The 222,769-nt window shown below is 67.8% G+C and carries 205 protein-coding genes, 2 tRNA genes and 7 pseudogenes (1 of these 214 running past the window's edge); 100 read left to right on the top strand and 114 right to left on the bottom strand.

Going from position 1 to position 222,769, the window contains the following annotated elements; genetic code table 11:
- The first annotated feature begins 443 nt into the window (after positions 1 to 443).
- The 3 genes from M8859_RS15700 to M8859_RS15690 all read left to right on the top strand — a co-directional run bounded on the left by M8859_RS15700 (position 444) and on the right by M8859_RS15690 (position 3,499).
- A complete protein-coding gene (locus M8859_RS15700; RefSeq protein ID WP_159930773.1) occupies positions 444 to 908 on the top strand; it encodes a DUF5994 family protein in 465 nt (154 codons plus the stop codon).
- A 60-nt stretch (positions 909 to 968) separates the two neighbouring features.
- Entirely contained in the window at positions 969 to 1,388 is a 420-nt protein-coding gene (locus M8859_RS15695) for a DUF5994 family protein (RefSeq protein WP_159930778.1), read from the top strand.
- Positions 1,389 to 1,642: 254 nt separating this feature from the next.
- Entirely contained in the window at positions 1,643 to 3,499 is a 1,857-nt protein-coding gene (locus M8859_RS15690; protein WP_159930772.1) for a DNA/RNA non-specific endonuclease, read from the top strand.
- 26 nt (positions 3,500 to 3,525) lie between these two features.
- Here the strand turns inward: M8859_RS15690 and M8859_RS15685 are convergent, their stop codons facing one another.
- From M8859_RS15685 to M8859_RS15670, 4 genes are all read right to left on the bottom strand, one after another.
- Positions 3,526 to 3,984 (bottom strand): SRPBCC family protein, encoded by a 459-nt coding sequence (locus tag M8859_RS15685; RefSeq protein WP_159930771.1) that lies wholly within the window; start codon positions 3,982 to 3,984, stop codon positions 3,526 to 3,528.
- Between the two features lie 308 nt (positions 3,985 to 4,292).
- Positions 4,293 to 5,519, bottom strand: a complete 1,227-nt coding sequence (locus M8859_RS15680; protein WP_249644449.1) for a cytochrome P450 — start codon at positions 5,517 to 5,519, stop codon at positions 4,293 to 4,295.
- Entirely contained in the window at positions 5,516 to 5,761 is a 246-nt protein-coding gene (locus M8859_RS15675; protein WP_195070128.1) for a ferredoxin, read from the bottom strand. Before M8859_RS15675 ends, M8859_RS15680 begins: the two co-directional genes overlap by 4 nt.
- Before the next feature lie 3 nt (positions 5,762 to 5,764).
- Positions 5,765 to 5,902, bottom strand: coding sequence for a hypothetical protein (locus tag M8859_RS15670; protein ID WP_159930768.1), 138 nt, complete (start codon positions 5,900 to 5,902; stop codon positions 5,765 to 5,767).
- 194 nt (positions 5,903 to 6,096) lie between these two features.
- Between M8859_RS15670 and M8859_RS15665 the strand changes: the two genes are divergently transcribed.
- Entirely contained in the window at positions 6,097 to 9,255 is a 3,159-nt protein-coding gene (locus tag M8859_RS15665; protein WP_249644448.1) for an ATP-binding protein, read from the top strand.
- 78 nt (positions 9,256 to 9,333) lie between these two features.
- Here M8859_RS15665 and M8859_RS15660 read toward each other — a convergent pair whose 3' ends face one another.
- Positions 9,334 to 9,813 (bottom strand): winged helix-turn-helix transcriptional regulator, encoded by a 480-nt coding sequence (locus M8859_RS15660; RefSeq protein WP_249644447.1) that lies wholly within the window; start codon positions 9,811 to 9,813, stop codon positions 9,334 to 9,336.
- 85 nt (positions 9,814 to 9,898) lie between these two features.
- Here M8859_RS15660 and M8859_RS15655 point away from each other — a divergent pair, with 85 nt between their 5' ends.
- Both M8859_RS15655 and M8859_RS15650 read left to right on the top strand, forming a co-directional pair.
- Positions 9,899 to 11,116: an MFS transporter gene (locus M8859_RS15655; RefSeq protein ID WP_249644446.1), complete on the top strand. Its 1,218-nt coding sequence runs from the start codon at positions 9,899 to 9,901 to the stop codon at positions 11,114 to 11,116.
- Between the two features lie 62 nt (positions 11,117 to 11,178).
- Positions 11,179 to 11,403 carry a DUF6374 family protein gene (locus M8859_RS15650; protein ID WP_159930764.1) on the top strand — a complete coding sequence of 75 codons (225 nt, stop codon included), beginning with the start codon at positions 11,179 to 11,181 and terminating at the stop codon, positions 11,401 to 11,403.
- 11 nt (positions 11,404 to 11,414) lie between these two features.
- Here M8859_RS15650 and M8859_RS15645 read toward each other — a convergent pair whose 3' ends face one another.
- The gene (locus tag M8859_RS15645; RefSeq protein ID WP_249644445.1) at positions 11,415 to 13,430 is read right to left on the bottom strand and encodes a multicopper oxidase family protein; all 2,016 of its coding nucleotides are present in this window, start codon (positions 13,428 to 13,430) and stop codon (positions 11,415 to 11,417) included.
- A complete protein-coding gene (locus M8859_RS15640; protein ID WP_159930763.1) occupies positions 13,382 to 13,789 on the bottom strand; it encodes a DUF6220 domain-containing protein in 408 nt (135 codons plus the stop codon). Before M8859_RS15640 ends, M8859_RS15645 begins: the two co-directional genes overlap by 49 nt.
- Before the next feature lie 164 nt (positions 13,790 to 13,953).
- On the opposite strand from M8859_RS15640, the gene M8859_RS15635 reads away from it, so the two are divergent.
- The 6 genes from M8859_RS15635 to M8859_RS37645 all read left to right on the top strand — a co-directional run bounded on the left by M8859_RS15635 (position 13,954) and on the right by M8859_RS37645 (position 21,262).
- Positions 13,954 to 15,174, top strand: a complete 1,221-nt coding sequence (locus tag M8859_RS15635; RefSeq protein WP_195070125.1) for a sensor histidine kinase — start codon at positions 13,954 to 13,956, stop codon at positions 15,172 to 15,174.
- Positions 15,171 to 15,848 carry a response regulator transcription factor gene (locus M8859_RS15630; protein WP_159930762.1) on the top strand — a complete coding sequence of 226 codons (678 nt, stop codon included), beginning with the start codon at positions 15,171 to 15,173 and terminating at the stop codon, positions 15,846 to 15,848. The genes M8859_RS15635 and M8859_RS15630 overlap by 4 nt, the downstream gene beginning before the upstream one ends.
- A 187-nt stretch (positions 15,849 to 16,035) precedes the next feature.
- Positions 16,036 to 16,947: an alpha/beta hydrolase gene (locus tag M8859_RS15625; protein ID WP_159930761.1), complete on the top strand. Its 912-nt coding sequence runs from the start codon at positions 16,036 to 16,038 to the stop codon at positions 16,945 to 16,947.
- Between the two features lie 230 nt (positions 16,948 to 17,177).
- A complete protein-coding gene (locus M8859_RS15620; RefSeq protein WP_195140834.1) occupies positions 17,178 to 19,094 on the top strand; it encodes an ABC transporter ATP-binding protein in 1,917 nt (638 codons plus the stop codon).
- On the top strand, positions 19,091 to 20,818 hold the full coding sequence (locus tag M8859_RS15615) for an ABC transporter ATP-binding protein (protein WP_249644444.1): 1,728 nt from the start codon (positions 19,091 to 19,093) through the stop codon (positions 20,816 to 20,818). The genes M8859_RS15620 and M8859_RS15615 overlap by 4 nt, the downstream gene beginning before the upstream one ends.
- Before the next feature lie 297 nt (positions 20,819 to 21,115).
- Positions 21,116 to 21,262 (top strand): hypothetical protein, encoded by a 147-nt coding sequence (locus M8859_RS37645; RefSeq protein ID WP_372492911.1) that lies wholly within the window; start codon positions 21,116 to 21,118, stop codon positions 21,260 to 21,262.
- 447 nt (positions 21,263 to 21,709) lie between these two features.
- Here the strand turns inward: M8859_RS37645 and M8859_RS15605 are convergent, their stop codons facing one another.
- The 3 genes from M8859_RS15605 to M8859_RS15600 form a co-directional block, all read right to left on the bottom strand.
- On the bottom strand, positions 21,710 to 22,018 hold the full coding sequence (locus M8859_RS15605; protein ID WP_201295427.1) for a transposase: 309 nt from the start codon (positions 22,016 to 22,018) through the stop codon (positions 21,710 to 21,712).
- 48 nt (positions 22,019 to 22,066) lie between these two features.
- Positions 22,067 to 22,414, bottom strand: a complete 348-nt coding sequence (locus M8859_RS37640) for an Imm21 family immunity protein (protein WP_195070121.1) — start codon at positions 22,412 to 22,414, stop codon at positions 22,067 to 22,069.
- A 174-nt stretch (positions 22,415 to 22,588) separates the two neighbouring features.
- The gene (locus tag M8859_RS15600; RefSeq protein WP_249644443.1) at positions 22,589 to 22,963 is read right to left on the bottom strand and encodes a hypothetical protein; all 375 of its coding nucleotides are present in this window, start codon (positions 22,961 to 22,963) and stop codon (positions 22,589 to 22,591) included.
- A 441-nt stretch (positions 22,964 to 23,404) separates the two neighbouring features.
- On the opposite strand from M8859_RS15600, the gene M8859_RS15595 reads away from it, so the two are divergent.
- Complete coding sequence (locus M8859_RS15595) at positions 23,405 to 23,968, top strand: hypothetical protein (protein ID WP_249644442.1); 564 nt, start codon at positions 23,405 to 23,407, stop codon at positions 23,966 to 23,968.
- A 120-nt stretch (positions 23,969 to 24,088) separates the two neighbouring features.
- On the opposite strand, the pseudogene M8859_RS37635 reads toward M8859_RS15595, so the two are convergent.
- A pseudogene (locus tag M8859_RS37635) lies at positions 24,089 to 24,469 on the bottom strand (type VII secretion system-associated protein); the annotation flags it as partial.
- A 525-nt stretch (positions 24,470 to 24,994) separates the two neighbouring features.
- Positions 24,995 to 25,068: transfer RNA gene (locus M8859_RS15590), tRNA-Ile, on the bottom strand.
- 106 nt (positions 25,069 to 25,174) lie between these two features.
- Between M8859_RS15590 and M8859_RS15585 the strand changes: the two genes are divergently transcribed.
- Positions 25,175 to 25,618, top strand: coding sequence for a nitroreductase/quinone reductase family protein (locus M8859_RS15585; protein ID WP_159930758.1), 444 nt, complete (start codon positions 25,175 to 25,177; stop codon positions 25,616 to 25,618).
- Here the strand turns inward: M8859_RS15585 and M8859_RS15580 are convergent.
- Positions 25,603 to 25,767 (bottom strand): hypothetical protein, encoded by a 165-nt coding sequence (locus tag M8859_RS15580; RefSeq protein WP_159930757.1) that lies wholly within the window; start codon positions 25,765 to 25,767, stop codon positions 25,603 to 25,605. The two genes, M8859_RS15585 and M8859_RS15580, sit on opposite strands and share 16 nt — an antisense overlap.
- Positions 25,768 to 25,831: 64 nt before the next feature.
- Positions 25,832 to 26,827 (bottom strand): zinc-binding dehydrogenase, encoded by a 996-nt coding sequence (locus tag M8859_RS15575; RefSeq protein WP_159930756.1) that lies wholly within the window; start codon positions 26,825 to 26,827, stop codon positions 25,832 to 25,834.
- Between the two features lie 75 nt (positions 26,828 to 26,902).
- On the opposite strand from M8859_RS15575, the gene M8859_RS15570 reads away from it, so the two are divergent.
- Both M8859_RS15570 and M8859_RS15565 read left to right on the top strand, forming a co-directional pair.
- Positions 26,903 to 27,061: a hypothetical protein gene (locus M8859_RS15570; RefSeq protein ID WP_195070093.1), complete on the top strand. Its 159-nt coding sequence runs from the start codon at positions 26,903 to 26,905 to the stop codon at positions 27,059 to 27,061.
- Positions 27,062 to 27,363: 302 nt separating this feature from the next.
- Complete coding sequence (locus M8859_RS15565) at positions 27,364 to 27,876, top strand: UCP032817 domain-containing protein (RefSeq protein ID WP_321212432.1); 513 nt, start codon at positions 27,364 to 27,366, stop codon at positions 27,874 to 27,876.
- 239 nt (positions 27,877 to 28,115) lie between these two features.
- On the opposite strand, the gene M8859_RS15560 is transcribed toward M8859_RS15565, so the two are convergent.
- The 7 genes from M8859_RS15560 to M8859_RS15530 form a co-directional block, all read right to left on the bottom strand.
- Complete coding sequence (locus M8859_RS15560; protein ID WP_249644441.1) at positions 28,116 to 28,352, bottom strand: anti-sigma factor family protein; 237 nt, start codon at positions 28,350 to 28,352, stop codon at positions 28,116 to 28,118.
- The gene (locus tag M8859_RS15555) at positions 28,352 to 29,017 is read right to left on the bottom strand and encodes an RNA polymerase sigma factor (protein WP_195070091.1); all 666 of its coding nucleotides are present in this window, start codon (positions 29,015 to 29,017) and stop codon (positions 28,352 to 28,354) included. Before M8859_RS15555 ends, M8859_RS15560 begins: the two co-directional genes overlap by 1 nt.
- 103 nt (positions 29,018 to 29,120) lie before the next feature.
- Positions 29,121 to 29,621 carry a GNAT family N-acetyltransferase gene (locus tag M8859_RS15550; protein WP_195070090.1) on the bottom strand — a complete coding sequence of 167 codons (501 nt, stop codon included), beginning with the start codon at positions 29,619 to 29,621 and terminating at the stop codon, positions 29,121 to 29,123.
- Entirely contained in the window at positions 29,618 to 30,145 is a 528-nt protein-coding gene (locus tag M8859_RS15545; RefSeq protein WP_249644440.1) for a DoxX family protein, read from the bottom strand. Before M8859_RS15545 ends, M8859_RS15550 begins: the two co-directional genes overlap by 4 nt.
- Before the next feature lie 188 nt (positions 30,146 to 30,333).
- Positions 30,334 to 32,112: an SDR family oxidoreductase gene (locus M8859_RS15540; RefSeq protein WP_249644439.1), complete on the bottom strand. Its 1,779-nt coding sequence runs from the start codon at positions 32,110 to 32,112 to the stop codon at positions 30,334 to 30,336.
- Between the two features lie 30 nt (positions 32,113 to 32,142).
- Complete coding sequence (locus M8859_RS15535; protein WP_372492912.1) at positions 32,143 to 33,222, bottom strand: PDR/VanB family oxidoreductase; 1,080 nt, start codon at positions 33,220 to 33,222, stop codon at positions 32,143 to 32,145.
- A 20-nt stretch (positions 33,223 to 33,242) separates the two neighbouring features.
- Positions 33,243 to 34,145: a metal-dependent hydrolase gene (locus M8859_RS15530; RefSeq protein WP_159928945.1), complete on the bottom strand. Its 903-nt coding sequence runs from the start codon at positions 34,143 to 34,145 to the stop codon at positions 33,243 to 33,245.
- A 195-nt stretch (positions 34,146 to 34,340) separates the two neighbouring features.
- On the opposite strand from M8859_RS15530, the gene M8859_RS15525 reads away from it, so the two are divergent.
- The gene (locus tag M8859_RS15525; RefSeq protein WP_249644438.1) at positions 34,341 to 35,732 is read left to right on the top strand and encodes a WS/DGAT/MGAT family O-acyltransferase; all 1,392 of its coding nucleotides are present in this window, start codon (positions 34,341 to 34,343) and stop codon (positions 35,730 to 35,732) included.
- A 55-nt stretch (positions 35,733 to 35,787) separates the two neighbouring features.
- Here M8859_RS15525 and M8859_RS15520 read toward each other — a convergent pair whose 3' ends face one another.
- Positions 35,788 to 36,684: an alpha/beta fold hydrolase gene (locus M8859_RS15520; RefSeq protein WP_195070087.1), complete on the bottom strand. Its 897-nt coding sequence runs from the start codon at positions 36,682 to 36,684 to the stop codon at positions 35,788 to 35,790.
- Between the two features lie 254 nt (positions 36,685 to 36,938).
- Here M8859_RS15520 and M8859_RS15515 point away from each other — a divergent pair, with 254 nt between their 5' ends.
- Positions 36,939 to 37,685: a glucose 1-dehydrogenase gene (locus M8859_RS15515; RefSeq protein WP_159928952.1), complete on the top strand. Its 747-nt coding sequence runs from the start codon at positions 36,939 to 36,941 to the stop codon at positions 37,683 to 37,685.
- Positions 37,686 to 37,687: 2 nt separating this feature from the next.
- On the opposite strand, the gene M8859_RS15510 is transcribed toward M8859_RS15515, so the two are convergent.
- A complete protein-coding gene (locus tag M8859_RS15510) occupies positions 37,688 to 38,689 on the bottom strand; it encodes a YdcF family protein (protein ID WP_159928954.1) in 1,002 nt (333 codons plus the stop codon).
- Positions 38,690 to 38,885: 196 nt separating this feature from the next.
- On the opposite strand from M8859_RS15510, the gene M8859_RS15505 reads away from it, so the two are divergent.
- Positions 38,886 to 40,076 carry a lipase family protein gene (locus M8859_RS15505; protein ID WP_159928956.1) on the top strand — a complete coding sequence of 397 codons (1,191 nt, stop codon included), beginning with the start codon at positions 38,886 to 38,888 and terminating at the stop codon, positions 40,074 to 40,076.
- A 178-nt stretch (positions 40,077 to 40,254) separates the two neighbouring features.
- Here the strand turns inward: M8859_RS15505 and mbp1 are convergent, their stop codons facing one another.
- The gene (mbp1, locus tag M8859_RS15500; protein ID WP_195070086.1) at positions 40,255 to 40,506 is read right to left on the bottom strand and encodes a microaggregate-binding protein 1; all 252 of its coding nucleotides are present in this window, start codon (positions 40,504 to 40,506) and stop codon (positions 40,255 to 40,257) included.
- 246 nt (positions 40,507 to 40,752) lie between these two features.
- On the opposite strand from mbp1, the gene M8859_RS15495 reads away from it, so the two are divergent.
- Positions 40,753 to 41,148 (top strand): DUF6010 family protein, encoded by a 396-nt coding sequence (locus M8859_RS15495; protein ID WP_195070085.1) that lies wholly within the window; start codon positions 40,753 to 40,755, stop codon positions 41,146 to 41,148.
- A gap of 240 nt (positions 41,149 to 41,388) precedes the next feature.
- Here M8859_RS15495 and M8859_RS15490 read toward each other — a convergent pair whose 3' ends face one another.
- The 5 genes from M8859_RS15490 to M8859_RS15470 all read right to left on the bottom strand — a co-directional run bounded on the left by M8859_RS15490 (position 41,389) and on the right by M8859_RS15470 (position 47,397).
- A complete protein-coding gene (locus M8859_RS15490; protein ID WP_195070084.1) occupies positions 41,389 to 42,852 on the bottom strand; it encodes an MDR family MFS transporter in 1,464 nt (487 codons plus the stop codon).
- A gap of 284 nt (positions 42,853 to 43,136) precedes the next feature.
- Positions 43,137 to 44,033, bottom strand: a complete 897-nt coding sequence (locus M8859_RS15485; RefSeq protein WP_249644437.1) for a glycosyltransferase family 2 protein — start codon at positions 44,031 to 44,033, stop codon at positions 43,137 to 43,139.
- A 4-nt stretch (positions 44,034 to 44,037) separates the two neighbouring features.
- Positions 44,038 to 44,907, bottom strand: a complete 870-nt coding sequence (locus M8859_RS15480) for a glycosyltransferase family 2 protein (protein ID WP_249644436.1) — start codon at positions 44,905 to 44,907, stop codon at positions 44,038 to 44,040.
- An 11-nt stretch (positions 44,908 to 44,918) separates the two neighbouring features.
- Complete coding sequence (locus tag M8859_RS15475) at positions 44,919 to 45,839, bottom strand: polysaccharide pyruvyl transferase family protein (protein WP_249644435.1); 921 nt, start codon at positions 45,837 to 45,839, stop codon at positions 44,919 to 44,921.
- A 166-nt stretch (positions 45,840 to 46,005) separates the two neighbouring features.
- Positions 46,006 to 47,397: an aldehyde dehydrogenase family protein gene (locus M8859_RS15470; RefSeq protein WP_249644434.1), complete on the bottom strand. Its 1,392-nt coding sequence runs from the start codon at positions 47,395 to 47,397 to the stop codon at positions 46,006 to 46,008.
- Positions 47,398 to 47,557: 160 nt separating this feature from the next.
- Here M8859_RS15470 and M8859_RS15465 point away from each other — a divergent pair, with 160 nt between their 5' ends.
- The 13 genes from M8859_RS15465 (at position 47,558) to M8859_RS15405 (ending at position 61,431) form a co-directional block, all read left to right on the top strand.
- A complete protein-coding gene (locus M8859_RS15465; protein WP_195070080.1) occupies positions 47,558 to 48,535 on the top strand; it encodes a glycosyltransferase in 978 nt (325 codons plus the stop codon).
- Positions 48,536 to 48,566: 31 nt separating this feature from the next.
- Complete coding sequence (locus M8859_RS15460) at positions 48,567 to 49,832, top strand: glycosyltransferase (RefSeq protein ID WP_249644452.1); 1,266 nt, start codon at positions 48,567 to 48,569, stop codon at positions 49,830 to 49,832.
- A 2-nt stretch (positions 49,833 to 49,834) separates the two neighbouring features.
- On the top strand, positions 49,835 to 50,851 hold the full coding sequence (locus M8859_RS15455) for a UDP-glucuronic acid decarboxylase family protein (protein ID WP_195070079.1): 1,017 nt from the start codon (positions 49,835 to 49,837) through the stop codon (positions 50,849 to 50,851).
- A 54-nt stretch (positions 50,852 to 50,905) separates the two neighbouring features.
- Positions 50,906 to 52,528 (top strand): carbamoyltransferase family protein, encoded by a 1,623-nt coding sequence (locus M8859_RS15450; RefSeq protein ID WP_195070078.1) that lies wholly within the window; start codon positions 50,906 to 50,908, stop codon positions 52,526 to 52,528.
- Positions 52,525 to 54,027: an HAD-IIIA family hydrolase gene (locus tag M8859_RS15445; protein WP_195070077.1), complete on the top strand. Its 1,503-nt coding sequence runs from the start codon at positions 52,525 to 52,527 to the stop codon at positions 54,025 to 54,027. The genes M8859_RS15450 and M8859_RS15445 overlap by 4 nt, the downstream gene beginning before the upstream one ends.
- On the top strand, positions 54,024 to 55,067 hold the full coding sequence (locus tag M8859_RS15440) for a glycosyltransferase family 9 protein (RefSeq protein WP_159928978.1): 1,044 nt from the start codon (positions 54,024 to 54,026) through the stop codon (positions 55,065 to 55,067). Before M8859_RS15445 ends, M8859_RS15440 begins: the two co-directional genes overlap by 4 nt.
- A complete protein-coding gene (locus M8859_RS15435; RefSeq protein ID WP_195070076.1) occupies positions 55,064 to 55,627 on the top strand; it encodes a D-sedoheptulose-7-phosphate isomerase in 564 nt (187 codons plus the stop codon). Before M8859_RS15440 ends, M8859_RS15435 begins: the two co-directional genes overlap by 4 nt.
- Positions 55,624 to 57,006: a D-glycero-beta-D-manno-heptose 1-phosphate adenylyltransferase gene (gene rfaE2 / locus M8859_RS15430; RefSeq protein WP_195070075.1), complete on the top strand. Its 1,383-nt coding sequence runs from the start codon at positions 55,624 to 55,626 to the stop codon at positions 57,004 to 57,006. The genes M8859_RS15435 and rfaE2 overlap by 4 nt, the downstream gene beginning before the upstream one ends.
- A gap of 20 nt (positions 57,007 to 57,026) precedes the next feature.
- Positions 57,027 to 57,716: an SDR family oxidoreductase gene (locus tag M8859_RS15425; protein ID WP_159928982.1), complete on the top strand. Its 690-nt coding sequence runs from the start codon at positions 57,027 to 57,029 to the stop codon at positions 57,714 to 57,716.
- A complete protein-coding gene (locus tag M8859_RS15420) occupies positions 57,713 to 58,654 on the top strand; it encodes a glycosyltransferase family 9 protein (protein WP_249644433.1) in 942 nt (313 codons plus the stop codon). Before M8859_RS15425 ends, M8859_RS15420 begins: the two co-directional genes overlap by 4 nt.
- On the top strand, positions 58,647 to 59,963 hold the full coding sequence (locus M8859_RS15415; protein ID WP_159928994.1) for a UDP-glucose dehydrogenase family protein: 1,317 nt from the start codon (positions 58,647 to 58,649) through the stop codon (positions 59,961 to 59,963). Before M8859_RS15420 ends, M8859_RS15415 begins: the two co-directional genes overlap by 8 nt.
- 389 nt (positions 59,964 to 60,352) lie before the next feature.
- Positions 60,353 to 60,886, top strand: coding sequence for an RNA polymerase sigma factor (locus M8859_RS15410; protein ID WP_249644432.1), 534 nt, complete (start codon positions 60,353 to 60,355; stop codon positions 60,884 to 60,886).
- A gap of 71 nt (positions 60,887 to 60,957) precedes the next feature.
- On the top strand, positions 60,958 to 61,431 hold the full coding sequence (locus tag M8859_RS15405; protein WP_195070072.1) for a redoxin domain-containing protein: 474 nt from the start codon (positions 60,958 to 60,960) through the stop codon (positions 61,429 to 61,431).
- Between the two features lie 808 nt (positions 61,432 to 62,239).
- Here the strand turns inward: M8859_RS15405 and M8859_RS15400 are convergent.
- The 6 genes and pseudogenes from M8859_RS15400 to M8859_RS15375 form a co-directional block, all read right to left on the bottom strand.
- Positions 62,240 to 62,572 (bottom strand): tyrosine-type recombinase/integrase, encoded by a 333-nt coding sequence (locus M8859_RS15400; RefSeq protein ID WP_159929000.1) that lies wholly within the window; start codon positions 62,570 to 62,572, stop codon positions 62,240 to 62,242.
- Between the two features lie 173 nt (positions 62,573 to 62,745).
- Positions 62,746 to 63,902, bottom strand: a protein-coding gene (locus M8859_RS15395) for an IS3 family transposase (RefSeq protein ID WP_370523826.1) whose coding sequence is annotated in 2 segments (ribosomal slippage) — positions 62,746 to 63,632 and positions 63,632 to 63,902 — 1,158 coding nt in all. Because the reading frame shifts where the segments join, the coding sequence is not laid out codon by codon here.
- Positions 63,903 to 64,261: 359 nt separating this feature from the next.
- Positions 64,262 to 64,396, bottom strand: a pseudogene (locus M8859_RS37885) (ATP-binding protein); the annotation flags it as partial.
- A gap of 283 nt (positions 64,397 to 64,679) precedes the next feature.
- Positions 64,680 to 65,120 (bottom strand): NUDIX hydrolase, encoded by a 441-nt coding sequence (locus M8859_RS15385; protein WP_159929002.1) that lies wholly within the window; start codon positions 65,118 to 65,120, stop codon positions 64,680 to 64,682.
- Between the two features lie 6 nt (positions 65,121 to 65,126).
- Positions 65,127 to 66,380, bottom strand: a complete 1,254-nt coding sequence (locus M8859_RS15380) for a DegT/DnrJ/EryC1/StrS family aminotransferase (protein ID WP_159929004.1) — start codon at positions 66,378 to 66,380, stop codon at positions 65,127 to 65,129.
- On the bottom strand, positions 66,377 to 67,483 hold the full coding sequence (locus M8859_RS15375) for a Gfo/Idh/MocA family protein (RefSeq protein WP_159929135.1): 1,107 nt from the start codon (positions 67,481 to 67,483) through the stop codon (positions 66,377 to 66,379). Before M8859_RS15375 ends, M8859_RS15380 begins: the two co-directional genes overlap by 4 nt.
- 173 nt (positions 67,484 to 67,656) lie before the next feature.
- Here M8859_RS15375 and M8859_RS15370 point away from each other — a divergent pair, with 173 nt between their 5' ends.
- From M8859_RS15370 to M8859_RS15340, 7 genes are all read left to right on the top strand, one after another.
- Positions 67,657 to 68,964, top strand: a complete 1,308-nt coding sequence (locus tag M8859_RS15370) for an NsdA family TPR-like regulatory protein (protein WP_236565677.1) — start codon at positions 67,657 to 67,659, stop codon at positions 68,962 to 68,964.
- Positions 68,961 to 69,842, top strand: a complete 882-nt coding sequence (locus M8859_RS15365) for a phosphotransferase enzyme family protein (RefSeq protein WP_249644430.1) — start codon at positions 68,961 to 68,963, stop codon at positions 69,840 to 69,842. Before M8859_RS15370 ends, M8859_RS15365 begins: the two co-directional genes overlap by 4 nt.
- Positions 69,843 to 70,037: 195 nt before the next feature.
- The gene (locus M8859_RS15360) at positions 70,038 to 70,142 is read left to right on the top strand and encodes a YegP family protein (RefSeq protein WP_223517562.1); all 105 of its coding nucleotides are present in this window, start codon (positions 70,038 to 70,040) and stop codon (positions 70,140 to 70,142) included.
- Positions 70,143 to 70,552: 410 nt separating this feature from the next.
- Entirely contained in the window at positions 70,553 to 71,107 is a 555-nt protein-coding gene (locus M8859_RS15355; RefSeq protein ID WP_249644429.1) for a hypothetical protein, read from the top strand.
- 325 nt (positions 71,108 to 71,432) lie between these two features.
- Entirely contained in the window at positions 71,433 to 71,750 is a 318-nt protein-coding gene (locus M8859_RS15350) for a hypothetical protein (protein ID WP_249644428.1), read from the top strand.
- Positions 71,751 to 72,025: 275 nt separating this feature from the next.
- Positions 72,026 to 72,661 carry a P-loop NTPase family protein gene (locus tag M8859_RS15345; RefSeq protein WP_159929012.1) on the top strand — a complete coding sequence of 212 codons (636 nt, stop codon included), beginning with the start codon at positions 72,026 to 72,028 and terminating at the stop codon, positions 72,659 to 72,661.
- A 176-nt stretch (positions 72,662 to 72,837) separates the two neighbouring features.
- Complete coding sequence (locus M8859_RS15340) at positions 72,838 to 73,521, top strand: hypothetical protein (protein ID WP_159929014.1); 684 nt, start codon at positions 72,838 to 72,840, stop codon at positions 73,519 to 73,521.
- 179 nt (positions 73,522 to 73,700) lie between these two features.
- On the opposite strand, the pseudogene M8859_RS15335 reads toward M8859_RS15340, so the two are convergent.
- Positions 73,701 to 73,920 (bottom strand): annotated as a pseudogene (locus M8859_RS15335) (IS1380 family transposase); the annotation flags it as partial.
- Positions 73,921 to 74,216: 296 nt separating this feature from the next.
- Positions 74,217 to 74,289, bottom strand: a tRNA-Asn gene (locus tag M8859_RS15330).
- 203 nt (positions 74,290 to 74,492) lie between these two features.
- On the opposite strand from M8859_RS15330, the gene M8859_RS15325 reads away from it, so the two are divergent.
- Positions 74,493 to 74,738 carry a hypothetical protein gene (locus M8859_RS15325; protein ID WP_043688781.1) on the top strand — a complete coding sequence of 82 codons (246 nt, stop codon included), beginning with the start codon at positions 74,493 to 74,495 and terminating at the stop codon, positions 74,736 to 74,738.
- Positions 74,739 to 74,822: 84 nt separating this feature from the next.
- Here M8859_RS15325 and dnaG read toward each other — a convergent pair whose 3' ends face one another.
- The 3 genes from dnaG to M8859_RS15310 form a co-directional block, all read right to left on the bottom strand.
- On the bottom strand, positions 74,823 to 76,742 hold the full coding sequence (gene dnaG, locus M8859_RS15320) for a DNA primase (RefSeq protein ID WP_159929016.1): 1,920 nt from the start codon (positions 76,740 to 76,742) through the stop codon (positions 74,823 to 74,825).
- A gap of 66 nt (positions 76,743 to 76,808) precedes the next feature.
- Positions 76,809 to 77,558: a Mut7-C RNAse domain-containing protein gene (locus M8859_RS15315; RefSeq protein ID WP_249644427.1), complete on the bottom strand. Its 750-nt coding sequence runs from the start codon at positions 77,556 to 77,558 to the stop codon at positions 76,809 to 76,811.
- On the bottom strand, positions 77,555 to 78,709 hold the full coding sequence (locus tag M8859_RS15310) for an FIST signal transduction protein (RefSeq protein WP_249644426.1): 1,155 nt from the start codon (positions 78,707 to 78,709) through the stop codon (positions 77,555 to 77,557). The genes M8859_RS15315 and M8859_RS15310 overlap by 4 nt, the downstream gene beginning before the upstream one ends.
- Positions 78,710 to 79,083: 374 nt before the next feature.
- Between M8859_RS15310 and M8859_RS15305 the strand changes: the two genes are divergently transcribed.
- Positions 79,084 to 81,930, top strand: coding sequence for a hypothetical protein (locus tag M8859_RS15305; RefSeq protein ID WP_249644425.1), 2,847 nt, complete (start codon positions 79,084 to 79,086; stop codon positions 81,928 to 81,930).
- 27 nt (positions 81,931 to 81,957) lie between these two features.
- Here M8859_RS15305 and M8859_RS15300 read toward each other — a convergent pair whose 3' ends face one another.
- From M8859_RS15300 to M8859_RS15290, 3 genes are all read right to left on the bottom strand, one after another.
- Entirely contained in the window at positions 81,958 to 83,217 is a 1,260-nt protein-coding gene (locus M8859_RS15300) for a deoxyguanosinetriphosphate triphosphohydrolase (protein ID WP_195070060.1), read from the bottom strand.
- Positions 83,218 to 83,224: 7 nt separating this feature from the next.
- Positions 83,225 to 83,905, bottom strand: coding sequence for a YdcF family protein (locus M8859_RS15295; RefSeq protein WP_159929141.1), 681 nt, complete (start codon positions 83,903 to 83,905; stop codon positions 83,225 to 83,227).
- 105 nt (positions 83,906 to 84,010) lie between these two features.
- Positions 84,011 to 84,688: an MBL fold metallo-hydrolase gene (locus tag M8859_RS15290; protein ID WP_249644424.1), complete on the bottom strand. Its 678-nt coding sequence runs from the start codon at positions 84,686 to 84,688 to the stop codon at positions 84,011 to 84,013.
- Between the two features lie 30 nt (positions 84,689 to 84,718).
- Between M8859_RS15290 and M8859_RS15285 the strand changes: the two genes are divergently transcribed.
- Positions 84,719 to 86,692 (top strand): TPM domain-containing protein, encoded by a 1,974-nt coding sequence (locus M8859_RS15285; RefSeq protein WP_249644423.1) that lies wholly within the window; start codon positions 84,719 to 84,721, stop codon positions 86,690 to 86,692.
- A 47-nt stretch (positions 86,693 to 86,739) separates the two neighbouring features.
- The gene (locus M8859_RS15280; RefSeq protein WP_249644422.1) at positions 86,740 to 87,558 is read left to right on the top strand and encodes a MerR family transcriptional regulator; all 819 of its coding nucleotides are present in this window, start codon (positions 86,740 to 86,742) and stop codon (positions 87,556 to 87,558) included.
- A gap of 60 nt (positions 87,559 to 87,618) precedes the next feature.
- Here the strand turns inward: M8859_RS15280 and M8859_RS15275 are convergent, their stop codons facing one another.
- The gene (locus M8859_RS15275; protein ID WP_249644421.1) at positions 87,619 to 88,881 is read right to left on the bottom strand and encodes a phthiocerol/phthiodiolone dimycocerosyl transferase family protein; all 1,263 of its coding nucleotides are present in this window, start codon (positions 88,879 to 88,881) and stop codon (positions 87,619 to 87,621) included.
- Positions 88,882 to 88,951: 70 nt separating this feature from the next.
- On the opposite strand from M8859_RS15275, the gene M8859_RS15270 reads away from it, so the two are divergent.
- Together M8859_RS15270 and M8859_RS15265 are read left to right on the top strand one after the other, a co-directional pair.
- On the top strand, positions 88,952 to 89,560 hold the full coding sequence (locus tag M8859_RS15270) for a TenA family protein (protein ID WP_159929032.1): 609 nt from the start codon (positions 88,952 to 88,954) through the stop codon (positions 89,558 to 89,560).
- 78 nt (positions 89,561 to 89,638) lie between these two features.
- A complete protein-coding gene (locus M8859_RS15265) occupies positions 89,639 to 90,028 on the top strand; it encodes a DUF1707 domain-containing protein (protein ID WP_223517581.1) in 390 nt (129 codons plus the stop codon).
- A 48-nt stretch (positions 90,029 to 90,076) separates the two neighbouring features.
- Here the strand turns inward: M8859_RS15265 and M8859_RS15260 are convergent, their stop codons facing one another.
- Complete coding sequence (locus tag M8859_RS15260) at positions 90,077 to 91,468, bottom strand: glycine--tRNA ligase (RefSeq protein ID WP_159929036.1); 1,392 nt, start codon at positions 91,466 to 91,468, stop codon at positions 90,077 to 90,079.
- A 219-nt stretch (positions 91,469 to 91,687) separates the two neighbouring features.
- On the opposite strand from M8859_RS15260, the gene M8859_RS15255 reads away from it, so the two are divergent.
- Entirely contained in the window at positions 91,688 to 92,038 is a 351-nt protein-coding gene (locus tag M8859_RS15255; protein ID WP_159929038.1) for an ArsR/SmtB family transcription factor, read from the top strand.
- A gap of 3 nt (positions 92,039 to 92,041) precedes the next feature.
- Positions 92,042 to 92,476 (top strand): Fur family transcriptional regulator, encoded by a 435-nt coding sequence (locus M8859_RS15250; protein WP_159929040.1) that lies wholly within the window; start codon positions 92,042 to 92,044, stop codon positions 92,474 to 92,476.
- 281 nt (positions 92,477 to 92,757) lie between these two features.
- Here the strand turns inward: M8859_RS15250 and M8859_RS15245 are convergent, their stop codons facing one another.
- Entirely contained in the window at positions 92,758 to 93,729 is a 972-nt protein-coding gene (locus tag M8859_RS15245) for a hypothetical protein (RefSeq protein WP_249644420.1), read from the bottom strand.
- Positions 93,730 to 93,834: 105 nt separating this feature from the next.
- Here M8859_RS15245 and M8859_RS15240 point away from each other — a divergent pair, with 105 nt between their 5' ends.
- Positions 93,835 to 94,461, top strand: a complete 627-nt coding sequence (locus M8859_RS15240) for a TetR/AcrR family transcriptional regulator (protein WP_159929044.1) — start codon at positions 93,835 to 93,837, stop codon at positions 94,459 to 94,461.
- 7 nt (positions 94,462 to 94,468) lie between these two features.
- On the opposite strand, the gene M8859_RS15235 is transcribed toward M8859_RS15240, so the two are convergent.
- Both M8859_RS15235 and M8859_RS15230 read right to left on the bottom strand, forming a co-directional pair.
- On the bottom strand, positions 94,469 to 94,879 hold the full coding sequence (locus tag M8859_RS15235) for a hypothetical protein (RefSeq protein WP_249644419.1): 411 nt from the start codon (positions 94,877 to 94,879) through the stop codon (positions 94,469 to 94,471).
- A 14-nt stretch (positions 94,880 to 94,893) separates the two neighbouring features.
- On the bottom strand, positions 94,894 to 95,709 hold the full coding sequence (locus tag M8859_RS15230) for an isoprenyl transferase (protein ID WP_159929048.1): 816 nt from the start codon (positions 95,707 to 95,709) through the stop codon (positions 94,894 to 94,896).
- 122 nt (positions 95,710 to 95,831) lie between these two features.
- Here M8859_RS15230 and M8859_RS15225 point away from each other — a divergent pair, with 122 nt between their 5' ends.
- Positions 95,832 to 96,212, top strand: a complete 381-nt coding sequence (locus M8859_RS15225; protein ID WP_159929050.1) for an Aca2/YdiL-like domain-containing protein — start codon at positions 95,832 to 95,834, stop codon at positions 96,210 to 96,212.
- A gap of 63 nt (positions 96,213 to 96,275) precedes the next feature.
- Here the strand turns inward: M8859_RS15225 and recO are convergent.
- The 3 genes and pseudogenes from recO to M8859_RS15210 all read right to left on the bottom strand — a co-directional run.
- A pseudogene (gene recO, locus M8859_RS15220) lies at positions 96,276 to 97,005 on the bottom strand (DNA repair protein RecO); the annotation flags it as partial.
- A gap of 90 nt (positions 97,006 to 97,095) precedes the next feature.
- Entirely contained in the window at positions 97,096 to 97,701 is a 606-nt protein-coding gene (locus tag M8859_RS15215) for a TetR/AcrR family transcriptional regulator (protein ID WP_195070053.1), read from the bottom strand.
- Positions 97,688 to 98,554 (bottom strand): alpha/beta fold hydrolase, encoded by an 867-nt coding sequence (locus M8859_RS15210; RefSeq protein WP_249644418.1) that lies wholly within the window; start codon positions 98,552 to 98,554, stop codon positions 97,688 to 97,690. The genes M8859_RS15215 and M8859_RS15210 overlap by 14 nt, the downstream gene beginning before the upstream one ends.
- Positions 98,555 to 98,702: 148 nt before the next feature.
- Here M8859_RS15210 and M8859_RS15205 point away from each other — a divergent pair, with 148 nt between their 5' ends.
- Both M8859_RS15205 and M8859_RS15200 read left to right on the top strand, forming a co-directional pair.
- Positions 98,703 to 100,130 (top strand): amidase, encoded by a 1,428-nt coding sequence (locus M8859_RS15205; protein WP_159929058.1) that lies wholly within the window; start codon positions 98,703 to 98,705, stop codon positions 100,128 to 100,130.
- Between the two features lie 524 nt (positions 100,131 to 100,654).
- Positions 100,655 to 101,332, top strand: a complete 678-nt coding sequence (locus M8859_RS15200; protein ID WP_195070050.1) for a hypothetical protein — start codon at positions 100,655 to 100,657, stop codon at positions 101,330 to 101,332.
- A 120-nt stretch (positions 101,333 to 101,452) separates the two neighbouring features.
- Here the strand turns inward: M8859_RS15200 and M8859_RS15195 are convergent, their stop codons facing one another.
- The gene (locus M8859_RS15195) at positions 101,453 to 101,671 is read right to left on the bottom strand and encodes a hypothetical protein (protein ID WP_249644417.1); all 219 of its coding nucleotides are present in this window, start codon (positions 101,669 to 101,671) and stop codon (positions 101,453 to 101,455) included.
- A 4-nt stretch (positions 101,672 to 101,675) separates the two neighbouring features.
- A complete protein-coding gene (locus M8859_RS15190; protein WP_159929064.1) occupies positions 101,676 to 102,155 on the bottom strand; it encodes a DNA-directed RNA polymerase subunit beta in 480 nt (159 codons plus the stop codon).
- Positions 102,156 to 102,383: 228 nt separating this feature from the next.
- Between M8859_RS15190 and M8859_RS15185 the strand changes: the two genes are divergently transcribed.
- On the top strand, positions 102,384 to 103,727 hold the full coding sequence (locus M8859_RS15185) for a helix-turn-helix domain-containing protein (RefSeq protein WP_249644416.1): 1,344 nt from the start codon (positions 102,384 to 102,386) through the stop codon (positions 103,725 to 103,727).
- On the opposite strand, the gene M8859_RS15180 is transcribed toward M8859_RS15185, so the two are convergent.
- The 8 genes from M8859_RS15180 to M8859_RS15145 all read right to left on the bottom strand — a co-directional run bounded on the left by M8859_RS15180 (position 103,700) and on the right by M8859_RS15145 (position 110,362).
- Positions 103,700 to 104,260, bottom strand: a complete 561-nt coding sequence (locus M8859_RS15180; protein ID WP_249644415.1) for a GNAT family N-acetyltransferase — start codon at positions 104,258 to 104,260, stop codon at positions 103,700 to 103,702. The two genes, M8859_RS15185 and M8859_RS15180, sit on opposite strands and share 28 nt — an antisense overlap.
- Before the next feature lie 90 nt (positions 104,261 to 104,350).
- A complete protein-coding gene (locus M8859_RS15175; RefSeq protein WP_159929070.1) occupies positions 104,351 to 104,752 on the bottom strand; it encodes a PPOX class F420-dependent oxidoreductase in 402 nt (133 codons plus the stop codon).
- A gap of 218 nt (positions 104,753 to 104,970) precedes the next feature.
- Complete coding sequence (era, locus tag M8859_RS15170) at positions 104,971 to 105,888, bottom strand: GTPase Era (RefSeq protein WP_159929072.1); 918 nt, start codon at positions 105,886 to 105,888, stop codon at positions 104,971 to 104,973.
- Positions 105,881 to 106,267, bottom strand: coding sequence for a cytidine deaminase-like protein (locus M8859_RS15165; RefSeq protein WP_249644414.1), 387 nt, complete (start codon positions 106,265 to 106,267; stop codon positions 105,881 to 105,883). The genes era and M8859_RS15165 overlap by 8 nt, the downstream gene beginning before the upstream one ends.
- Complete coding sequence (locus tag M8859_RS15160) at positions 106,264 to 107,628, bottom strand: hemolysin family protein (protein WP_249644413.1); 1,365 nt, start codon at positions 107,626 to 107,628, stop codon at positions 106,264 to 106,266. Before M8859_RS15160 ends, M8859_RS15165 begins: the two co-directional genes overlap by 4 nt.
- The gene (gene ybeY, locus M8859_RS15155; protein WP_159929086.1) at positions 107,625 to 108,179 is read right to left on the bottom strand and encodes an rRNA maturation RNase YbeY; all 555 of its coding nucleotides are present in this window, start codon (positions 108,177 to 108,179) and stop codon (positions 107,625 to 107,627) included. The genes M8859_RS15160 and ybeY overlap by 4 nt, the downstream gene beginning before the upstream one ends.
- Before the next feature lie 62 nt (positions 108,180 to 108,241).
- Positions 108,242 to 109,303, bottom strand: a complete 1,062-nt coding sequence (locus M8859_RS15150) for a PhoH family protein (RefSeq protein ID WP_159929145.1) — start codon at positions 109,301 to 109,303, stop codon at positions 108,242 to 108,244.
- Positions 109,304 to 109,459: 156 nt separating this feature from the next.
- Positions 109,460 to 110,362, bottom strand: coding sequence for a LysR family transcriptional regulator (locus M8859_RS15145; protein WP_249644412.1), 903 nt, complete (start codon positions 110,360 to 110,362; stop codon positions 109,460 to 109,462).
- Positions 110,363 to 110,461: 99 nt separating this feature from the next.
- Here M8859_RS15145 and M8859_RS15140 point away from each other — a divergent pair, with 99 nt between their 5' ends.
- The gene (locus M8859_RS15140; RefSeq protein WP_249644411.1) at positions 110,462 to 111,718 is read left to right on the top strand and encodes an MFS transporter; all 1,257 of its coding nucleotides are present in this window, start codon (positions 110,462 to 110,464) and stop codon (positions 111,716 to 111,718) included.
- A gap of 120 nt (positions 111,719 to 111,838) precedes the next feature.
- On the opposite strand, the gene M8859_RS15135 is transcribed toward M8859_RS15140, so the two are convergent.
- The 3 genes from M8859_RS15135 to hrcA all read right to left on the bottom strand — a co-directional run bounded on the left by M8859_RS15135 (position 111,839) and on the right by hrcA (position 114,914).
- Positions 111,839 to 112,579 carry a 16S rRNA (uracil(1498)-N(3))-methyltransferase gene (locus tag M8859_RS15135; RefSeq protein WP_159929092.1) on the bottom strand — a complete coding sequence of 247 codons (741 nt, stop codon included), beginning with the start codon at positions 112,577 to 112,579 and terminating at the stop codon, positions 111,839 to 111,841.
- Positions 112,580 to 113,731, bottom strand: coding sequence for a molecular chaperone DnaJ (gene dnaJ, locus M8859_RS15130; RefSeq protein ID WP_159929094.1), 1,152 nt, complete (start codon positions 113,729 to 113,731; stop codon positions 112,580 to 112,582).
- Between the two features lie 151 nt (positions 113,732 to 113,882).
- On the bottom strand, positions 113,883 to 114,914 hold the full coding sequence (gene hrcA, locus M8859_RS15125) for a heat-inducible transcriptional repressor HrcA (protein ID WP_159929096.1): 1,032 nt from the start codon (positions 114,912 to 114,914) through the stop codon (positions 113,883 to 113,885).
- A gap of 215 nt (positions 114,915 to 115,129) precedes the next feature.
- Between hrcA and M8859_RS15120 the strand changes: the two genes are divergently transcribed.
- The gene (locus tag M8859_RS15120; protein WP_249644410.1) at positions 115,130 to 115,300 is read left to right on the top strand and encodes a hypothetical protein; all 171 of its coding nucleotides are present in this window, start codon (positions 115,130 to 115,132) and stop codon (positions 115,298 to 115,300) included.
- 192 nt (positions 115,301 to 115,492) lie between these two features.
- Here the strand turns inward: M8859_RS15120 and M8859_RS15115 are convergent, their stop codons facing one another.
- The 3 genes from M8859_RS15115 to M8859_RS15105 form a co-directional block, all read right to left on the bottom strand.
- The gene (locus M8859_RS15115) at positions 115,493 to 115,708 is read right to left on the bottom strand and encodes a hypothetical protein (RefSeq protein ID WP_159929100.1); all 216 of its coding nucleotides are present in this window, start codon (positions 115,706 to 115,708) and stop codon (positions 115,493 to 115,495) included.
- Between the two features lie 194 nt (positions 115,709 to 115,902).
- Positions 115,903 to 117,111 (bottom strand): radical SAM family heme chaperone HemW, encoded by a 1,209-nt coding sequence (gene hemW, locus M8859_RS15110; RefSeq protein ID WP_159929102.1) that lies wholly within the window; start codon positions 117,109 to 117,111, stop codon positions 115,903 to 115,905.
- Between the two features lie 274 nt (positions 117,112 to 117,385).
- Entirely contained in the window at positions 117,386 to 117,793 is a 408-nt protein-coding gene (locus M8859_RS15105; protein WP_159929113.1) for an SgcJ/EcaC family oxidoreductase, read from the bottom strand.
- A 429-nt stretch (positions 117,794 to 118,222) separates the two neighbouring features.
- Here M8859_RS15105 and M8859_RS15100 point away from each other — a divergent pair, with 429 nt between their 5' ends.
- The 6 genes from M8859_RS15100 (at position 118,223) to M8859_RS15075 (ending at position 124,855) form a co-directional block, all read left to right on the top strand.
- A complete protein-coding gene (locus tag M8859_RS15100; protein ID WP_249644409.1) occupies positions 118,223 to 120,037 on the top strand; it encodes a nitrite/sulfite reductase in 1,815 nt (604 codons plus the stop codon).
- Positions 120,038 to 120,057: 20 nt separating this feature from the next.
- Complete coding sequence (locus tag M8859_RS15095) at positions 120,058 to 120,774, top strand: phosphoadenylyl-sulfate reductase (protein ID WP_159929117.1); 717 nt, start codon at positions 120,058 to 120,060, stop codon at positions 120,772 to 120,774.
- 181 nt (positions 120,775 to 120,955) lie between these two features.
- On the top strand, positions 120,956 to 121,888 hold the full coding sequence (gene cysD, locus M8859_RS15090) for a sulfate adenylyltransferase subunit CysD (protein ID WP_159929119.1): 933 nt from the start codon (positions 120,956 to 120,958) through the stop codon (positions 121,886 to 121,888).
- 1 nt (position 121,889) lies between these two features.
- Positions 121,890 to 123,185 (top strand): sulfate adenylyltransferase subunit 1, encoded by a 1,296-nt coding sequence (locus M8859_RS15085; RefSeq protein WP_159929121.1) that lies wholly within the window; start codon positions 121,890 to 121,892, stop codon positions 123,183 to 123,185.
- A gap of 1 nt (position 123,186) precedes the next feature.
- Positions 123,187 to 124,050: a sirohydrochlorin chelatase gene (locus tag M8859_RS15080; protein ID WP_159929123.1), complete on the top strand. Its 864-nt coding sequence runs from the start codon at positions 123,187 to 123,189 to the stop codon at positions 124,048 to 124,050.
- 115 nt (positions 124,051 to 124,165) lie between these two features.
- Complete coding sequence (locus tag M8859_RS15075; protein ID WP_195070042.1) at positions 124,166 to 124,855, top strand: hypothetical protein; 690 nt, start codon at positions 124,166 to 124,168, stop codon at positions 124,853 to 124,855.
- 224 nt (positions 124,856 to 125,079) lie between these two features.
- On the opposite strand, the gene M8859_RS15070 is transcribed toward M8859_RS15075, so the two are convergent.
- Positions 125,080 to 125,703, bottom strand: a complete 624-nt coding sequence (locus tag M8859_RS15070; protein WP_249644408.1) for a TetR/AcrR family transcriptional regulator — start codon at positions 125,701 to 125,703, stop codon at positions 125,080 to 125,082.
- 103 nt (positions 125,704 to 125,806) lie between these two features.
- Between M8859_RS15070 and M8859_RS15065 the strand changes: the two genes are divergently transcribed.
- The gene (locus M8859_RS15065) at positions 125,807 to 127,219 is read left to right on the top strand and encodes an MFS transporter (RefSeq protein WP_195070041.1); all 1,413 of its coding nucleotides are present in this window, start codon (positions 125,807 to 125,809) and stop codon (positions 127,217 to 127,219) included.
- Between the two features lie 8 nt (positions 127,220 to 127,227).
- On the top strand, positions 127,228 to 127,911 hold the full coding sequence (locus M8859_RS15060; protein ID WP_159928181.1) for an SGNH/GDSL hydrolase family protein: 684 nt from the start codon (positions 127,228 to 127,230) through the stop codon (positions 127,909 to 127,911).
- 73 nt (positions 127,912 to 127,984) lie between these two features.
- On the opposite strand, the gene M8859_RS15055 is transcribed toward M8859_RS15060, so the two are convergent.
- Positions 127,985 to 128,947, bottom strand: a complete 963-nt coding sequence (locus tag M8859_RS15055) for a helix-turn-helix transcriptional regulator (RefSeq protein ID WP_249644407.1) — start codon at positions 128,945 to 128,947, stop codon at positions 127,985 to 127,987.
- 94 nt (positions 128,948 to 129,041) lie between these two features.
- Here M8859_RS15055 and M8859_RS15050 point away from each other — a divergent pair, with 94 nt between their 5' ends.
- Positions 129,042 to 129,452 (top strand): VOC family protein, encoded by a 411-nt coding sequence (locus M8859_RS15050; protein WP_159928177.1) that lies wholly within the window; start codon positions 129,042 to 129,044, stop codon positions 129,450 to 129,452.
- A gap of 207 nt (positions 129,453 to 129,659) precedes the next feature.
- Here M8859_RS15050 and M8859_RS15045 read toward each other — a convergent pair whose 3' ends face one another.
- Both M8859_RS15045 and M8859_RS15040 read right to left on the bottom strand, forming a co-directional pair.
- Positions 129,660 to 130,454: an HAD family hydrolase gene (locus M8859_RS15045; protein WP_159928175.1), complete on the bottom strand. Its 795-nt coding sequence runs from the start codon at positions 130,452 to 130,454 to the stop codon at positions 129,660 to 129,662.
- 91 nt (positions 130,455 to 130,545) lie between these two features.
- Positions 130,546 to 132,702, bottom strand: a complete 2,157-nt coding sequence (locus M8859_RS15040) for an Hsp70 family protein (protein ID WP_249644406.1) — start codon at positions 132,700 to 132,702, stop codon at positions 130,546 to 130,548.
- A 511-nt stretch (positions 132,703 to 133,213) separates the two neighbouring features.
- Between M8859_RS15040 and M8859_RS15035 the strand changes: the two genes are divergently transcribed.
- Entirely contained in the window at positions 133,214 to 133,975 is a 762-nt protein-coding gene (locus M8859_RS15035; protein ID WP_159928171.1) for an SDR family NAD(P)-dependent oxidoreductase, read from the top strand.
- Positions 133,976 to 133,997: 22 nt separating this feature from the next.
- On the opposite strand, the gene M8859_RS15030 is transcribed toward M8859_RS15035, so the two are convergent.
- The 9 genes from M8859_RS15030 to M8859_RS14995 form a co-directional block, all read right to left on the bottom strand.
- Complete coding sequence (locus M8859_RS15030; RefSeq protein ID WP_159928169.1) at positions 133,998 to 135,584, bottom strand: FAD-dependent oxidoreductase; 1,587 nt, start codon at positions 135,582 to 135,584, stop codon at positions 133,998 to 134,000.
- A gap of 6 nt (positions 135,585 to 135,590) precedes the next feature.
- Positions 135,591 to 136,607, bottom strand: coding sequence for an AurF N-oxygenase family protein (locus M8859_RS15025; RefSeq protein ID WP_370523817.1), 1,017 nt, complete (start codon positions 136,605 to 136,607; stop codon positions 135,591 to 135,593).
- Between the two features lie 152 nt (positions 136,608 to 136,759).
- Positions 136,760 to 137,860: an Hsp70 family protein gene (locus tag M8859_RS15020; protein ID WP_223517658.1), complete on the bottom strand. Its 1,101-nt coding sequence runs from the start codon at positions 137,858 to 137,860 to the stop codon at positions 136,760 to 136,762.
- 587 nt (positions 137,861 to 138,447) lie between these two features.
- The gene (locus tag M8859_RS15015; protein WP_159928165.1) at positions 138,448 to 139,443 is read right to left on the bottom strand and encodes a sulfate/molybdate ABC transporter ATP-binding protein; all 996 of its coding nucleotides are present in this window, start codon (positions 139,441 to 139,443) and stop codon (positions 138,448 to 138,450) included.
- A complete protein-coding gene (cysW, locus tag M8859_RS15010; RefSeq protein WP_159928163.1) occupies positions 139,440 to 140,246 on the bottom strand; it encodes a sulfate ABC transporter permease subunit CysW in 807 nt (268 codons plus the stop codon). Before cysW ends, M8859_RS15015 begins: the two co-directional genes overlap by 4 nt.
- Complete coding sequence (gene cysT, locus M8859_RS15005; protein ID WP_249644405.1) at positions 140,243 to 141,133, bottom strand: sulfate ABC transporter permease subunit CysT; 891 nt, start codon at positions 141,131 to 141,133, stop codon at positions 140,243 to 140,245. Before cysT ends, cysW begins: the two co-directional genes overlap by 4 nt.
- A 39-nt stretch (positions 141,134 to 141,172) precedes the next feature.
- Entirely contained in the window at positions 141,173 to 142,219 is a 1,047-nt protein-coding gene (locus M8859_RS15000) for a sulfate ABC transporter substrate-binding protein (RefSeq protein WP_159928161.1), read from the bottom strand.
- A gap of 200 nt (positions 142,220 to 142,419) precedes the next feature.
- A complete protein-coding gene (locus tag M8859_RS37630; protein WP_321210233.1) occupies positions 142,420 to 142,509 on the bottom strand; it encodes an Ms4533A family Cys-rich leader peptide in 90 nt (29 codons plus the stop codon).
- Between the two features lie 306 nt (positions 142,510 to 142,815).
- Positions 142,816 to 143,094: a hypothetical protein gene (locus M8859_RS14995; RefSeq protein WP_159928159.1), complete on the bottom strand. Its 279-nt coding sequence runs from the start codon at positions 143,092 to 143,094 to the stop codon at positions 142,816 to 142,818.
- A 111-nt stretch (positions 143,095 to 143,205) separates the two neighbouring features.
- Between M8859_RS14995 and M8859_RS14990 the strand changes: the two genes are divergently transcribed.
- Positions 143,206 to 145,188, top strand: coding sequence for a glycoside hydrolase family 15 protein (locus M8859_RS14990; RefSeq protein ID WP_159928157.1), 1,983 nt, complete (start codon positions 143,206 to 143,208; stop codon positions 145,186 to 145,188).
- Positions 145,189 to 145,206: 18 nt separating this feature from the next.
- Here M8859_RS14990 and M8859_RS14985 read toward each other — a convergent pair whose 3' ends face one another.
- Positions 145,207 to 147,012 carry a dynamin family protein gene (locus M8859_RS14985; protein WP_249644404.1) on the bottom strand — a complete coding sequence of 602 codons (1,806 nt, stop codon included), beginning with the start codon at positions 147,010 to 147,012 and terminating at the stop codon, positions 145,207 to 145,209.
- Positions 147,013 to 147,093: 81 nt separating this feature from the next.
- Positions 147,094 to 149,265, bottom strand: coding sequence for a hypothetical protein (locus M8859_RS14980; protein WP_195070038.1), 2,172 nt, complete (start codon positions 149,263 to 149,265; stop codon positions 147,094 to 147,096).
- A 434-nt stretch (positions 149,266 to 149,699) separates the two neighbouring features.
- Here M8859_RS14980 and M8859_RS14975 point away from each other — a divergent pair, with 434 nt between their 5' ends.
- Together M8859_RS14975 and M8859_RS14970 are read left to right on the top strand one after the other, a co-directional pair.
- Positions 149,700 to 150,389, top strand: coding sequence for a response regulator transcription factor (locus M8859_RS14975; RefSeq protein WP_249644403.1), 690 nt, complete (start codon positions 149,700 to 149,702; stop codon positions 150,387 to 150,389).
- The gene (locus M8859_RS14970; RefSeq protein ID WP_195070037.1) at positions 150,386 to 151,642 is read left to right on the top strand and encodes a sensor histidine kinase; all 1,257 of its coding nucleotides are present in this window, start codon (positions 150,386 to 150,388) and stop codon (positions 151,640 to 151,642) included. Before M8859_RS14975 ends, M8859_RS14970 begins: the two co-directional genes overlap by 4 nt.
- 4 nt (positions 151,643 to 151,646) lie before the next feature.
- On the opposite strand, the gene lepA is transcribed toward M8859_RS14970, so the two are convergent.
- Positions 151,647 to 153,548, bottom strand: a complete 1,902-nt coding sequence (gene lepA, locus M8859_RS14965) for a translation elongation factor 4 (RefSeq protein ID WP_370523818.1) — start codon at positions 153,546 to 153,548, stop codon at positions 151,647 to 151,649.
- 259 nt (positions 153,549 to 153,807) lie between these two features.
- On the opposite strand from lepA, the gene M8859_RS14960 reads away from it, so the two are divergent.
- A complete protein-coding gene (locus tag M8859_RS14960) occupies positions 153,808 to 154,362 on the top strand; it encodes a type II toxin-antitoxin system PemK/MazF family toxin (protein WP_159928147.1) in 555 nt (184 codons plus the stop codon).
- 49 nt (positions 154,363 to 154,411) lie between these two features.
- Here the strand turns inward: M8859_RS14960 and M8859_RS14955 are convergent, their stop codons facing one another.
- Positions 154,412 to 155,200, bottom strand: a complete 789-nt coding sequence (locus M8859_RS14955; RefSeq protein WP_159928145.1) for an aquaporin — start codon at positions 155,198 to 155,200, stop codon at positions 154,412 to 154,414.
- A gap of 292 nt (positions 155,201 to 155,492) precedes the next feature.
- Between M8859_RS14955 and rpsT the strand changes: the two genes are divergently transcribed.
- Both rpsT and M8859_RS14945 read left to right on the top strand, forming a co-directional pair.
- Positions 155,493 to 155,753, top strand: a complete 261-nt coding sequence (gene rpsT / locus M8859_RS14950) for a 30S ribosomal protein S20 (RefSeq protein ID WP_159928143.1) — start codon at positions 155,493 to 155,495, stop codon at positions 155,751 to 155,753.
- 183 nt (positions 155,754 to 155,936) lie between these two features.
- Complete coding sequence (locus tag M8859_RS14945; RefSeq protein WP_159928141.1) at positions 155,937 to 156,185, top strand: hypothetical protein; 249 nt, start codon at positions 155,937 to 155,939, stop codon at positions 156,183 to 156,185.
- A gap of 7 nt (positions 156,186 to 156,192) precedes the next feature.
- Here M8859_RS14945 and M8859_RS14940 read toward each other — a convergent pair whose 3' ends face one another.
- Positions 156,193 to 156,882 carry a helix-turn-helix transcriptional regulator gene (locus M8859_RS14940; RefSeq protein ID WP_249644402.1) on the bottom strand — a complete coding sequence of 230 codons (690 nt, stop codon included), beginning with the start codon at positions 156,880 to 156,882 and terminating at the stop codon, positions 156,193 to 156,195.
- A 44-nt stretch (positions 156,883 to 156,926) separates the two neighbouring features.
- Between M8859_RS14940 and M8859_RS14935 the strand changes: the two genes are divergently transcribed.
- Complete coding sequence (locus M8859_RS14935) at positions 156,927 to 158,654, top strand: recombinase family protein (protein ID WP_249644401.1); 1,728 nt, start codon at positions 156,927 to 156,929, stop codon at positions 158,652 to 158,654.
- A gap of 256 nt (positions 158,655 to 158,910) precedes the next feature.
- Here the strand turns inward: M8859_RS14935 and M8859_RS14930 are convergent, their stop codons facing one another.
- From M8859_RS14930 to M8859_RS14900, 7 genes are all read right to left on the bottom strand, one after another.
- Complete coding sequence (locus tag M8859_RS14930) at positions 158,911 to 159,375, bottom strand: hypothetical protein (protein WP_249644400.1); 465 nt, start codon at positions 159,373 to 159,375, stop codon at positions 158,911 to 158,913.
- Positions 159,368 to 160,174, bottom strand: coding sequence for a hypothetical protein (locus M8859_RS14925; protein ID WP_249644399.1), 807 nt, complete (start codon positions 160,172 to 160,174; stop codon positions 159,368 to 159,370). The genes M8859_RS14930 and M8859_RS14925 overlap by 8 nt, the downstream gene beginning before the upstream one ends.
- 230 nt (positions 160,175 to 160,404) lie before the next feature.
- A complete protein-coding gene (locus M8859_RS14920; protein ID WP_249644398.1) occupies positions 160,405 to 160,701 on the bottom strand; it encodes a hypothetical protein in 297 nt (98 codons plus the stop codon).
- 287 nt (positions 160,702 to 160,988) lie between these two features.
- Complete coding sequence (locus M8859_RS14915) at positions 160,989 to 163,922, bottom strand: PrgI family protein (protein WP_249644397.1); 2,934 nt, start codon at positions 163,920 to 163,922, stop codon at positions 160,989 to 160,991.
- Positions 163,919 to 165,811 carry a TrbL/VirB6 family protein gene (locus M8859_RS14910; RefSeq protein ID WP_249644396.1) on the bottom strand — a complete coding sequence of 631 codons (1,893 nt, stop codon included), beginning with the start codon at positions 165,809 to 165,811 and terminating at the stop codon, positions 163,919 to 163,921. Before M8859_RS14910 ends, M8859_RS14915 begins: the two co-directional genes overlap by 4 nt.
- A gap of 2 nt (positions 165,812 to 165,813) precedes the next feature.
- Positions 165,814 to 166,212, bottom strand: coding sequence for a pilin (locus tag M8859_RS14905; protein WP_249644395.1), 399 nt, complete (start codon positions 166,210 to 166,212; stop codon positions 165,814 to 165,816).
- Complete coding sequence (locus tag M8859_RS14900) at positions 166,209 to 167,135, bottom strand: hypothetical protein (protein WP_249644394.1); 927 nt, start codon at positions 167,133 to 167,135, stop codon at positions 166,209 to 166,211. Before M8859_RS14900 ends, M8859_RS14905 begins: the two co-directional genes overlap by 4 nt.
- A 471-nt stretch (positions 167,136 to 167,606) precedes the next feature.
- Here M8859_RS14900 and M8859_RS14895 point away from each other — a divergent pair, with 471 nt between their 5' ends.
- Genes M8859_RS14895 through M8859_RS14870 form a run of 6 tightly spaced genes read left to right on the top strand, consistent with a single transcriptional unit; the run spans position 167,607 to position 175,288 of the window.
- Entirely contained in the window at positions 167,607 to 168,254 is a 648-nt protein-coding gene (locus tag M8859_RS14895; protein ID WP_249644393.1) for a hypothetical protein, read from the top strand.
- A 49-nt stretch (positions 168,255 to 168,303) separates the two neighbouring features.
- Positions 168,304 to 169,320 (top strand): TRM11 family SAM-dependent methyltransferase, encoded by a 1,017-nt coding sequence (locus tag M8859_RS14890; RefSeq protein ID WP_249644392.1) that lies wholly within the window; start codon positions 168,304 to 168,306, stop codon positions 169,318 to 169,320.
- The gene (locus tag M8859_RS14885) at positions 169,317 to 171,794 is read left to right on the top strand and encodes a type IV secretory system conjugative DNA transfer family protein (RefSeq protein WP_249644391.1); all 2,478 of its coding nucleotides are present in this window, start codon (positions 169,317 to 169,319) and stop codon (positions 171,792 to 171,794) included. The genes M8859_RS14890 and M8859_RS14885 overlap by 4 nt, the downstream gene beginning before the upstream one ends.
- Before the next feature lie 33 nt (positions 171,795 to 171,827).
- Entirely contained in the window at positions 171,828 to 172,826 is a 999-nt protein-coding gene (locus M8859_RS14880; protein ID WP_249644390.1) for a replication-relaxation family protein, read from the top strand.
- A gap of 7 nt (positions 172,827 to 172,833) precedes the next feature.
- Positions 172,834 to 173,835 carry a C40 family peptidase gene (locus M8859_RS14875; RefSeq protein ID WP_249644389.1) on the top strand — a complete coding sequence of 334 codons (1,002 nt, stop codon included), beginning with the start codon at positions 172,834 to 172,836 and terminating at the stop codon, positions 173,833 to 173,835.
- 25 nt (positions 173,836 to 173,860) lie between these two features.
- Positions 173,861 to 175,288 carry a cutinase family protein gene (locus M8859_RS14870; RefSeq protein WP_249644388.1) on the top strand — a complete coding sequence of 476 codons (1,428 nt, stop codon included), beginning with the start codon at positions 173,861 to 173,863 and terminating at the stop codon, positions 175,286 to 175,288.
- 90 nt (positions 175,289 to 175,378) lie between these two features.
- On the opposite strand, the gene M8859_RS14865 is transcribed toward M8859_RS14870, so the two are convergent.
- From M8859_RS14865 to M8859_RS37265, 4 genes are all read right to left on the bottom strand, one after another.
- The gene (locus tag M8859_RS14865; RefSeq protein ID WP_249644387.1) at positions 175,379 to 175,837 is read right to left on the bottom strand and encodes a hypothetical protein; all 459 of its coding nucleotides are present in this window, start codon (positions 175,835 to 175,837) and stop codon (positions 175,379 to 175,381) included.
- Between the two features lie 92 nt (positions 175,838 to 175,929).
- Positions 175,930 to 176,727 (bottom strand): hypothetical protein, encoded by a 798-nt coding sequence (locus M8859_RS14860; RefSeq protein WP_249644454.1) that lies wholly within the window; start codon positions 176,725 to 176,727, stop codon positions 175,930 to 175,932.
- 297 nt (positions 176,728 to 177,024) lie between these two features.
- Complete coding sequence (locus tag M8859_RS14855) at positions 177,025 to 177,348, bottom strand: hypothetical protein (protein ID WP_249644386.1); 324 nt, start codon at positions 177,346 to 177,348, stop codon at positions 177,025 to 177,027.
- A gap of 136 nt (positions 177,349 to 177,484) precedes the next feature.
- The gene (locus M8859_RS37265) at positions 177,485 to 178,858 is read right to left on the bottom strand and encodes a VWA domain-containing protein (protein ID WP_249644385.1); all 1,374 of its coding nucleotides are present in this window, start codon (positions 178,856 to 178,858) and stop codon (positions 177,485 to 177,487) included.
- A gap of 131 nt (positions 178,859 to 178,989) precedes the next feature.
- Here M8859_RS37265 and M8859_RS14845 point away from each other — a divergent pair, with 131 nt between their 5' ends.
- Positions 178,990 to 179,268, top strand: coding sequence for a hypothetical protein (locus tag M8859_RS14845; RefSeq protein ID WP_249644384.1), 279 nt, complete (start codon positions 178,990 to 178,992; stop codon positions 179,266 to 179,268).
- Between the two features lie 9 nt (positions 179,269 to 179,277).
- Here the strand turns inward: M8859_RS14845 and M8859_RS14840 are convergent, their stop codons facing one another.
- The 6 genes from M8859_RS14840 to M8859_RS14815 form a co-directional block, all read right to left on the bottom strand.
- Positions 179,278 to 180,483: an AAA family ATPase gene (locus M8859_RS14840; protein WP_249644383.1), complete on the bottom strand. Its 1,206-nt coding sequence runs from the start codon at positions 180,481 to 180,483 to the stop codon at positions 179,278 to 179,280.
- Between the two features lie 745 nt (positions 180,484 to 181,228).
- Entirely contained in the window at positions 181,229 to 183,007 is a 1,779-nt protein-coding gene (locus M8859_RS14835) for an AfsR/SARP family transcriptional regulator (protein WP_249644382.1), read from the bottom strand.
- 8 nt (positions 183,008 to 183,015) lie between these two features.
- A complete protein-coding gene (locus M8859_RS14830) occupies positions 183,016 to 183,759 on the bottom strand; it encodes a DUF8176 domain-containing protein (protein WP_249644381.1) in 744 nt (247 codons plus the stop codon).
- Positions 183,760 to 183,847: 88 nt separating this feature from the next.
- Entirely contained in the window at positions 183,848 to 184,996 is a 1,149-nt protein-coding gene (locus M8859_RS14825; RefSeq protein ID WP_249644380.1) for a lipase family protein, read from the bottom strand.
- Positions 184,993 to 186,231: a cutinase family protein gene (locus M8859_RS14820; RefSeq protein ID WP_249644379.1), complete on the bottom strand. Its 1,239-nt coding sequence runs from the start codon at positions 186,229 to 186,231 to the stop codon at positions 184,993 to 184,995. Before M8859_RS14820 ends, M8859_RS14825 begins: the two co-directional genes overlap by 4 nt.
- The gene (locus M8859_RS14815) at positions 186,228 to 187,004 is read right to left on the bottom strand and encodes a hypothetical protein (protein WP_249644378.1); all 777 of its coding nucleotides are present in this window, start codon (positions 187,002 to 187,004) and stop codon (positions 186,228 to 186,230) included. The genes M8859_RS14820 and M8859_RS14815 overlap by 4 nt, the downstream gene beginning before the upstream one ends.
- A gap of 742 nt (positions 187,005 to 187,746) precedes the next feature.
- On the opposite strand from M8859_RS14815, the gene M8859_RS14810 reads away from it, so the two are divergent.
- Positions 187,747 to 188,562 carry an MmyB family transcriptional regulator gene (locus M8859_RS14810; protein ID WP_249644377.1) on the top strand — a complete coding sequence of 272 codons (816 nt, stop codon included), beginning with the start codon at positions 187,747 to 187,749 and terminating at the stop codon, positions 188,560 to 188,562.
- A gap of 929 nt (positions 188,563 to 189,491) precedes the next feature.
- On the opposite strand, the gene M8859_RS14805 is transcribed toward M8859_RS14810, so the two are convergent.
- Positions 189,492 to 190,598 carry an NsdA family TPR-like regulatory protein gene (locus tag M8859_RS14805; RefSeq protein ID WP_249644376.1) on the bottom strand — a complete coding sequence of 369 codons (1,107 nt, stop codon included), beginning with the start codon at positions 190,596 to 190,598 and terminating at the stop codon, positions 189,492 to 189,494.
- 150 nt (positions 190,599 to 190,748) lie between these two features.
- Here M8859_RS14805 and M8859_RS14800 point away from each other — a divergent pair, with 150 nt between their 5' ends.
- The 5 genes from M8859_RS14800 to M8859_RS14780 are packed head-to-tail and all read left to right on the top strand — an operon-like array spanning position 190,749 to position 194,250.
- A complete protein-coding gene (locus M8859_RS14800; RefSeq protein WP_249644375.1) occupies positions 190,749 to 191,615 on the top strand; it encodes an aspartyl/asparaginyl beta-hydroxylase domain-containing protein in 867 nt (288 codons plus the stop codon).
- Positions 191,612 to 192,478, top strand: a complete 867-nt coding sequence (locus M8859_RS14795) for a nucleotidyltransferase domain-containing protein (protein ID WP_249644374.1) — start codon at positions 191,612 to 191,614, stop codon at positions 192,476 to 192,478. Before M8859_RS14800 ends, M8859_RS14795 begins: the two co-directional genes overlap by 4 nt.
- A complete protein-coding gene (locus M8859_RS14790; protein WP_249644373.1) occupies positions 192,478 to 193,047 on the top strand; it encodes an LOG family protein in 570 nt (189 codons plus the stop codon). Before M8859_RS14795 ends, M8859_RS14790 begins: the two co-directional genes overlap by 1 nt.
- Positions 193,044 to 193,601, top strand: a complete 558-nt coding sequence (pyrE, locus tag M8859_RS14785; protein ID WP_249644372.1) for an orotate phosphoribosyltransferase — start codon at positions 193,044 to 193,046, stop codon at positions 193,599 to 193,601. Before M8859_RS14790 ends, pyrE begins: the two co-directional genes overlap by 4 nt.
- Positions 193,588 to 194,250: an HAD family hydrolase gene (locus tag M8859_RS14780; RefSeq protein WP_249644371.1), complete on the top strand. Its 663-nt coding sequence runs from the start codon at positions 193,588 to 193,590 to the stop codon at positions 194,248 to 194,250. The genes pyrE and M8859_RS14780 overlap by 14 nt, the downstream gene beginning before the upstream one ends.
- A gap of 15 nt (positions 194,251 to 194,265) precedes the next feature.
- On the opposite strand, the gene alaS is transcribed toward M8859_RS14780, so the two are convergent.
- The 3 genes from alaS to M8859_RS14765 all read right to left on the bottom strand — a co-directional run bounded on the left by alaS (position 194,266) and on the right by M8859_RS14765 (position 198,334).
- Complete coding sequence (gene alaS, locus M8859_RS14775) at positions 194,266 to 196,938, bottom strand: alanine--tRNA ligase (RefSeq protein ID WP_249644370.1); 2,673 nt, start codon at positions 196,936 to 196,938, stop codon at positions 194,266 to 194,268.
- A gap of 164 nt (positions 196,939 to 197,102) precedes the next feature.
- Entirely contained in the window at positions 197,103 to 197,468 is a 366-nt protein-coding gene (locus M8859_RS14770) for a DUF397 domain-containing protein (protein WP_249644369.1), read from the bottom strand.
- Between the two features lie 2 nt (positions 197,469 to 197,470).
- Entirely contained in the window at positions 197,471 to 198,334 is an 864-nt protein-coding gene (locus M8859_RS14765) for a helix-turn-helix domain-containing protein (protein ID WP_249644368.1), read from the bottom strand.
- A 149-nt stretch (positions 198,335 to 198,483) separates the two neighbouring features.
- On the opposite strand from M8859_RS14765, the gene M8859_RS14760 reads away from it, so the two are divergent.
- The 11 genes from M8859_RS14760 to M8859_RS14710 all read left to right on the top strand — a co-directional run bounded on the left by M8859_RS14760 (position 198,484) and on the right by M8859_RS14710 (position 209,606).
- On the top strand, positions 198,484 to 198,786 hold the full coding sequence (locus M8859_RS14760) for a hypothetical protein (RefSeq protein ID WP_249644367.1): 303 nt from the start codon (positions 198,484 to 198,486) through the stop codon (positions 198,784 to 198,786).
- A 154-nt stretch (positions 198,787 to 198,940) separates the two neighbouring features.
- The gene (locus M8859_RS14755; protein ID WP_249644366.1) at positions 198,941 to 199,414 is read left to right on the top strand and encodes a hypothetical protein; all 474 of its coding nucleotides are present in this window, start codon (positions 198,941 to 198,943) and stop codon (positions 199,412 to 199,414) included.
- Positions 199,415 to 199,417: 3 nt separating this feature from the next.
- On the top strand, positions 199,418 to 199,873 hold the full coding sequence (locus tag M8859_RS14750; protein WP_249644365.1) for a DUF4254 domain-containing protein: 456 nt from the start codon (positions 199,418 to 199,420) through the stop codon (positions 199,871 to 199,873).
- Entirely contained in the window at positions 199,873 to 200,310 is a 438-nt protein-coding gene (locus M8859_RS14745) for a DUF4254 domain-containing protein (protein ID WP_249644364.1), read from the top strand. Before M8859_RS14750 ends, M8859_RS14745 begins: the two co-directional genes overlap by 1 nt.
- Before the next feature lie 205 nt (positions 200,311 to 200,515).
- Positions 200,516 to 201,568, top strand: coding sequence for a nucleoside hydrolase (locus tag M8859_RS14740; RefSeq protein WP_249644363.1), 1,053 nt, complete (start codon positions 200,516 to 200,518; stop codon positions 201,566 to 201,568).
- Positions 201,568 to 202,476 (top strand): SAM-dependent methyltransferase, encoded by a 909-nt coding sequence (locus M8859_RS14735; RefSeq protein WP_249644451.1) that lies wholly within the window; start codon positions 201,568 to 201,570, stop codon positions 202,474 to 202,476. The genes M8859_RS14740 and M8859_RS14735 overlap by 1 nt, the downstream gene beginning before the upstream one ends.
- Positions 202,473 to 202,820: a hypothetical protein gene (locus M8859_RS14730; protein WP_249644362.1), complete on the top strand. Its 348-nt coding sequence runs from the start codon at positions 202,473 to 202,475 to the stop codon at positions 202,818 to 202,820. Before M8859_RS14735 ends, M8859_RS14730 begins: the two co-directional genes overlap by 4 nt.
- 405 nt (positions 202,821 to 203,225) lie before the next feature.
- Positions 203,226 to 205,043: an N-6 DNA methylase gene (locus M8859_RS14725; RefSeq protein ID WP_249644361.1), complete on the top strand. Its 1,818-nt coding sequence runs from the start codon at positions 203,226 to 203,228 to the stop codon at positions 205,041 to 205,043.
- Entirely contained in the window at positions 205,040 to 206,323 is a 1,284-nt protein-coding gene (locus tag M8859_RS37260; protein WP_249644360.1) for a restriction endonuclease subunit S, read from the top strand. Before M8859_RS14725 ends, M8859_RS37260 begins: the two co-directional genes overlap by 4 nt.
- A complete protein-coding gene (locus tag M8859_RS14715; protein WP_249644359.1) occupies positions 206,320 to 209,262 on the top strand; it encodes a type I restriction endonuclease subunit R in 2,943 nt (980 codons plus the stop codon). Before M8859_RS37260 ends, M8859_RS14715 begins: the two co-directional genes overlap by 4 nt.
- On the top strand, positions 209,262 to 209,606 hold the full coding sequence (locus M8859_RS14710; protein ID WP_249644358.1) for a M48 metallopeptidase family protein: 345 nt from the start codon (positions 209,262 to 209,264) through the stop codon (positions 209,604 to 209,606). The genes M8859_RS14715 and M8859_RS14710 overlap by 1 nt, the downstream gene beginning before the upstream one ends.
- Positions 209,607 to 210,104: 498 nt before the next feature.
- Here M8859_RS14710 and M8859_RS14705 read toward each other — a convergent pair.
- Together M8859_RS14705 and M8859_RS14700 are read right to left on the bottom strand one after the other, a co-directional pair.
- Positions 210,105 to 210,590, bottom strand: a pseudogene (locus tag M8859_RS14705) (ATP-binding protein); the annotation flags it as partial.
- Complete coding sequence (locus tag M8859_RS14700) at positions 210,587 to 211,942, bottom strand: Mu transposase domain-containing protein (RefSeq protein WP_249644357.1); 1,356 nt, start codon at positions 211,940 to 211,942, stop codon at positions 210,587 to 210,589. The gene M8859_RS14700 and the pseudogene M8859_RS14705, both read right to left, overlap by 4 nt.
- Positions 211,943 to 212,807: 865 nt before the next feature.
- Here M8859_RS14700 and M8859_RS14695 point away from each other — a divergent pair.
- Positions 212,808 to 213,464 (top strand): hypothetical protein, encoded by a 657-nt coding sequence (locus tag M8859_RS14695; RefSeq protein ID WP_249644356.1) that lies wholly within the window; start codon positions 212,808 to 212,810, stop codon positions 213,462 to 213,464.
- A gap of 73 nt (positions 213,465 to 213,537) precedes the next feature.
- Here M8859_RS14695 and M8859_RS14690 read toward each other — a convergent pair.
- A pseudogene (locus M8859_RS14690) lies at positions 213,538 to 213,666 on the bottom strand (transcriptional regulator); the annotation flags it as partial.
- Between the two features lie 301 nt (positions 213,667 to 213,967).
- Between M8859_RS14690 and M8859_RS14685 the strand changes: the two are divergent.
- The 3 genes and pseudogenes from M8859_RS14685 (at position 213,968) to M8859_RS14675 (ending at position 215,724) form a co-directional block, all read left to right on the top strand.
- Positions 213,968 to 215,041 carry an aldo/keto reductase gene (locus M8859_RS14685; protein WP_249644355.1) on the top strand — a complete coding sequence of 358 codons (1,074 nt, stop codon included), beginning with the start codon at positions 213,968 to 213,970 and terminating at the stop codon, positions 215,039 to 215,041.
- A 28-nt stretch (positions 215,042 to 215,069) separates the two neighbouring features.
- Positions 215,070 to 215,363: pseudogene (locus M8859_RS37255) on the top strand (maleylpyruvate isomerase N-terminal domain-containing protein); the annotation flags it as partial.
- A gap of 64 nt (positions 215,364 to 215,427) precedes the next feature.
- Positions 215,428 to 215,724 carry a maleylpyruvate isomerase mycothiol-dependent enzyme family protein gene (locus M8859_RS14675; protein WP_308221201.1) on the top strand — a complete coding sequence of 99 codons (297 nt, stop codon included), beginning with the start codon at positions 215,428 to 215,430 and terminating at the stop codon, positions 215,722 to 215,724.
- A gap of 243 nt (positions 215,725 to 215,967) precedes the next feature.
- Here the strand turns inward: M8859_RS14675 and holA are convergent, their stop codons facing one another.
- From holA to M8859_RS14650, 5 genes are all read right to left on the bottom strand, one after another.
- Complete coding sequence (gene holA, locus M8859_RS14670) at positions 215,968 to 216,939, bottom strand: DNA polymerase III subunit delta (protein WP_159928137.1); 972 nt, start codon at positions 216,937 to 216,939, stop codon at positions 215,968 to 215,970.
- A 272-nt stretch (positions 216,940 to 217,211) separates the two neighbouring features.
- Complete coding sequence (locus M8859_RS14665; RefSeq protein ID WP_249644353.1) at positions 217,212 to 219,875, bottom strand: ComEC/Rec2 family competence protein; 2,664 nt, start codon at positions 219,873 to 219,875, stop codon at positions 217,212 to 217,214.
- Positions 219,872 to 220,765 carry a helix-hairpin-helix domain-containing protein gene (locus tag M8859_RS14660; RefSeq protein ID WP_159928135.1) on the bottom strand — a complete coding sequence of 298 codons (894 nt, stop codon included), beginning with the start codon at positions 220,763 to 220,765 and terminating at the stop codon, positions 219,872 to 219,874. Before M8859_RS14660 ends, M8859_RS14665 begins: the two co-directional genes overlap by 4 nt.
- Positions 220,766 to 221,432: 667 nt before the next feature.
- Entirely contained in the window at positions 221,433 to 221,915 is a 483-nt protein-coding gene (locus M8859_RS14655; protein ID WP_159928133.1) for a GNAT family N-acetyltransferase, read from the bottom strand.
- A gap of 83 nt (positions 221,916 to 221,998) precedes the next feature.
- On the bottom strand, positions 221,999 to 222,769 hold the 3' portion of the coding sequence (locus tag M8859_RS14650; protein ID WP_159928131.1) for a DegV family protein. It continues 72 nt past the right edge of the window; 771 of the gene's 843 nt are visible here — the last part of the coding sequence; its start codon lies beyond the right edge, outside the window — the gene reads right to left on this strand; it ends in the stop codon at positions 221,999 to 222,001.

The raw sequence follows: 222,769 nt of genomic DNA, 5'->3' as shown, positions 1-222,769 counted from the left end.
GCTGTCAGCACGGTCGTCCTGGTGATCGGACCGTTGCCCCGACCGGTGGCGGCGCGGTCGGGCCGCCGGTCTCCCGCGGGAGAGTTCGGGCGGCGGATCGGAACGTCGGCCATCTTCGGATGCCTCCAATACCATCCACACACTCAGAACACATGATGTCATGAGTGTAGACCTACAACGTTGACAATGCGTCGCGATCGGCGTCTAATGGAGATACACGGCAACTACGCGGCCACTTCGCCGATCCACGCCGACTCAGCGGTCCGCAGCAGATGACCTCCGCAGACACGGCAGCCATCGGTTCGCTACCCGAACACTGGACACGAGGTCGGCCACCCGGTCCGCCGACGAGGCCGCCCAGTTGTCGTCCGCGCCGCGCGGCCGCCATCCGTGTCTACCGCCACCATCGGCCACGACGCGGCGCTCCCGCGAGAGGACTTGACATGCGATTCCACAGAAACAGCGACACGAGCACGACATCCGACCCCCTGCATTCGCCCTACGCCCGGCACAGCGTTCCGCCCGACTACACACCCCGGCTGAGGTTGAAGCCGAAAGCGGAACGCGGCGACTACATCGACGGCGCATGGTGGCCCCGCTCCGATGAACTCACCGCCGAACTGCCCGATCTCCTCGCCGTCCTTACGGTGCGCCTCGGCCCCGTCTGGCGAGTCGTCTACGACCCCACCGGCTGGTCGGACGCACCCCGGCAGACCACCGTCCACGGTGGGCACACCGTCCGGCTCGATTCCTATCCCTTCGAAATGTGGAACACGATGTACGTCTTCGGTCGCGACAACGATCTGATCGTGCTCCGCGTGATCCCCTCGGCCACCGACGACGACATCGCCCACACGGCCCTGATGGCCGCCGTCACGCCCGAATCCGCAACCCCCGCCCCCGGGTGAACAGAGGAACACACCATGCCCCGAATCAGAATCCGGCGCCCGATCACCAACCACTTCGACATGGCCGCCGCGACCGGCCCGCCGCCGACCGGCGGTCAACCCTTCCGAACCCCAACCCGCACACCCCGCCTGCTGCTGCGCGAATCCGAGACCGGGACCGGTCCCGAACAGGTCGACGGCGCCTGGTGGCCATGGACGAACAACCTCACCGCCGAACTCCACGACCTGATCAGCGTCCTCACTCCACGCCTGGGCCCCACCGCACGCGTCAGCTTCGACTGGAATGCCATCAGTCTCACCCAACGCAGCATCGACCGCCACGACGGCGTCGAAGTACATGGACCCGAGGCCGGTCAACCGCACGGCGTCATGCGTTTGATCGGCACCAACGGTGCTCAGGTGACACTGCACGTCATCCCCGCCGACACACCACCCGCGCGAGCGGAGCGCGAACTACGGCAGGCCGCAGGGAAATCCTGAGCGACTGCGCGTGACGGCGACCATCCGGTGAGCGCTGACACCGTGCCCCACGTCGGTAATGCCGACAGGACAAGTTTCGCGCACCGTAAAACGGTACTGCGTTGATCACCCGAACGAACTTCACACAGCATTTCGGCGCTCCCTTGGTTCGAGTAGTTCTCTACTCGTGTGCGGGCTCCGTGGTGATCCGACGATGGTGACACCGGTGACACGACGTTGTCGTCACCACGCTCACCCTCGAACCGGAGTCACCCATGCCTGCGAAAAAGAATTCACTATCCGGCCGGTCCCACGCCGAGAACGACGATCTTCTCACCGCACTGCGTAAATTCATCCGCACCAAGGCGGAGGACTACCTCGAAGACCCGAATATCTCCTCGATCGGCGTCGGTTACAAGCAGGTCGACGGGAAATCGACCGGCGAAATCGCGGTGCAGTTCACGGTGAACGAGAAGGTGTCCGGACCGGAGGCACTCGACGCATTGGGCACGTCAACGCTTCCGGAAACCATCATCGTCGACGGCATCGTCGTGCCGACCGACGTACTGCAGCGCAGATACGAGCCTGCGTTCCGGCTGGTCGCCGAAGCCGCTGCACCCGAACGAAAGTCGCGCCTGGATCCGGTCGTTCCCGGCATCAGCGTCGCCCATCCCGCCGGCACGGCGGGAACGATCGGGTGCGTCGTCTACGACCGGGACGACGGGACGCCGTATGTGCTGAGCAATTGGCACGTCCTGCACACCGCGGCGGGCGTGCTCGGCGACGACGCCGTGCAGCCCGGCCCGCGCGACGACAATCGCATCGACCGCAACCGGCTCGGCAAGCTCGTCAGGTCTCATCTCGGTACGGCAGGCGACTGCGCCGTCGCCACGATCGAGAACCGGCAATTCAGCGCCCGGATCGCCGGACTCGACGTCGTCCCGGACAGCCTCGGGGAACCCGAGCTGGGCGACAAGGTCATCAAGAGCGGCCGGACCACCCGGGTCACCCACGGCATCGTGCGGCGCGTCGACGTGGTGGCCGAGATCAGCTACGGCGGCGTCGGCTCCAAGCGCATCGGCGGCTTCGAGATAGGACCTGATCCGGACAATCCGCCGTTCGACGGCGAGATCAGCAGCTCGGGCGACTCGGGATCGGCGTGGATGTTCACATTGCCCGGCGGCGAGACCAGCACGGTTTTGGCCGGATTGCATTTCGCGGGCGAGATGGCGCCCAGCACCGATGAGCACGCACTGGCCTGCCTGCCGCAATCGGTGTTCGAGAAGCTCGGCATCACGCTGACCCCGCCCGTCGCCGACGAAGTCGCGGTCCTCGCCGGATACGACCCGCATTTCCTCGCGTCGGCGGTGCCGCTGCCGGAGGTGGACACCGAACTGCGCCCCGACGTCGCGACAGCACTCGACGGCGCGGACGTCCTGCACTACACGCATTTCTCCCTCGCGATGCGCCGCTCGCGCCGATTCGCCATCTGGGTGGCCTGGAACATCGACGGCGCTTCGATGAAGAAACTCTCGCGAAAGAAGATCGACTTCGTCAAGGATCCGCGGCTGGACGCGCAAGCCCAGGTCGGCAACGAGTTGTACCGCGACAACCGGCTCGATCGCGGCCATCTGGCGCGACGCGCCGATCTACTCTGGGGCAGCCTGCCCGAAGCGGCGAAAGCCAACAAGGACTCGTTCTTCTACACCAACATCACCCCGCAGATGGACGACTTCAACCAGAGCACCCGCGACGGGATCTGGGGCCGGCTCGAGGACGCCGTCTTCGCCGACGTCGACGTCGACGACCTCAAGGTCAGCGCGTTCGGCGGCCCGGTCTGCACCGACGACGACCGGGAATTCCGGCAGGTCAAGATCCCGCGCGAGTTCTGGAAGGTCATCGCGTTCGAAGAAAACGGTGTCCTCAAGGCCCGCGGCTTCCTGTTGAGCCAGAACCTGCAACAGCTCGAAGCGCTCGAACTCGATGAGTTCCGCGTCTTCCAGGTCCCGCTGACCGAGATCGAACAGCGCGCCCGCTTCCGGTTCCCGCAAGCTCTGCACGACGCGGATTTACAGGTCGCGCCGGAGGAGGTGGCCGCCCCATTGATCTCCACCACGGACATCCGGTGGTGAGGTCGGCCGAGTTCGATACGTGATCGCTATATCGCGCGGGACTGCGGAGGTGCGGTGAAGCCCTCGGCGAATTCGACGAAGTTCTGTACGACGGTTTCGCACTCTCGTCGGACGGTGCGTTTGAGCAGGATGCCGGGCACCAACAGCGACGAGTGCACCTCCGTGTGATACCAAACCTGCGTTCGGTCTCCGTCCTCGGACACTTCGAACCAACCACCGCCGCCGAGCCCGACACAGCTGTCCACGACCTGCCACGACACTCGGTCATCGGTCCAATCGTATTCCAGCACTTGCAGATCCGACCTTCCGAGGAAAGTATCCGCGGTCACGTAAACCCGCTGCGGCCTGCCGGATTCGCCGCGAGTGGCCACGCGCGCATCCGAATACACCGCCCATTCGGGAAGCATTTCGATGGCCGCCACCGCGTCGAAGACCTGATCGGGACCGATGTCGACGGCGAAACGAATATCGGTTTTAACGCGCATAACTCCTCCACCCCCCGGACCAACGCGGCCGATTCTGCCCGCAACTCTTCGCATCCGTCAACATGCGTCAACCGCCCGCCCGGATCGCCGCCACGGGAATCCAGCTGCCAAATGCCGAATACAGGTAGCTGGCTACTCGTAAGCTATTTTGTGGGCGGTAGCAGTGTTCGCGTGGATTCCCAGAATGCGGAGATCTGTCGGATCCCCGCCTCTGCGAATTCGCGGTATCACCAGGGCATGTCACGTGGATCTGCTTCACCGCTTACCGGAGCGACAAAACAGGCCCTGAAGGCGTGCTCGGCCGACGGTTACCCCGCCGTTTCCGTCCAGGTGACCGGCAGTTCGTGGACGCCGTAGATGTTCATGTCGGTCCTGAGTCTCACCTCACCGGCGGGGATGGCGAGCCGCAGGCTCGGGAAGCGACGCAGCAATCCGGCGAAACCCGCGCGCATCTCGATGCGGCCCAGTTGCTGGCCCAGGCATTGGTGGACGCCGTGACCGAAGGACAGGTGACCGCGAGCCTTGCGGTGGATGTCCAGCGTGTCGGGGTTGTCGAAGCGCTGGGGGTCGTGGTTGGCGGCCAGCAACGAGACGACGACGGTCGAGCCCTTGCCGATGGTTTCACCGTCGAGTTCGATGTCCTCCGTGGCGTAGCGATAGAAGATGTCGGCAACGGACAGGTAGCGCATGAGCTCCTCGACGGCATCGGGGACGAGGTCGGGGTCGGCGCGCAGTTCCGCGAGCTGCTCGGGGTGCTCCAGGAGTGCGAAGGTGCCGAGCGCCAACATGTTGGCGGTGGTCTCGTGGCCCGCGAGCAGAAGCAGGAAGGCGATGCCGGTCAGCTCCTCGATGCCGAGGTCGTCGTCGCGGGCAAGGTCGGAGAGTATGTCTTCGCCTGGTTCGGCGCGCTTGCGCGTGACAAGTTCGGCCAGGTACGAGGTCATCGCGCCGTACGCGGCCATCTTCTCCTCGAGCGGCTGGTCCTTGACCAAGAACTTGGCCGAGTTGACCTGGAAGGTCGCCCGGTCCGCGTAGGGAACACCGAGCAGTTCGCAGATCACCAGCGAGGGCACCGGCAGCGCGAACTCCTTGACCAGGTCGACCGGCGGGGTCAGGCGCGCCAGCTCGTCCAGTTGCCGCTCGGTGATGTCGATGATCTGCTCCTCGAGCATCTTCATGCGTCTGACGGTGAAGGCGCCGGTGAGCTTGCGCCGCAAGCGGGTGTGGTCCGGCGGATCCATGGCGATGAAAAGGCCCGGGATCTGCGGGGACGGCTCGGTGGCGACGGGCATGCCGGGGATCTCGTACGGCACATGCATGATGCCGATGTCCTGACGGGAGCTGAACCGGGTGTCGGCCATGAGCCGGCGGACCGCGTGGTAGCCGGTGACCAGCCAGCCCTCGTGACCGTCGGGGAAGATCAGGGGGCTGACCGGGCGAGCCTCGCGCAGCCGGGTGATCCGGCTGGGCGGGTCGAAGGGGCCGGCATCGCGTTCCATCGGGAGGCCGTGCGGGACGGGAACCGTGCTGGTCATCGGGTTTCCTTTCGTGGCGGTTGTTGCGCCGCGGATATGGTCTGGTCGCCGGAGACGATCGTGATCGCGCCGGATGGGCACACCTGGACGGCTTCGCGGACGGCCGGCTGCCCCTCGGGCGCGGGTGTGCGGTCCAGGGGCACCACCCGTCCGTCCTCGGTGTCCTGGTCGAACACTTCGGGGGCGGTCAGCACGCACATGCCCGCGCCGATACAGCGCTCTCGGTCCACCCTGAGCTCCATCGGTCACCCCTCCGCGCAGGTGAGCGGGAGGGATGGCACGCGGTAGCCGAGCGCGTCGGTGCCCAACCGGGTCTCCTCGGCCGGGCACAGCGTCGGGAGCGGGATGGCCGACGGGGAAGCCGCAATCGCTGAACTATTCACAGGAAGACTGTCGCCGGAGCGGCTGACACCGGCCTGATACCGACCTGACACGTCCACTGACACGGTGTTCTCGCTGGTCGTATCGGACCGGAGGGACGGACGAACCGCCGTCGTCGGAGCTGTTGTCATCCAGGGGACGGGCGGCACCGGGCCTGCCGGTCGTCCACGGCAGAATGGTCCGGGTGCAGATCGGGATGCTTGGACCGCTCGAGATCCGGATAGATGACGGCGGATTGATCGACGTACCGGGTGCTCGATTGCGGGCGCTGTTGATCGCCCTCGCGCTCGAAGCCGGTCGCGTAGTCCCGAAAGCGACGCTGGTCGACTGGATCTGGGGTGAGCAGCCGCCCTCCGACGCGGCCAACGCCTTGCAGGCACTGGCCTCTCGGCTGCGCAGGGTGCTGCCGGACGGGTCGCTCGACGGGCAGGCGGGCGGATACCGGCTGGCGGTGCAACCCCGCGCTGTCGACGCCCTGCTGTTCGAGCAGCTGCTCGAACAGGCCCGCGGCCGTGACGACGCCCAACAGGCCCAATTACTGCGCGAAGCCCTCGATTTGTGGCGCGGTGCGCCGATGCAGGACGTCGGTACGCAGGACAGCGCGGCTTTCGACGCGGCGGTCACCCGGCTCGAGGGACTGCGCCTGGCCGCCATGGAGGATCGATACGAATCGGAGATCCGCCTCGGCCGGGGTGCGGGGCTGGTCCCCGAGCTGACCGAACTGGTGGCCCGGCATCCGGTGCGGGAACGGCTCGTCGCCGCGCTGATGCGTGCGCTCGGCGCCGCGGGTCGTAGCGCCGAGGCACTGATCGCATACCAGCACGCTCGGGAGGCACTCGCCGACACGCTGGGCGTGGATCCCTCACCGGAGCTCTCCGCACTGCACGTCGCGCTGCTGCGCGGCGAAGTGGAAGCGGAGGGAAACGACCGCAAGACGAACCTGCGGGCCGAGTTGACCAGATTCGTCGGCAAACACGGCGACATCGCCGCCGTACGCGAACTCATCTCCGATCACCGGCTCACCACGTTGACCGGACCCGGTGGCTCAGGGAAGACCAGGCTGGCTCTGGAAACCGCGCGGACCCTGCTCGACGACCTACCGGACGGGCCATGGCTGGTGGAGCTGGCGTCGGTCGGCGCGAGCGGTGACGTGTCTCAATCGGTGCTCGCCGCGCTGGGGCTCCGGGACGCGCTGCTCGGCGGCGCACCGAACGCGGAACCGATGGACCGGCTCGTCGCGGCGATCCGCGACCGCGAAACGCTGCTGGTCCTGGACAACTGCGAGCACGTGATCGAGTCCGCGGCGGCGTTCGCCCACCGGCTGCTCGGGGAATGTCAGCGGCTGCGGATCCTCGCGACGAGCAGGGAGCCGCTCGGCATCACGGGTGAGGCGCTGTGGCAGGTCGAGCCGCTGGCTTTGCCCACAGAGAACGCGGACGCCGAGGCGATCGAGTCATCCCCGGCCGTGCAGCTGCTGCTGGACCGGGCCGGCGCGGTGCGCAAGGATCTCGCCGCCGATGCCCGCACACTGCCGACCATGGCGCGCGTCTGCCGAGCGCTCGACGGTATACCGCTGGCGATCGAACTGGCCGCGGCCAGGCTGCGCACCATGTCCCTCGATCAGCTCGCCAACCGCCTCGATGATCGGTTCCGCCTGCTGACCGGCGGCAGCCGTACCGCGCTGCCGCAGCACAGGACGTTGCGAGCGGTGGTCGACTGGAGCTGGGAGCTGCTCACCGACGCCGAACGGATGGTCCTGCGCAGGCTCGCGGTGTTCTCCGGGGGCGCGAGCCTGGAGGCGGCCGAGCAGGTTTGCGCAGGGGGCGGGACCGAAGGGCAGGGGGAAGAGAAGGACGTGGCGGTCGAGCGGTGGGAGGTACTCGAGCTGCTGACCGCGCTGACCGAGAAATCGCTGCTGCTCACCGTGGAGGACAGCGGACCGCGCTATCGGATGCTCGACACGATCAAGCAGTACGCCCTGGACCGGCTCGTGGAGGCGGGAGAATCGGATCCGGCGCGCCGGGCGCATCTGGCGTACTTCACCGGGCTCGCCGACACCGCCGAGCCGCATCTGCGCCGCGCCGAGCAATTGGAATGGCTGGCCATGCTCGAACTCGAGCACGACAACATCGCTGTCGCGATGCGTGGCGCGCTCGCGGCCGGTGACGCGGCCGGGGCGATGCGTCTGGCGGCCGCGGCGGGCTGGTACTGGTGGCTCAGCGGGCACAAGGCCGAGGGCATGGAGTTGATCACCGCGGCCGCCGACCTGCCCGGGGAGGTGGACGACGAGACCCGGGCCAGGGTGTACGGGCTGGTCGTGCATTTCATGAACTCCGGGCCGAGTGACGAGGCCCAGGTGGCGGAATGGATCCACAAGGCATACCGGTTCAGCAGGCGCAGTCAGGCCCGCTACCCGCTGCTGGGGTTCGTCGGCGCACTGGAACGCATGATGGAGGGGCCGGACGCGAAACTTTCCGCGTTCGAACCGCTGCTCACCGATGACGATCCCTGGGTGCGTGCGCTGGCGCGGCTCCAGGTGGGCAAGATGCGGATCGTGCTCGGCCTCGAAGGGCGGGACGCGGACGAGTATCTCGAGACGGCGCTCGCCGAGTTCCGAGCCGTCGGCGAGCGTTGGGGAATCTCGTTCGCGCTGACCGAGCTGGCGATCCGGATCGCCACGCGCGGCGACTTCGCCGGTGCGTGCGAACACCTCGACCAGGCGATCGCGGTGGTCACCGAGGTCGGCGCGATCGAGGACGTCTTCCTGATGCGAGCGCGGCAGGCTCGGCTGTACTGGCTGCTCGGTGACGCGGAGGCGAGCACGGCCGCCATGGCCGAGGCGCAGCGGTACGCTGATCGGTCCGCTTGGCCGAACGCACTGGCCGAGCTCGCCCTCGCGAAGGCGGAGCTGGCCCGCTGGAGCGGCGACACCGAGCAGGCGCACCGGCAGATAGACGTGGCGACAACAATGCTGAGCAGCGATGCGGAGTCGGTGTACATCAGCGCGGTGACACACGACCTGCTCGGCTACCTCGCGGACGGTCTGGATGAAGCCCGAGAACAACACGCCGCGGCCTTCCAGGCGGCATGCGCCGCGGGATACGCGCCCCTCATCGCCCAAATTCTCGTAGGTATCGCGGACTTGGCGCTACGTGAAGACCAAGACGAGCAGGCCGTGCGGCTGCTCGCGGCTAGTGCCGGAGTACGCGGGCTGCCCGATCGTTCCCACCCGGATGCGGCCCGGATCGAGCAGGCAGCGCGACGCCGCCTCGGCGCGGAGCGCTTCACCGAGGCGACGAAGGAAGGCGCGCAAGCGAGCTGGCGTGAATTGGCCGCGACTACGCTCGCTTGCTGAACGTGGCACGCGACCACAGGTGTTCGCTGCCATTCCGACCCAACCGTCAGCCAGGAGGCCGCGAAGGACGACGCCGGATCACGCATCTGCCACCGAGGCGTCGTGTTCACCTACCTTACGAACCCGGGTGGTCGCCGCGGTGACGAGTTCGCCCTCGCGGTTTTCGGTACGCAGTTGGGCCACGGGCATCCCGTCGCGGTCGACTAGTGCCGAGTGGGGTTCGTCGCCGGTGAAGGCGTGGCGTTCTCCCCATTGGCGCAGCGCGACGACGATGGTGAACAGGTCCTGCCCGGCTTCGGTGAGTTCGTAGACGTGCCGCTTGCCGCCGGGGGTGGCGCTCGTGGTCAGGATGCCGTGGTCGGCCAGCCTGCGCAGGCGGTCGGTGAGGATGTTGCGGGCGATCCCGAGCCGCCGTTGGAAGTCGGTGAAGGTCGCCGCGCCGTCCATGGCGTCGCGCACGATCAGCAGGCTCCACCGGTCGCCCACCAGGTCGACAGTTCGCGCGACAGGGCAGCTGGGATCGGTCCACTCGCGGCCGGCACCGAGCGTCGTGGTCATGAGCTCCTCCCAATCGGTTGCAATTCGAAACTATTATTGCCTATCCTCCAAATGGTTGCATTTTGCTACTGAATTGGAGAGTGTGGTGGCGACAGGAATCTCGGGGGCGCAGCGATTCGTCCTGGCGTTGGTGTGCGCCGTGGCCGTGTCGACGATCTATGCGATCCAGCCGGTAGTGGAGACAGCCGGCACCGACCTGGGATTGGCGCGCGAGTCGCTGGGCGGGCTGGCCGCCGCCGGGCAGATCGGCTACTTCGCCGGTCTGATCCTGCTGGTCCCGCTCGGGGACGTGCTGGATCGCCGTCGGCTCATCACGGTATATCCGATGCTCACCGCCGCGGGGGCCGCGATCGCGGTTGCCGCCCCGAACGGCGCCGTCGCGGTGACGGGACTGGCGATCGCGGGGTTGTTCGCGGTCGTGGTCCAGGTGACCGTCGCCCATGTCGCCGTCGTCTCCGCGCCGAGCGAGCGAGGCCGCAATATCGGCGCGGTCACCTCCGGCGTGGTGATCGGCATCCTCGGCGTGCGCATCCTCGCGGGCGCCCTGGGCGATACGGTCGGCTGGCGTGCGGTGTACGCGCTACTGGCCGCGCTCTGCGTGACCGTGGCCCTCACCGTCCGCGCGACACTCGACTCGGACCGCAGAACTCCCGGCGCACGGTACGCGCGGGTGCTGGCGTCAATGGGCCGGCTCGCGCGCACGGATCGCCTGTTCCTGAGCCGAGGCCTGATCACCTTCTTCCTTTTCGCGTCCTTCGGAACCCTCTGGAGTGGACTCGCCCTCCCCCTCGGCGCCGAGCCCTGGAACTTCGGCACCACACAGATCGGCCTGCTCGGATTGGCGGGCCTGGCCGGAGCACTCGGCGCCGCCCGCGCGGGCCGATGGGCCGACTCCGGTCACGCACAGGCCATCACCGGTTCCGCACTGGCGTTGCTCACCGCCTCCTGGCTGTTCGTCGCCCGGACCGAAGCGACCCTGTGGCTGCTGGTCATCGGCATCCTTCTGCTCGACTTCGCCGTCCAGGCAGTACATGTCAGCAGCCAACACCTGCTGACCACGGCGCACCCGCACCGCGCAGGCAGCGTCATAGGCGCCTACATGGCCTTCTACTCCCTCGGATCCGCCCTCGGCGCGATCACGACCACCTGGGCATACGCCGCCTGGGGATGGTCGGCTTCGTGCTGGGTGGGCGCGGCCTACTCCCTCTCCGCACTGGTTGTATGGGGGCTCGCGCAGGCCACCGGCAGCACCCGACACAGTGCTGCGAGTTCGCCCCGCCCTCGATCGCAGGTCGAGACATGAAACCCTCCCCACACCCTCCCCCGTATCGAAAATATGTTCGACTCCAGGTAGCGTGCCGGAGTATGCCGGATCTCGAACCCATCCCCTTCGCTCAGATGCAGATCAACGCCGTGCGCAGGCAACTGCTCGACGCCGCCGCGTTCGGAAAGCATTTGCGCCCCGAACAACTGGAGAGCATGGCAGGAAAGTTGGCCGAAGGGTTGCGCGCCTACACGGAAGCCATACCACCCGCCGCCCCGCCCACCAACGGCCGCGCGTGCCTCGACTACCGTGGCCGCCTCCGCTGAGGTGCGCGTCATCAGTGGTGGTGACTCGAGTCGGCCGTGTGCGCACCGCTGAACGGGGTGGTGAAACCGTCGTAGCGTAGACGCAGCATCATCCCTTGGTGCGCGTGCGGGAGGTTGTGGCAGTGGTTCATCCAGATGCCCGGATTCGAGGCGCGGAACGCCACCTCCCAGACCTCGCCGGGACGAACGTCGAAGGTGTCGACCCACAGTGGGCTGCCCGACGACGGCGTCCCGTCCCTGGAAATGACGAGCACCGGATGGCCGTGCAGATGCCAGGGGTGGGTCTCGCGGCTCCGGTTGACCACGGTGAACCGGACGATGTCGCCTTCGGCCACGAGCTGATCGGGGATCGAGGGATGCCCACGGCCGTTGACGGTGTGCGCGTACGCCGGTGATCCGTCGACCATCGCCAGCCCACGGTCGAGAACCAGGGTGAAGTGCCGGTCGGGAGCGGCGGTGCGCAACGCGACGGGAACCGGAGTTCCGTACCTCAGCAGGTCGAGTTCGGGCCATCCAGCGATGTCCCCCGCAGACGGCTCGCCGTCGGGTGCTCCGTCGCGGGGTCGCAACCACATTGTGGCGGCCCGGTCGTCGACGGTCAGTGCGACGGAGGTGCTCGGCATGACGAATACGAGGTCGTAGCGCCCGCCTGCGGGCAGCCGCAACACGGTCCGAACGATATCGCCAGGCTGCACCAGGTCGCGGCCGTCGACAGCCACCACCCGGAACGAGGTGCCCGCCAACGTGAACGTGTGCGGATCGGAGTCGGTGTTGATCAGCCGTAGCCGTACCGTGGTGCCCGGCGGTGCTATGCGTTCGCCGCCGCCGGTGATGGTGGCGGTGCCGTCGAAGGTGTGCACGAGCAGAGTCAGATCCAGTTGTCCGGCGTCGACTTCCACGCGAGGTCGAACGACGAAGGCGCCGTAGAGCCCCCGGCGCACGCCGATGTGGGAGGCGTGATGGGTGTGATACCAGTAAGTTCCCACTTGGTCGGCGCGGAACCGGTAGACGAATTCGCCGCCGGGCGCCACGGCCTCCTGGGTGAGGCCCGCGGCACCGTCCTCCCCGCACGGCACGTCGTAGCCGTGCCAGTGCAGGGTCACTCCGTCGGCGATATCGCGATTGATCAGTCGGACCTCGATGAGATCGCCTCGAGTAGCCGTGATCTGCGGCCCGGGCACTGTGCCGTCGAAGGTCCATGCGTCGATATCGCGTCCGGATTCCGAGCGCACGGTGGCTTCCCGGGCGACCAACACGTGTTCGCGCCGGATACCGCCGGGCGCCGGTGTTCCGGCGCCCCGCAGGTCGGTCACCGGGACGGCCGCGTGCGAGGCCGGACCGGGGCCGCCTCCGTCGGTCACCGACGCGGCGGACCGCACCGACAGGCCCGCACCGGTACCGGCCGCGCCTACCACGACCACACCACCGGCGGCACCGAGTAAGCGGCGGCGCGAAACCCCGGGCCGGTTCGTCTCGGTGTGCGGTTCCTCGATCGTGCCCATGTCCGGTGTCTCGAGCACTCGGATGGTCAGCAGTACGCTCGCCGCCACCAGCGCGATCGTGATCAGCACGATGCCGAAGCTCAGGGGATATCCGACGAGGAAGCTCACCATGAAGCCCGCCGACGCGGCGTAGGCGGCGGTGAGCAACGCGACCACGCCTCCCACGTCGAAGGTTCGCGGCCGCCCGGGAACCCTGGCCTGGGCCAGCAGCCGAGGTCCCGCGATCACCGTGGCGATCAGCGCGGTCACCGTGAGCATCGGCAGCCCGAGCAGCACCTTCTCTTGCACGAACCACCAGCCCCGGCCTGCCAGCACCGTGACCGACACCGCCCTGCTCGACGTCACCACCAGCGCTACGCCCAGGAAAGCCAGGGCGAGCCAGGCGCGCCGCAGCGACATGGTGACGCCTGCCGCGAACCACGCGACGACGCTCAGCAACGCGAGGGCATGGTCCACGGTGATCCAGGTGGCTGTCGTCATGACGCCGGTGCGGAAGGTTCCCACGCCGCCCTGCGCGACTGCCACACGATCATTCCGATCACGCCGACGATCACCAGCCCGTTGACCGCGTGCAGGCCGAAAACGAGATGACCGGCGCTCGAGCCCTCACCGAACGCTCTGGCGACTTCCCGGATCACCGATTGACCGATCACCAACCCGGTGACCAGACCGGCCAGCCCGACGAGTCGTCGCGACATCCGGGCGACGGCGGCGGCGATCGTGATCACGAACGCGAAGACGAGTATCACGTACCCGAGCGTGCGATGCGGCTGGAAGGACTCGTCGATGGGCGCGGTGTCGAACGCACCGCTCGCGGCCAGATAGAACTGCGCGACGACGGCGAGCAGTAACAGCGCCGCCAGGCCGGTGAAAGCTTTTCTCATGCGGTCGATCGTCGTGGCGGCCAGGCATACTCGGCTTCCGGCGACGGGAGTCGCCGTCTACGAGAATTCGCGTAGGAACAGCGCGATCGGCTGCGCCGGTCGTCGTAGCCGATCGCGCACCCAGGGCGGAGCGCGGGCACTCGCGGATGACGTACTCTCACGGCATGGTTCTGCCGGTGTTGTCGCGACGGCTGTCTGCCTGGTTCTCGCGCCGGCCCGCCTGGTTCCCGGATGTCGCGCTGGCGCTGTTCGTTACGGTGATCCAGGTTCTGAGCGCCGCGATCCCGGTGCCGCTCGAGCCGGTCTCGACGCCGGTCTCGGGCGTCGGATACGCCCTGCTGATCGTGAGTGGCGTGGCCGTCGCCGCGCGCCGCCTCCGTCCAGTGGCGGTGTTCGTGGTCACGGCGGTGGCCAGCCTGATCTATTTCGGTTTCGACTTCCCCGACCGGCTTTCCTATCTCGCGCTTTTCGTCGCCCTCTACACCCTCGCCGCCTACGGCGAGGGCCGGCGATCGCTGATGATCGCCGGTGGGGGCATCACGGTGCTTGCCGCAGGCTGGCTGATCGCCGCGGCGGATATCCAGCCGCTCGTGGCCATCGGCTGGGTGTTCTTCCGGATCGGCGCGTCGGTGATCAGCACGATCCTCGGCGAGTCCGTCCGATCCCGCCGGGTCATCGCCGCCGATGCGCAAGAACGGGCAGAGCTGGCCGAACGCTCGCGCGACGAGGAAGCCAGAGCACGGGTCGACGCCGAACGGCTACGGATCGCCCGCGAAGTCCACGACACCGTCGCCCACGCGATCGCCATCATCAACGTGCAGGCCGGTGTCACCGCACACGTACTCGACAAGCGGCCCGAACAGGCCCGCGAGGCGTTGCGCACCATCGAACAGACCAGTTCGCGGGCCCTGCGCGAGATGCGCGCAATTCTGGGCGTCCTGCGCGACGGCGACGAGCGCGAACCCTACCCCGGGCTCGGCCAGATCGATGAACTCGTCGGCAAGGCCCGCGATGCCGGGCTCGACATCGTTTTCGAGCAGACCGCCCCGGTGACACCGCTACCGAGCGCCGTGGGCAGCGCCGCGTATCGCATCGTGCAGGAGTCGATCACCAACGTGATCCGCCACGTCGGCCCGACGCAAGTGACGGTGGCGCTCGAACCCGGCATCGACGCCTTGCGGATACGAGTGAGCGATGCGGGACGCCGCGACACCGCGCACGCCCCGGACCACGCCGGCGGCTCGCCCACGACCGGACGCGGCATCGTCGGAATGCGGGAGCGCTGCCAATTGCTCGGCGGTGAACTCGACGCGACGTCGCGTCCCGATGGCGGGTTCGAGGTCAGCGCCCGCCTCCCCCTCACCCCGGTCGGATCGCGCCTGTGAACTCGACGCCGCCGATCAAGGTACTGCTGGCCGACGACGAACGTCTGGTCCGTTCCGGCTTCAAAGTGCTGCTCGATCTGGAAGACGACATCACGGTGGTCGGTGAAGCCACCAACGGCGCGGAAGCGGTCGAACTCGCTCGCGCCGGCCGTCCCGACGTCGTCCTCATGGACATCCGCATGCCACGGCTGGATGGTATCCGGGCCACCGCCGAGATCGTCGCGGCCCCCGGCATGGAGCGGGTCAGGGTGCTGATCCTCACGACCTACGATACCGACGAGAACGTCTTCGATGCGCTGCAGGCGGGTGCGAGCGGGTTCTTGCTCAAGGACGCGGGCCCCGCCGAACTCCTGCACGCCATCCGGGTGATCGCCGCCGGTGACGCGCTGCTCGCCCCTCGGGTCACCCGCCGCCTCATCAGCCAGTTCACCGCCCAGCGCAGGGCCGCCAAGTCCGCCGAAGACCGCCTCGCGGTGCTGACCGACCGTGAGCGCGAAGTGCTGGCACTGGTGGGTCAGGGCATGAGCAACGACGAGATCGGCGCCGCGTTGTTTCTCAGTCCCGCCACCGCGCGCACCCATGTCAGCCGTGCGATGGTGAAGCTGGGTGCGCGCGACCGCGCGCAGCTGGTCGTGATCGCCTACCAGACCGGGCTGAGTGATTTCACCCCGTAGCTGTCGCCGATTCATGGGTCACTGACAGACCCCCGGCAGCGTCATCTGTATGCCCCGGTGCTCGTTCCAGCTTCCACCGATACGACGACCGACGCAGCCGACCGCGATCCTCGTACGCGTATTCGCGTAGACGGCGACTCCCGTCGCCGGAAGCGGAGTATGCCTGGCGGACGCGACCATCGTCGGCATGATCATCGATCCCGAACTCGAAGCATTCGTCTCGCTCTTCCCCCCTGCCGACCTGGCCGACCCGGTCACCGCCCGGGAGAACCTCGCCGAACTGGCCGCCGCGATACCCGCGCCCGACACGGCGGACCTGGAGGTCGAAAACCGCACGGTGCCTGGGGACCCGGATGTGCCGATACGGATCTATCGGCCGCACGCGGCGCAGGGAGCCATCCTGTGGCTGCACGGTGGTGGGTTCGTCATGGGTGATCTGGACACCGAGCATCCGTGGGGCGCGCTGCTCGCCAACGGCTCCGGCGCAACGGTGATCTCGGTGGGCTACCGCTTGGCCCCCGAGCACCCGTACCCCGCGGCACATGAGGACATCTACACGGTACTGACTTGGACGGCCGAGCACGCGGCCGAACTGGGCATCGACCCGGCACGGATCGCGATCGGCGGCCACAGCGCCGGTGCCGGACTCGCGGCCGCGGTGGCATTGCGGGCGCGCGATCAGCAGGGGCCGCCGATCCGTTTCCAACTGCTCAACCAACCCGTTCTCGACGACCGGCAGCAGACGTGGTCGGCTCGGCGTTTCACCGATACCCCCTTCGTGACGCGCGACAAAGTCGCCCAGATGTGGGATCACTACCTGGGATCCGCGTCCGCCACGCCGTATGCCGCCCCGGCGCGGGCCACCGATCTGTCCGGGCTGCCGCCCGCCTACATCGCCACCGCGGAGTTCTGCCCGAACCGCGACGAAGACATCGACTACGCGCTGCGCCTGTTGCGCGCGGGTGTGCCGGTCGAGCTGCACCAGTGGCCCGGCACGTTCCACGGATCGCAGGCGATCCTGTCCGCCCAGATGTCCCAGCGCCAGAACGCGGAACTCGCCGCGGCCCTGCGCCGAGCCTTGGCCGGGAATACCGGCTGACCGAAATCTAGACATTGACAAGTTAGCGCGCACCAGCTTATCTTTCCGCTGTCAAGATCTGCTCTGGATCCCCGGGGACTCGATGGCACCGACGGTTGCTCTCAGTCGTCACCGCAACCACCAGCTCACGACTGACCGACCGACCCGAGCCGGCTCGATCTATGGGCGCGCGCGACGCACGCGAACCCGCAGCTATCCAGCGCGAAGAGATTGACGAAGACAGGAGAACGATGACCACCATCGACCTCGCGGAGGCGAGGGAGCAGTCCACCCCACCCCCAGCAGATATCGACTCCTCGACGCAAAGCAGCGTGGCGGCATTTCTGCGCCCCTACCTGGGCGGGTTCGCCGCCGTTGTCATCCTGCAAATCATCGGCGCAGTTGCCGGACTGGCACCGTTGCTCGCAGTGGTCGAACTGGGCCGAACACTCTTGGCACACGGGCCGATCGATCACGGTCATGTCTGGATGATCGTGCTCGCGGGCGCGGTCGGCTTGTTCGCCCGGCTGCTGTTCACGGCCGCATCGTCCGGCATCGGACACCTGCTCGACAGCCGGGTGCAACTGGCATTCCGCAGGCGACTGGCCGCCCAGCTGGGCCGGGTACCGATCGGCTGGTTCGCCCGGCGCAGCTCCGGCGAACTGGCGAAGATCGTCGGCAAGGACGTGAGTGCCGTGCACCCGCTCATCGCCCACACCCCCGGCGATCTCGTCGCCGCGTTCGTGGTGCCGCTGGTGTCGCTGATCTACCTGTTCACCGTCGACTGGCGGCTCACCCTGATCACATTGATACCGGTGGTGCTGGCAGTGGCGCTGGTCCCGCTGATGATGACCCCGACCCGGTTGCGCGAACAGAAGGAGTTCGACGCGGGAATGAGCCGGATCGCGACTGCGGCCGTCGAGTTCGTACAGGGCATCGCGGTCATCAAGGCGTTCGGCTCCGGCGAGCGGGCCCACCGGAAATTCCGCACGGCAGCAGACGATTTCGCTGACTCGTTCCTCCGCATGGTGCACGGTCTCGCCGGGATCGCCGCGGGGATGCAGGTGGTGTTGTCGCCGCCGTTCGTGCTGCTGGTCGTGCTGGCCGGTGGCGCGGTGTTGATCACGAACGGTTCGCTGGCCCCGGCGGATCTACTGCCGTTCCTGCTGCTGGGGCTCGGGCTGACCGCTCCGGTCGCGGCGCTGGGCCACGGCTTCGATGATCTGCAAACCGCCCGCCGCGCAGTCGAACGGATTCAGGACGTGCTGGCCGTGCCGGCGCTGCCGCAACCCGCACACCCGCGCACCCCACAGGGCCACCGAGTGGAACTGCGGGAAGTCCGATTCGGCTACGACACCGACCGCGAAGTGCTGCGCGGGATCGACCTGGTGCTCGAACCAGGCACGGTCACCGCGCTCGTCGGGCCGTCGGGAAGCGGCAAATCCACCCTGGTGCAACTGCTACCGCGATTCTTCGACCCCACCCACGGCTCGGTGACCTTGGGCGGTGTCGATCTACGCCACATCAGCAGCCGGCAGCTGTATCGGATGGTCTCGTTCGTCTTCCAAGACGTACGCCTGCTCCGCGCCACGGTCGCCGACAACATCGCACTCGCGGTACCCCACGCCGACCGCGACGAGGTGATACGCGCCGCCCGACTGGCCAACATCCACGACCGCATCCTCGCACTACCCCACGGCTACGACACGATGCTCGGCGCGGACATCGAACTATCCGGCGGTGAATCACAACGCATCGCACTCGCACGCGCCCTACTGGCCGACACCCCCGTACTCGTACTCGACGAGGCCACCGCCTTCGCCGACCCCCACACCGAACAAGCCGTACGCCAAGCCCTGGCGGCGCTGACAGGCGACCGCACCATCCTCGTCATCGCCCACCGCCTGGAAACCATCACCGACGCCGACACCGTCGTGATGCTGGAGAACGGAACGATCATCGAACGCGGTACACCCACCGAACTCCTGACACGAGGCGGAAGATTCGCCGAATTCTGGCAATCCCACCGAACCGCGTCCACCGGTGCGGCCGAAACCCTCGGTGGCGTGCTGAAGCGTGAATTCGGGCCGCGGAGAAGGCCGCGAAACGTGAGCACGCACGGTCTCACGAACGCCGCCGATCGAACCCGAGGAGACGAGCCCAAATGATTCGAATGCTACTGCGCGTGCTCGGCGACCAGTACGCCCAGCCCGTGCGCCGCACCGTGGCCCTGATGACGGCAACCGCGATAGCCGAAGGTCTGTCCTACGCACTGCTGATTCCGGTGTTGCGGGCACTGTTCGGAAGCACACCTTCGGACGCTCAGCCCTGGCTGATCGCCTTCGGGGCGGCGGTCGCGGGCTACGGGGCGCTGCGCTATCGCAGCGATCTGTCCGGTTTCCGCGTCGGCACCACGCTGTTGCGCGGTGTCTATCATCGTTTCGGCGATCGCCTGGCTCGATTGCCCCTCGGCTGGTTCACCGCCGGTCGCGTCGGGGAGGTGTCGGTCCTCGCCAGCGAGGGTGTGCTGCAAGCGATGAGCGTGATCGCGCATCTGCTGGCGCCTCTCATCTCCGCCGCGGCGACTCCGCTGACGATCGTCGTCGTGATGCTCGCCTTCGACTGGAAGATGGGGTTGGCCGCGCTGGCCGCCGTCCCGATCGTGGCGGCGATCCAGACCTGGACGGGACGTGCGATGGCCGCCGCCGACGCGGAACGAACCGAACGCACCAAGGAGGCCACGGGAAGAGTCATCGAGTATCTCCAAGCCCAGCCGGTGCTGCGCGCCGGCGGCCGGACCGCCGAACGCTTCCAGTTGCTCGACGACTCGCTGTCAGGACTCGAGCGCGCTGCTCGCCGTTCCATGCTCTCGGCCCTGCCCGGCATAGTGGGCCTGACGCTCACCGTGCAGGCGATATTCACCGCGCTGCTCGCCCTGGGCGCCTACCTCGCCCTCGGCGGAAACATCGGGACAGCCGAGGTTTTGGCGATCCTGGTGCTGGCAGCCCGCTGTGCGGTCCCGCTGCTTTCCCTGTCGGAAATCGGTGGTCAACTGCGCAGCGCACGCGTCGGTCTGGCCGGCCTCGACATGGTGTTGCGCACCGATCCCCTGCCGGAACCTCCCGAACCGATCCAGCCGGTAGGCCATGCTCTGGAGTTCGACTCGGTCACTTTCCGGCCGGGCGGCCGCACCGTGATCGACAACGTCTCGCTCTCCGTGCCGCAGGGCCAACGACTCGCCATCGTCGGACCATCAGGAGCCGGTAAAAGCACCTTGCTGCAACTACTCGCCCGCTTCTACGACGTCGACACAGGCGCGGTACGCGTCGGCGGTGTAGACGTCCGCGCGATCAGCACCCAGGATTTGATGGCGCAATACGCCATCGTCTTCCAAGACGTCTACCTCTTCGACGGCACCATCGAAGACAACATACGCCTCGGCCGCCCCGACGCCACCGACACCGAAATACGCGCCGCAGCAACCGCAGCACGACTCGACGACGTGATCCAACGCCTACCCGACGGCTGGACCACCAACGTCGGAGAAGGCGGCGCACTACTATCCGGCGGCGAACGCCAACGCGTCTCCATCGCCCGCGCACTACTGAAGAACGCACCCATCGTCCTACTCGACGAAGTCACCTCCGCCCTGGACCCCGTCAACGAAGCAGCCGTCCACGAAGGCATCCAACGCCTCATGACAGGCCGCACCGTCGTGATGGTCGCCCACCGACTACGCACCGTCCAACACGCCGACCACATCGTCTTCCTCGACAACGGACAGATCGTGGAGCAGGGCAGCCACGACGAACTACTGCGCCACGGCGGCCGCTACGCCGACTTCTGGGAGATATCCGGAGCACCGGTATCGAGTGCGGCTTCGAACTCATGACGATTCAATTACCTGCGGAATGGACTAAGACCCTGTCGGTGCTGCTCACCACGGTCAAGCAGGTGACAGCCCGCAGATGCCTGCTGTGTTCGAGGAGATCGCGGTGCCACGGCTCGGGAACGGGCGGCCGCGTAGCCGCCCGACCGACTCCTGGCCGACAAGGCCTATTCCTGCCGCGCGAATTCTGGAAACCTTCGACGGCATCGCGGCCGGGCGACCATTGCGATCCCGGGCGATCAGGCCTGCCACCGCCGCCGCCGTGGCTCCGACGGTGGCAGGCCGCCTGCGTTCGACGAGGTGACCTACCGCGATCGCAACACCGTCGAACGTGACATCAACAAACTCGAACAGCATCGGGCAGTGGCGACCAGGTTCGATGAACTCACCGTCCGCTACCTGGCCCCGCTCCACATCGCCGCTATCAATCGATGGCTCGGTGAGTAGTTGAGGGTGGACTCACACCCGCCCTCAACCAAGATGTAGAGCTTGCCCTCACTCGTGCGATGCTCGGAAATATCGCTGAGCCACAACACGTTCGGACGATCCGCAGCGAATTCCCGGCGGAGGAGATCGTCGTGGACAGCCGGACCCGGACGCCGGGACCTGCCGCGGCGGGGTTTACCGAACACGCTCCACCACCTGTTCGCCGAGCAGATCCGCCACGCGGTCCGCCCGGCCATCGGCTCACCGGCCGCGGCGGCCTCATCGGCCAGGAACCGGTACCCGAACTCCGGATCATACGGTGGGCGTCGAACAGGGCATTCGCCCGGTACGCCTCGGTCAGTTCCGCGGCGGTGACCGGCCGGGCCAGCCACCGATAGTAGGGCTGTCGAGCGATCTTCAATACCCGGCACGTCACCACCACGGGTATCCCGTCGGCGGCGAGCTCGCTCACGAGCGGGTAGTACGTTTTCCCGGTAACTGCGCCTGTGACAGATACGCCGCCGCCCGGCGCAGGACCTCGTTCTCCTGCTCCAGCAACCGGTTACGGCGCCGCAACTCCCGCAACTCCGCGGACTCGCTGGTGCTGGTCCCCGGCTTCACGCCCTCGTCGACGTCGGCCTGGCGCATCCATTTCGTCAGCGTCACTGGATGGATCCCGAAATCCGCGGCGATCTGATCGAGTGTCACGCCTTCGTCGCGGTTGCGAGCGACGCGGACAACGTCATCACGGAACTCGCGGGGATAGGGCTTGGGCACGATGACATCCTTCCAGGCCCGCCTCACGGCAAGCCAGATCGATGTGACCTATCCGTGCAGCAGCCCCTCTTCGTCTGGATCCCATGCGATGTGGTCTTGTAATGCTTGCCGCGCTGCGGCGACGAGTTCTTCTTCGGAGTCTGCCCCTGCCCATCGCAGGAACATCCGCTCGGCTGGGAGATATGTCGTGCGATCCGGTTCGTCTGCAAGAACCAATGCCTGCTGAGAGCCGATCCTGACCAGGCCGATGTATCCCTCGACCGAGCAGGCTCGGCCGTAGTCGCCGCATGTTTCTACGGGTCCGTCCCTGCCGGATGCGCCGCCCCAGTGACCAAATTCTGATTCGGGTGCGATCAGCAGGGGGCCTCCGGCGGACTCGACCCATTCGAATAGCATGACGGCTCACCCTTTGTTCGATTGCCTGTCGGTTTCTTGTACCCGTGATTGTCAGCTACTTGGATCGGTGAGTTTCAGGCGACCTCCGTTATGACAGTTAAACCTTCTCGGCCAACATCATCCCCAGGAACTCACGCACCTCCGGGACTCGGGCGTGCGGTCGCACGATAATGGTCACTCCTTCCAGTTTCTGGTGGACTCGCGTCGACCCGATCTGTTGGATGCCGTCGAAGTTCGTAGTGAGGACGTGGCACCCTTCAGCGATGTTCCCGGCCTGGACCAGGTTACGTCCCACTGCGCCTGCCATTCGGCCTGTTCACCAGGCCACACGGCAGATCCGTCAATCGCGGCGGCGTCGTGCTCACCGAGGTACATCTGCATGATGCCCGTCATACCGCTCAGCAGGGCCTCTGGCAGATACACCCAGTCCGGATCGAACCCTCGGGTAAATTCGTATGCCCGGTAGGCCCGACTCAGGGCATCGGTGACCGCCGACTTGTTGCCAGTCGGATCTTGCATCCCGAGGGCATCGGCCTCACGAATCGCCATGAGTGCCCGCAGCCTCGGTCCTCCCTGACTCATGGCGGCACGGGATGCGGTTTGGGCATACTGCGCTGCCCGCCGCGTACCCCTGCAACCAGCGCGTCGTGAACGCTCCTCACTCTCGAGAACCCGGGCACGTATGACAGCGTTACGATAAGCAGCCGCATAGTTAAGGATCCACAACCGATGCCGAGGGGAATCTTCACCACAGGCGTGTCCGATTTGTGGGCCGCAGTCAGGGGACGAGTCGGTACGGCCGTCGATTCTGGTGCCGGCGCTTCATCCCAAGGGATCCAGAGATTCGCGGAGATGGCGAGTTCGGCCAGTCGCACCTTGGACACGACCGATCAGTTGTCGCCGATAGGATTGGGCTGGAGTGGTGGACAGCTGGTTTCTTTCGAATTCAAAGACGTACTCAGCGCTCCAATCCGTGATCATCGTGGGCGTATGATCGGTGTTGCACTACCCAGGGACGTCGAACATCTCGCACGCATTCGAAGATGGGCCCGCGAGCCGGACCGCCGGAGTGACAAACAGTACATCGATGGGCGGAGCGCTCAAGACTCCGGTATTTCCGCCGGACTTCCTCTTTCCGCTCGTTGGGCCGGCATTGTCCGGGCCACCAGAATTCCGCCGAAGTACGTCAATTTTCATGCCTCTGCCGAGTTAGCCGAGATACAGGTGGCGGTGGGAGGAACTGTGCACCAAGTGGCAACGCCAGGCAAAGTACTGGGGCATTATCTCGCCTATAACCCGTTTTATCGAGTAATTTCCGAAGCGAATCCGAAGGGTCCGACAATCTTGACAGGGTGTGATGTTGCGAGCCCAGCAGCATCGACGGGGCGGGACGCGGTCGCAGAGCTTGAAGCCCACAACGCCGTGTCCGGCCCTGTGTACGGCGCCAAGGGCGATGTGGTACTCGGCACCAAGGAAGGCTCCCACTCCTTTATCGAAGTCCGAGGGCTGCCGGGAGACGACATCTACGACGAGCCGTTCGAGCGACTCAGGTAGACCGCTCGCCGGCGCCGACCGGTCACGTTTCGGCGTCGGCACACAGAATTTCGGTACACAGCCGAAACGGGGCGGCGCCCTCAGGATTGAGCAGGACGTCGGTATCGGTGGGATGATCTCGGGAAGAATGTGCCCGCGGACTGGAATCCACCGATCGACGTCGATGAGCGCTTTCTGCACCTCTGCCGTGACGACAACTACGCAGGATATGCCGTCGACTGCGGCACCGAGGATCGGCCGGTTTTCCTCATCGCAGCCGATTTCCACTATGGAGTTACGAATAGCCGCGACCAGCTCGGTACCCAGCTGCCCTCGGGTCACAATTGTGCGGAGAATAGCATCGATCGGATCTGTCGGCACGTTCGACGCACTGGGGCGATAACCCGGATTCGGTCGAAAGGGGCCAGCAACGCCATCGACTATATCCCAGCCACCAACGACGAGATGTTCCGGCGGAGACCTATCCAGATCACATTGGTCCCACCCCGGATCGATTAACACCAACCGTTGTTTCTGCTCAACCACATCCGCTGACGATTCACCCGGCACATCCGCACCTCGCTCACGCTCTCCGCGCACATGATCCCACGAAGCCTGAGCACCTCTCAGCCCCGAGAACACTGGTCGGCCGATCAGCGATGGCGGCGAGCCACCTCCAGCACTTACGCTCGCTGAGACGTGCCGTCGGTCCGGCGTCTCTGTTTACAGAAGTCGGCTCAGTCCGTCACCGACCGCCGCGCACCCAGTTCAGGGTCGACCACCAATTGCGTGAGCCTCGGGCGTTCGACGAGCCGACGATGGTGTGAACTCTGCGAAGAGTGTTTCCGACCGAACTCCGCGCCTGGGGGCGCTGCTGAGTTGTTGCGTGTTGAGCAGTATGTGGCGGGACTGACGCATCGACAATGCCGGGTCTGCACGCATTCGCACGACGCACCGGTGTATCCGCACGCGAGCAACGGAACAGTCAGACGGCGACGCAGACTGCCATTGGTGGACTGGGCTGTCGGCAGGTTGCACAGGGGTTTGTGGGGCGGGCGGGGCTCGAACCCGCGACCAATGGATTATGAGTCCACGGCTCTAACCGACTGAGCTACCGCCCCGTGCCGCGGGAAACCGCGAGCGTTGGGGATGCTACCGGGTCCGGTGGGGTCCAGACCAGTCGGCTGGCTTAGGGTGAGGGGTCGGAAACTTACTGGAGGGTCAGGTATGGCCGGTCTGTTCACGAAGGTGCTGAAGGCGCATCAGTGGGTGTACGAGAACAGTGGTGGGCTGGTGGGTCATCGGCTGCTGCTGGGGAATCCGACGTTGTTGCTGCGGACGGTAGGGCGCAAGTCCGGCAAGGAGCGGACTTCGGCGCTGACGTACGCGCGGGACGGCGCGGACTATCTGGTGACGGCGTCCAATGGCGGATCGCCGCGGCCGCCGGGGTGGCTGGCGAATCTGAAGGCGCGGCCGGAGTGTGAGATCCAGGTCGGGCGGCGGAAACTGACGGTGCGGGCACGGGCGACGCTGCCGGATGATCCCGATTACGCCCGGCGGTGGGTGATCGTCGACAAGGTGAATCAGGGTCGCTACAGCGCCTATCAGAAGCTGACCAAGCGGCCCATCGCGGTCGTGGTGCTGACCCCGGCGGGTCAGTCGTCGCGGTAATCCTCGTCCCAGTCGTCTTCGTAGTCCTCGGCGTCGTCACGGTCGTGCCATGGCTCGGCATCCTTGGGTGGCCGGCTGGCAAATTGCACGACAGCGACGACGAAGCCGAGGACCACGATCACGATGCCGACGACGAGCAGAGTTTCCACCCCGGCACCCTAGCGCCGTCGCCCAGGCAGCGCACTACGTCGATTGTCCAGTTCGCCGCTTTGTTCACACTGTTAACAAAGTGCGCCCCACCGCCGTCCTGGACTCGATGGCGGCATGCGCCTGATCGGCTCGGTCGAGCGGGAAGGTCTGGCCGATGACGACCTCCAAGCGGCCCGCGGCGACCTCTTCCTGGGCTCGCCGGGCGAGCGCCTGCCAATCGGTCTCGGCGCCGGTGATGTCGAACAGCCCGTAGACGTTGATACCGCGCGCCTGCGCGGCCTCCTGGTCCAGCGTCGCGAATTCGCCTGCGGCAGCGCCATATCCGAGGAAGCGACCGCCGTCCGCGACCGCCGTGAGCGCGGCCTCGCCGAGCGCGCCGCCCGCGCCGTCGAGCACCACGTGCGCGCCGTCGCCCCCGGTGGCGGCGCGCGCCTTCGCCGCCCAATCGGGCGCGGAGTAGTCGACCACCGCGGTGGCGCCGAGCCGCTGGGCGAGTTCCAGCTTCGTGGCGCCACGCGCCGCGGCGACGACGTTCGCGCCCGCCGCACGGGCGAGCTGGATCAGCAGGATGCCCAGCCCGCCGCCCGCGGCGGTGATGAGGACCCATTCCCCCGGCCGGACGGTGGCGCGGTCGAACACCGCGAGCGCGGTCCTGCCGTCGTGTGCGAGCGCGACGGCCTGGGCCGCGGTCAGTTCCTCGGGCACCGTGACCAGCGTGTCCACCTTGGCCAGCGCCTTCTCGGCGTATCCGCCGATCGGCAAGCCGCCGCCGATGCCGCTGGCCGCGGTCGGCGTAGACACCCGCTTGCCCACCCACGCCGGATCGACGTCGGGACCGACCGAGGACACCACGCCGGCGATCGCCCCGCCGGGCACGTAGGGCGGCTCGATGGCGAAGAAGTCGGTTCCCCAGCCGCTCCGCAGTCGGGTGTCCAGGAACATCACATCCGCGGCGGCCACATCGACGACCACCTCTCCCGGCCCGGCCACCGGATCCGGCAGCTCGCGCACCACGAGCACTTCCGGTCCACCGAACTCAACGGCCTGCACAACCCGCATGACTCATCCTCCGTCGTTTCTTGCTGTCTCGAACGAAGATCAGCATGAAACCTGAAGATGAGTTGAGGTCAAATCGTGCGTCAGGATCCGCCGCCACCGCAGCTGGAACTACTGCCGCCGCCACAACTCGAGCTGCTGCCGCCGCCACAGCTGGAACTGCTGCCGCCACTACAGCTGGAACTACTCCCCCCGCCGCAACTGCTGCCGCTTCCACCGCCGCAACTGCCGCCGTGATGATGAGGGTGATGCCCACCCCCGTGCGGCTGGTCGAATCCGCCGATCAATCCGGCTCCACCGGCGGCCCAGAACGGGTCATTGGATCCCCCCTCGTTATATCCTCCGCTCCGGTACCCGCCGCGCCACGGACCGTAGGGTGGCGGCGGCGGAAACTGATTGCGCTGCGAGCGGATGATGACGACTACGACGATGATCGGAACCGCCACGAGGAGCAGCACCATCAACAGGATGAACAACAGGATGAGTGCGCTCATGTCAAAACGGTAGCGGCCGATCGGCCGCACGTACAGTGAACTGTGGTGAACTTCAGGTTCCGCAGGCCCACCGCGCACGATATCGACTTGGCGACCGTGCGCGCCGCCGTCGACGCGCTGGAACTGCCCGAGGCCGTGTACAAGACCTGCCCTTGGCAGTCAAGGGAACTGGTGGCCACGGGCCTGCGGCAATGGCTGCTCTGCTGCGGCGCTGCCATGCGCGACGACCAGGTGATCGGTATGCCGTCGCACGCGGTGGACGAGGCATGGCACGGGTTGATCCTGTGCACCAAGCGCTACGCCGATTTCTGCGCGAGAGCCTATGGTCGTTTCCTGCACCACTTCCCGGAAGGCGACGGGCCTGCCGACGAGTCGCACGGAACCATGGCGGAGCAACTCGGCCGTACGGTGGTGGCGTGGTCGTTCGTGGCCGCTCCGGATGAGGAATGCGTGCTGTGGGATCTGGACCGGCGGGTCGGTGTCGAGCACCCGTGGGGTATCGAGGCCGAGCGAGTCGTCACCATCGAGGCCGAACTCGCTCGGACCGCCGCTTCCTAGTGCCGCGTCCAGGAAGGTTGATGCTGTCACTGTCACCGGGTGGCCGGTTGCTCTCGGGCGCGTGAGCGGTGGTGGCGATGGTCTCTGCGCAGCATCAGCCGGTCGGGTTGATCGTGAAGCTGATGCAGGTGTCGGAATCGTACGTGCGACAGATGATCACGACTTCAACCCCGGTCCCACGACATCGTCGAACAGTCACGGCCTGAGTTTGCGTGCTGCGGGCGAGTTCTATGAAGCGCTCAGTAGGATTGGGAACGGAACTCTGCCAGCAGCGCTTTTTTCATTTCATTGGACAGGCCGGGCGAGGGTTGGTGGTTCAGCGCGTTGATGGTGTGGCGCAGTTGGTCGAGATAGCGGTCGCACCCGTCGCAGTACTGCAGATGGGCGAGGAACCGTCGCTCTTCGTCCTCGCTCAGGGCGCCTTCGAGAAAGTCGGTGACCCGTTCGACAAGGTCGATGCAGTGAATTGCCTCCATCAGGGCACCTTCCTGTTCATTCGCCGGTGGGTGTTCTCGGCCGAGGCGAAGTACTCCTCCAGTCGTCCTCGGACGAAAGCACGCGCACGATGCAGTAATACTCGCTCGTTGGCCGCGGAGATCTCGAGTATCTCGCGGACCTCGTGCGACCCGTAGCCGAGCACATCGCGCAGGTTGATCACCATGCGTTGTCGAGCAGGCAGTTGTTCGAGCGCCGCGGCTATCACCGCGCGCACCTCGTCGTCGAGCAAGGCCTGCTCCGGTGAGGGCCACGGCGTCGGCGGCGACCACCAGTGACCCGCGTACGGCTCTCCCTCGGGTCGAAACAACGCGGAGTCAACCGTGGGTCCGGTGTCTTTTTCCAAAGAGCTCATCGGAACACTACGAGCTTCCTGGAGACCACGGCGTTTGGCCGTGTTGACCAAGACGCGGTACACCCAAGTCTGCAACGAGGAGCGACCTTCGAATTTGTCGATGCCGCGGATGACGGCGATCCAGGTTTCCTGCACCACCTCGCAGGCCGACTCGTGGGTCGAGACGTAACTTCTCGCTACCTGGATCATCCCACCTGACCAGTTGTCCAAGACGAGCTCGAACGTGGCCGCATCACCGTTCCGCAAGCCAGCGAGCAGGACGGTTTCCTCTGTGTCGTTCCATTTCGACATCCGTGTCTCCAGGCGTGCGAGGCGAGAGGGCCGCCGGGCTTCGCTGAGTGCGGCCCGAAGTCGAAGCCGGCAATCCGGTCGTGAGAACGGATGCCCGTTCATTTCAGTCCAGGTCGAGTTCGTAGTACAGCGAAACAGGCCCTCGGCCTTTGCCTTCGTGGCAATCGAAACCGTGTTTCTCATAGACGCGGCGTGCGGCGCGGTCTTCCTCGGTGGTGGTCAGATCCATGTATGTCGCCCCGCGTTCGCGGGCGTGATCGAGAATCGCCATCAGGAACTCTGAGCCTATGCCGCGTCCACGCAGCGGCGGAATCACGTAGAACTCGGCGAGATAGGCTTCGGAATTCGCCGACCACGTACTGGTCCGGAACCGAAGTACAGCCACTGCGACCGCCGGATCACCGACGAGTAGAACACTGGTGTCTCCGCCCGCGATCAACGTCGACAGATGATCAGCCAGCCACGCCGGATCAGGGGCGGGATCGTTGTATTCCCGGTTGAAATCCACCAGCAGTTGGGCAGCGGCAGCAGCCAGGTCCTTCGCCTCGGCAGGTACCACGCGCACCAACGTGTTGCTCGGGTCGGCTACACCGGAATAGTTCATCGCTTGCCCCCCACTTTCACGGCCACACGGGAGTCCAATGACGCCGGGCCTGCTCCGGTCCAGGTCAGAGCGAGCGCGACGAGCAGCATTGCCGGCGCGAGGCCGAGGTGAAAGTAGCCGCCCTCTTGTATCCCGGCGGTGCAGATCGCGCCCACCATGGTGGCCGCGAGCCCGGCAGCGGCCAGGCGGGCACCGAGGCCGAGGACGAGCAGCGCCCCGCAGCCCAACTCGAGCAGGCCGACCAGAATGACGATCAGGGCCGAATCCGGAAAGCCCCACTCCACGAACGCGGCCGCTTCTTCCTCGTAGTAACTCGAGAACGGAAACTTCGAGGTGGAGGCGAGGACGAAGAATGCGCCGACCACGATTCGCACGATCGCGACTGTGACCGCCCAGCGTCCGGACACCCGGCTTTCCAGCATGCGAAGCGCCCAGGGCTGCTCGGCATCGCCGCCGCCGCGTGGGCCGGAGCCCGCCGCCGCGGTGGCTGCTTCTGCGGACGTGGGCAACGGGGGGTCGTACATGGAGTCTCCTTCCAAGCGGATAGCTTCAGAAGGCTCAGTGTCAGCACAGCCGGCAACCGTTACATCGACCTCCGACGAACACATCCGGCCTCCGAGCCACCGGCACCACCTTCAGCAGCAGGATCCCCGATCAACACGCCAGGCCGACACGACACACGGTTACCGCAGCGACCTATCCGGACGCGGCACTAGGTCAGCTTCACCCGCGCCGCCAGGAACCGGACGACGGCGGGCGCGAGCCGACCGAAGTGGTACTGCAGGTGTGCCTCCGGCGTCACCGGCACGATGCTGCGATTCCGCTGTAGGGCGCGCACGATCTGCTCGGCCACCTTCTCCGGGCCGTAACGCCGCATCCGATAGAGGTTGTCGTAGCGCTCCTGTTTGCGCTTCTCCTCCTCCGCGCTGACGCCCGAGAACCGGGTGCGCGCCACGATATCGGTGTGCACGATGCCCGGGCAGATGGTGTGCACCGAGATCCCGCGAGCCGCCAATTCGGCGCGTACGCAGTCGGAGAACATGAACACCGCCGACTTGCTGGTGGAATACGCGCTGAATCCCTGCTGCGGACTGTAGGCCGCCATGCTGGAGAGGTTCACGATGTGCCCGCCTAGGCCCCGCTCGGCCATGGCGGGCCCGAAGGCACGGCAGCCGTTCACCACACCGCCGAGGTTGATCCGCAGCACCCGGTCGAAGTCGGCCGCCGAGGTCTCGAAGAATGCACCGGCTTGTCCGATCCCGGCGTTGTTGATCAGGATGTCGGGGACGCCGTGGTTCTCCAGCACCGTCGCGGCGTGCGCCCGCATCTCGTCTTCGTCGGCGACGTCGAGTGGGTAGGCATGCACCACACCGTGTTCGGCGGCGATCAGCTCGGCGGTCTCCTTCGCCGCCGCCGGATCGATGTCGGAGACCACGATCTCCGCGCCGCGACGGGCCAAGGCAAGCGCGGTCGCACGGCCGATGCCGCTGCCGCCACCGGTGATGACCACCAGCTGATCTTCGAACGACCGTGCGGTGCGGCCCGCTTCGGCGCGGCGCAAGGTCCGGGGCGCTGCCGCGCCGCCCAGCGTGTCGATCAGCTCCGTGGTCGCGGTGGCCAGCAGCTCCGGATGCGAGAACGGCATCCAGTGCCCGGCGGGTACGTCTCGCCGCCAGAGCCGCTCGGTCCACTTGTGTTCGTCGTCGAATCCCGCGGGACGTACGGCGATGTCGCGCCCGGCGACGATCAGCTGCACCGGCACCTCGGTGTGCCGTTCGCGTGGGGCGAGCACGCGCCGCACGATGTTCGCGCGGTAGATCAGCAGGCCGTCGACGAGGTCGGCGCGGAAGGTGGGACCGAGACGCACGTTCGACGGCGCGGTCTCGTTCATGATCGAGACGACTCGCCGCCAAACGTTTTCGGTGCCCAGCAGGCCGAAGGCGGCGCGCGGCAGCCCGGGTGTCATGAAGAAGAAGGTGTAGGCCGACGACAGCAGTTGAGTGAACGGCTGCCACACGTTGCGCGGCGTCGGACGCGACAGCCGATGGCGGATCCATTTGCCGACGTGGTCGAGGTTCGGCCCCGACACCGAGGTGAACGACGCGACCCGGGTGGCCGCACGAGGCTCGCACACCGCTTCCCACACCTGCACCGAACCCCAGTCGTGGGCGAGCACGTGCACCGGGCGGTCCGGGCTCACCGCGTCGGCGACGGCGTAGAAGTCCGCGGCGAGGCGATCGAGCCGGAAGTCGGCCGTGCGCCGGGTGCGGGTGGAGCGCCCATGCCCGCGGGTGTCGTAGGCGACGACGTGGAAGCGGCGGGCCAGCAGCGGCACGACCGCGTCCCAGAGGTGATGGGTGTCCGGCCAGCCGTGCACCAGCACGATGGTTTCCGCGGACGGGTCGCCGTACTCGTATACGGCGATATCGAATTCGCCGCTGCGCACGGTTCGTTCGGTAGCCGCGAGCGCTGAGGTTTCGGTGGTGGTCATCGGGATTCTCCTTGGCAGCGGAAGGTCGGGTCACAGATCGAGCACGAGGCGCCCGCCCTGGGCGCGCGAGACGCAGACGAGCATCTCGCCCGCCTCGTGTTCGGCGTCGGTGAGCACGCTGTCGCGGTGGTCGGGTTCGCCTGCCAGCACGCGGACCTTGCAGGTGCGGCAGAAGCCCTGCCTGCACGAGTACGCACGGTCGGGCCGGGACGCGAGGATGACGTCGAGCGCGGTGCGATCCGCGCCGACTTCGACGACCTCCCCCGTGGAGGAGAATTGGATCTCGAACGGCTCGCCGTCCACGATCGGCGGCGGCGAGAACCGCTCGGAGTGCAGTTCCACGTACGGCGTCGCGCGCACGGCCTCGGCGATGACGGTGACCATCGGCGCGGGGCCGCAGCAGTAAACCGCGGTGTCGGGCTCGACGGCGGGCAGCAGCGCGCCTGCGTCCGGAAGCCCGTGCTCGTCGTCGGTGCGCACGACGACGCGGCCGCCGAAGCCCGCGAGCTCGTCCAGGAACGGCAAAGCGTCCCGGCTGCGCCCGGTGTACACCATCGACCACTCGACCCCGAGCCGGTGCGCCAGCCTGGCCATGGGCAGGATCGGCGTGATCCCGATGCCGCCCGCGACGAAGTGCAGGCGGGAAGCGGCGGATCCGTAGCCCGGCACGGCGAACGGGAACGCGTTGCGCGGGCCGCGCACCACGATCGGCGACCCCACCGGGAGGTGGTCGTGCACTTCTACCGAACCACCGTCGCCATTGGGGATGCGCCGCACCGCCACCCGGTAGGCGCGCACGTCCGCGGGATCGCCGCACAACGAGTACTGCCGCAGGCGGCCGGAAGGCAGCTCGAGGTCGAGGTGGGCGCCGGGCCGCCAGGGCGGCAGCGCGCGCCCGTCGGCGGCGGCCAGCCGCAGGCTCACCACGTCCTGATCGTGCGCCTCGATCCGCCGCTCGGTGACCACCAGCGCGAGCCGCCGGTCGTCCACTCTCGGACGCGGATACCGCCGGTTGACCAGGGTGGTCCAGCGCAGTCGCGCCGAGGCCACCGCGTCGAGCACCCGCACGGTGCGATCGCGATCGCGCTTGCCGAACAGGTCCGCGGGCAGCCGACCGGGAACGGGCGGCCTCACGAGGCGATCGCCTGCGCCGCCGGAGATTTGGCCAGATATGCCACCGCCTGCGCGGTGGACCCCACCGTCTCCGGGTCGTATCCGGGCTTGAACGTGCTCACCGCACTCCACAGCAGCGAGGGGACGCCGGGCAACGCGCCGCGCCACATCGCGCCCAGGACCCGCGCCAGCAGCCGGGGATAACCCAGGTCGGGCAGTTCGTGGTCCTGGTGCACCATGAACTTGGCGCCGCGCACCACCAAGGTCAGGAAGATCGGGAATACCAGCAGCATCAATCCCGCGCGCCGCAGGTATCCGGCGCCGAAGTACACCGCCACGTCGTGTGCGACGTGCCGGTGCTCGACCTCCTCCGCACCGTGCCACCGGAACAGATCCGCCATCCGCGGGTCGGCGCCGAATCGCTCCAGATCCGCGTTGAGTATCCAGTCGCCCAGGTAGGCGAAGAAGTGCTCCAGGCACGCGATGAAGGCCAGCCGCTCGATCATCACCTGCCGTTCGGCGACGCCGCCGATCTCCCTCGGCCCGAGCGTCCGGCGGAACAGGTACTCGGCCTGACGCAGATAGGGCTGCGGATCGATGCCGTGCACGGCGAGCACCTCGTGCAGCACCTTGTCGTGCGTCTCGGCATGCATCGATTCCTGGCCGATGAATCCGAGCATCGCCTCACGCAGCTTCTCGTCCCGCACGTACGGCAGCGCCTCCGTGTACGTGGCGCAGAACATGCGCTCACCCTCGGGCAGCAGCAGGTTCAGCGCGTTGATCAGGTGCGAGGCGATGGGCTCGGCGGGCATCCAGCGCAGCGGCGTGCCCGCCCAATCGAATCGCACGTTGCGGGCGTGCAGCGCCACCGCGCCGGGGTCGGTCTCGGGCCGTCGGCCTGCCCTGCGAAGTAACTGCATCGGTACTCCTCGATCCTCACGCGTCGCACCCTCGCGCGATTCCTACGTGTCCGTAGCAAGGATCATACACATATATAGAACTTTCAGTAACACACAAATCGGTCGCAGCCCGCTGTACGGTGACACGACTCGCGACAGTGGCCACACCGGCCGTTTCCGGCACAAAACTAGAACGTGTTCTAGTAGTCTTTGGCTATGGAACGATTGACCGGATTGGATGCCAGCTTTCTCTACTTGGAAACCGGGACCCAGCACCTGCACGTCTGCGCGCTGCTGATCCTCGACCCGTCGTCGGGTGACTACTCGTTCGAGAAATTCAAAGCCGAACTAGCCCGGCGACTACCGCTCATTCCGCAGATGCGCCGCCGCGTGTACGAGGTGCCGCTGAACCTCGACCATCCCGTCTGGGTGGAGGACGAGAACTTCGATCTCGACTACCACGTCCGCCGGATCGCTATCGCGGCGCCGGCCGGGCGCCGCGAACTCGCCGAACTCGTCGGCGACATCGCCGGCCGTCCCATGGATCGCGACCGCGCGCTCTGGGAGATGTCCGTGGTGGAGGGTCTCGACGATGGAAAGGTGGCGGTGATCTGCAAATACCACCACGCCGCCGTCGACGGGATCACCGGCGCCAACCTGATGATGCACCTGTGCGATCCGGAGCCGGGAGTCACGAAGACCGTGCCCGACGACGAGTGGCGGCCCGAACACAAACCCAGCGACTGGCAACTGCTGGCCGAAGCGGTGGTGAAGTTCCCGACCAGAGCGGGCATCGTCGGCATGCTGCCGAAGACGGTCGGCGTGGTCGCCGGATTCGCGCAGCGCCGCCGCGAGAACAAGGCGGGCATGGCGATACCGTTCTCCGCTCCCCGCACGCCGTTCAATCTCGCCATCACGCCGCACCGCGCGGTCGCGTTCACCGACGCCGAACTGGACGCCATCAAGGAGATCCGCTCCGCGTTCGGCGTCAAGGTGAACGACGTGGTGCTCACCGTGGTCGCCGGCGCGTTGCGCGCCTATCTGGCGGAGCGCGACGAGTTGCCCGACCGCTCGCTCATCGCGTCGGTTCCGGTGTCGGTACACGAGTCGACCCGGCACACGGCGGGGGTGAACAAGGTGTCCACGCTTTTCGCGCGGCTCGGCACCGACGTCGCCGACCCGGTGGAACGCCTGCGTGAGGTGGCAGAGAACAATCGGGGCGCCAAGGAAGAGCACGAAGCGATGGGTGCGGACTTCCTGCAGGATTGGTCGAAGTACGCCCCGCCGAACACCTTCCGGCTCGCGGCACGGATGTACTCCTCACTCAAGCTGGCCGAGATGCACCCGGTGGTACACAACCTCGTGGTGTCCAATGTGCCCGGCCCGCCGATGCCGCTGTACTTCCTCGGTGTCCGGGTCGACGGGATGTACCCGTTCGGGCCGGTGTTCCACGGAGCGGGCCTGACAGTGACCGTGCTGTCGAACAACGACAAGCTCAATTTCGGCTTCATCGCCTGCAAGGAACTCGTGCCCGACATCGCCGCGCTCGCCGACGCCGTCTCGGGCGTGGTCGACGAATTGCTTTCCGCGGCGCGGAAATCCGGCTGAGTGCCGCCACCCTGTTCGCCACCGCCGCCGGACAGGGCCGCCCCAGCCGGGCGATTCAGATCTTCGCGGCGACGGTCTCGCAGGCTTCGAGCAGCACGGGCACGAACCGGTCGGCCTCGAGCACGCACGACGCGTGCCCGGCCGCGACCAGGTGCATACTCGCCCCCGGGATCATGGTCGCCATCTCCACTTGCCGATAGACGGGAACAGCCCGGTCCCGGGTGGTGACCACCACGGCCGTCGGCATCGTCAATTCCCGCAGCCACGCGGTCGCGTCGAAGCGCCCCACCACGGCGAGAACCTGGGTGAGCGCCCATCCGCTGGTGCTGCGGAACTCGCCGAGTGCCCAGCGGTTCAGTCGCCCAGGCGTCCATGTGATCTCCGGAAGCTCGGGCAGACCGCCCGCGAGCTTCTCGGCACGGCGGTAGGAATACGGCTGCACCGCGGCGGCGAGAGCGCCGAACGTTCGGTGGAAAGCGTGCTCGCGCCATTTCTCCCGGAACCGATAGGGCGTCGCGCAGAGCACCAGACCGCTCACTCGCTCCGGATGGCGGCGTCCGGCCAACAGGCTCACGATTCCCCCCAGCGAGAACCCCGCGCACATGGCCCGCTCGACGTGCAGCGCGTCGAGCACGGCCGCCACGTCGTCGGCGCAGTCCTCCAGGGTGAACCGCTCGGAGCGGATGCCACGGCCGTGCCACCGCTGGTCGAACAGGATCACGCGGTACCGCCGCGCCAGCGCCGCCAGCGACGGGAACCAGGTGAGGTACGCGGTGCAGGCGGTGGCGTGCAGGAGCACCAGCGCGGGTGCGTTCGGCGGGCCGGGGATGTCGACCACGTAGGTCCGGCCCCGGCCCGCCAGCTCGATCAGGCGGCCGCCGGGCACCTCGGCGATATCCGGCACCCGGAAACGTCCGCCGAACCGCGTCACACTTCGGCCGATGTCCGTCATGGCGCACCTCCCAGGTGGTCACACGGAGGACAATAATTAGAACACGTTCTATACGATCATGACACATGCCGCGAACCAGAGGGCGCAGACGCCGGTCGGGTACGGCAACGCATCATGAAACTATCCGCCGCCACAGGATGACATGGGCACTTACGCCCCGTCGCGAGCCTGCGCTACTGTCGCGAACGCGCCGACACAGGGGTGCACTTCTGTAACGTGTTGCAGGCAAGGTTCGAGAGACGGAGGTACCCCGCATGGGGCGGTTGACCGGCAAGGTGGCGTTGATCAGCGGCGGAGCGCGCGGCATGGGCGCGGCGCACGCCAGGGCGCTGATCGCCGAGGACGCGCGAGTCGTGCTGGGCGACGTGCTCGACGACGAGGGCGCCGCGGTCGCCGCGGAACTCGGCGACAACGCCGCCTACGTCCACCTCGATGTGCGCGAGCCGGACGACTGGCGCAAAGCCGTCGGCGAGGCGGTCGGGCGGTTCGGGTCGCTGAGCGTCCTGGTGAACAACGCAGGCATCGTGAACGGCAACCTGCTCGTCGCGTTCGAGCTGGCCGAATGGCAGCGCATCATCGACATCAACCTGACCGGCACGTTCCTCGGCATGCAGGCCGCCACGCCCGCCATGATCGAGGCGGGCGGCGGCTCGATCATCAACATCTCCTCCGTCGAGGGCATGCGCGGCAGCCCGGGCCTGCACGGCTACACGGCCACCAAATTCGCCGTGCGCGGGCTGACCAAGTCCACCGCGCTCGAGCTGGCGCAGTACAAGATCCGGGTGAATTCCGTGCACCCCGGCCTGATCCGGACCCCGATGACGGAGAACATCCCCGAGGACTTCCTGCAGATCCCGCTCGGCCGCGCCGCCGACCCGGCCGAGGTCTCCGCCCTGGTGACGTTCCTGGCCAGCGACGAATCGTCGTACTCCACCGGAGCGGAGTTCGTCATCGACGGCGGCCTGACCGTGGGCGTTCCGCACAAGAGCTTCGGCGGCTGAGTTCAGCCCCGGGTGGCGAGCAGGGCGAGCGCCGGAAGCGAAACCAGGGCAACACCCGCTACCACGTTGGTCCATTTGTAGGCCACCAACAGCGCGGCGAACTCGCGCAGGAACGCGCTCGGCAGGTAGTAGAAAGCGGTCTCGGCACCCGTCACCTCGGCATCGAGGTCCAGGCGGCGTGCCAGGATCGCCGTGCGCAGGATGTGGAAGTTGCTTGTCACCAACACCATTCGCGCGGCCGCGCCGCGTTCGCCGAGCAGCCGCTTGGTGAAGAGCAGGTTCTCCTCGGTGGTGCCCGACCGATCCTCCAGCACCACCTGGTATTCCGGCACGCCGTGGTCGATCAGGTACTCCGCCATCGCCGACGCCTCGGAGACCTCCTCGTCGGATCCTCTACCTCCGCTGACGATCAGCAGCGGGGCGCGCCCCCGCTCTGCCTCGCCGCCGTAGACCTCGAGCGCCCGATCCAGGCGCGCGGCCAACAGCGGCGGCACGTCGCCCTCGACCAACCCGGCGCCGTGCACGACGATCGCCTCCATCCCGCGGCGATAGGGCAGCAGGCCGTAGCAGAGCGTGTACAGCAGAAACGCCGCGAACAGGAACCCGATGTAGCCGATCGCGGTAGTCAGCGAGGCCAGCAGGACCACGAACCAGAAGTTCTCGGTCGAGAGGGCGAGAGCCAGTACGACATACGGCGCCAAGAGCGCGATGCCGAGCCCGAACGGCAGCAGGTTCGGGATACGCCACCCCTCACGGCGCACCAATTGCGCGCCGTTGGCGATCAACAGCCCGGCGAGCACCAGCACCAACAGCGGCGACAAGAGCACGAGCAGTGGCGCGAGCACCACCGGAAGATCGTCGTCGGCAAGCCGGTCGACCGCCCATGCGCCGACGAACGCCGTCCCGAGTAGCAGATACACACCGTGCCCCAGCCGCCTGCGGTCCCTGCAGAATCGCACCGCGAACACACCGAGCAGGACCACGCCGACGACCAGCAGAAGCACCGGGCCACGGTAGCCGACGAGCGAGCAGAGCGCCCCGCCGTCCCTGAGCGGCGCGGCTACCTCGGCTTTTTCCGATCGTCCCCTAGAGTGTCCAGGTCCGGACATCGGTCGCAGCGACCGGTCTTCGGAGCATAAGACTTCAGCACACCAGCGTTACGAAACAGCACGTCGTGATGAATGGGAGTCGCCGAAAGCCATGCTTCGATTGGTCATCGCCACCGCCGCGGCCGCGCTCTGTGCGATCACACCGCAGGCCACAGCTCAACCGATCTATCCCGCACCTGATCCCGATCCGTTCTACGCCACTCCGGCCGGCTTGGACCGCGCCGCACCCGGCGACGTCCTCGCGGTACGGACGATGCCCGGCCTACTCGCCTTCCCCGGCGCGACGGTCACGATGATCAAGTTCCGCTCGACCAACTCCGCGGGCGAGCCGATCGCGGCCACCACCACCGTGCTGACCCCGCCGAATCCCGCCCCCGGTGGGCCGCTGCTGTCCTATCAGCACATCATCAACGGACTCGGCACCCGGTGCGCGGTGTCCCGCGTGCTCTACACCAGCGACCCGAGTCTGGAGGTGCGGGAAGCGCCCGCCCTCAACGCTCTGCTGCTGCGCGGCTGGTCCGTCGCTCTCCCCGACCATCTCGGGCCGACCAGCGCCTACGGCGCGGCGAAACTCGGCGGCATGATCACCCTGGACGGCATCCGCGCCGCACGGCGGGTCGCCGAACTCGGATTGGCCGACAGCCCGGTCGCCATGCTCGGCTACTCCGGCGGAGGCATGGCGAGCGCGTGGGCGGCGGCGCTCGCGCCGACCTACGCGCCGGAACTGCCGCTCGTCGGCGTCGCCGCGGGCGGGGTGCCGACGAACCTGGTCAAGATGATCGAGGGCATCGGCTACGCGCCGCACGCGGCGTTCGGGCTCGCCTTCGCGGCCGCCATCGGATTGGAGCGGGAGTACCCGGCGCGATTGCCGGTGAGCGAACACCTGAACTCGGTCGGATTGTCGGTCCGGGACCGGATCGCCGACAGTTGCACCAACGAGATCCTGCTGGTCGGCGCCGGTCGCGCCATCGTGGACGTCGCGGCATCGAACTCGCTCGCCAGCGATCAGCGCGCGCGCGGCGTGCTCGAGGAGAACAGTCTGGAACTCTCCGCCGATATCCCGGCCATGCCGGTATTCCAGTGGCGCGCACAGCACGACGCGCTGATTCCGGTGGAGTCGGTCGACCACACGCTCCGGCGCTACTGTGAGGCGGGCGTGCAAGCCCAATACGAGAAGTTCCTCAGCCCAGACCATTTGTCCGCCGCGGTGCTCGGGATGCCGTCGGCTCTGGCCTGGCTGGAAGCGCGCTTCAAGGGTGTGCCCGCACCTAGCAACTGCTGAGCGAGCGCGCTTCGTCGTCGCGATGAGCGGATCTCACCTTGTGCTCGGCACCGGGTGCGCGCCGCTGACCGCGAGCTCTTCCTCCGCGGAGTGGTCGGCGGCCCGGTCGGCGACGATTCGTCGCCGACCGGGAAGGGGGCGTTGCGCCCCACCGCCGCATCGAATTCCGCACCGGGAACTAGACGTCCTTCCCGCTCTCGTACGCGTTCTGGCGCGCCTCATCGAGATCCGCTTCCGCCCGGGCCTTTTCGGCCTCGGCTTCCTTGCGCGCCGCCTCCCGCTGGGATTCGGCCTTGTCCTGCTGCGCGCGACCCTCTTTCTTCAGGTCCTGGTCACCGGTGATGACGCCGGCGGCTTCCTTCGCCTTCCCCTTGACGTCCTCGACGACACCCTCGACAGCTTCTCGCGGTCCGGTCTGATGGTCCGGCATCGCATACCTCCCATTCACTAGTCGGCTGACATCCGCCGCATACCCGCCCATGCCGCCCTCAATCGGCCTGTGACCGCGACCACCGGTCGTCTTCGTACTCCCGGACACCCCTTTCGGAACCCGAGAAGAACCACTGGTGGTGGCGAATTCCCGGTGGAACCTGGCATGAATGTCTCTGGGAGGCCATCGATCGGCTGGATAGGTTCGAATCCCGAAGGGGCTGTCACACAAGGAGATCAGCGAAAGATGATGTATGTCGCGCCGGTGCTGATTGGCGTCCTCTACGCGCTGGCGATGTCGGCCATCCCCGAGCCCCAGCGCCGCCGTTTCAATGCCGTCATGGTCGCGGGCGCGGGCGCCGCTTACCTCAGCGGCGGTGGATTCGGCGGCTGGGAATTCGCTTTCACCGCCGTCGTCACGTATTGCGCCTACCGCGGATTGGAGTCCTGGACCTTCATCGGGATCGCGTGGCTCGTGCACACCGCTTGGGATCTACTGCACCACTTCGAGGGCAACCCCATCATCCCGTTCGCCCACGACTCGTCCCTCGGCTGCGCCATCTGCGACCCTGTCATCGCCGTGTGGTGCCTTTACGGCGGACGCTCGCTCTTCTCTTTCCGTGGCCGGCCCGCGACGGCGTGAGCGTGGTCACCACCTCGCGCGTCGAAGCGATCGCCTCCGCGGAGGTCTACCGACCGGCACCGTCCCTCCCGAACATGCGAACGAAGTCACCGCGCACGATTGCCGCCTACGCGAAACGCTCGGCTGGAAAGACCAGCCGAGCGCTCAGCCGAGTTCCTGGCGGAAGCCAGTCGAACGGCGTTGTGGCAACGACCCCGGAATCCGCGCGATGCGGCCGGGCTCGGTGGTGCCGAACCTTGTTCAGCCCTTGACCAGCTCGGGCGTCGCGGTCTCCGGTTCCTCGGCTTCCACGGGGGCGGCGGCCCGGCTCGGCAACAGCACCGCCATGACGATCACGATCAGCGCCAAGGCGGCGGAGACGAGGAAGGCCAAACGCATGCCGTCGAGCTGGGCGGTGACGGCGTCGACGCCATCGGCAACCAGCGTGGTGCTGCGCGCCGACATCACCGTCACCACCAGGGCGGTGCCGAAAGCCGCGGCGACCTGCTGCAAGGTGCCCAGCATGGAGCTGCCGTGCGAGTACAGGTGCTGCGGCAGAGCGCCGAGACCGAGGGTGAAGACCGGGGTGAAGGCCGCGGCCAGCGACACCATGAGCAGGATGTGCAGGGCCAGCAGCTGCCAGTACGGCATGGTCATCGAGATCTGCGTGAAGCCCGCCAGCGAGGCGGCGATGCCGACCGAACCGGGAATCACCAGCGAACGTCCGCCGAACCGGTCGAACAGGCGACCGACCGTCGGGCCGAGCAGACCCATCGCCAACCCGCCCGGCATCACCAGCAAACCGGTGGCCAACGGGCTCAGGCCACGCAGGTTCTGCAGGTACAACGGCAGCAGGATCATCGAGCCGAGCATCGCCATGAACGCGACCGACATCAGCACCAGCGCCTTGGTGTAGGTGCCCGACAGCAGGACCCGCAGGTCCAGCAGCGGAGTGCCGGTGCGCTGCAGGCGCAACTGACGCCACACGAACGCGGCGATGAGCGCCGAGCCCGCGGCGACGATCAGCGCCGGGGTGGTGAGGTGGCCGCTCTCGAACCGGCTGAGCCCGAACACCAGCCCACCGAAGCCGAGCGCGGCCAGTGCCACGCCGATCGGGTCGATCTGCCCGGCCTGCGGTTCACCGACGTTCTCCAGCTGGCGCAGACCCAGCCAGGTGATCACGCCCGCGATCGGCAGCACCAGCACGAAAAGCCAACGCCACGAACCGATCTGCAGCACCGCTCCGGAGATCACCGGCCCCATGGCCGGCGCCACCGAAATGGCCAAGGTGACATTGCCCATCACCCTGCCGCGATCGTGCTCGGGCACCACCGTCATCAGTGTGGTCATCAGTAGCGGCATCATCACCGCGGTGCCGAAGGCTTGGATGATCCGGCCGAGCAGCAGCACCGCGAACGACGGCGCGACGGCCGACAGCGCGGTACCTGCCAGGAAGACGGCCATCGCCGCGGCGTAAGCCTGACGAGTGGTCACACGCTGCAGGAACCAGCCGGTGGTCGGGATGACCGCCGCCATCGTCAGCATGAACGCCGTCGACACCCATTGCGCCGCCCGGTCGGTGATCGAGAGGTCTCCCATCAGCCGCGGGATCGCGTTGATCATGATGGTCTCGTTCAGAATCACCACGAACGTCGCGAGCACCAACACCCGGATGACAATCGGTGTCCGTCCTCCCGAGACTGGAGCGGATGGTTCGGCGGACATCGGATACCTCCGGAAACGTTGGCGGTTGCTGGAATACGTGGCCCGTCGCCGAGTCACCGAATCGCGTCCCGGCGCCACAGTGGTCGAGACGGCTTCAGCTGCTCGAACTCATCGGGCGCGGGTCAGTATTCCGGCCGGCACCGACACAAACCACCGAATTCTCCCGCCGATGCCCTGCGCGTCCGCATCGGAACAGCTGGTCAACAGGGGTTCCCCCGAGCTGCCGCAATCAACAGTGAGGCTGGTCACAACCCCTCCGGGCACCGATGCGGTGGTCGTACCCGTCAGCCCACGTAACGGCGGGCGACGGAACGGCGCTGGGATTCTTCCAGCAAGACCAGGCCCTCCTCCACGCGCGGCGGCAGAACTTCTCGTTCGCGGAGCACCCAGGGCAGTCCACACACCGCCTCGAGGACGGCCGCGGCCGTCGTCAGGTCTGCCGGGGCCGAGTCGAGCACCACGGCGGTCCGCCGGGCGGCGCTTCGCACCGGGCGGCGCAGCCACAACGTCCACAGGGTGTTCCGGATACCGAGCCGCCGGCGAAGGGTCGAATCACGTGCGGGTGAGGGCTCGTGATGGATCAGCATGTCCTCGATCCAGCACATCCACCAGCCGTGCGCCGCGAGGTCGAGTGCGAGCAGTTCCTCCTCGCCGCCAAACCACAACCGCGGGGAGAAGCCGCCGACTTGTTCGAACGCACTGACCCGGAAGGCGGACAGCGCCGCCATCACACCGAGCAGAGCGGGCCCCGGCAGCCAGTCGGGCCCACAGATCGGTGAATCGCGCAGTTCGGGGGTGATCGGGTCCTCGTGCAGGTCGGGCGCGACCAGGCATCGTCCGGTCACCGAAGCCAGGCCGGAATACTGGTCGAGCAGGTCGGCGGCGCGGGTCAAGGCGCCCGGCTGCCATCGGGTGTCGTCGTCGCAGAAGGCCACATACGGCGTGACCACCCGCTCGACCGCGATGTTCCTGGCCACCGCACCCAGGTTCTCCGGCGAGCGGATGAGGTCGACGGCGGGGAAGGTCGCGGCGACCGCGTCGGCCGTGCCGTCCGTCGACCCGTTGTCCACGAGGATGATCGGCGCCGCGTCGGGGAGCGCGGTCATGTGCGCGAGCGTTTCCAACAGTTGATCGCGCCGGTCGCGAGTGATGACGACGACCGTCATTCGTTCCGTGGCCATCCGGTCACTTCCTTCCGTGGGCGAGTTCCAGGATCCTGGCCTGACGTTCCACCTCCGGCGGCAGTCGGCGCCGCTGCGCCAACGCCCACGGCAGGCGGCCCAGGAAGCCCGCCACCGCGCGCAACGCCGCGGGGTCTCGGGCCGCCCGGCGCAGCAGGACCGCGGACTCGGCCGCGCACCGCCGCAGCGGCCGCCGCATCCAGGCGATCAACGCGTTGTTGCGCTGTTCGGCTCGCCTGCGCCACGCGGGCGGCGGTCGCCGCGCCGACGGGTGATGGTGGGCACGCACTTGCGCCACATAACAGAGGTCCCACCCGCAGGCCGCCAGGTCGAGCGACAGCAACCGTTCCTCGGCGCCGAAATGCAGCAGCGGACTGAATCCGGCGGCTTGCAGGTAGGCCTCCCTCCTGACGATCGCCGCACAGGCCAGGAAGCCGAGCACCGACGGACCCGGAAGCTCGGGATGATGCCCGAGCGGGCTGGTCGCCATCAGTTCGTTGACGGGGTCGTCACGCTCGTCGGCACCCACCAGCGTGCGTCCCGCTACCAGACCGAGCCGCGGATAGGCGTCCAGCACCCGCTCTGCCTCGGGCAGCGCGTCGGCGGCCCACCAGGAGTCGTCGTCACTGAAAGCCACGTACGGCGTCCGGGCGAGCGCGACGCCGAGATTGCGCGCCGCCGCCGCGAGATTGCGGTTCAGCCGGAGGACTTTCACATTCGGTAATGCCTCCGCCTCGCCTGCGGTGTCGTCGACCGAGGCGTTGTCCAGCACCACGATCGGGGGACGCGGGCGCAGCGCGCACAACTCCGTCAAGGTACGGGCCAATTCCGAAGCCCGGTTCCGGGTGGCGATGACGACTGTCGTCTTCGCCACGGCCGGAGGGTTCACGCCGGACGTCCCGTGAGCAGCTCGTCGAGCAGTTCCCGAGTCAAGGCGTCGGCCGCGGGAAACTCACGCCGCCGCGCGCGATCGCGTCCCTCCGACGACAGACACCAGCGCCACCAATGCGCGAACGCGCCCGCGTCGGCGGTTTGCTCGGCGGAGACCAATGCGGGCCAGTCCAACGCCCCCGCTTGCGCGGTGACCTTTCCCCCGCCCGCGATGGGATCCACCGCCAGGACCGGCACACCAGCTCGCAGGCCCAGCACCAGGCCGTGCAGGCGGGTCGTGACCACCGCGTCGAGACGGGAGAACACCGACGCGAGCTGATCGGGCGTGCGGCAGTGGCGCCAGTCGTCGGACGCCAGCCTGGTATCGAGCGGTAGCCGGGCGCAGTCCAGATCGCATAACCAGCGCATCAACGCCCGGTGCACCGACCCATGCCGCCGGGCCGTGCCGTATTCGGCCTGTCCCGGCGCGAACGCGACGCCCACCACCGGGACGGTGACCGTGGACGCTGCGACGGCCATGTCCGGTCGCGCGGTGGACAGGCCGTCGCGCGGCAAGACGCGGTGGAATCCGGTGACCGCCGCATCGGCCGGATCGAGAACGGAGACGCCCACCGCGATGCGTCGGCAGTTCGCATACCGTTCGTGCAGAAACCGCACCTGCTCCCCATGCGCGGGCCCGCACACGAACACGAGGTGGGAATAGCGTTGGGAGTCGGCGTCGTCCAGATGCAGGGCGTCGGAACGGAATGCGGGGCTCCACGCCGTGTCATGGGGTATCCCGGCGGATGCGAGAGCGTCGCACACGCGGCTCATGCTGAGAACGTCCCCCGCTGTCGCTTCGCCGTGCACGAAGCTGGGCCACCCGGTGACAAGTACCCGCATGTCCCGGCGCATACCCGGTGCACCGTGGGTCATTCGGCCACCTCGGCGATCTTTCCGCGCTGCCCTCGACTACCGTGACCGCGGTGCGCGGATCCGCGAGATCCGTCGTGCCGCACGGCGTTCCGGTGCAGGCACCCCGCGAGGTCTGCCGCGGCACGCGGCGTCTCCGTGACCGTGACGTGGCGCATCGGATGGCCCCCTAGATTTTCGCCGGGCGCAGGTGCACGACCTTCGTCTGGGTCATCTCGTCCAGCAATTCGGGTCCGTAACCGAAGCCTGCTCCGCTGGCCCGGCGTGGGTGCGCCGCACCGCCGGGCGCCCCGCCGAACACCGCGTTGATCTTCACCGTGCCCACTGGCAGCTCCCGCCAGGCGCGCTGCGCGTTGGCCATCGACGGAGTGAGCACGGTCGCCGCGAGTCCGTAGTCGTCGTTCGCCGCTTCCGCGATGCCCCCCTCGAACGTATCCACCACCCGCACCGGGGCGACCGGACCGAACGTTTCCTCACGCATGATGCGCACCTTCGGATCGCAGTGGGCCAACACGGTGGCCGGATAGTGCGCGCCGGCACCGTCCGGCACCACGCCGCCGGTCATCAGCTCGGCCCCGTGGTCCACCGCCTCGCGCACGTGGGCGTGGACGTGATCGCGATGGCGCCGGTCGACCAACGGCGCCACCGTCCTGGCCTCGGCTTCGGCGACCAGCGCGGCGAGAAAGGCCTCCGCGATGTCCCGGTGGGCGAAGATCCGCTCGACGGACACGCAGATCTGGCCGGAGTTGGCGAACGCGCCGAGCGCCGCCTGACCCGCCGCCCAGACCGGATCGACCCCGGTGTCGACGACGAGCGCGTCGTTGCCGCCGTTTTCCAGCAATGCCTTGGCACCCGTGGCCGCAGCGCTTTTCGCGATCGACCGTCCGGTGGCCGTGCTACCGACATGCGCGACGACGTCCACATCGGAACGCGCGGCCAGCAGCGCGCCGACCCTCCCATCGCCCTGCACCGTCTGCAGAACGCCCTCGGGGAGCGCACCGGCGAGCAGATCGCCCAGCAGCCCGCCGGTATGCGGCGCGCGTTCACTCGGCTTGTACACGACCGTGTTTCCCGTGACCAGCGCCGCGCCGAGTAAGCCGCAGGACACCGCCACGGGATCGTTCCACGGCGTCAGGGCGACGACGACGCCGCGCGGTTCCCACACCATGAGGTCGGTGGCCTCGAAATTCCCCTGCAGGCTCTTGCCTCGGTGCACCAGTCCGAGCTCGGCATATTGCTCCAACGTCGCGGCGCCTGCCGCCACCCCCTCCTTGCTCTCGGAGAGTGGACGTCCGGTCTCGACCCGATTGAGCTCGGCGAGTTCCTCGGCACGCTCGCGAAGCAAGGCGGCGCCCGCGCGTAGCGCGGCGGCCCGCTCGCTCGCCGGGGTTCGCGCCCAGATCGGCTGCACACGGTTGGCCATCTCCAGGCACGAATCGATCTCCGCCATACCGGTCATGGCCACCTTGCCGACGGTGGCGCCGGTGGCCGGATCGAGGATCTCGATCGTTTCGCTCGCGTCTTGTCCTGCGGGAAACGTGACAGCGTTCGGTCCGCTCATATCGCGGACATTGCCTCGCACGCGGGGTTTCAAACCGGCTTGTTGCGATAGCTGAAACGCTGCATTTCTGGACAACTGCCAGTTGAACCGTAATAGCTGATGATTCGCTGAGAGCTCTGGGCCTGGTTTGATCCGGCAGTAAAAGGCAAGAGCTATCGACATGGCCGAACCCACCGAACGGCTCGAAGTGCTGTTATGGCACGTGCACGGCTCTTGGACGACGTCGTTCGTGCGAGGACCGCACCGCTACCTGATCCCTGTGGTGGAAGACGGTGGGCCATGGGGCCGCGGGAGGTGCGGCCGCGACTGGCCCTCCGCCGAGGAGGTGCCCGCAGGCCGGTTGCGGGAAATCGAGCCGGACGTGGTCGTTCTCCAGCGCCCGGAGGAAATCGGCCTGATCGAGCGATGGCTCGGTCGTCGTCCCGGCGTCGACATTCCGGCGGTCTACCTCGAGCACAACGCTCCGCGTCCCAGCGCGGCCACCGCCAGGCATCCGCTGGCCGAACGCGCCGACATCCCGATCGTGCACGTCACGCATTTCAACAATCTGATGTGGGACAACGGGAGCGCCCCCACCCGGGTCGTGCCGCACGGGATCGTGGACCCCGGCGCGCTCTACACCGGCGAAATCCCGCACGGCGTAGCGCTGATCAACGAACCGGCGCGGCGCGGAAGGATCACGGGAAGTGATCTGTTGCCCGACTTCGCGATGGCGGGACCCGTCGATCTGTACGGCATCGGAGCGAGCGACTTCACGGCGGACAAACCGGCCCGCTATCCGATTCGCGGCATCGGCGACTTCGAACAGTCGGCATTGCATCCCGAAATGGCGCGCAGAAGGGTGTATCTGCACACCGCGCGGTGGACCTCGCTCGGCTTGTCCCTGCTGGAAGCCATGCACCTGGCCATGCCGGTGGTGGCTCTCGCCACGACCGAGGCCGTCAGCGCGGTGCCGCCGGAGGCCGGGGCCATTTCGTGCGACGTCGCGTCACTCACCGCGAAGTTCCGCGAATTGCTCCACGAACCCGATCTCGCCGTGCTCGCGGGCAAGTCGGCACGGCAGTTCGCGCTGGAGCGCTACAGCCTCGACGCCTTCCTGCGGCGGTGGGACTCCCTGCTCGCCGAGCTCACCGAATGACGGCAGTGTCCCGGACCGGAAAGGCACGATGATGAAGATCGCGATGGTCTCCGAACACGCCAGCCCGCTCGCCCTGTTGGGCGGCGTCGATGCCGGTGGACAGAACGTCCATGTCGCGGAGCTGTCCGCGGCCCTGTGCCGGCACGGGCACGAGGTGACCGTCTACACGCGACGCGAGGACGCCGAGGCGCCGCGCACGGTTACCACCGAACAGGGTTACCGCGTGATCAATGTCCCGGCCGGACCGGCTCGCGCATTGCCGAAGGACGAATTGCCGCCGTACATGGATGAATTCGGCGACTTTCTGCACGAGCAGTGGCGGCACGAACGCCCCGATGTGGTGCACGCGCATTTCTGGATGTCGGGGCTGGCGGCACTGCGTGCCGCTCGGCCCGCGGATATCCCGGTGGTACAGACGTTTCACGCCCTCGGGGTGGTGAAACGCCGCTATCAGGGCACGCACGACACCAGTCCGGCCGACCGGGTGCGCCTCGAACAACTGATCGCCGAGCGGACCGACCGCATCATCGCCACCTGTACCGACGAGGTGTTCGAACTGGCCAGGATGGGCGTGCCTCGCTCCCGCACGTCGGTGATCCCCTGCGGCGTGGATCCGGAGCAGTTCACGCCCGAGGGACCGAGCGCACCGAGGTCGGCCGAGCACCGGATGGTCAGCGTGGGCAGGTTGGTGCCACGCAAAGGTTTCGACATCGCGATCACCGCGCTCACCAGCCTGCCCGACACCGAACTGGTTCTGGTCGGCGGCCCGGACGGCGGCGAACTCGCCGATGACCCGGAAGGCGGGCGGCTCCTGGCATTGGCGGACGCGCTCGGCGTGCGAGACCGGCTCCACATGCTGGGCCGGGTGCCGAGGACACGAATTGCTCCCCTGTTGAGGTCGGCGGATGTGGCCGTGTGCACGCCCTGGTACGAACCATTCGGCATGACACCGCTAGAAGCGATGGCATGCGGCGTTCCGGTGGTGGCCGCGGCGGTCGGAGGCCTCATCGATACCGTCGTCGACGGTGTGACCGGCAGGCTCATCGCCCCGCAGGCCCCCTTGGAATTGGCTGACGCGGTCCGCGATCTTCTGAGTGCGCCCGCACTACGGCACAGGTACGGTCGCGCAGGCCGCGAGCGCGTAGAGAAGCGCTATTCGTGGGACCGGATCGCCACGGAGACACTTCGCGCGTACCGCCGGGTGACCGCGGCCGGACGGGCGCGAAACAACAGCGAGCCCGGTCGCGGCCGCTCGCTCGACGGCAGCGCCGAGCGACCGGCGACGGGTAGGCGATAGCCGTGTCTCGGCGCTACGAACGTGCGCTGGTCACCGGCGGTTGCGGGTTCGTCGGATCGCACCTGTGTGAGCAGTTGCTCGACGCGGGCGCAGCCGTTGTCGCGCTCGACAACTTCGCCACCTCCACACCGGACAACGTCGCCCGGCTGCTGGACCGACCAGGGTTCGACCTCGTGCGGCACGACGTCACCGAGCCGTCGCCCGCGGTGGGCTCGTTCGACCTCGTCTTCCACCTCGCCTCCGCCGCGTCGCCTCCGGACTACCTGCGGCTGCCGATCGAGACGCTGCGAGCCGGTGCACTAGGAACCGCCAACGCCCTCGACCTGGCCGAGCGGGATCGAGCTCGATTCGTACTCGCGTCCACGAGCGAGGTATACGGCGACCCGGCCGTCCACCCGCAGCCCGAGAGTTACTGGGGCAACGTCAACCCGGTCGGTCCGCGCAGCGTCTATGACGAGGCGAAACGTTTTGCCGAGGCTTTGACTATGGCATTTCGCCGGGAACGAGGAGTACAGACCGGAATAGCACGGATTTTCAATACCTACGGTCCATATATGCGGACCGACGACGGACGAATGGTTCCGACATTCATCGCTCAGGCCTTGGCCGGCGCACCACTAACCATTGCGGGAACCGGCGAGCAAACCCGTTCTCTCTGTTATGTGGAGGACACGGTGCGCGGCCTGATCGCACTCGCTTCCGCCGACCATCCCGGCCCGGTCAATATCGGCAATCCGCACGAAATCACCGTCCGGGGACTCGCCGAGGAAATTCGCGCGATGACCGGCAGCCGATCCGTTGTGCATTTTGTCGACGGCGCGATAGACGATCCGAAACGGCGCTGTCCGGACATCTCGCTGGCTCAGCGCGAACTCGGCTGGCGACCGTTGGTTACCAGGGCAGATGGGTTGCACCGCACGATCGACTGGTTCGCAGGCGGGGCGTTTATGTCGGCGGAAGAATTACCGCCTGAGCGGCTCGGTACAGCAAACCAGTTTAGCGGCGGCTTCAGCGGGTAGCGCCCGTATACGTCAGCGGGCAGGTCCCGCGCGTCTCGAACAGAAAGGCGACCCGTGCGCATTCTGGGAGTAAACGCGGTATTCCACGATCCTGCTGCTGCCGTGGTCGTGGACGGCGAGATCGTCGCGGCCGCCGAAGAAGAGCGGTTCACACGTCGCAAACACGGCAAACGGCCGGTGCCTTTTTCCGCGTGGGAACTGCCCGAGCAAGCGGCAGCATGGTGCCTGGACCGAGCGGGGATACGCCCAGACCAGCTCGACGCGGTGGGCTACTCCTACGACCCGGGGCTGGTCAATCATTCGCTCGGCGGTCTCGACGAGAAAAGCGAGGAGACGCGAACGGATTACGCGTTCAGGGCGCCCGCTTTTCTCCGGGCCGCGTTGCCCGGCCTCGATCCCTCGATCGTGCGCTTCGTGCGGCATCACGTGGCGCACGCCGCGTCAGCAGCGCTCGCGGCGCCGTTCGGCGACTCGGCGGTCCTCGTGGCCGACGGTCGCGGCGAGAGCCAGTCCTATCTCGCCGGAGAGTACCGCGACGGCAAGTTCGTGGAGCTGGCGGCACAGCGGCTGCCGCACTCGCTCGGGCTGATGTACGAGGATCTCACCGCACATCTCGGATTCGCCCGGTCCAGCGACGAATACAAGGTGATGGCCCTCGCCTCCTACGGCACGCCCCGCTTCCTCGACCGCTTCCGGGAACTGGTGTATTCCACCGGTGACGGTGGTTTTCGAACCGAACCCGTGGACTGGGAGTGCTTCGCCCCCGCCGCGACCGGCGGTGACCTCGGCGGGGACCACGCCGACCTCGCCGCGAGCGTCCAACGACGACTCGAGGACGTGTTGCTGGAGTTGACGTCCTGGCTGCATCGTCATACCGGGCAGCGCAATCTCACACTCGCCGGCGGCATCGCGCTGAACTGCGTGGCCAACACCCGGCTGCACGACGAAGGCCCCTACGAACGGATCTGGGTGCAACCGGCGGCGGGTGACGCGGGCACCGCCCTGGGCGCCGCGCTCCAGTTGGCGGCCGAGTTCGGTGAGCGTGCCACCCCGATGTGGGGGGCCGATCTCGGCCGCGAGTGGACGGACCAGGAACTGGAAACCATTCTCCGCACGGCGAAGATCCGGTACACCAGGTCCGAAGACGTTGCCGCCGCAGTGGCGCAAGCGCTCGCGGAGGACCAGGTGGTGGCCTGGTTCCAGGGCCGGGCCGAATTCGGCCCCCGCGCGCTCGGGCATCGTTCGCTGCTCGCGCATCCCGGTCGGGCGGCCAACCTGGAACGCCTCAACGATGTGAAGGGGCGCGAACAGTTCCGGCCGCTCGCCCCCATGGTGCTCGCCGACCGGGCGTCGGAGATCTTCGGACGCGGACCGTTGCCGAGCCCGTACATGCTGTTCGTCCACGATGTCGCCCCGGCATGGCGCACCCGGATTCCCGCCGTGACGCATGTGGACGGCACCGCGCGGGTGCAGACCGTCGATCCCGCGGACAACCCGGTTTTAGCGCGGATGTTGTCGGAGTTCGACCGGCGCACAGGGTTGCCCGTGGTGGTCAACACGAGCTTGAACACCGCGGGCAGGCCGATGGTCGATTCGCCTCGCGACGCCCTCGAGTGCTTCGGTTCCGCCCCGATCGACCTGCTGGCCATCGGCCCGTTTCTGGTACGGCGGCCATGACCGGCCATACCGTGGACTACAGCATCGTGATCCCGACTACGGGCCGGGAGAGTCTTCGGGTGCTGCTCGAGTCGCTCGACACCGCGGCGGGACCGAGGCCACGGGAAATCATCGTGGTAGACGATCGGCCCGCAGGCGGGGAACTGCCGCTGCCCGGCACACAGCCTCCGGTGCGAGTCATCCGCTCGGGTGGTCGCGGACCCGCTGCCGCGAGGAACGCGGGGTGGCGGCATGCCACGGGCACGTGGATCGCGTTCCTCGACGACGATGTGCTCACCACGCCGGATTGGCCTGCCCGCTTGGCCGAGGACCTGCACGGTCTGGACGAGAAGACGGCGGCTTCCACCGCCCGCATCGAGGTGCCGCTGCCGAAATACCGGCGACCGACCGACGAGGAACGAGGAACCGCACGGCTGGCCACCGCGCGGTGGATCACAGCGGACATGGCCTACCGCCGGTCGGCGCTGGCCGCGGTCGGAGGCTTCGACGAGCGATTCCCAAGGGCGTTTCGCGAAGACGCCGATCTGGCGTTGCGCGTCTGCCTCGCCGGTTACGTCATCGCACCCGGGCAACGGCTGACTCGCCATCCGGTCCGCGTGTCCTCGGGGGCCTTGGCCAGTGTGCGAGCACAACGCGGGAACGCCGACAACGCGTTGCTGCGGCGCAAGTACGGGGCGCGGTGGCGTCAGCGCATCGGTGAAGCCGACGGGCTTCTCCCCCGCCACGCGCTGACCACGGCCGCGGGTGCGCTGGCCATGACGCTCGGCATCGCAGGCCGCAAACGCCCCGCCTTCCTGTCGGCGGCGATCTGGATGACGCTGACCGGCGCATTCGCCACGCGCCGCATCGCGCCGGGGCCTCGCACGCCCGGCGAAATCGGCCGGATGACGGTGAGCAGCGCGCTGATTCCACCGGCTGCGTGCTGGCACCGCCTGCGCGGCGAACTGCGCCACCGGCACGCGACCCACACCTCACCGCTGGCGTTGTTGTTCGACCGGGACGACACCCTCATCGTCGATGTCCCCTACCTCGCCGACCCGGCCGAGGTTCAGCCGGTGCCGGGTGCCGTCGAAGCGCTGGAGATGGCGCGTGCGGCCGGCATACAGCTCGGCATCGTGAGCAACCAGTCCGGTGTCGCGAGAGGATTGATCAGCCCCGGGCAACTGGCGGCGGTGAACGCCCGGGTCGAGGAACTGCTCGGACCTTTCGCGACGTGGCAGGTGTGCGTGCACGGCGAGGGCGACGGCTGCGGGTGTCGCAAACCCGAGCCGGGCATGGTGCGACGGGCAGCCGCGGATCTCGGCGTCGACGTCGGCCGGTGCGTGCTCATCGGCGACATCGGCGCCGATATGGACGCCGCCATATCCGCGGGCGCACGCGCGATCCTGGTGCCCACGGCGAGAACCCGCCCCGAAGAGGTGCATCGCGCGCGTCGGGAAGCGACCGTGGCGCAGGATCTTGTCGAAGCGGTACGGCTGGCGATGGCGGGTGCGCCATGACGCGCCGGGCGCTGGTGGCACGCATGGACAACATCGGCGATGTGCTGCTGGCGGGACCGTGCGTGCGCGCGGTGGCCGCGCACGTCGATGCGGTGACGCTGTTGACCGGGCCGCGAGGCCGCGCCGGCGGCGAGCTCCTTCCGGGTGTGCAACAGGTTCTGACCTGGTGTGCGCCGTGGATCGACCCGGAGCCGCCCGAGATCACCGCGGCGGGCGTGAACGCGTTCATCGAACGGATACGCGCACTCGACGTGGACATCGCGTTGATCCTCACGTCTTTCCACCAGTCGCCGCTACCGCTGGCGCTGCTGCTCAGGATGGCTGGTGTGCGGTGGATCGGCGCGATCTCCGACGACTACCCCGGTTCGCTGCTGGATCTACGCCATCGCGTCGAAGGCGATCCACCCGAAGCCGAACGCGCGCTGTCGCTCGCCGAAGCGGCCGGTTTCCGATTGCCGCGCGGGGACGACGGGAAACTCGCGGTCAGACAACCACTCCCGAAAGTCGGTGGCCTGACCGGCGAACCGGGCTATGTGGTGGTGCATCCCGCCGCCTCGGTACCGGCGCGGCAGCCGTCGGCGGCCCGTTCGGCGGCCATTGTCGCCGCGCTGACCGGCGCCGGTCACCGGGTGATCGTGACCGGCGCCCCCTCCGACCGACCGCTCACCAATGCTGTCGCCGGTGTCCACGCCATCGACCTCGGCGGAGCCACCACCCTGCCCGAGCTCGCCGCCGTGCTCCGCGACGCGAGCGTCGTGGTAGCGCCCAACACCGGTCCGGCGCATCTCGCCGCAGCCGTCGGGACGCCGGTGGTGTCCCTCTTCGCACCGGTCGTGCCCGCCGAGCGCTGGGCACCCTACGGCGTGCCGGTGGCGATGCTCGGCGACCAACGCGCGCCGTGCCGGGGCAGCAGGGCCCGGGAGTGCCCGGTCGCGGGGCACCCATGCCTCGAGTCGATCACCCCCGAGCAGGTCGTCATGGTGGCGGAAGAACTCGGTGCAGGCAAGCGCGAGCGTCTGCGGACAGGAGGTGTGTCGTGATCGAGGAGCATTTCGCGGCTTTGCGTACCGCACTGGAGCGCACAAGTCGCTTCGCACCGACTATTCGCAGGTGGGGGCGGGAACTGGCGGAAGTACTCGGTAACGGTGGCAGATTGCTCGCGTGCGGCAACGGTGGCAGCGCCGCCGAAGCCCAGCACCTGACCGGTGAGCTGGTCGGCCGCTTCCGCACCGAGCGGCGCCCGCTGTCGGCGATCGCCTTGCACGCCGACACCTCGGCGGGCACCGCGATCGTGAACGACTACGGCGCAACCGAATTGTTCGCACGTCAGGTCCGGGCGCACGGCAGGCCCGATGACGTCCTCCTCTTGCTGTCCACCAGCGGCACCAGCCAGAACGTGGTGGCCGCGGCGAAAGCGGCGCGCGACATCGGCATCACCACGTGGGCCATGACCGGACCCGCGCCCAATCCGCTCGCGGCACTGTGCGACGACGCGGTGGCCGTGGAGGCGTCCACCACCGCGACGGTGCAGGAGGTGCATCTGGTCTTGGTGCACGCCTTGTGCGTGGCGCTCGACGACGCACTGGGGGTACCGACATGAAGCCGTTGGTCGTGGTCGGCGACGTCATTCTCGACGTCGACATCGAGGGTGTCGCCGACCGGCTGTCCCCCGAAGCGCCCGTGCCCGTGGTGGACGTGGCACGCCAGTGGATACGTCCGGGCGGCGCAGGCTTGGCCGCCGCGCTGGCCGCCCAGTCGGTCGCCGAGGTCGCGCTGATCACCGCGACCACCGACGACCACGACGGCCGCATCCTCGCGCGACTGCTCGACCAGCACGTGCAGGTCGTTCCGATGCTGCTGCGCGGCGAGACGGTACGAAAGACCCGCGTCCGCGCCTCCGGTCAGTCGCTGCTGCGACTGGACACCGGCGACGGGACCGCGGACGGCGGTCCGGTGAGCGCCGCGGTCACCAGGACGCTGCGGGCGGCCGGGGCGATCCTCGTCGCGGACTACGGCCGGGGTGTGGCCGCGAATCCGAGCATCCGGCACCTACTGACCGACCTGTCCCGGGCCGTGCCGGTGGTGTGGGATCCACACCCGCGCGGTCCGGCGCCCACGCCGGGTGCGTCGCTGGTCTCACCGAATCTGAGAGAGGCGCGTCAGTTCGCGCCGGGATACGTCGAGCCCGACGAGTTGGCGAAGGTGCTTCGCGACGAGTGGTCCGCGGATTCGGTCGCGGTCACCACCGGATCGGGCGGGGCGGTGCTCGCCAATGGGAAACGGCTCACCGTGGTGCCCGTGCCCGCCGAGGTGCGTATCGCCGGGCACGCCGGTTCCGACACCTGCGGCGCGGGCGACCGATTCGCCTCGGCCGCGACCGCCGCGCTCTTCGACGGGTCCACGGTGGCCGATGCGGTGTCGCGCGCCGTGGACGCGGCGGCCGAATTCGTCGCCGCGGGCGGCGCGGTCACGCTGTCCACGCGCGACAGCGCCGCTGTCACCAAGGCGAGCGCCGAGGAAGCGGGCGAGTCGGCGTTCGAGGTGGCGGCGCGGATCAGGTCGCGCGGCGGCAGACTCGTCGCCACCGGCGGCTGCTTCGATCTACTGCACCCCGGCCATGTGAGCTTGCTGCGCCAGGCACGCGCCATGGGCGACGCGCTGGTGGTCTGCCTGAACTCCGATGCGTCGGTGCGGCGTCTGAAAGGGCCGCGCCGCCCGATCGTCACCGCACGCGATCGCGCCCGGCTGCTCACCGAATTGTCCTCGGTGGACGCCGTCGTCGTGTTCGACGAGTCCACACCGAGCGCGCTGCTGGACCGCCTGCGTCCCGATGTGTGGGTCAAGGGCGGCGATTACTCCGGCGCCGAGCTGCCCGAGGCCGAAGTCGTTCGCGGCTACGGCGGCGAGATCGCGCTGGTCCCCACGGTTCCCGGTTACTCGACATCACAGCTGGTCGCCGCGGCCCAGGCCGGCGGCTGACCCGACAGCGAAGGAGCACGATGCGAACCCTCGGCAATATCTTGATCACCGGCGGCGCTTCCGGGCTCGGCGCGGCCGTTACCGCCGCCGTGCGCGAGAACGGGGGCCGCCCGTACGTGATCGACCGGGTGGAGCCCGAGACGCCGGTCGACTTCGTGCGTGCCGACCTCGCCGATACCGACGCCGCCGAACAGGCTGTGCACGAGATCATCGAGCGCGCGGGCGGGCGGATCGACGGCGTGTTCACCGCCGCCGGAACCGACGCGTGCGGCCCGCTGGACAAGGTGCCTACGAAGAAGTGGGAATACGTGGTGCAGGTCAATCTGTTCGGCACAGCCGCCGTGATCCGTGCCGCCCTTCCGGCCCTGCGGGAAAGCAAGGGAACGGTAGTCACCTGCGCTTCCACCCTGGGCATCAAAGCGGTCGGTGACGCGACCGCCTATTGCGCTTCGAAATTCGGCGTCGTCGGCTTCACCAGGGCGCTCGCCGCCGAGACGGCGGGCAGCGTCGGGGTGACGTTGCTGATCCCGGGCGGAATGCATACCGCGTTCTTCGACGACCGCGACGAGCAGTACAAGCCGCCGCCCGACGCGAAACTCAACCAACCCCACGACGTCGCCGCCGCGGTGGTCTTCGCGCTGAGCCAGCCGCCCGGCTGCGAGGTCAGGGAGATGGTCGTGTGCGCGTCGGAAGAAGGTTCGTGGCCTTGACGCACTCGATTCTCGTGCTCCGCGCACTCGGGCTCGGCGATCTGCTGACCATCGTGCCCGCCCTGCGCGGACTGAGAAACGCCTACCCGGACGGCCGGGTGGTGCTCGCCGCGCCGGAACCGCTCCGCGAGCTGGTGGGACTCATCGACGCGGTCGATGAACTGCTGCCGACCGCGGGACTCGGTGCGCTGCGGTGGCCGGGCCCGCCGCCGAGGCTGGCGGTCAACTTGCACGGCAGCGGGCCGGAGAGCATCCGAGATCTGCTGGCGTCACGCCCGAATACCCTGCTGACCCATCACCATCCGGATTTCCCCGAGTTGCCCGGCCTCGAGTGGCGCGAGGACATGCACGAGGTGGAGCGCTGGTGCCGCCTGCTCGAATACGGAGGAATCGGCGCCGATCCCACCGCGCTGCTGCTGCCCGCCCCACCGGAGCCCGCCGAGTCGAACGTGGTCGTGATCCATCCGGGCGCGGCTTATCCCGCGCGCCGCTGGCCATCCGAACGTTTCGCGCGCGTGGCTCGGGAACTCAGCGGCAACGGCCACCGAGTGGTGATCACCGGGACAGCCGGGGAGATGCGATTGGCGAACGCGGTCGCCGAGAAAGCGGGGTTGCCGCCCTCAGCGGTGTACGCGGGACGCACCGGCCTGGCCGATCTCGCCGCGCTGGTGGCCCACGCGGCCCTGGTCGTGTGCGGCGACACCGGCGTAGGGCATCTCGCCACCGCCTTCGGCACACCGTCGGTACTGCTGTTCGGCCCCACGCCTCCGCACCGGTGGGGACCGCCCGCGGCCGCGAGACACCACGTGACGCTGTGGGCGGGGGAAGCCGGCGACCCGAATACCGACCATCCGCATCCCGGACTGCTCATGGTGCGACCGGAACAGGTGCTGACGGCCGCGACCGGGTTGCTCGCAGAGCGGGTGCGCCGTGGGTAGTCGCGTCGGCGTTGTGGGCGCCGGTTATGTGGGGCTCACCAGTGCCGCGTGCCTCGCCCACTTGGGACATCACGTGGTCTGTGTCGACAATGACGAGTCGAAGGTAGCGGCTCTTCGCGCGGGTACGGTCGCGATCGTCGAGCCCGGCTTGCCGGAGCTGGTGCGCGAGGGGCTCTCGGAGAACCGGCTCTTCTTCACGTCCGACCCAGCGTCGCTGCACGAATGCGAAGTGGTCCTGTTGTGCCTTCCCACGCCCATGGGCACCGGTGGCACGGCCGACCTGGGCGCATTCGAGGACGCGCTCGAGACGTTGTCCACCGTCCTACCGCCGGATTGTGTGCTCGTCACCAAGTCCACCGTGCCGGTGGGCACGGCGGCGCGAATTCCCGCGCTGTCCGGCCTCGCGAGCACGGCAGTCGTCAGCAACCCCGAATTCCTCCGGGAGGGCCACGCGGTGCAGGACTTCCTGCGTCCCGACCGCATTGTGGTCGGTGCGGCCGAGCAGGACCGGGAGTCGGCCGACCGTGTCGCGGCGCTCTACGCGGGCACGGGCGCGCCGGTGCTGCGAACGGACTCGGCCAGCGCGGAACTCGCCAAGTACGCCAGCAACGCCTTCCTCGCGGTCAAACTCTCGTTCGTGAACACGCTCGCCGAACTGTGCGAACGGGTCGGAGCCGATATCACGAAAGTCACCGACGCGATGGGAATGGACGATCGGATCGGCCCGGACTTCTTGGCGCCCGGCCCCGGCTGGGGCGGCTCGTGCCTGCCCAAGGACACGCGCGCGCTCTTGCGAGCCGCGGAGACTTCGGGCGTCGACTTCGCGATCGTCCGTGATGCCCTGCGCGCCAACGACTATCAGCACGCGATGATGATGCGCAAGATCCGTCGCGCGGCCACCGGTGCGGTCGACGGCTCACTGGCGGGCACGCGCATCGGCGTACTCGGCCTCGCGTTCAAAGCCGGGACGGGCGACCTGCGCGACTCCCCCGCCGTCGCGGTCGCGCGGCAACTGGCCCATCACGACGCCACGGTCACCGCATACGACCCGTGCGTCCCGGACTCGAGCGCCCGCGACCTGCGCGGCATCCGCGTGGTGGACGACCCGTATCTGGTGGCGAAGGACGCGGGCGCGATCGTCATCCTCACCGAATGGCCCGAGTTCCGTTCCCTCGACTGGTCGAGACTCGCGACCGACGTCGACCGGGCTGTCATCGTGGACACCAGGAATCTGCTCGATGAGCAACTGCTGAGCGGCACCGAGTTCACCTTGCTGGGCAACGGTACTGTCGGCTCCTTCGGTGGCTGACGCAGCTGTCGCTGCCGAACGATCCGCGGTTCGTATCGGCATGATCGCGATCGGTCGACACCGACGTCCACAGGACTGAGAAGTGAATCGCTTCTCAGGGGCTCCAGCTCACAGACCGAGCCAGTTCTGTTTCGAGTGCTCGAGTCGGGATGGTTGGGCTCAGTGACCGCGCTCGACCGCTGCGGATGGTCCGTCAGATCGCGAGGCTACGCCGTCTAGCGGCAGCACACTCGAAGGGAGTTCCACTCGGTTCGAATCCTTTCTCGGTCGGGGACCCTCTTATGGTTGTGACACTCGAATCGAGACGAGCGACCGCGATCGACGCCTGCGTGGTCCCCATCCCGCACCATCGCCAGCCCCCGCGTCGGACCATCGAGGAGGTGGGTGGAGTGGATCGTGGATGGGTCGGTGAACAGCTGGTGGAAGCGGCCCAGCATGGCGACCGGGAGGCGATCTCCGCGATCATCGATGGGGCCCATCCGCACGTGCGGCGCTTCGCACAGCACTTGTGCGCGTCCTCCGCCGACACCGAAGACGCCGCACAAGAGGCCTTGATCATCTTGTATCGCAAGATCGGGACCCTGCGCGCCGCGACAGCCATCGCGTCATGGATGTTCCGCATCGTCCGCAACGAATGCCTGCGCCGCACCCGATACCTACTCGACCGCGGACCGCAGATCGGCCCCGCCGTGCCCGACGCTGTCGCCTCCGCCGAGGACGAAGTCCTGCGCCGGCTCGACACCGACCAGCTCACCCAGGCGATCAGCGCCTTGCCCGATCTCCAGCGCAGAGTTCTGATCATGCGCGATGTGCTCGGCTATCCCGGGCACGCGACTGCCGTCGCCCTCGGCCTGAGCACAGCGGCAATGAAATCGCAGCTGCACCGCGCACGCGCCGCGATCCGCCACAGTCTCAACCCCTAGTCCGGGCAACAAATTTCGGCCGTCGATCGCGCCATCACTATCACCCTTACGAATCGAAGGAAAACCTCACCATGCTCGCAACCGGATCCCCCGCGCCCGAAATGGAATTCGAAGCCACCACCGGGCAGACTTGGCGTCTGTCCGACTACCGCGGTGTGCACAGCGCACTGCTGTATTTCATGCGCTCGACGTCATGCCCGATCTGCAACCGGCACGTGCGCGATCTCGTCGCACACCGAGACGAGTTCGACTCCACCAACATTTGCGTCCTCATAGCGGTCCCCGAGGACCGCACCGCCGGCCTGGCCTGGCAAACCGAAAACGGCATCCCCTTCCCCGTCCTGGCCAGCTCGGCGGGCACCCCTCACGAATCAATCGGCCTGACCCGCAACTTCTTCGGCACGATGCAGCAGTCCGGCACCATCCTCATCGACTCCGACGGCATCATCCGCCACACCCACAGCGCCACCCTTCCTACCAACAGCTACGACAGGAAGGGCATCCTCGCGGCCGTCGATTCCCTGGGCAGCCGTACAGGTTTGTGACGCTTCGGTTCCATCGAGGTCCACGTCCACCGCGGCCGATCTGAAGGGTCTCCTCCGCCGGGAATGGAAAGACCGACACCCGCCACCGGACCGTAATTGTTTCCAGCCCGTTGTCGATACCCTCCGCCAGTCGGAGCCGAGGCCATCGACAACGGGCTGGACTTGGTTTTTGCCAACTGCGACGGCGGCATCAAGACTCCACGACTTCACTCTGGCAGTGGCGCCGAACACGCGGCCACGGGCTGGGCCACGACGAAGATCTGCCGCAGAACCGACGCATCACTCGTCGCCACGCGATACAGCCCCAAGCCGCCATCCAGCAGCAACTCGCCCCGCAAAAGACGCCGTCACGAAGCGGCGCAACATCGACTAACCAACCGAAGCACCTGATCACCGCAGCACTGATACGGCTCGCGGGAAATAAACGTGTTGTCAGACCTCCGAAACGGACAAAACCAGGGTCGAACTGATACGTTCGCCCTGGTCACAGCTCCCCCATCTGGACTCGAACCAGAAACCTGCCGTTGTTGGTTCGGGGGCTGGTCGGTGTTCACACCCGATCACGCCAGGCCACGATAGATGATCTACCTGCGACGATGCCGGGGGCATGGTGCACGACTGTTCACAGACGATCACGGACAATCACCCTCAATTCTTGGTGTAACCTTGGGATGGATCAAATCCGCCGCTACCGTCGCGGTCCGGCATTTCGTACGACGGCGCGGGCCGTTTGGATCGCACGTCCGGCTGGGGTGTCGCCCGCGCGGGTCTCCTGTGGGCATTGGTGCATCGGGCCGGTGCGCAGCATTCAGCTTGCCCTGCCCAACTCCTTCTCCAGAACGGCCGACGAGTCCGGCGCCATTTCCGCCGATGCGATGTAGTGCCGCTCCGTGATCCCCTCCCGGGCATGTCCCAGTTGTTTCGCCGCTGTCCTGGCATCCGAGCCCTCAGCGATCAGCGTGGCAACCGTCTTTCGGAACGTATACTGCGTCACATCCTTGTAGACGGTGCCGCGTGCGGCGCGCCAGGTGCGGTTGAAGTTGTGTGGATCGCGTAGCACTCCACCACGCCCCGGGAATACAAGAGCCGTCTGATCATTCACCTCCACCACCTCGCCGCGAACCTCGCGCAGTGCCTTCACCTCACACATCCGTCCGCACTTCGGGTCGTCTTGCAACCGCTTCAACATGTCTACGGCGAACCCGGGCAGCGCGACAGTTCGGTGCCCCGCGTCTGTCTTCGTCCATTCCTGCCGGAACAGTCCCTTACCTTTGGGACTGCCCCGGCTTTGGTTGACCCGCGGGGTTGCTGGGTTCAGGCCGCGAGTGCGGTCTGTTTGATTGTCTCAAACTCGACGGGAGTGAGTTTGCCGAGTCCGCGTTGTCGCCGTTTGCGGTGGTAGGTTCTCTCGATCCAGGTCACGATTGCCAGGCGCAGTTCGGCTCTGGTCGACCAGCGTTGCCGGTCGAGGACATTGCGCTGGAGCAGAGCGAAAAACGACTCCATTGCAGCGTTGTCACCACATGCCCCGACTCGGCCCATGGAACCACGCAAACCGTTGCGCGACAGTAAACTAACGAACTTGCGTGACCGGAACTGGCTACCCCTGTCGGAGTGCACAATCGTGCCGGCTGGTGCCCGCACGGCGATGGCGTTGTTCAACGCTTTGACCGCCAGCGACGCCTTCATGCGCGAGTCGAGGGAGTAGCCGACGATCCTGTTGGAATAGCAGTCCTTGATCGCGCACAAATACAGCTTGCCCTCGCCGGTGGGGTGCTCTGTGATGTCGGTGAGCCATCGCTGATCCGGCGCAGTCGCGGTGAATTCGCGCTGGAGGAGGTCGTCGTGAACCGGTGGGCCGGCCTTTCGGGTCAATCCTCGTTTCTTGGCGAAGCTGCTCCAGATTCGCTGGATCGAGCAGAGTCTGGCCACCCTGTTCTCCCCGGCGGTGATCCCGCGCGCGGGTAGCTCGTCGGCGATGAACCGATAGCCGAACGCTGGGTCGTCGGCGTGGATGTCGTAGGCGGCGTTGATCGGATGCGCGTCGTCCCGATCACGTTGCGATACAGGGTTTTTCTTCCACTTGTAGAACGCTTGTGTGGTGAAGCCCAATACCCGGCAGGTCACCGCGACAGGCACCTTCACAGGTGCCGTGTCGGCGGCGAGGTCAAGGACCAGCGGGTACATCATTTTGGGTTGATGTCGCGGGACAGGTAGGCGACCGCGCGACGCATGACCTCGGCTTCTTGTTCGAGCTGCCGTATCCGTTTACGGGCCTCGCGCAGCTCAGTGGACTCGTCGCGGGTGACACCGGGACGGGCACCGTCTTCGATGTCGGCCTGTTTGAGCCAGTTCTTCAGGCAGCTCTGCGAGATCCCGAAATCCTTGGCGATCTGAGTCAGCGACGATTCGCCCTTACGGGCGACCGCGACCACATCGCGACGGAACTCCTCGGGGAACGGCTTGGGCATGATGACGATCCTTCCACTGCGAAGACCGAAGTCCTCACAGATCAGGAGTCAACCGAACCAGGGGCAGTCCCCGTTGCGACCCGACTTGCCTGGACTCCCCTTCGACTTCACCATCTCGTCAAAGCGCTCTCCGCAGGGGTCGGGAGCAGATCCGTTCGACAACCGCCTCCAAGCACTCGACCTCAGGATGCCCTCCCTTGAACTACAACCGGATTCGGCCAGACATCGTTTGTGACTAGCACCAGCCTCGGTGCAATCGCGATGCCGCCGCAGCTGGGCCGACCGGCACGCCACCTGATCGGTGACACCTAGTAACAGGAGGGACAGCAGTTCCGCTTTGGCTTTGTGGCTGCTGTCACCCGCGACGCACGCCGGGCGATCGACTGCGCTTTGCGGCGGGCGATCTCGTCGTGACACAGCACCTGCAGGAACTCGATATGCCCGAGGTCACCGGCGCGGGCCCGCGCCAGCCGGGACTCGAGTGTCTGCAGCATGCCCGACAGCTTCAGGGTGCGCAGTGCCTGCTCCAAGGCGACATCGATGATCACGCCGACACCCCCGCCCCGCGCTCGCCGTCCGCACCATCACCTTGAGCGAGGTTCGCAGCGGTGGCGGAGCGATGATGACGACACCGAGGTGATGCCGGTGATCGACGCGCTGTAGATGACCAGTAGGGACTGCACCATCAACATGGCCCGCTCCGTTTTCAGGAGCGGGTTCTTGACGTTGCGGAGGCTTTCAGTAGCCCCAGTCGGCGCGGCCGAATTGACTGGGCGGTCAGCTCTCCCGGTACCGCGCCAGCACCTGCTTTACGGCATCCGTGACCGGTGGTTCCTCGACCAGGTTGGTCCAGGTGTAGGCGTCGTGTTCGGTCAGTTCCACGGGCTCGGCATGGCCGACTTCGATGGCGAAGTTGAACTGTCGGCTTTTCTTGCCGCTGCCGGATTGGTAGTCGAACTCGCCGAGGTAGTTCGTGATGGCGGTGACGTCGAGGCCGGTCTCTTCTTTGACTTCCCGAATGAGGGCTTGGTCGATGGCTTCGCCGGGGTCGACCTTGCCGCTGGGAAGTTCCCAGATTCCGCCCATGAAGTCGTCGGCGGGGCGTTGCAGCAGGAGGACTTTGCCGTTGTGTTGGACGACGGCGCCGACGACGAGTTGTTGCACCTCGTCCCGGTCGGCTTCCAGTGTCAACTCGTCCAGCAGTGTTGTCTCGATCATCGAGCCCTATCCTTTCAGGTCGGCGTGGTGGGTGATCACTTTGTAGAGCGCTTCGATGTAGCGGTCGACGAGCGGCAGGTCCGAGTCTCGATGCCAAACGGGGAGCTTGAGAGTGGCGTGGTGCAGTGCTTCGGCCCGCGGGTAGTCGCCGGGGGCGTATGCCAGCTTGCCAGTGAAAGCCGGGAACAGCGGACCTGGCTCTTGGAAGAGTGGTAGGAGATTGAGTGGGCAGGTTGATCCTGGCCGATCGAACTCAGTGCAGCCCTCGGCCTGCAACGCGGCGTGGAAGCGCTCGACCGGCACGTCATCGAAGAATTCACCGTCGTAGAGAATCGTGAGTCCGTACCAGGCTGGTCGCGTGTGTGGTTCGTGCCAGGTGATGGTCAGGCCCGGCTCTCGTTGAAGTTCGTCGTGGATGTACCCGGCGATGCGCTGACGCCCTGCGAGGTAGTCATCCAGACGTGAAAGCTGTTCCAGCGCACAGGCTGCCGCCAGCGGGTGAATGCGATGCTTGAGTCCCATTCCCGTCACGGCGTAGCGACTATGGATGGAACGTGCTGGGATTTCGTTTCGGCACCGCTTGTTGTACTGGCCGTGCAGCAAGACGCGGTGGTACACCTGCTCGTCGTCGGTGAGTATGAAGCCGCCTTCCCCGGCCGACAGCGGTTTCGGCCCGTTCATGCTGAACGCGGCGGCTTGTCCGAACGTGCCAAGCTTCTGCCCACCGATGCTGGCGCCGTGAGCGTGGGAAGCGTCTTCGAGCAGCAGCACGCCATGGGCATCCGCCACGGTTTTCAGACGTCGAACCTGAGCTGGCATCCCCCACATATGCGTCACCACAATGGCTTTGGTGCGGCCGGTGATGCGGCGAGGGATGTCGTCCGGGTCGAGATTGCCGCTGCCGTCACAATCGGCCAGGACAGGGGTCGCACCAAGGTGCAGCAGTGGTGTGGCGGTGGCGAAAAAGGTATACGCAGGCACAATCACCTCGTCGCCCGGTCCGATGCCGCAGGCAGCGTATATCGAATACAGCGCAGCGGTGCCTGAGCTGGTGAGGATGGCGTAGCGGGCACCGAAGTACTGCTGGAGCGCGTCTTCCAGTCGAGCGATGACACCGGAGCGGTCGTAGATCGAGATGCCCTCATCGAGCTGATCGAGGATGGCAATGCTGGTGGCCTCGGTCAGTGGCGGCCAGGAAAAGTGCGGTGCCGCCTCGGTTATGACGGGTGGGCCGCCGAGCAGCGCGAGTGGTGAGGTCACAAGAGTTCCTTGGGATTGATGTGGGTGTGGGTGCGTGCGGCCTCGTAGCAGGCGGCGACGAAGGCCATGTGAGTGAGGTTTTCGGCTGGACAGCTGAGGTTCGGTCGGGTGCCGTCGATGACGCGGTGGAAGTAGTCGATTTGGCAAGCTGCGGCCGAGGGCCAGGCTTGTTCACGATGCAGCGACTCGATGACCTCGCCGCTGTTGGTGAGTCGGCGGATGCGGCCACGTTCCAGATGGACGACGCCGTCGGACCCGACGAGCCGGATCTCTTCGGTCTTCGGCCCGATGAACCGCGAGAGCAGTAACGAGCCGTAGAGGCCGCTGTCGTAGAAAAAGTGAACGAGTGCAGTGTCTTCGGCGTCGTAACGTCGGTCCGGTCGCGCACCGACCGACAGCTCGGCTGTGATGCTGTCGGGCAATCCGAAGTACCACAGGAGCAGGTCGATGAGGTGGTAGCCCATGTCGATCACGCAGCCACCGCCCGCCTTGGCGGTCTGCCCGCGCCAACCCTCAGACGGGTCATCGACATGCACGGTGTAGCGGGCGTCGATCAGAAACGGCGTGCCGATCTGGTCGGCGAGCTGCGGGAAGCTCGTGTAGATCGGATTGAATCGCCGTTGCAGCGTGACCATCAGCTTGATGCCGGATCGTTCGCACAACTTCGCCAGTTCGATAGCCTCCACCAGGTCAGTGGCGAACGGCTTCTCCTTGAGCACGTGGACCCGATGCTCTGCGGCACACTCGATCACCGCCCTGCCAACATCGTGCGGCACGCAGACCACCACCAGGTCGAGCGGCTCGGCCTCGAACATCTCGCGGTAATCGGCGAAGCCGGGCACATGATGCAGTGTTTCCTGCTGACGCACCACACTCGCGTCCTCATCACAGACGGCGGCTAGCTCGACGTGATGTGAGGCCACAAGTGCTGGAAGGTGATCGTTGATCGCCTGGCGCCCGAGGCCCACGACACCGGCGCGCAGTGTCGTGCTGCGGTCAGCGACACGGCGCGATGTGCGCCACCCCGATTCAATGTCCGTGCGGACGATGCGCGACAGCGGTGCTGCACCGAGCGCGCCTCGGACCGATTCACATGGTCTCATTCGATCCCCCAACTGATCGTTGTGCAGACGGCCCCCTGCCTATCGGAGCCGTCGTTCCAGCCTCACGCACGCGGCGCTTCTCGAAGAGGGCAAGTTACGGGGCAGATCGTCTGCCCGACCGAGGGTCGGTGCTGCTGGATAGACTGAACCGACCGATATCGGCGAGGGGACGCATGCGACCGAACGTGCAACTCCAGCAGCGACGGGAAGCCACACCGTCGCGGGTGACACCTGGTCAGGTGATGGGCCGCGCCGAGCTGGCCGAGGCCGTCAACGCCTACATCTGGCGCCAGCACGGCCAGCGGCGCGAACTCGATGCCCACACCATCGCCCGCTACGAGCGCGGCACCGTCCGCTGGCCCAACGAGCTCTACCGCGAAGCGTTCCGCTCCATCCTGCAGGCCACCGATAGTGAACTGGGCTTCATCCCGAATCGAAGGCGCCGCGAAGCAGCGGCGCAGCCCGACAGCATGCTCGCGATAAACCTGTTCAGCCCATTCTCCCCCGACATCGGTCCAGCCGACCTTTCTGGCCAGTACTCCGACGACAAACCGATTGGCCGTATCGGCATGACCGAGGTCATCGACGTCCAAATAGCCACGCGCACAATTGCTTCGGCGGAGAACCTACGTGGCGGCGGCTCGATCAGCTTTGTCGCGGGCAGGCAACTTGGCCGCTTCGCGGGACTCCTCGATGCCAAGGCGTCGCCGAGCACCCGCAGGGCTCTGCTCGAAGCGATTGGCAACTTCGGCAGCGTCGCCGGATATGCAGCCTTCGACATCGGCGATCACACGGCGGCCGAGCGGAGGTTCCGGCTCGCACTATGGTGCGCCGACACCGCCGGATCCTGGGAGCTGCGTGCCAGCACGCTGGCCGATATGGCGCGCAAGATGGCATATATCGGTAACGCTGATGGCGCGTTGTCGCTCATCGAGCTGGCCCACGTGCGATCCGACCGGCTGTCCGCCACAACCCGCGCCATGCTCAGTGCCCTGCGCGCCCAATACTTGGCCGCCATGAAACGACCCGACGAAGCACTCTCCGAGGTCGCCCGCGCCGACGAATACTTTGCCCAGCGCAGCCCCGCCACCGACGCCCCCTGGCTGTGCTTCTACGACGAGGCCGAGCACCTCGGCAGCACCGGCAAAGCCCTGATCCCGATCGCACAAACTCGACACCGAATCGAATTGGCAGCGCCCAGGATTCAGCAGGCCATCGAGCTTCAGGCTGCGGAATACCCTCGGTCCCAAACGTTTTCGCTCACCCGACTGGCTACCTTGACCATGCAGCTCGGCGATCCGAAGGAAGCAGTCGCCCTTGGAATCCGTGCCGCCACACAGGCGGGCCAGCTCGATTCCCATCGCATCCACAACGAACTACAGCGATTGGCCGCTGCTTCCTCACCTCACCGGCGAATGAGCGACGTCGTCGAACTACGCGAAGTCATCACCCGCCGATCTGCGGCGAAAGCAGCACTATGACCGCCACGACGGCATCCAAGGAACTACTGGCGAAGGCCGCCCAACAAGCCGGGCTCGAGCTGCATCACCCGGAGGTGATCCGCGAAGGGTCCCACGCCATCTACCGGGTCAGTGACATCGTCGCGCGGATCGGAAGGCCCGGCAGCCTGAAGGATGCCGAGCGAGAGCTGCGCGTGTCACGATGGCTCAACAGTTCCGGCATCCCAACGGTGGAGGCGGTATCGGAACTGCTTCAACCGATCGTTGTCGACGACCGACCCGTCACCTGGTGGCACCTCATCCCGGACCATCGGCCAGCCACGCCTGCCGAGCTCGGAGCCATGCTCCGAGCACTCCATTCGCTGCCACCGCCGGCCGATCCCGACCTGCCGAGACACGACCCGTTCGGTGATCTTCCCGCCCGGTTGGCGACTGCGGGCACAGTGGACGACGGTGACCGAACATGGCTGCTGACACGCTACGACGAGCTTCGCAAGCAATATGACAAGCTGCCGGCTCCCCTGCGCCTCGTGGTCATTCATGGCGATGCCTGGCAAGGCAACCTGGTCGTGCCCCCGTCAGGTCTTCCGACGGTGCTGGATCTCGACAAGGTGTCGCTTGGCCGACCGGAATGGGATCTCATTCAACTCGCCGTCGACTACACCGATTTCGCGCGAGTCCCCGACGCCGACTACCTGTCCTTTGTGAACGCCTATGGCGGCTACGACGTCACGACCCAGCCAGACTTCCGCGTATTCGCCGATATCCAGGAACTCAGATGGGTCGGGTTTGCTCTTGAACGAGCCTGTGGGAGCAGAACTGCTGCGAGGCAGGCGAATCATCGAATCGCTTGCCTCCGCGGAGCAGTGCCGCTGCCGTGGCAATGGGAAGCACTGTAACGGCGGCGGTCGACCAGAAGGCCCTCGTGTCCGTTTAGGCGGCGATCGCGGATTCCTTTCGCGCGTAGTCGGCGTACAAGAGGTCAAGCCAGGGGTAATTACACCGAATCTGGCTCAGAATCCAGCCCAGCAACCCGCTGAGCTGTCACACCAGTAGGTCTCCGGACTCACCTGGGGGATTCACAAACTTTCCGAGTGATCGCCGTCGGCGAGGCATACGAATCGAAGGCAGCAGCGCACAAGGGCATCGAATCGATCAAGACGAACGCACCGGGCGCCGAAGTGGTTGACCTGACCTGAACCATCCGCACCGCGCGGCGACCGGAATGCCACTACAGCGCGGGTGTTCGGGCAGACGACGGCCAGCTGCCCCCGGCTCCGCATCACCGCTTTCTCAACACGTTTTACACGCAACATGGTGACCGCCCACCTGGTGTTACGCCTCTGCCTGAGCCATTGTGAGCGGTGTCGATAAACCGATCGGTTCTCGACATCCCGCGGGTTTCATCCGTATGGGGTGATCCCTGCGCCTGGGAGGTGCTCATAGCCTGTGGTTGAGCGCCGCGTAGAGGTGGGAGCCACTGTGCGGGTCTGCCGTGCGCTGACCCATTCGACCGCCTCAGCCGACACAGCCTGGCATTCCGCGTGATCTGGCCGGGTTCGTGTCATGCATTGCTTACAGGCCCAGCACACGATTTGTTGGAGGGGCAATGACCAGAACCGATCCACAGAACTTCACTACCCTGCTCGACAGCATCGCCCAGCGCCGCAGCGGCGGCGATGGCGCAGTTTCGGCGCGGTCCTCCACTCACATCCCCGCCCCTGAGGTCAGGGCGGCCGGTATTCCGCAGGAGGTCAAAGACGCCCTCCAACCTGCCGAAACGGGCATGCTGGACCAGTTCAGGGACACCGTGTCCAACACGGATTCGGGCGTTCAGCGCGTCCGCGCCGGTGCCATGTCCGCCCAACAGTTTGAGGAACTGATCGACCAACTGGCGAACAGCGCCATCAACCAGTTCCAGCAGCGGCAGGACTCGACCAAGGAAAAACTCAAAGACCTCGGCCACCAGCACCCCGACTGGATGCAGACGATCCTCTCCGTATTCAACACGGTCACCGACCTCTTGATAGACGTGCTGGGCCGGGAAGTCGACTTCCTCCAATCGCTGCCCTCGAACTTCGGCCAGCAGGCGAGTCGGGTGTTTCAAACCTTCGGCGACCTGGAGAATCGCCTCATAGACCGGTGGCGCCAAATCCTGGGGTGACCGCCGACGGCGGAACCTATGCCCGGCCTACCGCAGTAGCCGCGAGAACCCGGTAGCCGGAACAAGCATCGCAACACCCAAGACGGTCCCGGAGCACTCCGGGACCGTCGGGCGTACTGGAGCATGTGATGGGTATGACGTCCATCGCTGCGCACAGGTGTTGAGAATCGTTCCATTTACCCACACCCGTGCAACCCACGGCCGCCCCTGGCGAAGCACCAAGTCGAGCGATCCGCGGATGTGTCGAGAAAACCTGTCGAGAACGGTTGGCGTGTAACAAGTAATCCCACGGCTCACCAACTTCAGCTACAGCAAGCAGCTCGCCATGCTTGTGCCGGCCGATTCGGTGGAAACAGTTTTTCGCGAGGTGAATTCGATCCTCAAGGATGCGACGCCAGCATCGTGGGAGACGACGCTATGGCCCGGCACCCCTGAGGATGTTCGAGACCTATACGAGGCGATGGTCCGCACCGTGGGGACCGCCTCAGTTCTGCCAGGTGCGGTGAGTCCCGGGGCCGCTAAGGTGTTCATCGCCCTCGCCGAGAAGTGGGGGGCGAACTACAGCACGTTCATCGGGAACGCGATTCGGGGTTTGGAGATGCTGCCCGAGGGTGCGCGCGTCGAGTTGCTGACGAGCGACTAGTAACGCACGCCCAGCGAGTGGATCAGAACGTTTGTCGCGCTGTGCCTCGGCGAGGGCTCGGCCGATCTTGCTACCGCCACTCATACGTTGAGCCCATGCCGACAGCCCCGGCGCGACGCTGCCGAACGCAGTGCCTACCCTCAAACCAAGAGGCGCAACCGCAGTTTCACCGCGACTCCGCTCGATCGCCCGAATGGTTGCGCGCGCAACATCTTCGGGAGACCGCGTACCGGTCCAAGCTTCGTAGGTCTCGCCCATACCTGAAGATGGATCTCGTGACCAGCGATACCGACATCCGGTCACGCGCTGCCGTCGAGGACGATCTCAAGCCCTTTACCTCGGCTGCCTCGGCCGCCCTCGTGCTCGCCAACCGCTACGACGGCATCGACCTGCCCGGGAAGGACTGCGAACTGGTTGTGCTAGACGGGCTGCCAATCGGGAGTGACCTCCAGGAGCAGTTCCTGCACTACTCCGTCGGCGCGGTGACGGTGTTGCAGGAACGCGTCCGCGCGCGAATCATGCAGGGCTCGGGCCGCGCCACCCGCAACGCCCGGGATCGCGCCACAGTGGTAATCCTGCGCAACGATCTGATTTCGTACCTGGACAACTCTGAGGTGCACAGGGCGCTGCACCCCGAGGTGCAGGCCGAACTGGAATTCGGGCAACGCAACAGCATGGGTGAAGACACCACCTCGGCTGACCTGCTGGACCTGCTGGCGTTGTTTGAAGCGAACGGCCGAGAGTGGTCGGAAGCTGACCGCAGCATCGCCGAGGACCGCGACAAGCGCCAGGTCGTCATGCCACAGGGCACCGAGGCCCTGCAGAAGGCCGTTAAACATGAGGTGATTGCCTGGGAAGAGATTGGGAAGGGCAGTGGGAGCGGGCACTGTCCGCTATCTGCCAAGTGCTAGACCAACTCACCGGCACCGGCACCGCGAAGCGGTACGTCGCGCTTTGGAACTACCTCGGCTTCGTCATCGCACGCCGACTGGCTATGCAGACCGGTAGCACCACGTTCACCGACACCGCCCGCAACTACTACGAGGAAGCGCGAATCGCGGCTCGAGGGACCTCGTGGGCATCCACGATGACCACGCCGTCCGAACAGAGCATCGTCCCGCCGCCTCCCAGCTTGGATCCCCTCGACGAGATCGCGATGCAGACCGTGCTTGCCGACCGCCACGATCTCGCATCCCCACAACGGTTCCACACAGCGGTCACCACCGCACGGGCCGGCCTGGAGACCACCGACGACAACGATCCCTTCGAAGCCGCCCTGGTCACGCTCGGCAAGCTCGCTGGTGCCACGGAAAGCTACACCTACGACGACGGCGTGGAACAGGCCAAACCGGACGCGGTCTGGATCTTCGGCGACGTTCAGTGGGTCGTCTGGGAAGCCAAGAGCATGGCCACAGACAAAGGGTCGATCGGCCCAACGAACGTGCAACAAGCCGGTGGCCAGTTGCGGACTGTCGAGGCGGACCGGAAGACACCGGAACCGGGCGATACAGCGTGCCTGCTGGTCAGCCGCAAACCCAACGTCTTAGACAGCGCCCGCAACCTCGCAGAGGAGCACGTGTTCCTCGTGCGTCCTGATACAGCGCTGGACCTGTTCGACAAGATCGTCCGCGCTTGGCACAAACTCCGTAGTCGCGACCTGTCTGCGGTCGACACCGTCGGCGCGGCAGAGATCTTCCATTCTGAAGGTGCTCTGCCGACCCAGTGGCTCCCAGCCCTTCGCGAATTCCCGCTCCGGCGGCCTCAGCAGTAGCTCAGCTAGGCGCCTGTCCCATACCGCAAGCCCACCGCGCGCGAACTTCGGTCCACAGAGCGGTCCAGTCCAGGCCCCACGTCCCCGGCTGTTTCAGCCAGGGACGCGGGCCACTGATCCGCTCACGGTCTGTGAGGGTTCGTTTGGTTGGCGGCGAAGCCGTGGCATGGCAGGTTTCAGGCTCCGGTGTCTTTCGCGGCGCGGACCCGGTCTTCCCAGCGGGCCTGGCGGCGGTGCCGTAGTTCCGGGTCAGTGAGCTGACCACGTCTGGTGTTAGGGACAAATGCTGTCAAACGCAGCCCCGTCGACATCGGTGAACCGCAGTTGCGCGCCTGGGTGCGGTCCTTTCATTCGCGTGACCAGTCACATGCCGGTGGGCCAGCCCGACAACTGCGCCAGGGCGGTGTAGCCAGACAGATGCGCAGCCGCTCAGAACGAATAGTCCGCTTCAACTACTCACTGCCGCCCTGAGTGCATCCGGTCGTCTGCGTTCCCATATTCGATGCGCCCCGCCGAGGGCACGAGTCTGCCACGTTCAACCGTCGAGCCGGAAGCGACAAGCCGATGGGCCATACCCACAGGGAAACGGTTGCAACGTAAGGAAGTTTAGACCGGAATTCTTGGCGTATTCTTGGTCGCTGCCCGCAGACTAGAACAGGTCAGGCACGATGACCGTGCCTGACCTGTTGGTTATGCTCCCCCATCTGGACTCGAACCAGAAACCTGCCGATTAACAGTCGGCTGCTCTGCCAATTGAGCTATAGGGGATTGCCCTCGGCTCGTCCGATTGGTATCGGGCGGGCCGAGGAGAAACTTTAGCGTATGGCTGGGCGGGAGCCCAAATCGTGTCGCTACCTGCTGACTTGTCCTCGAGGGCGGGGGTGGCGCCACGGGGTGTCCGGATCGACAGGCGTGTGGGGCGTCGGGCAGGATGGGGGCGGCGAACTGGCAACTGGGAGGAGCACATCGAGATGCTGCGGTTGATCATCGGCGTGGCGGCCGGGTATGTACTCGGCAGCAAGGCCGGGCGGGCTCGCTACGAACAGATCAGCGCCGCGACCCGCGCGCTGACCGAGAGCCCGGTGACCCGCAAGCTCGTGCTCGTCGGCAGGCAGAAGCTGGCGGACAAGCTCAGCACCCGTCCCCGGCTGGAGCCGATGGAGCCGCTCGACGAGCGGACCACCGTCCTGGTGCCGCACGACCAACTCCGTCGCTGACCTGCGCCGACACCTGACGTACCCATCCCTCGCACCTGTCGGATCACGTGCGAGGGATCACGCGGAAACTGACGAGGGCGGCCGCTAGGCTCCGGTGGCGAAATCGCCGTGGTTGCCCATCGCCTGGGTGAGCAGGCTCTTGCGGTACTGCTCCAGGGCGACGAGGTCGCCGAAGAGGGCGAAGTAGGCGTCCGGTTGTTCGGTCGAGGAGACCCGCTGCAGCTTGGACTTGAGTTCGGCGATCTGCCTGCCGACCCAGGCCTCCTGGGTGCGGGCCAGCACACCGGCGACGAAGCGCGGGATGTCGGCTTCCGTCTTCACCGGCAGCGGCTCGTTGGCCAGCTCCGACAGCAGGGCGCGCACGGTCAGGTCCTCGGTGCGATCCGCGACGGCGTTGACCCACTCGGCGCCGCCGAGCCCGGCCGCCGTACCGCCCGCCTCGGCGATCAGGGTGCGAACCATCGCGTAGGCGGGATGGGTGAAGGCCTCGGACTCGAGGGCGTCGAAACCCGCTCCCGCCATCGCCGGGTACTGAAGAGCTGCGGCCAGCACCTGTCGTTGCGGCAGGAGCGTGGGATCGTTCGGCTTCGGCCGGGCCGCCGGATGTTCGGCGACCACTTCGCGCTTCGCGGCCGGACGCGCCACTCCAGCGCGGCCTCCGTCGTTGCGTGGCCGCTTGGCCTCCTCGCCGACGCGGCGCACCACGGTCTGGATGTCGTCCCAGCCGACCCAGCCGGCCAGTTTGGTGGCGTACGCCTTGCGCAGGGCGTTGTCCTTGATCTGCGCGACCACCGGCACCGCCCGACGCAGCGCCTCGACCTGCCCCTCCGCGGTGTCCAGGTTGTGGTCGGCCAGCAGGCCGCGGATCACGAACTCGTACAGCGGGGTCCGGCGGGCGACGAGGTCGCGCACGGCGGCGTCACCGGAGTGCTGCCGCAGCTCGCACGGGTCCTGCCCGTCCGGTGCGATCGCGATATAAGTCTGACCGGCCAATTTCTGGTCGCCCGAGAATGCTTTCAGAGCCGCCGCCTGGCCCGCAGCGTCGCCGTCGAAGGTGTAGATGATCTCGCCGCGCCAGAAGTTGTCGTCCATCATGAGGCGGCGCAACAAGGCGAGATGCTCGTCGCCGAAGGCGGTGCCGCACGAGGCGACGGCGGTTTTCACCCCGGCCAGGTGCATCGCCATGACGTCGGTGTAGCCCTCGACCACCACCGCCTGATGACCCTTGGCGATCTCACGCTTGGCGAGGTCGAGGCCGAACAGCACCTGAGACTTCTTGTACAGCAACGTTTCCGGAGTGTTGATGTACTTGCCGGGCATGGTGTCGTCATCGAAGAGCTTGCGGGCGCCGAACCCGATGACGTCGCCGGAGAGGTTCCGGATCGGCCACAGCAGACGCCGGTGGAAGCGGTCGATCGGGCCGCGCTGACCTTGCCGGGACAGCCCGGCCGCCTCCAGTTCCTTGAAGTCGAACCCCTTGCGGAGCAGGTGCTTGGTGAGCGCGTCCCACCCTGCCGGGGCGTAGCCGCAGCCGAAATGGTGCGCGGCCGCCGCGTCGAAATTGCGATCGGTGAGATATTTGCGCGCGGCTTCGGCTTCCGGCTCGCGCAACTGGGCGACATAGAACTCGTGCGCGGCCGCGTTCGCCGCGACCAGCCGGGACCGCGTGCCGCGGTCGCGCTGCACCGAGGTGCCGCCGCCCTCGTAGTTGATCTGGTAACCGATCCGGTCGGCCAGCTGCTCGACCGACTCGACGAACCCGACGTGCTCGATCTTCTGCATGAAGGCGAACACGTCGCCGCCCTCACCGCAGCCGAAGCAGTGGAACAGGCCGTGGTTGGGCCGCACGTGGAACGAGGGTGACTTCTCGTCGTGGAACGGGCACAGGCCCTTCATGGAGTCCGCTCCGGCGCGCTTGAGCGCGACGTACTCCCCCACCACGTCTTCGATCCGGACGCGTTCGCGTATTGCCGCGATATCACGATCTGGAAGTCGTCCGGCCACGGCTGAGAGTCTAGGCGAACGCGGGGCCGACGCGCCCGGGCGGCTCGGCCCAGCGGGTCAGGTCCTTCAGGATCGATCGAGTTCCGCGCGGACCGCCGCGACCGTTTCGACCAGCCGAGCCTGGTGCGTGCCCTGCCAGTAGATCCGACCGCAATCGCGGCACTGCCGGAACGTGTCGTAATAGCGCCGGGTGAGCGGTTCCAGCCGGTCTTCGACCTCGGCTTTGGCGACCTCGACGACGACACCGCCACAGCGCAGGCAGCGGGTGAACGGCGCCAGGCACGCGAGGAGATCGAGCCGCCGGATCAGCTCGAGGACCTGGTCGAACGGCTGCTCGGATCGGATGTAGACGCCGTGCGTGACGTTGCGGCGTTTCAACAGCCCGCGGTCCCGGGTGAGCAGGATCCGGTGCTCGGCCGCCGAGACCTCGGCGAGTTCGGCGTCCTCGGCGTCCCACCGGCAGAGCACGTCCAGGCCCAGCAGTCGCATCAGCTTGGCGAGGCCGCCGAGATTCACATCCGCGAGGAAACGTGGCGTACGCAACGGGTGCGGGCGAACCCTGGTCACGCGGCTGATGTCGAGGGTCTCGAACACGGGATACGCCGTGATCCGCCCGTCGGGGCGCGGGCGATGGTCGAAATCGACCGATCGTCCGTCGACCAGGACCAGGTCGACCTCGGTGTGTGGAATGCCAGCGGCCTCGATGACGTCCTTCACCGTCTGGTGCGGCCGCGACGGCCGCCGCAGCGCGGTGTACCGCTCGCCCGGCCGCAGGAAGTCGTTCAGCTCGGCGTAGACCCTCAGCTCGACGCTCATTCGACGAACAACGCCATCGAGGCGGTGAATCCGTGCAACGCGTTGCGGCCCGCGATCGGCCCGATCTCGCCCGCGGCGAAGAAACCCGCGAGGGGGATGCCGTCGAGCAGATCCTCGATCGTCGTGGCATCGTGATCGGCGACCCCGAACATCCGGCGGCCGCGTCCGTTGCAGGTGAACAGCAACGCGCCGGCCGGACGTCCGGGAATTTCCGTCCGCGCCCGCTCCAGGGCCGCTCGCAGGTCCTGGTCCGCCCCGATCGCGTCGCGGACCTGGAATTGCACGGTCGTGCCGACCTCCACGACCTCGCCGACCTCGATCGCGCCACTGGACGGATCGGCGCCGAGCAGGCCACGGACCAGGAAGTCGCCTTGCCCCGGCTCGACCAGATGCTCGTCGACCACGAATCCGATCTGCAAGCCGCGCGCGAGCTGTTCCTGCTGATCGGGTGGCAGCACGGCGACGATCTCCCGCAAACGCTCGATCGGCGGCTGACCGCCGAGCCCGGTGATCACCGTGCCGTCCGCGCCGGTGACCGTGTAGGGGTAGCCGATCGGCCGGCAACCCTGCGACACGATCGGCACGCCGTGCAGTCCCGGGAGCCGCACGCCGACCGCGCCGGATGTCACCACGGTGTGGTCACGGAACAGCCGGCTGCCTTCCGGCCCCCGGCCGCCGCTCACCAACCCGCCCATGACGACGGTGCCGGGCAGGTCCGTGTTCACGTACTCCAGCAGCAGGTCGGCCGGGAACGAGTACGGGTCGGGCAGTAGCAGGTGGAAGTCGCGCGCGGCTTTGTCGAAGCGATAACCGGCCAGCAGCCCGCCACTGGCCGTGCGGAGGAAGTCCAATTGGAAGGTCTCGGCGGCGGGCAGTCCGGAGGCCAGCCACACCGCCACCGCGGGCTCGTCCTCGATCTCGCGGCGGCCCGCTACGACCGCCTGCGCCACGCATCCGATCAGGGCGGGTACCCGGACCGTCCGATGGACGCCGTACAGCACTTCCACGGCGTCGTCGGTGTGCGCGCGGGATGCGAGGAGGACAGCGAGCGACGGCGCGTCGTCCGCGAGTTGATCGCGGGCGAGCGCTGCGGCCTCCCTGCCCGCCTGCCGCGCATCGGTCGCGGTGGAGAGCCCTACTCCGATCCGCACCCTTCCATGGTAGCCAACCTGGGCGGATGGGGATGTTGTTGCGGCACAGCAGATTTCATCATCGATGACGGAGTTTGCCCGCACTGTGGAGTGTTCTGGCGCGGTGCCACTCGCTCAGGGAGGCCGTCGGCGTGACTGTCTGGTGCACGTCTGGAGCTTGCCGCCTCGGCGGTGCAACATAGATTCGCGATTGTTGCGATCCGATTGCTGTTCGACAAATGTGAGCCGCCCGCTATCTTCCCAACCCCGAGAGGTCGGGCGGATCTGGGTCACAATAGCGCCACCACAGTCTGCTTTCGGCCACGCGAGATCAGAATGTCGGCGCAGGCCAGTGCACCGCGGCAAGAGCTGGATGAGGACTAGCGGGAGACATCGTGAGTCAGCCGTCGCGGATCGACACCGGCGAACTTCGCGCGATGGTCTCGACACTGGAGCGCCTCATCGCCGAGGCATCCCGGACAGTCGGCGAGTTGAAGGCAACCATCGCATCCGCCGAGACGCTCATCGGCGACCACCACGACGATTCCCCGGTTCCGGTGCGAGCCGATGCCCCGCTCGCCCAAGCCCCCGCGGCTGCACCGCCGGGCGCGTCGGAACGCAAGGCGCTGCCCACCCCGTGGTCTCGCAGAGCCCCGGCGACGCCTTGGTCGCAGCGCGTCGTCAGGCCGTGCCCGACGGTGCCGAGCATCCCGATTCGAGTTTCCGCGGCGCGCGCGGTGGATTTACCGGCCGCAGAACTGTCAGTACCCTCACGGCAACAAACGGCGCCTCGTTACGCGGAATCCGACTTCCCGCGAGACCGGGGCAGCTTGGTCGACGACTCCGTGCCGGTCGAGCGAACCGTTTTCACCGGCGATTCCCAACCCACCCCCCGAGTCTTTCTCCCCGCGGACTCGGCACCGATCCGGAAGACCGATTACAGAGACCAGTCGGCGGTCATTCCGCCCACCGCGTCCACATCCATCGGGCGGTCCGGGCTCATCGACGACTCGACCCCTTTCCAGCGCACCGATGCCGTAGGACTCGGCCCACGCATGCGCGACGCCCCGGCGACCGACATCACCGACTTTGCTCCCGCAGGGCAGACCACCGCCGCGCCCCACCGCGAATCGGTCCCGAAGACGACCGAGGCCGACGGTTTCACATCTCGCCGACATATCGACTCTGCCGACGAATCCAGCCCGATCCAGCGGACCGGCTCCGCAGCGCGCACCGCGGCCGTCCAGGCGCCCGATGTCCCGGCGGTCCGCCGGACTGACATCACAGACCATCCGGCCGGGCAGCCGACCGACACCACGCCGGACTCTGCACTCGTCCGGCAGTCCGGCATCGCTGACAACTTCTCGACGAGTCCGAAAGGCCACGCGGAACGTCCTGCGGTAAGCCAGTCGGCCGCCTCCCGGCCCATCCCCCAGCCGAACTCGACTGACGACAGCGACCTCAGCCGACGGCCTGAAGCCACAGGCCCGCCTACGCCGATCGACCTCAACCACCCCGGACCCATTCAGCAGGACACCGCTGACGACGCCGCGCCAGCACCGCAGATCGAGACCGAATCGGACTCGGCAGCCGTCCCACGAATCGACATCCCGCACCGCACCGAAGAGCTCCACCCGATCGGCATCGCGGAGGACGCGGCCTCGACACGCCCACCCGATTCCGGTCCCCCACTCGACACCGCCGCCGAACCGGTGGTCATCGAGCGAACCGACCCCGCGAGCCGCCCAGCACGCGCCATCGCGGACGAGGCCCCACCGCGAGGCGACAACGAGCGTCGCCCCGAACTGATTTCGCCGATCGACCTCGCGAACTGCCTGGCATCGGCTCAGCGAACAGTTTCCCGATCCACCGAGTCCGCCACCCCCTGGGGCCTGGCACCCCGCCGGCAGCCCGACAGCACCCACGACTCCGCACCCATCCGGCAGGTCGAGGCCGGACACGACATCGCAGCCGACGGGAGGACCGAGGCCGGCGCCGCCCTCCAGGAGACCGTCCCCGTCCGCCCCTCCGCAGTGAGGGACTTCCCACCCACCCAGCCGGGTGATTTCGCCGACGGCCCCGTACTCAGCCGACGGACCGAAGCCACGAGCCCGCTCGCGCCTCTGGAACACACCGCGAGCGCCAACCATCCCGGAGGCATCGAGGAGACGGGGGTCGGCGTCCCCCCAGCCTCGATCGACACCGCCACCGGCTCAGCCGCCTCTCCACGGATCGACGTGTCGCACGACAGCGATGCCATCCCGCCGATCGGTAGTTCGAAAGGTGCCCCCGCGGCCCGCCGGAACGATTCCGGACCTCACCGACGGACCGGCAGCACAAGCAACTTCGTGTCCACCCCGCGAACCGACCCCGCCTCCCTCGAGCAGAGCAAGACTCCAGTCCACCGGGAACCGGTACAGCGGACCGCTGACCCAGCAGCCCGTGCATCAGATCGGCCGGCCACCGCCGCCCCCGCGCCGCAACGCGACCGCACCCCCGACTCCGCACCCGAGCGACGGAATGCCCCGGCACCCAGCGAGCAGACAACCACCACGCACCGCCCTCCACCACCGCGAACCGACACCACCGAGGCCTCCGAGGCGAGCCGGATCGCCCAGGAGATGGCGGAGCGGCACGACTTGGAAATCGTCGGGTTCGATGCCGGGAACGTCGACAGCCAAGCGGTCCGTGAGATTGTTTCCGCCATCGATGATCTGCTGGCGAAATACCCGATTCCGTTGCGGGGGATCGAACTCACCGACGATCCGGAATCGCGTCCGAGGCCGAACCCCACAACGATGACGCAGGGACCGGCTGAGGTTTGGATAGTCCTGGATAAAGCCGCCCCGCATCCGCCGGGCGGGGCGGCTCCACAGCAAACGCGAAGAGTCTTTCGGAGGCGCGGGCCTGTCGAGCGACCGATGTATACGACGGTCGTCCGCGAATTCGCGAGGGCATTGGACGTCGCGGGTGGTTTTCGAGCTCGTCAAGAAGCGTTGCGTACGTTGATCAACGAGTCCCTGCTCCGTGGCGGCAGTGGCGCCGGTCTGCTGGACCCCGGCCGGGCTCTGGTGGAGGGCTTCACCGAGGTGGTCCTGCGTGGGGATCGCGCGGGGGCGTCGGCGAAGGAACTACACGCGGCACTGGTGAAAATGGCGCGCGCGGATTCCACCGATGTGCCGGAGCACGCCGACCCGACGGAGTCCACCGATCTGCCGGAGGCCACCGACCTGACGGCGTGACCGCGCTGCCGCCGCACGCCTTCGGGTTCAGGCGTCCAGGTGGGCGGCGACTTGCTCCAGGCGGCTTTCGGTGTAGGAGGCGATCTGGTCCACGACGACGCGCACGCGGGCCGCATCGTCGGGCGCGGCATTCCAGAACGGCAGCAATTGCGGATCGAGGCTGTGCGGGGCGGTGGCCAGCAACCGATCGGCCACGGCGAGGATGCGTTCACGCTGGGCCGCCTGCCGCAAACGGTGCGCCGGGTCGGACATCACGTAGCGCAACGCGACGGTCTTCAACAGCGCCACCTCGGCGGCGACGATGCGCGGCACCTCCAGGTCGGCGGCGTAGCGGGACAACGGTTCCGGACCGGCTACCTCTTTCGTCGCCATGATCGCGGCGGTGGCGAAGCGACCGACGAGCTCGCTGGTGAGGCGCTTGAGCGCGACCGAGGCGGTGAACGTGCCGTCGTAGCCGGACGCCGCCGCGACCACCGGGAGTTCCGAGAGTCGTTGTGCGGCGGCGATCAGTTCGTCGGCCGCCAGCGAGTGCTGGAACTGGCCGAGCGCCGCGAGCGCGTCCTGCTCGCCGGGATCGGCCAGCGCGCGCAGGTCGATCCGGCCCGCGATGACGCCGTCCTCGACGTCGTGCACCGAGTAGGCCACGTCGTCGGACCAGTCCATGATCTGGCATTCGAGGCTGCGGCGCCGGTCCGGCGCGCCCTTGCGAATCCACTCCAGGCGCTCGGCGTCGACCTCGTAGGCGCCGAACTTGGTACCGGGACCGGTTCGGCCCCACGGGTATTTGATCGCCGCGTCGAGCGCGGCGCGGGTGAGGTTGAGGCCCGCGCTGGTGACGTCGGGCTCGAGCACTTTGGGTTCGAGGCGGGTGAGGATGCGTAGGTTCTGCGCGTTGCCTTCGAACCCGCCATAGGCGTCGGCGAAGGTGTCGAGGGCCTTCTCACCGTTGTGGCCGTAGGGCGGGTGGCCGATGTCGTGGGCCAGACCGGCCAGATCGACCAGGTCCGGATCGCAGCCGAGGCCGTCGGCGATGCTACGGCCGATCTGGGCGACTTCGATGGAATGGGTGAGGCGGGTGCGCGGCGTATCCCCGTCGCGCGGGCCCATGACCTGTGTTTTGTCGGCGAGCCTGCGCAGGGCCGCAGAGTGCAGCACGCGGGCGCGGTCGCGGGCGAACTCGGTGCGGTGGCCGGTCTCGAACTCGCTGCGCGGCGGGCCGAGGCCCGCGGTCTTGGCGCCCTCGACGACGAGGCGTTCGGTGTCGTGGTCGGTGTACCGAGCGCTCATCCGGGTGTCACTGTCCCGCCGTGTAGGCGAAGTCCGCCGAGAAATGGGTGAGCTGGTACCACAGCAGGGCGCCGGTCTCCCGGGCGATGCCGTGCGCCTGGGATTCGCGGGTGTAGACGGCGGGGCCGGTTCTGGTCGGGGCGGTCCACGCCGCCAGCCCTTCGTCCCGGGCCATGGTGCGGGTGCGCAGCGAGTGCCACGGATCGCTGACCAGCACCGCCGAGGACATGTCCCGCGCCCGCATCGCCGTCGCCACCGCCTCGACACTGCGCAAGGTGTCCGAACCGGTTTCTACGGCGAGGATCTTGTCACTCGGCACGCCACGCGCCTGCAGATAGTTCTTGCCCGAGGCGGCTTCGGTGAACAGATCACCCTCCTGTTTGCCGCCCACGGTGATGACACGCGGCGCGACACCGGCCCGGAACAGTCTGTACGCCCGGTCGAGTCGCGCTTCGAACACCGAGGACGGGGTCCCGGAGTACTGCGCCGCGCCGAGCACCACGATCGCGTCGGCCTTCGTGTAGTCATCGATGCGCGCAACCTGCCACACGCGCAACGCCGTCCCTCCGACCAGCACCGCCCCCATCACCACCGAGCCGATGACCAGTCGACGCGCCCAGCGCAGCAACCCCGCCCCGAAGCCGTGCGGCCGGGCTGGGTCGGGAGCCGGGAGAGCTCGGGTGCGCATCGTTGGCAAATCCACTCCCCAAGTCTGCCAGGAGCCGCGCAACCCCTGGACCGGCAACCGTCAGAGCCGAATTCTCGCACTCGGTCGCCGTGCGAGGACGACGGTTCACCAGCCGCGCGCACGCCAGTCCGGGAGGTGGGGGCGTTCGGTGCCGAGGGTGGTGTCGTCGCCGTGACCGGGGTAGACGACGGTGTCGTCGGAGTAGCAGTCGAAGAGTTTGGCCGAGACGTCGGTGAAGAGAGTGGTGAAGTCCTCCGGCGAGGTGGTGCGCCCGACGCCGCCGGGAAACAGCGAGTCCCCGGTGAACAGGTGGGTGCGTCCCGCCCCGTCGGTGAGCGCGAGGGTGATCGAACCCGGTGTGTGACCCCGCAGGTGGATGACCTCGAAGACCAAGTCGCCGACCGTGACGGTGTCGCCCTCTGCGAGCAACCGGTCGGGGCGGACCGGGAGCGGGTCGGCGTCGAGCGGATGGGCCGCGGTGGGAGCACCGGTGGCGGCGGTGGTCTCCCGCAGCGCCATCCAGTGGTCGCGGTGCTGATGCGTGGTGACGATCAGCTGGACTTGCCCGGGCGCCTCCTGCTCGAGGAGCGCCGCGATGCGCGGCGCCTCGTTGGCGGCGTCGATGAGCAAAGCGGCCCCGGTGCCGGTGCACTGCACCAGGTAGCAGTTGTTGTCCATGCCGCCGACGGACATCTTGACGATGCGTGCGCCGGGGACCTCGCGCTGCTGCGGGTTCGAATCCGGGGACACGTGGCCGCTGTAGGAGCGATCGATGGTGATCACGAGACGATGCTAGCGAGCTAGATTCGTGCCATGTCACTGCCGCCGCGGATCCGCCTCGCTCGCTCGCTCGCGATCAGCGTCCTGCTGGCCGCGATCGCCCTGCTGGTCGCTCCGATGGTCGCGGCGGAACCTCCGCCGCGGATGAACACCTACGTGGAGGACTCGGCCGGCGCGCTCGACGAGCGTCAGCGCGATCGGGTGCGCAGTGCGGTGGACCAGCTCTACGCCGACCAGCAGATCCGGCTGTGGGTGGTGTACGTGCGCGGCTTCGACGGGCTCGCCCCGCAGGAGTGGGCCCGGCGCACCGCCACGCTGTCCGGGTTCGGCGAACGGGACCTGCTGCTCGCGGTCGCCACGCAGGACCGCGCGTACTGGTTGGAGGGCGCGCTGCCCAGCGGCGTCCGCGAAGCCGAACTCGACGGCATCCTGATCAGCGAGGTCGAGCCCGCCCTGCGCGACGGCCGTTGGGCCGACGCCGCAGTGGCGACGGCAGACGGACTGAACGCGGCGATGCGCGGTGGCGGGGTGAGCCTGCGCGCTCTGCTCGTCCTCGGCCTGCTGGTCGTTCTGGTGGCGGGCGGCCTCGTCTGGTACGCGCGCAAACGGCGCCGCGACCGGTTCGAGGCCGAGCTGGCGGCGGCGCGGCAACTGGATCCGGAGAATTCCGCGGCGCTGTCGGCGTTGCCGGTGGAGGCGCTGCACGCCCGTTCGCGCGAGGCGCTGGTGGAGATCGACAACGCGATCCGCACCAGCGGCGAGGAACTCGACCTCGCCACGGGCGAGTTCGGCGCCACCGCCACCACTGTCTTCCGCACCGCCCTCGACAACGCGAAGGCCGCTGCCGCCGAGGCGTTCGCGATCCGGCAACGCCTCGACGACGCCTTCCAGGAGACGCCGGAGGAACAGCGGTCGCTGCTGGTCCACCTGATCGGCACGGTGGGGCGCGCCGACCGGGACCTCGACGCGCAGGTCGCCGAATTCGACGCCATGCGCGATCTGCTGCTCGACGCCTCGGCTCGGCTGGAGATGCTCACCAGGGACGTCGTCGACGTCATCGCACGGATCCCCGCTTCGGAGGCCGAGTTCGATCGGCTCGCCGCCATCCATCCGGCCGGTATCCTCGCGCCGATCGAGGACAACGTCCGGATGGCCCGTGAGCGAATCGCCTTCGCGGAGCAGAACATCGATGCGGGGCACAACGCACTCGCCCAGCCGGTCGGCAAGCAGGGCGCGGCGGTCGCCGCCATTCGTTCCGCCGAAGCCGCGATCGGTCAGGCCCGCGCCTTGCTCGACGCGGTCGACAACGCGTCGAGCGCCATCCAGCAAGCCCGCGACGGCCTTCCCGGTGTGCTGGAGGAGTTGCGCCGCGACATCGATGCCGCCGACGAGCTCTCCGGCTACGGCGGGCCGGATCTGGCGGAGGCTCGCACCGCGGCGCAGTCGGCGCTGACGAAGGCGACGTCCGCAGGAGGCGCCGACCCGCTGGGCGCCTTCCACGACGCGGTCACCGCCGACGCCGAGCTGGACCGTGCCCTCGCCGCCGCCACCGACCGCAAACTCGCCGCCGAGGACCTGCGCCGCAGGCTCGACCGGACGCTCACCGACGCGCACACCCGGATCGGTGCGGCCGCCGACTACGTCACCACACGTCGCGGCGGCGTCGACGCCGAAGCGCGCACCCGGCTCTCCGAAGCGCAGCGCAACCTCGACGAGGCGCAGCGGCTGAGCGCGGGCGATCCGGTCGAGGCACTGCGGCGCGCGGGGACGGCGGCGGAGCTGGCGGGGCGAGCGCTGCACGCGGCTCAGGCGAGCGTGCGGGCATGGGAGGCGCAGCGGGCTCCCTCCGGCGGCGTCCACACCGGGGCTGTGCTCGGCGGGATCCTGCTCGAAGGACTGCTCCGCGGGGCGGCGGGCGGCGCTCGGCATTCCGGGGGCGGGTGGAGCCCCGGCTCGTTCGGCGGTTCCTCCGGCTCGCGGCGGATCGGTCGCGGCGGACGATTCTGACGCGGCTTGACCCGGACACCGTGTGAGGTCGTAGACCAGGACTCGTCATGTTGAGTATCGGAGATTTCGCCAGGCACGGACAGGTGTCGGTGCGCATGCTGCGCCACTACGACGCGATCGGGCTGTTGCGGCCGGACCGGGTCGACCCCACGAGCGGTTACCGCTATTACGACGCGGGACAACTGGCACGGCTCAATCGCATCGTCGCGCTGAAGGATCTCGGCTTCACCTTGGAACAGGTGCGCCGGATCCTGGACGAGCGGGTGGGCGGCGCCGAACTGCGCGGCATGCTCATGCTCCGCCGCGCCGAGCTCGAGCAGCGCATCACCAGCGACCGCGCCCGCCTGACCCAGGTCGAGACGAGACTCCGCATCATCGAGAAGGAGGACTGCATGCCTGCCCACGATGTGGTGATCAAATCCGTTCCCGCCGTTCGAGTAGCCGAATTGACCGGTGTGGCAGCCGATTTCGAACCCGGGTCGGTCGGACCGGTGATCGGTCCGCTGTTCGAGGAACTGTGCGAGCGGCTGGAGCGTGCCCAGGTCGCACCCGTCGGTTCCGGCATCGCCTACTACGAAGAACGCGCCGACGGCACGATGCTCGCCCACGCGGCGATGCCGGTCGACCTCGATCCGGACGGCGAGCACGATTTCGCGGTGGTGGACCTGCCCGCCATCGACCAGGCCGCGACCGTGGTGCATCGCGGCAGCATGGACCTGGTCCTGGAACCCTGGCAGGCGCTCGGACGCTGGATCGACGAGAACGGCTATCGCATCACCGGTCCGAGCCGCGAGGTGCATTTGGTCTACACCGAGGACGTCGCGGGCTGGGTCACCGAGTTGCAGGAGCCCATTCAGCCGAAATAGGTACGCGTCGTGGCGGCCGTAACGCTCGGCCGCCACGATGCCTCTGCGTGCCCGCCTGGATCAGCCCGCGCAGACCGCCGCGAGAGCGGTCAGCTCGGCCCGCACTGCCGCGAGCAGGCCTTCGGCGTGCGCGCCGCCACCGAGCACGCCGACGGTCAGCTCACCGGCGAAGGTGTAGACGAGATAGGTGACCGCCGCCGACGCGCCCGCGGAGGGACGGGGATGCGCGGAGAGGTAGACGATCTCGTAGTCGGTCAACTCGAGACCAGCCGGGAGGCGGAACGCAGGAACGACGCCGGTGTTGGTCACCGCGATATGTCCGGCGAGCGAGTGCCGCCTTGTCACGCCGTAGAAGTCAGGGAAATGCAGTACCGATTGCCGCACGACGCCCTCGGCGAGATCGTGCGCCAGCCGGGCCGAAATGCGTTGTGCGAGTTCGAGGAAGTCGGCCGCCGGATCCACCTCCGCGGCGAAGGAGGCCATGCCCGCCATGTTGGTGCCCGCCGCGGCGGCGACCGGCGGCGTCAACCGGCTGCGCAGGTCCACGGGATACAAGCAGCCCAGCGGCGTCGCGCCTCCGGTGGTCTCGCGCGCGTGGGCGCGCAGCAGTGCGGCGGTGAGCAGGCCGTTCACCGTCACGCCCGTCTTGCGCCCGAGGTCGATGATGCGCGCGGTGGCGGCGCGATCCAGCCGCACACGCAGCGGGCGCGCCAGCGTGCTCGGCGCGGGTTGCGCACCGTCGGATGGCGCGTCCCTCGCTTCCGGCGGGAGCGGCTTGGTCACGTCCTCGAAGCCGGAGACCGCTGCCCGGGAGATGCCGCGCGCCGCGACATGCCACTCCAAGGATTGCGGAATCTCATGTGGGGCAACGCTCGTCCGCCCGCCTTCGACTATGCCGGTGTAGAAGTCCCACAGTCGCGACAGCAGTTCGACACAGTGCCCGGCATCGGCGACGCTGTGGTGAGCGAACAGCGTGACACGCCATTCCTCCGCGCTCGCCCTCGCCACTTCCAGATAGGCCAACTGGACCGCGGGATCCGCGGCGGGGATGCCGACTGCCGCCACGTCACCCTCCCGCACGGACACCGGAGCCCATGCCCGCTGGTCTGCGGCGAGCAGATATCCCTGTCCCGCAACACCTTCCATGATGCGGCAGCCGATCACCGGATACGCGCGCCGCAGCGTCGCGAATGCCTCGCGCAGCGCTGTCACGTCGAGCGCTCCCCGTACCGACACCGACCGGCCCGTGTAGGTGCCATGCCGCACGAACCGCTGCTCCGACGGCGCCAATACCCGAATCAGCGCGTCCTCATCCCACAACACCTCGCAAGGGTGCGGCACCGCGGACACAGGTGCAAACCGACCGGGCGGGCGGATGAGGAAGACTGCCGGTATGAGTCTCGCGGCAGAGTTGGAGAAGATCGGCCTGGCTTCGGTGGAGGAGCAGCTGGCCCATCCCACCGTGGTGGGCATCGCCGAGGGCACCTTGCCCGAATCGGTTTTCCGGTCCTGGTTGGAGCAGGACTATCTGTTCCTGCTCGACTACGTCCGAGTGTTCGCCCGCCTCGCCTGGCAGGCGCCTGCAGCCCATCTCGGCGACTTGGTCGATCTCGCGCACGCCACCTACCACGACGAACTGTCGCTGCATCGTTCGCTGGCCGCCGAATTCGGCGCCGATCTCGACGGCGCCGTCAAAGGCGCGCCGTGCGCGGCGTACACGGCGTTTCTTCTGGACTCCGCCGCGTCCTACGGCGAGGGCCTCGCCGCCCTCTACCCGTGCATGTGGGGGTACTCCACGCTCGGCGCGCGGCTGGCGCTGCGCCCGCCCGCCGAACCGCGCTACCGCCGCTGGGTCGACACCTACGCCGATCCGGGATTCGCCGCCCTCGCCCGTCGATGCGCCCAGATGATCGATGAATCCGGCGCCGACCCGGTGCGCGCGAAGGAGCTGTTCGGCGAAGGGCTGCGACACGAACTCGCGTTCTGGGACGTGCCCAGCTGATTCATCGAAGGCGAGACCGAATTACATTGCCACCGCAGATCACCCGGCGCGACCACCCGGGTGACTTAGGCTGACCCCGTGAGCAAGGACCACGTGCGGGCATCCGACGCCGATCGCGAGAAGATCGTCGACCAACTGCGGCATGCGATGAACGAGGGCAGGCTGACGCTGCCCGAATTCGACGAACGGCTGCAACAGGTGTATGCCGCCAAGACCTATGGGGAACTCACGCCATTACTGTCCGACCTTCCCGCACAACGGGAATCGCGACCGGCGCGCGGCACCGGCATTCCCCAGTGGATCATCATCATGTGGACGCCGTGGGTGTTCGTCAACGCGCTGTGCGTGGCGATCTACCTGGCCACCGGCGCGGGCTACTTCTGGCCGTTCTGGGTCGCGGTGCCGTGGGGTCTGGCGCTGCTCATTCCGACCACGATCGGCATCGTCACCCGCGGGAAGAGCCGCTGAACGACAGCGCTCCGCGGCCGATCACGACCACGGAGCGCCGCACCGGGATCAGGCGCCGATCAGGTGCTGGGCGAGATAGCCCTCGACCTTGTCCAGCGCGATGCGCTCCTGGGTCATGCTGTCGCGCTCACGAATGGTCACCGCTTGGTCGTCGAGCGTCTCGAAGTCGACGGTGATGCAGAACGGCGTGCCGATCTCGTCCTGGCGGCGGTAGCGGCGGCCGATGGCGCCCGCGTCGTCGAACTCGACGTTCCAGTTCTTGCGCAGCTGCGCGGCCAGGTCTTTGGCCTTGGGCGTGAGATCGGCGTTGCGCGAGAGCGGAAGCACCGCCGCCTTCACGGGCGCGAGGCGGCGATCCAGGCGCAGCACGGTCCGGGTGTCCACGCCGCCCTTGGCGTTGGGCGCCTCGTCCTCGGCGTAGGCGTCGACCAGGAAGGCCATCAGGGAGCGGGTGAGGCCCGCCGCAGGCTCGATGACGTACGGAATGTAGCGCTCGTTGGTGGTCTGGTCGAAGAAGCTCAGCTCGGTTCCGGAGTGCTCGGAGTGCGTCTTCAGGTCGAAGTCGGTGCGGTTGGCGACGCCCTCCAGCTCACCCCACTCGTTGCCCTGGAAGCCGAAGCGGTACTCGATGTCGGTGGTGCCCGCCGAGTAGTGCGAGAGCTTGTCCTTCGGGTGCTCGAACAGCCGCAGGTTCTCCGCGGCGATGCCGAGATCGGTGTACCAGGAGAACCGCGTCTCGATCCAGTACTTGTGCCACTCCACGTCCTCGCCCGGCTTGACGAAGTACTCCATCTCCATCTGCTCGAACTCGCGGGTGCGGAAGATGAAGTTGCCCGGGGTGATCTCGTTGCGGAAGCTCTTGCCGATCTGCGCGATGCCGAACGGCGGCTTCTTGCGCGCGGTGGTCATCACGTTGGCGAAGTTCACGAAGATGCCCTGAGCGGTCTCCGGGCGCAGGTAGTGCAGGCCCTCCTCGGACTCGATCGGGCCGAGGTAGGTCTTGAGCATCATGTTGAAATCGCGCGGCTCGGTCCAGCGGCCGACGGTGCCACAGTTCGGGCACGCGATGAGCTCCATCGAGACCGTGTCCGGATCATCGATCTTGTTCTTCAGCGCGTACGCCTCCTGCAGGTGGTCCTGCCGGAAGCGGTGATGGCAGTTCAGGCACTCGACCAGCGGGTCGTTGAACACGCCCACGTGGCCGGAGGCGACCCACACCTGACGGGGCAGGATCACCGAGGAGTCGAGACCGACGACGTCCTCGCGGCTGGTGACCATCGCGCGCCACCACTGCTTCTTGATGTTCTCCTTGAGCTCGACACCCAGCGGACCGTAATCCCACGCCGACTTGGTGCCTCCGTAGATCTCACCGCACGGGTACACCAGACCCCGGCGCTTGGCGAGGTTGGCAACGGTGTCCACCTTCGACTTGGGTGCCACGCGAGAATTCTCCATCCACTGCGAGTCGGATCAGTTGAGTTGAATGTATTCACGTGAATAGATCACATTCAACGGGTCGGCTATAGCCTATAGACCCTGCCCGACCAGATTTCGACCGCACATCCAACCCCTCGACAGCCGATCTTCCGGCGCGCCCGTTTGACATGCATACCTGTGCATATGCAAACTGGTAATGCTTTCCATTAAGGAGTTGGTGACATGACCGCCGAGACCGCCGCGGCACCGCCGCACAACCCGTACCGGTCGCCCGGCCCGGCGCCCGTTCCCTCACGCACCGTACTGGAGGACGCGGGCGAGTTGTTGCGGGCGTTGGCAGCGCCGGTTCGGATTGCCATCGTGCTGCAGTTGCGCGAGTCGCCGCGCTGTGTGCACGAATTGGTCGACGCGCTCGGGGTCACGCAACCACTGGTCAGTCAGCATCTGCGTATCCTCAAGGCCGCCGGTGTCGTGCACGGTGAGCGTTCGGGTCGCGAGGTGCTCTACGAACTCGTCGACGACCATCTGGCGCACATCGTCGTCGACGCCGTCGCGCACGCCGAGGAAGGGTGATTCGTGCCAGACAACACGGCCGCTCCACAGAAACCGGTCGGTATCCGCAGCACTAGGCAGCGCAGCGCCATCGCCGCGCTGCTCGGTGACATCGAAGAGTTCCGCTCCGCGCAGGACCTACACGACGAGCTGCGCAAACGTGGCGAGGGCATCGGCCTGACCACGGTCTACCGGACCCTGCAGTCGCTGGCCGACGCGGGCATGGTCGACGTGCTGCGCACCGACTCCGGCGAGTCGGTCTACCGCCAGTGCTCCACCGGCCACCATCACCACCTGGTGTGCAGGCATTGCGGCCGCACCGTCGAAGTGGAGGGCCCGACGGTGGAGGCCTGGGCCGAAGCGATCGCCGGCGAGCACGGCTTCACGGAGATCAGCCACACGCTCGAGGTGTTCGGGACCTGTAAGTCCTGCGGGACGGCACGCCGACGCAACGGGTGACCGACCACCGCTGCGACGCGGCCGCACGACGCGCGCGTCGGCCGCGTTCCACGCTTCGAGCCGCAGGTCGCAGCGATCCGCCCGGCTCGTTCCTGCGCATGCGGGAGTGCGACTCGATCCGATCCCCCCTGATGTGACGATCGGGCCTGCCCGCTGTCGCCACACGCGAAAGTGACCCGGCACCCCGACGGCCGGGTCACTCGAACACTCACTTTCCGCACCGCTCAGCACCGGCAGAGGGCAGTTCCCCTTCGAGAACGGCCCTCTGCCGGTGCCTCCATTCAGCCCACCGGGACCGGGTCCGGCGCCGACGCCGGGTTCTCGGCCGGACGACCGCGCAGCGCGGCCACGCCGAGCAGCGCGAACGCGATCGCACTCCAGACCAGCAGCACCACGAGCGGACCGGTCGCGGCAGCGCCGTCGAAGAACGCGACCGAGCGCAGCAGCGAGGCGGCGGCGCCGGGCGGCAGCAACTGCCCGATGACGCCCCACGGCTGCGGCAACAGCTCCGGCGCCGACGTGGCCGCCGAGAACGGGTTGCCGATGAGCAGCATGAGGAGCGCGGCGAGGCCGATACCCGCGCGACCGATCACGGCGGCGAGCCCGGCCACCGAGCCTGCCACCGCGAACGAGACCAGCCCGGCAACCGAGGCGAGCTCCAGGTAGGAGCCGGGCACCACCGACAGCCAACCCTGGACGATCGCCATGCTCAGCAATCCGCCGACGACGCCGAAGGTGACCAGCCCGATCACCTTGCCGCCGACCGCGGGAATCAGCAACGCCAGGAGCACTCCCGCCGCGATGCCCGCCATGACCAGCGGCAGCACCATCGCGCCGAACGCCGCTCCGCGCGGATCGTCCGAGTCGGCCGCCACCACATCCTCGACCCGGGCGGTGGGCGCGCCGGAGAGCTGTTGCCCGATCTGGGTGAGTTGCTGAGCGACGGCGGGACTCGCCCCGGAGGCAACCAGCACACGCGGCGGTCCGTCGCCGGTGACGATCGCCCCGTAGACCTCGCGGTTCTCGATCGCGGCGCGCGCGGCGGATTCGTCCACGGGCGTGGTGATCTCGAAGGCGCCCGGATTGTGCTCGGCGAGCTTGCCGGTGACCATCCCGGCCTGCGGACCGGTGACGGCCAGCGGCAAGTCACGGGGCGCGATGTTGGCCGCGGGCCAGGCGAACGCGATCAGCATCAGCGCCTGAAGCAGGGCGGCGCCGAAGCCCAGAGCGAACGCCCGCTGTGTGGTGTTCATGGCCTTCTCCCAAAAATCGAATGCTCGTTCTCTTTGATGGTGGCCTTACCGTGACACGCAGTTCGACGGGTTGTCAAGAACGAATATTCGTTTTATTTTTGAAGCATGCCCCGAGTCAGCGAAGAGCACCTGGAACGCCGCAAACAGCAGATCCTGGACGCCGCGCGGCGCTGCTTCGCCCGTAAGGGGTTCCACGAAACGTCCATGCAGGACGTGTTCGCGGAATCGGGACTCTCGGCCGGCGCGGTCTACCGATACTTCAAGAGCAAAGACGAGCTGATCACAGCGCTCGCCACGCAGACGACGGTATCCCTGCGCGTGGCCATGGACTACGCGATCAACCGCGAGCCGCTGCCCACGCCCGCCGAACTGATCATGATGATCGCCGAGGAGGTCGTACGGCGCAGCGGGCCGGACGGACCGGTGCGGCTGGCGCCGCAAGCCTGGGCACTGGCCCTGGTGCACCCAGGGGCGGCGGTGATGGTGCGCGAGACGATGTTCGCGATGCGCGCGCTGTGGGTGACTTACGCCGAACGCATGCGCGACAAGGGCTGGCTACCCGAAGACGCCGATGTCGATGCCGTCGCCAAGGCCATCATCGGCCTGCTGCCGGGCTTCATCCTCCAGCACCTCATCCTCGAGGATCTGGATCCGGAGACGCTGGCCCGCGGCGTGCGCATCCTGCTCCCCTACGGCGAAACCGCCATCGCGGCGGCAGGCGAAAGCAGCTGACCGCGGGTCAGGGCAGCAAACCCTGCCTGGCGCGGCCCGCGTTGGACAGCACGAGCAGCAGCATCGTGGTGGGGGCCTGGTCGTCCAGGCCCGCGGCGGGGAAGGTGTAGCGCAGGATGACGTCGGCGAGCTTGCCGTGGCCGATCACGGTGATCGAACCGAACTGCAGCGAGTTGTTGCGCTCGGCGACGCGCTTGTGCAGCTGCGGTTTCAGCGGCCGGTCCCAGGCCAGCACGCAGGTCAGGCTGAGCACGTCCAACCCCGGCGCGAGATTCACCGCGCGCAACGAGGACAGCGCTCCCTCGTATTCGAATCCCAGCGACCCTTCGGGGTCGACGCGCACGTCTATGCCGTAGCTCGACAGGCAGGCTCCGGCCCGCGCCTGGAGTTCCCGGTCCGGTGTCACCGCTGCGTCCATGTTCGCCTCACCCTTCACTTGGTGCCGCCGAAGCGGCGGTCACGCGACGCGTACTGGAGGCAGGCCTCCCACAGGTTGCGCCGATCGAAATCGGGGAAAAGCGTGTCCTGATAGACGAATTCGGCGTACGCCGACTGCCAGATGAGGAAGTTGGAGCTGCGGAACTCACCCGATGGACGCAGGAACAGATCCACGTCCGGCATGTCGGGTTCGTCGAGGTACTTCGCCACCGTCGCCTCGGTGACCTTCTCCGGATCGATCTCGCCCGCTGCCACCCGGCGCGCGATCTCCCTTGCGGCGTCGGCGATTTCGGCACGGCCGCCGTAGTTGACGCACATGGTCAGCGTCATCACCGTGTTGTCCTCGGTGAGCTCCTCGGCGATCTCCAATTCCTTGATCACGCTGCGCCACAGGCGCGGTCGCCGTCCGGCCCAGCGCACACGGACGCCCATCTCGTGCATCTCGTCACGACGACGGCGGATCACGTCGCGGTTGAAGCCCATGAGGAAGCGCACCTCCTCGGGGCTGCGCCGCCAGTTCTCGGTGGAGAACGCGTAGGCCGACAGCCACTTGACGCCGATCTCGATACAGCCCTCGACGGTGTCCATCAGCACCGCCTCCCCCCGCTCGTGCCCGGCGGTGCGCGGCAACCCGCGCTCCTGGGCCCAGCGCCCGTTGCCGTCCATGACCAGCGCGACATGGTTGGGCACCAGTTCCGGCGGCAACTGCGGCGGCCGAGCTCCCGACGGATGCGGCGCGGGCGGGCGGACGCCCGCGGGCTTGGGCTCGGTCGCGGCGGCGGAGTCTCGGCGGAGGATCACGGCATCCATCCTGCCTGATCGCCTCCGCAGCCCCTACCGCCACGTTGCTTCCTGACGAATTCCGCGGTTCCCACCGGCACGGGTGACTTATTCTTTTCCCTATCGTGATACTGGGGAGGGGTTTCTCGTACGTGACCGATTTACCAGGCACCGGGACCGCGGCAGGTTTCCGGGCCACACGTGAATTACTCGGCCTTCCGGTCCCTTGGTGCGCGCGGTTCTTCGCGGTCGCGGAGCGCACGGTCGAGCGCTGGGAGAAGGGGGCCTTCCAGATTCCCGACACCGTGGCTCGCGAACTCGCCGCCATCGCGGACGAGACCGAGCAGGTGATCGAGGCCATGGTCGACGCCATCGACGCCGGGGAGATCTCGCCCCGCCTGCACACCTACCGGACCAACGACGACTACTGCAAGCACGAACCGGACACCCGCTACCCGGCCACCTGGCATCGCGCGGTGTGCGCCCGCGTCATGATCGAGCTGCCCCAGGTAGAGCTTCGATTCGTGGAGTAAGCGGCTGCCGGGCCTCCGGTCGATCCGGGGCGGCCACAGACGAACTTCCTCCGGCCGTGTCCTTGGACCGCTCGACCAGCGGCAGAGTCCGCAACTGACGTTCCAGATGCCACTGCAAGTGCGCCGCGACCAGCCCGCTGGCCTGTCTGCGCACCGCGCCGGGGGTCGCCTCGACCTGCTCCCATTCCCCGCGCAACAGCGCCACCAGCAGGTCGAGCACGCCGGGGGCGGGCGTCGCCGCGCCCGGTGGACGGCAATGCACGCACACCGCGCCGCCTGCCGCGACATGGAAGGCTCGATGCGGACCAGGCGTCGCGCACTTGGCGCATTCGTCCAAGGCGGGCGCCCAGCCCGCGAAACCCATGGCGCGCAACAAGAATGCGTCCAGGATCAGTTCGTGCGGCCGCTGTTTGGCCGCGATGGCGCGCAGTGCGCTCGCGGTGAGCGCGTGCAGCCGGGGGGCGGGCGCGTGCTCCTCGCCTGCCAGGCGTTCGGCGGTCTCCAGCACGGCGCACGCGGTGGTGTAGCGCCCGTAGTCGTCGATGATGTCGGCGGCGAACGCCTCCATCGTGTGCACCTGGGTGACGGTGTCCAACGAGCGCCCCGGGTGCAGCTGCACATCGATGTAGGAGAACGGTTCCAACCGTGCCCCGAACCTCGATTTGGTGCGCCGCACCCCCTTGGCGACCGCGCGCACCAGGCCGTGCTGCCGCGTGAGCAGCGTGACGATGCGGTCCGCCTCACCCAGCTTGTGCTGGCGCACCACTACCGCCTCGTCCCGATACAAACGCACGTGGTGAGTCTAGTTGCCGCGTCTACATCGCTGGGTGTTCGCGGCCCCCTTGTGGCGAGCCGGCGCGGATGTATGCCGTGCAGGCGGCGATCAGCCGGTCGGGCGCAGGAGCCCGGAGATGAGGAGCAGCACTGATGCCTGGGTCTGGGCGCGTGCGAGGGCGGGGTCGTCGGCGTGCGCGACGATCAAAGCGGCCTCGCTGATCACGCTGACGATGAGCTGGGCCAGTACCGGGACGGGGGCGTCGGCGATCAATCCGGCGGCGCGGGCGCGCTCGAGTTGCGCGGTGATCAGGCCGAGGCCGTGAGCGGCTTCGAATTCGCGCCAAGCCTGCCAGCCGAGCACCGCGGGGGCGTCGGTGAGGGCGATCCGCAGCATCGCAGGTCGCTGGCAGATCTCCAGGAACAGACCGAGCCCTGCCGCCATGCCGGCCATCACGTCATCGGGATCGACCGCGGCGATGGCGTTCTCGATCTCCGCGGTGGTCTCGACCTCGATCTGCTCCAGCACCGCGAGGAACAGCCCGCGTTTGTCGCCGTAGTGGTGGTGCAGCGCGCCCCGGGTGACCCCGGCCTCGGTGACCAGCTCTTCGGCCGAGGTTCCCGCGAAACCGCGCTCGGTGAACAGGCGGCGTCCCGCCTGTTCGAGCGCGGCCCTGGTCGCGCGCGAGCGGTCTTCCTGGCTACGGCGTGGCATGCAGCCGAGTGAACTCCAGGATCGATTCCGCGAGCAACTCGGGCTGATCCTCCGGCAGGAAGGTGTAGGAGTCATCGATGAGCCGCAACGTCGCGTTCGGCAGGTCCCTGGCCAGGCGTTCGGCGAACGACACCGGGAACACCTGGTCCTCGCGCGCCCAAGCCAGCAGTACCGGAGTGTCGATGGCGGCGAAGTGGCGCGCGGCCTCCAGCGTGTACCGCCGGTGCACCGAGGTCAGGAAACGCCGCAGATCTTTTCGGATCGCGGCAGAGTTACGGCTCGGCAGCAGGTAGGAGTCCATGATCTCGGGCGGGATGGGCCGCTTACTGATATAGCCGAAAGCCAACGGCAGCCGATGCAGCGCGCGGATACGCAGCGCCTCGGTGAAGAGGCGAATCGAGCCGGGGAGCTTCGCCAGCATCGGAAGCGCCGTGAACGGCTGTGGCAGAAAGCCCTCGTAGCTGTCCACCGCGGCGAGCACCACGCGGCCGATCCTGGACCGGTCGCGCGTAAGCAATATCTGGGTGATCGCGCCGCCGGTGTCGTTGGCGACCACGGTGACATCGGTGAGGTCGAGGCGTTCGAGGAACGCGGCGACGAGATCGGCGACCCCGCTCGGGGTGAGATCCGCATGCGGCAGGGGGATCGAGTGCGAGCCGAGCGGCCAGTCCGGCGCGAGGCAGCGGTACCCCGCCGCGGCGACCCCGGGCACCACTTTGCGCCACAGGTCCGCGTTGGCCAGCAGACCGTGCACGAAGACGACCGGAGCGCCCTCCCCGATGTCGTGATAGCGAATGCGGCCGCCGGGCAGATCCACCTCGTGGGTGCGGCCGAGTGATGTGCTGGTTGCCATGAGTCCTCCGAGTCGTTGCGATTCCTCACCACTTTTACATACATACGGTATGTATGCCTCCTACCCAGGGTGGATTTCCCGGCACCGTTATGGACGCATGACCAGGTTGGCGTTACGGTTTTTTCGACCACGACGAGACGGAGCTCACATGACGGTGTCCGATCCGGCCCAGGCACCCGACACGCGGGAACTGGGGCTGACCGAACTGGCGGCCGCGATCGCAAGCGGTGCGATCACCTCGACCGCTGCGGTCGGCGGCGCGCTGGATCGGATCGACGCCGCACAGGGCACGCTCAACGCTTTCCGGATCGTGCGCCGCGAGCGAGCGCTGGCCGAGGCCGCCGACGCCGACCGACGGCTGGCCGCCGGGGAACGGCTGCCGCTGCTGGGCGTGCCCGTCGCGGTGAAGGACGACACCGATGTCGCGGGCGAGCCGACCGCGTTCGGATGCGGTGGCGACTTCGCGCCGAAAACCCGAGACGCCGAATCGGTCCGGCGCCTGCGAGCCGCGGGCGCGGTGATCGTCGGGAAAACCAATACCTGCGAACTCGGGCAGTGGCCGTTCACCAGCGCCGTGTCGTTCGGACACACCCGCAATCCCTGGGACCGGACCAGGACGCCGGGCGGGTCCTCCGGCGGGGCTTCGGCGGCCGTCGCGGCCGGTCTGGTGCCCGCCGCCCTCGGTTCCGACGGCGCGGGCTCGGTCCGTATTCCGGCGGCGTGGACGAACCTGGTCGGCATCAAGCCACAGCGCGGGCGGATCTCGACCTGGCCGGAGGCCGAGGCGTTCTACGGTCTCACCGTGAACGGCCCGCTGGCGCGCACGGTCGCGGACGCGGCGCTGCTGCTGGACGCGGCGGCCGGCCCGCACCACGGAGACCTGCACACACCGGACCCGATCCACGCCTCCGATGCCGTCGGCCGTGACCCGGGCAAGCTACGAATCGCCCTGTCGCTCCGCATCCCGTTCACCGCCACCAGAACCGCGCTCGATCCCGGAGTCGAGCAGGCCGTGCGACGCACCGCCGATACGTTGCGCGCACTCGGCCACACGGTGACCGTTGCCGACCTGCACTACGGCCTCATGATCGGCGCCTCGTTCCTGCCGCGTTCGCTCGCGGGCATCCGGCGGGTGTACCACCGGATGCCCGGCCTCGAGGTCGATCCGCGCACCGCCGCCAACGCCAGGATCGGACGCGTGCTCGACGGACCCGCCCTCTACGCGGCACGACGACTGGAACCCTTGCTGCACAAGCGGATCGGCAATTTCTTCCGCGATTACGACGTCGTCCTCGCGCCCACCACCGCGACTGCGGCGCCACGCGTCGAGGAGATCGACGGCATCGGCGTCAACGCCACCAACAACCTCATCACCGCCGCCTGCCCGTACACCTGGCCGTGGAACGTTCTGGGCTGGCCGAGCGTGAACGTCCCCGCCGGGTTCACCGATTCCGGCCTCCCCGTAGGCGCGCAGCTGATGGGCACGGCGAACTCCGAACCCCTGCTGATCTCCTTGGCAGCCCAACTGGAATCCGAACTCCAGTGGTACCGCCACCGGCCCGACCCGTGGTGGTGACCTGAGCCTGAACTCGGTTCAGCCCGTGCTTGTTCCGGGCCGAGCGGACCAGCGCACGCACGGTGCCGAATCGTTCTCGGCATCCAACGGCGCGATGTACCTTGTGAGAGCGCCGAGTCCCCGCATGTGTGAGTTTCGCGGGCGCGGACCCACGCGGGTTCTATGCGCCGATGCCGCATTCTCTCGGCCGACCTTGGAACGCGAGGAGGGGCCCGATGGCCGATCGTCACATGGTAGCCGTTCATGTCGTGGTCGTGCCCGACGAGGAACTACCGATGACCGAGCGCTGCGATGGCACGTTCCCGGGCCAGTTGCACCTGAGAGGGTGAAGTTGCAGAGATCAGGCCGAGGGCGTTGTTTTGCTGATCAGATCCGAGGTGGTCGCACGGGCATATGCCCAGTTCGCCCAACACTTGAGCAGGGAAATCGCGAGGATTGCAAGAGCTGATGCCGAACACGGCGTCAGGCCCTTCGCCCGTGAAACGCAGGGTGTTGCCGAAGCACTTTCCCACGCCGACAGAGGGTTGCGCCACGCTTTCGACACCGGCGACCCGTCATTTCCCCGCCCGCTGTCGGAACCCGGGTCCGCGCCGCCGGATCGTTTCTACAACGGAGCACGCCTGTGGCAGGTCGATCAAGTGTTTCCCAGGGCTTTTCGCGGCGACGAAGCCGCAGCCGAGGACGGCTATATACGCACAGCGTCGCACAGCACCGCCGGAGACGTTGTCTACCTGACCGACGGCAGTGACATCGCCGGCGTGTACGGAACGATCACGAGCTGGACCGATGTCCGGGACGGCACGATGCGGTTCCATCCCGCGGGGATGGTGCTGGGTATCGACGCCAACCGTATCCGGGTGAATCCCATGGCAGAAGAGGGGCATTCGGCAGCCAACTTCATCGAAGGTGTCAGCGACCGCGTATACACCACCCCGGGCCGCGTAGACACATCCAAGATCGTCAGCGTGGAATTCCAAACCTACGACGACATCATCTCCAACCCCGACGTAACCCTGGTCGCCGACGGGTTCCCCGGCTTCGAGGGCATTCGGCAAGAGTCGCTACGCGACCCCGCGGTAGTCGCCGAGCGCCTCACCACCATCGCCGACGCCGTACGCAGAAACTACCCGGCGATCGACGTCACCGTGGGCGCCAACCGTCTCTCCAGCGACGAAGCCATCAGAACGTTCCTCGCCACATGACCAGAGCAATAGCAGTCCCCCGATCGACCGTACGCGGGCGGATGAGGCGACTCGTCGGTTCTTCTCCCTTCATTACCTGCGCGGCTCGCGCCCGTGGTTGCCGCTCGAATGGCCCAGTGGTCACGGCACCAGGTAAAGGCGTTCATTCGGCAAACGTGGCAATCCGGCCGGGTCGCCGGGGACCACGGTCACCGCGTCCGGGTAGTGGTAGGCACGCCAGTCCTGTATGAAGCGCGACGCCGCGGTCGCGCAAGCGGCGAACTCCAGACGGACATCGTGGAATTGGATGGACAGGTGAACGTCGTCTTCTTCGGGGCGCGGCGACAATTGGGAGTCCATGGCGTCACCGCCTGCGCTGTGGTCGGCAAGCTCGGATCGACTCGATGACGACCATGCCGGATGGGCGGAAGGCGTCGCGTGGTGGTGTCACCCAGACGCGGAATCCCGCCTGCCGCGCGCCTGGTGAGGGCAATGCGATTTGTGCGCCGAAGCGCGACACCGAAACGTTGAGCCGGAACAATTCGGCGAACAGCCGGTTCTCGTCCGGCACGTCCGGCACGATCAGGAAAGTCCATCGTTTCGAGCGTGGATGCGAAACGATCGGCCCGAGTCGCACACCCGAATCGTGCATTCGGCCTTTCACCGCAGCCCCGAGCTGATGAGGCATGGTAATCGCGCCGACGCTGCCCGCAGGCACGATGATGCTTCCGATTTCGGGTTGAACTCTGGCCGGTAGGCCGCAGGTCTCACGATAGAAGTGGCACCGCGTCAACGGTGTGTCGGCCTGCACCGGCACCAGCACCTGAGTGTCCTCCAACCCCATCCCCGCATCTCCCTGCTCGTGGTGTGATGAGCACCCGACGCCGAGGAGCACGCGCCACCGATCGGCCGCTCACAGCCGATCGGTGTGCCGTTGGGCGCAACGGCATCGACCCGGCACCGGATGCAGCACAAGCATCCGGTGGCGACGCGACGTAATACAGGTACGCAGCAGGCATTTTGGTCCTACTCTTCCGGTATTCGACACGTCGAGGTGAGGGTGGGGCCAGCGATGATCGACAAGTGGACCGGCGCTGACGTTCTGGCGCTTCGTACGGCGATGCGGCTGACGCAGGAGGAGTTCGCGGCAGTCTGCGGGCGTGCGGTGCGCACGGTCGGAAAGTGGGAACAGCAAGGCAATCGAGCCGCGCTCAGCCCACGGTCCTCGGACGCCATGGACACGGTGTTGGAAGGCCTCAGCCCCGAGCAGGCGTACCGGTTCTACAACGAAGGCGCATCGATGGCGCCTGTGATCGCCACCTCGTCACCCACGCGCCACCTACACTCGTCTCTGGATGCCGAACTGAGGACGTGGGTCGAAATGAACCGACGTGAATTGCTTCGCCTGTTCGGTGGCGTTTCCGGCGGATTGCCAGCTGTCGCCGCAATTCTGGCGGGTCTGGACCCGGACGAACAAAGACGGGTCGGTGAAGTGCTCGTCCAGCCTGGCCGCGTCGATAGCGCCACCATCGGCCATATCGAGACTGCGATGAAGGTCGCCCTGTCACAAGAGGACCTTTACGGTCCATACGCCGTACTTCCAGTGGTCACTGCCCAGCTGGCCATCGCGTCCGCGCTGCTAAGGGAAGCACCGGACCACTTGCGACCTCGACTGTTGACTGTCCACAGCCAGCTCGCAGAGATGGTGGGATGGATGCGGTTCGATATGCGCGAGTTCGACTCCGCGAATTCGAGTTATGAGCAGGCCCGCGAATCCGCGCACGCGGCAGGCAACGACGCACTGGTGACTCTGGTCCTGTGCAACATGAGCTACCTTGCCATCTGGCGTGGCTCCCCGCGCACTGGAATCGATCACGCGGTGGCTGCTCAGAATTGGGCACGACCGGTAGAGGATGGCCTGCTTCGCTCGTATGCCGATGTCATCGCGGCGTTCGCCTACGCCGGTACAGGACGTCACCAGGCATGCGTCGCGGCACTCGATGCCGCCGACGCCCTCTTGAACAATGCGCCGCCAGCGGAAGACTCCATCGCCTACTTCCATGGGCCAGGGCTGTCGCTGTCGTTTCGAAGTGACTGCATGTACCGGCTCGGGCGTGCGGCCGAGGCACAGCAAGCGGCCGAATCGTCACTCGCTCTCATAGGCGACGACTTCACCCGCAATCGTGCGGTAGCTTACGTCGACCTGGCACACGCCCACATCGTGGCGCGGGAGATCGATGAAGCCGCACAGGTGATCGGCGAGGCGGCAGGACTCGCAATGTCGTGTCGCTCCGACCGGCTCATCGGCATAATCTTCGATGCACGATCAGACCTTGCCCGGTGGTCGGATGCGCTGTGCGTGCGCGAGCTCGACCAATTGCTGGCGGACTACGGACTCCTCAACTCCCGAATGTAGATGTCGAACTCCGGTGATACGAACGCTGGTGTGTCTTGCCGCCCTACCAGGTGCCATCCACCGATCGCCCGGTAGAACGCTTGGGTGTCTTCCGCCTGCGGCTGGACTGCCAGCGTCGCCCGCTGCTCGGATCGGCTATCGAGCAGAATGTCCAGCAATCGGCGGCCGATGCCGTGTCGACGCGCCGACCTCTGAACGGCGAGATCGATCACAGCGAAGGTCCTACCAGGCCATTCACGCGTGACGTCCGGAGATACCTGCTGCTGGAACCCCTCCCACCAACCGGTATCGGTGGTCAGGGTGGTTCCGTACACGAATCCGACTAGGGCGTCTGATGATTCAGCTAGAGCGATGCCGAAACCCGGCTTTGTGATCATGTCGTTGAGCATCTCTCGATGACGCTGCGACTCGGTCTCCGGCCAAACGAACGGAGGTGCCGAGAACGCTTCGTCATACAGCTCGCAGATCGCATCGAAGTAGTGCCGTGCGTCCTCGGCGGTTCCGAGCCGAACCGCTGTTGCGTCGTCCTTCATGGACCCGACCATAGATTCGACCTGGCGAACATGGCAGAGAACTAGAACCCAAACATCGCTCTCGATGGCCGCCGCGAAATCGCGTCACGGTTATGGTTCCTGCCACGTTGTGGCGACCTTGTCGACGGTGACTCTTACGGTGACCCACTGCGGGTTCGGCCCGGCGAACCCAGGGTAGGGTCCGCCGGTGTACTTGTGCGAAAGCTCAGCGATCAGCACACCGTCCGGATCGTCTTCGAGTGACGCGGTGCCCTGCACCTGAACGCTGTCGTAGGGACTGGCGGCATCGAAGATCACGACAGCCGCCCTGGGATCCCGGCTCAAGTTGACTACCTTGCGGCGACTCTTCGGCAGCGCGAATACGATGTCGTCTCCGTCGCGCTTGACCCACATCACGGTCGAATGCGGCTTACCGTCCGGTTCGAGCGTGGACAATACAGCGAAGTTCTTGCCGTCGAACAGCGTTCGTACCTTGTCCGTCAACTGCGCCATCAGTCTTCCTTCGGTTCATGTTCCTCTGGTCCGGTGCGCACACTCGGCGGCCCGGTACGAGTTATGACGATGCGGGCGCGGAGAACTCATCGTCGCGCCGGCAATAACCGACCGGGATGGACAATTCGACATGACAAGTCTCGAAGACCACACGCAGTACGTGATCGTTCGAGCACTCCCAGCAGAGATCTGACAGCTTCAGGTCACTACGGATGCGCTCAGAAACCCAGTTTGCCCAGCTGCTTGGGGTCGCGCTGCCAGTCCTTGGCCACCTTCACGTGCAGATTCAGGTAGATCCGGGTGCCGAGGATGTGTTCGATCTGCTTGCGGGCGTTGGTGCCGACTTCCTTCAGCCGGGAACCGCCCTTACCGATGACGATGGCCTTCTGGCTGGGCCGCTCGACGTAGAGCAGGGCGTGCACGTCGAGCATGTCCTCGCGGTCCTCGTAGGGCAGGACCTCCTCGATGACGACGGCGAGCGAATGCGGCAGCTCGTCGCGGACGCCCTCGAGCGCGGCCTCGCGGATGAGCTCGGCCATGAGCGTTTCCTCGGGCTCATCGGTGAGTTCGCCGTCGGGGTAGAAGGCCGGACCCTCGGGCATCTTCGAGGCGATGACGTCCACGAGGACATCCACCTGCTCGCCCTTGACCGCCGAAACCGGCACCACGTCGGACTCCGGACCGAGCAGCTGGGAGACGGCGACCAGTTGCTGGGCGACTTGGTCGCGGCTCACCTTGTCGATCTTGGTGACCACACCGAGCAGCGTCGTCTTCGGCGCCATCTGCTTGATCTGCTGCACGATCCACCGGTCGCCCGGACCGATCTTCTCGTCCGCCGGGATGCACAGCGCGATCACGTCGACTTCCGAATACGTATCGCGCACAAGGTCGTTGAGGCGCTGACCGAGCAGGGTGCGCGGGCGGTGCAAGCCGGGGGTGTCGACCAGGATCAACTGCGCGTGCTCGCGGTGCACGATACCGCGAATCGTGTGCCTGGTGGTCTGCGGGCGCGAGGAGGTGATCGCGATCTTCGCGCCCACCAGAGCGTTGGTCAACGTCGATTTTCCGGTGTTCGGACGACCGACGAAACAGACGAAGCCGGAACGGAATTCGTCCTTCTGCCGCGTGTCAGCCACCGCGCACCTCGCCGGACTCGGCGCTGACCGCGTCGACCGCGTCCGCGGAGTCGTCGACGACCTCGAACACCGCGCCGTCGCGATCGGTGAAGATGATCCGCGTCTCGGCCGAAACCTCGCGCACCGCGGCCACACCGAAGTCGGACAACCGCCCGCCGACCACCACGGCCGCCTCGAATCCCTCCGCCCCGCTGGACAACGCGGCGGCGACGGCGGCTTGCAGCGCCGTCAGGCGCAACGCGGTCAGCGTGACCTCGCCGGCGGCGTAAGTACGGCCGTCGGTGTCACGGATCGCCGCTCCGCTCGCCCCGCCGGTGCGGCCGAGCGCGCCGCGGGCCAGTACGACCAGCTTGTTGTCCTCCGCGTCCAGTTCGGTCATTCGGTGTCTCCGTCCTCGTCGCGATCGGCCGGGATCTCCCGCTCCGATCCGTTGGCCTTACGCTTGCCATTGGGATTGTCGCCGTTGGTCTTCCCGGCGGGGACCTTCTCGCGCGCTTTGCGCACAACTACCGTGTTCACCCGCACCCGGCCCCGCGCGTCCGCGCCGCCCTCACCGCGCAGCACGAGCCCGTGCGCCTCGATCTTCGACCCCGGCAGCGGCACCCGGCCCAGCTCGTGCGCGAGCAGGCCGCCGACGGTGTCGACGTCCTCCTCATCGATCTCCAGCCCGTACAGCTCCCCGAGATCCTCCACCGGCAGCCGGGCCGACACACGGTAGCGGCCGTCGCCGAGATCCTCGATGGGCGGGGTCTCGTCGGTGTCATACTCGTCGGCGATCTCACCGACGATTTCCTCCAGCACGTCCTCGATGGTCACCAGACCCGCGATGCCGCCGTACTCGTCCACCAGCAACGCCATGTGGTTACGCCTGCGCTGCATCTCGTCGAGCAGGCTGTCCAGCGGTTTGGAATCGGGCATGAACACCGCGGGCCGCATCACCTCGCGCACCCGCACCTTGCGGCTGCGATCGGCGTACGGCACAAGGTCTTTCAGATAGACCACCCCGAGGATGTCGTCGACGTTCTCGCCGATCACCGGGACGCGCGAATGCCCGGAACGCACGGCCAGCGACATCGCCTGAGCCGCGGTCTTGTCCGCTTCGATCCAGACCATCTCCGTGCGCGGCACCATCACCGCCCGCGCCGGTGTGTCGCCGAGCTCGAAGACCGACTGGATCATGCGTCGTTCGTCGTCGGCCACCACGCCGCGTTCACTGGCCATCTCGACCACCTCACGCAGCTCGATCTCGGAGGCGAAGGGGCCGTTGCGGAAACCCTTACCCGGAGTGATGGCGTTACCGAGGAGAATCAGCAGCCTGCTCAGCGGACCGAGCAGCGCGCCGATGAACTGCAACGGCAACGCCGCGGCCAGCGCGATGGAGTAGGCGTGCTGACGACCCAGCGTGCGTGGGCCGACACCGATCACGACATAGGACACCAGCACCATCACCAGCGCGGTGACCAGTAACGCCCAGTTCTTCGCCCAGACCGTCATCAGGCCCGCCGCCAGCAGCACCGTGGCGCCGATCTCGCACAGAATACGCAGCAGCACCATCAGATTCACATACCGCGCCCGGTCGGCGACGATCCGGCTCAGCCGTACCGCACCGGACCGCTCGGCGCGCACCAAGTCCTCGACGCGAGCCGGTGAGATCGTGTTCAGGGCGGAATCGACACCGGCGAACACCCCATCCACCGAGATGAGCAGGACCGCGAGCAGAACGAGGGTCAGGGAATTCACGCGGGACCCAGGGAGTCACCCGGTGTGGTGAAGCCCGCCTTGCCCAGCAACCGCGCGTCGCGTTCGGCGAGCTCTGCCCGCCGCCGAGCCTCGCGCAGACTCTCGTACCACTCCTCGAGCAGCCGGGCCTGCAGCGCGAACATCTCCTTCTCCTCCTCCGGCTCGGCATGGTCGTAGCCGAGCAGGTGGAGCACGCCGTGCACGGTGAGCAAGGCGAGTTCCTGATCGAGGGAATGACCCGCCTTGCGCGCCTGCCCGGCGGCGAACTCCGGGCACAACACGATGTCGCCGAGCATGGACGGGCCGGGTTCGGGGCTGTCGGGCCGCCCACCCGGTTCGAGCTCGTCCATCGGGAAGGACATGACGTCGGTCGGGCCGGGCAGGTCCATCCAGCGCATGTGCAGGTCGGCCATGGTGTCGAGATCCACGAGCACCATCGACAGCTCCGCGGCCGGGTGCACGTCCATCCGGGCGATCACGAACCGCGCGACGCTGACCAGCTCTTCTTCGGGCACGTCGATACCCGACTCGTTGGCGATCTCGATGCTCACCCGAATAGCCTACGATCCCGGCGATCGTGTCGCCGGAGCGGAGCCTCGTCCGGCGAGACGAGTTAGCGCCGGTCCGCCCGGCTCGCCGCGCGGCGCTGGGCCCGGTTGCCGCCGTAATGCGAAGCGACCGGCGGGCGCGTCTCGGCTTCGAAGCGGTCGTAGGCGTCCACGATGTCCGAGACCAGCCGGTGGCGGACCACGTCGCTGCTGGTCAGCTCCGCGAAGTGGATGTCTTCGATTTCGGTGAGGATCTCGCTGGCGGCACGCAGACCCGAGCGGGCGCCGCTGGGCAGATCGACCTGGGTCACGTCGCCGGTCACCACGATCTTCGATCCGAACCCGAGGCGGGTGAGGAACATCTTCATCTGCTCGGCGGTGGTGTTCTGCGCCTCGTCGAGAATGATGAACGAGTCGTTCAGGGTGCGACCGCGCATGTAGGCCAGCGGCGCGACCTCGATGACTCCGGCCGCCATCAGCTTGGGAATGGCCTCCGGATCCATCATGTCGTGCAGGGCGTCGTAGAGCGGGCGCAGGTACGGATCGATCTTCTCGTTCAGCGTGCCGGGCAGAAAGCCCAGACGCTCCCCCGCCTCGACCGCGGGACGGGTGAGGATGATCCGGTTGACCTGCTTGGATTGCAGCGCCTGGACCGCCTTGGCCATCGCCAGGTAGGTCTTGCCGGTACCGGCGGGGCCGATGCCGAACACGATCGTGTTGGCGTCGATCGCGTCGACGTAGCGCTTCTGGTTCAGCGTCTTGGGCCGGATGGTCTTGCCCCGCCGGGACAGGATGTCCAGGCTGAGCACCTCCGCGGGAGACTCACTGGAGCCCTCGGTGAGCATCGATACCGTATGCCGCACCGCCTCCGGAGTCACCACGCGGTTGCGGCCGGTGAGCGCGACGAGCTGCTCGATGACCCGCTCGGCGAGCGCGACATCGGCCGCCTTGCCGGTGAGGGTCACGGAATTGCCACGGACGTGGATGTCCGCGTCGAGCAGCGTCTCCAGTTCACGAAGGTTCTGGTCGGCCGAACCGAGGAAGGGGAACACGGATTCGGGAGCGAGTTCGATACTCGAGCGCACGGTGCGCGCTGCGGGACCCGAACCGATGTCGCCGGCGCCGATGCCCGCCGCTGGGGTGGCCGGGTCGCCGATCTCGCCTTGTGTTCTCAAAAGTGGCTATAGCCTGCTTTCCGGTCTCGACTGCTGCTGTATGGAGAGAAGTTTAACGCGCCCCACCGACAGCGCCCAGTGAATAAGGCCTCCGGCGGGGCCGGACCCTCATGGGATTCCCCCACGTCGCCCTGCCCAATCCTCCGTGAAGTCACGGAAGCGCCGCACGGCGTCCGATGGCGTCACCGCGGCGGGCCACACCAACCCGACGGCACGCGCGGCGCCCGCGTCCGCCAGCGGCACCGTCACCGGGCCGGACAGCGGCCCAGCGGACAGCGGGTCCTCGCCCGGCAGGATCGCCACGCCCAGTCCCGCCGACACCAGCCCGGCCACCGTGACGAGGTCGCTCGACTCGAACGCGATCCGCGGCCGGATATCCGCGGCCGCGCACAGTTCCTCGAAGATGCGCCGCATCCCGAATCCGTGGTGCATCGTGACGAACTCCGCGTCGGCCACCTCGGCGAGCCGGACCTGCCGCCGTCCGGCCAACCGATGCTCCGGCGGCACCGCCAGCACCAGCGGCTGCCGCAGCACGGTGCGCCAGCCGACGCCCGCGACGGCGGGGCGGGGCGAGACGATGCCCAGATCCGCTTCGCCCGCGAGCACCCGCTCGGTCACCGCTTCGGCCGCCCCCTGCCACAGTGTCACCGTGATCCGGCCGGAGATCCGCCGGAAGCCGCTGACCAGCTGCGGCACCAGTGATCCGCCGAAGGAGTGCTGGAAGGACAGCCGCACGATTCCCCCTGCCGGATTGGCCCGATCGGCGAGAGCCTTTTTCGCCGCGTCCAGCTCGGATTGCGCACGACGGGCATGCTCGTAGTAGATCCGCCCGAACTCGTTGAGGACGATCCGTTTTCCGCGCCGGTCGAACAGTTCGACACCGACCCGGCGCTCCAACCGGGCCAGCATGCGCGACAGAGTGGGCTGGGCGAGGTGCAACCGATCGGCTGCGGCACCCACCCGCTCCAGTTCGGCGAGTGTCGTGAACCACTCCAGATCCTCGCCGAGCATCGCCCTACCTCCCTATATGTCTCACAAGCATCGAATTGCTTCCTATTATTCATTTCCTTTCCGAAAAACGGCTGATGATGCTGGACGAAAGGAGGAGCCATGACCACCGAGCGCAGCGCAGCGGCAACGGACGGCGCCCACGAACGCAGGATCACCACCGCGCTGTTCGCGGCCGGTCTCACGACTTTCGCCTCCATGTACAGCGCCCAGGCTCTGCTGCCGAGCCTCTCGGCCGCGTTCGGCGCGACGCCTGCGCGGGCGGCGCTGGCGGTATCGCTCACCACCGGCTTCCTCGCGCTGGCGATCATCCCGGTGAGCGCACTCTCGTCCCGGATCGGCCGGACCGAAGTGATGACCGGCTCCGCGATCGCGGCGGCGGCGATCGGATTGCTGCTACCGCTGAGCCCGTCGCTGGAGTTGCTGCTCACCGGACGAGCGCTGCAAGGCATCGCGCTGGCGGGCGTGCCCGCCGTGGCGATGGCCTATCTGGCGGAGGAGATCGGCGGGGACGGGCTGGGCACCGCGATGGGCGTCTACGTGGCAGGCACCACGATCGGTGGGCTGGCCGGGCGATTGATTCCGGCGTTCACCTTGAACCTGGCGTCCTGGCGGTGGGCGCAGGCAGTGGCCGCGATCGCCGCCGCCGGCTGCACGGTGTGGTTCCTCCGGTGGCTGCCGCCGTCTCGCGGCTTCGTGCCGCGGCCCGCCGGAATGCGCACGGTACTCGGCGATCTCGGGAGCCAGTTGCGTCATCGCGGGTTGCTCGCGCTGTTCGGGCTGGCGTTCGTCCTGATGGGTGGATTCGTCTCGGTGTACAACTATCTCGGCTACCGGCTGACGGCCGCGCCGTTCGGGTTGCCGGAAGCACTGGTGGGGCTGGTGTTCGTGCTGTATCTGGCCGGCACCGCGGCGTCGGCGGCGTCCGGTCGGCTGACCGACCGGATCGGCAGGCAGTGGGTGCTCACCGTGTCGCTGTGCCTGATGACGATCGGGCTCGTGGTGACGATTCCCGACCACCTCGGCACCGCGCTCCTCGGCGTATTGCTCTACACCGCGGGATTCTTCGGTGCGCACACTGCGGCAAGCGCATGGGTGGGCGCGATGGCGCAAGGCAATCGGGGCGCGGCCTCGTCGCTGTATCTGTTCGCCTACTACCTCGGCAGCGCGGTCGTCGGCGGTGCGGCAGGCATCGTCTACGCCCGCGCGGAGTGGCTCGGCCTGACCTGCGGCATCGGTGCGCTGATGGTCATCGCGGCACTGTTGCTGTGGGTATCGCACCGATCGCAGCGCCGCGCGCGCAGACCATGCACACGAATCCCGCGCGGGAATCGTCGCCGGTCGAGGCTTGACCGCTGAGCCGAGATGTCCCGGGACACCGCGGCCGAACTATCTGGCCGTGCGCGTATTCGCGGGCCGCTGCCGAGTCGGTTGCCCAGGTGAAGGCTGTGATCGTTCTCCGCGACTCGGATACCGAGTTCACCAACGCGGGGTCAGGGCGCCTAGAGCGCCCAGCGCGACCGCTGCCGCGGTGGAGGTACGCAGCACCGTCGGGCCGAGCAGAGTCACGTCCGCGCCCGCCTCGGCCAGGGCGGTGAGTTCGGTGTCGTCCAGCCCGCCTTCCGGGCCCACCACGAGGACGATTCCGGTCGCGTCGGCGAAGGGCAGTTCGGTGAAGCGGGCCGTGCCGGACTCGTGCAGCGCCGCGATGATCGCGCCGTCGGCCTTCGCCGTGCGGACCACCTCCAGCAGGTCCTTGGTGCGGTGCAGGTCGGCGACCTCGGGGATGTAGGCCCGGCGGGACTGACGGGCGGCCGAGCGGGCGGCGGCCCGCCATTTGCCGACGCCTTTGGCGGCTTTGCCCTCCCAGTTCGCGACACAGCGCGCGGCCTGCCACGGGATGACGGCGTCGGCGCCCGCCTCCGTCATCAGCTCGACCGCCAGCTCCGAACGGTCGGACTTCGGCAGCGCCTGCGCGACGGTCACCGGCGGCGCCTGCGGGGCCGCCAGCACCCGGTCGCGCACCGCGAGCTCGAGCCGGTCACGGTACGCGGCGACGACTTCCGATTCGGCGAGCACACCGCGCCCGTCGGAGAGGGTGATCGGCTCGCCGACCCGGATGCGGCGCACCGTGGCGGCGTGCCTGCCTTCCGGGCCGTCGAGCACCGCGACCGCGCCCGGCTGGGGCACCTCGTCGAGGTAGAAGACCGTCGCGGCCACCTAGCGTCCGCTGAACGAGGCCCGCAGCCGCGCGAACAGGCCGCTGTTGTGCTCGGACTGCGCCGACATCACCTCGGCGCGCTCGCGGTCCCGCATTCCCTTGTATTTGCGCAGGAGTTCGGTCTGCTTGCTGTCCAGCTTGGCCGGGATCACGATGTCCAGGTGCGCGAGCAGATCGCCGCGCGCGCCGGAGCGCAGCCGCGGCATGCCGTGACCGCGCAGCACCGAGATCTCGCCGGGCTGGGTGCCCGCCGGAATGGTCAACTCGGTCGGACCGTCCAGGATGGTGTCGATCACCACGGTGGTGCCCAGCGCCGCGTCGACCATCGGCACCCGGATGGTGCAGTGCAGATCGTCACCGTCGCGGACGAAGACGTCGTGCGGTTGCTCCACGATCTCCACGTACAGGTCACCCGCGTGACCGCCACCCGGGCCGACCTCGCCTTGCGCGGCCAGCCGCACCCGCATGCCGTTCGCGACGCCGGCGGGAATCGGCGCGGCGATCTCGCGGCGCGCCCGCACCCGGCCGTCGCCGCCGCACTTGTGGCACGGGTCCGGGATGGTCTCGCCCGCGCCCCGGCACGTGGGGCACGGGCGCGAAGTCAGCACCTGGCCGAGGAAGGATCGTTGCACGGACTGGACTTCGCCCGCGCCGCCGCAGGTCTCACAGCGCACCGGCTTGGAGTTGCCGTTGGTACCCGAGCCCTGGCAGATGTCGCACAGGATCGCGGTGTCCACGGTGAGGTGCTTGGTCACGCCGACCGCGCACTCGGCCAGGCTGAGCCGGGTGCGGATCAGCGAATCGGCGCCCGGCTGAACCCGGCCACGCGGCTTGCGCGCGCCGGTCGTCCCGCTCATGCCGCCGAAGAACGCCTCGAACACGTCGCCGAGCCCGCCGAAGCCCGCGCCGTTGAAGCCGGCCCCGCCCGCGCCGGATTCCATCGGGTCGCCGCCCATGTCGACGATGCGCCGCTTCTCCGGATCCGACAGCACCTCGTAGGCGGTCGACACTTCCTTGAACTTGGCCTGCGCCGCCTCGTCGGGGTTGACGTCGGGGTGGAGCTCACGCGCCAGCTTGCGGTATGCCCGCTTGATCTCCTGATCGGTCGCGTTCTTCGCGACGCCGAGCAGTCCGTAGTAGTCCCGTGCCACTTGAGTTCTCTAGTCCTTGGTCGTTCTCGACAGTGCCGCCGGTGCCCGCGCCGGATTCGAAACGCGCCGACAACAGCATTAGTCTTGTGCACTCAACTTTATCCGCCCGAAGGGTCGAGCGTAGCAGTGGCATCGCCGACCGGTGTTCAGGTCAGCGCTCGGCGAGGACCTCGCCGATGTATCGGGCGACGGCCGCGACCGACGCGATCGTGCCGGGATAGTCCATCCGCGTCGGGCCCAGCACACCCATACCGCCGAGCACCGCTCCCGCCGCGCCGTAGCCGGTCGACACAACAGACGTCCCGCGCATCTGCTCGACCTGCGTCTCCTCGCCGATGCGGACCGTGACCGTCCCCGGCTGCTGGGCCGCCGCGAGCAGCTTGAGCACGATCACCTGCTCCTCCAGCGCCTCCAGAACCGCCCGCAAGGAGCCGGGGAAGCCGAAGTCGGCGGCGTTGCGGGTGAGGTTGGCGGTGCCGCCGAGCACCAATCGTTCCTCGGGATGTTCCACCAGCGTCTCCACCAGTACCGTGGACACCCGCACCAGCACGTCGCGCAGCCGCACCGGCGCGCGCTCGGGCAGCTCCGCGACCGCCGCCGAGGCCGAGGCCAGGCGTTTGCCGTCCATGGCGCCGCCGAGCATGCCGCGCAGCGCGGCCAGATCCTCGTCGTCGATCACGGCGCCGAGGTCGACCAGTCGCTGATCGACGCGGCCGGTGTCGGTGATCACCACCAGCAGCAGGCGCGCGGGATTGAGCGCGACCACCTCGATGTGACGCACCGTGGACGCCGAGACCGTGGGGTACTGCACGACGGCGACCTGCCTGGTCAGCTGGGCCAGCAAGCGGACGCCCCTGCGCAGCACGTCGTCGAGGTCGACGCCCGACTCCAGGAACTCCATGATCGCCCTGCGCTCCGCCGCCGACAGCGGCTTCACCTCCGAGATTCGGTCCACGAACTGCCTATAGCCTTTGTCCGTCGGGATCCGGCCGGAACTCGTGTGCGGCTGTGTGATGTAGCCCTCGGCCTCGAGCACCGCCATGTCGTTGCGCACCGTCGCGCTGGAAACACCCAGATTGTGCCGCTCGACCAGCGTCTTCGACCCGATCGGCTCCTTGGTCGCGACATAGTCCGCGACGATCGCGCGCAGGACCTCGAAGCGCCGATCCTCGGTGCTCGACATCGGCCCCACCTCCTCGCTGACTCTCCGGTCTCGCCGTAGCCGGCGCAGACGGCCCACCTCATCGCCCACCTCATCGCAGGCGAATCCCGGGTGGTCTGTCGATCCAGTCTAATTGTCGGCAGCCGGATCGCCGCTCGGCAACGCACCGCTCGGCGCGACGGTCAGCGGCTCCGACCACCGCGAGCCACGGCGCCGGGTCGGGGGACCAGCGACGCGTGTCCGACATCCCGCTTTCCCCGCTCAGCGCCTCCGTCCTGCCCGACCTGGTCGATAACGAACGCGGCGCGGAACATATCGCCAAGGCGGACAACATTATTCGGCAGCTCTACAAGATCTGCCCGGAGCGGAGTACCGCCTCGAGCAGCGGATCATCAGTCAGCGGCTGAAGCAGGTGCGCCGCGCTGACCAGGCCGGAACCGAAGCGCCGCACGATCATCATGATCGCGCGGCGCTGAGGTATTCAGGATCCGTCGACATCGGAGATCCGTCGCATTCCGTCCGGCGCTTTCGCACCGCGTACGGAGCTCTGGCTACCGAAATGACACAGGACCGCGGCGGTCGTGGACCAGCCGTAGCGGTCAGCCGCAGTCGCCGACTTTCGCCTGCTTGCCCGCCAGGGCGTCGAGACCGAGCATCGCCAGCAGCGACTCGCAGTCAGCGGCGTTCTGCGCGTAGCTGGCCACGGTGCGGGCGGCGACGGCGCATTGGCGCGCATTCTCCGCTCTCTCCGCTGCCCGCGCCACCGCGAACTCGCCCGGCTCATGGATAAGAGTGATGTGTCGTGCCGACGCCATTTGTCTCCTTGGGGTTGGTCGCAGACTACGCGGCCGGTGGGCAACGCGGTACCGGAATGGAATGCGCGGTTCGCCGGACCACCGAACGGTGGTGCGGAATCGGGCTCGTCCGACAGGAAGCGCAAACGCTCGCGATCCATTGGGCCAGTTGCTTTTCGCGAGGCCGGTGTGCATACCGCCTCGAGTGGCGCGCATCAGTCGAGCAATTCGCGGACGACACCGTCGGCGAGGAGGCGGCCGCGATCGGTGAGGACGAGCCGGTCGTCGTCGGTGCGCAGGGCGAGGCCGTCGGCGACCACCCGGCCCACCGCGGCGATGGCGGAGGACGCCAGATCCGCCAGGGGCAGGCCGGTGCGCAACCGCACGGCGAGCATGACTCGTTCGGTGTACCGCTCGTCGTCGCTGAGCGCTTCCCATCCGGCCGCGGGCAGACCGCCCTGGCCGACTCGGTCCGCGTATCGCGCAGGGTGTTTGACGTTCCACCACCGCACTCCCCCGACATGGCTGTGCGCGCCGGGACCGGCGCCCAGCCAGTCGCCGCCGTCCCAGTAGCCGAGATTGTGCCGGCAGACCGCCGCCGCGCCTGCGGCCCAGTTCGAGACCTCGTACCAGTCGAGCCCGGCCGCGCGGAGCCGGGCGTCGATCCGTTCGTAGCGCGCGGCGAGCACGTCGTCGTCGGGCGCGGGCAGTTCGCCGCGGCGCACGCGCCGGGCCAGCGCGGTGCCGTCCTCCACGATCAGCGAATAGGCCGAGACGTGGTCGACACCGGCGTCGAGCACCGCGTCCAGGCTGGCGTCGAGATCGGCGTCGCGCTCGCCCGGCGTCCCGTAGATCAGATCCAGATTGACGTGCTCGAAGCCGGCGGCACGCGCTTCCCGCGCCGCGGCCACCGCCCGGCCAGGGGTGTGTGTGCGGTCGAGCACCCTCAGCACGTGTTCCGCGGCGGACTGCATGCCCAGCGACACCCGCGTGAACCCGGCCTCCCGGATGCGCCGGAAGAACTCCGGCGAGGTGGATTCCGGATTGGATTCCGTGGTGATCTCGGCGTCGGCGGCGAGGCGGAACTCGCCGCGCACCGCGTCCAGCACCGCGGCCAGACCGTCGCCGCCCAGCAGCGAGGGCGTTCCCCCGCCGACGAACACGGTGGACACCTCCGGTGTCGCGGTGGGCAGCGCCGCGAACTCCCGCGCCGCGGTCGCCAGCTCGCCGCGCAACGCCGTCGACCACGACTGCGGCGAGGCCGAGCTGCCGAGCTCACCCGCGGTGTAGGTGTTGAAGTCGCAGTAACCGCACCGCGTCGCGCAGAACGGCACGTGCACGTAGATCCCGAACGGCCCGTGGCCGAAGTCACGCACCACCGGCGCGGACGTATCGGTGCTCGCGGACGCGGCGGAAGAACTCACCTGTCCAGTGTGAACGCCACGGTGTTCACGCCGACGTCCGGGACTCCGCCGGGCGTCGGCGAGTCTCCGGTTGCGACCGATGCGCTCACCGAGCACCCGACCCTCGTATCCGTGGGATCACCCCGGTGATCGGCCCGCAGCGCAGACCAGGCGCACCGTGACCAGTCGCCGACATCGCCGGCCACGAGAAGCGCGCGGCGATCGAACCGCCGCGCCTTCTCCTCGGCGAGCGCGGCGCACCGTCGGCTTACCCTTCGCGCGGCTAGCGACCGGGTCAGTCCGTCACGATGGGAGTGTTCTGGTTGGCGGTGAGCACCCAGCGGCCGTCCTCCTTGGACATCACATACATCGGGGTGCCTTCCCTGTCCAGGTCGCCCGCGGGGGTGAAGTAGCGCTGGCGCACCTTGACCGCCGCGACGTCGGGGCGGATGAACAAGACGTGCTCGACTTCGTAGGTCGCCTTGCCGTGCGCACCGGACCCGGGCAGCACCGCGGCGGTGAACTCGGCGATGGCGGCGCGCCCGAAGAGGCGCTTGCCGTGCCCGGTGGTCCAGATCGCGTCCTCGCGGAACAGAGCCGCGAATTCCTCGACCGACTCGGTGCGCTGTACGTGTTCCACGGTGGCGACCACCGCGCGGATGGCTTCGATCTCGGCGGCGGTGTCGACAGTTGGTGTACTCATGGTGGCGAGCTTGCTACCTCGAGCTGACTCGAGGTCAAGCGGCGTGCGCCGTCTCACTGACGACCCGGCGGACGTATCACGCGCCCGGTTCGGCGCGCGAACTATGACAGCCGTCACAAACCGGGTCGAGCGTCCAGGGAATTTCCCGCCAAAATGCGGGGAATACCGGATGCGGGGTCGGAAGGCCAGCGCTGACGTGGCACAATGGGCCGCATGCGCGCTTTGGGAGTACGACTTGTGGCACGTCGCCACGTCGATTACAAGCGCGTCTGTAGCGCCTGCTGTCTGTCCGGTTCCCTCCGGTAGTTCAGCGCGCCCGATCCCCGGCCTCCGGCGATCCCGACTCCATCGGCCCGCTGACACCGCAGGTGTGAGTCAGCCCCTCACGCCCTCAGCAGGATGTACCACCCACCCCGCAGGAGCGACCCCATGCCGTCGAGCACCGACGCCGGTCCGACCGATCAGCCCACGCCCGGATCCGAGCCCGGCCCCCGCGCGCGCCCCGAACGCCCGGCTTCCGAACGCCGGGTCCGCCCGGACCGCCCGCGTCCCGAGGCGACTTCCACGGGACCGCGCGCCCGCACCGGCAAGCCGGTGCGCCGCAAGGCCGAGGGCCAGTGGGCGCTGGGCTACCGCGAACCGCTGAACCCGAACGAACAGTCCAAGAAGGACGACAACCCGCTCAACGTCCGCGCCCGGATCGAGAACATTTACGCCAAGACCGGATTCGACGGCATCGACAAGGGCGATCTGCGCGGCCGGTTCCGCTGGTGGGGTCTGTACACCCAGCGCGAGCAGGGCTACGACGGCAGCTGGACCGGTGACGAGAACATCGACGTGCTCGAGGCCAAGTACTTCATGATGCGCGTGCGCTGCGACGGGGGTGCGCTGAATGTCGCGCAACTGCGCACGCTCGGGCAGATCTCCACCGAGTTCGCCCGGGACACCGCGGATCTGTCCGACCGGGAGAACGTGCAGTACCACTGGATCGAGGTGGAGAACGTCCCCGAGATCTGGAAGCGGATCGAAGCGGTCGGCCTGAAGACCACCGAGGCGTGCGGCGACTGCCCGCGCGTGGTGCTCGGTTCCCCGCTCGCGGGCGAGTCGCTGGACGAGGTCATCGACCCGACGCCCGCGATCGAGGAGATCGTGCGCCGCTACATCGGCAAGAAGGAGTACTCCAACCTGCCGCGCAAGTTCAAGACCGCGATCTCCGGCCAGCAGGACGTGGTGCACGAGATCAACGATGTGGCGTTCGTCGGCGTGGTGCATCCCGAACACGGCCCCGGTCTGGATCTGTGGGTCGGCGGCGGCCTGTCCACCAACCCGATGCTCGCCAAGCGGGTCGGCGTATGGGTGCCGCTGGAGGAGGTGCCCGACGTCTGGGAAGCCGTCGTGTCGCTGTTCCGTGACTACGGCTACCGCCGCCTGCGCACGAAGGCGCGCTTGAAGTTCCTGATCAAGGACTGGGGCATCGAGAAGTTCCGCCAGGTGCTGGAAGACGAGTACCTGAAGCGCAAGCTGATCGACGGCCCCGCGCCGCAGCAGCCGACCAAGCCGATCGACCACGTCGGCGTGCAGCGGCTGCGTAACGGGCTCAACGCCGTCGGCTTCTCCCCCATCGCGGGCCGGGTGTCGGGCACCGTCCTGACCAAGGTCGCCGACGCGGTCGAGCGGATCGGCTCCGATCGCGTCCGATTCACCCCGTACCAGAAACTGATCGTGCTCGATGTTCCCGACGACCAGGTCGACGCGCTGATCGAGGAGCTGGAACCCCTCGGCCTGCAGGCGCGGCCCTCGCTGTGGCGGCGCAACCTGATGGCCTGCACGGGCATCGAGTTCTGCAAGCTCTCCTTCGCCGAGACCCGCAAGCGGTCCCAGGCGCTGGTGCCGGAGCTGGAGGAGCGGCTTGCGGATCTGAACGCGCAGCTGGACGTTCCCATCACGATCAACATCAACGGCTGCCCGAACTCCTGCGCCCGCTCGCAGATCGCCGACATCGGGTTCAAGGGCCAGCTGGTCGACGACGGCGCCGGGAATCAGGTGGAGGGCTTCCAGGTTCACCTCGGTGGCAGCCTCGGCTTCGACAGCGCCTTCGGGCGCAAGCTGCGTCAGCACAAGGTGACCACCCAGGAACTCGGCGACTACGTCGAGCGGGTGGTGCGCAACTTCGTCAAACACCGTGCGGATGGCGAACGGTTCGCCCAGTGGGCGGTCCGCGCCGACGAGGCCGACCTCAGATAAGTGTCGACGGGAGATCAACTGTGACCACCGAACTCGTGGAGAAGCTGTCCGAGGACGAGCTCCGTGCCATCGCCGAGCGCGGGGCCGCCGAACTGGACGGCGCGTCGGCGACCGAACTCTTGCAGTGGACCGAGGACACCTTCGGCACGAACTACATCGTGGCCTCCAACATGCAGGACGGCGTGCTGGTGCACCTGGCCGCGGGCATCCGCGCCGGCGTGGACGTGCTGTTCCTGGACACCGGCTACCACTTCGCCGAGACCATCGGCACCCGCGACGCGGTGGAGGCCGTGTACGGAGTGAACGTGGTCGACGTTCGGCCGGAACATACGGTGGCCGAACAGGATCAGCTGCTGGGCAAGGATCTGTTCGCCCGCGAGCCGAACGAGTGCTGCCGGTTGCGCAAGGTCGTCCCGCTGCAGAAGTCGCTGGCCGGATACAACGCCTGGGTCACCGGCATCCGCCGGGTGGAGGCCCCGACCCGGGCGAACGCACCGCTGATCTCGTTCGACGAGGGTTTCGGACTGGTGAAGATCAACCCGATCGCGCCGTGGTCGGACGAGCAGATGCAGGACTACATCGAAAAGCACGGCATCCTCGTCAATCCCCTGGTGGAGGAGGGGTACCCGTCCATCGGCTGCGCTCCGTGCACCCGGAAGCCGGAGCCGGGAGCCGATCCACGCAGCGGGCGTTGGGCCGGTCTCGCCAAGACCGAGTGCGGGTTGCACACAGCATGACCGAGTCAGGGCCCGGAGGAGGCAGCCTGCGTAACCACGCAGGGCCCCCTCGGGCATGCACGAATAGACACAGCATGACCGAGTCAGGGCCCGGAGGAGGCAGCCAGCGTAACCACGCAGGGCCCCTCGGGCATGCAGAAAAGAACACAGCATGACCGAGTCAGGGCCCGGAGGAGACACCATGACCGAAACCATTCGACGCGAACGCCATCTCGGCATCAGCGATTTCGACACCCTCGCCGCGCTGGAGTCCGAGGCGATCCACATCTTCCGTGAGGTGGCGGGCGAGTTCGAGCGGCCGGTGATCCTGTTCTCCGGCGGCAAGGACTCCACCGTGCTGCTGCATCTGGCGCTGAAGGCGTTCTGGCCCGCTCCGCTGCCGTTCGCGCTGCTGCACGTGGACACCGGGCACAACCTGCCCGAAGTGCTCGAGTTCCGGGACAAGGTCGTCGAGCGCTACGGCTTGCGCCTGCACGTGGCGAAGGTGGAGGACTACCTGGCCGACGGCAGGCTCACCGAGCGCCCCGACGGGATCCGCAACCCGCTGCAGACCGTTCCCCTCCTGGACGCGATCAGCGAGCACCGTTTCGACGCCGTGTTCGGCGGTGGCCGCCGCGACGAGGAGCGCTCGCGCGCCAAGGAGCGGATCTTCTCGCTGCGCAACGCGTTCGGCCAGTGGGATCCGAAGCGGCAGCGCCCCGAGCTGTGGAACCTGTACAACGGACGCCACGCGCCGGGCGAGCACGTGCGCGTGTTCCCGCTGAGCAACTGGACCGAACTGGACATCTGGCGCTACATCGCGCGCGAGGACATCGATCTGGCGAGCATCTACTACACGCACGAGCGTCCGGTGTACCTGCGCGACGGCATGTGGATGACGCCCGGCGTGTGGGGCGGCCCGCGCGACGGCGAAGTGCTGGAGACCCGGTCGGTGCGCTACCGCACCGTGGGCGACGGGTCCTCCACCGGCGCCATTCTTTCCGACGCGGCCGACAACGAGGCGATCCTCGCCGAGGTCGCCGCGTCCCGACTGACCGAACGTGGCGCGACCCGTGGTGATGACCGGGTTTCCGAAGCCGCGATGGAAGACCGCAAGCGAGAGGGTTATTTCTGACATGTCCGACCTATTGAGGCTGGCCACCGCCGGTTCTGTCGACGACGGCAAGTCCACTCTGGTCGGACGCCTGCTCTACGACACGAAATCCGTTCTGGCCGACCAGATCGACGCCGTCACCCGCGCGTCGGTGGACAAAGGTCTGGCCACACCGGATCTGTCGCTGCTCGTGGACGGGCTGCGCGCGGAACGCGAACAGGGCATCACCATCGATGTCGCCTACCGGTACTTCGCCACTCCGCGCCGCTCGTTCGTGCTCGCGGACACCCCCGGGCACGTACAATACACCCGCAACACCGTGTCCGGCGCGTCCACCGCGCAGTTGGTGATCCTGCTCGTCGACGCGCGCAAGGGCGTCATCGAGCAGACCCGCAGGCATGCCGCCGTGCTCGCGCTGCTGGGTGTGCCGAAGCTGGTGCTCGCGGTGAACAAGATCGATCTGGTGGACGACGCCGCCGGCGTGTTCGCCGCGATCTCCGCGGAGTTCAACGAGCTCACCCGCACACTGGGCTGGTCGAGCGAGGACGTGCTGGAGATCCCGGTCTCGGCGCTGCACGGCGACAACATCGCCACCCGCTCGGACAACACCCCCTACTACGACGGCCCCTCGCTCATCGAGCATCTGGAATCGGTGCCGGTCGACGCCGACAGCACCGGCAATCACGCTTTGGGCTTGCGGTTCCCGGTGCAGTACGTGATCCGCCCGCGCACCGCGGAGCACCCGGACTACCGCGGCTACGCAGGGCAGATCGCCGCGGGCGCGGTCGCTCCGGGCGACGAGGTCGTGGTGCTGCCTTCGGGCATCCGTACGACCGTGGAGCGGATCGACACCCCCGACGGCGAGCTCGCGGTGGCGCAGGCCGGACGCAGCGTCACGCTCATCCTGGCCGACGATGTCGACATCTCCCGGGGCGACATCATCGCCTCGACCGCCGACGCGCCCGAGCCCGTCGATGCCTTCGACGCCACCGTGTGCTGGCTGGGTGACAAGCCGCTGCGCCCCGGCGCGCGACTGCTGCTCAAGCACGGCACCCGGACCACCCAGGCGATCGTCGGCACGCTGCTGGAGCGTTTCGACGAGCAGCGCCTGGCGGCCGATCCCAACCCGGAGTCGTTGGCACTCAACGACATCGGGCGCATCTCGGTCCGGGTCGCCGAGCCGATCCCGGCCGACGACTACCGGGCGAACCGGCACACCGGCAGTTTCCTGCTGATCGACCCGGCCGGCGGGAATACGCTGGCGGCCGGTCTGGTCGGCGACGTGCTGTCCGCCGTCGAGGTCGGCGCCGGAGCCTGACATGGCTGTGTCGCGAGCTCTTTCCGGCGCCTTGCCGGTCGTGCGCGCGAGCGCACCGGGCCGCTCGGGTTCCGCGACAGCCCGGCTCGGTCGCCCACCGGCGGTACTCGGTGACAGCCCACGGCCGCCCGCGCTGATCGCGGTCGCTCACGGCAGTCGCGATCCACGCTCGGCGGCGACCGTCGCGGAGGTGGTCGCCGCCGTGGCGGTCGCTCGGCCGGATCTCGACGTCCGGACGGCGTTCCTCGATCTCACCGCCCCGTCGGTCGAACAGGTCGTGGCTGCGGTCGCCGCCGAGGGACACACGCACGCGGTGGTTACCCCGCTGTTGCTCGGCAGCGCCTTCCACGCCAGGGTCGACCTGCCCGGCCTGCTGGCCGCGGCCCGCGCCCGTCATCTCGGGCTGCGCCTGACCCAGGCCGACGTGCTCGGCGCGGGCCCCGGGCTGATCGAGGCGTTGCGCGACCGGGTACTCGCCGCCGGTGGCGAGGCCGGGCACCTCTCGGGGGGCCGGCGTCTCGGTGTCGCGGTCGCGGCGGTCGGATCGTCGTCGACCGCCGCCAACACCCGGACCGCCGAAGTCGCCACCCGCCTGCGCGCCCGCACCGGCTGGCACACCGAGATCTGCTTCGCGACCACCGAACCGTCGGTGACCGAGGCGATTTCGCGACTACGCGCCCGCGGCGCGGACCAGGTGCTGATCGCGCCGTGGTTCCTCGCACCGGGACTGCTGACCGATCGCCTGGCCGACGCCGCGCCGCAGGCCATCCACGCGGACGTTCTCGGCGCGCATCCGGCCCTCACCCAGGTCATCTTGGACCGCTATCACGCGGCGATCGCGCAGACCCGCGCGCTTTCTGCCTGACCGGACGTTCTCGGAGAAGTCTTCCGGTCTCGGATGATCGCGGACACGCTTGCTTCCGAATCGTCCGCGCCGACCCACGCGCGCGTCCGACGGACACTGATGCTAGGAACTCGGGATGGCCGAAACGTCTTTCCGCACCACCTCCTGCGCCAGCCACGGACATCCCGAGTTCACCGTCGTGATCACCGAGACGCAGTTGCCGGGCATGGAGAGCTGGCTGCTGGCCTACTTGGAATCCTCTGTGGCGGAGGGCACGCGGTATCACCCCGGTGAGACGATCCGGATCGGCTGGAATCTGGTCCGGGTGCGCGGGCGCGACGACGGCACGCTGGGGCTGGCCGAACGCGCCGATGCGCAGACCTGGGTCGAGCAGGTCGATCGCACGCTGCGCGACGTCTGGTATCAGCGCGAGGTGGCGGCAGGCGTCGGCCTGGCCGAGCGCCTCGACTTTCCGGGCGAGGACCAGCAGGCGATCGTCTCGTCGTGCGGGCTCGAGTCGCCCGTGCTGGTTCTGGCCCGCACCGAGCCGGACGACCCAGAGTTCTCCGGCTGGTCGGTCGAGTGCTTCGAAGACCACGCACACCGCTCGTCGTACTACACCACCCTGCTGGAACTGGCCACCGCCATGCCGTTCGCGGTGCAGTTCTTCGCGCTGCCGGTCTCGACCACGGTGCTGATCGAAAGCCCCGGCATGACCCCGACCGGCACCATCCGCCCGCACATCGTGGACGCGGACGGCGTCGAACTGTCCCCGATCCCGGGCTCCTACCTGGACCACCTGGTCAACGGGACGCCGAGCGGCTAGCGGGTCGGCGCATGCGGTGGTGACGCCACTGGTGCCTTGCGCTACCGGCGGCCGACGCCGTTGCCAACTCACGAGGGCAAGGCACTCGCCTGCGCCGACTCGACGCCATCCAACTCCGAGGGGCTGGCCTGGTCACCTCGCAGATGGGATCGGCGGACGACGGCCCGTAGGGCCATTTCATGCCTCCGCGGCGGCGCGTCCACCACGAGTCGAGCGGTGGCGGCTCAACCGAGCAGGTCGTCGACTATGGCGCGCGCGGTGGCGACGCCCCGCTCGTCACCCAACTGCCGTGCGTTGTGCGCCGCGGCGATGACCGCATCCAATTCGAACGCGACGGCATCGGCGGCGCGGCCGCCGAGATGCCCCTGCTCCTGAGTACGGTGAATCTCCTTCACCAGCCACGCGAGCCAGTCCCGACGGTCTTCGGCGATGGCATCGCGCACCGGTCCCGGCTTGCTGTCGAATTCGGCGAGGGTCGCCACCCGGAAGCACCCGCCGGGGAATGCCGGGTTGGTCACCTGGCCGAACCAGCGCTCGACCAAGGCGCGCAGGCGCGGTAGTCCCGCGGGCTCGCTCAGGCTCGGCGTGATGACCGCGTCGATGAAGACCTGCCGCGCGGATCCGACCGCCGCGAGTTGCAAGCTCTCCTTGCTGCCGAAGAGGGTCGCGATCCCGCTCTTGCTGAGCCCCAGATCCGTGGCCAGTCGGCCGATGCTGATGCCGTTGAGCCCTTCCACGGACGCCACGTCGGCGGCGCGGCGAGCGATCGACGCCCGTGCCCGCGCCCCTTTGGCCAGGCGCTGATCGGTGTCGCGAGGCTGACCGCCTGCGGTGACGGACTTGGTCATACAGGTCATTGTTCCACTCCGCCATTGCACATACGAACGTATGGTCGTACTTTAATTGAACGAACGATCGTGCGTTTTGTTTCCCACTATCCGAAGGACTTCCATGACCGACGCGTCCGTGCGGCTCGACAGCCCGCCGACCGCGACCGCGGCTACCCGCATCTTGCTGATCGCGTGCGGCGCGGCATTCATCGCTTTTCTCGACCTCTCGGTCGTCAACATCGCCTTCCCCTCGATCGCCCGGGACTACCCCGGCACGGCCACCACCACGCTCACCTGGGTCGTCAGCGGATACGCGGTCGCTTTCGCCGCCCTGCTCACTCCGGCCGGACGTTTCGCCGACGCGCTCGGCCGCCGCAAGCTCTTCCTCGGGGCGCTCGCCGGTTTCGCGGCCACCTCCCTGCTGTGCGGGCTCGCGCCGACGGCGGGCTGGCTCATCGTGGGCCGGGTCCTGCAAGGCGCCACGGCTGCGCTGATGGTGCCGTCCGCCCTCGGCTTGGTGCTCGCCGCAACCCCGCGGGAGAGGATCGGCGCGGCCATCGGAGCATGGTCGGCCGCCGGCGGGTTCGCCGCGGTGGTCGGGCCCGCGCTGGGCGGCGCGCTGGTCGAAGGGTTCGACTGGCGAGCGATCTTCGTGATCAACGTGCCGGTGGCCGTCCTGCTCATCGCGGCGGCGACGCGCATCCCGGCACCGACCAGCCGCCCCTCGGGGGGCGCGCTGCCGGATCCGGTCGGCACCGTCGCGGTGGCGGCCGGCCTGGGCGGCCTGGTCGCGGGCGTCACCGAAGGGCAACGCTGGGGCTGGACCTCGGCGGGGACCCTGACCGCGCTGATCGGCGGTGGGCTCCTGGTCCTCGCCGCCCTCGCACGTTCGGCCCGCCACCACCATCCCGCGATCGCGGTGGAGCTCTGGCGCAGCAAGTCGTACGCGCTGGCCAACGCGACCTCGTTCGTCTTCGGGGCCGCCATGTTCGCCTGGCTGCTGTCGGGACCGCTGTTCCTCGACGCGATCTGGGGCTACTCGGTGCTCGGCTCCGCGGGGGCGATGACCATCGGGGCGGTGGCTTCGATGGTGACGGCGACGGTCGCCGGCCGAGTCGGCTCGCTCACAGCCAGGCGATGGCTCGGCGTGCTCGGCGCCTCGATGTTCGTCGCGTGCGCCGTGTGGATGAGCACGGACGCCTTCGGTTCCACTCCAGCCCTGTGGTCGGCGTGGGTTCCGGCCGGCGTGCTCGGCGGTGGCGGCATCGGCTTCGTGGTCACCGTGCTCGGCACCGCGGCCGCGAGTTCCCTTCCGCCGCAGCAGTTCGCCGCCGGAACCGGCATGAATCTGACGGCGCGGCAAGTGGGCGGCGCACTCGGCGTGGCGGTGCTCGCGGCCGTGTTCGCCGCTCATCCGGACGATTCGCTCGGCGCGTTCCACATTCTCTTCGCCGTGTGCGCCGGCATCGCGGCCGTGGCCGCCTGCCTGGCGGCCCTCCCGACGAGCACTCCGTCCCCGTCCACCGACAACTAGGAAATTCCATGAGCGACAACGACATTCGCACCGAAGCCAATGATCCACTGCTGCTGCCCCTCGCCGAGCAGCGACGCCTGCTCGCCGACGCACCGTGGCAGCGCTACGCGGTGCTCGGCGACTCCATCGCGCAGGGCGTCGGCGACCCGAGCCCGGGATACGAACCCAGAGGCTGGGCCGACCGCGTCGCAGCCGTGCTCGCCGAGGCTCGCCCAGGTCTGGCCTACCTGAATACCGGCCGGATCGGCGCCACCTCCGACCAGGTCCTGGCCGAACAGTTGCCCGCCGTGCTCGAGTTCCGGCCCGACCTCGTCCACCTCACCTGCGGAGGCAACGATTTGTTCCTGGCAGGCGGCGATCTCACCCAGCTGCGGACGAACCTGGACACGCTGTTCGGCACACTGGCCCGCACCGGGGCCCAGGTCGTCACCTTCACCCTGGCCGACGTCTGGGAAGTCGAGCGCATGGCCCCCATGCGCCCGATGCGCGATCGGATGGCCGCGCTCAACGATCTGGTCCGCGAGCTGGCCGCCCGCTACGACGCGCTGCTGCTCGAACTCTGGGATCACCCGCTGCGCCTGCGCGAGGATCTGATGAGCGCCGACCTCATCCACTTCAGCATGAGCGGGCACGCCGTCCTCGCCTCGGACATGGTGCGCATGTTGGCCGGTCACGTTCTGGCGCCGCGCTGACCCGGATGGACGGGTGGAGGCAGTGGCCGACTGCCCCACCACGTTCCGAGCAGCGGTCGCGCGAGCAGGGTCGTCACATGCCGGGCCGCCCGTCCTTCGCGTAGCGGTCGAGTAGTTCGGCGCCGAGGCGGGCGAGTTCTTCCCGGACCTCGGGAGGACCGAGGACCTCGATCGAGGCGCCCCAGCCGGCCAACTGCTGGGCGAGCATCCAGGCGGTCGGGGCGGTGACGCGGACCTGAACGCGTCCGTCGGCGACCGGGCCGTCCACCACGCAGTTCCTACCCTGCTGGTCACGCAGGACGGGCAAGAGGCGTTCGGAGATCAACACCGTGGCGGCGGTGGTCGCGCGCCGCTGCTCCATCTCCTCGACCACCTGCACCCAAGCGGTGGGGAGATCGAAATCGTCCGGGCGATGGGCCGGTTCGTCGGTGAGGGAGGCTTCGGAGATCCGGTCCACGCGGAACGTCCGCTGCCCCCGCTCGGTTCCGGCGATCAAATACCAGACGGCGTCCTTGTCGGCCAGGCCCCACGGGTCGACGATGCGCTCGGACCGCTCGCCGGTCCGGTTCGCATAGCGCAGCCGGACCTTGTTGCGCTGCACGACCGCCCGTTGCAGCAGCGCCACCACCGGCGGCAGCTCGCGGTCGGTCGCACCCCAGCGCGCCGGGTCGATCACCACGGCGTCGGCAGCCGCCTGCGCGTCGCCCCGGAACGTCTGTGGTAGCGCGCGGACCAGTTTGCGCAGCGCGGACTTGGCCTCCGGCACCGCCCCCGCGGAGGGACCGGCCAGAAGGAACAACGCCCGCGCCTCCCCCGCCGTCAGACCGCTCAGATCCGTGCGCGCACCTCCCACCAGCGACCATCCGCCGCCCCGCCCCGGCTGCGGATACACCGGCACCCCGGCGGCGGAGAGCGCTTCCAGGTCCCGGCGCGCGGTCGCGACCGAGGTCTCGAGTTCCGCCGCCACCTGCGCGGCCGTCACGCGGCCTCGGTTCTGCATCATCAGCAGGATCGCCACCAACCTGTCCGCTCGCATGTGCCTAATTCTGCCGGTAAAAGTGCTCATTCGGTGCACACTTTGAATCGGATGATGGTTCTACACACAAGAACCACACCGAAGGAGAATCACCATGCTGCGCGGAATGGCGACGAGCACCTTTTACGCCGACGACCTCGAGGCCGCCAAGGACTGGTATACCGAGTTCTTCGGCGTCGAGCCGTACTACCACGTCCCCAACGGCTACTACGAGTTCCGCATCGGCGACTACCAGCACGAATTCGGCATCGTGAACCGCGCCTACGCCCCGGAGGGCGCCCGGAACGCACCCGGCGGCGCGATCGTCAACTGGCACGTCGACGACTTGCAGGCGACGTTCGACCGGCTGCTGGAACTCGGCGCGACCGTCTACGACCCGATCACCCCACGCGGGAACGACGGGAGTTTCGTCACCGCCGCGGTGGTCGACCCGTTCGGCAACGTCCTCGGCCTCATGTCGAATCCGCACTACCTCGAGGTCCTCGGCAAGACCGGTCCGGCGTAGATCACGACGGTGACGGCGTGGCGGCGACGACCGGGGTCGTCTCGTCACGCCGGGCGGACCGTCGAGTACCAGCTCACGAGGCACGGTGCCGCACCCCGGCGGCGGACTCTCGCTACCGGCACGGGCCCGAAGCGGCGGGACGACAGCGGCCGCACGAGGTGTGCGGGGTGCGGGCGCGCCAACGGTATCTCGGACTCGATCAGCGGGTCAGGAACGGAACCAGCGCTCCAGCACGGTGGCGACGCCGTCGTCCAGAACGTGGCCGGTCACTTCGTCGGCGAGATCGCGAACATCCGAGGGCGCGTTGGCCATCGCGACCGAATGGGCTGCCCAGCGCAGCATTTCCCGGTCGTTGTAGCCGTCACCGATGGCCAGCGTCGCCTCGTCCGGGACACCGAGGGCGATGCGCAGCTGTTCCAGCGCCCATCCCTTGGAGACCCCCTGCCGGGAAACGGTGAGCCACGGCCCGAACTCGCCGTGCACCCAGCTCGCACCCGGCACGCGCAAGGAGCGCAGCGCGCGCAGCATCTCCTCGAGCGAACCGTCCGGCAACCAACCGTTCAGTCGCGGGGTGGGTTCGCTGCACAGCACGTGGTGGTCGACGAGCAGGTACTCCCCGAGAGAGTATTCACCCGGGCCGGCCCCGGTGGCCCAGGTACCGATGCCGACCTTCTCCACGGCGAAGATCATCGCCGGGAAGAGCGCGCGCAACGCGGTGATCGCGGGCGCGGGATCGAACGCCTGGATCGCGACCGGCTCGCCCCGTGCCACGTCGATGTGCACGGCACCGTTCGAGCACAACGCATGCCCTTCGCGCAGACCGAGTTCGGTGAGCACCGAACGTGTGGTCAGCACCGTGCGGCCGGTGGTCACCACGACGTGTGCGCCCGCCGCTACGGCCGCGCGCACCGCCGCCACGACGCGCGCACTGATCGGTGTCCCCGTGTCCAGCAGCGTCCCGTCCACGTCCAGCGCTATCAGCTGGGGGCCCCCGGATGCCATCAACCTATTGTGCCTGGGCTCCGGGCTCAGCAAATCCGATGCGTCGAGATCCGCACGCGCGAGGACCATTTCGTCGTCGTGCACATCACCGCTACCGACCGCGGGCTCCGCCTCCCGCGCCACCGGCCGACGATCCGCCTGTCGATGATCCCCCGACCGAGCCCGAACGGCTCGACGAACCGCCGGATGACGAAGCGCCCGAGGAGTTCCCGCCCGGACGACCACCCGCGGACGACGCTCCACCCGGACGTCCGCCCGACGCGGATCCGCCTGTCGAGGATCCACCAGCCGATCCGGCTTGTGACGAACCGTTCGCGGGACCGGTGGACCCGCCCGAGGACGAATTGTGCGTCGCGGAATTCCCGGCCGATCCGCCCGAGGACGACCCCCCCGACGACGAGTCGCCGGACGATCCGTGCGCGCCGGTCGATGCGTCCTCACCTGCGGAGTGGCCCCCGGAAGCAGTTCCGCCGGATGCTGTCGCATCGGAGTCGCCGGAGGACTCACCGGTCGACCCGCCTGCGGACGATGAAATACCTGACGAACTCGTCGCGGAGGAGTCACCACGGGCGCCCGTGCCGGAACCCTGCGTGCCGGATGTTCCGGTGGATGCGCCGCCCACCGAACTTCCCGCAGTCGTCCCGCCGGACGCCGCCGGTGCCGAACCATTCTGCGGTGCGGGAGCAGTCGAGCCCGGTGATCCCACGGGCGGCGTCACGGTGCCTGGACCCGGGATCTGCCCCGAGGCAGGCGGCAGACCCGCTCCGGGCGTCTGCCCCGGCACACCCGGCTGACCGGCAGCCGGAGGCTGCCCGGGGACAGGCGGTTGCCCGGCAGCCGGGGGCTGCCCGGGAGCAGGCGGTTGCGCGATGTCCCCGGGTACGGGACTGACGACCGGGGCGAACGGAAGCGGATTCACGAAGTAGGCCGGATCACCGTATCCCCGGTAGCGCAAGCCGTTCGGGGCGCAGCACTTCCACGGGGCACGATGTGTGCCGAGCTGCGACTCGGCCAGCGAAGGACCATGGCCGGCGCTGCGGGGAGCCGGCGTGATGAATCGCGTGTAGGCGGAGGGCTGCTGCGACAGCAACGACGGCAGCGCCCGGCTCGAGTTCCACGCGGTCGGCGCGGCCATCCGGGACCAAGCCTCGGCGAGGCGCTCGCTCCCGACGTCGACCAGCAGACTGTCCCCCGGCATCCCGAGTTCCGGAAGACGCTCGAGCATCGGCGACAGCTCGGGAACCGTCGGTCCGCCGAAGACCGTGACCGCCGACATCGCGACCGCCGATACCACCGCGGCGCTGGAGAACACCGCCACGCGAGGCGCGCTGGACCGGCCGTCCGACGCGCCGAGCGCCATGGTGCCGGCCGCCATGAGGGCGGCGCCCGCGGCGACCGTCTGTCCGGGGTCGGCCGAGATCACCACGGGCCGACCGAGTTCGGCGAGCGTCCTGGCGACTTCGGCGGGGCGTGCGGCCCCGCCCACCAGCAGGATCCGGCCGATGTCGGAGAGCGTGATGCCCGCCTCCCGCACACATTCACGGACCAATTGGAGCGAGTCCTGCACGTGCGCGACACGCAGTCCGTCGATGTCGACGATGGACGTCATCGACAGTCCCGCGGATTCGGCAGGCACGTCGGGGGCGTACCGCGCGATCATCGACCCCAGCGGACGCCCGCCGAAGTCGTAGGAGCGCACCGGCTTTCCGATCATCGGATGGTTGTCCCAGTCCGGGCCGACGCGCACGATGCTCACGTCGAGGCTGGTGCCGCCGAGGTCGTAGACCAGGACGAAGCTGGTCTCGAGCGGACCCTGCTGGTGTTCCAGCCATTCCGCGGCCGCGACGGGCTCGGGCACCAGGAGCACGTCGCCCGCCCCGGATAGGTCCAGCGCCTGTCGCAGCAGCGCGACCTGCTTGTCGGAATACATCGCGGGGTAGGTGGTCACGACGCCCGCTTCGGACGCACCCGGCTCCACCGCCCGCAGCTCGTTGACGACCGCGGCGACGAGATTCGCCGGTGACCATATGCGGCCGCCGACGACCACCGCTTCCGGGTCGCGGCCCAGGTCGGCGAAATCCGTGACCGCCATGCTGAATTGCGCGATCCCGCCGAGGCGCAGTCCACCGGCGCTGTCGAAGGTCACCGCGGTGCGCCGAGACCGCGCCGCCGGCCGTGGCAGTTCCGCGGTGACCGAAGCCGTCACGGAGTTCACCGCACCGATGCTGAAACCCAGACCTGTAGTCATTCGCTATCCCGTCAACGCACCGTGACCACGTCCATCACATGGCGTTCCCCTGTGGCCGCGGTCGTCTTCCAAACAGCCACCACAGGTTAGCTGTTTCGAGTCCTCGGAGATGCACAATTGATATGGAATGTTTCCCCGAGAGCCATCATCGCCCGAAATGCCAGGTAAATACCAGGCAACTCAGGCGTCCAGCCCACTCGACGCCGTCGATATGACTGCCGTTCCAGCGATTCCGCTACCGTGCAGCGATCTCGATAACGGTGGGATGATCCAACCGAAAGACGGTTTAAGGGGCACCGAACCCCACCATGCGATAGACACCGACCAGTCGGTAACCAGTTCATTGCTCTTACTGCGGGATTGCCGCGCGTCAACCTCGTCGACAATCCATTGACACGTCAACTAGACGTCCGATTTCTGCCAGCGCCGCTGTTGGCGTCCGGCTTGACTGGGCAGCGGCTCCCACCACGAAGGTGAGATCGCCACAGCGAGCAGAGAGGGAAATCGAACGATGGCAACACGATTCGCGCAGCAGGTCGTACTGATCACCGGCGCGACTTCGGGCGTGGGCAAGGCGGTGGCGCTGCGGGTCGCGAGCGAAGGCGCCGCGGTCGTGCTGGGCGCCCGTGGCAAGGAGGCGGGCGAGCAGGTGGCCGCCGACATCCGCGCGGCAGGCGGCCGGGCGCTGTTCGTGCCGACCGATGTCACAGTCGAACAGGACCTCGCCCGGCTGACCGACGCCGCGCTGTCGGAATTCGGCCGCCTCGACGCGGCATTCAACAACGCGGGCGCGGTGAACGCCTTCGGTCCGGTCGCGCAGATCGACGAAGTCGGCTGGCGCGCCGATCTGGAGCTCAATCTCACCAGCGTGTTCTACGGCCTGCGGCAGCAGGTTCCCGCGCTGGCGGCCTCCGGCGGCGGCGCGATCCTGAACAACGCGTCGAATCTCGGGGTGGTCGGCATGGGCTCGGTGGCGCCGTACGTGGCCGCCAAACACGGGGTGGTCGGCTTGACCCGCGCCGTGGCGCTCGAAGCCGCCGATCAAGGCGTGCGGGTCAACGCATTGGTGTCGGGAGCAGTCGACACCCCGGCTTTCCGGAACTCGATGGGCGCGACGCCGGAAGGCGAGGCCGCCATCGCCGCCCTGCACCCGATAGGCCGCATCGCGGCGCCGGAGGAGATCGCCTCGTTCTGCGCCTACCTGCTCAGCGCCGAAGCGAGTTTCGTCACCGGCGCCGCGCTGGCCATCGACGGTGGTTTCACCGCGCGGTGACCTCCGGCCCCGCGGGGGTCGGTCAGGCGCGGGCCAGCAAGCGGCGGACCCGGCCGGGGCGAGCTTCCACAGCTCCCCCGGCACGGACCGCGGGCTGACGCAGCCGCACCAGCCGGTCGAACTCCGCGGCGGTACCGGCGGGTTCGGGCAGGCGGCCCGCGTTGAAGTCCGCGGCCAGCTGCCGCACCGTCTCCTGGGCACACGATTTGTTGGTGCCGATGAAACCGGTGGGCCCGCGCTTGATCCAGCCGGTCACGTAGGTGCCGGTGACCACCGCCGCGCCCGCGCGCTCCAGCACGCGGCCGTGCTCATTCGGGATCACCGCGGCCTGCTCGTCGAACGGCAGACCCGGCACCGCGACGCCGCGGTAGCCGACCGAGGTGAGCACCAAGCCCGCGTCGAGGCGCTCGGTCTCCCCCGTCGCGACGGCGCGAACGCGGCCATCGGGATCGGTCACCAGTTCGGTGCGGCCGATCTCGAGGCCGGTCACCCGATCGGTCCCGAGGATCTCGGTGGGCGCGGCGAGATAGCGGAACACGACGTGCTTGCGCTCGCCGACCGGCCGGGTGCGCACGCTGTGCAGCAGCCGCAGCTTCTGCTCGACGTGGAAGGGCAGTTCCGCACCGAGCTCGGGCAGCTCGCCCTCGACCACGATGTCCACATCGCATCCGAGCAGGCCGACGAATTCCGGCACGGTGAAAGCCGATTCGAGCGGGCCGCGCCGACCGAGCACGACCACTTCCTCGATCTCGCTCTCCCGCAACGCCCGCAACGCGGACGGCGCGATATCGGTGCCTGCCAGCGTCGCGGGGTCGCTGGTGAGGACGCGCGCGACGTCGAGCGCGACGTTGCCGTTGCCGACGATCACGGCCCGCCGAGCGGAAAGGTCGAAGGAACGGTCCACGTGATCGGGATGACCGTTGTACCAGGCGACGAAATCGGTGGCCGACACAGTGCCCGCCAGGCCCTCACCCGGGATGCCGAGCTTGCGATCCGAGGACGCGCCGACCGCGTAGATCACGGCGTGGAAATGGTCGAGCAACTCGGCGTGTGAGATGTGCGCGCCGATATCGACGTTCAGGTATGAACCGAACCCCGGCTGCGTCGAGATGACGTCGAACAGCTCGCCGACCTTGCGCGTCTTGTCGTGGTCCGGTGCGACACCGTGCCTGGCCAGACCGTAGGGCACCGGCAGCCGGTCGAACACGGTCACCGACACCTCGGGTTGGGTCAGCAGTTCGTCCGCGGCGTACATCGCCGACGGCCCCGACCCCACGATCGCCACCCGCAGCGGCGTGCGCTCGGTATGGATCCGCGCCGCTGGCACCGGTCGCGCCAGCAGGGGACGCGGCCGGGACTGCCGGTAGAAATCGGCGTTGATCTCGATGAACGGCTTCTGCTCCGCGGTCAGCTTCTTCGCTGACACGATGGCGTCGACCGGGCACGCGGTGGCGCATGCGCCACAGTCCACGCACGCCTTCGGGTCGACGTACAGCATCTCCGCCGTCCGGAAGTCCGGCTCGTCGGGCGTGGGATGGATGCAGTTGACCGGGCAGGCGTACACGCAGGACGCGTCGCTACAGCAGGATTGGGTGACGACGTACGGCATACCGGCTCAGGCGACCTTGCTCGCGGCGCGCAGCGGTTCCGACCGGTACCGGGTGCTGGGACCGTCGATCCCCAGCGCCTTCCAGACCGCCTTGGCGACCGGGTTCATCAGCCCGATGTCCTTGGCCAAGGCGCGTACGTCACAGAAGTAGTCGCTGAAGACCTGCTTGGCCTCCTTCGAGCCGTAGAACAGCTCCTTGCGCACCTTGTCCGGAATGTCGAACTCGGTGAAGAACGACCGCGGCGGGGTGACGATCGCGCGACCGAGGATCCACATGACGATCGGCATGGCCAGCGAGAGGATGAACTTCTGCGCGGGCTTCGCGTGCGGCACATGGTTCTTCAGGAACTCGTGCGCGAAGGAGATGTGCCGCGCCTCTTCGGCGACGTGAATGGCCATCACACCGCGCATGATCGGGTGCACGTCTTCGCCGGAGCGCAGGATCTGCTTCTGGATGTGGTCGATCGGCTCCTCACCGGCCAGCACGGCCATGAAGAACAGGTTCGGGAACCAGGCCGCCACGGGCGCGCCCAGGTACTTGAACTTGCTGACCAGGGGGCCCATGCCGGGCACATCCAGCCCGATCCGGTTGACCATCTCCTGGAACATCAGGGTGTGGTTGTGCTCCTCGATCATCTCGTGGGAGCAGTAGCGGAACTCCGGCGAACCGTTCGGCAGGCCGAAGTTGTGGATGACCATGCCGCTGATCAAGATCGACTCGAACTGCAGGCCGACCTTGGCGATGTTCGCCTGCCGGTACTTGCCGACGGCGATCTTCTCCTCGTTCGAGAGCGCTTGGTACCAGGGATGGCGCGCCACGGTGTCGGCGGACACGGGCAGGATCCAGCGCTCCTCACCGGCGTCGGCGGCGAAGTCGGGATTATCCCAGTCGATGTCCTCGAACGGGTCGAAGTGTTTGTTGACCGATCCCTCGGAGAGCAGCAGCAGCTTCGCGGCATACTCCTGCGCCTTCTCCAGATCGGGATCGACTGCGGGTGTCACGGCTGCGGACATCGTCGTCACTGCCTCTCCTCGATGGAACCGTTAACTGTATCCCATAGTTACACCAACGGAGAGTCACGTCAACCCAGCAGTTGCTAGGGCCGCCCGGCGATGCGCGCCCTCATCACGCGCACCGCCGGACGGCCCTGTTCCATCGCGGACGTATCGGGTGCCTAACTCACCAGCACCCCGTCACCGGCCGCCAAGATCGAGGTGCCGAAACCGAAGACCGCCGACACACCCGTGACGACAACCGCCCGACCCAGCCGCCGCCTGGTCCGGCGCGACAGCACGAGGGCGCGGGTGGTGGCTCGGCGACGGGCCCGGCGACGCCTGACGCGGCGCTGCTCGGCCGCCACCTCGGCCGCGACCGCCGCCCTCCGGCCGATGATCGCGGCGCCGTCGGCCGTGGTCCGCTCGGGGTCCGCGGCGATGATCACCGGCCTGGCCAACTCCTCGGCGAGGACCTCGGCCACCTCCGCCGGTCGCGCGGCGCCGCCGACGACCAGGACGCAGTCGACGTCGGCCATGGTGACGTCCGCCACCCGCAGACAGCGATAGACGAGTTCGAGCGACGCCCGGACATGACGCGCGCGCAACTGCCCGGCGATCGTGTCGGCGACCGACTCCGAGACCGAAGACAGGCCCGCTCCGGCGTGCTCGGCGATCAATGCGCCGAACGCGCGTCCACCGAATTCCGTCGATCGCAGCGGCACGCCGACGATCGGATTGTGCGGGCACCCCGCGCCCACCCGGACCAAGGTGACGTCGAGCCCGGCGCCGCCGAGATCGTAGACCAGCGTGAGACCCGGCATCAGCGGGCCGCGGTCGGCCTCCAGCCAGGCCGCCGCCGCGACGGGCTCGGCGACCAGCGCGACCCGCTGTAGCTCGACACCGTCGAGCGCAGCACGCAGCGCGTCCACCTGTTCGTCGGCATAGCGGGCGGGATAGGTCAGCGCGATGCCCAGCCCCGCGCCGTCGACTGGATGATCTTGCTGCACCTCGGCGACCAGGCATTTGGCCACCGTGGCGACCAGGTCCGCCGGTGCGAGCGCACGGTTGCCCACCCGCGCCCACGTGCTGGAACGTTGCGTCAGGTCGGCGAATTCGGTGACCGCACGACCGTGCCGGGGAATCATGCCGACCCTGGCCACGCCGGTGCTGTCGAAGGTCAGCGTGGTCGGCCGCGTGATGGTCTGCGCGCGCTGCGATTTGCGGCGCCCCGGCGGAGCCTTGGCCGAACCTTCCTCCGCCAGAACGGAAACCGTGTTCACCGTACCGATGCTCAACCCGAGACCAACCGCCATCGCAATCCACCCGATCGCCGTGCCGATTTGCTTCGAACGTTGTCCAGGCAACCACTCCGCGATCTTCGTGCCAAGACCGGACAACCAGTTGTCCGCAAGCCGCCTGTGCGCGGCCGCACCGTTTCCGCGATCAGCGACGCGCTCACCTGGCACACCAGCACTACACATGCCGTCCAGTCGGATTTCCTTGCGACACGCCAGGATCGACCATGCCCGGTAGAAGTTTGCCGGTTTTCGGCCGCCGCCTCGGTCCTCGGACAGCGATACCACTCCACGTGGGGAGATGCCGCTAGGCGAATTGACACCTCGCAGTGCGGGCGATTAACTACGCGAGCGAGTCGACTGCCGGACCGGCGCCGACCGTGGCACCGGCACTGGTACCCAGCCCGGCATGAACGCCATCGCACCGCCGCCCGAGACGGCCTTTCGCCGTCCCGGTCCGCACCCGCCTACGCATCCGCTGAGCGACCCACCAGCGAAATGTCAAAAGTGCAGCAACTTGTCAGCGCCACATTTCCCGCGCCGCCCGGGATACTGCCGAGTTCCTCGAGCGGCTAGTGCGTGGGAAGTTCCGGGATCCGGGTGGCGCGAACGTAGACCGTCTCACCGTCGGAAAGCCGCAGCGCTTCCGCGTCGCCACGAGTGACCTGCGCGGAGAACAGGTCACCGGTCGCGGCGTTGCGCAATTCCACACGCACCTCGAAACCGAGATGGACGACGCGCTCGACCGTCGCCCTGGTGACACCAGCGGAGTCCGCGGTGCCCTCGTGCTCGGCGAGCGCCATGCTGGGATCGCGGCCGACGCGAATGTCGTGCGGCCTGACCAGATGTCCGTTGAGCCGGGCCACCGCGCCGAGGAACGACATGACGAAGTCGTTGGCGGGACGGTCGTACACGTCCTCCGGTGTGCCGATCTGCTCGATGCGCCCCTTGTTCATCACAGCGATCCGGTCGGCGACGTCGAGAGCCTCCTCTTGGTCGTGGGTGACCAGCACGGTGGTCACATGGACCTCCTCGTGCAGCCGGCGCAGCCAGGTGCGCAGGTCGGCACGAACCTTGGCGTCCAACGCCCCGAACGGCTCGTCCAGCAACAGCACCTGCGGATCGACGGCGAGCGCGCGGGCCAGCGCCATGCGCTGGCGCTGGCCACCCGACAACTGCGCCGGATAGCGGTGCTGGAAACCGTCCAGTCCCACGATGCCGAGCAATTCGTCGACGCGCTTGCTGATCTCGCTCTTGGGCCGCTTGCGGATCTTCAAGCCGAAGGCCACGTTGTCGCGCACGGTCATGTGCTTGAACGCCGCGTAGTGCTGGAACACGAAGCCGATGTCGCGCTTCTGCGGCGGCACCCGGGTGACATCGCGTCCGGCGATGGTGACCACACCGGAGTCCAGCGATTCCAGTCCGGCGATCGAGCGCAGCAGCGTCGACTTGCCCGAGCCCGAAGGCCCGAGCAGCGCGGTGAGCTCGCCGGAGGGGATGTCGATGGTGACGTCGTCGAGGGCCGCGAACGTGCCGTAGTTCTTGTTCGCGTTGGTCACGGTGATCACTTTGCGTCCCGCTTACGTTCGAGGAGGGTCATCAGCAGAAGGGTGACGAGGGCGATGCCCATCAGCAAGGTCGCGGCGGAGTAGGCGCCGAAGGTGTTGTGGTCGTTGATGTAGCGGCCGTGCACCAGCAGCGTCAGGGTCTGTGACTTGCCCGGAAGCGCGGAGGACACCATGATCACGGCGCCGAACTCGCCGAGCGCGCGGGCCACGGTGAGCACCACGCCATAGGTCAGACCCCACCGGATCGCGGGAAGCGTGATCCGCCAGAACGTCTGCCATTTGGACGCGCCCAGGGTGGCCGCGGCCTGCTCCTGGTCGTCGCCGATCTCGTGCAGCACCGGCTCGACCTCGCGCACCACGAACGGCAGTGTGACGAAGATGGTGGCGATCACCATGCCCGGCAGGTTGAAGATGACTTTGAAGCCCACCTCTTCCAAGCCGCCGAACCATCCGCCCGCGCCCCACAGCAGGATCAGCGAGACGCCGACCACCACGGGCGAGACCGCGAACGGCAGATCGACGATGCCCTGGACCAGATTGCGGCCCGGGAATTTTCCGCGGACCAGCGCGAGCGCCGTCACGATGCCGAAGATCACGTTCACCGGTACGACGATCGCCACGATCAGGATGGACAGCTGAAACGCCGAGATCGCCGCGGGCGTGGTGATCGAGTCGACGAACGCGCCGGCGCCCCGCTCGAAGGTGCGCCACAGGATGATGACCAGCGGCAGGACCAGCAGCACGAACAGGTAGCCGAGCGCCACGGTCCGCAACGAGATGCGGGTGGAGGGAGACAGGTTCATCGGGCCGCCTGTTCCTTGCGCGCACTTCGCTCGGCGAGCAGCCGCAGGACCAGCAGCGTCGCGAACGAGATGGCCAGCAGCGCGACCGACACGGCCGCCGCGTTCACCGGCCGGTCGATCTCGATCTGCTTCTGGATGTACTGGGAGGCCATCTCGGTCTTGCGCGGAATCGCGCCGCCGATCAGCACCACCGAACCGTACTCACCGATCGCTCGGGCGAAGGCCAAGCCGCCACCGCTGATGATCGCGGGCGTCAGCGCGGGTAACACGATGGTGCGGAAGGTCGTCCAGTTGTTCGCACCCAGCGACAGCGCGGCCTGCTCGACCTCGCGGTCGGCCTCGATCAGAACCGGCTGCACCGAGCGCACCACGAATGGCAGCGTGACGAACGCCAGCGCTACCACCAGGCCGGGCTGGGTGGCGTTGAGGTGGATGTCGATCGGGCTCTGCGGGCCGTACAGCGAGAGCAGCACGATGCTGGCGACGATGGTCGGCAGCGCGAACGGCAGGTCGATCAGCGCGTTGACCACACTTTTGCCCGGGAACTCGTCGCGGACCAGCACCCAGGCGATCAGGGTGCCCATCACCACGTTGATCAGCGCCACCACGACCGAGACCAGCACGGTGATGCGCAGCGAGTCCAGCGCGGCGGGCGCGGTGACGGCGTCGGCGAAGCCGGACCACCCGTCCTCGAAGCTGGTCACGGTGAGCGCCGCCAGCGGCAGCAGCACGATGATGCTCAGCCACAACACCGCGGTGGCGATGCCGAGCGGGCCGACCGAGCCGGTCACGCGCAGCCAGGACCAGGTGAAACGGCGGTCCGGGCGCGCGGCGGCGGAGACGCCGGGACCGGCTGCCCGCGCGGTCTCGGCGTTACTGCTCTTCATCACAGTCGTCCAGTATCCCGTGTAACGGGGGTCACCCGGTCACTTGGTCGCGTTGTCATAGATCACCGCGACCGAGCCGGTGTTCGCGGTGAACAGATCCTTGTCCACGGTCTTCCAGCCGCCGAGGTCGGCGATCGTCCACAGCTGCTGCGGCTTCGGGAAGTCCTTGGCGTAGTCGGCGGCGACCTTCGGGTCGACCGGACGGAAACCCGCCTCGGCCCAGGCCTTCTGGCCCTCGGGGGTGAACAGGAAGTCGCGGAAGGCGACGGCCTTCTGCTGGTTCTTGCTGTTCTTCAGCACCGCGACCGGGTTCTCGATCTTGAACGTGACCGGCGGGACGATGTGCTCGATCGGATCGCCGTTGCGCTCGGCGAAGATCGCCTCGTTCTCGTAGCTCAGCAGGACGTCACCGGTGCCCTGCAGGAAGGTCTCGGTCGCCTCGCGGCCGGACTTGGGCTGCACCTTCACGTGCTCCTTGGATACCAGCTTGCTCAGGTAGTCCAGGCCCGCCTGCGGGTTCTTGCCGCCGTCGCTCTTGGCCGCGTACGGCGCGAGCAGGTTCCACTTCGCCGAACCGGAGCTGAACGGGTTCGGGGTGACCACCTCGATGCCCGGCTTCAGCAGGTCATCCCAATCCTTGATGCCCTTCGGGTTGCCCTTGCGCACGACGATGGCGACCACCGATCCGAACGGGATCCCTTTGGTGGCGTCGGCGTTCCAGCTCGCGTCCACCAGGCCCGCGTCGACCAGGCGGGTGATGTCCGGCTCGACCGAGAAGTTGACGACGTCGGCCTCCGCGCCGTCCTTCACCTTGCGGGACTGGTCGCCGGAGGCGCCGTAGGACTGCTGGATCTGGACGCCCTTACCCTGCTCGGTCTTGTTGAACTCGGGGACCACCTTGTCGAAGCCGGGCTTCGGCACGGCATAGGCGTAGAGGTTGAGGGTGCCGCCGCTGCCGTCGGAGTCGCCGCCCCCGACCGTGTCGCTCGCTCCGCCGCCGCACGCGGTTAGCGCGACCGCCGCGAGTGCGGCGAAGGCAACGGCGCTGTAGCGTCGACGCGGCGAAAGCCAGGATTTGCGAGCCATCGGGGTGGACCTTTCTTGCGGACCGCCAGTTGTCCGGTAAAACATCGGTGGCGGCGACAAATGGTGTTGTCAGTAGACCTGCCGGAAAGCGATCCGGCAGTGGCGCGGCTAGCGGCCCGTGAGGGCCGAAGGTGGGGCACATCTGCACAAAGCGCGCCAGTCCACTGGGAAAACGAGACGCGGACGTGCCCGGTCGCCGATCAGCGACAGTAGACGTCCGCGACCGCGAGATCACCGACAGCAATCAACGCCAATTCATGGCGGACCTGCGGGACGGCGCTCGAAGACACGGGCAAACTGTAGCAGAGCGAACGGCCGCGTTCGAATCGAAGAGTGCCAGCATGAGGGGTGTTTCATCCCATGACCACCGCTCCGGATGGCGTACGCGTCCGGCTCCCGGGGGTCGGTACCTGCGCCTGGGAGCACTGCGCCGACCGCATCGCCCTGGTTACCTCGCGGTCGTTCGCCAGGGGAGACGTGGTGCGGCACACGTCCGGCGACTGCCGCGAACGTTACCCGTCAGCGTGTGATCAACCAGGCGACCACGAGAAGCACCAGCAGAGCGACGAGGGCGAGCTGAACCCGCGAACGAGGCATCAGCGCGCCCCGCTCTGCACGGGTGTGCGGTCCTCGGCGACCTGCTCGGATTCGAGCATCACCGCCGCGCCTGCCGGGGCGGGCCGCACCGGTGCCGCGTGGGCGGCATACCGGCGATCCAGCATGCGCAGTACCGCGCGCAGCACGCGATCGAGCCCGTAGGCGATGGCGAAGCTGATCGGGACCATGCCCACGAGGACCACGAGGAACTGCGGAATGAACGGCAGTCCCGCGACCCACAGCTCGAAGCCGTCCCACCATCCTGCGATGCGATGCACGGCTCCAGCCTAGTGGGTTCGCCGGCCGGTCCGCCGCGACCGTCGGCCACGGCGGCGGACTCGGCGAACCGAGCGGTGGACGCGGAGCGCGCATCGGCCCGAAGATGGGGTATGGCGTCCACCGATGACCTCACCCTCAACGACTCCGACGGCCTGCCGACGAGCTTGTCCGAGCCGCACCGCAACGGCGCCTACCCGCCGATCGACGACTACGCCTTCCTGTCGGACTGCGAGACCAGTTGCCTGATCGCCAGCAACGGCGCGGTGGAATGGATGTGTGTGCCGCGACCTGATTCACCGAGTGTCTTCGGGGCGATACTGGATCGCAGCGCCGGCCACTTCCGGATCGGACCGTACGGCGTCAACGTGCCCGCCGCCCGCCGCTACCTGCCCGGCGGAATGATCTTGGAGACCACCTGGCAGACCGGCTCCGGCTGGCTCATCGTGCGTGACGCGCTGGTGCTCGGGAGCTGGCACAACAACGATCAGCGCAGCAAGACCCATCGGCGCACCCCGATGGACTGGGATGCCGAGCACCTGCTGCTGCGCACGGTGAAATGCGTGAACGGCACCGTGGAGCTGGAGATGAGCTGCGAGCCCGCGTTCGACTACCACCGGGCCACGGCCCGCTGGGAGTACACCGGCAAGGTGTACGAGGAGGCGACCGCGGTGCGCAGCGACGATCCGAGCGCGGGCCCGACGCTGGTGCTCACCACGGATCTGCGCCTCGGTCTCGAAGGGCGGGAGGCGCGCGCCCGCACCAGGATGAAGGAGGGCGACGAGGTCTTCGTCGCGCTCACCTGGTCGGAACTGCCCGCGCCGCGCACCTTCGAGGAGGCCGCGAGCAAGATGTGGCAGACCACCGAATGCTGGCGCCAGTGGATCACGCTCGGCAAGTTCCCCGACCACCCGTGGCGCAATTACCTGCAGCGCAGCGCGCTCACCCTCAAGGGACTCACCTACGCGCCGACCGGCGCCCTGATGGCGGCGCCGACCACCTCCCTGCCGGAAACGCCTCGCGGCGAACGGAACTGGGACTATCGCTACACCTGGGTGCGGGATTCCAGTTTCGCGCTGTGGGGTCTGTACACGCTCGGCCTGGACCGGGAGGCCGACGACTTCTTCGCCTTCCTCAACGACGCGACCACCGGCGAGAACGGCGAGCGCGTTCCGCTGCAGGTGCTCTACGGCATCGGCGGCGAACGGCAACTCGACGAACTCAGCCTTGACCATTTGGGCGGCTACGACCACTCGCGGCCGGTGCGCATCGGCAACAACGCCTACAACCAGGACCAGCACGACATCTGGGGCACCATGCTCGACGCGGTGTACCTGCACGTGAAGTCGCGCCAGCAGGTGCCGGAGACCTTGTGGCCGCTGCTGGTCCGCCAGGTGCACGCCGCCATCGAGCATTGGCAGGAGCCCGACCGGGGCATCTGGGAGGTGCGCGGCGAGCCGCAGCACTTCACCTCGTCCAAGGTGATGTGCTGGGTGGCGCTGGACCGCGGCGCGAAACTCGCCGAACTGCACGGTCAGTACGAGCACGCCGGAGAGTGGTACGCCATCGCGGAGGAGATCAAGGCCGACGTCCTGGCCAACGGCGTCAACTCCGAAGGAGTGTTCACCCAGGTCTACGGTGGCGACACGCTGGACGCCTCACTGCTGCTGGTGGTGCTCACCCGCTTCCTGCCGCCCGAGGACGACCGGGTGCGCTCCACCGTGCTGGCGATCGCCGACCGCCTCACCGAGAACGGCTTGGTGCTGCGGTATCGGACCGAGACCACCGACGACGGTTTGAGCGGTGAGGAAGGCGCGTTCACGATCTGCTCGTTCTGGCTGGTCTCCGCGCTGGTGGAGATCGGCGAGATCCAGCGGGCGCGGCACCTGTGCGAGCGACTGCTCGGCTTCGCCAGCCCGCTGCGTCTGTACGCCGAGGAGATCGATCCGCGCAGTGGCCGCCACCTCGGCAATTTCCCCCAAGCGTTCACCCACCTGGCGCTGATCAACGCCGTGACCCACGTGATCCGCGCCGAGGGTTCCGGGCACGCGGGCCGGTTCCAGCCCGCGCACACGCCACAGGGCCATCCGGTCTGACCCGGCCGCGGCAACGTTTCAGGCGGGAGCCAGTCCGTCGGCCTCCTCGCGCAGCACCCGCAATCTGCCCAGCCGCGCCTCGAGGTCGGCGATCCGCTCCGGCCTGCGATCGCCGTACTTCCCGTAGTTCTCCTCGGCCAACCGCAGTGCGTCGTCCGCGCCGCGGGAGACCTCGGTCGCGATGTCGGTGAAGTGGTCGCGCAGGACCCGCTGCATGGCGCGCAGACGGTTGCGCGACTCCTTGCCGACCTGGAAGATCACGTCGTCCATCAGGCGGGCGACCGCCACCTTGGCCTCGGCCCGGCGGCGCAGTTTGCGATTCTTGCGGTCGTCCCAGAGCGCGTTGACGCCCAGCAGCACGCCCGCGCCCGCCGAGTACCAGTTGACCAGCGACATGCCCAGCAGACTGGTGGCCAGACCCACCATCAGGATGCCGCCGTAGGAGCCGCGCAGACCGGTCAGGAACTGCTGGGTCACGCCGGCTTTCGCGCTCTCCAGCGGCTCCAGCGGTTGCACCGCTTCGAGCACCTCACCAGGGTTGGCCAAGCGCAGGTCCGGTAGCGGAGCGGCCCGGTTGTCGGCCGGGAACTTCGCGGCCACCTGTTCGCACAACTCCATCGAGCGGTAGTGCGCCACGGCGAAGTTCTCCTCGACCGCCTCGCAGATGCGCGCGTCCAGATCGGCGCCGAACTCCTTCCACCGGCGTGCCGGATCGGTCTGCGCGATCTCGGCCTCGGCGTCGCGGATCAGGCTGCGCAACCGATGGCGCAGATCGTGCTCGATGTCGGCCATCAACTCCGTCGCGCCGTCGACCAAGGTGACCTGCCAGTTCGCGGTGCGCTGGCGCAATTGGTCGGCCTCGTCGCGGGCCCGCACGAGCTGGTCGGTGATCTCGGCGCGCCGCCGCGGATCGCGCAGCGCCTCGGCCTCGGTGCGTAGCGTCAGCGCGAGATGGTCACAGACCAGGCGGATGTCCTGGACGGCGGCCTCCAGCGCCACCGCGTCGGCGCGAGCCACCACATAGTCGCGCAGGTGATCGATCAGCTGCGGCACGCCGGATTCGATGTCGCGCTGGTAGTCACCGGTCATCCCGGCTTGCCGGTGCAGCTCCGCCGACACCGGCGCCACGGCGAAACCGAGCCCCGCCGAGTCGAGCAGTTCCCGGTTGCGCTGCTGGATGTGCGACCAGTGCGGGAAGACGTCGATCTTGTTCAGCACGCAGACCACCGTCGGGCAGATCTGCTGGATGCGCTGCAATTCGGCGATCTGTTCCATGGTCAGCTCGGCGCCGGCGTCGCCGACGTAGAGCACGGCGTCGGCCGCCGCGATCATCGACCAGGTGGTGCGGTTGTCGCCCAGCGCACCCGGTGCGTCCATGACCACGACACCGTCGGCGAGCAAGGGGCTCGGCTGGGTGAACTCGGCGCGCACGACACCCTGGGCGGCCAGCGCCGGGCCGGGATCGAGCGGATCCACCGACTGACGTTCGGTGCGACCGTACTCGGTCTGCCGCACCAGCGTCGCCGTCGGCTCCGGGCCGTACTCGACGATCACCGGGACGCTCAGATCGCTGTTCGTCGCACTGACCGAGGCACCGACCAGGCTGTTGACCAGCGTGCTCATGCCGTTCTTCGGATGGCCGACGACCACGAGCCGTACCCGGGGATCGCTCACCCTGGCGCGGACCATGCTCAGTCGGCTGCCGAGGTCGTCGCGTCCCGCGGATCGGGCCGTCTCCCGCAGCTCGTCGAGGATTCGGATGAGCGGGGCCATCGCGTCCGGATGTTTCACCGTCGCAGCCTTCAGCCCGGCAGCGGCAGCCAACCCTCCTCCTTACTCTCGGTGACTCTCGTTCTGGTACCCCCTGCGGATGCTCCGCAGTCCTCGAAAACGCCTGCGCCCTGACTACATCAGCGAGACGTCCGACACACCGGACAGCTGGTGATGCGTATCCGCTATGGAATACTCCGGCAGCAACGCTCCCGACAGGCTGCCGCCGGAAGACAACGCCAGTGCCGAGTGGTCGTAGGTGTGCTCGGAGACCATGACCGGAGCAAGACCCGAGTCGGCGGAGTGATCGGCCGCGAGCGGCGCCGAAATCCCCTGCGGCTTCGGGTCGATCACCTGCGGCTTGATCGGCGCCTGGGTGGGCACGGGGGCGATCTGGGTCGGGGCGACCGGAGTGTGCGGCTCGACGGTGGGCACATGCGCGGGGGCGCTGTAGGTCGGCTGGTCCGGCGCGGAGTACGTCGGCTGCGACGGCCGGCTCACGGTCGGCACGTCGCCGGTGGGGAACTCGTCGGTCGGCAGGTCATTGGTCGGGTAGGTGCCGGTGCTGGGGTAGCCCGTGTTGCCGCCCGGTGTCGTCACGTCGTCGTCCGGCGTGGTCGGGGCATGCGGGGGCGCCTGCGTCTGAGTGACCGTCGCGCCGGGCGTCTTGGTGGTCGGCACGTCCGGCGCGGTGGTGACGCCGCCGTGCGGCATCGTGGTGGCGCCCGGGATCTTCGTTCCGTCGAGATCCGGGGTCTTCGGCACGGACGGCGTGGTCACCTCACCCGGAACACTCGGCGTCGGCGTGGTCTTGACGATCGTCGTCGGGAGCGTCACCGTCGTCGCGGGCGGCTGGGCCGGATGGGGCTGCTGCGGCTCGGTCGCCGGGGCGGGCTTCACCACGGGCGCCGGGCGGACCGCGTCGAACAGCGCGGGGACGGCGGCCGCCGGAGCGGTCAGCACGGACGGCCCTTCCGGCGCGGCGAGCACATTCGCGATCGGGGTCGAGGCGGCATCGGGCTGAATCGTGGTCTGCAGCGGCGTGGCCGCGACGACCGGGGCGGCGGCGACCGCGGCAGGTGCGGGCGCGGGCAGCGGGGCGGCGGGAGCCACCGACGCGGCAGGCGCGACCGTGGAAGCCGGGGCGGCGGGCGCGGGACCGGCAGGCGCCGAGGCGGCAAGCGGCGGCGCGACCGCCGACGAGGACGGGGCGGCGCCGGAGACCGCCGACGACTGAGTGGCGGACGTGCCCGGCGTCGTGAGACCGCCGAGCAGACCGGGATTGCCGTTCCCCGGCGCATGCGAGTCGCCGACGGCGCGATCGGTGCCGTCGGGCACGCGGATGCCGTCGGCCAGCCAGTCGGTGTACTCGTCGAGCTGGTCGCCGACGTGCCCGACCGCGACGTCGATCTTCATCTCGGAGGTGAAGTAGATCCCGTTCGGGCCGAGCCCGAAGTCGACCGACCACTGCGTGCCGACGAACACTCCGAGATCGCCGTCTTGACCGACACCATCGAACGGGTCGCCCGTCGTCGGCGCCGCGCCGAGTCCATTGGTGCCGGGCAGGTCGAAGACGGTGGATCCGGGCGCGACGAAGCCGTTCGCACCGGGCAGGCCGAAGCCGTGCCCGGCTTGGCCTAGTCCGTGGCCGGGCAAGCCGAATCCGTGCCCACCTGGCGCGTCGAGGTCGTCCGCGAGCTCGGACCGGCCGCCGGGCAGAGGGAGACCGCTGGATACGTTGCCATCGGTCCCCGGAATGGTCAGTCCGTTCCCGTCCGCGCCGGGGATGCCGCCCAGCCCCGGGACACCGTCTCCGGAGTGTCCGGGCAGTTGCATCGCTTGTCCGCCCGCGTCGCCGGAGAAGGTAGGCAGCGAGAATCCCGCGTCGGTACCGCTGTAGTCACCACCCAGTGTGGGCAGCGATCCAGCGGGGCCTGCGCCGGCACCCGGCAGGGTGAACTCGTAGGCCGGGGTAGTCGGTGCCGGGTTGCCGTGGGCGACCGGGACATTCGAGCCGTGGGAAGAGTACGGCGCCGGTTCCACGACCGGGTCGGGGAAGGTGATGACCGGGCTCGGCTGATCGGGATCGGGATCGGTGCTGTGCGCCCAGCCGGTGTTCCAGCTGTCGAGGCGGGATTCGCCGGGCTGTGCGGGGACGCCGCCGCCGTTGGCGGCCACCAGGGCGCCGCCGGTGACATAGGCGCCCGCCCGCGCGACCCGCGCGACGCCGTTGGCCACACGATAGGCGGTATCGCCCGCGCGTTCGGCCCCATCGGTGTCGTCGTCGAAGGGCAGATCACGCGTCATAAAAGCTCCACTCTCGGTTCTCCAGCATCCTCACCACGCCGGTGGCGACCAAGTGAAGATCACCCCACAGTATTTCGGGAATACTCGCCTGTCACATTCTCCAGGACTGTAGAGACTACGACTGTGGTGAGCAACACCACCCTGCCATCCGAATTACCGGATCGGAAGCCCTATTTACGGTGGCCTTCCGGACCGGAAGACAGGCTCGAACAGGCACCGCTACCAGGCCGGATCGGGAACGTCGTGATCGCGACAGCGGCGCGCCGGTGAAAAACTGATAGAACTCTAAGAGTTGCCGGTGAGTGCTGAAGGTTTGCCTTCTATCGTCGAATTCGGCGAACCGCCCGTTCGGGCCATCGGAGTGCCGCTGGTCAGCTGCGTGTTCCCGCAGCGGCAAGCGGTCGCGTGCGCAGCGGGCAATTAGATTGACCCTCATGGCCGGACAACGAATCTTGGTCGTGGACGACGAGGTTCGCGTCCTCGCGTCGCTGCGGGGACTGGAGCTCTCCGATTTCGAGGTCGTCACCGCGGCCGACGGCGCGGCGGCGCTGAGCATGGTCCGCGCCACGTCGCCCGACGCGATGGTGCTCGACGTCAACATGCCCGAACTCGACGGCGTCGGCGTGGTCACCGCCCTGCGCGCGATGGACAACGACATCCCGATCTGTGTGCTCAGCGCGCGCACCGCGGTCAGCGACCGGATCGCCTGCCTGGAGCGCGGGGCCGACGACTACCTGACCAAGCCGTTCGATCTCGGCGAGCTGGTCGCCCGGTTGCACGCGCTGCTGCGCCGCAGGCAGAAACCGGTGCGACGGCCGGACGAGGTCCGCACGGTCGGGCAGGTGCGGATCGAACCCGCCGGGCATCGGGTGCTGGCCGCGGGCAGGCCGGTGGACCTCACGAAGCGAGAATTCGAGGTGCTCGCCCTGCTCGCCGAGCACACCGGCATCGTGCTCGGCCGCGAGCAGATCCTGTCCGCCGTGTGGGGATACGACTTTCCCACCGACACCAACGTCGTCGACGTGTTCGTCTCCTATCTGCGTCGCAAGCTGGAGGCGGACGGCGTGCCCCGGGTGATCCACACCGTACGCGGCGTCGGCTTCGTCCTGCGGGAGGAACCATGAGCAGGTCGCCGTCGCTGCGCACCCGGGTGGCCGCCGTGTCGGGAGTGGTCGCGGCGTTGGTCGCGCTCACCTTGACGGTCACCTTCGCCGCCCTGCTCGGCGCCACCGGGGAACGTCAGCTGGACCAGACCGTCTCCTCGATGGCGGTCCGGGTCGCGCGGCCGCTGGAAGCCGCTCCCGGGCAACCGGTCCCGCCGTCCGCGTCGACGCTGTCTCCCGAGCAGGCGCCCGCGGACGCGCGCGGGCCGGGCCTGCCCGCCGACGCCGCGCTCGCCCGCGTCGACGGGCTGCCCGGCGTGCTGGTCGCGCTCGATCCCGACCGCGACAGCGTGGAGGCGGCCATCGGACGCAGCCAGCGCATCGGGCTCGGCATCGGAGCGGCGGGCGCGTTGCTGGCCGCGCTGCTCGGCTGGTTCCTGGCCGGATTCGCCGCCCGCCCGCTGCGCAGGCTGGCCGATGCCACCCACCGCATCGACACGCTGGAGAAACTGCCGCCGCTGTCCGGCCGCGGCGCGCGGGAAGCCGAAGAACTCTCCGACGCGATCACCCGCATGCTCGCCCGGCTGGAAGCCGCCCACCGCGCCACCAATCGAGCGCTGACCGGCGCACGCGACTTCGCCGCGGTCTGCGCGCACGAGTTGCGCACGCCGCTCACGGCCCTGCGCACCGATCTCCAAGTCCTGGCCACAAAGGAGATTTCGGAACAGCAGCGCGGCGCGATCCTGTCCGAGGTGCTCTTCGCCGAGCAGCAGATCGAGAACACGCTGACCGACCTGGAACGCCTGGCGGTCGGCGAACTCACCGGACCAGAGGTCTTCGAGCCGTTCGACCTTTGCGACACCCTCGACCGGGCGGTGCAGGACGCGCAGCGCAGGCACCCCGGAGTCCGGGTGGCACTGGCCGAATGCGCGCCGGTCACCGTGACCGGGCTGCCCGGCGGCGTCATGCTCATCGTCACGAATGCCGTCGCCAACGCCGTGCAGCACGGACAGGCAACAAACGTCACCGTCAGCGCCGCAGCGGGCCCGGCGGACACCGTGGAGATCCGCGTCGACGACGACGGCCGCGGCATCCCCGAGGCCCTGCGCGCAGGCGCCTTCGCCCGCTTCGTCAAAGGACCCGGCTCCCCCGGCTCCGGACTCGGCTTGGCCCTGGTCCGCCAGCAAGCCGAATTGCATTCCGGCACGGCCGAACTCGACGCGAGCCCACTGGGCGGAGCCCGCCTGCGCGTACGGCTGCGCGTGGCGGGCTAACCGGCTACTTCTTGTCCTTCGGCTTGTCCGAAGCGGCGTCGGAGGACAGCGCGGCGACGAAGGCCTCCTGCGGGACTTCGACCCGGCCGATCGTTTTCATCCGCTTCTTGCCCTCCTTCTGCTTCTCCAGCAGCTTGCGCTTACGGCTGATGTCACCGCCGTAGCACTTGGCCAGCACGTCCTTGCGGATGGCGCGGATGTTCTCCCTGGCGATGATCTTCGACCCGATCGCGGCCTGGATCGGCACCTCGAACTGCTGACGCGGGATCAGCTCGCGCAATTTGGTGGTCATCTTGTGGCCGTAGGCCTGGGCGGCGTCGCGGTGCACGATCGCGCTGAACGCGTCCACCGCCTCGCCCTGCAACAGGATGTCCACCTTCACCAGCTGCGACTCCTGCTCGCCCGACTCCTCGTAGTCGAGGCTCGCGTAACCGCGCGTGCGCGACTTCAACGAGTCGAAGAAGTCGAAGATGATCTCCGCCATCGGCATCGTGTAGCGCAGCTCGACGCGGGTCTCGGAGAGGTAGTCCATGCCGCCGAGCTCGCCGCGACGAGACTGGCACAGCTCCATGATCGAGCCGATGAACTCGCTCGGCGAGATGATGGTGCACTTCACGACCGGCTCGTAGACCTTGCGAACCTTGCCCTCCGGCCAGTACGAGGGGTTGGTGACGACATGCTCGGCGCCGTCCTCCATCTCCACCCGGTACACCACGTTCGGCGCGGTCGAGATCAGGTCCAGGTCGAACTCGCGCTGGAGCCGCTCGCGCGTGATCTCCATGTGCAGCAGGCCGAGGAACCCGCAGCGGAAACCGAATCCCAGCGCCACCGAGGTCTCCGGCGTGTAGGTCAGGGCCGCGTCGTTGAGCTGCAACTTCTCCAACGCGTCGCGCAGGTCCGGATAGTCCGAGCCGTCCACCGGATAGAGGCCGGAGTACACCATCGGACGGGGCTCCCGATATCCGGTGAGCGGTTCGCTCGCGCCGCCGCGCGCACCGGTCACCGTGTCACCGACCTTGGACTGACGCACGTCCTTCACGCCCGTGATCAGGTAGCCGACCTCGCCCACCCCGAGGCCCCGAGTCGGTTTGGGCTCCGGCGACACGATGCCGATCTCCAGCAACTCGTGCGTGGCGCCGGTGGACATCATCTTGATCTTCTCGCGCGGGGTCAGCTTGCCGTCCACCACACGGACATAGGTGACCACGCCGCGGTAGGTGTCGTAGACCGAGTCGAAGATCATCGCGCGGGCGGGCGCGTCGGCGTCGCCCACCGGCGGCGGCACCTGGGCGATCACCTGGTCGAGCAGATCGGCCACGCCCTCGCCGGTCTTGCCGGACACGCGCAGCACGTCCGAGGGCTCACAGCCGACGATGTGCGCCAGTTCGGCGGCATAGCGCTCCGGGTCCGCGGCGGGCAGGTCGATCTTGTTCAGCACCGGGATGACCGTCAGATCCTTGTCCAGCGCCAGGTACAGGTTGGCCAGCGTCTGCGCCTCGATGCCCTGCGCGGCGTCGACCAGCAGGATCGCGCCCTCACACGCCTCCAAGGCGCGCGACACCTCGTAGGTGAAGTCCACGTGGCCGGGTGTGTCGATGAGGTGCAGCACGAAATCGGTGCCCGTGTGCTCCCCCGTCCGAGGCGTCCAGGGCAGCCGCACGTTCTGGGCCTTGATGGTGATGCCGCGTTCGCGCTCGATATCCATCCGGTCCAGATACTGCGCACGCATCTGCCGCTCCTCGACCACACCGGTCAGTTGCAGCATCCGGTCGGCCAGCGTCGACTTGCCGTGGTCGATGTGCGCGATGATGCAGAAGTTCCGGATCCGGGCGGGATCGGTGAACGTCGTGTCGGCGAAGCTGGCGGGCACTCCACTCCTCATGGGTATCGGCAAACTGCCGTCCATCGTCCCATGCTGCTGTGTTGGTTTTTGCAGCGCCTGCGGCCCCGTGTGTTCACGGCCCCGCGAAGTCTCGTGTCCGAGCGGACGAGACTCGCGCCTACGGCGCACGCACTTCGCTCACTCCGGCGCGAGACAGACCGCGAACGGCGCTCGTAGTGGCGGTTATGTCCGGATTCATGCGTCATGCGCATCGCGATGTCCTCGGCGACACAAGGGTTCCCGGGCAGGTGAGAAGAGGCGGGTGCGCCGTTATTCTCCAGGGATGGCCCGAAGTTGGAACTCCCTCGGCAAGCAGATCGGTCTCATCGCGAAACAACAGGGTCCCAAGATCGTCAAGCAGCAGGGTCCCCGGCTGGTCGAGCGGCTGGTGGGGTCGCTGGCCCAGCGGCGCGCGAGCGGCGGCGTCTCGGTGCGGCCCGCCGCGTCCACCCCCGTCCCGACCGCCGAGCGGGCCCGGCAGATCGTCTACTCGCCGCAATTGGACGGCCGCGCCGATCCCGGGGAGATCGTCTGGACGTGGGTGCCGTTCGAGGAGGACCCGAGCAACGGCAAGGACCGGCCCGTGCTGGTGGTCGGCCGCGACCGTCGCACGCTGCTGGGCCTGATGCTGTCGTCGAATCCGGAACGCGCGTTCGACCGCGACTGGATCGGCATCGGCAGCGGCGCGTGGGACCACGACGGCCGCCCCAGCTGGGTGCGACTCGACCGGGTGCTCGACGTGCCCGAGGCCGGCATCCGCCGGGAGGGCGCGATTCTGCCGCGCAAGACCTTCGACCTGGTCGCCCACCGGCTCTGCGCCGAATACGCCTGGCACTGAACGGCGCCATGTCTCGCGTGCTCGGACCGACGCCGGAACGGTCCTACCGTCAGGAGATCATTTCGCGGGAGCGGCCGAACAGCAGGCCGTAGAGCAGCGCGCCGAGTGCGCCGCCGATCAGCGGGAACACGATGAACGCCCAGACCTGCCCCATCGCCCCGTCCTGGTAGGGCGCCACCGCGAGACTGCGGGCCGGGTTGACCGAGGTGTTGTCCACCGGGATCGAGACCAGGTGGATCACGGCCAATGTGACGCCGATGGACAGTCCGGCCAGCGGCACGTCGGAGATCTGATCGGTCGAGGACAGCACCACGAACACCAGCAGCGCCGTCAGCATCACCTCGACGATGATCATGGCGGCCAACCCGTAGCCGTTCTGCACGACCACCTCGCCGAGCGGCCCCCGGATCGCGGCCGGGCTGTGCTTGCCCCACCCGTTCGCGCCGAGTCCGTCCACCGACCGGTCGTACGACGGCAGGTTCTTGGCCAGCGCGAACAGGACGAGACCCGCGAGGAGTCCGCCGATCAGTTGCGCGATGACGTACCCCGCCGCGGACACGCCGCCGAGGCGGCCGAGCAGCAGATGGCCCACGGTCACCGCCGGGTTGACGTGGCAGCCCGATATCGGACCGATCGAGTAGACGAGGAACAGCAGCGTCAGGCCGAAGGCCAGTGCGACGCCCAGCGGACCGACCTTCTCCCCCGCCAGCACCGCGGTGCCCACGCCGCCGATCACCAGAACGAACGTGCCGAGCGCTTCGGCGCCCCATTTCTTGCTCTCGGGAATCGGTTTGTTCTCGACAGCCTCTTCGACTACTTCCTGGGCCGTTGGAGACATCTGTCCACCTTCCGCGTTCCAGACATGTACTCGGACGAGTCGTGGTACCGCTGCGACGACAGCAGCCGCGAGAAAGCAATGGTTGCTGGAGAGGACGCTACGCGAGTCGAGTGGTCGAGACAACGACTTCGAGGCCCGGTCGGGCCGCCACCGGTCCGATGTCGATTTCGTGTGCCGCACGGCGGCTGGTACCCTCGATCTTCGGCGCTGCGTTACCCGTTCACCTCGGGTGTGTCGCGCGCTCCCCAACTTTCCAGGACATACCTACCAGACAGGAACACGAGGAACCGGCGTGGCCAACATCAAGTCCCAGATGAAGCGGATTCGCACCAACGAGGAAGCGCGCAAGCGCAACCAGTCGGTCAAGTCCGCGCTGCGCACCGCCATCCGCAGCTTCCGCGAGGCCGCGGCCGCGGGCGACAAGGACGCCGCCGCGCAGCGCCTGCAGTTCGCCAGCCGGAAGCTGGACAAGGCCGCCTCGAAGGGCGTCATCCACGCCAACCAGGCTGCCAACAAGAAGTCGGCGCTGTCGCTGGCCTTCAACAAGCTCTGATCAACCCGGTACCGCACGCCCGGTACCACCCTCACGCTGTGACGCAGCCGCCGTGGCCTCGATGACCACGGCGGCTTTTGTCGTGCCCGACCCCCGCGCCTCTGTCGTGGACCGGCGACCCCGCAGCCGGGGATTCGGGATTCGTCCCGCGCCGTGTCCGAGGTTCCAGCTACCATTCGGCGCATGGTAACCGTGTATGCCAATCAGACGGTCGTTCGCGCCGAGGACCTGCCGGACGTGATCCGCGCGGCCGAGGTGCTCGGATTCGGACTGAAGATCGAGAATGTGCTCGTTCCCGACGACGACGGCGGTTACTCGCTGGAGTGGATCGTCACCCGCGACGAGGACGTGCCCGCCTACGAGGAGTGGGATGGCCGCTACGAGGACGCGGCGGACGACGACGGGGAACTGCTGCTGAGTTCCGCGGAATAGCACCTGGTCACGGCGCGTCCAGAGCGGCAACGAGCCGGTCGAGCGCCGCCTGGGAATCCGCGTCCGCGGCGCGGTAGATGATGATCCGCTGGTCGGGATCCTGCACGGGCATCAGTACCTCGTAGCTGACAACCAGTGGACCCACCAGCGGATGCCGCAACGGCTTGTTCCCCCGCCCCTGTACCCGAACGTCGTGGCGAGCCCAGGCCTGCTCGAACTCGGCGCTGTGCGCGGTGAACTCCGCGATCAGGTCGGCCAGCGCCCGGTCGTCCGGGTGCGCGGCCCACGCCGCGCGCAGATCGGCGATGCCCTCACGGATGATGCGTTCCCGCTCGACATAGAAATCCCGCATACCCGGGTCCAGCAGGCACAACCACATCGAGTTGCGCTGCCGCTGCGGCAGAGCGCCGAAGTCGGTGATCAACGCCGCCATCTCCCGATTCCAGGCCAGGATGTCGTAGCGGTGGTTGACCAGCATCGCGGGCAGCGGCGACAGATCGCACACCAGCATCGCCAGCGCGGGGGCGGGCACCGTGCTCGGCTTGCCGTTGTCCGGCTGCCGCTGTCGTGCCAGATCGAACAGGTAGGCGCGCTCGTCGTCGTTCAGGCGCAGCGCCCGCGCCAGCGCGTTCAGCACCTCCACCGACGGCCGAAGGCCCCGCCCCTGCTCGAGCCGCACGATGTAGTCGGTGCTCACTCCAGCGACATGTTCGCTATACATTCCATCGCTAACTTGGCGGTATGGCTAGGACGACGTATACGGAACCGGCGTGGCTTGTCGAAATCAATGCTGCCTTGGCTGATGGGGTGGCCGGGGTCGACCCTGCGGAGTGGGTGTACGGCTATGTGCGGATTTCGCGGGATGAGAAGGACCGTGCGGAGGGGGTGCAGTTGCAGGCGAAGAACGAGGTGGCCTATGCGGCCCGGAAGGGGTTGCGGTTGGCGCGGATCTTTTGTGACAACGATCTGTCCGGCGCGGATGCGGATCGTCCGGCGTTACGGGATCTGCTGACGTTGGTGGCCAGTGGTCCGGCGAAGATCGTGCTTGCTCGTGATGTGGCGCGGTTGACGCGTGATTACGACCTGGGCAACGAGCTGATGAAGCTCGGCCGTGATGAGGGGGTGCGGTATGTGTTCATGAAGGACACCGAGTACGACCTGACCACGGGCGCGGGCCGGAAGAATTTCATGGTGAAGGTCGCCGAAGCGGCTGAGTACCGGGAGACCAACACCGAAAACCTCCTCGATCGGATGAGCGAGGAAGCCGCGAAAGGGGTGATGCAGGGCGGTTCGCGGCGGTTCGGGTACGGGAGGGTCGTTGGTACGCATCCGATTACCGGTGATGACATTCTTGACCGGTATGCGTTGCGGGAGAACGAGGTTGCGGTTCTGTGTGAAGCGCGGGACCGGATCATCAACGGGGAGTCGCAGACCACGATCGTCACCGACTGGAACGCTCGGGGTATCACCACGTCCGAGGGCAAGCTGTGGCGGGTGGGCAAGCTCAGTGAACTGCTGCTGTTGGAGGCGTATGTCGACTACGACCTGGGTGAGCACACCGACGCGAACGGGCAGCGGTGCGAGTGTCTGGACAACCCGGAGGGCAACGGTATTCGGGTGCATGAGCGTACCGGGACGCGGCATCGGGCGCAGTGGCCTGCTGTGTTCACCCGCGCCGAGCATGACGCCATCCGAGCGGCCATAAAGGCGCACAGCCGGGCGAAGGATCCCGATCGCCCGCGTGCGCGCAACGGTGAGTATTGGCTGACCGGGCTTGCCGAGTGCGGCGGTGTGTGGCCAGAGGGCAGCGAGCGGGCCGGGCAGCGGTGCGGTAGCTGGTTGGTGGGTTCCCTGCTCGAGCGGCAACGTAAGAACGGCACGGTCATCCAGCGCCGGTATGGGTGTCGGGCGAAGGATTCGGCGAGGGTGGCGTGTGGGTGCGGGCGGGTGTTCCGGGATGCGGGCGCGTTGGAGATGTATGTCGCGCAGCAGGTGATCGCCGCGTACGAGCACCCGGAGATCTTGGCGCGGCTGGATCGCGGGAACGACAATGCCGGGCGCATCGCGGAACTGCAACAGCGTATCGAGACCACGGCAGGGAATCTGGATGCCGAAACCGACCGCCGTACCGAGGTGCTGACCGGTGCCGGTGACGCCGACGACTTGCGGGTGATCGAACGCACCATCGCGGGACTGAAACTGACGCTGAAAGCACTTCGTGCCGAACAGGATTCGTTGCGTAGTGCGCAAGCCCTCGCTGTGCTGGCCGATATCGGGTCCACGCCGGGCGAGTTGCGTAGGGCGTGGGATACGAAGGGTTCGCGCTGGCGGCACGAGGCCGCCGCGCGGCTGATCGAGAAGGTCATCGTCAAACCCGCGCGGGTGTACGCCGCGAAATGGGTCGACCAGAACGGCAAGGCGTGGCGGTTCGACACATCCTCGGTCGAGATCGTGTGGCGGGACCTATAGCCACACTGGCTCCGCCGGTGAATCCTGACAGCGGTTATCGGTGAACTCCGGCGTCAGACGCCGGGACCGAGATCTGCTGGTATCGGCAAAATCTGACGTCACTCGGCAAGTGTCTGGCAGGTTGGGCGTTACCGACGAAGCCCTGTAATGGCTAGCCGATTATAGGACGTCCAGCATGGGGCCGGATCGGGTTCGTAGTGTGTGAAGGCGGGCTGCGCCCTGCTCGACCGACCAAAATAGACGCGTAGCTGCGAAATTAAACGCGGGCGAGACGGGCTAGATCATGCGCAACTCTACCAGCCTGAATAGTCGACCGTGCTTCCGTATTCCTTGACACGCCAACCAGCTCAGCAGTATTCCACAACAGGTCGGCAAATTCCGGCTCCGTACCGTTGGCGGGTATTACGAACCGTGCGACCTTGATTCGTTCACCTTGACGGTTCCATACGACCGCCAATCGGTCGGACATGTTATGCCGAATCGGTTCTAGCAGTCCCTGGTCCTTGGGGCCGCGATACACGGCCTGTGCCTCTTCGCTGGTGAGGTGAACGAAGACGCCCAGCTCCTCGTCCTCGTTGTCCTCGAACAGCCACCACAGGAGCGCGCCAGAAGAGATCTTAAATAGCATTATGTTCGGAAAGCCGTCCCAGTGGCTAAGTACAGTGGGCGGCTGGAGCGGAGTTTCAAGCAACCATGACAATTCCTTCGGCATGCTATTCATCGCGCACTCCACTTACCGACGATTCGTACTCTTCAATCTCGATAGCGAGTGACTGCAACGGAATTCGATATGCTTGGTCCCACCACTTTTTGTTGGCTTCGAGAGCAATTAATGCCTCTTCGTCGGGCGGAGTCCAGGACTCAACCTCAACCATATTGGCATATACACTGACATGCCTGGGATTCATGGGGTTAGGGGTTCTGATCGGCATATATGACGCTTGTATCAGGTCAATACAGCGAAAGCGTCGGACAGCATCGCGGTGGGTCAATTTGCTCATCCGCCTGCTTGCGAAGTACGCTTCGGCAACCGAGACGCGACCTTCGATCATTGATACGTCAAACTCGATGTAGGTCGGACGCTCCCACCGTGGTTCTTCCGTGAACTTGTAACTACCATCGGCTCGCCTCCTGCCGTGCTGAGTAAGCCAGGACTCGGGGGGCACCGCGTCCATCCGACGACTCTGCGGATCATCCCACTGAGCGCCGCTGCCGGTTCTTTGGGAGTACACATCCTCTGGACTTACAGCATGCCCCATCGAGTGCACCATCCAGCGTTCGCTACCCGGGTGTCGCACCATTGTTATTATGCTTGCGACCTCTACCATGCGACTGGATGTGACCTGATAGGATTCTGAAACTCCACCGAGTATTTTGAAATACGCTACATCCTCGACTCCTGGTGCGCGATTAACCAATGAGCCGAAACCGGCATCCTCGATAGCACCTAGATCCCTCGCCGCTTCCGTAAAGTCACCCCAACTGTCACGAGTCTCGGGCGAAACTAACGCGGCCAGCATGTCTCTATTCTGAGTCGGGTCGGCTAGTGCGTCGCAAAATATCATTGCCACGCAATAAGCTTCATCTTGGTAGGCAGCTCTAGTACCGGCCTCAATCTCGTCTGGAGACGTGAACCGCCTCCAGCCCTCGCCCGCCTCGTCTGTCACACCCGCTCCTCGAGCCCGTGTTGATGCTGAGGCGCAATCGTATCCCCACATACGGCCGGTGCCCGTGTAGCCAGCCACACCACTCATGCCGCGCGGCGATGATCGTCTCGGTCCAGATCACGGTCCGCAGGGAGGGTTTTGAGTGCGTTGCGCAGGAACAACGCGAGAGACTCGATCACGGCCGGGTTGTCGATCTGGGGCGGCAGCCCTTGCCGTATACGGCTCTCGGCAACTAGACGGCGGGTCTGCTCACTGGTCGGCCCCACCCACATCCGGCCCTTACCGCCCCCGGAAGTCGACCCGGTCGGCTGGTCGGGTTCGGGGCGGTGGGTGCGGCGCTGGCGGGCGTTGAACGGGATCGGGGCGTGGTCGGCATACATGGGGGCTCCCTGGTCGGTCAGGTGGCGCGGGCGGCCGGGGCGGGGTAGGCAGGGCGGCGAGGCGGCGGCGGGTGGTCTGCTCGGCCAGCGGCAGCGACAGCGTCGGGTCCTGCAAGTCACGTGTCGAGGTCAGCAGGAACACTGCCACCGGCACCGGCGCGGACCCACCGATCCCGAGCACGTCCGGTCCGCCGAAACCGACGTATCCGAGCAAACTCATGTTCAGCAAGTCCGTTGGATGGTGCGGCAGTGGCGAATCCACGCTTATGCCGCACGTCCGTCGAGAACTACCTCTTCGCCGGTGTCGGTGTCGAAGTTGTCGTGCCGAGATCCGTGGCAGCTTCGGCAGGTTCGGGTTCGGTGAGTGGGGCCAGTGACGGCACCTGGTCGAGGTCGATGTCGGTGTTGCTGGTGTCGTCGGTGGTGGCGAGTTCGCTGGGGTTGGTGGTGATGAGCGCGTTCTCGGTGGGTGAGGCCAGCGACGCGAACACCGCTCGGTCGGTGCCTCCGACAGCGAGTAGGCCGCTGCCGCGTGCCGCGGAGAGAAGGAATTGTTGTTCGCCTTCGGAGAGCCGGAACGCGGTGGCGACCTCGTCGATGGCTTGCGGGGCTTGGCGCAGCAGGATCTGGGTGGCGGCGTTGGAGACGATCGCGCGCCCGAGTTCGGTGGACAGGACATCGGCGCTGTCCTGGGTGGCGACGGTGAGGCCGGCCCAGTGTTTGCGGAAACTCTTCGCGGCCCGGAACAGGAATTCGGCGGCGGCGGGTTGGCGCATGAGCAGCCACGCCTCGTCCACGGTGATCAGGCGAGGCCGCCGATCGGCCGGGCTCGACACGCGCCGCCAGGTCGCGTCCAGCACGAGGAGGGTCCCGATCGTCTTCAACTCCTCCGGTAGCTCGCGCAGGGAGAACACAATCAGCCCGCCCTCGGGGTCGGTGGTGGTCGCCCCGTCCAACAACCCCGCATAGGCCCCGCCACCGACGAACGGGTGCAGCGCGGCGGCCAACTCCCCGGCAGCCGGTGTGGCGAGGCGTGCGAGTTGGTCACGCAAGCCGCTCAGCGTCGGGGCGGGCCGGGTCCAGCTGGCGGGGTCCTCGGTGATCCCGACAGCGGCGTAGATCGCCGCCAAGGCCGTGTCCAATGCTGCCCGCTGCGCGAGGTTCTGGTCGCCGAGCAGGACTTGGATGAGGGTGTGCAGGAACAGTTTCCGTCGTGTGAGGGCGTCGGTGGGGGCGGTGCGGCGGCCATCGGGGCGGGTGTGGATTTCCAGGTCGAACGGGTTGAGCCGGACACCTGGTGCGCCGAGGCGGATGTGGGTGCCGCCGACGGTTTCGGCGAGACGGCGGTATTCGTCTTCGGGATCGATGACGACCTGCTCGATGCCGCGATACAGCGAGCGCAGGATCTCGGTTTTGACCAGGTAGGACTTGCCCGCGCCGCTGCGGCCGAGGATGACGAGGTTGTGGTTGTGGGCGTCGGGGGAAAATCGGTCCACGAACAACAACCCCGAGGCGGCGTCGCGGCCGTAGAGGACCCCCTGCGGGCGGGCGGCCTGGGCCGGGTCTGGGGCGGGTAGTTGTGGGGAGTCGAAGGGGAAGGCCGCGGCGAGGGCGGTGGTGTCGAAGGTCCGCTGCACCCGGATGAGATCGAGCCCGAGTGGGAGGGTGGTGGCCCAGGCTTGAGCGGCGCGGTAGGACAGGGTGCAGGTGTCCACGAGCAGGCTCGCGGCCAGGGCGCGGACGGCGGCGACCTCGTCGGCCAGTTCGGTTTCCGAGGCGGCGTGCACGGTGAGGTACACCCCGACCCGGAACAACCTGGCCTCGGCGCGGGCGACGCGGGCTGACAGGTCGGCGGCGTCTTCGACGGCGACATCGACCTGCGGATCGGTGAGGCGGCCCCGGCTGACGTCGTGCATGCGGGAGGACTCCAGGCGTGCCTGTTGGCGGCGCAGCCGGGTGGCGGCGGTGGCCGGGTCGATGGGGTCGATGTGCACCGCGACCTCGACCCGGCCGGGATGCGAGAGCAGGGGCGCGAGCCAGCCAGCGGTCACTTCTCGTGGGTAGCCGGTGACCGCGAGGGTCGCGGTCCAGTCCGAGCCGATCTCCAGATGCCGGGTGCCGATCGTGAGTGATTCCGGCGCGAACCGGTCAAGGCCCTCTCCGGTGAACGGGTCGGGCGTCTGGACTTGGGGATCGGTGGTGATGATCGCGGCGGCGGCGGCGATGTCGGCGGCGGCCGAGACGAGGCCCTCCGGGTTGGTGCAGCTGGTCAGTACGGCGGTAGCCGCCACGTCATCGAGGGCGGTGACCGAGATACCCAGTGGGGAAAGGACATCGGCGGCCTCGTTCATACGACGCAAGAGCCGGGACTCGGCCGCCCGGCGCGCACCACCGGACAACGCCCGCCGTGCCCGGCCCCTGCCGGGCAGCCGGGCACCCAACCCGGTGACGGCCAGGGTCTCGGTCTGTTCGCGCCAGATCAGCAGCACCTGCCGGTGGACCGGGTTCTCGCGGGCGGTCAGCTCGGCGAGGTGATCGGCGTGGTCGAGCGCGGCGGCAGCGAGGTCGGGGGACATCTGCTCGGCGGCGGTGTGCAGGCCGGTGATGTGCTCGGTCAGGTCCAGGCGCGCCGAGCGCACCAGGATCTGCACCGGTTGGCGCAGGGTGTGCAGCCAGCCCGCGAGCTGACCGACGAGGCTGTCCTGCTCTGCCGGGGTGCGCAGCGAGAGGTTGAGGGTTCCGGCGACCGCGATGACAGCGAGCCCATCGGCGCCGAGGTCGATCACCCCGACAGCACCGCTGCCGCTGTTCGACACCGATTCGGGCAGGCGTACCTGATTCGCCGACAGCTCGGTGGGGACGGGTCGGCGGGGCCCGGATCGATGGGCACGGGTGGCGATCCAGCGTGGCGTCTCGGCGCGGGTGCTTCCGCGTGATCGGACGAGGTGCCGTGGGCGGAATCGGTGGCGGATCGCGGCCACGAGCAGCAGGTCGGCCGACAGCCCGTCGCGGCGGGTGAGCACCGCGACCGCGACCACGACGAACACCGGGGCCGCGACGGTGACGAACACCGCCGGAGCGATGACCGTTCTGGTCGCGGCCCAGCCCGAGTACAGCAGCAGAGCCGCCGTGGCGAGGACGGCGAGCTGGCGGGCGGTGAACGGCCCGAGGATGCGGTCGGAGCGGTCGACGTCGGCGGGGATGCGCACGATGGTGCTCATCGCAGGGTGCCTCCTCTCGGTGCGCGTGGCGCGCGGCGGCGCACGGGCAAATCGGGCATGGGCAGATGCAGCTGCCGCCCCGCCGGGCGCGCCGGGGCAGGCGCGGGTGGCTGCGATGGGTTCGGCGGCGGCGGAACAGGTTTGACCCGTGTGACCGGGAACGGCAGCGGGTACTGGCCGCTACGGGTCGGCCGCAGCCGCGCGTAAGGATCGGCCGGTGCGGGTTCGGTGAAATCGAAGGCGAGCTGCTCGGGCCGCCGCCGGGGGCCGGGACGTTCCGGTGGCTGGACCGGAGCCCGTGCCGGGGGTGTGGGCCGGACCCGGCGCACCGAGATCGGGAGCGGGTACTGGCCTCCGGCCCCGGCCCGGATACCCCGGTACGGGTCCTGCGGGGTGAAGTCGAACGCGAGTTGCCGTCCACGCGGCGTCCGGGCCGGGCGGGGCGGCGGGGTGCCGGTCGAGTCGGCCGGTGTCGGGCTGGGTTGCCGCGCGACGCGGCGCACTCCTTCCAGGGGCAGCATGAGCTGTCCGTCGCGTGTCGAGCGCGCCCGCGCATACGGGTCGACAGGTCCGGCGCTGCCGGTGGCGGTGCGTGGTGCTCGCGGAACACGGGCGGGTCGTGGGCCGCGCCGGATAGGTGTCGCCGTGGCGGCGGTCCGTGCGCTGCTCGACGTGGCCCCTTTGAGCAGGCCGAGGGTCTTGTAGGCGATGAAGCCCCGCGCGATCGACCCGACGAAGCTGCGGCCGTGGCCAATCTTGAGCACCGACAGCAGCCAGAACGGGGTCTTGATCAACACGAACATCAGCGCCAAAGCGACGACCATGTTCACGATCTCGTTCGCGTCCGGGCCGAACAGATACCACCCGCCCGGGGCGAGCAGCACCCGCAGCACGATCACCAAGATCATCGACTGCACGACCTGGATCCCTAGGCACGCGGCGAAGGAGCGCCACCACCACCGCGCTACTCCGTCAATGCCGGGCAGCGCGTAGCACATCAACGCCAAGGGTGCGGCCACGATCAGCAGGATCGTGATGGTGACTCGCACGATGTAGCTGATGAGCAGTACGAGCAGCATCACCACGAACGCGAGATAGAGCAGCAGCGCGAAACCTTGGCTTTGCAGCCCCGTGGTCGCGAGCTCGGTCAGCGCGGCGGCGGCCGAGCCGGAGTCGACGCCGTCTCCGGCCACTGCGGCGGCGAGGGCGTTGGCGAAGCTGATCGCCGCCGTGGCGATCGCCATGCTCAGCCCCCCGGCCACGAACCCGACGACCAGGCGGGGAGCGAGTTCGCGGATCGACCATTGGGTTTGCAGGGTCTCGCGCATCATCAGCAGCACCCCGGCCGCCATCACGACGAGCACGTAGAGGGCGGTGACGATCTGCCACGACTGGTTCCACAGCACACCGATCTGTGGGATCTCGCTGGGTTCGGGTGTGGTGAGGAGAGTTTCGGCGAGCAGCCCGAGGAGCGGGTTGAGCGCGGACTCGACGATGCGCTGGAAGAATCCGTCGATCGCGTTCTCCACGCATCCGTTGATGTTGGTGACCCCGCACTCGGCCGACCCCGAATCCGGCCCCGTTCCGGGCGTCGGGGTCGTCGTGCCGGGTGTTGTCGGTGCGGGTGTGGCCGGGCTCGAGGTGGTGGAGGGTGGGGTCACCCACCGGCTCGGCGGAATGGTCGTGGTCGGTGGGGTGGTTGTGGGGGCGGGTGTGGCCGGTGTCGGGGTGACCGGCACGGTCGGTGTCACGGGTTGGGCGGCGGCACCGGCCGCGCCGGTGAAGACGATCAGGACCGCGGCGAGCACCGCCGCTGCTGTGGTGGCAGCGGTACGCGTGGTCGGTGAGAACCGGGCGGGTGCGGGTGGGGCCTGTGCCGTGGTGTTCACGGTCAGGCTCCGACGATGGACTTGAGCACGGCGACGATGACCGGTGCCAACATCGCCAGCGCGTAACCGAGGCAGGCGGCGCGGAACGCGGTCTTGGCCTTTTCGATCTCGGAAGGATCGCCGCCGCCAAGCAGATAGCGGGCACCGGCGATGGTCAAGAACAACGTCGCCAGCCCCGCGAGGATGCCCACGATCCAGTTGCGCGCGTTGTCGATTACCTCCCCCAGCGATGAGGCGATCGCCAGCACGTCCGTGTGTGGTGGTGCCGCTGAGGCCGATCCGGCGAGCAGGACCAGCAGCGCCACGGTCGTGCCCGCGACCGCGAGCGCTCGAGTCCAGCGCCGCCCGTGTCGAGCCGATGTCTGTGGCGCCTCGTTGAGATTTCCCTGGTCGGTGTTCATGCCGCCACCTGCCCGTGCTCGGTGCTCGACTGCGCCGAGGCCGGAGAGTGCCGTTTCGGCCGGCGACCTCGCCGCGGTGACCGGTCCGGCGATGCGAGGGCGGTGACCGCCTCGGCTTCGACCGTGCTGGTGCGCTCGGGGTCGAGGTCTCGAGCGCGTTCGGACAGCCACGCCAGCAGGGCGCGTTCGGCACGGGGTCGCTGCTTGCGCAGCTTCCACAGCGACACACCGCGTTCGGCGGCCACGGAGGTCAGCGATCGGCCTTCCCATCGCGACGCGGCGATGAGTTCGGCGGCGTCGGCGGAGATCACTCCGGCGGCCACGGCCTGCGCCAGGACCGTCTCGGGATGGCCCGGTTGCGACACCATCGCCTGTACCCGCTCGCCCAGCGGGGCCAGGTCGCGGTCGAGGTCCCCGACCACTGTCGCGCCGGTTCGCTGTTGGATTGCCACTTTGAGGACGGCGCGATAAGCACCCCACCGCAGCCGATGCCACACCCCCGGGACTTCCAGGCCGACGCGCGGGAGGTGGAGCAGGAAGGCGGTCAGCACTTCGGACTCGATATCGTGGCGAGCCGTGTGGCTCGACGTCACATACTCGCTGGCGGTCCGCGACAGCATCGGCGCGGCCAGTCCGGCACACACCAGCATCGCGCCCTCGTCCTTGGCACGGACTCGTTCGAGCAGCCACACCCAGATCGCATCGACCTCGGCCATCGGCGTCGCCGGGTCCCACAGCCGCTCGCGCAACGCCTCCCACGTCCGCACCGGACCGGCGGGGGCGGACCCAGGAGTCGGCACCGGGCGCGGATCGGTGGGCAGAACCTCTGCGGCGATCTTCTCGAAACCGGACCGCACCACGGCCAGCGGCGAGCCCGGCTTTTCCAGTGGTCCCGCATATTTCGCGACGTGTGCATTCGTCACAACAGATCTCCTTGATCGATCGAAAACTTCCGACCTCACAAGGACACCGAATACGTCTATCCGAAACGCATCCAAACCCTATCCAAACCACACCCAAAACCTATCTGAAACATATCCTAGTCACATCCTGGGCGAGATGGCGAATATCGCGCTACCCGGCCAACACCCGTCCGCCACCCGAGGCCCCGCGAAAGCATTGCCGGTTCTACCTGCGGATGTGAATGCGCGGATAGGCCAAAGATATGACTTGGATATGTTTCAGATAGGGCGCGGATAGACCTTCTACCGCACGAGCAACCTACCGAAAAGTTTCTCAAGAAATTTGATCGCGATCTCGCTCCAGGCGGTGCTCCGGTCCCCGATTTTCGACTCATGAAATTCTCAGAAAAAAGTTTTGATCGCCGTGTCCCGATTTCGGCTTTTTGGCGGAAGTAAGCGAGTACACACCGCTCTCTCGCTCAGGAGGCCGCCATGTCCGCCAGTTCCCGCCGACCTCGTTCCACCTCCGCCGCCGTGCGGGTCCCCTCGACCCTGTGGGCGCTGGGGCCCGCCCCGCTCGATCCAGAGGACCGCTGGCCCGACCGGGTCCTGGCTCACGCGATCGCCGAGTTCTCCGAACCGGCCTCGCGGGTGATGCTGCTGGGCTGGCCCGCCCCCGTCGCTCGGGGCGCGCTGCGGATCATCGAGCCCGACACCGCCGCCGCGCTCGCCGCGATCGGTGAGCTGGACCGCCACGGCCTCGACGCCCCCACCGACCGGAACTGGTCCGGGGAGCCGGTGGATCTGGTCATCGCGAGCCTGCTCGCCGATCACCTCGCCCCGATCGCCGCCGCCGAGCACGTCACCGCGCTCGCGACCGAAGTGATGGCACTGGGTGGTTTGCTGGTCGTTCTCTCGCGCTGCCGCCACAGCGACTCCGGCGTCCTGCGCGACCCCGCCGGTTCGGTCGTCGCTGCCGCCCAGGCCGCCGATCTGCTCTACCTCCAGCACATCATCGCCGCCCCGGTCAGCGGCACCACCATCACCGCCGCACTCGCCGACCCAGCCGTCTCCGGGACCGCGCCGCACATCGTCGCGCACACCGACGTCTTCGTGTTCCTCCAGCCCGCCCATGGCTGAGCCGACACAGCCCTTGCCCCACCCGAACTCTCACGTCAAGGACGCCTCCATGACTCTCGATCCCGCCGCCGCCAACGCCACCGACGTCGACTCCGCGATCCCCGCACAGACCAGTCCGGCCGCGCGGCCGGTGTCGGTGTGGGCGACGGCCCAGAACGCCCCGACCGCGCAGCGGCGGGGCCGCTACCACCCCGACAGCACCGCCCACCCCGCGAAGATGTTCCCCGCCATCGTGCAGCACGCCGTGGTCACCTACACCCGTCCGGGGGACCTCGTGCTGGACCCGATGTGCGGGATCGGCACCACCCTCGTCGAGTCCCTGCACCTGGGCCGTCGCGCGGTCGGCGTCGAATACGAGTCGCGGTGGGCGGAGCTGGCGCGCACCAACATCGGCCTCGCCCGGGAGGCGGGCATCGATCTCGACGCGAACGTCTACCACGGCGACGCCCGCAAGCTGGGTGACCTGATCCCAGCCGAGCTGCGCGGCCAGGCGAGCCTGGTCATCACCTCCCCGCCCTACGGCGACAGCTTGCACGGGCATGTGCGCGCCAACCGCACGCAGCCTGTCCTCAAGACCAACCACCGCTACGGCCAGGTCCTCGACCGAGGCAACCTGGCCAACGTCGGACTCGGCCGCCTGCTCTCAGGATTCACCAAGATCCTCGCCGGGGCCGCCGAATACCTCGCCCCCGGCGGGCATGTCGTGATCACTGCGCGGCCGTGGCGTCAGCACGCCGAGCTGGTGCCCCTGCCCAGCCACCTCTACACCTGCGGCGAGCTGGCCGGGCTCGTGCCGGTGGAGCGGTGCGTGGCACTGCTGGGGCGCCTCACCGAGGGCGAACTCGTCGCACGGTCGAGCTTTTTCCAGCGCGACTTCGTCGTCAAGCAGCGGGCGTCCGGGCTGCCGGTGCACCTCATCGCCCACGAGGACGTCGTCATCCTGCGCAAGCCTGAGACCACCACCGCCGTGTCCGAGCGCCGCCGTGCGAGCGGGCGGTTCCCCTTCGGCACGTCGGCGACCTTGCCGAGTCCCGATGCCATGGGCCCGGGATCGGTGGCTGCGTGAACACCCAGACTCCCGAGCAGGGGTGGCTGGGCCGGGCGCTTCTCGCGCCCGGCTCGGCCCTACGCGATCTCACCGAGACGGTTGAACACGCACTCGGGTCCGTCTCCGGCCTGGGCGTGGTCGCGGCCGTGCTCGGGGTGCTCACCGCGGTGCGGATTCTCACTCGATGGCGTCGGCGCCGGCTGAGTGCGTGTGCTCGCCAGATCACCGTGCTCACTCCACCGGAGGTCGACGCCAAAGGCGCACTCACCTTCTGGGCGCACCTCATCGGGCAGTTGCGTCCTGCCTGGGCGCGAATGTTGTTGGGGCAGCCGCATCTTGGGTTCGAGTACACCGTCACCCCCGAGGAGGGAGCCGCGATCCGGCTCTGGGTGCCCGGCGCGATCCCACCCGGTCTCATCGAACGCGCCATCGCCTCGGCGTGGCCCGGCGCGCACACCGACACCGTCGAACCCGCCCGACCCCCGCTATCGGTCGCGGTGAAGGGCGTTCGGCGGGTCGTGGCCGGGGGCGAGTTACGGCTCGGCCGCCGTGAGGGGTTGCCGTTGAGTACCGATCACTCCGGTGATCTGGTGCGCAACCTGATCACCGCCGCCGACGACCTCGCTCCCGGGCAGGCCGTCTGTGTGCAGATCCTCGCCCGCCCGGTCACCGGCCGCCGCGTCGCGCGAGCCACCCGCGCCGCGGCGAGCACCGGCACTCGGGCTGGCGTCGTGGCGGGACTGCTGCGCGAGGCCCTGAACCTGCTCACGACCGGCACGGGTGCCGCCCGCGTCTCCCACACCGCCGCTGGGGTGGCAGGCGCGCGACCCGCCGACCGCCAGACCTCCCTGGAGTACAGTGCCGCCGCCCGCGCAGCAGCGGCCAAAGCGCGCGGCGCGCACTGGGAAACCGTCATCCGCTACGCCGCGTCCATCCCGGTCTCCGACGACCCCGACGACATCGACCCGAGAGCGCAGGCGCGAGCAGTCGCCCGTGGCCGCGCCGACGCTCTCGCCACGGTGTTCGGGGCCTGCACCGACCACAACTACTACCGGCGGCGTCGCCGCCTCTTCCGCCTCCAGCAGTTGATCCGGCAGCGGCGTCTCGGGCACGGGGACGTGCTGTCGGTGCCCGAACTGGCCACGATCGCGCATCTGCCCACCGACGACGGGCTACCCGGCCTGCAACGCGCCGGGGCACGCGCCCTGTCCCCAGCCCCGGAGATCCCTGTCGGCGGCGAACACACGAAACCCCTCGGGATGGCCGACACCGGCACTCGCCGCCCGGTCGCGGTCAAGATCTCCGACGCCCGCCATCACCTGCATATCCTCGGCCCCACCGGTGTCGGCAAGTCCACCCTGCTGGCGCGCACGATTCTCGATGACGCCGAGGCCGGGCGCGGGGTGATCGTCATCGACCCCAAGGGCGACCTCGTCACCGACGTCCTGTCGCGGCTGCCGTCGCGCATGGGTGAGCGGGTGGTGCTCTTCGACGCCGACTCGGCCGCGCCGCCGCCGTGTGTGAACCCGCTCGATATCGGCCGGATCGGGCGCGCGGGAGTGGATCTGGCGGTCGACAACCTCGTGACGGTGTTTCACCGGATCTTCCATCAGTGGTGGGGGCCGCGCACAGACGACATCATGCGCGCCAGCCTGCTCACGCTGTGCGCGCAACCCGGCACCGCCACCCTTGCCGACCTGCCCCGCCTGCTCACCGAGCCCGCGTTCCGGGCGCGGGTCACCCGCACAGCGAAAGACCCGGTCCTGCGCGGGTTCTGGGATAGCTACGAGCAGCTTTCCGACACCGGCCGCGCTCAACTCACCGGCCCCTTGCTGAACAAGCTGCGCGCGTTCCTGCTGAGACCGTTCGTCCGCTCGGCGATCGCGGGCGGACCCTCAACTGTCGAGTTCGCCGACATCCTCGACAACGGCGGCATCTGCCTGGCCCGGCTGCCGAAAGGCTCACTCGGAGAGGAAACCTCACGCCTGGTCGGGTCGCTGCTGGTGGCCCGCACATGGCAGGCGGTGACCGCGCGAGCACGGGTGCCCGCCGCCGACCGGCCCGACGCCGCCCTCGTGCTCGACGAGGCGCAAAACTTCCTCAACCTCTCGACCCCAATCGAGGACATGCTCGCCGAGGCCCGGGGACTGCGCCTGTCGCTGCTGCTGGCGCACCAGAACTTGGGCCAGCTCTCGCGCGAACTGCGCGACGGCGTCTCGGCCAACGCCCGCAACAAGATCGTCTTCGCTGTCAGTCCCGATGACGCCCGCGATCTGGCCCGCCACACCGAGCCCTGGTTGTCCGAGCACGACCTGTCCCACCTCGACGCCTTCCACGCCGCCGCCCGCCTGCTGGTCGATGGCCGCAACGCGCGACCGTTCACCCTCACCACCAGGCCCCTTGCCCCGCCGATCCCCGGGCGCGCCCGCGAGATCGCCGCCGCCGCCCATGCCCGCCTCACCGCCGATCCCCTCAACTCCGCACGGTCCTGACCCCGCCACGCCCCGAGAAAGGCTCCCGCATCGATGATTTCCCGTCCCGACAGGCAAGCCGATACCCGGGCCCCGCGCCCGGCCTGGTCACCGACCACCAGCCCGGAGAAGAGTTCGGTGGTGCGTGCGTTGACCGGGCGCGATCGCTGGATTCTGCGCATGGTCTATGAGCACCGGGTCCTGACCACCGACCAGCTCGCTGACCTGGCGTTCCCCACCGCCAAGATCGCCCGCCGCCGCCTGGCCATCCTGCACACCTACCGGGTCCTGGACCGGTTCCGGCCCATGCGAACTCGTGGCACCGCCCCCTACCACTGGACCCTCGCCCCGGCCGGAGCAGCGATCCTCGCCGCGGAAGCCGGGGTGAGTGTCCGCGAGCTCGGCTACAACCACCAAACCACGCTCTCGGTCGCCCACAGCCTGCACCTGACCCACACCCTCGGCGTCACCGAATGGTTCACCGCCCTGGTCACCCACCCCCACGGCGGGCAGGTGTCGCGGTGGTGGTCGCAAACCCGCTGCCAACGGCTCTGGGGCGACCTGGCCCGCCCCGACGCCCACGGCCGCTACACCTACGGCCAGAACCTGCTCGACTTCTTCCTCGAATACGACCTCGGGACCACCTCCCTGCCCCGGGTCGCGGCCAAGCTTCACGGCTACGGCGAACTGGCCCGAACCACCGGGGTCATCGTCCCGGTCCTGTTGTGGGTGCCGACCACCATGCGTGAGGTCAATGCCCGTGTGGCTCTGCGGCGGACCTGGGAGCGGTTGCCCGATCCCGAGGCGGTGCCGGTCGCCACCGCCGCCGCCGAGTTCCTCGGCTCGATCTTCGGGACCAGTCCGGCCGATCAGGTGTGGCTGCCGCTGCACACCGACTCCGGCCGCAGACGCCTGCACGAACTCGGCACCGTCTGGCCGCGACGGACCGCACCCGAAGACGGCATCGACCCGGAGTCGACCTGGGCACCGCTGAGCGGAACCGTCGCTCTCGCCCCGCCGCCACCGAGCCCCCCGGCTTCCGAGCACTGGTGAAGAAGCGATGCTGGTCAAGGCACTCGGAGCCGGATTCGCGGGGTTCGTGTTCCTCACGGTTGTCATCGCGGCCGTGGTCAGTGCCGTCGTCGTCTTCGACCACGCGCTCGCGCCCGCTCCGGGAGCCTCGACCGGCACCGGCTCGACCCCGAGTACCGAAGCCCAACACGACATCCCGGCGCAGATGCTCGTGCTCTACCAGGCCGCTGCCGGGGACTGCCCCGGCCTGGACTGGTCGGTGCTCGCCGCGATCGGCAAGATCGAAACCAACCACGGCCGCTCCACGCTGCCGGGAGTGTCGGAGGGCGAGAACGCCTCCGGCGCGGGCGGGCCGATGCAGTTCCTCGCCGCGACCTTCGACTCGGTCCTCGCCCGGCATCCCCTGCCCGCTGGCGGTGCGAGCCCGCCCTCGCGCTACAACCCCTCCGACGCGATCCACGCCGCCGCCTTCTATCTGTGCGACTCTGGTGCACCCGGTGACCTCCGCGCCGCGATCTGGGCCTACAACCACGCCGACTGGTACGTCGACCAGGTCCTCGACCAGGCGGCCCGCTACCGCGCCACCGACACCACCGGCGGCAACTGCCACACCGCCTCATCGCCGAGTCCGACTGCCGCGCAGGTGATCTCCTTCGCCTGCGCGCAGCTCGGCCTGCCGTATGTGTGGGGCGGCAACGGGCCCGAGGTGAACGGCGGCTGGGACTGTTCCGGACTCACTCAAGCCGCCTACCGCGCCGCCGGGATCTCCATCCCGCGCACCACCTACGACCAAGTCCACACCGGCACAACGGTTTCCGAGGACCAGCTCGCGCCCGGCGACCTGCTCTTCTACAGCACCGGCGGGGACATCCACCACGTCGGCATTTACCTCGGCGGCGGCCAGATGGTGCACGCCCCCACCTTCAACGAGCCCGTCCAGATCTCGCCCTACCGCTGGGAAGGCGACGACTACTACACCGCCACCCGACCCGCCCCCGCGCACGACAACAACTCCCGCGCCATCTCCTGATCACCCTGCACGGACGGAGAAACCCATGCACCACAACCTCAACCACACCCGTCGCGCCGCCCACATGGCACTGTGCGCGGCCGTTGCCGCGACCACCGTGACGGCCGGTGTCGCCGCCGCAGAACCCACACCGGGCCGCAACCCGGCGCAGTGCCCGCGCTGGACCGCGCTGCTGGTACCGGGCAGCTACGAGACAACTCATACCGCCACCGGGCAGGCCATGCCCGCGATCCTCACCCGGCTCGGGGAATCGCTGACGGCCCGCTACGGCGGCGAGATCGAGGTCCGGACGCTCGCCACGACGGCGAGCGGTGCCGGTTCGGTGAGCGGAGCAGAACTCACCGCGGCGGTCTCGGGGCTGTGCTCGGACACGCGAGTCGTTTTGGCCGGCTACGGCCAGGGCGCCGAGGTCACCGGCGACCTCGCTACCACCATCGGCAACAACAAAGGCCCGATAGCGGCCTCGCGCGTCGTGGCCGTCGCACTCGTCTCAGACCCGCGCCGCGACCCCAATACCACCCAGCTCGGCACCCCGGTCTCCGGGCAGGGCGTCACCGGTCCGCGCTCGCAGAGCTTCGGGGAGCTGACCGGCCGGGTGCGCACGCTCTGCCTCGAGGGCGACAGCTACTGCTCGCCCACCGCGCAGGAGTCGCCAGTCCTCGCCGCGGTGAGCCGCGCACTCGCCACCGCCACCTCGACCACCACCGTCTCCCCCGCGACCACGGCGAAGGTCCCCACCACCACAACGAGTGCACCGGCCACCACCACCGGCACGGCCTCAACCGGGCAGCTCAGCGCGTCCCAGGTTCTCGCCCAGGTGGTCACCGTGCTCAACGGGCTGGCGAGCTTCACCGCGAACATGCCCGCGATCGTGGCCGACCTCGCCCAGCTGCCGAGCCTGCTCGCCACCAGCGACGTGCCCGGCCTGCACCGAGTCTCCGGCGACCTCAACAACCAGTTCAACCCGCTCGTGCAGATGGCCGCCGGGCTCGACCTGCGCCTCGTGGCCCGCGTACTGAAGTTGGCCGCACCCTTGGACACCACCGGGGTCGCCACGATCGCCGCCGAGATCGTCGGTGTTCTCGCCGGTCTCGACATCACCCGCATCGCCAACGACGTCGGCCGAGCCCAAGAGATCGCCTGGACCGCCGCCGAAACCCTCGTCAATGGCGACCCCGTCGCGGCTTTCCTCGTCCTGACGGGGTTGGCACCGATCGCCGCCGATCTCCTCTCGGCCACCGCCGCCGCGTTCACCGGCACCCAGTTCCCCATACTGACCCAGACCTACAACACCGCCACCACCACCGGGACGGGCACGGCGGACACCACCACCGGCACCAGCGTTCCGGCCCCCCAGAACAGCAGCACGGCCACGTTCGACGCCACCGGCTACGACACCGCCGCCCCCATGCTGACCGACTGGATCGAACAGGCCATCGACCGCACCAAGTAGCCCCGCGCTGTCCCGCACAGCGCACAGAAAACGGCCGGTGGTGCCGAGCCAATCGCTCGGCACCACCGGCCGTTTCAGTGGGTAGCCGGGTTAGGAGACGAGCGGCGGCACGGCGCGCGGGGTGAACGCGGCCGGGGCACCACCGTTGCGGAACCGCCACGACGGCAGCACCTTTGGCACCACCTCGGTCTGCTCACCGTCGCCGCCGTCACCGGTGTCCCCCTCGTCACGCCCGGTCGCCAGGGTGGCGTCAACGACCGCGCGGGCAGCGGCGTCGCGGTCGGGGTACAACATGCCGGTCAGCGGCCCGGTCATGATCCGCACCGAACCGGTGAACGGGAAGAACTCGCCCTCGGTCCGGCAGAGCCGGTGACGCAGAACGATCGGCACCCACGGCACCAGCGACGGCAGAACGGGCATGTTCAGCTCACGCACGGCCGCGTCCGCGATCTCGACCCACAGCGCCAGGCTGTCGGGTGCCTCGGTGGAGGCGGCGAACACCCGGTACAGGGACGAGCCCAGGATGGCGGGAGTAGGAGTGGAGTACATAATCAAACACCTTTCTCAGGGGATACATTGAGAGGCGCGGTGTCGGACTCCCCGGAGGTAGAAGCTCCGGGGATTCCGGCATCGCCCCGTCGTCAGGACGCGAGGGTGAATTTCTTGGGGGCCGTGCTGGTCTGGTGAGCGATCCCGTTCTTGGTCAGGGTGACCAAGGCGTTGTGGACCGCGCCGCTGGACCGCCCGAGTTCCTTACCGATCTGGTGTGGGGTGAACTCCTTTCCGGGGTTGTCGCGCAGGAAGTCATCGACCTGTCCCCGCAACGCACCAGCGGGCAGCCGTTCGACCGTCGACTCCGCGTTCGCCGCTGGCGTGACATCGGCCGGGGCCGGGGTCACGGTGGCGGGATCGTCGCCCGTGGGGGCAGCCAGCGCCGTGTCCGCCGTGGTGTCGGGGTCGGCGGGCACGTCCGGGACGGGGACCGCCGCCTCGTCGGTCGGGTCGGCCGGGGCCGGGGTGGCGGGGTCCGGGTCGGCCGGGGTGACCGGCTCGGGCGAAACGGGTTCCGGCGTGGCGGGTTCAGCCGGGGCCGGGTCGGCGGGCGCGGCCGGTTCCGGTTCCGGTTCCGGTTCGATGGTGGCTGGCGCGCCCGCACCGGTGGTCCACGTTTTGGCGGCCCGGGGCGAATCGGGGTCGGTGTGCGACTGTGCGCACCCGGCGGTTTCCCACTGGGTCAGCAGACGCCGCGCGGTGGACAATCCGATCCCGGCCGTTTCCGCTAGCGCGGCGGTGGTGCTGTGGGGGTGGGCGCGCAGCGCCGCCCACAGCGCGCGGTCGCTGTCGTGGCGCAGCACGGGCACCCCGCCCGACCGCGAACCGCTTTCCGGGGCGGGCGCGTCCGTTTCCGTGGGCGTGGTGGTGGCGTTCTTCTTGGACATGGGAAATCCTTCCAACATTGGGGTTTCGGTGAATTCGCAGATGTCCCGGCAGGGACGGAATCCGCACCGATCGGGGCGATTCCCCGGGGGGTCGGTGCTGTTTCCGGGTTCCATGACCGCTCGATAGGGCGTGTGATGTCAAGCGGAATGTGGAAAATAGTTGCGGCCCCGAATTCCTCTCTTCCATTTCGGAATGCGAACGGCGCGAAAGGAATTCGACTCGCTGCTATTCATTTGCGCGAGGCCAATTGGCTCACGCCGGCGACCTCGCCGCTCGGGGCCGGGGCGGGCGAGCACTCAGACTGACGGATTCAATCGAGTCAGGTGCTCGTGCAGGGGGCCGGTGGTGCGATCGAGCCACACGCTCACCCCGTGCCCGTGCCCGCCCTCGCGTATCCGGTCGGCGGCACCGGTGGCGTAGGCGGCGATGTCGTCGGGGTGCACGAGGTGAATCCGTGGGGCGGCGTAGCCGCTTGTGCCGCCGGTCACGTGGGCGACGGTGTACATGCCGCGCTCGTCGTGGGGGCCGGGGGCGTAGATGACGAATTGATCGCCGGTGATGGCGTTGCCGATCACGTAGATCGGGTCGAGCGCGGCGGTGGTGTTCGTGGGCTCGGTCATGGTCTGGGCTCCCTGTCGTTGCTGCCCGCGCGGTGCGGGCGGGGTTGGGTCCGGTGGCGGGGCCGGGCCGGTGACCCGGTGGCGGCCCCGGTCCGGGTGCCCGGGGTGCGGTGTCGCGTCCCGGGCACCCGGGTGGCTAGGCGGCGCGTACGGCCGTAGTGATGGCGCGCCCGATCGCGGCGGCGGTGGTGGCAGGGTCGGAGACCATGTGCACGGTCACCCCGTCGAGGGGTTCCGGGTCAGCGGCGTCAGGGTTGCCGTTGCGCGGTGCGAGCCACAGCACCGCGCACCCCGCCGCGCGCAACGCATCGACACGGCGCTGGGCGTTGTCGCGTTCGGTGCCGTAGTAGAAACCGTCGGAAATGATCACCAGCAGCCGAGTCGCGCCGGGCCGGGCCAATTCGAGGGCACCATCGAGGGCGTTGACGGCGGAACCGATGACGTGCTGGTAGTCCGGGCAACTGAATTCGGTAACCCGCGCCGGGGCGGTGCCCGGGTAGGTGATCGGTGTGACCGATGCCCCGAATGTGACGGTCGCGGTTTCGGCGGGCATGGTGGCCAGCTCGGCCGCGTAGGCGATGATCCACGCGGCCGAGGCCACCGGCGCGGCGTAGTCCTCCATCGAGGAGGACACGTCGCACGCGATTCCGACTCGCAACGGCGGCACCGCAACCGTTTTGCGGGTGGTGCGGGTGAACGGCTCGGCAGTCGGCAGCGCCCCGGCGGCGCGCTGCGCCTCACGCGCCAGCGCACCGCGCATCCGCAACCGGCCCGGCGGCAGCGCCGAGGTCGTTTTCACCGCGACCCGTTCGCGGGTGGAGGCGGTGTTGAGGGCGCGGGCCAGCACCCGCGCGGCGGTGCGCTCTTCCGGACGGGCCGCGCGGGTCCTCCTTCGGCTCGCGGTGCGGCCCCGGCCCGAAGCGTCGCCGAACACCTTGCGCGCCTGCTTTTCAGCCTCGTCGGCCGCTTGTTCGGCGGCCTCGCGTTCGGCGGCGGAAACCTCGGCCGGGTCGGGGGCCACCGGGGAGGCGGCCACCGCGTTGCCGATGTTGGTCACGGTTGCCCCGATCGCGGCACCCAGCACCGAGGCCGGATCGGGGTCGGTGTGCGGATCGGGGCCGACGAGGTCGAACCACTGCTGGCCGAGCTCGAGCATGGCGGCGGTGTCGTTGTCGGCCACGGTGTGGGCCTCGCGCCAGATGGCGCGCAACTGGTCGAGGGTGTCGGTGCCGAGGATGGCCTCGATCGAGGTGGCGGCGGGCGCACACTCGGCCGCCTCCAGGATGCCGCCGTCCACGCGCGCCAGGACGAGGGCGGCATTGTGGGCCGCGTGGTAGGGGGTGGCCGGGATCTGGGCGGCGGCGATCGCGCCGCCGTTGTCCCCGATCACGAGCTCAGTGGTGCTGGCGCGCAACCAATGCCGGTCGTCGGGGCGGCGGCGAATCTGGGCGGCCTCGATCCGGGACTCCTCGAGCAGCACGGCGGCATCGACCACGCCCGGGTGCGCCACCAGCGGTGCCTCCCACACCGAATGTTTGGCGTGGGCGCACTCGTGTACCAGCGCGCCCCCACACCGCCGCGTAGCGGTTGCGGTCACTGCTGCGTTCGGGGTGCGCGTCGGCCGGGTCGATCGTCAGGCGGGTGCCGTCGATCTCGATGGCCGCGAGGCTGGGGACGAACACCGCCGGACTACCGAACGCCGCACCGGGAGCGATGGACACGGTCAGGTCGTCACGGTCGGCGATCGGCGCGACCTCGGCCGTCATCGCGGCCGACAGGCTCGCCCACCCACCGGTCACCGGGACCGATGCCGGGGCGGACACAGCAGTGGCAGTAGGCGCAGCGGTGGCGGGCGGGGTAGTGGCGGGCGGGGTGGAGATCACGTGGCCGGTCATGGCGCGGGGTGCCTTTCGTGTGTGAGGGCGGGGGTCAGAGGCGGGGGCCGAGGGCGAGGGGGGTGTGGCTACGGCCGCACACGTCTTTCACCACGGCGGCCACGACATCGCGGTCCTCTTCCGGCGCGGCCCCTACGAGGTTGGCCAGGGCGGTGGCCTGGTCGGTGGCGGCGGCGATCTTGGCGAACGCCAGCAGCTCACGCAGCTGCGGTGCCCACCCGACCTCGCCCTTTTCCTGCCGGGCGGCCAGCTCCCGCGCCACTTTCACCGCCCGCCGTTCCACCCCGAGCTGGGCGGCGAGGTCGTAGTCGCTGCCCACCTGCACCTGGAACGCGAACCGGCTCGCCAGCGCGTCCGACAGGATGGCCCCGTGGACCCCCGGGTTGTGCCCGGCCACCACGAAGAAACCGGGCTCGGCTTTAACCACCTCGCCGCCGTGGGCTTTGATCACGATCTCGCGGCGGCCGTCCATGGCCGGGTACACCACCGACAGCACGGTCGGCGGGATGAGGGTCGCGTCGTCGATGAACAGCACCCGGCCCTCACGCATGGCCCGGACCAGCGGGCCGTGCACGAAAACGAAAGTGCCGTCCGGGTTCTGGGTGTACTCGCCCACCAGATCGGCGACCGTGGTGTCCCCGTCACCCTGCACGGTCAGCAGGTCCCCGTAGGCGGCCTCGATGAGCGAGGTCTTGCCGGTTCCGGGCGGGCCGTACAGCAGCACCGGCACCTCGGCCGTGCGCATGGTCCGCAACACCTCGACATCGGCGCGCCCGGCGAGCTGGCGCACGTGGTAGTCCTGCCCGTTCGGCCGGGCCACCGTGTTGGCGGGGCGGGCCGGGGCCGCCGGGGCGGCAGGCGCGGCGGTGGTGACCGGCGCGGCCGGGGTGGCGTTCTTTTTGGTCCGGCGGCGGGCCGGTTTCGCCGCCTTCGCCTTACTGGGGGCCGGGGCCACCGGGGCGGCAGGCGCGGCCGGGACCGGGGCGGCGGCGGTCGCGGTGGTGGCGGTGGCGCGGTAGCGGCGCGGGGCGGCCGAGGTGCGGTCGGCGTGCCCGGCGGCGGTCAGCGCCTCGAGGGCGTTGCCGACCGCGCCGGAGGACCGGTTGAGCCCGTTGGCGATTTCACGCGGGGACTGTTCGCGGCCCGGGTCGGCGGCCAGCGCACCGGCGACCATGCGCCGCAATTCCCCGTTCGGCAGGCGACCGGCGGCGGGTGCGGCGGCGGCGGGTGTGGTGGTCATTGCAACTCCTGAAAATCCGTTCCGAATTCGTGCGCCGTTTCGGCACAAGTGCGGCGGGGTCGCCATTCGGATTTCTGCGAATTTCCCGGCGAATTCCGGGAACGGCTCGACGCTAGCTCGACCTCGAACGAGCTCACAACCCCAAAAGTGCGCGAATTTCCGGAATTCTTCCGGACAACGGCGAGACGCGCAACGCAATACGCACGCGAAACGCGCACCGCGATATTCACGCACGCCCACAGGCCGCCGGGCCAAGCAAATGAAAAGACAAAAAAGAGATAAAAGAATAAGAAAGAAGGAGGAAAACAGGCGGGCGGGGAAAATGGGTGACAGACATCAGATGAACGCCGGAGACGGGATACGCGAGACCGGCGACGCATGTCTATATGGCTTTGTATATAGACAATCCTCGATGGCATCCGCCGGATACATGCCCGTCTACCTGCGTATACGACGCCCGTCGGTGGGGACATTTGACCGCCCCACGTATTGCTCCACGTATTTCCCCATGCATTTCTCCACGCATCGACCGCATCGAACTCGCAAGGAATTCTCGGGATCGAATTACCGAAGATTTCGAAGCGATCCAACTCGATAGATTTCAGAGAACACCGCCCGGCGAACCAAATATCAGAGCGCCGACTACAGGCGAATGACCGCAGCAGAATCCGCTATTCCCGGTAATAGACTACCGGTTGCTTCCGCATTCCAGGCGCGTACGTGTAGTTGATTCCCGCCCGACCGTTCAGGGTTCGGGTTGAAGCGGATTGCGGTCTTCTCCTCGGCGGAGGTGTTCGAGGAGTTCTCGGGTTTCTCGGCTCGGGGTTTCGCCGATCTCGCCGAGTTTGCGGGTCATGAGTGTGTAGGTGCGGGCGAGAGCGGCGTATTCGCCCAGGCGTGCGTGCTGGCGCAGGATGTCGCGCCAGACGGTTTCGTTGTAGGGGTCGGTTTCGGCTGTCATCTCGAGCAGCCCGAGGGTTGTGCGGGGGTCGTGGTCGGCGTCGTGGGTGGCCAGCCAGTCCAGCGCGTTGTGGGCATCGCGGCGGGCGGATTCGCGCAGTGGTTCGATCCAGGAGCCGGTGGTGTCGGTGGCCAGGTCGGTGGTGGCGATGCGGGTGATGGCCCGGCACGCGGCACTGCGGTCGGTGTCGTTGCTGGCGCGGCGGCGGGCGGCGACAGCGGCGAGGAAGTCCCAGTAGTCGACACTCGCCGCGGTGGCCGACAGTCGGCAGTGGGGCCGGTCATCGATCAGTATCCCGGTGATCTGCCCGCCGGTGGCGGTCGTTATCGAGGCACGCAGCCGTGAGAGGGCGTTGCTGAATGCGGCCGAACGCTCCGGTGATTGTCCGCCCCAGATCAGCTCGATCAGCCGAGATCGGCTCAACCCTTCCGGATGAAGTGCCAGCAGGGCGACTATCTCGCGGCTGCGCGGCTGGAAGTAGCTTGTGATGTCGACCTGCTCGCCGGACTCGGGTGCACGCCAGAAGATCCTCGTCACCCCGAATACGAACACCGAGAGGGCGGGCGAGACGAACTCCGGCGGCGCGCTGGCCGGACTGGACTCCGGCGCCGCGGCGAGGTCGTCTACGCCCGGCTGGCCAGCGTCCTCGGCCTCACTGGCGCGGACAGGCACCGGAGCCGGTGGCCGCGCGCTGGGCGCTTCGGGTTCCACGGGCTCCGGCGCGGGTGGCGGTGGCGGCGGCAGGTCGATCCGGTAGACCGTCGGCGCGGTGTCGTCACGACGGCTCGGGTGGTCCTGGCGGCCAGCGCGGGGCGCGAGCGGCGGCGCGGACCGGGCCCGGCGGCTGGCCGCACGCAGCTGCAGTTCCACGGCAGTGGTGATGAGCCGGGCTGTCGGGATCAGATGCCGCCGCGCGCGACGGCCCGCCAGGAGCGCCTCGGCACCGGTGCGCGACGCGGGCAGGGTTCCCAGTACCGGGAACCCGATCGCGGCGGCGTAGGCGCGGCTGGCACCGATGAGCACGATGCCCCGGGGGCGTCGGCGGCGCGTGAGATCAAGGATGCGCTGTGCGGCGGGCTCGGGGTCAGTGTGCTCGGCGCGCACCACGAACAGGCAGGCGTCGGCAGCGGCGATGACCGGATGCGGCGGCCAGTCCGGCTCGGGCACACCGCAATCGGCGAATACGGTCGACCCGAAGGCCCGCCAGTTGGCGTGGGGATCGGTGAGCAGTTCAACGGCCGCGACGGCGCGGGCAGAGCCGTGGTCCGGTGGCGCGGCCAGGAAAGCTTCCCCGCCGGGCAGGCGCTGCACATGCTGCGCCAGGAGATCCGGGGCGACGGGCTGGCCGGGGGTGGTTCTGCGGGCCAGGCTCGCCAGTCCGAGATGCGGGTCCGCACCGACGATTTCGGCGAGCTGGCCGCCTGCGGGGTCGGCTTCCACGATGAGGGCGGTTTCGGGGCCTGGCCAGGCGTGGGCGAGGGCGACGGTGGTCGTGGTGGTTCCGGCGCGGGGGCTCAGTCCGGCGACAGCGATCAGCAGAGGCGCGTGCGAGCCTGTTCTCATCCCTATCCCTATCCCTGTTTCTGGACGTTGGAGATCAGCAGCGCGGTGCCGGTGTCGGCAGGGCGGGTGTTGATCAGCTGGAGGTAGTCGATGCGTTCGCGGTCCGGGCGTAGCTCGGCGATGTGAACGTTCGCGGTGCTCGGGGTGATCGGGGTGATCGCCACGCAGTGTCGGGTACCTGGCGGGATGGTGGCGATGCCCGCGGCGAGGCCCTCAAAGGTGATCCCGCTCTCCGGCGCGAGCAACGCCGTCGCCTTGGCGGCGTCGCGGTCGATGTAGTAGGCGGCCTCGAATGAGGCGATCAGCCCTTCCAGAGTGGCGGGGTCACCGGCGCGGTCGGTGACGACCGTGCCCGAGAGTCCGGCGCATGGGCCCTGCGGCGTGGTAGTCGGGCTCGGCGGCGCGGCGGTGGCCTGCACCTGCTGGCCGGTATCGCCGGTGTCGTCGGTGAAGACCACCAGGACACCGGCCAGGATGGCGATAGTGGCCCCCAGCGCGGCCCAGGCCCCGACCGGCAGCCGGTACCGGATGCTGACCCACCATCGGGAAAGCGTGTCGCGGACGGGCGTGGCGGGAGGCTCGGGGAGCGGGGCGAGCCAGTCGTCTTCGGGTAAGGGCGACTGGTCGGGCTCGTCGACGGCGGGGCCGGTGCCGTGACCGGGGACGAGATGAAGGTCCGGTCGGGACTGAGGCAAGTCGACCCATGCTTCGGCGTCGTCGTCATCGGATGGAGGGTCGGGGTACCTCGCCATTCATCTCGCCTCGGATCGGATCGGGTTCTCCGGGCCTGCCCGCACCCCGGGAGGGGGTTACGGGGTGCGGACAGGTTCCCCGGAGGGGTCAGTGGCGGCTCGGGTGCTCGGCCTCACCCGAACCTGATGCCGGAGCCGGTTCGGTGGTGGCCTGGTGTGGGGGCCGGCCGGTGATGTCCTCGGCGAGGCCGGCGAGGACATCCCTGGTCGCGATGGCCGCAGTGGCGTGGTGTCCGGCGTTGTACTCGCGCCAGCTGACCTGGGTGCCGCGTTGCCGGTAGGCGATGAGGGTGCGCCGCCCGGCGTTAGTGGGCACGATCTCATCACTGCTGCCGTGGTAGAGGTGCAGCGGCATCGTGGGCCTGGTGTGGGCGAGGGTCTCCAACGCCAGCACACGCCGCCACCAGTGGTCGTTCCACGGGTCGGGGCGTCGGCACCAGTGCGCCACCGGTTGCGGGAACCGTTGCAGCAGTTCGCTACTGGTGAGGTGCTGTGCCTCGTCGACGGCTCGCACCCCGTCCTCGGTCAGGACGTGGCGTAGCGGGAGCTGGTCGTAGGCGCGTGCGAGCCCGATCAGCGCCGCGAGCCCGAGTCCCGCGCCCATGCCTCGGCTGAACGCGGGTGCCAGGGCCGCGAGGTCGGAGGCGACGGCTCCGGCGGCGGCACCGCGCAGGTCCACCTCGGGTGCGTACCACGGCTGCAGCTCCCCGGCGGCGGCGACCGCACGCCCGCCGTCGGCGTATCCCCAGGCCACCACCGGCGCGACCGGGACACCGAGGTTCGCGCCCCGATAAACCGCACGGGCGAGATCGAGCACCACCCGCGCACCGGCGCGTGCGGCGAGGAATGTGTGTGGTCCGCCGCCGGTGAGGCCGAGCCCTTGACCGTCGGGTATCGCCACCACCCACCCCCGAGCCAAGGCTGCCTCGATCCCGGCGGTGTCGGGCTCGGCGCCGATCGCCAGCAGTTGCGAGGGCGCGCACACCCCGCCCAGGCCGCGAAAACCCGGGCAGTACACCAGGATCGCGGTATTACCGGGGGCGGCGACCGTCTCGGGGACCAGCACGATCCCCGAAGCCGGGATGAGTTCGGAGCGGGAATTGGCGGAGACGTAGACGACCTGCCACGCCCCGGCCGCTGCGGTCAGTTGCGACACGAACACCGGCCGGGTGCGCACCAGGTCCCCGGGACGGTGGCCCTCAAGGGTAGGTGGCTGGTAGAACTCGCTGCTGGTCACTGATGGCTCCCGGCGAGGTCGTGGGCCAGCGCGATCAGCCACGCGATGCCGCTGGCGAGTTGCCCTGCGGCGGCGTAGCCAGTGTGGCGGCCGTGGATGTCGGCGTAGCGCAGCCACACGCCCGGGTTCGTCAGATCAGCGTTGTCGGCCACCAGCTGCCCCCACGCACCCGAGAGTTGCCCGGCCAGCTTCGGCAACTGCCCAACCGGGTCGGAGGCCACGACCCCGGTGATCTGCCCCCACCGGGCCGTCGCGGCAGCCGTCTCGCCCGGACCGGGTCGTGGTGTGCGGGGGTCGGAGGCGTCGGTGAGCCGCTGCGCCAGACTCGCCGCGGGCACGTAATCGACGATCCCGGGGCCGAGCCGGAAGTCGTTGTTCACCACGGTGGTCCAGGCGTCACCGAGCACACCCGACAGCAGCGCCTGGATCGAGCCGAGCGCGGCCACCGGATCACGCAAATCCGCCTGGGCGGCGACCTGCGCGGCCACCCGCACCAAGGCGGCGCGATCAGGTGCCGCGCAACTCAAATCGCCCTCGACACAGACATCGGCCACCCGCCCGGTCAACGCCCCGTACTCCACACCCTCGCCCGTGGCGATCCCGCCGCCGGAGGCGGGCGCGGTCGTGATCGCCACCCCCGACACCGCCGCCCCAGAAGTACCGGGAGCGGGGTCGGGGGTCAGTTGGCCGGGGCGGCCGGGGAACACCGGCGAGCCGGGGGCTCGATCGGGATCGGAGTACAAGGCGATACCCGCCACCCGCTCGGCCGCGATGGGCCCCTCGCCAGCGCCGACGACGCGCGCGAATTCCGACACCACCTGCGCGCCTTGGGAATACCCGACCACCGCCAGCGCGGTGCCGGGGCAATCGGCGGCGATCCGCTGCGCGGTGGCCTCAAGTGCGGTGACACCGTTGCGGACCGAGTCCGCGTAGGAGTCGGGGCCGCCACCGGTGCCTACCGCGCCTCCGAAGGCGGCGGGATAGGCGATGTAAGTGCGCTGCACCAGATCCGGGACAGCGGCCACCACCGGGGCGAGCAGCGCGCCGAGCATGCCGGTGTCGGCGGTCGGGGACGCGTCTGGGGAGGACTCGCCAGTGCCCTGTACCCCGAGCACCCACAGCACGGGGCAGCCCGGCCCTGCGGCGGGCGGTTGCGCCGACCCCGAGCCCGGCGTGCACAACGTACTCGTGCAGGCCGCCAGCACGGTGGCGGTGAGGATACGCAGACCAGTCACGGCTGGCCCACCCCCACACCGGCACCGAACCCCGCGCCCACCGTGCCACCGGCGACCGCGCCGACCACGGCGGCGGGAACCCCCGCAACGACCGCACCCACGACCGCACCCAACGCCGCACCCAACGCGGTACCGGCCACACCGGAGGTGATCGTGCCGATGACCGGCACCGCCACCACCGTGCCCAGAGCAGCACCGGCGATTCCGCCGACTGTGCCCCCGACGAGACCGCCCACGACCGCGCCGAGGGTCGCGGCGGGTGCTCCGGCAACAACCGCGCCACCCGCACCGCCGAGGGCGGCCCCGCCGAAGGTGGCACCGCTGACCCGATCGGAGCGTCCGGCGGGGATGCCGACCGAATCCAGCGCGGTCGCGACCTGTGCCTCAGCGCCTGCTGCGGCGTCGTTGATGGCGTCGGCGCACTCTGGGGGTAGCCAGTCCGGGCGCGGCGCTTCCCACTGCCCGATGCGAATCGTGTTCTCCGGCGGCTCGATCGGCGCTACCGGTGCCACCGGTTCGGGCAAATGCAGATCCTCGATCGCGATCGGCTCCACAGGTAGGTCTACCGACGGTGCCGGACGTAACCCGGATCCGTTACGGATCTCGGGGGGCTGGGAGTAGTACACCGGCGGGGGCAGTGCGGGTTCCGGCGGCGGAGCTGGGGTGGAAGTGCCGGGCTGCGCGGGGCTGGTGACACCGGGCTGATCAGCGATCACCGCAGGAGCACCGGTCGCGCTCGCGGTTGCCGCCGACAGCAAGAGCACGATAGGCACCGCACCGGCGACAACCGTCCTGCCGCCGCGAGACAGATTGGTGTGCACCCGGTTTCGGCGCACATCGCCGATCACACGGCACTGGACCAGACGTGAACGGGGCGATTTCCGTAATTTGGACATGCCGAATAAACCCTTCATCGGTCAGGGCGATAAACGAGAAAGAATGGTGAATACGCGGGGGCGAGTGCGCGTTCTCGCGGCCTCCCAGAAACGAAACCGCTTCTGGGAGACCGCTTCTCAGGTGTTCACATCACAGGAAGGCGAAGACAAGCGACAGCACCTGCGTTGCCACGGTCAGACCGTTGGACAACACGATCAGCCCGTCGTTCAGGATCTGGAGGGGATCCACGGTGTTTCCTTTCAATCGGTTTGGACTTGCCGTTCTATCCAAACCGTGAAACCTCGTGGAATGCCAGGGTTTACGCTCACCTATTTTCCGGTCATGCTCAGAACGTCAAATTGCTATTCTGGGCTTGTCCAGCACGTTTGCCGAGGACTTGTCGCTGGGAACGTCAAAGAAAGTTTTTTCCAGATCTTGTGCGCAGCAGGCTGATTCGCAGCAGAGCGCGATCCCGGAAGGCTCGTCGGTGAGCTACCTCATTGCGATCTCTCGGCACAAAGATCTTGTCGCGTCAGAGATCGTCTGGTAGGAACAAGACCATCATCTCGGGGGCAACCAATCACCATAACCTTGCTAGATCTGTAGCGGAAGACTCTAGAAAGATGGGGGGCTCTGCACATGAGCCAGAATCCTGCACACCGTGCACACAACCACACACGACGCAGGTCACTGCCGCACATCCCGACCCTGGGCAGCACCTGCTTCCACATCCGCAACGAGTTGGGGCTCTCGCGCGCGGTTGCCCAGCAACGTCACGGGATCAGTACCAGCTACCTGGCCGACATCGAAACCGACCGCACCACCCCAAAACCCGAAACACTCGAAAAGCTCATCGCCGGATACGACCTCGACGCCATGCGCACACGACACCTGCGTGAGCTACGCGCCCCCGCCGAGCACCTACCCACCGCGGACAGCCTTCGCCGGTGTGTGCACGACAACCTCGGCCTCATGACTTACCTGCGCGACCTCGAGAAACGTGATCTTTTCGCAGCGTATGTCGACCCGACGTGGAACCTCCTGGCCTCGACCGACGGATTCCGATCACTACTCACTGGTATCGGTGAAAACGGGAACGTGCGGGCATGGATGTTCAGCCCACACGCCCGCGTAGTCCTGCCCGACTGGGCCTACGAGGCCAGCCGCACTGTCGCTGTCGTGAGGGGTGTGTTGGGGCTCTACCGCGACTCCGAACAAGCCCGCGACCTGATGCGGCAACTTCGCCCCAACCGGGACTTCCAGCGCCTCTGGAATTCCAGCACCCAGGTCGCCTACGGCCGCCACGTCAACGACCTGCTACACCGACGCGACCACTACACCAACGAACTGGCGTCCTACCGCATCAGCATCGCCGACCTCACCCAAAACCAACACGTCCAACTCGTCACCGCCATCCGCCAGCCCTACTCCGGACCCGACCCCACCGACCACTGAAACAATCTTCGACACGCCGGTGAGACACGCCAAGACCGTGGTGCCGCACCGCCGTGAAGATCACCCCGCCATGAAGCATTCGCCCTACCCAGGACGACACGAAACCATCGGCAGTGCAAGCAAAGCCTAGCGAGGCCAGCAAACCCAGCAGCGTCAGCAATCACACACTCGATAGCAACAATCTATCGCCCTGGATGAGGGTCGCCGAAACTGAATAATGCTGGTTAGCTGGCAGACAACTACCAATTGAAAGCGGAACTGTCCCAGGCCGGTGGACTCCTGACCTGTGAGGATTTCGTCCTCACGACGGCATGATGTATCCCCCTTGCCCTGGATGGCGTAGAACAACAAGATGCGTTAAGGCACTGACAGATTCGCGACTCCCACGACACACGACCGAGGACCGGTCGGGCCATTGGGTGCGGTCGAGGCGGCAGTCGAGGGTCACGCGAAAGACGCCGGAGGTCTCGGCAATCCCGGCGAGGGAGTAGCGGCGTTCGCCGTGTTCATCGGTCTCGTCATACGCCCGGCCGCCCCGCGACCACTACACGAGCCAACGGTCATCTCGCTCGCTCGAGCGATCCATCCCCGGTGCCGGATTGGCTTCACTGGTGCGCGAGTCGCTGGCTCGCGGCACCGCGCGGTACCGCCGCCGCGCGGGCACGGGCCGATTCGAGTCCTGCCAGGGCGCCTTCGCTAAGGTCGGCGGTCATCTCGCCCGATCGATCCAGGGGTGCGGTCCTCGCGGGCGCGAAGGTGGGCGGACAGGCACATGACGCTCGCTGCTGATGGCGATGATGCCGCAGACGCAACCGGCCAGCTGCCTGCAATTCTGGTGGGACAGTCGGGACAGCACGGCGTGCCCACAGGGCCGCACTTTTACTCCCGGCTGTGCCTGGCCGGATTCGAGACAGCGCGTGGGAATCCAGTCAGGCACCGGTGGCGGCGAGATACTCGTCGAGTTCTCGTACTACCGGCGCGTCTGGTGCAGCCCTTTTGAGGGCGAGCCGGGTTGTCTGGACCTCGGTCGCGAGGCGGGGTGATCCGTAGGCCGTGGCGACGGTGCTGGTGGCGCGGGTGATGCGTGCGGACTCCTCGATCTCCCCGGCCTGGGACAGTGCAGCGGCGAGCCCGATATCGGCGAATCCTCGCGAGAGGGCGTAGGCCGGGTCGATGAGGTCGACACAGTGGCGCGCCGCGATGACCGCTGGCTGTCGATCGCCCAATTTGACCAGGCATTCCGACCGGAAGCCGTGATGTATCGCCGGATCGAACACATAGGCCGGCAGAGTCGCCTCTGCGCTGTCGATGAGGTCGTTGGCTTCATCCAGCGCGCTGCGGCATTGGCGGGCGTCGCCTCGTTCGGCGTGGGCCTCAGCAGCCATGTCCAGGGCGTAGGCGGTCAGCAGTCGGTCTCGGGATTGCGTGGCCCACCAGTGGGCGGCGGCGGCGTGGTCGACTCCGAGCCCGGGGTGTCCCTCACGGGTCGCGGCGAGGGAGGCGTTGCACAGGACGAGAGCGGTCAGCGCCGGGTCGGCGGCGGCGTCGGCCGCTGTCCGCGCGACCTCGTAGTGGGCGGCGGCTGCGCGCGTGTCGCCGGAGTCGTATGCCTGCCAGCCGATCACCCGCGCCAGCGAGGCGCGGACGGCGTAGAGGCGGGGTTTGAGTTTGGAGGGACAGTCCGGGAGCAGGGTTTCGACAAGTTCGGCCTGTCCGCGCCGGATCGCGGCCACAGCGCGAGGGCCGAAGGACTCGTACTGCTGGGCGGTGACCTCGCAGACGGCTTCGAGTTGTTCGATGGCGGCCTGGTCGACCTTGCCGCCGAGGGCGTATCCGAGGCGGCTTCGTGATGCTTCATCGAGTCCAGCCAGCACGGCAGCGGCGGGCAACGTCCCGGCCGCGCCGAGGAAGGCCAGCAGTTCACGTCGGTTCATATCGATCCACGCCTTCAGGTCGAGGGGAAGCTGGTGCAGGTCGACCGCCGCCGAGAAGGCGGGATCCACCGCGAACTGATAGCCGTACACGCAATGGTGCACCCGGGCGCCTCACCGAGGGTAGCGAATACGGCGAGTGTCCCGACGTCCTCATGCAGGGGTTTCCGAATAACCGCCCGTGATTTGTCGGGCCGCTGTGTTGTACTGCACGAGAAGGGATCTCATCGTCTGTCGGGAAGTAGGTGGGCGGCAATGGTAGCGAAATCCGCGTCTGGTCTTGACGAACTCGTCGGGCAGATCGCGTGTCTGGATCGAGTCGAGGCGGCCACGTTGGATCGAATACGTCACGAGGCGTTGACAGTTCCCGACGATCGAGCGTGGGTGGCCGAGTACGGCGAATTCCAGTCCGGAGGCTGGTCGACGCTGTCGCTGATCAACGCATCGGGCGATCCCCGCGATGTGCGGATCACCGATTGCTCTCCGCACGCGACGACACTGCTCGAGCAGATGCCGGTCACGCGAGATTTCCTGTTCTCGCTGGGATTTCGCTTCATGTGGGCGCGCCTCGCGCGACTGAGCGCGCACTCGTTTCTGTGGGAGCACCGCGACTATCAGGAACTCGACGGCTCGGCGCGGGTCCGGTTGCATGTCCCGCTGGTCACCAACACTTCGGCTGTCCTGGTCACCGCTGGCGCGCGAGTCCAACTACGCGCCGGGCGGATCTGGCTGTTGAGACCGACCCGCGCTCACGGCGCGGGCAATCTGCTCGGCCCCGACCGATACCACCTGCTGCTGGACTGCTACCTCGATGACCGACTCGCCGAGGCGGTCGATAATGCGTGGCTGGAGACCGGTGACGCCGAACCGATGCCCCCGGCCACCCCCGAGGAACTCACGCGGCGGTTCGAGCAGGCGCTATCGCTGGCCGAGTTGGGCTATCCGTCCACGGCCGAGAAGCACCTGCTGCGACTGTTCTACGAGCGCGCCCTCCCGGAAGGGCAGGTCTACGACCTGATCGCGGACCTCTACGCCCGGCTGGGCGACACCGAGGCCGCGCAGCAGTGGCGAACCAACAAGCGCACGATGCTCGGTGAGGTCGCGCCGGGGGTGCTCGCGTGAAAACTCCCGGCCTGCGTAACCTGCTGGAAACAAACCGCCCTGATCAGTTCGCGCTGCTCGAGGCCGCGACCGAACTATTCACGCGCAGCGACGCGGTCACCGATCTGCTGGTGCGCGGCTCGCTGGCACGCGGCACCGCGGACCGCCTCTCGGATGTGGACTTCGTGGTGGCCGTCGAGGACGCGAGGTTCCCGCAGTTCGTCTCAGCGCTGGACCCGCTGATCGGGACCGAACTCGGCGGCATCCTGCCCGGATGGCGCGACACGATCGTGGGCGACATGGGCGGGCTCGGATATGTGTTCCTGCTCGTGTGGGCCGATCACCTCCAGCAGCTGGACCTCTACGCCGTTCCGGCGAGCCGCCTGGCACGAGTACGCGAACAGTCGCTATGCCAGACGATCTTCACCCGCGACCCCGAGGCCACCCATACCGTCGACGCCGAGACGACGCGGTTCGTCACACAGGTCGCGCGTCAACCCCCCGACTGTGAGAACCTGCTGATCGAAGCCCTGGTGATCGGGTATCTGATCCGCAAGCGAGTCACCCGCGGACAGGACTTCGTCGCCTATTCCGAGAGGTTCCTGTTCAACACAGCGGTCAAGAACCTGATCAAAACCGCTCTCGCTCCGTCCTCGTCCTACTACGGCTGGTACCAGCTGCACGAGGAGATCGGCAGAACTCCGCTCGGGCGCGACTGCCTCGACCATCTGACCGCGTTGGTGACCGCGCCACCGATCCCCACCTTGGCCTCGGTCACCGAGGGCTTGAATCGAGTGATCGCCGTCGCGGAGAGAGCGATCCCGGAGATCCTGCACACCCACCGTGACGCGATCGACGCCTACCGCCGCTACATGGAGCTGTGATGAACCAAACCAATACAACTGCCACGTTTTTCGGTGGCGTGGTGCCGGGCTCGGACGCCGAACTCGAACTCGCCTACGGCATCGGCAACGGCCTGGGCGCGGCGGGATTCGTGCTCCAACACGGCGGCTACAACGGGCTGATGGAGGAAGCTGCTCGCGGAGCCGCAGACCAGGGCGGACAGGTGGTCGCCGTCTCCCTGGACGGAACGGAGTGGGGCGAGTTCAACCCCTATATCTCCTCCTCTGTGCATCTGCCGACGATGGGTGAACGGCTGCACCGGTTCCTCGACGGCGCTGATGTGGTGATCGCGATGGGCGGTGGGGTCGGGACGCTGCACGAACTCACCGCCGCACTGTGGTACGCGGGCAACATCCGCCCGGTACCGGTGTGGCTGTGCGGGCCGACCGCGCTGCGGCTGGCCGCGTTCCTGCGGGCGGAGCGGTGGCTGTTCGAGTCACCGACACGGCCCTTATCGTTCCTGTCCGAGATCGCCGATCTGGAGGCATTCACCCGCGCGTTGTCCGCGCTCGACGCGGCTCCGTCTGCGGTCTCGGCAGGTGACCGATGACGGTCTCGGCGGAGTTGGCGGCTCGGATCCTTGAGTCCGCGCTGCGCAAGGGCGGTTTCGTGCTCGCCTCCGGTGAGGTCCTCGACGAGTACTTCGATCAATACGCTCTCGCAGCGGCGCCTGAACTGCTGGCCGAGGTCGCTGCGGCGATGGCGGTTCTGATTCCGGCTGATGTCAATGTGGTCGCCGGGGTCGCGCTGGGCGGTGTGCCGCTGGCGGTGGCTGTGTCGGCCGTGACGGGCATCCCGGCCGCGTTCGTGCGTCCCGAACCGAAAGCGCACGGCCTACGACGTCAGGTCGAGGGAGAGATCGCGGTCGGTGCCCACGTGGTGGTGATCGATGACGTCGTGCGCACCGGAGGGCAGGTCCACCGCGCAGTGGAAGCGCTGCGCGGCATCGGCGCGCACGTGTCGACGGTGGTGTGCGTCCTGGACCGTCGTCTCGGGGGCGGTGAGTTCCTGCGCGCCAACGGAATCGAGCTGCATGGCCTGCTGGACCCGGACGAGCTGGTATGTGTGCCCCGGCGCGGGGCGGTGTCGGATGCGCTCGGGTGAGCGCCGGTACGCGGCCCTGTTCGACCTCGACGGCGTGATCATCGACGGCCGCGTGGCGGCGCTGGCGGCGCTGCGTACCCTGGCCCAGACGTGGTCGATGAGCACGGTGGAGGAGACCGTGCTGGGCCAGTGCGCCGCGATGCCCCCGGTGCAGGCCCTGGAGATGTTGGGAGTGCCTGATCCTCGCGAGGTGTATTACGGGCACTTCGACGCGGCGCTCTCGGCCGCGGTGAGCGAAGGCGTGCTCGTGTTCGAGGCCGTCGTCGCGGCGATGTCGGCATTGGCCGCCCACGGTGCCGGTATCGGGATCGTCACCGCCCAGGCACGCAGCCGGATCGAGTTCTGGATCCCCCCGGCCGTCGCCGACCTCACCGACGTCCTCGTGGCCTACGAGGACGCGGTCCCCAAGCCGGCGCCCGATGGAGTACTCGCGGCGTGTGCTCGGCTCGCAGTACCGCCGGATCGGGCGTTCTTCCTCGGCGACTCCCCGACCGATATCGCGGCCGGACGCGCGGCGGGGGTGTTCACCGTCGGCGCGGGATGGGGCTTCACTGGACCGGATGCGTTGCAGGAGGCGGGCGCGGATCTGGTCCTTACCAGTCCGGACGAGGTCGGCCCCGAGCTGCTGTCGCATCTCGGGGCCGACTGAACTGGCTGCGGTGGTTCAGGGCGTGGTCTTCTGTCCGACTGTCTCGCGCACCAGTCGCAGGGCCTCGCTGGTGGCGAGCGGGTCGGTGCCGCCGCCCTGGGCGATGTCGGGTTTACCGCCGCCGCCGCCCTTGAGGGCCTTGGAGGCGACGCGCACCAGGTCACCGGCTTTGAGCCCGCGCTCCTGCCCGGCCTGGTTGACGGCTGCGACCACGATGGGTTTGTCGTTGGACAGTGCAGTCACGACGACCACCGACGCATCGTTGCCGAGATACTTGCGCGCGTCGAGGACAACGTTGCGCAGCTCGTCGGCGGTAGCGGGCTCGGACAGGTGCTCGGCGACCACTGCGACACCACCGATCGAGGTGGCTTTGCCCACGAGATCCTTTGAGAGATTCCGCAGCAGATCGGCCCGGAAGCGGCCGAGCTGCTTCTCGGCGTCGCGGAGCTGCTTGACCAGTGCGGCGACGCGATCACCGATTTCCGGGGTCGGCACATTCAGGATGTCGCTCACCTTGACCGCGAGCGCGCGTTCCTTGGCAAGGTACCGGTAGGCATCGATACCGACATAGGCTTCCACCCGGCGCAGACCCGACCCGACCGAGGACTCACCGATCACCGTCAGTGGACCGACCTGCGAGGAGTGCCCGACATGGGTACCACCGCACAGCTCGCGTGACCACTGCCCGCCGATCTCGACCACACGGACGTCTTCGTCATAAGTCTCACCGAACAGCGCCAAGGCACCGATCTCCCGGGCCTTGGGCAGCGGCATGTACTCGACGGCCACGGGCAGGTCCCGGCGGATGGCGAGGTTGGCTACCTCCTCGACCTCGGTCCGGGTCTCGGGTGAGAGGCCACCGGTCCAGGAGAAGTCCAGGCGCAAGTAGCCGGGCTTGTTGTAGGAACCGCTCTGCAAGGCGGTCGGCCCGAGGACCTGACGCAGGGCCGCGTGCACGATATGGGTTCCCGAGTGGGCCTGACGGGCACCGAGTCGCCATTCCGGGTCGACCTGGGCCAGCACCGACGCGCCCTCGGCGATCTCCCCGCGCCGGACCTTGACCTGGTGGACCCAGAGCTTACGGGCGATCTTCTGGACGTCGAGGACCTCGAGGTCGACACCATCTGCGGTGATCACCCCGGCGTCGCTTTCCTGCCCACCGGCCTCGGCGTAGAGCGGCGTGCGGTCCAGGACGAGTTCGACGATGTCGCCCTCGGCGGCCGAGCGGATGCGTTCGCCGTCGCGGATGAGACCTCGCACAGTGGCCTCGGAGGTGAGTTCGCCGTAGCCGGTGAACTCGGTGGGGCCTTGAGCGAGCAGGTCACGGTAGACGCCGGACTCGCCGTGGCCGCCTGATTTGCGGGCGGCGGCGTCGGCTTTGGCGCGGGCGCGCTGCTCGGCCATCAGCTCCCGGAACCCGGTCTCGTCCACCTTCAGCCCGGCCTCGGCGGCCATCTCAAGAGTGAGGTCGATCGGGAAGCCGTAGGTGTCGTGAAGCTGGAAAGCCTTATCGCCGGGCAGGACCCGGGCGTCGGCCTTGCGAAGTTCGGAGGCAGCCAAATCGAAGATCGCGGTACCCGAACGCAGGGTTTGAGTGAAAGCGGCTTCCTCAGCGACAGCGATGCGGTCGATTCGCTTGTGCTCGTCTTCGAGTTCGGGATACATCGGGCTCATCGCCTTGACCGTGCGCGCGACCAGCTCGTGCACGACTGGATCGTCCGACCCGAGGAGTTTCATCATGCGCACAGCGCGGCGCAGAATGCGGCGCAGGATGTAGCCGCGACCCTCGTTGGAGGGGCTGACGCCGTCACCGATGAGCATGACGCTGGTGAGAATGTGATCGGCGACCACACGCAACCGCACGTCCTCGGTGACCCCGGCACCGTACTTGGCTCCGCTGAGTTCAGCGGCCAAGTCGAGGATTTGGCGGGTGGTATCGATGTCGAAGATGGTCGGCACATTTTGAAGCAGCAGGGCCATGCGTTCGAGACCGAAACCGGTGTCGATGTTCTTCGACGGCAGATCCCCGAGGATCTTGTAACCCTCCTTGGCGGGGCCTTCGCCTCGGATGTTCTGCATGAACACGAGGTTCCAGATTTCGAGGTAGCGCTCGTCGTTGGCGACCGGCCCGCCCTCCTGACCGAAGTCGGATCCGCGGTCGAAGCAGATTTCCGAGCACGGCCCGCATGGGCCGGGCACGCCCATCGACCAGAAGTTCTCCGACATGCCCAGGCGCTGGATGCGGTCCTTGGGCACGCCGACCTCGCGGCGCCAGATGTCCTCGGCCTCGTCGTCATCGAGGTAGACGGTGACCCACAGCTTGTCCTCGGGCAGCCCAAGTCCGCCGTCGCTGACCGAGCTGGTCAGGAACTCCCAGGCGTAGGGGATTGCCTTCTCTTTGAAGTAGTCACCGAAGGAGAAGTTGCCGAACATCTGGAAGAACGAGCCGTGACGGCTCGTTTGGCCGACCTCTTCGATGTCGACGGTCCGCACACACTTCTGCAAGCTGGTGGCCCGCTTGTACGGGGCCGGGGCCTCGCCGAGGAAGTACGGTTTGAACGGTGCCATACCCGCGTTGATCAGCAGCAGGGTCGGGTCGTCAGCGATCAACGATGCTGACGGTACGACGGTATGGCCCCGCTTCTCGAAGAAGCTGAGGGCGCGGCTCCTGATGTCGGCCGAGTACATAGACGCCTTCCAGAGTGGTCGAGGGATGTCACAGCCGCCCCGAGTAGGCGAGCTGGATCAAGCATCCATCGTAAGGCGACCAGGTTCGACCGGTTTTAGCGCCCTGCGTCCGCCGTAGGAGATTGTGCAGGCCCGGCAGACTGATCGACCAAACTGTCCGGAGGTCAGGGTGCCGTGAACTCCCCATCGATGACGCCCTTGGCGAAGGCGTCCATTTCGTCAGGAGTGAATTTCAGTTCGGTGTCTGGGCTGCTGAAGGTCGCTGCGCCATCAGGGTGGACAGTCACTCGCAGAGTCTCACCCACCGCGAAGGAGGTCATGCTGACTGTGCGGTCACAGACCTCGGCCCACAGGCTGATCGGTATCTCAATCTGGGGCTGTGTCATGCCGTGGTTGGCGGGGTTTCGGCGGAACTTGGTGTCGCGGACAAGGATCGCGTCGCTCTCGATCTTGACCTCAACGCACGCGCCACCGTTGTTGCCGCTGAAGGTACTGGTCGTCCACTCGCTCAGGCGGATGTTGGTGGTCATCCTCACTCCATGTTCCTAATCTTCGAGATCCGACTCCGGATGGCGCTTGCCGTGTCCTCCGCTGAGAGCGCTCTATCTATGAGTCGATCCGCGATCAATGTATACAAGTCTACGTCGGCGCGTTCTTGCAGGTAGAGGGCGCCGGTGTGGTACTCGATGTAAGCGATCCCGCGAGCCTCGGTGAAGTTCAGCAGGATGAACGGATTCGATAGCCCGTCGTGGTTCCCGACCGCTGTAGGGATGACGCGCAGGTCGATGTTCGGCAAGGTCATCAGTTCGAGGACATGCTCGAACTGCTCGATCATCACCGCCGCGCCGCCGAAGGGCCGATCGAGTACTGACTCTTCCACCACCGCGCTGATCTGGAGCGGCTTGTCAGCGTCAGCCACCCGTTGCCGGTCGATACGTGCACGAGCGGTCTGAGCGACATCCTTGGCGGGTATGTGGAGGCTGTCGCCAACCACGGCTGTGGCGTAGTCGAGTGTTTGCAGCTGACCGGGAAAGAAGCTGTTGGTGTACTCGAATTGCCGCTGGGCCAGCTTCTCAAGGCCGACGTACAGCTTGAACCAGTCGGGCCAAACGTCGTCGTTGCGCGTGGATAGAACGCCATGGTCGGCACGGACCGCGAGCGAGACCACCCACTCGACATCTTCAGCGGGTGCGTTGTAGAGCCGCATCAACTGGGCGACGTGGTCGGCGCTCTGGGCAGTTTCGCCGCTCTCCATGTAGCTCAACTTGCCTGACGTGAAGCCGATGTGCTTCGCGGCGGCTTGCTGCGTGACGCGTGCGCTGGTTCTCGCTGCCTTGAGCGCGCTCCCAACAAGGAACCGCAGGGCCGACGCATCTGATAGCTCGTCGTCGCGCATCCGATCCTTCCGTCCTCGCCGATGCTTCCGCCCAAACTACCGCATCGGATTGACTTGAAATCTAGCGCCAAACTCGATTTTAAGTTTAAATCTGATTGTGACTTCAAATGTGGGTTGAACTCTCTTCCCCAGCTCAGAGGCGGTTAGACATGCCGAAACGAAACGGTGAGCGATCGTTGACCGGTGATGCTCAGATCGGGCATCACGCCCGTTGCGTTGGTCAGGACCAGTGGGTGGTGAGCTTCCTACCTGGCAGGACGCTGTCGAAGAACCAAGCGAGCGCTGCCTTGCGCGTTGCCGAAGAGGTGAACGCGCTCGGCGACTACGCGGCTGCGCTGGGTTTGACGGTGCTCGAACTCGTCGGGTTGGCGATGATGGACAGCTCGGCGGAGCGGCTGTGGTCGCTCGGTGACGCCGCGCAGGCCCTCTCACGGCTGGGCCGCGCGCGGTGACCGGCGCCCAAGCCGCCGCCTCGGCTGCGGCGGTCGCGGCGTTCAGTGCGGGTGCTGCACGAGGCCATCAGGCTGCCGCCCTCGAGTTGGCAGAACTCGATGCGGCCCTGGACGCGGTGGCATGGCGCGTGTTCGAGGTTCGGGCGGTAGTGCGGTGATGTTCGAGAGATGTCACAGTGCACGGGAGGTCGCCGAGGCGTACCGGCGGCGCGGATTCATCGTGTCGTGCGCGTTCGATCGCGTGTTCGTGGTCGCGTCGCTGAGGTTGGGTGCGGTGGTGATGCCCGCGCCGCTGGGTGGGCGGGTGCGGAAGGCACTGCTCGACACGGGCAAGTTCGCCTCGGTGCCGGTCTTGACCCATGCCCGCCCGGATCGGGAGTGGGTGTTCCTGGTCGGCCCGGCCTGGGGTGCCGGAATGTCGACGCCGACCGTGGCGAGCCTGGAGGCGCACGGGGTGCGAGTCCTCGACGCTCGGCAACGGATCTGGTTGCCGATGACCGATCACCCGACCAGCTGGCATTGGATCTCGGAGCCGGTTAACGCCACATCGATCCCGTCGCGCACCACTGTGGCGTGCCGCGCCCGCGACCTCCTCAGTCCCACGCGGTCGTCGCGGGCGCGGAGGTGAGTGATGGCCTTCACCCCAGACGACGATGCGAGGGTGCTGCCCTCGGGGGAATCGCTGCTCTCAGCTATCCGTGGCCATCACGTCGACGCCCACCGGCTGGCACGGTTCGCCGCCGAGTTCGGGAGGCTGTATCAGGGCTACCCGGCGTGGTTGGGGTGCGGATGTCGCTGCGGCAGCGGCGAACTCGTGCTCGCCGTCGATACGTGGGCGGCCATGCATCTGCCGGTGCCGCGTTCGGGGGCGCGGTTGCACACCGAGACTCTCGGTGCGGTTATCGACCGCCTGGCTCGTAGCCAGGTGCGCGCCTACCACCTGTTGATGACTGTGGATGATGTGGCAGATCCGCAGGTGCACGCGGCCTGGTATCGGCTGGCGGAGCTGGTGGATGGCTACACCGATCTCGCCGACGCACTGACGCAGCGGTCGGTGCGGTTGCCCGCGCTCGGAGACGGTTGCTGATGAGACCTGTGCTGCCGGGCAAGGACGAACTGCTCATGGCCTGCCGTGGCTTCCCGCTGCCCGCCGACGACCCGGTGCTGAGCGCGGCTGCCGAACTGGCCGTTCTGCATCAGCGGCGTGAACAGACAGCGTGGGAAGCGCTGGCGGTGATCGACGCGCACCGTGCCCGGTTGATGGACACCATCGACACCTGGGTGCAGGTGGTGATCCCGGAACCGGCCTCGGGCGCGCGGGTCCACACCCAGACGATGGGCCAGGTCATCGACCGCCTTGCCGAGTTGACCGCCCACACCTACACCGCGCTGGCGGGCGCTTCCGAAGAGGTGTTCTGGGATTCAGCGGAAGTGGTCGATGACCTCGCCATCGCCTACGCCGACCTGGTCGAAGAACTCCTCGCCGGTACCCGCCGCTTACCGATGACCACGACCTCGGTGTAGCCCGCCGCTCGGCTTACCTTCCCCTACCTGCCCGCGGCTTCGGCTCGAGGTTCGCCCGTGCAGCTACCACCCACCCACTTGATGAAGGGAGCAACCCCGTGTCCGAGAACCCTGATCTTCGTGACCGCCCCGATCCGCTGCCGAGGATCGCCGAACCCCTCCGCGCCGACCTGATCGCCGCGCCACCGGATGGACGGTGGCGGCCATGATCCGGTTCCCGCTGGCCGGTGACCCCCGCCGCACCGTCACCATCCGGCCCTACGTGCCACCACAACCCTCACAGCACAACCCGTTTCACCCCGATGAAGGAGAACCGAACATGCCCAACCATGTCCCGTCGACCGACCTGTGGACCGCCCAACCCGAACCCGCAAGCGATGGCCTCGTGATGCTGTCGACCGACATCGCCTATGACCCAGACGATTTCGTGGCGTTGGTGCTCGCAGCGCGGCTGGTGCCGCCCGGCCAGCTGGTGGTCGTGACCGCGGATGAGATCGGCGGCCTGCGCGCACAGTTCGCCCGCCGCGTGCTGGACTGGCTGGACCGCAGCGAGGTACCGGTCATCGAAGGTATCGACCTCGGCGGCAAGCGCCGGTTTCTGGCCGATCCCGGCCAGCAGATCCCCGCCTACATACGCCCGACGCCCGAGGAACGCGAGAACCGTCACCACGCGATGATCGATGTCCTCGCCGACATGATCGCCTCGGCTGACGGCCCGGTGCGGTGGGTGGGGTGTGGTCCGATGGCCGAGCTGGCGGCGGTGCTCACTGCCGCACCGGAGTACGCCGAGCAAGTGGTTGTCACCCAGATGGGCGGATGGCTGGACCACTATCGCGACCTCGAACGCGCTTCCCACAACTTCCACACCGACATGAGTTCAGCCGGCCTCGCCCTGCGGATACTGTCCCGCCCGAGGTTGGTGATGTCCGAGCACACCAACCATCCCGCGATCCGGGTGACCGAGGACTGGGCGCTGGTCGATGCCTTGAACGCCGATTCCGCCCCGGAGTGTGCGCGATGGCTGTCCACGCATTTCCACCGCTGGTTCGCTGTCAAGGACGGCTCCTGGATGCACGACCCACTGGCCCTGTCGGCCGCCCTCGGCTATCCGTTCGTGAAGTTCACCAGCGAGCGGATCCGCATCGGCCACGACGCGCGCCTGTACCGCAACCCGTACGGACGCCCGATGCAAGTATCGGCCGAGGTCGACTACGAAGCGTTCCGGGACTGGATGCAGTCGGTGGTGACGAACTGGTGATGTGCCCCACCTGCGGTCAGACGGCCCAACTGGCCTGTGACCCGGACACGATCCGGGCGCGTGAGCGCGCGGTCAACGCCGAGCTGTCGGGGCCGACACATGCTCGCGTCCTCGATGCTCTGCTGCCCGTCGACCTCGACCGTCCTTACGACCCTGACCAGATATCCGGCAAGGACAACTTCGCCTGCGACCGCAACATGACCGCGCTGTTGGCCCGTCGCGCCCCGGGATTCCGGGCCAGCGTCCACGCCGGGCACATGTTCTTACTGCGCGCGGTGGCGGAGCTGGCGCGGGCGGGGGTCTCACAGTTCGCTGTCATCGGGTGCGGATTCCCGCGGAAACGCAACGTGCACAACGTTGCCCGCGAGATCAATCCGGCCGCCCACGTGCTCTACCTCGATGACAGCGCGTTGGTGGCGGCACACGGGCGCGCCTTGCTCATGGGCGAATCCCGGTTCATGCGGGCCGATCCGGGTGACCCGGCAGCGATCCTGGCCGCTATCGGCCACCCGCACGGCCCGACAGGCTGGCTCGACCCCCGCGAGCCGATCGCGCTGGTGTTCGGGTCGTTGGTCCTGGAACAACTCGACGCGCCCGGACCCGTGATCGCGGAACTCGTCGCTGCACTGGCCAGCGGGTACGTGGCGGTGACCCACATCTGCACCGACACCGCCACCGTCACCGACGTCGCCCGGCGCGCAGCCGCCGTCTACACCGCCCACAACCTGACACTGCGGCCCCGCACGACCCGCGACGTCACGACCATGCTGACAGGGCTGGAATTACTCGGCCCCGGCCTGACAGTCGCCCAGGACTGGACGCCCGGCCCCGCCGCCAGCCCCGGCACGGGCGAGGTGAGCGGACGCTGCTGCTGGGCCGCACTCGGAACATGGGGAGCGACCCGATGAGACCCGAGGACCTACCCGGGCGCGGCGGCCGTGACACGGCCAGGCTCGCCCACCGCACGCCCCTGCCCGCAATCCAGGACAGCACCATCGCCGACACCGATTGCGCGGTCGATCCCGGTCACCTCCGCCCCGACGACGCGATCCGCACCCTCAGCGTCCACCACCACTGCCCATCGCCCTGTCACCCACGCGAACGGGCACTGTCGGTACTGGGCACCGAATACAGTGCGGCAGCAACGCCAAGCGCGCGTCGGCCCGCGCGTGCACTGGACGAACTGGACCAACGGCTGGCCGAACTGATCCGCGAATACCTACGCCACGTCGCCGAACGCGCCGACCCGTAGCCACAGGCGCGCCAGAACCAGCCCAGACGGCATCGTCGTCTGGGCTCGTCTCATTCCTGCCCGCACATCGGACATCGCTCAAGGATTCGGGCATGTGTCCTAACCACTGTCACCTCATCGTGCAGCAGCCCTGATCGCCTCTGAACTGTAGGGCGTAGCGCGGACACAGCCAGTTCCACGAACGTAAGTTCGACTTACCAGCCACCGAAACCCCGACGATCCTCCAGGGAAAGCTCGGTTCCACGCTGTCGTCTCAGTGACTTGAATCCCTCAGCGCCGCAAACTGGCGACTTGCATCGCCAACTCGGCGACAAGCTCCGGAAGTAACGGAAATACTGCGGGCGACCACCTCGGCATCCCCAAGCCAGCTTGATCTTGCTATGTCATATCGCAAAGATAGCAAACATGACATCTTTGGACGTGCCTGCGACGCTGCGCACCATCCGGGTCAACCTTAACCTCACTCAGGCTGAGCTGGCCGAGAAGCTCGGCGTCTCCTTTGCGACAGTCAATCGGTGGGAAGGCGGCGGCAACAAGCCCCAGAAGGCGGCTATGGCACTGATCGCAGAAGCGGCCGCTGAGGCCGGGATCGACGTCGGCGACGTCGAGGCGACCTCCGGTCCGGCCCCAAGTCGCCGTCGCGGCCGTGGCCGCGCGCCGACCGCGCCGAGCACCAAATCTATGGAACAGATGCTGTGGGACGCTGCCTCGTCGATCCGTGGCGAGAAGGACGCGCCCAAGTTCAAGGACTACCTGTTGCCGCTGCTATTTATGAAGCGACTCTCCGATGTATTCGACGACGAGATTAGTCGGCTCGCGGAGGAATTCGGCGACCAGGAGATCGCCCTTAAAATCGCCGAGTCGGACCACAGCCTGCTGCGCTTCTACCTGCCGCCCGAGGCCCGCTGGAGCGTGATCTCGGGTCGTACGTCGTATGACTGGCCGGTCGACGAGCGCGGTCGTTCGACCCAGCCACGAGACGTCGGGGAGCACCTCACCAAGGCGGTGCGTGCGGTCGTACGGCACAACCCCGACCTTTCAGGTGTCATCGACGTGGTCGATTTCGCTTCCGAGCGGAACGGCGAGAGTGACATTAACCCGGCCAAGCTGCGCGGTGTCGTCGAGACCTTTTCCGATCCGCGTTATCGCCTGGGACTCGCCGACGTACAGCCCGACTTCCTTGGGCGAGCCTACGAGTACCTCCTTCGGAAGTTCGCCGAGGGTTCGGGCCAGAGCGCGGGCGAGTTCTTCACGCCTACTGAGGTCGGGTTCCTGATGGCCCACATCTTGAGGCCTAAACCTGGGGAAACGTGCTACGACTATGCCTGTGGGTCGGGCGGGCTCCTCATCAAGCTGCAGTTGGTTGCGCGAGAGCTCGATCCCACCAGCAAGGTGCCGCTTAAGATGTATGGCCAAGAGCTTCAGGCCGAGAGCTACGCCGTTGCCCGGATGAACACGATCATTCACGACATGGACGTCGACCTGCAGCGTGGCGACACCATGATCAATCCGAAGTTCCGTGATGCCAGCGGCTCCCTCATTCGTTTCGACGTCGTCGTTGCCAATCCTATGTGGAACCAGCCCTTCGACCCGGAGCTGTTCACCGACGACCCGTTCGACCGGTTCATGAAGTCGGGTGGTGCGACTTCGGGTCGGGGCGACTGGCCCTGGCTGCAGCACACCATCGCCACGATGAACGACGGCGGCCGGGCCGCAGTCGTTCTCGACACCGGCGCGGTCACGCGTGGCTCCGGCGCAGCGAAGGATGATAAGGAGCGCAACATTCGGCAGTGGTTCGTCGACCACGACATGATCGACGGCGTGATCCTGCTGCCTGACAATCTTTTCTACAACACGACGGCTGCAGGCGTGATCATCGTTCTGAACAAGCGGAAGCCTGCCAACCGCAAGAACAAGGTCGTGCTGGTGAACGCCAGCCGCCGGTTCCTCAAGGGCAGGCCGAAGAACTACCTCGATAAGGAGGACATCAAGGAGCTGGCCACGCTTTTCCACACCGGCGAACCCGTCGACGGTGAGGTGGCGGTCGTCGAACTCAACGACATCAAGGGAGCGGATTACAACCTCAGTCCCGCACGATGGGTCACGCGGATCAACGACCAGGAGCACCGGGCGGTTAAGGAGATCGTCGCGGACCTCCTGAGCCTCGACGAGCGGGCGAAGCAGATCGACCTTGCACTCATGAAGATGGTGGAGAAGCTGTGAATGCTGCCTGGACACAGCGCCCACTAGGGGAGCTGTTCGAGATCGGCGCAGGAAAGACCATGTCGGCCGCAGCTCGTGCTGGCCAGGACAAGGTGCCGTTCCTCCGCACCTCTAACGTCTTCTGGGACCGACTGGACTTGAGCACCGTCGACGAGATGTCAATCCGGCCGAACGAACTGCCTGACAAGCTCGTGGAGGCTGGAGACCTCCTCGTATGCGAGGGTGGCGAGATCGGTCGTGCCGCGATTTGGGATGGCTCGATCGCCCCGATGTCGTTCCAAAACCACCTGCACCGCCTTCGTCCGAAGATTGATGACGTCGACCCACGGTTCTACGTGTACTTCCTCCAGGCCGCTTTCACCCAGCTGGGAATCTTCGAGGGCGCGGGCAACAAGACCACGATCCCGAACCTCAGCTCTAGGCGCCTGGCGGCGTTGGAGGTACCTCATCCGCCCCTCTCGGAGCAGTCGGCCATCGTGGACGCGCTCGCGCTCATTCGGGAGGCGATAGAGGTTCAGGAGGCCAGCGTCGCTGCTGCTGACTCGCTTCGAACGAGCACTATGTCGTCCGTCTATTCCAAGGGGCTGAACGGTGAATCGACCAAGCTCTGCCAGCTCGGGGAGATTCCGGAGAGCTGGGACGTCGTAGAGTTCTCTCAGCTGCGTCAGTCTCTGCGCTATGGGACCTCCCAGCGCTGTTCCGCGACGCCAGCGACGTATCCGGTCCTCCGCATCCCGAACATCTTGTCAGCCCGCATCGACGCTGCTGACCTGAAGTACTGCGATCTCTCGGAAAAGGAAGCGTCGCGCTACGAACTGGAGGATGGTGACCTCATCTTCATCCGCACCAACGGGGTCATCGAGCGCCTCGGTCTGTGTGCCGTCTACCGAGGCACTCCCAACAGTGCGCTGTACGCCTCGTACCTGATCCGCGCCCGACTGCTGGATGGCGTGGATCCCGACTTCGTCGCCTACTTCATGGGGTCGCCCGTCGGCATTGACCAGATCGGCTCTCGAGCAACGCCCGCCGCGGATGGTAAGTACAACCTAAACACTGGAATCATTGACTCTCTGCTTGTGCCTTTGCCTGGACTTGAGGAGCAGCAGGAGGTCGCGGCCGTTCTGCGTGCCATCGACCAGAAGCTGGACGTTCATCGGACTAAGCTCGCGCGGCTGGACGAGCTCTACCGGCGAATGCTGCACGACCTCATCACCGGAGCAGTCCTAGTCGACGAACTGGCCGTTCCGACTCGCGTGTCGCCAGAGGGGAGCGCCGCATGACCACGCTAAAGATCGGCGAGGGCCACACGGTCCAGTTCCCCATGGTGAAGCACGTGACAGAGGTCGGTTGGACGGTTATGACACCCGCCGAGGCCGAGGCCAAGCGCCAGGGACGCGCCAACATGCTTTTCCGCGACGAGTTGGAAGCCAAGCTCATCGGGTTCAACCCCTGGCTGAGCGACGACCAGTCGCGCGCCATCGTCGACACTATCGAGGCGCTGCCATCGACGATCGAGGGAAACCGCGACGTGCTCGGCTGGATACGGGGCGAGCGGCAGTGGTACGACGAGGTGGAGAAGCGGCACCGTCCGGTCCAGGTTGTTGACTTCCACAACCCGGGTAGCAACTCCTTCGTCGTGACGTGGGAGTGGAAGATCGAGCCGCTCGCTCGCAAGGGCAACCGGGCTGACGTGATGTTCGTAATCAACGGGCTGCCGGTCGCTATCGTCGAGCACAAGAACCCGAAGGACGGAGGAGCGCTTGATCGCGCCGTCAAGCAGCTCCGCCGCTATGAGCTGGAGACCCCGGAACTGCTGGCTGCTCCGCAGCTCTTCAACGTCACGCACGTGCTCGACTACTGGTACGGCGTCACGTGGAACGCCAACCGACGATTCATCTCGAAGTGGAAGCAGACGCCGGACGAAGAGTACCGGATCGCAGTCCAGGCCTTTTTCGAGCCGACCGACTTCCTGCGCACCCTCCAGCACTGGATCCTCTTCTACGTCGAGGATGGCGAGACCCGGAAGTCGGTATTACGCGAGCATCAGCGCCGCGCGATCGACAAGATCGTGGCCCGCTGCGCCGACCCGCAGAAAACCCGTGGTCTCATCTGGCACACCCAAGGCTCCGGTAAGACCTTCACGCTCCTCACCGCTGCCCGCCTGATTCTGGAGGAAAAGGACCGCTTCAATAACGGCACCGTCATCCTCGTCGTCGACCGAATCGAGTTGGAGGGCCAGCTTCGGGAGTGGGTCGACCGCCTACTCGGAGAGATGCAGGCGAACGACATTGCCGTGCGCCGGGTCAGTACCAAGACCGAGCTTCAGGAGCTGCTTGACGCAGATTTCCGCGGCCTGATCGTCTCAATGATCCACAAGTTCGAGGAGATCAAGAAGGGCAGCTCACCGCGCAACAACATCTTCGTCTTCATCGACGAGGCGCACCGGTCAGTCGCCAAGGACCTGGGTACTTATCTCATGGCCGCGCTACCGAACGCCACGATCATCGGCTTCACCGGAACGCCCGTTGAGAGCGCCAAGGGTGGCTCCGGGTCCTTTCAGATCTTCGGCACCCAGGACGAGACCGGCTACCTGGACAAGTACTCCATCAAAGAGTCGATCGAGGATGGCACGACGTTGCCCATTCGCTACATGATGGCGCCGTCCAGCATGAGGATCCCGACCGAGCAGTTGGACCAGGAATTTTTCGCGCTTGCTGAGGGCGAGGATGTCACCGACGTCGAGGAACTCAACCGGGTACTCGACCGGACGGTCGGCATCCGAGCCTTCCTCAGCGCCGATGATCGGGTCGAACAAGTCGCGGAGTTTGTAGCCAACCACTTCCAGGAAAATGTCGACCCGCTGCACTACAAGGCGTTCCTTGTCGCGGTCGACCGTGAAACCTGCGCCAAGTACAAGATGGCGCTTGACCGGCATCTGCCGCCAGAGTGGTCGGAGGTGGTCTATAGCAGCAACGCCTCGGATGCCGTCGACCGGCCCAAAGTGGCCGAATTGCAGCTCAGCGACACCCGCGAGCAAGAGGTGCGCAAGTATTTCAAGAAGCCCACCGAGCAGCCCAGAATCTTGATCGTCACGGACAAGCTGCTCACCGGCTACGACGCTCCGGTGTTGTACGCCATGTACCTCGATAAGCCGATGCGCGACCATGTGTTGCTCCAGGCGATCGCGCGGGTCAACCGCCCGTACGTCGACGCCCAGGGCGTCCAGAAGAGGGTCGGTCTGGTCATTGACTTCGTCGGCGTGCTGCGGGAGCTCCAGAAGGCCCTGCGCTTCGATTCGGCCGACATCGACGGGGCGATCGAGGACCTCGACACCATGATGGAAGACCTGCACCGGCGCATCCGGGATGCCACCGAGAACTACCTCCAGGTCGACTCCAAGGCCAGCCCCGACCAGCAGCTTGAGAAGGTTGTGTACGGCCGCTTCATCGACCCCGAGGCCCGTAAGACGTTCTTCGAGGACTATAAGGACATCGAGGCGCTTTGGGAGATCCTGTCGCCCTCGGCGGAACTGCGCGACCACATTCACACGTACAAGCGGCTCAGCCAGTTGTACGCTGCGGTGCGCAACGCCTACTCCGAGACCGGCTCCTTCCTTGGGGACCTGGAGTACAAGACCCGCCGGCTCATCGAGACCAGTGCGGAGCAGGAGGGCCTGGGCCGCATCGCCAAAGTCGTCACTTTCGATGTCGAGACACTGGAGCAGCTCAAAGGCGAGGACGGGCCGGACGAGGGCAAGGTCTACAACCTGCTGCGCGGTCTTCGGAAAGAGATGGACGAAGACCCGGCCAGGGCCGTAGTGCTCCGGGCCCTCAAAGAGCGCGCCGACCAGGTTATCAAGAACCTGGAGGAGCGCAAGACCACCGGCATGGCCGCGATGGACGAGATCGCGGCGTTGGTCGTCGAGAGGGAGGGGGCCCGCAAGGCCGCACAGGATTCCGGCCTAAGCGAAGTCGGCTTCGCGGTTCACTGGCAACTGAAGCAGGATGAGTCGTTCGCAGAGGCCGACCTGGACACCCTCGCCGTCGCAAAAGAAGTGGAGACCGTCCTCGCCAAGTTCCCGAATTGGGTCGAGAACCCGGATGAGCAGCGCCGCCTCCGCCTCAATCTCTACAAGCCGGTGATCAAACTAGGGGTCGAGAAGGGCAAGCGCGCGGTCGAACAGATCATGCAAGTGCTTGAGCAGACGGCAGGAGACTGATGTCCTCACTCTACCCAAACCAACAGCTTAAGCGGCGCGCCATGGCGTGGGCGCTCCGACTCAAGGTGAACCCGCAGCGCGTCGACATCGTCGAGATGCCTAAGAAGTGGGGCTCCTGCACGAGCGACGGCGTGGTGAGGTTCGCCGACGAACTGGCGGACACCGACGAGACGTTCCAGGACTACGTCATTGTGCACGAGCTGCTGCATCTCCGGTATCGGACTCACGGCAAGCGTTTCCAGGCCATGATGTCCGCCCTGGTCCCGAACTGGCGTGAGCTTGAACGACAGAGTCAACACTCCACGGAACGAGCTGGCCGTGAGCGACGAGAGGGGAGGTCCTGACAATCGCATTGCAAGGGCAAGACTTAGGGTCCGGCAGCAGCTCGACTCGCCGGAGGAGGTGTAATCCACCTACCTGACTCCCGCCCGTCACCCCGCAAGACCACGTGACCCGCTGTTTGGCCCAGCAGGTTGGCGCTAGCTTATACATCGCTCTGCCCGCAGCAACGTACTAATCGAGCCGAAAGAACGCACTCCGTTCGCCGCATCATGTTCGCTGATGGCCTGTTTGGATGCTGAGGCGTATCCGCGACAGCGGTGCATTGGGGTCCATGTAGGTCCGGCATGATTGCTCGCCAGCCGTCGCGGCTTGTCATCAAACCCGCCATTTAATGGCTGACGACAACCAACGAAACCCACACAGGCCAACGCTAGTAATAGATACCACAGCAAGAACTGGTGACTGTGCTCGTCGAAACGCCCCACCCGTACTCGCCGAAATTCCCCACCCGTGAGCGGTGTCGATTATAGGGGTTCGCGGTGTCCGGTGGTGGCTCTGCGGAGGTTGTCGGCGGTGGTGAAGTAGGTGCGGTAGCCGGCGTGCGCGGCCGCCCTCGCGAGGCCCGTTGCCAGATGCGTCTTCCCTGTGCCGGGTGTCCCGATGAGCAGGACGTTGGTGGCGGTTTCGAGGTAGCGGCAGGTGCCGAGCTCATCGAGCAGCGGCCGGTCGATGCCGGAGGCGGCGTCGACGTCGAAGTTCTCCAGCGACGCCGGGGTGGGCAGGTTCGCGAACCGGAGCCGGCCGGTGAGCCTGCGGGCTTCGGTGTCGTGGACCTCGATCCGCAACAGCTTCTCCAACGTGGCTGTCGCCGAAAGGTTCTGCGTGGTGGCGTCTTCCAGGACCGATGGCAGTGCTTCGGCGGCGGCGTGGAGTTTGAGGGTGGCCAGATGCGACCGGAGTTGCTGGTAGCGGGTCGCGGTTTCGTCGGCGCCGACGGCTTTGGTGGCGCGGCGGGGAGTCTTCTTCGGGGCAGGGCTGGCGGTCATTTGCGGCTCCTGGCGGTGGCGGCGCGCTCGTAGGCGGCCAGATCGGTGACTGTGGCGTTGGTGGTGGCAGTCGCGGCGGTGGCGTTTGCGGGGTCGGCGGCGGCTCGCAATGCCGCGGCGGCGGCTCTGGCGGCGTCGCCGGGTGGGATGCGTTCCTTGCGGCGGTGGGGTCGGCCGGTGTTGGCCGCGGCCATCGCGGCGGCGTCGAGTGCGACGATGTGGCTATGGTCTCGGACCGTGGCGCCCAGGCCGTCGGCGGCGCGTTGGTGGCGGGCGATCACGATGCCGCCGGTGGTGGCGATGTCGATGATGTTGCCGCGCAACGGTTGCGCGACGATCACCGTCGCCGACGCCAGTTCCGGTGGCACCGAGTAGCGGTTGCCGCGCCAGGAGATCATCGCCTGCCGAGAGGCGACCCGGGGTTCGGCGACCATCGCCGGATACGCCTCGGCAGGTAACGGTCGCAACGGCTCCCTGGCGGCGACGGTCGCGACGCTGGCGCGGCCGTCGGCGGTCGGTCGCAGCCGGGTGTCCCCGCGCAACGAACAGAACTTGTCCAGGGACGCTTGGGCTTGTTCGACGGTCATCTCGTCGGCGAGTGTGCGCCACCAGCGTTGCGCGGCAGTGTGATTGACCTTCTCGACCACACCCTTGCGGTTCCCGCGACGGGGTGGGCAGATCGCCGGCACCACGGCGTAGTACTTCGCGACCGCGGCGAACGACGCGGTCACCTGACCGCTGGAGGGGTGGCAGACCGTGGACATGCGGTCGAACCGCCACGACCCGGTCACTCCGCCCAGTGCGCGGGCGACCCGGTCGAGTCCTTCGATCAGGTGCGGCTGGTCGGTGGACGGTGCGAGGTAGCCGCGCCAGCGGCCCGAGTGGGCGAGTGACCCGACCAGCAGGTGCGCGTTCGCGCCCCACCCCCACGAGACGGGTGGGTTCGGCAGATCGACCCAGTCCCATTGGGTTTCACCGCCGGGCGGATGTGGGATGACGGCGTTGGGGCGTTCGGTCGCGGTCCGGCAGGATTGGCAGATCGGCCGCAGTTTGCGGGTGCGGATGTTGCGGGTCAGCGACTGATACGACAACGGGAAGCCGAGGGGTTCCAGCTCGTCCATCAACGTCTGCGCCCACAAGTGCGGGTCCTCGGCCAGGCGAGCGGTGACGTAGTCGACGAACGGTTCGAACGGATCCGGCAGATGCCGCTTCCGCACGCCAGGGACGCGTTCCCCGGCCAGATACGCGCGAATCGTTTTACGGTCGCGACCGGTATGGCGGGCGATCTGCGAGATCGTCCAGCCCCGGGCACGCAGGGCACTGATTTCCACGTCTTCCTCACATGTCAACATGGAAAAGCGGGCCTCCTCCGATCGAAAGCGCTGGTCAGGTGTGGTAACCACCAGCTTCGGAGGAGGCCCGCCCTTCACGGCGGAGCCACACGGAACAAATGGGGAATCTCGGTGAGCGTCAGTGGGGAATTTCAGCGAGCGCCGTCACTGGGCGGAATTTCAATGTATTCGCAGCTCAGAGGCTCACGGAACCAACAACACCCATCGCTGCCAACTCTTGACAACGACACCCATCGCACGCTGGATCGATGTGAGTACATGGAGTTACCCATGTACCTGCGAAATCAGTTGCCTCCGTGGGCATCAGTCCGTGACGCCCCGGACGGCTTCCGCCTCGACCATCACGGCGACTACGCATGCACCACCGCCCGCATCACCTCTCCGTACAGGAAGCCCGGCAGAACGAGCAGATAGTTGCCGATGCCGTCGATGACGGACGCGTCAGTGGTATTGGTCGTACGTGCCGAGACCCAGCAGAACAAGAGGCGCCACACGCCACTACAGCTGGTACCGCTTCGAGAACCAGCCGCCCACCCGAAAACCGCAGGTCGTCCCGTTTCCATGTTCGACATGCCCCAGCCCTAGAGTTGGGGCCGATTGACCAACGCCCGCAGGGCATCGCGATCCTTCAGAGGGGATATGTACCCACGATGACCAGGCGTTTTTCAGTTGCCCATGTTTTGCGTGTCCTGCGAGGGCACGCATAACATGACAATGACAACGGCCTTCTGAGCAGTACACCTGCCACCGCGGCACTATCTCGTTCGCAACATCAGCCCGCGTCGATGACACGAGATGACACAACCTCGCCACCTCTCCGATTGCAGTGTCCACCGAACCGCGTCGAGTCTGTACTCTCGCGACGATGACTTGGAGTTGGGCCATTCCGGGAGCCATGGGCGCGATCTACACCCTGCTGATGGCCGTTCCTGCTACTCACCGGCGTCGATGCGCGGCGCGCGCCGAACTGCTCGCCAAGCTCGTCGCCGCAGCAGGGGATCGCTGCCCGAAAGCCTTGCGGGCGGAGATGATCGAGAAGATCAACTGGGTAGCGGCCTACAGCGCCATCCGCTACACAGGAAAGCGCCGAATGATCGTATGGATCGGATGGCCTGTGTCACTAACCTTCTTCACGCTGTGTGCCGCAGCCGTCATCGTCCACGAAGGCGGGCGAGCACCGAGGTCCCCTGCAATGTTCCTGGGCACAGCGGCCGGGATCGGCGCGATCATTGCCCTCCAACTCATCCCCGTAGTCTTCGTCATGGACTGGATGTACGCGCGTCGTCTGCTGTATGTGAAGGTGGGTGGACGAGACGACTTTGCCCACCTCCGTTTCCCTGGTCTGCGGCGACGTGGATACTCCTCTGGCACCGCGAAGAGGCTGATCTCGCAAGCCTTCGGGGATCAAACGCGCGGAGAAGCGGTCAGTCAGGGTGACATCCTCGCCCTGCGCCGTGCCATGTCTGAGTGGGAAAACTCTCCAATCCAGTGGCCGCTGCGGACACCAAGGCCACCTGTGTAGGCAGCCAGCTGACGCCCACCCGCCATGGGTCACCGGCACAAGCGGGCGTTTAAGGAGGAGTGCGTAACCAATATGTCACCCCCGCCAGTTCGGCGACCTCTTCCCGCCGCAGCCCAGGCGTCCGGCGCGCCTGCCTGCGCTGGGGCAAGCCGAGATCGTCCGGCGTCAACCGCTCCCGACGGGCACGCAGGAAGGCAGCCATCTCCTGCACTCGGTCCGCGCTCCCTGGCCCTGCGGGGTCACGCGAGCTACCTCCTCCGGGCCCCGGGTCGCGGCGCTGTATGGAATCTGCACCGCTCCCTGGCCCTGCGGGGCTGCGCGAGCTACCGCCTCCGGGCCCCGGGTCGCGGCGCTGTGTCGGGTTCACCGTGCCAGTCATCACCGTCGATCCTACGGCTGACTAGGACTGGCTTTCCCAGGAAGAAGCTTCCCTTACTGCGTCTCGCGCACCGTTGAAGACTGTGTTTCGACAGCATGGCATCGCGAAACACAAGGAGCTGGACATGTCCAGAGCCCGCACCCTCGACACCTACCGGCTGCTCGGCCGCTCGGGCCTCCGGGTGTCGCCACTGTCCCTGGGAACCATGACCTTCGGCGCCGATTGGGGCTGGGGCGCGGACCGGGACGAGGCCCGCAAGATCTTCGACGCCTACGTCGAGCGAGGTGGCAACTTCATCGATACGGCCAGCCAGTACACCAATGGCACTTCCGAGCAACTGCTCGGCGAATTCACCGCGGACAACCGCGAAAGTTTGGTGCTGGCCACGAAATACACCATGCTGCGCCGCCCGGGTGACCCGAATTCCGGTGGCAACCATCGTAAGAGCATGATCGGCTCGGTCGAGGCCAGCCTGCGCAGGCTCGGCACCGACTACATCGACCTGCTCTACCTGCACGCTTGGGATTTCCTGACCCCGGTCGAGGAGATCTTGCGCGGTATGGACGACTTGGTGCGGTCCGGGAAGGTGCTCTACGTCGGCATCTCCGACGCGCCGGCCTGGCAGGTCGCGCGGATGCAGACCATCGCGGACCTGCGCGGCTGGTCCCCGCTCATCGCACTGCAGATCGAGTACAGCCTGATCGAACGGACCGTCGAGCGCGACCTCATCCCGATGGCACGCGAACTGGGCCTCGGCGTGATCCCGTGGTCACCGTTGGCCAGCGGCGTGCTAACCGGCAAGTACAGCCGCGGCGATCTGGACCACCAGGTCAATGGTTCGCCCGAGGGCAGCCGCAAGAACGTGGCCGCCGCCAACGGCTCGCTCACCGAACGCGGTCTCGCCATCGCCGACATCGTTCAGCAGGTCGCGGCCGAAATCGGCAAGACGCCCTCGCAGGTCGCGCTGGCCTGGACGCTGCGCGATCCGGCGGTCACCTCGCCGATCATCGGCGCGCGCACCGCGGCGCAGCTGGAGGACAATCTCGGCGCGCTCCAGGTGGAGTTCGACCCGGCCCAGCTCGCTCGGCTCGAACAGGCCAGCGCCGTGGACCTCGGCTTCCCGCACGAGTTCCTCACCCGCCCGATGGTCCGGAGTGTCACCTTCGGCGACCTGAAGATCGAAGGACGCGTCCGATGAGTTTCGACTTCCTTCACCGTCTGCATCCGTGACAGCACCGACCACGGAGAGTGACGATGAACCTGGACCAGATCGAGATGTGGACGCGCGCCGAACGGCTCGGGCTCGCAGACTTCCTCGACGACCTGGACGAGCACGAGTGGGGCGCGACTCCCTGTGTCCCGGCTGGACCGTGCACGACGTCGCGGCTCATCTCACTCTGTCCAACCGGGTCACTCTCGGTGCGACGCTCGCGGGCATCATCCGGGCGCGAGGCAACTGGAACCGGATGACGGAGCGGATGGCGCGCGATCGCGCGCGCCGCTATTCCCCCGCGGAGCTGATCGCGCAACTGCGAGAAGGCTCCGCGTGGACTCGGCGGGCGCCTGGGGCGGGGCCGTCCATTGGTGGACACCATGATTCACGGACAAGACATCGCCCGTCCGCTCGGTCGGCGGCGCGCCGTGCCCACCGAGCAGGCCGTCGTCGCACTGGAGCACGTGCTGCGCAGCCCCTTCTACGGCAGCGAGAAGCGCCTGCGCGGTGTGCGCCTGCTGGCCATCGATGCGGAGTGGTCGGCAGGCACCGGAACGGAGGAGGTCAGCGGACCGCTGAGCGATCTGCTGCTCGTGGCAACCGGTCGCGTTGCCGGGCTCGCCGGGTTGACGGGGAAAGGTGTGGAATGCCTCGCCGGTGCGTTGTGAGCTCGCGTGCTCCGTGCCTCCGGGCGGCCTTCGAGGGAGCCCTCGACTCCTGGCAAGCGCCGTACGGTAGGCAGCGAGTTCCGAGCCGAGCTGGGACACGACGGGCGGCCACTACTGCGCGGGCTCGATCGCGACGTTCGCCGCCGCATCGAACGTTCGGCTACGGCGACCTGCCGCACCGCACGACGCCGCGCGTGCTGCGCTGACATTCGCGATACGTGCGGTGTGGGCGATGCGGCTCGATCAGCCCGCGCCGTGCAGGTCCAGTATCTGGGTGAGAGCGTGTTCCAGAGCGTAGCCCGCGTCGGCGGCGCCGCCCTTCACGTCGGCGTTGAGGGTCGCGACCACCTGAAGGGCCGATCCGATGGTCGCCTGAGTCCAATTCCGAGCCTGCGCTTGTGCCTTCTTCACCTTCCACGGCGGCATGCCGAGCTGTTGCGCCAGCTTGAACGGGTCACCGCGCCCGGCCGAGCCGACGCGGGCGATGGTGTGCACCGAGTCGGCGAGCGCGTCGGCGAGCAGGACGTGCGGCACGCCGCGGTCGTTCGCCCAGCGCAGCGCCTCCATCGCCCCGGGGCGATCCCCCGCCACCGCGAGCTCGGCCACGTCGAATCCGGAGACCTCGGCCTTGCCGGAGTAGTAGCGACGCACGGCCGCCACGTCGATCTTCCCGCCGGTGTCCGCGGCCAGTTGCCCGCACGCCGCCGCCAGCTCACGCAGATCCGAGCCCACCGCCTCCAGCATCACCTGGACGACCTCGCCGGACACCCGCACCCCGGCGTTGCGAAACTCGCCGCGCACGAACTCGACTCGCTCGGCGGCTTTGGTCAGCTTGGCGCAGTCGTGCGTGACGGCGCCTGCCTTCTGCAAGGCGGGCACGAGCGTTTTGGCCCGTCCGCCACCGGAGTGCAGAACGACCAGCACGACGCCCTCCGGCGGGCTCTGTACCGCCTCGGTGATCACCGCGACCGCGTCCTTACCCGCCTCGGCCGCCGCCTCGAGGACGATCACCCGGTCCTCGGCGAACAGCGACGGGCTCAGCAGTTCCGCCAGCTCCGCGGTACTCGCGTCACCCGCTCGCAATCGATCGACCGGCACCGCGTCGGGATCCGGAGCCAGCGCCCGTATCTGCGCGGTCAACCCGCCCACCGCGCGCTCGATCAGCAGCTCTTCTTCCCCGAGCATCAAATGCACCGGCGCTGGTCGCTCGCTCACGCCGACGTCTCCCCGCTGCCGGAGGGCGTCGTGCCCGACAGGCGTGCCCCGTTGCTCCACTCGCCGCGCTCATCCACAGCCCGATCCTACGGTTCCCGACCGACACCCCGACTCGACCCGGCACCGCGCCGTGACACGCGCGACGCCGACCGGAAGACTCGGCCGCACACGAATGGCAATGCTCCTCTCATCCCTCCGTTGGTGATCAGGGGCTGGTCCCTCGAACCGGATCGAGTGGAACGCAGCGGCACTTCGCCCGTACGTCCGCGGGGTCAGCGTGAACTCGTCACGCGGAGGTGTTCAGCACTGCCGGATACCACGATGTCGCCTTGCCGATCCGTCCTGGCCACGGTCGCCCCGAGATCGGTCAAGTCGGCGAGAACGCCGGGGTGCGGGTGTCCGAAGGTGTTGCCTGCGCCGACAGTGACCAGTACCAGTCGGGGACGCACCGCGTCGAGAAATGCTCTTGTGGTGGTCCGTGAGCCGTGGTGCGGCAGTTTGAGAATGTCCGCTCGGAGGGGAATCCCGGCATGCATCAGGGCCCGCTGGGCCTGCGCCTCGATGTCCCCGGTGAGCAGGATCCGGCCCCCGGGCGTGCGGGCGGTGACGACCACCGAACGGTCGTTGGCGTCCTCCGTTTCGGCTCCCCGGACCGGACGCGGACCGTTCCGGGCCGGCGCGAGCACTTCGAATTCGATCCGCCCGAAACTGAGCACGTGTCCGGCCGACAATCCCAGCAGCGGCACGCCCGCGTCTGCGGCGACGGCCGCGACCTGCTCGAGCCCCGAGACAGGATCACGCGCGTCGCCGGATGGCCGCGCTGCCCGGCCGCTTCCGCCTTCGGTCGCACCGCAGGCCATGGGCATTCTGGCAGCACCGGTATTGTTCGCGGCCGGTGTGACGATCGGGCCGGGACCGCAGCGGAGGCCGGCTTCGGGAGTAAGCCCAGCAGGTTCGGGTCGACCAGGTGGTGGAAGCGCCTCGAGTTCCTGGATGCCGACCGCTATCGCGTCGACCGCGCGACCGTGTAGCGCGCCGGTGAGCCCGCCGATGTGATCCGCGTGCGGATGGGTGAGGATCAGCAGCGGGATGCGTTTGATGCGCAACCGGTCCAGACAGGTCCGGATCGGGCGCGGGTCCGGCCCGACATCGATGACGACGGCGGCGCCGGGACCGGCCGGCACGGCCAGGCCGTCGCCTTGGCCGACATCGCACGCCGCGAGGACCCAGCCGCTCGGCGGCCAGCCCGGATGCCAGAGCCGCACCGGGACCAGGATCACCGCGACGCCGAGCACCAGCGCGGCGGCGACTCGCCGCACTGCCCGGGCACGCAATGCCGCGATCGCGACCGCCACGACGACACTCGCGATCAGCCCTCCCGCCAGGCCACCCGGCACAGTGACGGTCGCGCCGGGCAGCGCGGCCGCGTACCCGGCCACCCACAGCAACCACCACAGCGGCGGCGCGGCGCAGCGCAGGATCAACTCGGCGAGGGGCGACCATAAACTCGCCAGCACCGCGCCACCTGCTCCTATGACGGTGATCGGCGCGACGACCGGGGCCACGAGAACATTGGCCAGTACCGCGACCAGGCTGAGCCTTCCGGTGAGCGCGATCAGGATCGGTGTCGTGACCACGAACGCCCCTGCGGACACGGCGACTATCTCGGCGGGCATCCGCCACCATCCCCTGGCACGCAACCAGTCGGCCCAGCTCGGCGCCAGCAGGATCAGGCCGCCCGTCGCGACGACCGACAGCGCGAACCCCGCGTTGACGGCGAGCGCGGGCCACAGAGCCAGTAGCGCGATGATCGCCGCGCACAGCGCGGGCAGCGCCTGTTTACGGCGACCCGTGAGCACCGCGAGCAGGGTGATCGCACCCATCGCACCGGCTCGCAGCACGCTCGGGTCCGGCCGCGCGACGACGACGAACATGAGCAGCGCCGCCGCCGCGACAGCCGCCGCGGCACGCGGACCGAGCGTCAGCAGGCGCACCACGAACAACACGACGGAAAGCACGATGGTGCAATTCGCGCCGCTGACCACTGTAAGGTGCTGCAGCCCGGCGATCTCGAAGTCCTCGCGCACCTGTTCGGGCAGCGCCGAGGTGTCACCGACGACGAGCGCGGGCAACAGGCCCGCGGAGTCGGGCGGCAGCGCCCGCGCGGCCGATACGCCGAAATCGGCGCGCACCGAATTCGCGACGCGCTGCCACCACGGCAGCGGCCCGGCGGCAACGGGCGCGCCCAGCGCATGCAGCGTCGCGACGGTGAGATCGGGTCGGCGCGGCTGATCGACCCGGGCCCGGAACTCGACCGGCCCGCCCGGCGACAGATCGGCCCACTCCGGTCCGGAAGCCAGGATCACCACCGCGCCACCCGCGCGGACGGTCACGCCGCCGCGCCGGTACTCGCGCAGATCCGCCCGGAGCACCCACTGCCGATCCGCGCCGGGCACCCTGACGCGCAGCGGTTTCGGGTCGTCCGTCGGCGTGACCACCACGCGCAGCGATTGCCCCGCCGCCGCCCGCAGCGGATGCGTCGCCCCTCGATGTTCCCGCCAGGCCGCCGCGGCGGCGAACGCGGCACCGAGGATCACGGCCGCGAGCGCCACCACCGCTACCGATCGCCACCGTTCGCCGCGGTGCGCGATGGCCCACAGCAGCAGTACCCACAATCCGATAGCCGTCATCGTCAACGTGGCCGCCAGTACCGTCCCGGCCCGCCACCCCGCCGTGAGCGCGACGATGGTGGCGCCCCAGCAGCACAACGCGGCGGGTAGCAAGCGAGCGTCCAGCACGTGGGCGGCGCCGGGCTCTTCCGTCGCACCGCCCTCCTTGCGACCTCCATCGGCCCGAGCGGTCGTGCCGGTCTCCGACGATCCCGCAGGCGATCCCAGCGTCCGGCGAACCACTTCGAGCAAGCCGCCGGGATTCATACCCGCACCAGATCACGCAATCGGGCCAGCCGGGCCGGGCCGATGCCGTCTACCTCACCCAGTTGCTCCACGGAGCTGAAGCGGCCATTGGTCGTACGCCAGCTGACGATGGCGCGTGCGGTGACCGGCCCGACACCGGGAAGACCATCGAGTTCGGCCTCAGAGGCCGTATTGAGGTCGATCCGGCCCCCCGAAGACGAGGGACGACCCGAGGTGGCGGCGGAACCGGAGGACGGACGCCCGCCCACGCCGATCGTGCTGCTGCTCTGGTGCGGCGCGGCGGAATTCGGGACGGCCGGACCGACCAGCACCTGATCCCCATCCGACAAGCGCTGGGCCAGATTCAGACCGCTGGTGTCGGCGCCTTCGCTCGGGCCGCCGGCCGCGGCGAGCGCATCGGCGACGCGCGATCCCTCGGGGAGGCGGACAAGACCGGTGCGCTGGACCAAGCCGACGACACTGACGACCAGCTCGGCTGTCGGCGGACCGGGTTCGACGCCTCCGGTCGGAGCCCGGACCGCGCTCACCGACGCAGCCGCAGCAGGTGTTTCGAAGGCAGCGGTCTGCCGAATCGGCAACGGCGTCACCGGGTGTGCGATCGGGCGCTCGAGGAACACGATCACCCCGGCGATCACCATCGCGGCGAGCCCGACGAGCCCGAGCGTACGCACCCCACGGCGCCCCGGATCGAGTCGGATGCCTCGGAATCGTTCGGGCACAAGCCGATGCCGCCGATCTGGTCCGGTTGCCGGTTCCTCGAGCCAGCCGGGAAACCGTACGCGACCGACATCGTCTTCGCCTACCCGGTCGGGAGTCGGGTCGTCGGGCAGCCGCAGGAGACCCCACTTTCCCTCCCCGGCCGAACGATCGTCGGGTCGTGGTTCACCCATCCGCGTAGCCCCCTGAGAGGAGCTGCCTTCCCGTGCCGATCGGTGTTCATCGTCGCCATCGGAACCGGTCGCGTCGAAATTCACCGATGTCCCGGCGTCCAGGGACGCGGGCACGGCTTCTGCGGCCATCCGAGCAGCAGGCGCGACATGTGACGTGCCATTCGATGTCGATTCGACCATCGCAGAGCGCGAATCACTTTCGCTGGAGGGCGACGGTCGTGCACTCCCGCCTGACCGCCCGCCGCGTGGTGTGGTGGCAACCGTGCCCCGGGTGGGAGTCGCGAGACCGGCACGATCCAGCTGCCCGGTCTTTCGCGCGGGCTCTCCGCTCGAGGAGCGCGCCGTACTCCACCCGGACGGTTCGCGCTCCGTCCCTGCCCCGGCCGCTGCAGCGCCCACACCGGCCGTTCTGCTCGCGCCGACCCGGGCGGTCAGCTCACCCAATCGCAGTCGTACCCGGTCGCGTTCGTCCTGTCGTGACATGGCGGCGACGGTAGTGCGACCACACGGCGAAAATGATGTCCTCACCAGGCATTCGACAGGTCTGTTGACAACCACCGGGCTGTGCACAACCCACCCCTCGATCGGCTGACGCCTTCATCCGGACACGCCGTCTACTTCGCAGACGCATTCGCACGCCCGCGCCGCGAGGGCCTGAGCCGCCGCCTCAGAGTTCCTTGGCGAAGCAATTCGAAAGCGGCAGCACCTCGTACGGCGAGAAGATCGGAATACGGTGGTAGCCGCTGCGTTCGTAGAAGCGAACAGCCTCCGGTTGCAGGTGACCGGTCTGCAGAATCAATCGGGGGCGTCCGGCCAGGCGGGCGGCATCCTCGGCCGCGGCCAGCAGCAGCGCCGCGGCGCCCGAGCCGCGGTGCGCGGGGCGGACGAACATCCGCTTCACCTCGAGGTCCTCCGCGTTCCATCGCAGGGCGGCGTGGCCGGCCGGACCGTCCGAGTACGCCACGAAGGTGCGGTGCACGGTGACGGGATCGACGGCATTCGGATTGGTGCGCAACTGCCCTGCCAAGTAGGCGTAGCGCGGCCCGACCTCGGCGGCCATCTCCGCGCGCAACGTCACCGCGTCCGGATGCTCCCAGTCCACCGCGGTCACGGTCAGCGGCGGACGAACCGGCGGCTTGGCGGAACTCATGACCCGACGCTAGCCGCGTGTCCCGGGGCAGCGCTCGGATTCAGATCACCGAGATTGTTGCCCGAGCGGGGAATCCGGAACTCTCAGCGACACCCGCCCGGGACGACGAGCACGCCGAGCGCTCCCATTCCGAGGTGCACCGCCAGCGACGGCCCGAACTCGGCGACGATGAGTTCCTCGATTCCGGGAATGCGTTCGCGTAGCTGGCCCGCGACGGTGTGTGCGGCGTCCTCGGCGCCGAGGTGTTGCACGGCCACGGCGGCGCCGTCCGCACCGGCCACGTCGACCGCCGCGGCGACGAGTTTCGTGTAGGCCTTGGAGCGCGTCCGGACCTTCTCGCGCAGCTCCAGCCGCCCTTCGACCATGTGCAACAGCGGCTTGGTGACCAGCTCGCTGCCGAAGAATGTCGCCGCGGACGAGAGCCTGCCGCCGCGGCGCAACTGCTCGGTGCGATTGACCAGGATGAACGTGCGGGCGCGCGCGGCGGCGGCGACCGCCGTGTCGTAGACCGCGTCCAGCGGCGCCCCGTCCTCGGCGCGCCGCGCGGCGGCCAGCGCCGGCAGCCCGGTGGCCAGCCCGGCCCCCAGCGAGTCGACCAGGCGGACGCGGTCGGCGGCGTCCATGTCGCGCACGGCCTGCCTGCCGGCCTCCCATGTCCCGGACAGCCGACGGGAAATATGCACCGCCACAACGCCGTCGCCGCCACTGCGTTCCCAGGCAAGCTCGTAGACCGCGCGCAGCTCGCCGGGTGAGGCGGCCGAAGTGGTCACGGTGTCGGAGGCATAGTCGATGTCGACCGGGTCGACGCCTTCCCGCATCGCCCGATCGCCGACCAGGACATGCAGGGGGACGAC

The organism is Nocardia sputi (assembly GCF_023501985.1).
This window is presented reverse-complemented; position numbering and strand designations above follow the sequence as displayed.

Bases quoted from the DNA above. Each gene is read 5' to 3' on its own strand.
- M8859_RS15700 (WP_159930773.1), top strand. From the start codon at position 444: ATGCGATTCCACAGAAACAGCGACACGAGCACGACATCCGACCCCCTG.
- M8859_RS15695 (WP_159930778.1), top strand. From the start codon at position 969: ATGGCCGCCGCGACCGGCCCGCCGCCGACCGGCGGTCAACCCTTCCGA.
- M8859_RS15690 (WP_159930772.1), top strand. From the start codon at position 1,643: ATGCCTGCGAAAAAGAATTCACTATCCGGCCGGTCCCACGCCGAGAAC.
- M8859_RS15685 (WP_159930771.1), bottom strand. From the start codon at position 3,984: ATGCGCGTTAAAACCGATATTCGTTTCGCCGTCGACATCGGTCCCGAT.
- M8859_RS15680 (WP_249644449.1), bottom strand. From the start codon at position 5,519: ATGACCAGCACGGTTCCCGTCCCGCACGGCCTCCCGATGGAACGCGAT.
- M8859_RS15675 (WP_195070128.1), bottom strand. From the start codon at position 5,761: ATGGAGCTCAGGGTGGACCGAGAGCGCTGTATCGGCGCGGGCATGTGC.
- M8859_RS15665 (WP_249644448.1), top strand. From the start codon at position 6,097: ATGCTTGGACCGCTCGAGATCCGGATAGATGACGGCGGATTGATCGAC.
- M8859_RS15660 (WP_249644447.1), bottom strand. From the start codon at position 9,813: ATGACCACGACGCTCGGTGCCGGCCGCGAGTGGACCGATCCCAGCTGC.
- M8859_RS15650 (WP_159930764.1), top strand. From the start codon at position 11,179: ATGCCGGATCTCGAACCCATCCCCTTCGCTCAGATGCAGATCAACGCC.
- M8859_RS15640 (WP_159930763.1), bottom strand. From the start codon at position 13,789: ATGAGAAAAGCTTTCACCGGCCTGGCGGCGCTGTTACTGCTCGCCGTC.
- M8859_RS15635 (WP_195070125.1), top strand. From the start codon at position 13,954: ATGGTTCTGCCGGTGTTGTCGCGACGGCTGTCTGCCTGGTTCTCGCGC.
- M8859_RS15625 (WP_159930761.1), top strand. From the start codon at position 16,036: ATGATCATCGATCCCGAACTCGAAGCATTCGTCTCGCTCTTCCCCCCT.
- M8859_RS15620 (WP_195140834.1), top strand. From the start codon at position 17,178: ATGACCACCATCGACCTCGCGGAGGCGAGGGAGCAGTCCACCCCACCC.
- M8859_RS15615 (WP_249644444.1), top strand. From the start codon at position 19,091: ATGATTCGAATGCTACTGCGCGTGCTCGGCGACCAGTACGCCCAGCCC.
- M8859_RS37640 (WP_195070121.1), bottom strand. From the start codon at position 22,414: ATGCTATTCGAATGGGTCGAGTCCGCCGGAGGCCCCCTGCTGATCGCA.
- M8859_RS15600 (WP_249644443.1), bottom strand. From the start codon at position 22,963: ATGGCGATTCGTGAGGCCGATGCCCTCGGGATGCAAGATCCGACTGGC.
- M8859_RS15595 (WP_249644442.1), top strand. From the start codon at position 23,405: ATGATCGGTGTTGCACTACCCAGGGACGTCGAACATCTCGCACGCATT.
- M8859_RS15585 (WP_159930758.1), top strand. From the start codon at position 25,175: ATGGCCGGTCTGTTCACGAAGGTGCTGAAGGCGCATCAGTGGGTGTAC.
- M8859_RS15575 (WP_159930756.1), bottom strand. From the start codon at position 26,827: ATGCGGGTTGTGCAGGCCGTTGAGTTCGGTGGACCGGAAGTGCTCGTG.
- M8859_RS15560 (WP_249644441.1), bottom strand. From the start codon at position 28,352: ATGGAGGCAATTCACTGCATCGACCTTGTCGAACGGGTCACCGACTTT.
- M8859_RS15555 (WP_195070091.1), bottom strand. From the start codon at position 29,017: ATGTCGAAATGGAACGACACAGAGGAAACCGTCCTGCTCGCTGGCTTG.
- M8859_RS15550 (WP_195070090.1), bottom strand. From the start codon at position 29,621: ATGAACTATTCCGGTGTAGCCGACCCGAGCAACACGTTGGTGCGCGTG.
- M8859_RS15545 (WP_249644440.1), bottom strand. From the start codon at position 30,145: ATGTACGACCCCCCGTTGCCCACGTCCGCAGAAGCAGCCACCGCGGCG.
- M8859_RS15540 (WP_249644439.1), bottom strand. From the start codon at position 32,112: ATGACCACCACCGAAACCTCAGCGCTCGCGGCTACCGAACGAACCGTG.
- M8859_RS15530 (WP_159928945.1), bottom strand. From the start codon at position 34,145: ATGCAGTTACTTCGCAGGGCAGGCCGACGGCCCGAGACCGACCCCGGC.
- M8859_RS15525 (WP_249644438.1), top strand. From the start codon at position 34,341: ATGGAACGATTGACCGGATTGGATGCCAGCTTTCTCTACTTGGAAACC.
- M8859_RS15520 (WP_195070087.1), bottom strand. From the start codon at position 36,684: ATGACGGACATCGGCCGAAGTGTGACGCGGTTCGGCGGACGTTTCCGG.
- M8859_RS15515 (WP_159928952.1), top strand. From the start codon at position 36,939: ATGGGGCGGTTGACCGGCAAGGTGGCGTTGATCAGCGGCGGAGCGCGC.
- M8859_RS15505 (WP_159928956.1), top strand. From the start codon at position 38,886: ATGCTTCGATTGGTCATCGCCACCGCCGCGGCCGCGCTCTGTGCGATC.
- mbp1 (WP_195070086.1), bottom strand. From the start codon at position 40,506: ATGCCGGACCATCAGACCGGACCGCGAGAAGCTGTCGAGGGTGTCGTC.
- M8859_RS15495 (WP_195070085.1), top strand. From the start codon at position 40,753: ATGATGTATGTCGCGCCGGTGCTGATTGGCGTCCTCTACGCGCTGGCG.
- M8859_RS15490 (WP_195070084.1), bottom strand. From the start codon at position 42,852: ATGTCCGCCGAACCATCCGCTCCAGTCTCGGGAGGACGGACACCGATT.
- M8859_RS15485 (WP_249644437.1), bottom strand. From the start codon at position 44,033: ATGGCCACGGAACGAATGACGGTCGTCGTCATCACTCGCGACCGGCGC.
- M8859_RS15475 (WP_249644435.1), bottom strand. From the start codon at position 45,839: ATGACCCACGGTGCACCGGGTATGCGCCGGGACATGCGGGTACTTGTC.
- M8859_RS15470 (WP_249644434.1), bottom strand. From the start codon at position 47,397: ATGAGCGGACCGAACGCTGTCACGTTTCCCGCAGGACAAGACGCGAGC.
- M8859_RS15465 (WP_195070080.1), top strand. From the start codon at position 47,558: ATGGCCGAACCCACCGAACGGCTCGAAGTGCTGTTATGGCACGTGCAC.
- M8859_RS15460 (WP_249644452.1), top strand. From the start codon at position 48,567: ATGAAGATCGCGATGGTCTCCGAACACGCCAGCCCGCTCGCCCTGTTG.
- M8859_RS15445 (WP_195070077.1), top strand. From the start codon at position 52,525: ATGACCGGCCATACCGTGGACTACAGCATCGTGATCCCGACTACGGGC.
- M8859_RS15440 (WP_159928978.1), top strand. From the start codon at position 54,024: ATGACGCGCCGGGCGCTGGTGGCACGCATGGACAACATCGGCGATGTG.
- rfaE2 (WP_195070075.1), top strand. From the start codon at position 55,624: ATGAAGCCGTTGGTCGTGGTCGGCGACGTCATTCTCGACGTCGACATC.
- M8859_RS15425 (WP_159928982.1), top strand. From the start codon at position 57,027: ATGCGAACCCTCGGCAATATCTTGATCACCGGCGGCGCTTCCGGGCTC.
- M8859_RS15405 (WP_195070072.1), top strand. From the start codon at position 60,958: ATGCTCGCAACCGGATCCCCCGCGCCCGAAATGGAATTCGAAGCCACC.
- M8859_RS15385 (WP_159929002.1), bottom strand. From the start codon at position 65,120: ATGATCGAGACAACACTGCTGGACGAGTTGACACTGGAAGCCGACCGG.
- M8859_RS15375 (WP_159929135.1), bottom strand. From the start codon at position 67,483: ATGAGACCATGTGAATCGGTCCGAGGCGCGCTCGGTGCAGCACCGCTG.
- M8859_RS15370 (WP_236565677.1), top strand. From the start codon at position 67,657: ATGCGACCGAACGTGCAACTCCAGCAGCGACGGGAAGCCACACCGTCG.
- M8859_RS15365 (WP_249644430.1), top strand. From the start codon at position 68,961: ATGACCGCCACGACGGCATCCAAGGAACTACTGGCGAAGGCCGCCCAA.
- M8859_RS15355 (WP_249644429.1), top strand. From the start codon at position 70,553: ATGACCAGAACCGATCCACAGAACTTCACTACCCTGCTCGACAGCATC.
- M8859_RS15350 (WP_249644428.1), top strand. From the start codon at position 71,433: ATGCTTGTGCCGGCCGATTCGGTGGAAACAGTTTTTCGCGAGGTGAAT.
- M8859_RS15340 (WP_159929014.1), top strand. From the start codon at position 72,838: ATGACCACGCCGTCCGAACAGAGCATCGTCCCGCCGCCTCCCAGCTTG.
- M8859_RS15325 (WP_043688781.1), top strand. From the start codon at position 74,493: ATGCTGCGGTTGATCATCGGCGTGGCGGCCGGGTATGTACTCGGCAGC.
- M8859_RS15315 (WP_249644427.1), bottom strand. From the start codon at position 77,558: ATGAGCGTCGAGCTGAGGGTCTACGCCGAGCTGAACGACTTCCTGCGG.
- M8859_RS15300 (WP_195070060.1), bottom strand. From the start codon at position 83,217: ATGAGCGCTCGGTACACCGACCACGACACCGAACGCCTCGTCGTCGAG.
- M8859_RS15295 (WP_159929141.1), bottom strand. From the start codon at position 83,905: ATGCGCACCCGAGCTCTCCCGGCTCCCGACCCAGCCCGGCCGCACGGC.
- M8859_RS15285 (WP_249644423.1), top strand. From the start codon at position 84,719: ATGTCACTGCCGCCGCGGATCCGCCTCGCTCGCTCGCTCGCGATCAGC.
- M8859_RS15280 (WP_249644422.1), top strand. From the start codon at position 86,740: ATGTTGAGTATCGGAGATTTCGCCAGGCACGGACAGGTGTCGGTGCGC.
- M8859_RS15270 (WP_159929032.1), top strand. From the start codon at position 88,952: ATGAGTCTCGCGGCAGAGTTGGAGAAGATCGGCCTGGCTTCGGTGGAG.
- M8859_RS15255 (WP_159929038.1), top strand. From the start codon at position 91,688: ATGACCGCCGAGACCGCCGCGGCACCGCCGCACAACCCGTACCGGTCG.
- M8859_RS15245 (WP_249644420.1), bottom strand. From the start codon at position 93,729: ATGAACACCACACAGCGGGCGTTCGCTCTGGGCTTCGGCGCCGCCCTG.
- M8859_RS15240 (WP_159929044.1), top strand. From the start codon at position 93,835: ATGCCCCGAGTCAGCGAAGAGCACCTGGAACGCCGCAAACAGCAGATC.
- M8859_RS15235 (WP_249644419.1), bottom strand. From the start codon at position 94,879: ATGGACGCAGCGGTGACACCGGACCGGGAACTCCAGGCGCGGGCCGGA.
- M8859_RS15230 (WP_159929048.1), bottom strand. From the start codon at position 95,709: ATGGATGCCGTGATCCTCCGCCGAGACTCCGCCGCCGCGACCGAGCCC.
- M8859_RS15215 (WP_195070053.1), bottom strand. From the start codon at position 97,701: ATGCCACGCCGTAGCCAGGAAGACCGCTCGCGCGCGACCAGGGCCGCG.
- M8859_RS15210 (WP_249644418.1), bottom strand. From the start codon at position 98,554: ATGGCAACCAGCACATCACTCGGCCGCACCCACGAGGTGGATCTGCCC.
- M8859_RS15205 (WP_159929058.1), top strand. From the start codon at position 98,703: ATGACGGTGTCCGATCCGGCCCAGGCACCCGACACGCGGGAACTGGGG.
- M8859_RS15195 (WP_249644417.1), bottom strand. From the start codon at position 101,671: ATGGACTCCCAATTGTCGCCGCGCCCCGAAGAAGACGACGTTCACCTG.
- M8859_RS15190 (WP_159929064.1), bottom strand. From the start codon at position 102,155: ATGGGGTTGGAGGACACTCAGGTGCTGGTGCCGGTGCAGGCCGACACA.
- M8859_RS15185 (WP_249644416.1), top strand. From the start codon at position 102,384: ATGATCGACAAGTGGACCGGCGCTGACGTTCTGGCGCTTCGTACGGCG.
- M8859_RS15180 (WP_249644415.1), bottom strand. From the start codon at position 104,260: ATGAAGGACGACGCAACAGCGGTTCGGCTCGGAACCGCCGAGGACGCA.
- M8859_RS15175 (WP_159929070.1), bottom strand. From the start codon at position 104,752: ATGGCGCAGTTGACGGACAAGGTACGAACGCTGTTCGACGGCAAGAAC.
- M8859_RS15165 (WP_249644414.1), bottom strand. From the start codon at position 106,267: ATGACCGAACTGGACGCGGAGGACAACAAGCTGGTCGTACTGGCCCGC.
- M8859_RS15145 (WP_249644412.1), bottom strand. From the start codon at position 110,362: ATGCTCGGCGAGGATCTGGAGTGGTTCACGACACTCGCCGAACTGGAG.
- M8859_RS15140 (WP_249644411.1), top strand. From the start codon at position 110,462: ATGACCACCGAGCGCAGCGCAGCGGCAACGGACGGCGCCCACGAACGC.
- hrcA (WP_159929096.1), bottom strand. From the start codon at position 114,914: ATGTCGAGCACCGAGGATCGGCGCTTCGAGGTCCTGCGCGCGATCGTC.
- M8859_RS15115 (WP_159929100.1), bottom strand. From the start codon at position 115,708: ATGGCGTCGGCACGACACATCACTCTTATCCATGAGCCGGGCGAGTTC.
- M8859_RS15105 (WP_159929113.1), bottom strand. From the start codon at position 117,793: ATGAGTACACCAACTGTCGACACCGCCGCCGAGATCGAAGCCATCCGC.
- M8859_RS15100 (WP_249644409.1), top strand. From the start codon at position 118,223: ATGCCGTCGAGCACCGACGCCGGTCCGACCGATCAGCCCACGCCCGGA.
- cysD (WP_159929119.1), top strand. From the start codon at position 120,956: ATGACCGAAACCATTCGACGCGAACGCCATCTCGGCATCAGCGATTTC.
- M8859_RS15085 (WP_159929121.1), top strand. From the start codon at position 121,890: ATGTCCGACCTATTGAGGCTGGCCACCGCCGGTTCTGTCGACGACGGC.
- M8859_RS15080 (WP_159929123.1), top strand. From the start codon at position 123,187: ATGGCTGTGTCGCGAGCTCTTTCCGGCGCCTTGCCGGTCGTGCGCGCG.
- M8859_RS15075 (WP_195070042.1), top strand. From the start codon at position 124,166: ATGGCCGAAACGTCTTTCCGCACCACCTCCTGCGCCAGCCACGGACAT.
- M8859_RS15070 (WP_249644408.1), bottom strand. From the start codon at position 125,703: ATGACCAAGTCCGTCACCGCAGGCGGTCAGCCTCGCGACACCGATCAG.
- M8859_RS15065 (WP_195070041.1), top strand. From the start codon at position 125,807: ATGACCGACGCGTCCGTGCGGCTCGACAGCCCGCCGACCGCGACCGCG.
- M8859_RS15060 (WP_159928181.1), top strand. From the start codon at position 127,228: ATGAGCGACAACGACATTCGCACCGAAGCCAATGATCCACTGCTGCTG.
- M8859_RS15055 (WP_249644407.1), bottom strand. From the start codon at position 128,947: ATGCGAGCGGACAGGTTGGTGGCGATCCTGCTGATGATGCAGAACCGA.
- M8859_RS15050 (WP_159928177.1), top strand. From the start codon at position 129,042: ATGCTGCGCGGAATGGCGACGAGCACCTTTTACGCCGACGACCTCGAG.
- M8859_RS15045 (WP_159928175.1), bottom strand. From the start codon at position 130,454: ATGGCATCCGGGGGCCCCCAGCTGATAGCGCTGGACGTGGACGGGACG.
- M8859_RS15040 (WP_249644406.1), bottom strand. From the start codon at position 132,702: ATGACTACAGGTCTGGGTTTCAGCATCGGTGCGGTGAACTCCGTGACG.
- M8859_RS15035 (WP_159928171.1), top strand. From the start codon at position 133,214: ATGGCAACACGATTCGCGCAGCAGGTCGTACTGATCACCGGCGCGACT.
- M8859_RS15030 (WP_159928169.1), bottom strand. From the start codon at position 135,584: ATGCCGTACGTCGTCACCCAATCCTGCTGTAGCGACGCGTCCTGCGTG.
- cysW (WP_159928163.1), bottom strand. From the start codon at position 140,246: ATGAACCTGTCTCCCTCCACCCGCATCTCGTTGCGGACCGTGGCGCTC.
- cysT (WP_249644405.1), bottom strand. From the start codon at position 141,133: ATGAAGAGCAGTAACGCCGAGACCGCGCGGGCAGCCGGTCCCGGCGTC.
- M8859_RS15000 (WP_159928161.1), bottom strand. From the start codon at position 142,219: ATGGCTCGCAAATCCTGGCTTTCGCCGCGTCGACGCTACAGCGCCGTT.
- M8859_RS14990 (WP_159928157.1), top strand. From the start codon at position 143,206: ATGGCGTCCACCGATGACCTCACCCTCAACGACTCCGACGGCCTGCCG.
- M8859_RS14980 (WP_195070038.1), bottom strand. From the start codon at position 149,265: ATGACGCGTGATCTGCCCTTCGACGACGACACCGATGGGGCCGAACGC.
- M8859_RS14975 (WP_249644403.1), top strand. From the start codon at position 149,700: ATGGCCGGACAACGAATCTTGGTCGTGGACGACGAGGTTCGCGTCCTC.
- M8859_RS14970 (WP_195070037.1), top strand. From the start codon at position 150,386: ATGAGCAGGTCGCCGTCGCTGCGCACCCGGGTGGCCGCCGTGTCGGGA.
- lepA (WP_370523818.1), bottom strand. From the start codon at position 153,548: ATGGACGGCAGTTTGCCGATACCCATGAGGAGTGGAGTGCCCGCCAGC.
- M8859_RS14960 (WP_159928147.1), top strand. From the start codon at position 153,808: ATGGCCCGAAGTTGGAACTCCCTCGGCAAGCAGATCGGTCTCATCGCG.
- M8859_RS14955 (WP_159928145.1), bottom strand. From the start codon at position 155,200: ATGTCTCCAACGGCCCAGGAAGTAGTCGAAGAGGCTGTCGAGAACAAA.
- M8859_RS14945 (WP_159928141.1), top strand. From the start codon at position 155,937: ATGGTAACCGTGTATGCCAATCAGACGGTCGTTCGCGCCGAGGACCTG.
- M8859_RS14935 (WP_249644401.1), top strand. From the start codon at position 156,927: ATGGCTAGGACGACGTATACGGAACCGGCGTGGCTTGTCGAAATCAAT.
- M8859_RS14930 (WP_249644400.1), bottom strand. From the start codon at position 159,375: ATGAATAGCATGCCGAAGGAATTGTCATGGTTGCTTGAAACTCCGCTC.
- M8859_RS14925 (WP_249644399.1), bottom strand. From the start codon at position 160,174: ATGCTGGCCGCGTTAGTTTCGCCCGAGACTCGTGACAGTTGGGGTGAC.
- M8859_RS14920 (WP_249644398.1), bottom strand. From the start codon at position 160,701: ATGTATGCCGACCACGCCCCGATCCCGTTCAACGCCCGCCAGCGCCGC.
- M8859_RS14915 (WP_249644397.1), bottom strand. From the start codon at position 163,922: ATGAGCACCATCGTGCGCATCCCCGCCGACGTCGACCGCTCCGACCGC.
- M8859_RS14905 (WP_249644395.1), bottom strand. From the start codon at position 166,212: ATGAACACCGACCAGGGAAATCTCAACGAGGCGCCACAGACATCGGCT.
- M8859_RS14895 (WP_249644393.1), top strand. From the start codon at position 167,607: ATGTCCGCCAGTTCCCGCCGACCTCGTTCCACCTCCGCCGCCGTGCGG.
- M8859_RS14890 (WP_249644392.1), top strand. From the start codon at position 168,304: ATGACTCTCGATCCCGCCGCCGCCAACGCCACCGACGTCGACTCCGCG.
- M8859_RS14880 (WP_249644390.1), top strand. From the start codon at position 171,828: ATGATTTCCCGTCCCGACAGGCAAGCCGATACCCGGGCCCCGCGCCCG.
- M8859_RS14875 (WP_249644389.1), top strand. From the start codon at position 172,834: ATGCTGGTCAAGGCACTCGGAGCCGGATTCGCGGGGTTCGTGTTCCTC.
- M8859_RS14870 (WP_249644388.1), top strand. From the start codon at position 173,861: ATGCACCACAACCTCAACCACACCCGTCGCGCCGCCCACATGGCACTG.
- M8859_RS14865 (WP_249644387.1), bottom strand. From the start codon at position 175,837: ATGTACTCCACTCCTACTCCCGCCATCCTGGGCTCGTCCCTGTACCGG.
- M8859_RS14860 (WP_249644454.1), bottom strand. From the start codon at position 176,727: ATGTCCAAGAAGAACGCCACCACCACGCCCACGGAAACGGACGCGCCC.
- M8859_RS14855 (WP_249644386.1), bottom strand. From the start codon at position 177,348: ATGACCGAGCCCACGAACACCACCGCCGCGCTCGACCCGATCTACGTG.
- M8859_RS14840 (WP_249644383.1), bottom strand. From the start codon at position 180,483: ATGACCACCACACCCGCCGCCGCCGCACCCGCCGCCGGTCGCCTGCCG.
- M8859_RS14835 (WP_249644382.1), bottom strand. From the start codon at position 183,007: ATGAGAACAGGCTCGCACGCGCCTCTGCTGATCGCTGTCGCCGGACTG.
- M8859_RS14830 (WP_249644381.1), bottom strand. From the start codon at position 183,759: ATGGCGAGGTACCCCGACCCTCCATCCGATGACGACGACGCCGAAGCA.
- M8859_RS14810 (WP_249644377.1), top strand. From the start codon at position 187,747: ATGAGCCAGAATCCTGCACACCGTGCACACAACCACACACGACGCAGG.
- M8859_RS14800 (WP_249644375.1), top strand. From the start codon at position 190,749: ATGGTAGCGAAATCCGCGTCTGGTCTTGACGAACTCGTCGGGCAGATC.
- M8859_RS14790 (WP_249644373.1), top strand. From the start codon at position 192,478: ATGAACCAAACCAATACAACTGCCACGTTTTTCGGTGGCGTGGTGCCG.
- pyrE (WP_249644372.1), top strand. From the start codon at position 193,044: ATGACGGTCTCGGCGGAGTTGGCGGCTCGGATCCTTGAGTCCGCGCTG.
- M8859_RS14780 (WP_249644371.1), top strand. From the start codon at position 193,588: ATGCGCTCGGGTGAGCGCCGGTACGCGGCCCTGTTCGACCTCGACGGC.
- alaS (WP_249644370.1), bottom strand. From the start codon at position 196,938: ATGTACTCGGCCGACATCAGGAGCCGCGCCCTCAGCTTCTTCGAGAAG.
- M8859_RS14770 (WP_249644369.1), bottom strand. From the start codon at position 197,468: ATGACCACCAACATCCGCCTGAGCGAGTGGACGACCAGTACCTTCAGC.
- M8859_RS14765 (WP_249644368.1), bottom strand. From the start codon at position 198,334: ATGCGCGACGACGAGCTATCAGATGCGTCGGCCCTGCGGTTCCTTGTT.
- M8859_RS14760 (WP_249644367.1), top strand. From the start codon at position 198,484: ATGCCGAAACGAAACGGTGAGCGATCGTTGACCGGTGATGCTCAGATC.
- M8859_RS14750 (WP_249644365.1), top strand. From the start codon at position 199,418: ATGGCCTTCACCCCAGACGACGATGCGAGGGTGCTGCCCTCGGGGGAA.
- M8859_RS14745 (WP_249644364.1), top strand. From the start codon at position 199,873: ATGAGACCTGTGCTGCCGGGCAAGGACGAACTGCTCATGGCCTGCCGT.
- M8859_RS14740 (WP_249644363.1), top strand. From the start codon at position 200,516: ATGATCCGGTTCCCGCTGGCCGGTGACCCCCGCCGCACCGTCACCATC.
- M8859_RS14735 (WP_249644451.1), top strand. From the start codon at position 201,568: ATGTGCCCCACCTGCGGTCAGACGGCCCAACTGGCCTGTGACCCGGAC.
- M8859_RS14730 (WP_249644362.1), top strand. From the start codon at position 202,473: ATGAGACCCGAGGACCTACCCGGGCGCGGCGGCCGTGACACGGCCAGG.
- M8859_RS14725 (WP_249644361.1), top strand. From the start codon at position 203,226: ATGACATCTTTGGACGTGCCTGCGACGCTGCGCACCATCCGGGTCAAC.
- M8859_RS14715 (WP_249644359.1), top strand. From the start codon at position 206,320: ATGACCACGCTAAAGATCGGCGAGGGCCACACGGTCCAGTTCCCCATG.
- M8859_RS14710 (WP_249644358.1), top strand. From the start codon at position 209,262: ATGTCCTCACTCTACCCAAACCAACAGCTTAAGCGGCGCGCCATGGCG.
- M8859_RS14700 (WP_249644357.1), bottom strand. From the start codon at position 211,942: ATGTTGACATGTGAGGAAGACGTGGAAATCAGTGCCCTGCGTGCCCGG.
- M8859_RS14695 (WP_249644356.1), top strand. From the start codon at position 212,808: ATGACTTGGAGTTGGGCCATTCCGGGAGCCATGGGCGCGATCTACACC.
- M8859_RS14685 (WP_249644355.1), top strand. From the start codon at position 213,968: ATGTCCAGAGCCCGCACCCTCGACACCTACCGGCTGCTCGGCCGCTCG.
- M8859_RS14665 (WP_249644353.1), bottom strand. From the start codon at position 219,875: ATGAATCCCGGCGGCTTGCTCGAAGTGGTTCGCCGGACGCTGGGATCG.
- M8859_RS14660 (WP_159928135.1), bottom strand. From the start codon at position 220,765: ATGGGTGAACCACGACCCGACGATCGTTCGGCCGGGGAGGGAAAGTGG.
- M8859_RS14655 (WP_159928133.1), bottom strand. From the start codon at position 221,915: ATGAGTTCCGCCAAGCCGCCGGTTCGTCCGCCGCTGACCGTGACCGCG.